Here is a 224,138-nt window from a genome sequence, read left to right as displayed (position 1 = left end):
CACTTCGGCTACTATTTTGCGCTGAACATCGTGTTCCTGTTCCTGACGACGCTGATCAACAGCCGCAACGTGCGGCGGTTCGGCGCGGTCAAGATGTTCAAGCTGGGGCTGCTGGTACAGCTGGCGATGGGGCTGTGGCTGCTGGCGGTGAGCGCTGTCGGTCTGGGTTTCTGGGCGCTGGTGATCGGCGTTGCGGTCTATCTGGGGTGCATCGCGATGATCTCCTCCAACGCCATGGCGGTGATCCTGGATGATTTCCCGCATATGGCGGGCACGGCTTCTTCCCTGGCCGGTACGTTGCGCTTCAGCATCGGTGCGCTGGTGGGAGCGGTGCTGTCGATGGCGCCGGGCAAAAGCGCCTGGCCCATGGTCACCTCGATGGCGCTGTGCAGCATCGTGGCGGTGCTGTTCTATGTTTACGCCAGCCGGCCGCGCGATCGCGCAGCCTGACGTTCTCCCGATTCGGGGCGTTTTGCCCCGCATCGCCTTAGGGTTGCGCCTTGCCATTTCAGGGTGCAACTGGCAATGAAAAATTTGTTGCTAAATATACGCAAGCTAATTAATTGGCCGTTTTCCCCTCTGTGTGTTTTTTGTTAAAAAATTCCGCCATCGTGCCGCCCAATATTCCCCGGGAGGCGCGGCGTTCTGTCGGCTGAACAGCGTGAGCGGTTTGTATTAGGATTGATATAAATCAAGCTATTAGAAGAGACAGTTGCGCTAACGTGGCGGGCTAAATGTTTCTTCATTGTAAAAATATGGCGTCTGAAAAGTAGTCGCATTGCAAGAAAAAAGAGTTGAGATCGCTGCGGGAAAGGGTTACATATAACGCAAAAATGCGAGCTGAGTCGCAAAATGCCGTGAAATAACACCGCACGGCGCGCCAAAAAATGGCACGGCATCGGCAAGCACGGGGTCAGGTTAATGGCTAGCGGCAAAATTTACATTTAAATAACATTTGTGCGCGGCAGAGTCGGGAGTCAGCGGCTATAACTTAGTAACCCTGTCAGGTAAAAGTGTTTCACCTTTTCAATCTAGGGATTTCATGTGGAGAGTATCCAACTTTCGGTAGTGCATCGCTTGCCGCAAAGTTATCGTTGGCTATCCGGTTTCACCGGCGTGAAGGTCGAACCGATTCCGTTTAACGGAATAGACGAAGATAACAACCTGATTGGTCTGAAGTTACTCAGCCATGAAGGGGCCGAGGCCTGGCAGGTCATGCAACAGCTCAATCTGTCGCTGCAGGAGATTCAGGTCGACTGCGCGATTGTTGAATGGGAAGGGGAACCTTGCCTGTTCGTGCAGCGCAGCGACGAGAGCGCCACCATGTGCCGCCTGAAAAACGTCGGCGCCGCGATCGCCGAACCGCTCAGCGCGCAATACCCTTTCTAAATTCGCCGCTAGTCCGCCAACTGCAGCAGTTGACGGGTATAGTCGGCGGCGGGCGCCGCGAAAATCGCCAGGCAGTCTCCCTGTTCAACCACTTCTCCCTGTCGCAACACGATGACCTGGTGGCATAGCGAACGCACCACCTGCAGGTCATGGCTGATGAACAGATAAGCCAGCCGGTGGCGTTGCTGCAGCGATTTCAGCAGCGTCAGGATCTGCGCCTGCACCGATTTATCCAGCGAAGAGGTCGGCTCGTCGAGGATCAGCAACTGTGGCTGCAGGATCAGTGCACGCGCGATGGCGATACGCTGGCGCTGGCCACCGGAAAACTCGGTGGGATAGCGGTGGCGCAACTGCGGGTCCAGCCCGACCTCCTGCAACACCGCGATCACGCGCTGTTCCCGTTGCTCGGCGGTAAGCCGCTGGTGCACTTCCAGCCCTTCGGCGATGATCTGCTGTACGTTCAGGCGCGGGTTCAGGGCGGAATAGGGATCCTGGAAGACGATTTGCATTCGGCTGCGGTAGGGCAGCATCTGCTTCATCGTGAGCGGGTGCAGCGGTTCGCCGTCGAACCAGATGGCGCCCTGAGAGGCCAGCAGGCGCAGCAGCGCCAGCCCGGTGGTGCTTTTGCCCGAGCCGGATTCTCCCACCAGCCCCACGCTTTCCCCGGCGCGCAGCTCGAAACTCAATGATTTCAATGCATAGTGATAATCCACCGTGCGGCGCAGCAGGCCGCGGCGAATGGGGAAGCGCACCTGCAGATTTTCCACCTTGAGCAGCGGCCGCTCGTCGCCGGGGCGCCCGTTGGCTGCGGCAGGCAGCGGCAGCGGTTCACCGACGTCCTCGGCGGCCAGCAGCTGCTGCGTGTAAGGATGTTGCGGCCGGCTGAACAGCTGCGTGCGGGCGTTTTGCTCCACGCAGCGCCCCTGACGCATTACCGCCACGTTATCCGCCAGGCGGCGCACGATATTCAGATTATGGGTGATAAACAGCAACCCCATGCCCATCTCCTGCTTCAGTTCTTGCAGCAGCGTCAGGATCTGCGCCTGGATAGTAACGTCGAGCGCGGTGGTGGGTTCGTCGGCGATCAGCAGTTTTGGGCGGGTCAACACCGCCATGGCGATCATCACCCGCTGGCGTTCGCCGCCGGACAGCTGATGCGGGTAATCCTGCAGCCGGCTCTTGGCCTGACGGATGCCGACGCGTTCCAGGCACTCGACGATCTCTGCGCGCGCGGCTTCGCGCCGCAGGCCGCGGTGCAGCATCAACACTTCCGCCAGCTGTTTTTCGATGGTGTGCAGTGGGTTAAGCGACACCATCGGCTCCTGAAAGATCATCGCGATCTGATTGCCGCGCACCTTGCGCAGCGCCGCTTCCGGCGCATGCAGCAACGAGTCGCCGTTGAACAGGATATCACCGGCAGGGTAAACCACCGGCGGCGCGGGCAGCAGGCGCAGTATCGACAGGGCGGTGACGCTTTTGCCGGAGCCGGATTCCCCTACCAGCGCCAGCGTTTCCGCCGGCGCGATTTGCAGCGAGAGTTCGTTGACCACCGGCGTGACGGTGTCGCCCTGGCGGAAGGCGATGCTGAGATCTTGAATTGCGAGCAAAGGAGTGGCCATATCAATGCGCCTTGCTGGGGTCAAAGGCGTCGCGCACCGCTTCGCCGATAAAGATTAATAACGACAGCAGCACTGCCAATACCAAGAAGGCGGTGATGCCGAGCCACGGCGCCTGCAGATTGTTTTTGCCTTGCAGCAGCAATTCGCCGAGCGACGGCGAGCCTATCGGCAGCCCGAAGCCGAGGAAATCGAGCGACGTCAGGGTGGTGATCGAGCCGCAAAGGATAAACGGCAGGAAGGTCAGCGTCGCCACCGTGGCGTTAGGCAGCATATGGCGGGACATGATCACGCGATCCGGCACGCCCATGGCGCGCGCGGCGCGGATGTAGTCAAAGTTGCGGGTGCGCAAGAATTCGGCGCGCACTACGCCCACCAGGCTCATCCAGCCGAACAGGATGGTGATGCCGAGCAGCCACCAGAAATTGGGCTGGACGATGCTCGACAACAGGATGATCAGAAACAGCGTCGGCATGCCCGACCACACTTCGATAAATCGCTGCCCCCACAGGTCGAAACGCCCGCCGTAATACCCCTGCGTCGCGCCGACGCACACGCCGATCAGGCTGGAAAACAGCGTCAACGCCAGGCCGAACAGCATCGAGATGCGAAAACCGTACAGCACCCGAGCCAGCACATCGCCGCCGTTGCTGTCGGTGCCCAGCAGGTTATGGCGCGAAGGCGGCGAGGGGAAGGGCACCTCGGTGGCGAAGTTGATGGTGTCGTAGCTGAAACGGATCGGCGCCCAGACCGCCCAGCCGTGCCGTTCGATCTGCCGCTGGACGAACGGATCCTGATAGTCGGCTTCGGTATTCAGTTCGCCGCCGAAGGCGGTTTCGCTGTAGCTAATCATAAACGGCAGGTACAAGCGGCCTTCATAACGCACCAACAGCGGTTTGTCGTTGGCGATCAGATCGGCGGCCAGGCTCAGGGTGAACAGCACCAAAAAGATCCACAGCGACCAGTAGCCGCGGCGGTTGCGGCGAAAGCGCGCCCAGCGCGCCTGGTTGATTGGGCTAAGGCGGCTCATTGGCGGGCCTCGAAGTCAATGCGCGGATCGACCAGGGTGTAGGTGACATCGCTGAGGATGTTCAACAGCAGGCCGATCAAGGTGAAGATATACAGCGTGCCGAACATCACCGGGTAGTCGCGCTGCAGCGTGGCGTCGTAGCCCAGCAGCCCTAGGCCGTTGAGCGAGAACATCACCTCAATCAGCAGCGAGCCGGTAAAGAACATGCTGATAAAGGTGGCCGGAAAACCGGCGATCACCAGCAGCATGGCGTTGCGGAACACGTGGCGGTACAGGATCTTTTTTTCGTCCAACCCTTTGGCGCGGGCGGTGGTGACGTACTGTTTGCGGATCTCATCGAGGAACGCGTTTTTGGTCAGCATGGTCAGGGTGGCGAAGCCGCCGATCACCGTCGCCAGCACCGGCAATGTGATGTGCCAGAGGTAGTCGGCGATCTTCGCCGGCCACGAGAGGGTGTCGAAGTTGCTGGACACCAGGCCGCGCAGCGGGAACCAGTCGAGGTAACTGCCGCCGGCGAACAGCACGATCATCAGGATAGCGAACAGGAAAGCCGGAATGGCGTAGCCGATGATGATCAGCGTGCTGCTCCAGGTATCGAATGCGCTGCCGTTGTGGACGGCCTTGCGGATGCCGAGCGGGATCGACACCAGATAAATGATCAGCGTGCTCCAAAGGCCCAGCGTGATGGAGACCGGCAAACTCTGGCTAATCAGTTGCATCACCGAAGCGCCGCGAAACAGGCTGTCGCCGAAGTCGAAGCGCATATAGTTCCACAGCATGGTGAAGTAACGCTCATGCAGCGGTTTGTCGAAGCCGTACCGTTGGGTGATCTCGGCGATCACCTCCGGATCCAGGCCGCGCGAACCGCGATATTGGCCGTCGCCTGCCGCGATGCCCGTCCGGGCATGGCCCAGGCCTTCGCCGACACCGCCGCTGCCAAAACCGCTGCCGTGCCCCAGCTCGATGGCGGCGATGGCCTGATCCACCGGGCCACCGGGCGCGATTTGCACGATAAAAAAGTTGATGGTGATGATCGCCCACAGCGTGGGGATCACCAATAACAGTCTGCGTATCAGATAGGCCGCCATTCCGACTCCTTATTGCCGCTGAGCCGGTAAGCGCGCCGCCTTGTTGACGTCGTACCACCAGTTGTCGAAGCCGATCGCATAGGCCGGGCGGATCGACGGCGTGGAGAATTTGTCCCAATAGGCATAGCGATCGTGGTTGGAGTACCACATCGGCAGCATGTAGTTGTTCCAGGTCAGCACCCGGTCCAGCGCGCGGCCGAGCGGCAACAGGGCTTTTTCATCGCCCTGATGGGCGGCGATTTGCCTGACCAGGCTGTCAACCGCCGGGTCCTTGACGCCGGGGGTGTTATAGCTGGAGTTGATGTACTCCGAATCCCAAATGATGCGTAAATTGGCGGTGGGGAACGGCATCGCCATGTACACCGTCGGCATCATATCGAAGTCGCGTTCGCGCATGCGGCGGGTGTACTGCGAGGCGTCAATCTCGCGGATTGCCATATCGATGCCCAACCGCTGCAGGTTGTGGCGGAACGGCAACACGTACTGGAAGTTGCTGCCGCTCAGCAGCATCAGCTCAAAGGTGAACGGCTGGCCGGTTTTCGCGTTGACTAACTTTTGATTTTTGACCACCCAACCGGCTTCTTTCAGCAGTTGGGTCGCCTTCAGCAGGTTTTGCCGATCGTTGCCGCTGCCGTCGGAGGAGGGCGGTTGGTAGATGCTGGTAAACACCTCTGGCGGTATCTGGCCTTTGAGCGGCGCCAGCAAGGCCAGTTCAGCGGCGTCCGGGTAGCCGCGGGCGGCGTAGGCGGTGTTTTGGAAATAGCTGTCGGCGCGCTGATAGGCGTTGTAATACAGCGCTTTGTTCATCCAGTTGAAGTCGAAAGCCAGGCCGATCGCTTCCCGTACCCGACGATCGGCGAACAGCGGTTTTTGCAGGTTAAACGCCAGCCAGCGGGTATTCTGTGCCGCCTGATTGGTTTCGTCCTGTTTGATGATGTAGTTGCGCGCGAAATTACCGCCCTGATACTGGGTGGCCCAGCTCTTGGGCGACGGCTCGATGCGGAAATCATAAGCGCCGGCCTTGAAGGCTTCCAGCGCCACTTTATCGTCCAGGTAATAATCGTAGCGAATGCTGTCGAAGTTATAGCGGCCGCGATTCACCGGTAGGTTGGCGGCCCAGTAGTCGCGCACCCGCTGATAGGTGATGTACTGGCCGAGGCGGTAATCGCCGATTTTGTACGGGCCGCTGGCGAGCGGCGGGGTGCTGAGCGGTTCGTTGAGCTTATGGTTTTTCCAGAAGCTTTCCGGCAATACGCGCAGGCTGAGCAGGCTGAGGATTTGATCGCGATTTGCCTTAGGCAGCTCGATGCGCACCGTCAGCCGGGAAATGGCCTTGACCGTGACGCCTTTGTAAAAGGAGCGAAACTGCGGTACGCCTTCGGTCATGAATTTATTGAAAGTAAAGGCCACGTCGGCGGCGGTGATCGGGCTGCCGTCCTGGAAGCGGGCGCGGGCGTTGATATCCAATTCCATCCAGCGCATGTCGGCCGGGAAACGGGCCGATTCGGCAATCAACGGGTAATAGCTGCCGGGTTCGTCGTCGGAGTTGGTGAACAGCGTATCGTACAGCTCCATCGTGCGCTCGCCGGGTACGCCGCGGGTAGCGAAACGGTTGAAGTTGTCGTAGGTGCCGATGGCCGCCAGCCGTACGTCGCCGCCTTTGGGCGCAGCCGGGTTGACGTAGTCGAAATGGCTGAAGTCGGTGGCGTATTTCGGTTCACCGAGCAGGGCGAAAGCGTAGCTTTCGTTGAGGGCTTCGGCCTGCAGACCGAAACTCAGTGCCGAGAGCACCAGAGCAGCGAAAATGCGCACGGACATCGGACGGTAAGCTCCTGCTGTGGAATAAGGTACAACCTGCGCCCAGCATAACATTCTTCGGGTGGGCGCAGGGTAAAGTTGCCTAAAGATTAACTATTTTTTTCCTGATAATCAAAGACCTGATTAGCATTGCAGTAAGCGACGAAATCATCGATGCTCAGCGGCTTGCTGAAGTAGTAGCCCTGCATGAAGTTGACGCCGTGTTCTTGCAGGAACTGCATCTGCTCGGCGGTTTCCACGCCCTCGGCCACCGTCAGCATTTTCAGCTTTTTCGCCAGCGAGATCACCGCATCCAGCACCGGCGCGGTGACCGTATCCTGGCCGATGGTGTTGACGAAGCCGCGATCGATCTTCAGGTAATCCATGGTGAAGCGCTCAAGATAGATCAACGCGCTGTGCCCGGTGCCGAAATCGTCCACCGCGATCTCGATACCCTGTTTGTGCAGCCAGTCAAACTCCGCCAGCGCGCTCTCTTCTTCCACCATGCCGCGTTCGGTGATTTCAAACACCAGCGTAAAGTAATCGCCCGGCAGCTGCGTCAGTAGTTCATACACGTCCTGATGGAACGACGGCGCGCTAAGGTGGGCGGGGGAAATATTGAGACCGACTTTGCCTCCCCGTGGCAGCGCTTTGGCGAGCTGCGGCGCATCTTCGGCGATCAGCCTGAACAGATGGCGGGTAAGCGGCACGATCAGCCCGTTGCTTTCGGCGTAGGGGATAAAGACATCGGGCGGGATGCGGCCCTCGAGCGGATGCTGCCAGCGGATCAGCGCTTCCAGCCCACCAATGCTGTTGCTGTCGGTATGGAACACCGGCTGGTATTCGATAAAGAACTCGTTGCGCTTGATGCCGCGCAGCAGCGCGCGCTCCGGGCTTTGCCGCAACAGCAGCATATAGTAGCAGAGCACGCCAATCATCAGCGACAGCACCAGGCTGCCCAGCAGCGTCAGGCGAATGTCATTGGGCGTCAGTTTCTCGTTGTAGAACAGGATGGTCAGCGGCAGATTGGGCATCGTCAGGGTATCCGCCTTGCCTTTCGGCAGTTGATCGACCGGCATCAGGTTTGGGCTGAAGGTGGTCAGGGCGCGGTTGCCCATCACGATGGCGATGCCCGGCGCCTGTTCGTCATGCGAGGTGAACAGTAAGTAGGGCATCAGATCGATGTCCAGCGTAGCGAGGATGCCGGTGGCCTTTTCGCCGGGATGCCGCAGCCAAACCGCAACCGCCGGTTTGTTCGGTACGATCGGCGTGCCCTGCTGCAGCTTCAGATCCAAAGGCAGATCCCAGTCGATTTCCTGGTAGAGATTTTTCATCGGCAACATCATGTCACCGGTGGCGGAAGAGCAATAGGCGTAGCCGCCTTTTACCAACAAGAAGGTGCGCACGCCGCTGGTAAAGGCCGCTTGGTAGGTAATATCCGACTGGCTGGAGAGGCAAGGCTTGTCCAGTAGCGGCATCATTTGCTGCATCACTGCCGTCAGGTGCGAGATATAACCCAGCGTGAATTTTTGCGTACGCGCTTCGACCTTGTGTTGATATTGCGTGCGCTGGTGGTTGATCAAAGAAAGCGTGACCGCAGTGAAGAGCGTAAAAAATACCAGGGCAGCGACACCGCTTTTAGCCAGGCTGCGCTGTCGGTGAGACACGCTGCGGGCAAAAGCTCTTTTCAAGCCCATAACCGAGTCCTCTGCAACCGGGCGTCAGGGGTGTCGCACAGCCAGTTAATGGATTGTGCAAACGGCTTTTTTTTCATTTTTGACTTTTTATCCCGAACCAACCGGCGGCGCCGTTTAAATACGCGACGTCGCCGACAGAAATATAATGCGCCTATTTTAAGCGGAAACGTTTTAAATAACGCCGGGGCGCCGTTGCCGTCATCTGACGATAATAGGCGAGTTTTTCCTCGATGGCGCGATTTCCTGCCAACAGTTTATCAAAATAACGACGTGCGGCAGTGTTAAGTGGGGAACGGTGACGATAAGGCAGGGATCAATCTTGATGATACCCATTCGACAGCCAAAAAAAACGCCGCCCGTAGGCGGCGCTTATCGCTCGTTTGGTATTCAGGATCTTCAGGGCGTTGCGCCGTCAGCCGTTGGTCAACACTCGGCGTGCTTCTCGATAACGTTTATTCCAATAGTTATCGGTCAGCTTGGAAATCATGACGCCACTGCTGGTAGAAGCGTGAACGAACTGATCGTTACCTAAATAGATGCCGACATGGCGCCCGGTAGAACCGGCGCGGAACAGCACTAAATCGCCGGCGCGCAGCTTGGTGCGCTGGATTTTCTTGCCGAGATCTTCCTGTTCATAGGTAGAACGCGGTAAATCCATACCGAACTGTTCGCGGAAGGTGCGCTGTACAAACGCCGAGCAATCGATGCCGCGCTTGGTGTCACCGCCTAAGCGGTAGCGAACGCCTTTCCAGTCCGCGTACTGATCCATAATCTTTGACTTGACGTCAACGTTGCGGACCATCGCTTCGAATTCATCCTGAGAGGCTTGCAGTAAAAGACCGTCTTTGTCATTAACTGCACGCATCTCAGTTTGTGCGTTATTCAAGTTCGAAGTGTGAGTCGAGCTGCACGCTGACAGCATAACCGCAGCGGCAATTGCAGGGACTACCCGCAAAAAATATCTCAGAAACGGTTGAGATTTGACCATTGTTGTTGTTTTCCCTTGAAGTCCTTAACGACGAAAGTCGCTACCTGAAAAATGCCAAACGGAACGAGCCTAGTCCGCACCTGTTGCATCGACAACCAGTTACCGTTGAAAACGTGCGAGAACGCACATTTTTATCGGATTCCATACTGATTCGACTTAAACCAGGCACAAACGCATCTGAGATTACCGGAACAAATAGGGGATTGCGAGCCTTTTTCCCGTCTTTTTTATATGAATTTGTGATGTAACATAATGTAAATCTTCATATAAAAAACGCCAATTGTCCGATGTATGAATCTGGCGTGAAATCAGGTTGCAAAAGCGTTAACGACTGGTGGCGACATTTTGCGCTCGGCGAAGGGGGAAAGGCCGGGAGGCGGGCACCTCCCGGTATGAGTCATAAATGCATATTATGGTTGGCTGGGACGGTGCTTGCCGGGCAACAGGCGGTTCAACCGATCGACGATCCAGTCGCTGCAAGGCGTCATCAGCACCCAGCTGGCACCAACCAGCACCACGGACAGCGAGCCGACGGCGATATCGGTAAACCAGTGGGCGCCAATCATCACGCGTGGCAATGAGAAGACCAGCGTAATCAGCAGGGCGATGGCAAAGGCGCCGCGGCCGAAATAGCGCAGCATAAAGCAGGAAAAAATAATCAGCATCATGCCGTGGTCGCCGGGGAAGCTGTCGCCGGAAGCGTCCTTAGTGGGGATGCCGGTCAGTTCGCTGACGCGATTGATATTGTCAAAGGTCAGGGTGGGGCTCGGATGCTTCACCGGCAGCAGATGGCCAAGCTGGTTCAGCACCACGGCGGTCAGCAGCATCACCACGCCGGTGATCACCAGACGGCGGCGGCCGGCGGCGTCCTGCTTCAGATAAAAGTACAGATACAGCAGCCCCATGGCGAGCAGCGAGATCGCGTCGAACGCGCGGTTGTTGGTGATGGCGACCAGGTGCAAAAACGCCGGGTCGGTGGCCAGATGGCGGTTAAAGAAGAAGAAGATCGCCGAATCCAGGGTAAACCAGCCGCCGTGATTGGCCGGCAGGAACCAGGACAGAAACAGCGCAACGCCCAGTAAATTGAAGAAGAGAATGAAGGGTAAATTGCGGCGTGTCATGACATAAACCTGTTGGAAAAATGAAAACGAAACAAAACCCGGTTGCCCTGCGACAACCGGGGGGCAACGGTACGGGGTTTAACTTAAACGAATCTTAAACAAGGCGGATTGCAGGGCGTTCCAATCGGCATTTTCGCTGTGGATCAGTTCAATTCGGCTGTCGAGCGGTGCGAGCGGGCGGGTTTCGATGTTGAGATCCTGCCCCTGGCGATTGATCAGCAATGTGCCTTCGGGGATGCGCACCACGCCTTTGATTCGTTCGACCGGCGCCAGCCGCACCCACTCCATGAAACCGACGGTATCGAACCGGGTGTCGCCGTCAAAAATCCAGCCGCAGCTGGTGAAGCCTTGCCCTTCGTTCAGCGCTCGCCGCCAACGGGCGTGTTCCGGCAGCCGCAGCGCCGCCAGCCCCTGCTTTTTCGCCTGACCATGATGATGCTGCGCGTCCGGCAATTCTGTACGATTTGTGCGAGGAAGTGACAACAGCGCGACATCTGCTTCGCCTTGCGCGATGGCGTAGCAGGGCCGCTGCAGCGAATCTTGCGCCCTCCAGGCTTCCAGCGCCAGTCTGTCTTGCGGTTGATAGGTGTCGTTTTTGCTGGCCAGAATAACGTCGGCCGCGGCCAGCTGATCGCGGAAATTTTCGTTGTCGCGGTAGCGGGGTTGGCTAAGCTGGCGGGCATCCAGCAGGCACAGCGTGGCCTGCAGATCGATCCAGCCGGCATAGCTCTCCTGGGTCAGCAGTGACAGGATTTGCTTCGGGTGTCCTAGCCCGGTCGGCTCGATCAGCAGCCGGTCCGGTTTGGCCTGTTGCAACAGCATATTCAAGCCCACCTGCATCGGCAGGCCGTTGACGCAGCACATGCAACCGCCGGGGATCTCTTTGAGCACCGCGCCGCTGTCCGCCAGCAGCGCGCCGTCGATGCCGATCTCGCCGAATTCATTGACCAATACCGCCCAGCGTTCATGTTCGGGTTTATGAGCCAGCAAATGGCGGATAGTGGTGGTTTTACCGCTGCCGAGGAAACCGGTAATCAAATTGGTTTTGGTCATTAATCATTCCTGGCGCAAAAATTAACCTGCTTAATAAATGAGTTACGCAGCCGTATCGGTGAAACGACCGCGATTTAATTTGTGCTCTATCTCGCAAATTTTGCACGTCACCCTGCGCTTTTCAACCGATAAAATCCACCTTTCTTTGCAAGAAAATTCTTAGATAAAACCCTGTATTAGATACGGTTAACTTTTGTTAGTAGCTTGTTTTTACATTGTTAATGACGAGATTAACGATCAAATCCTGTCCCTTTCCTTGCGATTATTCCTAACAAGATCCTCTATGGTTAAATTGGCTTAACTAAAAATGAGGTTGCCATGAATACCTTTCGGTTATTTTTGATCGTAGGAATGTTGTTTTCATGGACGGCAGTGAGTCAGGCAGGAGTGGCCGGCGGGGTAATTCGCTTCGTCGGCTCTATCGTTGAAAGTCCTTGCACGGTCAAGATTGCAGATTCTAAGGCGAATACGCAATGTTACCGCAACGGCCAGCATTATCAGGCCCAGCAAGCGTTGTCAGGTTTTGATACTACACGCAAAGAACTTCCGCTGAATCTTGGCACAACCGAAATGAAGTGGGTAGACCAACAGAAGAAACTTGCTGTTATGACGGTCGTTTATCGTTAAGTCGTTCCGCCATGCCGGCGTAACGTTACGTCGGCATGGTTATTCTCAGCCTGCAGGCACTTCACCGCTTCACCCACTCCTTCACCGTTTCACGCGCACCGCGATCGCGCAGTGACAAATAGGCTTGCGTCACTGCGTCGGTAAACCCCCCATGCGTCGCCAGCGCTTCGCCGAACACCGGTTTGAGCGCCAGCAGCGCCGTTACGCGCCGCCGATCGTCCGGCGTGGCGGCGACAGTCTGTTGCAGCACGTCTGCCAGCGGATCGCGAATGTCGATCGGCTGTCCGGCGTCATCGACGCCGCCGATGTAACGCATCCAGCCCGCCACGCCCAGCGCCAGCCCGCTATAGTCGCCGCCGTGCCGCAGATGCCAGCGCACGGCGTCCAGCAGACGCTGCGGTAGCTTCTGCGAACCGTCCATGGCGATCTGCCAGGTGAGGTGTTGCAGCGCCGGATTGCTGAAGCGCGCGATAAGCTGTGCGGCGTAGTCGGCCAGACTGATGCCGGTGACGCTCAGCGTCGGGGCCTGTTCGTCCAGCATCAATCGCAGGGCGGCGCGACGGTAGTGCTCATCCGCCATGCACTCGTTGATATAGCGGTAGCCGCCCAGGTAGCCGAGATAAGCCAGGAACGAGTGGCTGCCGTTCAGCATGCGCAGCTTCATGTGTTCAAACGGCAGCACATCGCTGACCAACTGGGCGCTGCCCAGCTCCCACGCCGGGCGTCCGGCGACGAAGTGGTCTTCCACCACCCATTGAATGAAGGGCTCGCAGGCGATGGCGCATTCGTCGCGCACGCCGCCCAGCGCGGCGGCGATCTCATCCAGCGTAGTCGGCGTGGCGGCCGGCACGATGCGGTCCACCATGGTGCAGGGGAAGGTGGCGGCGGCGGCGATCCAATCGGCGAGCGACGGATCCCGCGCCTGCGCCAGATCGAGCACCGCCCGGCGCAGCACGTGGCCGTTCTCCGGAATATTGTCGCAGGAGAGCAGGGAAAAGGCGGGCAGGCCGCGTTCGCGCCGCAGCCGCAGCGCCTCTACCACAATGCCGGGCACGGTCTGCGGCTGATGCGGCGCCGCCAGATCGGCGACGATCCCCGGATGCTGCCAATCCAGTTGCCCGTTGCCGGGCTCGATGCAGTAGCCTTTTTCGGTGATGGTCATCGAGACGATTGCCACCTGCGGCTCTGCCAGCTTCTCCAGCACCGCGGCGATGCCCTCCAGCTTGCGGTGCAGGCTTTCATGCACCGCGCCGATCACAATGGCCTGATGGCCGTCAGCGCCTTTCTCCAGCACGCTGTACAGATGATCCTGCTGCCGCAGCGCCTCAAACAGCGGCACGCCGCCAGACAGGCTGATTTCGCAAATGCCCCAGTCGCCGCCCTGGGCGTTCAATACCCGATCCGTCAGCAGCGCTTGATGTGCGCGGTGGAAAGCGCCGAAACCCAGGTGCGCGATACGGCTGCGCAGGGCACGGCGATCATAGTTCGGTTGCCGGACGGTGCCCGGTAGCGGGGTGTTGGCGATCGTTTTCATCTCATCTCCAAAGCGTGTAGGACAGCTGGCGGGCCACTTGCATCAAGTTAGCGGACCAGTTTGCCGCCGTATGGGCAGGGTGGCGCCGGCGATAAAAAACTGCGACCAGTGTAGGTCTGTCGACAAGTTAAAGGAATTGGTCAGTCCAAAATAAGCCAAAATCGTGAAGTGGATCAACCAATGCGCGGTTCACTTTTGACAGCGCGTTGCGAAAGAGTACCTTAAAGGTAACTGACATCTACGTTAAACTGGTATAACAGCATCGCGATGCGAGACAGGCATAAGGACAAAACATGGAACAAACATGGCGTTGGTATGGCCCGAACGATCCGGTCTCTTTGGATGATGTGCGTCAGGCCGGGGCGACCGGAGTCGTGACGGCGCTGCATCATATCGCGAACGGCGAAGTCTGGCCGATTGATGAGATCCGCGCGCGCCAGACGTTACTGGCGGAAAAAGGACTGGTGTGGTCGGTGGTGGAGAGCGTGCCGGTGCATGAGGAAATCAAAACTCACAGCGGTGACTGGCAGCGGCATATCGCCCATTACCAGCAGACGCTGCGCAACCTGGCGGTCTGCGGCATCGATACCGTCTGCTATAACTTCATGCCGATCCTCGACTGGACGCGCACCGATCTGGCCTATTCGCTGCCGGACGGCGCCAAAGCGCTGCGTTTCGATCAGATCGCCTTCGCCGCGTTCGAGCTGCATATCCTGCAGCGCGCCGGCGCCGAGGTGGACTATACGCCGCAAGAGCGCAGTCAGGCGGCAGCCTATTTCGCCGCCATGAGCGAGGAGGAGAAAGCCACGCTGACCGGCAATATCATCGCCGGCCTGCCGGGAGCGGAAGAAGGCTATACGCTGGATCAGTTCCGCCGCCGCCTGGCGGAATACGACGGCATCGACAAGGCGCAATTGCGCGAAAACATGGCGGTCTTTCTGCGCGCCATCGTGCCGGTGGCGGAAGAGGCCGGCATCCGGCTGGCGGTGCATCCCGACGATCCGCCTCGGCCGATCCTCGGCCTGCCGCGCATCGTCTCCACGATTGAAGACATGCAGTGGCTGAAGCAGACCGTCGACAGCATTCATAACGGCTTCACCCTGTGCACCGGTTCCTACGGCGTGCGCGCCGACAACGATCTGGTGCGGATGATTGAAACCTTCGGCGATCGCATTCACTTCACCCACCTGCGCGCCACCTGCCGCGAGGAGAACCCGAAAAGCTTCCACGAGGGGGCGCACCTGCAGGGCGATGTGGACATGGTGGCGGTGATCGAAGCGATCCTGACCGAAGAGCTGCGTCGGCAACGGGCCGGCGATCGGCGGCCGATCCCGATGCGCCCCGATCATGGGCATCAGATGCTGGACGATTTGAAAAAGAAAACCAATCCGGGCTATTCGGCCATCGGGCGGTTGAAAGGGCTGGCGGAGCTGCGCGGCGTCGAGCTGGCGCTCAAGCGGCGCTTTTTCCCGGAGTTGCCGTAGCGGAAAATGAAACGGGGCCGAGACTCGGCCCCGCTGGCGCGACTAGTCAGCGCGGCTCATGTAGCGGCGTTCGGCGATATGAATGCGAATTTTGTCGCCGGCGCTGAGGTATTCCGGCACGTGGATCACCAGACCGGTCGCCATGGTGGCTGGTTTGTTGCGGGCGCTGGCGGAGGCGCCTTTGATGCCCGGCGCGGTCTCGACGATTTCCATATCTACGGTCTGGGGCAGCTCCAGCGCCAGCACCTGGCCATCCAGCGTCAGCACCTGCATGCCCGGCAGGCCGCCTTCCGGAATGAACAGCAGCTCGTCTTCGATCTGGTCTTTCTTGAAGATGTACGGCGTGTAATCTTCGTCATCCATAAACACGTATTCTTCGCCGTCGATATAGGAGAAGTTCACCTTGCGGCGCGACAGGGAAATGGTGTCCAAGATATCGTCGCCCTTGAAGCGTTCTTCCACTTTCAGGCCGGTGCGCACGTCGGAGAAGCGCATTTTGTACAGGGTGCTGGCGCCGCGGGCGCTCGGGCTCTGCACGTCGATATCTTTTACCAGCAGCAGCTTGCCGTTGTAGCTGATCGCCATGCCGCGTTTAATTTCGTTAGCTCTTGCCATTTCAATTCATCCGCAATGAAGAGTATTAGAGAAGTTGCGACAAGGTACTCGCGCCACCGATTTCAGGCAATAGCCCGGCGCAAAAACAGTGCGGGAAAGGGAGGGCGGCCGCCCTCCCGTCGGGGATTAGTGGAAGACCGGCAGCAGACCGAACAGCGACAGAATATGCGCGGCGGCGTTGATCAAGCCGAACAGGATGACGAACAGGATCACGCCGTTACCGCCCGGTGCGCGGTAACCCGCCTGCGGATAGCGGCGGCGGCTGGCGCGCGCCATCAGCGCCGGCACGATCACCGCCCAGATGGTGGCCGCCAGCCCGGCAAAGCCGATGGCGTACAGAAAACCGTTCGGGAACAGCAGCGCGGCCAGGGTCGGCGGCACAAAGGTCACCAGCGCGGTCTTGCTGCGCCCGACGGCGTCATCCTTGAACTTGCAGAAGTCCGCCAGGTAGTCGAACAGGCCCAGCGACACGCCGAGGAACGAGCTGGCCAGCGCCATATAGGAGAAGGCGTTCAGCAGTTGGCTGACGGTCTGGCTGCTGGAGACGTTGCCCATTTGCTTGAGCAGGCTGCCGATATTGCCGCCTTCGGCGATCACCTGCTTAAAGGCATCGCGCGCGATATTGCCCTGAATCACATACTGCCACAGGATGTAGATAGCTAATGCCAGCAGGGTGCCGTACACCAGGCTGCGCACCACGGAGCTGCTGTCCTTGTGGTAGTACTTCACCAGCCCGGGAATGTTGCCGTGGTAGCCGAACGAGGTCAGCAGGTAAGGCAACGCCGCCAAGGCGTAAGGCAGATAGCTGGCCTGGCTATCGCCGGTATTGAACAGCACCGCGGGCTGCACGTGGGTGAACATGTCGCCCACCGACATCACGAAGGTGATCACCATGCCGCCGATCAGAATGGTGCTCAGGCGGTCGACCGCGCGGGTGGAGAGCCAGACGATAAACGCCACGACCAGCGCGAACACCAAACCGGCGGTGGTCTGGCCGACGCCGACGATGCCCTCCAGCGTATGCGCGATGATCGAACCGCCCGCGGAGATATAGGCGTAGGTCAGGATGTACAGCACGAACGCCACCGACAGGCCGTTCACGGCGTTCCAGCCTTTGCCCAGCAGATCCTTGACCATGGTGTTGAAGCTGGCGCCGCTCGGGTAGTGCAGCGTGGCTTCGAGGATCATCAGGCCGGAAAGCAACATGCAGGCCCAGGTATACACCAGCAGCGCGACGGAGCCGCTGAACCAGACACCGGAAGTGACGATCGGAATGGAAAACATGCCGGCGCCAACGGCGGTTCCGGCAATGATCATCGCGCCGCCGAGGACGGAAGGGCGGGCCAGCTTCTGGATGGTGTCCGTAGACATGCGTGCTCCTGATGGAAGAAGTTCTTTTGTACTAGCTCAATGGTACATGGGTGCATGGCGCATGTAAAGCGGGGGGATTGCACGTTTCACGCGTTTTTGTCTTTAAATTGCGGCTTTTTGGGCGTTTACTCGCCAGGCGGCGAATCAGCCGGGGTAAGACGGTTGCGGGACGAGTGTAAAGATCGCAGGGGCGCAGGGATTCTGCTGGCGGCCACCGCGCGCGGCTGCTATTGTCGCGCTTCTTTTCCCCAGCCCACCAGGAGTAGCGCTGATGGACTGTCGCAGCGACTGCGGCGCCTGCTGTATCGCGCCGTCAATATCCAGCCCGATCCCCGGCATGCCGAACGGCAAGCCCGCCAATACCCGCTGCATTCATCTGGATGAACAGCTGCGCTGCGGCCTGTTTCATTCGCCGCTGCGGCCGAAAGTGTGCGGCAGCCTGCAGCCGAGCCGCGATATGTGCCACGATCACCGCGATCAGGCGCTGATCTACCTCACCAGGCTGGAAGCGGACACCGCGCCCTAAACTTCCCTCAGCTTCCACAGACACAGCGTCGCACCTGCCGCCATCGCCAGCGCGGCGTAAAATACCGCATGGTCGTTCCAGATTTCCGCCACCGCACCGGCGATGGCGCCGGCAATGACCCAGCCGACCCGAATGGTGTTGGTGAACAGCGTGGTGGCCGTGCCGGCCTGGCCGGGCATCAAATCCTGGAAGTAGAGCATGCCGATCCCCGCCAGCACGCCGATAAACGCCGCATTCAGCAGCTGCAGGGCGATGAGTTGCCAACTGCCGGTGATAAACAGCAGGCTGCAATAGAACAATACGCCGGCGACGGCGGCGCCGCGCATCAAACAACGCTTGCCGCAGCGTTTCGCCACCAGACCGGCGATCAGCATGATCGGGATTTCCAGCCCGGCGGCGGTGCCCATCAGCACGCCGACCAGCCGCTCCGGCAGCCGCAGTTCGTGCACCATATACAGCGGCATGTTGATCAGGTACATGCTGTTGGCGGTCCACATCAAAGTGCTGGCGCAAAACAGCAGTAGCGCATCGCGGCGATGCTGGCGCGGTGCGGCCAGGGGCGCACTCGCCGCGGCAGTTTTCGGCATGGAAGGCAGCCGTTTCCACACCAGCAGGCCGCACAGCACAAAGGCCGCCGCGCCCGCCAGATACATGGCCTTGAAGCCGAAGCCCAGCGCCAACGCGAAGGCGATCGGCGGGCCAATGACCCAGGCGAGCGAGACCTGTGCGCGCATGATGGAGGTGAACATGACCGCCTCGCGGCCGGTGCGATCGGCGTGTTCGCGCGCCAGAGCGAACATTTGCGGGTTAGCGGTGGAACCGAAGCTGGTGAGCAGTACGCCGACGAGCAGCAGCAGGTAATAGTTGCGGCTCCAGGCGAACAGCGTGAATCCCAGCGCCCCCAGCATACAGCAGAGGAAGATCAGTGATTTGCGGTCGCCTTTTTTATCCGAGCGGCCGGCGAGAAACTGGCTGACCAGAATGCCGATCACCGCGCTGCCGGTAAAGAACAGCCCAACCAGCGCCGGCCGCACCTTGACTTCGGTTTCCAAAAACAGGCTCAGCGTCGGGGTTTGCAACGCACCGGCGATGCCGGTCAGGAACGCCACCGCCAAAAAGGCCAGCGAAGTGAGATCGGGCGTGCGTCGCGTTACTGCGGATGAAGTCGGCATGGCGGTTGAGAATTCGTCGAAAAAGGGAGGTCGCGCGCATCATACGCCCGTTGAAATGAAACGCAAACCGCTCCTTTGCGGCGAAGGGTAAACGGATATGTCGCGCGGCGACGAGAAAAAAGGGGGCGCGTTGCGCCCCCTTGCTTGCTGGTAAATCAGGCGCCTTGCGGCACCGCGTGCGCGGTATTTTTCAGCGCCGGCCCCTGATATTTCTCGATCTGCAGCTGCGCCATCTGCCCGCAGTTGCCCTGCGCCAGGCTGGAAGAGCCGATGTCGAAGGTCAGGCAGTTGACGTTACCGTTCTTGCACAGCGAGCCGGGCTGCGCCGGATCGGCCGGATCGAACCAGGCGCCTTCGCTGATGCGCACCACGCCGGGCCGCACGTCTTCGCTGACCACCGCGCCCACCAGGATCTGGCCGCGATCGTTGTACGCCCGTACCAGATCGCCGCCAGTGATGCCGCGCGGCTGCGCGTCCTGCGGGTGGATCAGGATCGCTTCACGATCCGCTACCGCGTATTTCTCGCGCAGCGGCGTGTTGTCGAGCTGAGAGTGCAGCCGGTTGGTCGGGTGCGCGGTATTGAGCGACAGCGGATACTTGGCCGCTTCCGGCCCGCGATACCACTCGTGCGGCGGCATCCAGGTCGGGATGCCGGGGCAATCCGCATAATGCATTTTGGCGATTGCGTCGGAGTAGATCTCGATCTTGCCCGACGGCGTGCCCAGCGGGTTCAGCAGCGGGTTGTCACGATAATCGGCGAAGCGCACCCACTGCTTATTGGCCTCGGGCACCGGGAAACGCACGTAGTTATTGGATTGCCAGAACATGTCGAACGGCGGCAGCGCCACCCGCGCGGCGCGCGCCTGGTTTTTCATGTCGTCATACATGCCTTTCAGCCACTGGGTTTCATCCTTGCCCTCGGTAAAGGCCTCCTGCACGCCCAGCCTGGCCGCCATCGCCGAGAAGATGTCGAAGTCACTGCGCGATTCGTGCTGCGGCGGCACGCATTGATGCATCGGGAACACGTAGAGCTGTGAATAGTCGCCCCCCATCTCCAGATCGTTGCGCTCGTAGCTGGTGGTGGCCGGCAGCACGATATCGGCATGCTTGGCGGTGGCGGTCCAATAAGGTTCGTTGACCACGATGGTGTCCGGCCGCTGCCAGGCTTTGACCAGGTTATTGGTGTCCTGATGCTGGTGGAAGGTGTTACCGCCCGCCACATACACCATTTTCACCTCGGGGTAGGTGACCTTGGCGCCGTTGAAGTCGATGGTTTTGCCCGGGTTGCTCAGGCATTCGGCGATGCGCGCCACCGGGATCGGCGCCGGCGAGTTTTTCGGCGCATTGCCGGCGGAGATGCCGGCGATGATGCCACCCTTGGCGGTTGGGCTGCCGCCGGACGAATAGTGGTAGCTGAAGCCGAAGCCGCCGCCCGGCAGGCCGATTTGGCCGAGCATCGCCGCCACCGTCACCAGCAGCCAGTGCTGCTGTTCGCCGTGGTGCTGGCGCTGAATGCCCCAGCCGCCCATGATCATGGTGCGGCTCTTCGCCATCTCGCGCGCCAGCGCGCGCAGCGTGTCGGCATCGACGCCGCTGATGTCGGCCGCCCATTCGGCGGTTTTCGCCACGCCGTCGCTCTCGCCCAGCAGGTAGGCCTGGAACTTGTCGAAGCCGACGGTATAGGTTTTCAGGAAGTCCGGGTTATGCAGTTTCTCGGTCAGCAGCGTGTGGGCGATGCCGATCAGCATGGCGCCGTCGGTGTAAGGGCGCGGGGCGATCCACTGCGCATTGACGAACTTGGCGCTGTCGTTGTGCACCGGATCGATGCTGATCACCCGGGTGCCTTTTTTCTTCAGCGCCTCGAAGCCGGTCTGGCCGACGTGATCCGGCACGTTCCAGCTGTTTTTCAGCGTGACCATCGGGTTGCAGCCCCACAGGATCACCAGCTCGCTGTTTTCGATCACGTTCGGCCAGGCGGTCTGCTGTTCGTAGACCTCCATCGAGCCGACCACGTGCGACATGATCACCTGCGCCGCGCCGGTGGAGTAGTCGCCGGCGTAGCCGAGGAAGCCGCCGGTCAGGTTCATCAGGCGCTGCAGCAGCGTGCGGCTGTTGTGCAGCATGCCGACGCTTTTCCAGCCGTAGGAACCGGCGTAGATCGACTGCGGGCCGTGATCTTTCTGCAGGCGGGTGATCTCATTGCACACCAGCTCGGTCGCTTTGTCCCAGCTGACGCGCACCCACTCGTCGCGGCCGCGCAGCTCGGTACGGCTGCCGGGGCCGCCTTCCAGCCAGCTTTTACGCACCATCGGGTATTTGATGCGGTTCTCGGCGTGCACCTGATAAGGCGCCATGGTGATCAGCTCATTGGGATACGGATCGTCCTGCACCGGCTGCACGCCGACCATCTTGCCGTCCTGCACGATGGCCTCAAACGCGCCCCAGTGGGCGCCGGTCAGGATGCCTTTTTGCGCCTGACGCAAGACGATGAACTGCGGCAGCGCTTCGCTGATGGCCTGCGCCAGTGCCGCTTTGGGCCATAAGCCCGCCAGCAGCGGGGCGGCGGTCAGCGCGGCGGCGCCGGTCAGAAAGCGGCGGCGGCTCATGGTTAACGGTTGTTGGTTGCTCATTGCGCTTCTCCCTTAAAGCTTGGCCGGTGCGGCAGGTGGCATGTCGCTGGCGTGTTTTTGTACGTATTGTGTCAGCACGCGCAGCTGTTCCTGCGTCAGCGAGGTTCGCGGTGCCATGCCTTTGATGACGCCGATCCATTGGTTGGCGTTGAAGCGATCGAGCGCGGTCAGCCCGTGACAGCCGGTGCAGTTGGCCGACATCATGTCCGCGGCGTAGCGCCAGATTTTTTGCTGATCGTCGATCAGCTGCTTGCGCGGCAGCCACACCTGCAGAGAGACCTGATGCCAGACCAGGCCGGTTTCCGCATCGGTCTGGGTGGACGCGGTCTTCAGCTGTTTGCGCGCGTCTTCACCCAGCAGCACGCTGAGGATGCGCTTGCCCTGCGCGGCGTAGAACACTTCGCTGACCCCGTCTTGCTGCCAGCCGCTCACGGTGGCCAGCACCTTGTCGCCCTCCTGTTTCACCACCTGCACTTCGGTGGACGGCATCAGGTTGCCGGCATTATGGCTGTCGTCTGCGCTGAGGAAGAACGGTTCGGTGGCGATGGTGTAGAGGGTGGTGGCGCCCGGTGCGGTCAGCGCTGCGGCCTTGGCCAGCTCGGCGGCGCCAGCCTGGGTTTCGCCGCTCATGTCCGGCAGGATGTGGGCCACGCCTTTATGGCAGTCGATGCAGGTTTCGCCCTGTTTGATCGCCACCGGGTGCTGCAGGCGCGCCTCAGGGCGCTGGGCGGTGATGTCCATGGCGTCGTAGCTGTGGCAGGAACGGCAGGTGGCCGAATCGTTTTCTTTCAGCGTCTTCCAGACCGACTGCGCCATCGCCAGCTTGTGCGCTTCGTATTTTTCCGGCGTATCGATGGTGCCGACCATCTCGCCGTAGATGTCTTTTACCGCGCGGATCTTGGTCCACAGGTAATCGATCGGCTGATGGGGGACGTGGCAGTCGGCGCACTCGGCGCGGATGCCCTTGGTGTTTTGGAAGTGGACGCTGCCCTGATATTCGGCCAGCGGTTGTTGCATGGTGTGGCAGGAAACGCAGAAGGCGGTATCGCTGGTTTTATGGAATACGGTGGCAGTCCCGGCCAACAGCGCCGCGCCGAGGATAATCCCCAGCAGCAAAAGCCATAACCATCCCCACCGGCGCTTTTTTTCAAAGCCAGTCAGTTTTTTGCTCATGGTAAACCCGCTTATAATTATGAATTTAAAATAAAATCTTGCCAAAAGGCCACCGACCGGAGGTCAGAATGCCACGTCGATTGCAGGGGTAATAATAGAAGAGGGTTAACCCCATGGGGTTATCCGTAGTCAAAAAAATGGTTTATATCGCAAAAAATAGCGTTATATTCTAATTTATATAGCGGTGGGGCGGCGCAGCACGCGCTCGCGATGGGTCAGGCCGTGGGCAGATAGGCCTGGCCGCTCAGCCACAGGCGGATCGCTGTGCGGCTGGCTTCGAAATGGGGTTCCGGCAGAGAGTCTGGCGCGCACCAACGCCATTCGGCGCATTTTTCGGGTTCTTTCAGCTCCGCTTCGCCGCCGGGGTGATCCACCTGCAGGCAGATAGACACGGTGTGTTTGCCTTCGGCGTGCCAGGTTTGCAGATTGTTGCTGACGCCAACGAAGCGCGGCGGATCGATGATCAACCCGGTTTCTTCGGCAATTTCGCGCTGGGCGCACTGCTCGAAGGTTTCACCGGCATCCAGATGCCCGCCGGGGATCGACCAAAAGGGCGCGTGGGAGCCGCAGCGTTTGCCCAGCAAAATCTCGCCTTGCGGGTTGACGATGATCACCCCGACGCCCGTCACTACATTCATGCTTTTCTCCGTCAGCAAAGTTTCAGCACAGTATGTCATTTTGCCCCGGCGCTGACCAATGCGCCGATGAAAGTGTGCGTAAGCTCAAAAATCTGCAATGGCGAAAGGGAGAAAGCTTGCTTTCATCTTGCGCTGCTTACACACTCCTTGAAACGTTTCAGCGTTATCCGACCGCTTGTGGGCAGCGGGTAACGCTCCTTTTTCTCAATAAAGCTGAAACGATTCAATTCAGCAGGAGAGGAGAATCATGTTCCAGTTGTCACCGCAAGACATTCATCTGGGCGCCGCTGCCGCCGATAAGCAGGGGGCCATCCGTCAGGTGGCCGCCGCGCTGACCGAAGCCGGCTGCGTCAGCGCCGGTTACGTGGACGGCATGCTGCAGCGCGAACTGCAGACGTCCACCTATCTGGGCAACGGCATCGCCATTCCGCACGGCACCACCGATACCCGCGATCTGGTGTTGAAAACCGGCGTGCAGGTGTTCCAGTTCCCGCAGGGCATCGCGTGGGGGGAAGGCCAGACCGCCTATGTGGCGATCGGCATCGCCGCCCGTTCCGACGAGCATTTGGCACTGCTGCGTCAGCTCACCCACGTGCTGAGTGATGACAGCGTGGCGGAGCGGCTGGCGAAAACCACCTCCGCGGAAGAGCTGCGCAGCCTGTTGATGGGCGAACAGCAGAGCGCTGAATTCCAGTTCGACGTTTCGCTGATTGCGCTCGACGTCGCGGCCGACAGCCTGATGACGCTGCAGGCGCTGAACGCCGGCCGTCTGCAAAAAATCGGGGCGGTCAACGCGCAGTTCGTCAGCGATGTCATCACCCGCAGGCCGCTGAATCTGGGGCAGGGCATTTGGCTGAGCGACAGCGTTGAAGGCAACCTGGCCAGCGCGGCCACCGTCAGCCGCCCGGCGCAGGCTTTCGTGGAAGACGGCGAGCCGGTGGCGCTGCTGCTGACGGTGTCGGTCGCCGACGCGCAGCCGCTGGCGGTGCTCAACTACCTCAGCGATCTGCTGCTGGCCAACAAAGCTGAACGCTTGCTGAAGGCGGATGCCGCCGGGGTGCTGGCGCTGCTGACCAGCGACGTGGCGGAAGAGAGCAGCGTGCTGAGCGCCGAATTCGTGATCCGCAACGAGCACGGTCTGCACGCGCGGCCGGGCACGGCGCTGGTCAACGTGATCAAAAGTTTCAACAGTGACATCACCGTCACCAACCTGGACGGCAGCGGCAAGCCGGCCAACGGGCGCAGCCTGATGAAGGTGGTGGCGTTGGGCGTGAAGAAAGGGCATCACCTGCGCTTTACCGCCAATGGAGAAGATGCTGAAGCCGCGCTGAAGGCGATTGGCGAAGCGATTAATGAAGGACTGGGCGAGGGCGCAGCATGAGCAGAAGAGTAGCAACAATCACCCTGAACCCGGCGTACGATCTGGTGGGTTTCTGCCCGCAGATCGAGCGCGGGGAAGTCAACCGGGTAAAAACCGCCGGCCTGCACGCCGCCGGTAAGGGCATTAACGTCGCCAAAGTGTTGAAGGATTTAGGCATCGACGTCACCGTCGGCGGCTTTCTGGGCAAAGACAATCAGGACGGTTTCCAACTGCTGTTCAGCGATCTGGGGATCGCCAATCGCTTTCAGGTGGTGCCGGGCCGCACCCGCATCAACGTCAAGCTGACGGAAAAAGACGGCGAGGTGACCGATTTCAACTTCTCCGGCTTTGAAGTGACATCACAGGACTGGGATCGCTTCGTCAGCGACTCGCTGAGCTGGCTGGGCCAGTTCGACATGGTGGCGGTGAGCGGCAGTCTGCCGGCCGGTGTCGATCCCGACGCCTTTACCGACTGGATGACCCAGCTGCGCGCCAAGTGCCCGTGCATCATTTTCGACAGCAGCCGCGAAGCGCTGGTCGCCGGGCTGAAGGCCTCGCCGTGGCTGGTGAAGCCGAACCGCCGCGAGCTGGAAATCTGGGCCGGTCGCCCGCTGCCGACGCTGGCGGACGTGGTCGAGGCCGCGCATGCGCTGCGTGAACAGGGCATCGCCCACGTGGTCATCTCCCTCGGCGCGGAAGGCGCGCTGTGGGTTAACGCCTCCGGCGCCTGGATCGCCAAACCGCCGTCCTGTGAGGTGGTCAGCACCGTGGGCGCCGGCGATTCGATGGTCGGCGGCCTGATTTACGGCCTGCTGATGCGCGAATCCAGCGAACACACTCTGCGTCTGGCCACGGCGGTAGCGGCGCTGGCGGTCAGCCAAAGCAACGTCGGCGTGACCGATCGTCCCCAGTTGGCCGCGATGATGGCGCGCGTCGATCTGAAACCTTTCAATCAATAGCAGGAGGCAGAATGAAAACGCTGCTGATGGTAGACAGTTCGCTGGGGCAGGCCCGTGGCCACCTGGCGAAACGCATGCTGGAGCCCGCCGCGGCCAAAACTGGCCTGACGCTGGTCGAGTCACTGCAGGACGCCGAACTGGTGGTGGTGGCGGGGCAGGCTGCTCCTGCTGACGCCGGGCTGAACGGCAAATTGGTGTATGTGGGCGATGTCGAACAGGCGGTGCGGGAACCGGACGCTTTTCTGGCGCGTGCCAAGGCCGAAGCTGAAACCTATCAGGTGCCGCAGGCGGCGGCACCGGTGAAAGCCAATGGGCAAAAACGCATCGTGGCGATCACCGCTTGCCCAACCGGCGTGGCGCATACCTTTATGGCGGCTGAAGCCATTGAAAGTGAAGCCAAGAAACGCGGCTGGTGGGTGAAGGTGGAAACGCGCGGTTCCGTCGGCGCCGGCAACGCCATCACCCCGGAAGAAGTGGCGGCGGCGGATCTGGTGATCGTCGCGGCGGACATCGAAGTGGATCTGGACAAGTTTGCCGGTAAGCCGATGTATCGTACTTCCACCGGTCTGGCGCTGAAGAAAACCGCGCAGGAACTGGACAAGGCGCAGGCCGAGGCGGAGGTGTTCCAGCCGCAGCAGCGCAGCGGCGCGGCGCCGACGGCGAAAAAGAAAGAGGGCAACGGCCCGTATCGCCACCTGCTGACCGGCGTGTCCTACATGCTGCCGATGGTGGTGGCCGGCGGTCTGTGCATCGCGCTGTCGTTCGTGTTCGGCATCAAGGCGTTTGAAGTCAAAGGCACGTTGGCGGCGGCGCTGATGCAGATCGGCGGCGGCTCCGCCTTTGCGCTGATGGTGCCGGTGTTGGCCGGTTTTATCGCCTTCTCCATCGCGGATCGTCCGGGCCTGACGCCGGGCCTGATCGGCGGCATGCTGGCGGTGAGCACCGGCGCCGGGTTCCTCGGCGGCATCATCGCCGGCTTCCTGGCGGGTTATGTCGCCAAGGCGATCAGCAGCAAGCTGCGCCTGCCGCAAAGTATGGAAGCGCTGAAGCCCATCTTGATCATTCCGCTGGTCGCCAGCCTGATCACCGGCCTCATCATGATTTACGTGGTCGGCACGCCGGTGGCGAAAATCATGGAAGGTCTGACCCATTGGCTGCAATCGCTGGGCACCGCCAACGCCGTACTGCTGGGGGCAATCCTCGGCGGCATGATGTGTACCGACATGGGCGGCCCGGTGAACAAAGCGGCCTACGCGTTCGGCGTGGCGCTGCTCAGCTCTTCGGTGTATGCGCCGATGGCGGCGATCATGGCGGCGGGCATGGTGCCACCGCTGGCGATGGGTCTGGCGACGCTGCTGGCGCGCCGCAAGTTCCCGAAATCCGAACAGGAAGGCGGCAAGGCGGCGTTGGTGCTGGGGCTGTGCTTCATCACCGAAGGGGCGATTCCGTTCGCCGCCCGCGACCCGATGCGCGTGCTGCCGTGCTGCATCGCCGGCGGGGCGCTGACCGGCGCGCTGTCGATGGCCTTCGGCGCCAAACTGATGGCACCGCACGGCGGGCTGTTCGTGCTGCTGATCCCAGGCGCGATTTCGCCGGTGTTGCTGTACCTGGTGGCGATCGCCGCCGGTACGCTGCTGGCGGGCGTAGCTTATGCCCTGCTGAAACGTGCTGAGGTACCGGTTACCGCCGCAGCGTAAGCCTCGCGATACCGCAAAACGCGCAGCCCCGAGCTGCGCGTTTTTGTTTGTGCCTTAGGCAGTTAGCACGATTTACCCCTGGTCAGAAACCACAACGCTTTCTAAGCTGATAGCGCGACTTTGTTCCTGCGAACAAGCAATGACTCAAGGAGATTCATCCGTGGCTAAAAAAGTGGCGATCGTACTCACACCCGGTTTCGCCGATTGGGAATACGCGCTGATTGCCGGCGTTGGCGGCCCGTTTTATGGGCTGGAGGTGGCGTTTTTTGCGCCGCAGGCCGGAACGCTTCGCTCACAGGGCGGGCTGACGGTCGAGGTTGAAAAAAGCGTGGCCGAACTGGCGGATTGGCGCCCCGAGGTGCTGGTGGTGGTCGGCGGCACCCTGTGGGAAACCGAACGGGCGCCGGATATCCGCGCGTTGCTCAACGAGCAGTCTCAACGCGGCGCGACTCTGGCGGGCATTTGCGGCGGGACGTTGGCGTTGGCGCGGGCCGGCCTGTTGAACGGCAGGGCGCATACCTCCAACGATGCCGAGTTCTTGACGCGCAATGTTGAGGGCTACAGCGGGCAGCGCCATTACGTTGCGAGCGCCGCCGCCGTCGTGGATGACCGTGTCATTACGGCACCGGGCTCGGCGCCGGTCAGCTTTACCACCGCGGTGTTTAGGGCGGCGGGCCTGGATGAAGAAACGCTGTGTCAGTTCGGCGCCATGCTGGCGGCAGAGCACACGGTGGGGGAAACCGCTCGCGCATAGGCGAGCGGCCAAGGGAGGGTTACTGCTGTGCTTTCAGCCAGGCGATCTCTTCCGCCCAGATATCCGGGTTTACCGTTTCCAGAATCAGCGGAATATTGTCGAAGCGCGGATCGCGCATGATGTAGCTGAACACCGTTTTGCCGATGTTGCCTTCCCCCAGGCTGTGGTGGCGGTCGACGCGGCTGTTGAACTCGCTCTTGGCGTCATTCAGGTGCATGCCGCGCAGGTAGTTGAAGCCGACGATGTCGCCCAACTGCTTGAAGGTGTGCTCGCAGTCTTCTTCGGTACGCAGATCGTACCCGGCGGCGAAGGCGTGGCAGGTGTCGATGCAAACGCCGACGCGGCTCTTATCTTCCACGCCGTCGATGATCGCCGCCAGATGTTCGAATTTGAAGCCCAGGTTGCTGCCCTGGCCGGCGGTGTTCTCGATCACCGCCGTCACGCCAGCGGTTTTATCCAGCGCGATGTTGATCGATTCGGCGATGCGCGCTAGGCACTTGTCTTCATCGATTTGCAGCAGGTGGCTGCCGGGATGGAAGTTCAGCAGCGTCAGCCCCAGCTGTTCGCAGCGCTGCAGTTCGTCGATAAACGCCTCGCGCGATTTTTCCAACGCCTCGGCCACCGGGTGGCCCAGATTGATCAGGTAGCTGTCGTGCGGCAGGATCTGCCCCGGCCCGAAGCCGTACTGGGCACATGCGCTCTTGAACTTATCGATCACGTCGGCGGCCAGCGGTGCGGCCTTCCATTGACGCTGATTTTTGGTGAACAGGGCGAACGCGGTCGCCTCCAATTCGTGCGCGCGGATAACCGCCTGATCCACGCCGCCTGACGCGCTGACATGTGCACCGACAAACTTCATCTTCATTCTCCTGTGTTATCGGTGACATTATGGCATTGATGGCGGGCGGATTGAATGGCGAAAAGCGGCGGCCCGCTGAAGCGGACCGCCGAGGGGGATTACAGCAGGTGTTGCACCAGTTGGTTTATCGCGCCGCCGCCGACCAGCAGCCAGACGAACAGCAGCGTCGCCAGCAGAATCGGTTTCATCCCGGCCTGGCGCACGGCGCTGATGTGGGTGGTCAACCCCAGCGCCGCCATCGCCATCGCCAGCATCCAGGTGTCGGCGGTGATCAGATGGCGCACCAGCGCGGCCGGCAGCAGGTTGAAGGAGTTCAGCCCGGCGACCGCTATAAACAGCACGGCGAACCACGGAATGGTGATGGCGGATTTTTCCGCCTTGCCTGCACTGCCGCGGCTGATGTAGCCCGACAGCAGCAGCAGGAACGGTGCCAGCATCATCACGCGGATCATCTTGGCGATCACCGCCGCATTTTCGGCGTCCGGCCCGATGGCGTGCCCGGCGGCGACCACCTGAGCCACTTCGTGGATGGTGGAGCCGGCGTAAATGCCGAAGGTTTCCTGGCTGAACGGCAGCCACTGGAAGTGTTCATTCAACTGATACAGCCAGGGATAAACGAAAATAGCCAGGGTGCCGAATACCACCACGGTCGAGACCGCTACCGCCACTTTGCTGGAATCGGCCTTCAGCACCGGCTCGGTGGCCATCACCGCCGCCGCGCCGCAAATGCTGCTACCGGCGCCGATCAGTATCGCGGTCTGGCTGTCGATGCCGAACACTTTCTTGCCGAGCCAGCAGGCCAGCAGGAAAGTGGTGATCAGGGTCAGTGCGTCGATGATGATGCCGCTGGCGCCGACGTCGGCGATCTGCTGAAAGGTCAGCCGGAAGCCGTAAAGGATAATGCCCAGACGCAGCAGCCGCTGTTTGGCCAGCTGTACGCCGCTGTGACAAACGGTTTGCCAGCGGGGATACAGCGTGTTGCCCACCAGAATGCCGAGCAGGATCGCCAGCGTCAGCGCCCCCAGCCCCAGCTCCGCCACCCAGGGAATATCGCCGGCCCAGACGGCCAGCGCGGTGAGCGCGCCGGTCAGCGCCAGCCCCGGCACCAGCCGTGGCAGGCCAAACAGCGGAAAGCGTCGCTCGGGATAGGTGTGAGTGGTATCAGTCGCCATAAAAGTCAGTCCTTCAGTCTGTTTCTTGCTGCTAAGAGTACGTTTGGGCTGAATAAAAGAGAAATTGATTATATATTTATAACCTATCTGAATAAGTGGTATGGGATCAGGCATTGGCATAACGCCGCATTGCGGCTAGGGTGTGGAGGAGCGGCAAGCCGCCGTCAACTTTCCAACTGAACAGGAGCAGGCGATGGATACCGACGATCAACGCAGAGAGCAGATAGATCAAGAAGTGGGGCGTGCGGTGCGGCGTTTGATTGAAGAAAACAAGGCGGTCGATCGCGATCACCTGGTGGCGATGCTGCAATTAATACAGCGGGACGAAGCCGGCACGCCGCGCGAGCCGGTGCTGGCCGCGGCGGCGCAGCTGGTCGCGTTGGGCAAATAGCGCGCCGATCTGGCCGCAAACAGGGTAGCCTGGCCGGGCTGCCCACATCACCATGTTGGGTTCTCTGGCAGAACCTTCTTTCAATACCGGGACGGCTATGCATATCACGTTGCGTCAACTGGAAGTTTTCACCGAAGTGCTGAAAAGCGGTTCGACCACTCAGGCCTCGGTGGTGCTGGCGCTGTCGCAATCGGCGGTCAGCGCGGCGCTGGCGGATCTGGAGGGGCAGCTGGGGGTGCAGCTGTTCGATCGCGTCGGCAAACGGCTGGTGATCAACGAGCACGGCCGGTTGCTGTATCCCAAGGCGCTGGCGCTGCTGGAGCAGGCGGGGGAGATCGAGCAGCTGTTTCGCCATGATGGCGGGGCGCTGCGCATCGCCGCCAGCAGCACCATCGGCAACTACATGCTGCCGGAGATGATCGCCCGTTACCGCCGGGACTTTCCGGCCACGCCGCTGGAGCTGAACGTCGGCAACAGCCAGGACGTGATCGTGGCGGTGGCGGATTTTCGCGTCGATCTGGGGCTGATCGAAGGGCCTTGCCATATGCCGGAGCTGGTGACGCAGCCGTGGCTGGAGGACGAGCTGGTGGTGTTTGCCGCGCCGGACAATCCCTTGACCCACCAACCGCCGACGCTGGAGGCGCTGGCCAATGCGCCTTGGATCCTGCGCGAGCGTGGTTCGGGCACCCGCGAGGTGCTGGATCATCTGCTGTTGGCGCACCTGCCGCACTTCCAGCTGGTGATGGAACTCGGCAACTCGGAGGCGATCAAGCACGCGGTGCGGCACGGTATCGGCATCAGCTGCCTGTCGCGGCGCGTGGTGGCAGAACAGCTGGCCAGCGGCGCACTGGTAGAACTGCCGGTGCCACTGCCGCCGCTGCGGCGCACCCTGTACCTGATCCGCCATCGGCAAAAGCACATTTCCAACGCCTTGCAGCGTTTTCTCAGCTATTGCGCGCTGTAATCGACAGCGCGTCACGTCCTCTGCTGCTGCGCAGGCCGAAGAAAGCATAAAAACCTGCGCGCGCTCACATTAATGAGAGTAAGTAAGGCCATAAGGGCCGCGGCTAATAATTGCCTCTGAATTATGAAGCTATCTTATATCAGTGCAATGTTGCTAGTTCACCGGCGGGTATTTGTTACAATCCGCCCTCATTTTTTCAAAGAGCAGATAGGGTACGAATGGCTCAGCAGGATATAAAAACATCGGGGCAGCAAGCACCCGGATTGCGCCGCGAGCTGAAAGCCCGGCATTTGACCATGATCGCCATCGGCGGCTCCATCGGCACCGGCCTGTTTGTGGCCTCGGGGGCCACGGTTTCTCAGGCAGGCCCCGGCGGGGCGCTGCTGTCTTACGCTCTGATCGGTTTGATGGTGTACTTCCTGATGACCAGCCTGGGCGAACTGGCGGCCTTTATGCCGGTCTCCGGTTCATTCTCCACTTACGGCGCCAAATACGTGGAAGAAGGCTTCGGCTTCGCGCTGGGCTGGAACTACTGGTACAACTGGGCGGTGACCATCGCCGTTGACCTGGTGGCCTCGCAGTTGGTGATGAACTACTGGTTCCCGGACACCCCTGGTTGGATCTGGAGCGCCCTGTTCCTCGGCCTGATGTTCCTGCTGAACTACATTTCGGTGAAAGGGTTCGGCGAGGCGGAATACTGGTTCGCGTTAATCAAGGTCAGCACGGTGATTATCTTCATCGCCGTCGGTGTGCTGATGATCGTCGGCATTCTGAAGGGCGGCGAGCATGCCGGCTGGCAGAACTGGACGGTAGGAGACGCGCCGTTTGCCGGCGGCTTCTCGGCGATGATCGGCGTGGCCATGATCGTCGGCTTCTCGTTCCAGGGCACCGAGCTCATCGGTATCGCGGCCGGCGAATCGGAGAATCCGGGTAAAAACATCCCGCGCGCAGTGCGTCAGGTGTTCTGGCGTATCCTGCTGTTCTATATCTTCGCCATTCTGATCATCAGCCTGATCATTCCGTACACCGATCCGAGCCTGCTGCGCAACGACGTGAAAGACATCAGCGTCAGCCCGTTCACCCTGGTGTTCCAGCATGCCGGCCTGTTGTCGGCGGCGGCGGTGATGAACGCGGTGATCCTGACGGCTGTGCTGTCGGCCGGTAACTCGGGCATGTACGCATCGACCCGCATGCTGTACACCCTGGCATCGGAAGGCAAGGCGCCGCGCATTTTCGCCAAGCTGTCGAAAGGCGGCGTGCCGCGTAACGCGCTGTATGCGACCTGCGTGGTGGCCGGCCTGTGCTTCCTGACGTCAATGTTCGGCAACCAGTCGGTTTACCTGTGGCTGCTCAATACCTCGGGCATGACCGGTTTCATCGCCTGGTTGGGCATCGCTATCAGCCACTACCGTTTCCGTCGCGGTTACATGCTGCAGGGGCGCGATCTGAACGATTTGCCGTACCGTTCCGGGTTCTTCCCACTGGGGCCGATCTTCGCCTTCGTGCTGTGCCTGATCATTACCCTGGGCCAGAACTACCAGGCCTTCCTGCAAGATAAGATCGACTGGTATGGCGTGACCGCGACCTACATCGGCATTCCATTGTTCCTGCTGATCTGGTTCGGTTACAAGCTGTCGCAAGGCACCCGTGTCGTGAAGTACAGCGAAATGGAATTCCCGAAGATGGACGTGAAGTAATTTTCGGTGAGTGATACGCGGCGGGGGTTCCCGCCGCGTTTGGCTTTACTTTTTCCCGCCTTTGGCTTCCGCCAGCGCCTGCTGCGCCGAACTCATCAAATCTTCCACCGTCGCATAATGCTGCGTCAGCGCCACAATGCCAGCGTTGAGCTGCATGTTCACCTCGCCGAACGCGCCAAAATCGTAAGGTGCCTCCAGCGGCGGCACGATGCGCGCCAGGAATTCGCTTTCCGCGCCGTAGGGCAGATCGTGCACCAGAATCAAAAACAGGCCGCCGGTATAGCGGCAGACGTAGTCGCTCGGGCGGATCAGCGTCTTGAGACGCTCGCCGACGGTGCGCAGTACGTCGTCGCCGATCTGGACGCCGTGGCTTTGGTAGAGCGCCGCCAGCGGACCAAACTCAAGAATGAACAGGTGAGAGATCGTCTGTGCCGCTGCGGGGCGGCAGATGCTGCGCATCACCACCTCGCCGCCCGCTCGGTTGAGGAAGCCGGTCAGGCGATCGCGGTGCGACGCCTGCTGCTTCTCCCAGGCCAGCGTGACGTGCTGCACCAGTTGGCGGTGGTAGCGCGCGATCATACCGTGGGCCAGCACCAACCACAGCGGCGCGAGGTCCGCCAGGACAAACAGATTTTGCACGCGCGACAGCGGTGCCGCCAGCAGGTAAGGCAGCGTCAGCGCGATCACCTCAAGCAGCGCGAAGCGTGGCGCGGCGGCGTGGCGCTGCATCAGCCAGCAGGCCAGAGCGGTGATGGTGAGGCCGGCGAAAAGTATTAAAACGAAGCGGCCCGACAGCATCGCCAGCGCGGCGCTGGCGCCGACCAGCAGCGTCCACAGCAACACTGTCACCAGCATGGCGTCCGGCCAGGCGGGTTGACGCCGGCGCGCCAGCCAGGCTCGCCCGGAGGTCAACAGCAGCAACAGCAGCAGCAGGCCGATACCGACCAGCGGTCGGTTCAGCCAGGCGTACCCCACCAACAGCGCGACCGGCCCTGCGGCATTCAGCCAGGGAGTGAGAGGAGAGGGCGTCAGCGTGAGACGCAGCTGGCGTTGAAACGGCTCGTCATCGGCCTGCAGCGGGCTGTATAACAGCCAGTTCAGCAGCGCCGGGCGTTTGGGCGTTGTCGCCGGAGATGGACTTCTCATTACAGCCTCGTCAATAAGGCCGCTCTTGCGGCGGCCTGAAGGTTTTTTGCACGCGCGGTGCTGTGGCTTTGGATTCTATGTGGTTTTGCCGTTATTTGTCAGAGTCTGGTCGGATCAGGGATCACTTTCAGAATAATGAACCTACTGGCCGCTGGCGGGGGTAAGCGTGGTGGTTTGAAAAATGGCGTGTAAAAACAAATTGTTACATTTCGATAACGCTGTTTTCACCGATTGATATGATTGATAAGTATTATCGTTTGCTTTATTGTGGACGGCTGCGCGCAGGCTGCTGCCGCACACTTTCCGGTTCACGGCGGACGCCTTCGCGCCGCTGTCATGATGGTTGTAACAGGTATCTTAACGAATGAGCGTATCCACCGATCCCATGACTGACGCCAAGGGGCAACCCAACGCCGGCGTGATGGGGCGTTATCAGCATATTCTTCGCCATCGCCTGATGATGATGGGCGTGTTGGCACTGGCGATCCTGGGCTCGCTGCTGCTGGATTTCACCATGGGGCCGTCCGGCCTGTCGCTGTCGTCCTTATGGCAGACGCTGCTTGACCCCGCCGCGGCCGATGCCGGCACGAGGGTGATCGTCTGGGACATCCGATTGCCTTACGCGCTGATGGCGGTGGTGGTGGGCTTTGCGCTCGGCCTGGCCGGGGCGGAGATGCAGACCATCCTGAATAACCCGCTGGCCAGCCCCTTTACCCTCGGGGTCTCTTCCGCCGCGGCCTTTGGCGCCGCGTTGGCGATCGTGCTTGGCATCGGCATTCCGGGGATTCCCGACCAGTGGTTCATCTCCGCCAACGCCTTTATCTTCGCGCTGTTCGCTGCGCTGATGCTCGACGGCATCACGCGCTGGACGCGGGTCGCCACCTCCGGCGTGGTGCTGTTCGGCATCGCGCTGGTGTTTACCTTCAACGCGCTGGTCTCGATGATGCAATTCATCGCCAGCGAGGACACGCTGCAGGGGCTGGTGTTCTGGACCATGGGCAGCCTGGCGCGCGCCTCGTGGGACAAACTGGGCATTCTGTTCGGGGTGTTCGCCGTGCTGCTGCCGCTGTCGATGATGAGCTCGTGGAAACTGACCGCGCTGCGTCTGGGTGAAGACCGGGCGGTGAGCTTCGGCATCGACGTGCGTCGGCTGCGTTTGACCACGCTGCTGCGCATCAGCATGCTCTCGGCGCTGGCGGTGGCGTTCGTCGGGCCGATCGGCTTTATCGGTCTGGTGGCGCCGCACATCGCCCGCATGATCTTCGGCGAAGATCACCGTTTCTACCTGCCGGCCAGTGCGCTGATTGGCGCGCTGGTGTTGTCGATGGCCTCGGTGGCGTCGAAAAACCTGGTGCCTGGGGTAATCATCCCGGTGGGGATCGTCACGTCGCTGGTCGGGGTGCCGTTCTTCCTGAGCATTATTCTGCGCCACCGGGGGAACGTATGAGCCAGGGTTTACGGATAGAAAACTTCTCGGCGGGTTACCCGAAACGCCAGGTGATCGACAATCTCTCGGTGCCGATGCTGCCGCGCGGGCAAATCACCGTGCTGCTGGGGCCGAATGGCAGCGGCAAATCGACGCTGCTGCGCTCGCTGGCCGGGCTGAACCCGGCGCAGGGCAAGCTGTGGCTGGACGACGGCGATCTGATGCAGATGCCGTTCGCCCGTCGGGCGGAGAAAGTGGTGTACCTGCCGCAGTCGCTGCCCGCCGGAGTGCATCTGCACGTGCTGGAGTCGATCATCGTGGCGCAGCGCGCCTCGGGCGGCCGCAGCAACGCCGGCAGCGAAGCGGAAGTGATGGCTTTGCTGGAACAGCTGGGCATCGCCCACCTGGCGCTGAGCTATCTCGATCAGCTGTCCGGCGGCCAGAAACAGCTGGTGGGGTTGGCGCAGTCGCTGATCCGTCAGCCGTCGCTGCTGCTGCTGGATGAGCCGCTGAGCGCGCTCGATCTCAACTACCAGTTCCACGTGATGGATTTGGTGCGCCGCGAAACCCGCAAGCGCAATATCGTGACGGTGGTGGTGGTGCATGACATCAACATCGCGCTGCGTCACGGCGACCACGTGCTGATGCTGCAGGATGGCGATCTGATCGCCGATGGCGCGCCGGATCAGGTGATTACGCCGCAGAGCCTGGCGCGGGTCTACGGCGTGCGCGGGCGCATCGAGCGTTGCTCGCAGGGCACGCCGCAGGTGCTGATAGACGGTCTGGTGAACCAGCCGACGATTTAACCCAAGAAAAAGCCCGGCATCGCCGGGCTTTCTTTATCGCGCAGCGTGGTTCAGGGCCTCGCTCACGCGTTCGACGACGTGCTGGGCGGTAACGATGCCGCCGGACAGATACACCTCGGCTGCCGGCAGGTAGACCACCTGGCCTTTTTTCACCGCCGTGGTTTTCTTCAGCGCGGTGCCGGTGAGGATTTTCTGCGGTGCCACCGCGTTCGGCCGCCCGGTCGCGGCGTCTCTGTCGATGACGAACAGCCAGTCCGGATTCAGTTTGGCGACCTGCTCAGGCGTCAGCTTGTTGCCGCGCACGTCTTTTTCGTCGGACTGCAGCGCGGACGAGAAGCCGAGGGCGTCATAGACGAAGCTGAAACGGCTCTTGGGCGCGTAAGCGCTGATCTTGCCGCCGGAGAACAGCACCACCAGCCCTCGCCCGGCCTGGGTGGCCTGTGGTTTGACTGCGGCGATCTGCGCATCCAGCTTATCGATCGCCGCCTGCGCCTGTTGCTGCTTATCGAACAGCTCGCCCAGCTGCAGGGTGCGCTGTTTCAGGCTGCCCAACTGATCCTGCTGATCGACGGACATGTTCAACGTCGGTGCCAGCGCGTTCAGCTCGTCATAGGCTTTGGACGCCCGGCCGGCGATCAGGATCAGGTCCGGCTTGGCGGCGCGCAGCACGGCCATATCCGGTTCGAACAGGGTGCCGGCATTGAGGTATTTGTCATCCTGATAGCGCTTCAGGCTATCCGGCAAGTTCTTGCGGTTGCCGGGCAGCGCCAGCGGTTCGACGCCCAGCAGCTGCAGCGTTTCCAGAGACGCGTAATCCAGCACCACGATGCGCTGCGGGTGCTTCTTCACCTCGGTGCTGCCGTTCAGGTGCTGGACGTTGACGGTGGCCGGAGTAGCGGCTATCGGCGTATCGGTTTTGCTGTGGCAACCCGCCAGCGCCATCGCGGCCAGCAGGGCGATCATCAGGGGGGAGCGGCGTAATCTCATGGAGCTTCCTCACGGTGATGGAATGAAAAGGGCGCGCAGCGCGCGCCCAGGGGCATCAGAAGTTGTAGGTCATGCCGACGGTGTAACGGCGGCCGTCCAGCGTGGTGCGGTAGTGATCGTAATCCACGGTTTTGTCGAGGATGTTGTAAACCCCGCCGGTCAACTGCAGGTTTTTCGCCGCCTGATAGCTCAGGCCCGCATCGACGAAGGTGTAGGACGGCGTGCTGGTCTCCATCGACGTGCGGCTCAGGTAGTCTGAGGTGCGGCTGCGGAAGTTAACGCGCGACCACAGGCTGAGGTCCTGCGTGGCCTGCCAGTCCAGCACGGTGTTGAGCATATGCTTCGGCATCTGGTTGAGCGCCTTGCCCTGGAACTCGCCGCTCTTCTGCTCGGAAGCGGTGTAGGTGTAGTTGGTGTTCCACTTCCAGTCTTTGTTGATCTGCCAGCCGAAGGTGGCTTCTACGCCGCGCATATTGGCTTTGTCGACGTTGACGCGATCGCTGATAAAGTCATAGACCTCGTTGCCGATCTTGCAGTCCGGCGTGTCTTCGCAGCGGCGGACTTCGGTGATCTTGTTCTTGAAATCGGTGTTGAAGACGGTCACGCCGGCGTTGACGCCTTTCAGGCTATCCCACATCAGGCCGATCTCTTCGCTCAGGCTCTTCTCCGGCTGCAGATCCGGGTTGCCGACGATGATGCCGTTACGCACGCCGCCACCGGTGACCTGGCCCCAGCTGGCGGAGGATTGGCGCAGATCCGGCGAACGGTAGCCGGCGGAGACGCCGCCTTTCATCGTCCACTGCTCGGTCAGGTGCCAGACGCCGTACATGCGCGGCGACCAGTGGCTGCCGAAGTTCTGATCGCGGTCCATACGGATGCCGCTGGTCAGGCTGAAGTCGTTGGTCAGCGCCCATTCGTCTTCGGCGAACAGCGCCCAGCTCCAGCGCGTCAGCTGGTTGACGTCTTTCGCCGAGCTCAGCTGGTTGCCGCTGTCGCCCAGTTTCTCATAGCGGTATTGGCCGCCGAGGTTCAGCATGTGGGAACCCAGCTCGAACTGGTTCTGGGTGTTGAAGATGGTGTTGTACATCTTCATCTTACGGCCCGGGTTGTTGGTCTCTTCCCGCTGAACGTAGCTGGTTGAGTTACCGAAGTCGTAATAACCGTTGTGGGTCAGCGAGTAGTTGGTGCGGGTGTAGAGATCTTCGCTGCGAGAGGTAGGTTTGCACTTGCCTTTGCTGCAGCGCTCCGCCACCACCGATTTGCCCGGCGTGCTGTTACGATCCTGCAGCGAGCGGCCGATTTCGAAGTCGAATTCGTTCTTCTCGTCCGGTGTCAGAGTGAACACCGCGGTGCCGCTGCGCATGCGCTGTTCGTTGTAACCGTTGGCGATTTTATCTTCGGCGCGGCGCGACAGCAGGCCGTTGACCCGCACGCCGAGCAGGCCTTCAATCAGCGGGCCGGAGGCGTAGGCGTTGGTCTGGAACAGATCGCCGGAATCGCGGTTTTCCTGAAGGGTGGCGTCGCCGTGTAGCGAGCCTTTCCACTCGGTGCGGGAAGTCTTGCGGGTGATGACGTTGATCACGCCGCCCATGGCGTCGGAACCGTACAGCGAAGACATCGGGCCGCGCACCACTTCGATGCGCTCGATGGCTTCCATCGGCGGCAGCCAGCCCTGTTCGATGCCGGCGTTGTCGCTGTTCGGACGGGTTCCGCGGGTGTCAACGCGCTTGCCGTCCACCAGGATCAGCGTGTACTTGGAGGACATGCCGCGGATGCTGATGTCGCTGCTGCTGGCGCCGCCGGTGACCACCACGCCAGGCACGTCTTTCAGCGCGTCGGTCACGTCGCGATAGGCCTTGTCTTCGATCTGCTGGCGCGGGATCACCGAGATGGACGCGGCGGAGTCCTGAATTTTTTGCTGGAAGCCGGAGGCGGTGACGACCATGGTGTCCTGGGTGTCGTCCTGCGGCGCGGCCAGTGCGGCGGTGGCGCTGAGTGAGGCAATCACCAGAGCGGCGAGCTTGCTGTAACGTGGCGTTTCCATGAGGTGAACCTTTCCTGGATTGAAGTGAAAGTAATTAACCAATTGAATTTCTAATGAAATTATTCATCGTTCGCTGAGAAATACTTCGCTTCGTCAGCGTTGCGTGAGGGTATTGTAAGGATTTTTTACTGAATGTAAACGCTAATGATAATTCATATCATTTGTATGCTTGTTCTACTGACGGGAAAGGGTAACCGGATGAATTAAAGGGAAAAGCGGCGCAGCGGGCGTGCGCCGGGGAGGATCAGCGTTTCTGGATGTAGGTGATGGCCAGCGCCAGCGCCAGCACCAGGCCTTTGATAATATCCATGGCGTAGTAGGGCACCGACAGCATCACCAGGCCGTTTTGCAGCACGCCGAGGATCACTGCGCCGATCAGGGTGCCGAGCGCATTGGGTTTGCCGGAGCCCGCCAGCGAGAAACCGATATAGGCCGCTGCCACCGCGTCCATCAGATAGCCGCCGCCGGCATTGACCTGCGAAGAGCCGATACGTGACGCCAGCAAGATGCCGCCAAGCGCCGCCAGCCAGGAAGAAATGACGTAAGCGGCAACCCTGTAACGTACGGTGCGGATACCCGACAGACGCGCAGCCTCGGGGTTGCCGCCGATGGCGTACATCCGGCGGCCGTGCTTGGTCAACGAGAGGAACAGCTGTACCGCCACGGTGACCGCCAACATGATCAGCACGATCACCGGCACCTGGCCGAGGGCGGAAAACACCTCTGGGATCAGGCCTTCCGCCATGTCGCCATTCGGCAGCACCATGTTTTGGGTGATGGAGCCGCCGTAGCTGTAGGTCATCGCTACGCCCTGGATCACGAACAGGCTGGCCAGCGTCGCCAGCATGTCGGGAATTCTGAACACCACGATCAGCAGGGCGTTGAACAGGCCGACCAGCGTGCACAGCAGCAGCGTCACCACGATGGCGCCGGTGGTGCCGAACCCGTGCCAGACGAACAGTGAAATCACCAGCGCGTTGGCCAGCGAGGCGGTCGAGCCGACCGACAGATCGAAACCGCCGACCGACAGCGAGATAGAGACGCCGATGGCGATCACCGTCACGATGGCGATCGAACGCAGGATATTGATGATGTTATTGGCATCGAGAAAGTTGTCCGACGCCAGGCCAAACAGGGCGATCAGCGCCGCGACGGTCAGCAGCATGCCCCACTTGTAGAGGAAATCAAACAGCTGTTGGCGCCAGGGCAGCGCAGGCCGCAAGGCAAATTCTTTACTCACGCAGGGGTTCCTCCGGTGGAATAGAGCAATAAGGTTTCTTCGTCGATGTCGGCGGCGTTCAACTCCGCCACGATGCGGCCGTCCCACAGCACGCAGATGCGATCGCACAGGCCAATCAGCTCGGCGAACTCGCCGGAGGCGTAAATCACGCCTTTGCCGGCGTGAGCCAGGCCGTCGATCAGGCTGAACAGCTCCTGCTTGGCCTTGATGTCCACGCCCTTGGTCGGCTCATCGAAGATCAGCACCTCGGCGTTGCCGCGCAGCCACTTGCCGATCGCCACTTTTTGCTGATTGCCGCCGGACAGGCGCGCCAGCCGCTGTTGCGGGCCGGAGGCGCGAATGTTCAGACTCTGCATGATCTCGCGCGCCCAGCGCAGCTCTTGCCGCCGGCTGAACAGGCTCCAGCGCGAGAAGCTGTCGTCGGCGCTGACGCTCAGGTTCATCGGGATCGCCTCATCGATAAAAATGCCTTCTTTGCGGCGCTCTTCCGGCACCAGCGCCAATCCTTGTTCGACCGACAGGTGCGGCGCGCGTGGCGCCCAGGGCTGCCCGCGCAGTTCGCCGCGCTCGAGCTGCACGGTGCTGGCGCCGAACAATGCCTTGCACAGTTCGGTTTTGCCCGCTCCGGCCAGCCCGGCGATGCCGAGGATCTCTCCTTCATGCAGCCGCAGCGAAACGTCGCGCAGCTTATGGCGATCGCGCAAGCCCTCCACCTGCAGCAGCTTACGCCCAGCGTGCGGCGGGCGCGGCGGCGGGAAAATGTCGTCCAGCCGGTGGCCGAGCATTTTCTCGACGATCTGTTCGCCGCTCAGCCCGCGCATGGCGTCTTCGCTGACGCGCCGCCCGTCGCGCAGCACCGTCAGCCGATCGCAAATGTCGCTCAGTTCGTGGATGCGGTGAGAAATGAACACGATGCCGATGCCTTCGGATTGCAGGCGGCGCACCACGTTGAACAGGCGCTCGCTCTCGGCGCGATCGAGCGGCGCGGTCGGTTCATCGAGCACCAAAAAACGGCAGCGGTGCGACAGCGCGCGCGCCAGCAGCACCTGCTGTTTTTCCGCCAGCGTGCAGTCCGCCAGGCGTCTGCGCGGGTTGAGCGGCAGCGCCCATTGCTGCAGCAGCTGCGCGGCGCGGCGGTGCAGTTCCGCCCAGTTCAGCCAGTGGCCCGGTTCGTTCAGCCAGTCCAGCATGATGTTTTCCGCCACCGACAGCGTGGGGATCAGCGCGACGTCGACCTCTTGCTGTACCACGTGGATGCCGTGGCGGCGCGCCTGCAGCGGGGAATGAATTTCCACTGCCCGGCCGTCGATCAGGATCTCGCCGCGGTAGTGATCGTGGGCGCCGGAGAGGATCGCCATCAGTGTCGACTTGCCCGCGCCATTGGCGCCGACCAGCGCATGGATTGAACCGCCCTGCAGCGTGAAGTCCACGTCCTGCAGCGCGTTGAAGCCGGCGAAGGCGATCGAGATATTGCGCATCTCGAGGCGTGAAGGCGTTGCGGTTGACATAGGGTAGTAAGGCCGTTTAGATGTTTAGATGGCTGTTTTGCTCTGTTGTAACACAGATTGCGCCGTTGGCAACCAACAAAATGGCATAACGACGATGAAAAACGTCGAGAGGCAGGGGGCGCAACCCTGTCAGGCTGCGCCGGAGCGATAAGCGGTCAGAAGGTGGTGGGGGTATGTGCGCTGACGATGCGGCAGATGCGCGCCGAAGTATTGCTGAAGCTGTGCGGGATGCCGGTGTTGATGGCGTAACTCTGGCCGGCGGTCAGGCAGTAGCTCTGGCCGTTGATGGTCAGCACGATCTCGCCCTCCAGCAGGGTGCCTATCTCTTCGCCCTGGTGCTTGATCTTTTCACCGGTGGTGGTGCCGGGCTGGTAGGTTTCCAGCATCATCGCCAGGTTGCGCGTCGGGCTGCCGTTGTGCACCAGCTTCATCGACACCCCCTGACTGCCGATCTCAATCAGATCTTCGGCGTCGATCACCACGCGCGGTTCGTCGGCGGCTTCCGGTTCGGCAAAGAATTCAGACAGCGACAGGCCATACACCTTCAGCAGCTTTTGCAGCGTGCTGATGGCCGGGCTGACCTTGTCCTGTTCGATGGTGCTGATCGCACTGTGGGTTAACCCGGACAGTTCGGCGACCCGGCGCTGTGACAAACCCAATTGCTGACGGATCTGCGACAGGCGTTTGCCCGGTGCCAAGCTGACTTCGCTCATAGCGGTACTTCCTTCTGGTAAGGGCGACAGGCAGAAATGAAGATCGCTATCGGGTGCCTGTCTGGTCGATAACGATACTGCATGATATCGGTAGTTAGGGTGGGTTTGGAAAATATATTGCCCATGTTCACTCTTGGTGCGTTGGACAAAATAGTTGACGTGAAAATGGCAGTAAGGCCTTTTCGGTCAATATTTTATCAATTTAGCAGCCGCTGGCGAATAATCAAACAGGATTGTAACATTTGCAAACCCATTCTGTTAATACTATGTTTCATATTGTGGATGTTATTTTGAGCGCCCGGCAGCGGCGCGGCCTGACGAGAAATCCAATCATGTGTTGAATCGAACGGTGGACGGGCGCCAACGCGCCTTCAGAGCATAATGGCGGGTGACGTATGCAAACCAATAGCGCAGCAGTTGAACATTTTGCACAGCATCATGAAGAGAGGCGAAGTAGCGCGTTCCAAAATGAGGTTGCTCATTATTTGGAACGCCATCCCGCCACGCAGTATGTCGATATCCTTCTCACCGATCTTAATGGTTCCTTCCGCGGCAAACGCATACCCGTCTCTGGGTTAAAAAAACTGGAAAAAGGCAGCTACTTCCCCGCGTCGGTGTTCGCCATGGACATCCTTGGCAACGTGGTGGAGGAGACCGGCCTTGGGCAGGAGCTCGGCGAACCGGACCGCATTTGCCTGCCGGTGCCCGGTTCGCTGACGCCGTCGGCCGCCGATCCGGAGCACATCGGCCAGGTGCTGCTCACCATGCTGGATGAAGATGGCACTCCCTTTGACGTTGAACCCCGCAATGTGCTGAACCGCGTGTGGCAGGCGCTGCGCCAGCGCGGTTTGTTTCCGGTGGCAGCGGTAGAGCTGGAGTTTTATCTCATCGATAGGCTGCGCGACGCGGAAGGCGATCTGCAGCCGCCGTGTGCGCCCGGCACTCAGGAACGCAACACCCAAAGCCAGGTGTATTCCGTCGATAACCTGAACCATTTCGCCGAGGTGCTGAACGATATCGACGCGCTGGCGAAGCTGCAGGGGCTGCCGGCGGACGGCGCGGTGGCGGAGGCGTCGCCGGGGCAGTTCGAGGTCAACCTGCGTCATACCGACGACATCCTGCTGGCCTGCGACCACGCGCTGGCGCTGAAGCGGCTGGTGCGGCTGGTCGCCGAGAACCACGACATGCACGCCACCTTTATGGCCAAACCCTATGAGGATTACGCCGGCAGCGGCATGCACGTGCATGTCAGCATGCAGGATAGTGCGGGCAACAACCTGTTTGCCGACGCCGAAGGCGAGGATTCGCCGCTCTTGAAACAGGCATTGGCCGGGATGATCACCCTGATGCCGGCGTCGATGGCGCTGCTGGCGCCGAACGTCAACGCCTACCGGCGCTTCCAGCCGGGGATGTATGTGCCGATCCAGGCCGCCTGGGGCCACAACAACCGCACCGTGGCGCTGCGCATTCCCTGCGGCGAACCGGAGAACCACCGGGTGGAGTACCGCGTGGCCGGCGCCGATGCCAATCCTTATCTGGTGATGGCGGCGATCCTGGCCGGCATGCTGTACGGGCTGGACAACCTACTGCCGTTGCCTGAGCCGGTGACCGGCAACGGGCTGGAGCAGGAAGGGCTGCCGCTGCCGATCCGCCAGAGCGACGCGCTGTACGAGTTTGAACATCAGCACGCGCTGACGCACTATCTGGGCGAGCGTTTCACCCAGGTGTATCACGCCTGCAAGACCGACGAACTGCTGCAGTTTGAACGGCGGGTGACGGAAACCGAGATCGACTGGATGTTGAAAAATGCCTGAATGGGCGTATAAAGTAAGAGGTATGTGCGGGTGACTGGCCTGCCGGCAGCGGATTAATTCGCCTGCCGGGCTGGTTTTCCGTGCGATCGACAAAAAGAATTTGTATTTGAGGGTTTCCGGATCTTGTCATTCGGAGGCATTCTGGTGCAAAATATCTCAAATGCAGATAGCCGACGTTTTGAAAGCGTCGGTTATTTTTTTTGCATTATGTTTTACCAACGTAGCGTTTCATACACCAAGCGAGGCCGGACACCGATCCGGATAGATAAATAGTTTCGTGCACGATCAAACAAAACTTTATGGTCGTGACTCATGAGGATTAGAAAGATGGGGCAATTTTTCACTTTAGCGCCGGTGCCCGCCGGTTTCCGCTGTGGCCGCAGCGACTATGGAGCAGCCGAGGTTACCTCGACCCGTTATCCAGCTTACAACCCCCTTCTTTTAGAATTAAGTCGCTCGTTGCGAAGTTTCCCCGCAACCTTAAGTCTTGGCGTGTCCGCCATCCGCAAGGCTCAAGGTAAGGGGGGGCTGAACAATGTCCGATAACACCATCAACGCCGCTCCGGCTCAGCGCACTCAGCTGCGTAAAACCCTGACATTAGTTCCGGTAGTGATGATGGGCTTGGCTTACCTGCAGCCAATGACCATTTTCGATACCTTCGGCATCGTATCCGGCCTGACCGATGGTCACGTCGCGACCGCGTACGCCTTCGCTCTGCTGGCGATCCTGTTTACCGCCCTGAGCTATGGCAAGCTGGTGAAGAAGTTCCCTTCCGCCGGTTCCGCCTACACCTACGCCCAGAAAGCCATCAGCCCGCACGTCGGCTTTATGGTGGGCTGGTCATCGCTGCTGGACTACCTGTTCATGCCGATGATCAACATTTTGCTGGCCAAGATTTACCTGGAAGCGATCTTCCCGGGCGTACCGTCCTGGATCTTCGTGGCGGTGCTGGTCGGCTTGATGACGATTTTCAACCTGCGCGGCATCAAGCTGGTGGCTAACCTGAACTCCATCATCGTGGTGGTGCAGGTGGCGATCATGATCGTGTTCCTCGGCCTGGTGATCAACGGTATTTACCACGGCGAAGGCGCCGGTACGCTGGTCAGCAGCCGCCCGTTCTGGTCCGATAACGCCCACGTGGTGCCGATGATTACCGGCGCGACCATCCTGTGCTTCTCGTTCCTGGGCTTCGACGGCATCAGCTCGCTGTCCGAAGAGACCAAAGACGCGGAAAAAGTGATCCCGAAAGCCATCTTCCTGACGGCGCTGATCGGCGGCATCATCTTTATCGTGGTGTCTTACTTCGTGCAGCTGTACTTCCCGGACATCTCGCGCTTCAAGGATCCGGACGCCTCACAGCCTGAAATCATGCTGTACGTGGCGGGCAAGTTCTTCCAGTCGGTGATCCTGGTGTTCTCCTGCGTGACGGTATTGGCGTCGGGCATGGCGGCGCACGCGGGCGTTTCGCGTCTGATGTACGTGATGGGCCGCGACGGCGTGTTCCCGACTCGCTTCTTCGGCTATGTGCATCCGAAGTGGCGTACCCCGGCGCTGAACGTGCTGCTTGTAGGCGCCATCGCGTTGTCCGCGGTGTCGTTTGACCTGGTGACCGCGACCGCGCTGATCAACTTCGGTGCGCTGGTGGCCTTCACCTTCGTTAACCTGTCGGTGATCTCGCAGTTCTATATTCGCGACAAGATGAACCGCACCGTGAAGGACACATTTAACTACCTGATCCTGCCGGTGATGGGCGCACTGACCGTCGGCGCGCTGTGGATCAACCTGGAAGCCAGCTCGATGACGCTGGGCCTGGTTTGGGCGGCCATCGGTTTGATCTACCTGGCCTTCGTCACCCGCAGCTTCCGTCTGCCGGTGCCGCAAGCGAGCGAAGACGCCGCCTAAGCGCGAGCCGTCTCCTCAGCCACAAAAAAGGCCGCTTTCGCGGCCTTTTCCTTTTCTGCTGCGGCGGGGTTTATCCCACCAACTCTTTGCCGTAATCGAACAGCGCTTTCAACAGGGCGGTTTTCTCTTTGTCGCCTTCGTGCAGGTTATACAGCGATTCGAGCTGCAGCAGGTAACTCTGCACGCGCTCTGCGCTCAGCGCTTCCTGGCGGTGTTGCAGCCAGCGACGCTGCTCGGCGTCGTCCAGCGTATTCGGGTAGTTGCGCGCGCGGAAGCGGAACAGCAGCTCTTTCATGCGGCCGTCGCTGAAGGCCAGATCCAGCGCCGGCAGGTTCTGCGGTTTGGTCTGCTGGATAATCCTCATCGCCGCCTTGTCGGCGTCGCTGAAGAAACCGTCGTACAAGCGGGCGTCGACGTCGTCGGCGCCTTTGAACGGCTCGGCTTCGGCGAACAGCGCGACCACTTTCTCGCGCACTTCCGGATGCTGTTTCAGCAGCTGCAGATTTTGCAGACACGCCTGACGATCGATGCCCAGCCGCTCGGCATTCTCCGGCAGCAGGGTTTTGGCCGGCGCCAGCACCGGGCATTTGTTGATGTGCACCAGCTTGATCGGCACCGGTGCCTGATCCGGCGCCAGATCGTCACGGCGGGTATACAGCCGTTCACGCAGCTGCTCGGCGCTCAGCGTCAACAGCGGCGTCATGTCGCCGGCCAGATCGCACATGATCACCGCGTTCTTGTTGTCCGGGTGCCAGGCCAGCGGCGACACCCAGCTGGTATTGCCGCGCGCCGCGCCGAACATGCCGGAGACGTGCACCAGCGGCGTCATGTCGGCGACGTCGATCAGGGCGTTCAGCTTGTGCTTGTTGCGGTGCTGCAGCAGGAAATCGAACAGCCGCGGCTGTGCCTGTTTGACCAGCTTGGCCATGGCGATAGTGGCGTAAACGTCCGACATCGCGTCGTGAGCCTGCGTGTGCTCGACGCCGTTGGCGCGCGTCAGATGTTCCAGGCGGAAGCTGGGGAAACCGTCTTCGTTTTCCGGCCAAACGATGCCGTCCGGGCGCAGAGCGTAGCAGGCGCGCATCACATCCAGCAGATCCCAGCGCGAGTTGCCGTTTTGCCAGCTGTAGGCGTAGGGATCGTAGAAGTTGCGATAGAAGATATTGCGGCTCACTTCGTCATCGAAGCGGATGTTGTTGTAACCGAGAATGCAGGTGCCGGCCACGCTGAAGGCCTGATGGATTTGGCGGGTGAACTCGGCCTCGTTAACCCCTTTGGCACGCGCCACCTGCGGCGTGATGCCGGTGATCATCACCGCCTCGGGTTCCGGCAGGTAGTCATCGGCCGGGGCGCAGTAGATGACCAGCGGCTCTTCGATAATGTTGAAATCCATATCGGTGCGCACGCCGGCGAACTGCGCCGGGCGGTCCAGCGACGGGCTCTTGCCGAAGGTCTCGTAATCGTGGATATAAAATGTGGCCGGTGCCTTGCTGCTCAAAATCGCGTCTCTTCAGTGGCGGATACAATATGCCTCTATTGTAACGGCGTAGGGAGCGATGCCAAGCGGCGGTTAGCGAAATGCGCGCAATTACGCACGGCGATAGAAATCCAGCCGCTGGTGAAAGTAGGGGAGCAGGTGGTCGGGGATCTGTCGTTCTGTTTCCGCCTGGGTCGAAGCGATGCCGTAGCGCTCGTTGTAGATCACGCTGATGGCCAGCAAATCGGCTTCTATTTTCTCGCGTTGCGCCTGCGGTAAGCTATCCAGCTTTCGAACCATCGTTATCTCCCTGTTAACCTTAGGGTATAATAGGATCGTTAGCGGGTCTTGTCCCTACCCATTCCGAGGGGAGGTGGACGCCTGCGCGCTTTGCTGCGAGCTGGGGGCCAGACTGTGGCGCGCGGCGAACTCGTTCTGCGCCTGGTGCGCATTGAGGCGATCTGCCCGGTTATACAGCGAACAGGCGCCGCTTATCACCGCCCCCCAAAACAGGGCGCACAGCAGTAAAACCCCCAACCAGATTTTTTGGTTATAGGTCATAGGTCCTCCACGGACGAGAAGAGAAATAACATTGACCGTTAAATTAAATCAGGCACTACATCAATGGTATTTAAACGGCAGAGATTAATCATCCAATCTACGCGCTTCTTTTGTTACTAAAGCCACGATGGATGTTTCAAAAGATTCCTTAAGATAATATTAAGAAAAGTGATTCTGGGCGCCGTAATTCTATTTAATATTTGTTTAAATACCCGCAGATACAATCTCCCACATTCAATACCAATGTGGGTGACAATGATGAAAACGCTACTGTTAACCGGCGCTACCGGCTTTCTCGGTGGTGCAGTTCTTGAAAAATTATTGATTGAAAATCAGTCTATTAATTATCTTTTACTGGTGCGCGCCGATGATGCGCAGCAAGGATTGGCTCGTATTCGCACGAATATGGAAAAGTTTAATATCGACGCGAATTTGCTGTCTAAAATTACGATAGAAAATATATTGTTGGGCGACCTTTCCGAGCCGGCCGAATTTTTAACTGACGCACGTATTAACAATGTCACGCACGTTATTAACTGTGCGGCCGTTGCTTCATTTGGTAATAACCCGCTCATTTGGAAGGTAAACGTAGAAGGCACCCTGGCCTTTGCCGAAAGAATGGCGCAGGTGCCGGGATTAAAACGCTTTCTGCATGTCGGTACCGCCATGTCCTGTTCCCCGGAACCGGGTTCGCTGGTGGCGGAGAGCGGCGAATTTGAGGAAGATGCCGAGCATCTGGTGGAATATACGCGTTCCAAATCCACCATCGAACAGCTGATGCGCCAACGCTGCCCGCAAATGCCGCTGACCATCGCTCGTCCGTCGATTGTCGTGGGCCACACCCGCCTGGGCTGCCAGCCTTCCAGCAGCATTTTCTGGGTGTTTGGCATGGCGCTGATGCTGCGCAAGTTTATGTGCTCGCTGCAGGACAATATCGACGTGATCCCGGTGGACTACTGTGCGGATGCGCTGGTGATGCTGATGAACAGCGAAACGCTGGAGAACGACGTTTATCACATCTCCGCCGGTGAAGAGCGCAGCGTCAGCTTTGCCGAAATCGACCGCGCCATGGCGGCAGCGCTGGAAAAAGCGCCGGTGGGCGATGAGTATGCGCAGGTGACGTATGACGCGTTGGTGAAAATGCGCCGTCAGCTGAAAGACATTTTCGGCCCGTGCAACGAGCGGCTGATGCTGAAGGCGATGCGCCTGTACGGCTCGTTCGCCATGCTCAACGTGCGTTTCAGCAACGAGAAGATCCTCAAGCTGGGCATGCCGAAACCGCCGCGCTTCACCGACTACATCGCCGGTTGCGTGCAGTCGACTCGCGGGTTGTCTATCCAGCAGCAGATGGTGGTGGACTTCAAATAACCGCCGGGCGCAGCGGGCGCCCGAGGTTGCTCTGCTACCAGGACGAAGAGGACCAGAAGACGCGGCCGAGCACCACCAGTTGCTCCTTGCGCTGCTGATAGCTGAGATGCTCGTCCTGGTACTCTTCACGGTTGAGGGAGCGGATGATGACGCCGCCGTCCGGTTGCTCGATCAGCACCTTCACCCGCAGCAAATTGCCGTGGCGGATGGCGTAGGTCTTGCCCTCGCGGATGCGCGTGTCGTCGGTGTTGATGCCGACCACGTCGCCATCCTGCAGACGCGGTTCCATGCTGGAGCCGGAGATGCGGATAATGCGCGCGGCGTTGACCGCCACCCCCATCTTGTGCAGATAGTAACGGCGGAAGATCAGCGAAAATTCCTCGCGATCGACGATTTCGTAGCAGCCGTCGCCGGCGGAAAAATCAATATCCAGCAGCGGGATCTCCACAAACTCTTCCTTGTCCTGTTCGGTATCTTCCCATACCACCGGTTTTAAACGGGCGGGCTGGAAGTCCGACTCCGCCGCCACGTTGTCAAACGGGCGCACCAGCTGCTTTTCATGAAACACGTCGAACCAGCCCTTGGGCAAATTCAGCTTGGCCTCGATCCGCCTGGCCAGATTGTCGCCAAGATTGCGGGAGGATTTCTCCCCGATGATTTGGCTCAGCGTCGGCGCGGAAGACTCAACCAGCGTGGCGAATTCATTCTGGTTGACGCCTTGCCGGGCGTAGCGGGCCATCAATTCGCGCAGATTGTTGCGCCTGATTTCTTTAGTTTCCATCGTGCAATGATCGCACTCTTTAGCAAAAAGGTAAATAACGATTTTGCTAAAAAATACTTGCGCATGATTTAGCAATTAGCTAAAACAAAAAGAGTGAGCCAAAGGTTCACCCGTGCGGGGCGGCCTGTCATGATGAGGGGCCGCTCAGTGAAATCAAACGAGAGAGGGACTTTACGATGTACAAGATTGATTACAATAGCTACCGATCGGTCGCCAGCTTCGGCCACCGCGTGCGCTTTCTGGTGCTGCACTACACGGCGCAAAACTTCGCCGACTCGGTGAAGTCGTTGACCGGAAAATCGGTCAGCGCGCACTATCTGGTGCCGGATCCGACCGAGGCCACCTATCAGGCCGCCGGCTTCAGCGGCGTGCGCATTTTCAACCTGGTGGACGAGAACGAGCGCGCCTGGCATGCCGGCACCAGCCAGTGGGGCACCCGCAGCAATATCAACGACACCTCGATCGGCATCGAGATCGTTAACCTGGCGAGCGGCGACGGTGGAAACATCACCTTCCCGCCGTTCAATCCGCAGCAGATCGAGGCGGTCACCCAGCTGGCGCAGAACATCCTGCAGCGTTATCCGGACATCTCGCCGGTGAACGTGGTGGCGCACTCCGATATCGCGCCGGGCCGCAAGAGCGATCCGGGCCCGCAGTTCCCGTGGCAGCAGCTGTATCAGGCCGGCGTCGGCGCCTGGTATGACGAAGCGACCAAGCAGCAGCGCCAGCAGGAATACTGCAGCCAGGGCCTGCCGGCGCAGGCCGATTTGCTGAAACTGTTCGCCCAATATGGCTACGACACCTCGGCGGCGAACACCGCAGAAGGCTATCGCCAGCTGGTGCGCGCGTTCCAGCTGCACTTCCGTCAGCAGAAGTATGACGGCGTGATGGATGTTGAAACCGCCGCCGTTCTGCGCGCGCTGGTCGACAAGTACGCCGCCTGAGCCTGACCGCGAATGGGGGACGCCTCATTCGCCTTTTCCTCGCCGGGCTTCCTCCGCTAAAATAGCGGCCTGGCTGGTCTTTATCGGAGGCATTGTGCGCCTCGATCGAAAAATCTCTTCCCTTGAACTGCTGACCTATCGCCACTACCGCATCGTACACGGCGTGCGCATCGGGCTGGCGTTTATTCTGACCTTTCTGCTGATCCGCCTGCTGGCGGTGCCCGAAGGCACCTGGCCGCTGATCACCCTGGTGGTGGTGATGGGGCCGATCTCGTTTTGGGGCAACGTGCTGCAGCGGGCGCTGCAACGCATTGCCGGCACGGTGTTCGGCGCCGCGTCCGGCCTGATCGCCCTGTATCTGGAACTCTATTCGCTGCCGCTGATGCTGGCTTGGTGCGGCGTGGTGATGTTCGTCTGCGGTTACCTGACGCTCGGCAAACGGCCGTATATGGCGCTGCTGGTGGGGATCACGCTGGCGGTGGTATGCGGCGCGGGCGCCGGTGACATGCACACCGCGCTGTGGCGCAGCGGCGACGTGATCTTCGGTTCGCTGCTGGCGCTGCTGTTCACCAGCATCTACCCACAGCGCGCCTACATTCTGTGGCGCATGCAAATGGCGGACTGCCTGCAAACCGCCGCCCGCCTCTACGGCGCGTATTTTTCGCCGAACGTTATCGAGCGGCCGCGGCTGGAGCCGCAGCTCAAGGATCTGTTGAATCAGGTGGTGAAGCTGCGCAGCCTGATCGTGCCCGCCAGCAAGGAAACCCGCATCCCCAAAGCGGTGTTCGAGGCGGTGCAAACCCTCAGCCGCAATTTGGTGTGTACACTGGAGCTGATGGCCGACGCCTACTGGGCCTCGCGCGAAACGCACTTCATCATGTTGAACGCCCGCACGCTGCGCAGTACCCAACTGCTGACGCTGAGCTCGCTGGAATCGCTGGCGGTGCTGATGCGCGAAGGGCCGCAGGCGCAGCGGCAGGCGGTGGCGGGGCAGCTGGCGGAGATCGCCGGCGAGCTGAAAACGCTGATGCAGGAGGTCAGCCTCGGCCAGCACGGCGAAGCGCCGATTTACGGCTACGTTTGGCTCAGCATGGAGCTGGCGCAGCAGCTGGAAGAGTTGGGGGATCTGCTCCAGGTTTGTACCGCCGCCGAGCGTGAATAGGGGGTCAGATCATGAAGGCGGCGCTTTGGGTTTTGGCCGCCGGGGCAAAGTGGGTAAGATAAGGCAATCACTGTTGTGCCGGACCGCCACAAACCTGTATCTTGGTGCCATGTGGCCGTAAGCAAATGAATCTGTGTATTACTAAAGCAAGGGTATAAAGATGGATAATGCAAATAAGCCGAGTTTCCAGGACGTGCTGGAGTTTGTGCGTATGTTCCGCCGCAAAAACAAACTGCAACGCGAGATCGTCGACAACGAAAAGAAAATTCGTGATAACCAGAAGCGCGTGCTGCTGCTCGACAACCTGAGCGAGTACATCAAGCCCGGCATGAGCATTGAAGACATTCAGGGCATCATCGCCAACATGCGCAGCGACTACGAAGATCGCGTTGATGACTACATCATCAAAAATGCCGATCTGTCCAAAGAGCGCCGCGAGCTGTCCAAAAAGCTGAAAGCGATGGGCGAAGTGAAGTAACCCGCTTTATCGGGCCGGGTGCGATGCCTGGCCCGCATTCCTGCCAATCATCTTCTTCCCGCCGTTTCGATCATCTCCCGATCCTCATCGATCCTTTAAATGGGATCGCGATCCGCATTTGTAGCATTTTTAGCCGCAATGTTAACGAACTGTGATTTTGCTCAAACAATTATTTTTGCAGCTTTGGTTATATGTCGATCAATGTTCACGTTGTCATTTTGAGTTTCTGGGATGTGTGATGATTAATTCATTGAAATTTATCATGTTATTTCGTTACTTGTTTTTTGTTGGATAAAAATGACAACGTCAACATTAAGAAAATTCAAGCGTTTAACGAGTGTATTGGAGGAAGAGATGAGCCAGTTGCCGGAAAAAATGCGCGCGGTCGTTTGCCACGGCCCGCAGGATTATCGTTTCGAACAGGTGCCTACGCCGCTGCCGAAGGCGCGCGAGCTGGTGATCAAGGTGGAAGGCTGCGGCATCTGCGCCGGCGACTGCAAATGCAAGAACGGCGCGCAGATGTTTTGGGGGGAGAACCCGTGGGTCAAACCGCCGGTGGTGCCGGGGCATGAGTTCTACGGCCGCATCGCCGCGCTGGGCGAGGGCGCGGAAGGCAAATACCGGATCGGCGAGCGGGTGATCGCCGAGCAGATCGTGCCGTGCTGGGAGTGCCGCTACTGCAAATCCGGCAGCTACTGGATGTGTGAGACGCATAACATTTACGGCTTCCAGAAAGACGTGGCGGAGGGCGGCATGGCGGAATACATGCGTTTTTCCGAGAACGCCATCGTGCACAAGATCCCGGAAAGCCTGAGCCATGAAGACGCGGTACTGATTGAGCCGATGGCCTGCGCCATCCACACCGTGGCGCGCGGCGACATCCAGCTGGACGACGTAGTGGTGTTGGCCGGCGCCGGGCCGCTCGGGTTGTGCATGGTGCAGGTGGCGCGCCTGAAAACGCCGAAGAAACTGATCGTGATCGATGCCATCGACGAGCGGCTGGCGCTGGCGAAGGAGTTCGGCGCCGACGTGGTGATCAACCCGCTGAAGGAAGATGCCGACCAGATCGTCAAATCGCTGACCGGCGGCTATGGCTGCGACGTGTACATCGAGGCCACCGGCGCGCCGATCGGCGTCACCCAGGGGCTGCAGATGATCCGCAAGCTGGGCCGCTTCGTGGAGTTCAGCGTGTTCGGTAAGGAAACCACCGTCGATTGGTCCATCATCGGCGATCGCAAGGAGCTGGACATTCGCGGCGCGCACCTGGCGCCCTACAGCTATGAAATCGCCATCGATCTGTTCGAGCGCGGGCTGGTGACTTCCAACGGCGTGGTTACCCACAGCTATTCATTGAACGACTGGGATGAAGCCTTCGCCCTGGCGGACTCGACCGACTCTATCAAGGTGATCCTGGTTCCCTGACCCTCCCGCCGTACCGCTGTTGCAGTCACGATCGCCGGCCCATCCGCAATGGGGAGCCGGCCGGTCGGCCAAACGTAAAGACATGCTGTTGCTCTGATAACCACAACAAGAAGCTTCCCTACAGGAGAATTGGCTATGTTTTCATTATTCAAAAAGACCCTGCCTTTTATCGTCGCCGGTGGAATGTTGGCGGCCAGCCATGGGGCGCTGGCCAAGCAAATCACTATCGGTATGTCGTTCCAGGAAATGAACAACGACTACTTCGTCACCATGAAGCAGGCGCTGGATCAGGCGGCGGCGGATATCGGCGCCAAGGTGTACGTGGCCGATGCGCGCCATGACGTCGCCAAACAGATCGGCGACGTGGAAGACATGCTGCAGAAGAAGGTGGATATCCTGCTGATCAACCCGACCGATTCGGTGGGGGTGCAGTCGGCGGTGATCTCCGCCCATAAGGCCGGCGCGGTGGTGGTAGCGATCGACGCCCAGGCGGAAGGGCCGCTGGATTCGTTCGTCGGCTCGGAAAACTACGACGCCGGCTTCCAGGCGGGCGAGTACCTGGCGAAAGCGCTGGGCGGCAAAGGCAAGGTGGCGATCCTCGACGGCATCCCGGTGGTGCCGATCCTGGAGCGCGTGCGCGGCTTTGAAGCGGCGATGAAAAAATACCCCGACATCAAGATTGTCACCAAGCAAAACGGCAAGCAGGAGCGCGACACCGCGCTGACCGTGACCGAAAACATGCTGCAGTCGGCGCCTGATCTGGCGGGCATCTTCAGCGTCAACGACGTCGGCGCGCTCGGCGCCCTGGCGGCGATCGAAAGCAACGGCGCCAAGGTCAAGCTGGTGAGCGTCGACGGCCAGCCGGAAGCCATCAAAGAGATCCTCAAGCCGAATTCGCCGTTCATCGCCACCTCAGCGCAGTTCCCGCGCGACCAGCTGCGCATCGCGCTCGGCATTGCGCTGGCCCGCTACTGGGGCGCCACGGTGCCGAAAACCGTGCCGGTCAAAGTGAAGCTGATCGACCGCAGCAATGCGGCCGGCTTTAGCTGGTAACAGCAGCCGGGTTCGCCCCGCTGCGGCGGGGCGTTCGGTGCGGAGGGCAATGCGGTGACACCTTTACTGGAACTGAAGCGAATAAAAAAGAGCTTTCCCGGCGTGAAGGCGCTGGATGGCATCGATCTGGCCATTCAACGCGGCGAAGTGCACGCCCTGCTGGGCGAAAACGGCGCCGGCAAATCGACGCTGGTGAAAATCATGTGTGGCATCTATCAGCCGGACGAGGGCGATATTTTTATCGACGGCGAGCAGCGCCGCTTTAACAACTATCGCCAGGCGATCGAGGCCGGGGTCGGCATTATTTTTCAGGAATTCTCGTTGATTCCCTACATGAGCGCCATCGACAACATCTTCCTCAACCGGGAGATCAGGAACCGCTGGGGCCTGCTGGATCGGCGGGCGATGCGGCGCAAGGCCGAGGCGATCTTCAAGCGGCTGACGGTGGCTATCGATCTCGATTGCCCGGTGGAGCAGCTGAGCGTGGCGCAGCAGCAGTTCGTTGAGATCGCCAAGGCGCTGTCGCTGGAGGCGCGGGTGCTGGTGCTGGATGAGCCGACCGCCACGCTGACGCCAGGCGAGGCCGAGCACCTGTTCAGCGTGATGAACGATCTGCGGCTGCTGGGCGTCGGCATGGTGTTTATCTCGCACCACCTGGACGAGATTTTCACCATCTGCGATCGCATCACTGTGCTGCGCGACGGCGCCTACATCGAAACGCTGGCCACCGGCGACACCAACGTGGAAGAGCTGGTGCGGCTGATGGTCGGGCGCAAAATCGAGAACGCCTTCCCGGTGAAACAGCACCCGGTCGATACCGCGACGGTGCTGCTGGAGGCGGAGATCCAGCGCGAGAAGCACGGCGCGACCGACCGTTTTCACCTGCACAAGGGCGAGATCCTCGGCTTTGCCGGGCTGGTGGGCTCCGGGCGCACCGAGACCGTCTCTGCGCTGATCGGCGCCAGCCGCTGCCACCGCAAACGCGTCAGCCTCGGCGGCCAACCGGCGGCGCTGCGCTCCCCAGCGCAGGCGCTGGCGCAGGGCATCGGCCTGCTGCCGGAGAGCCGCAAAACCGAGGGCCTGGTGCTGCCGTTCTCGGTGGCGCAGAACGTCACCCTCAACCGGCACCACCGGCGCGGCAAGATCTTCGTCAGCGCCCGCAAGGATCGCGACGTGGTGCAGCGGCTGATCCGCGCCGTGGGGGTGAAAACTCCGGACGCCGAGACCGCCGTCAGCACCCTGAGCGGCGGCAACCAGCAGAAGGTGGTGATCGCCCGCTGGCTCAACAACGACTGCAACATCCTGATCTTCGACGAGCCGACGCGCGGCATCGACGTGGGCGCCAAGGCCGAGATCTACCAGCTGATGCAGCAACTGACCCAGCAGGGCATCTCCATCATCATGATTTCTTCCGAACTGCCGGAGATCATCGGCGTGTGCGACCGCGTGCTGGTGTTTCGCGGCGGCCACATCGTCGCCGAGCTGACCGGCGATGACATCGAATCCAACCACATCATGCTTCACGCGACCGGGAGTGCCTTATGATCGGAATTGAACAACCCGCCGTGGCGCGCCGCGCCGCCGGCCCCAGTCTCGGCAAGCGCTGGGAAAAACTGCTGCATCACCCGGCGGTCTTGCCGTTTATCGGCTTCGCTGTCCTGTTCGTGCTGATGAGCCTGCTGAACGACAGCTTCCTCAGCGTCAACAATCTGACCAACGTGGCGCGCCAGGTGTCGATCAACGCCATCATCGCGGTGGGCATGACCTGCGCCATTCTGACCGGCGGCATCGATCTCTCGGTGGGGCCGGTAATGGCGCTGGCCGGCTCCGTCGCCGCCGGGCTGATGCTGGCGGCGGTGCCGATTCCGCTGGCGATGGTGGCGGCGCTGGCGGTCGGCGCGCTGTTCGGCCTGGCCAACGGCGCCTGCATCGCCTACCTGCGCATGCCGCCGATCATCGTCACCCTGGCGTCGATGGGCATCGCCCGTGGCCTGGCGCTGCTCTATACCGGCGGCTACCCAATCTCCGGCCTGCCCGACGTCTTCTCCTTCTTTGGCCGCGGCACGGTGCTGGGCATTCAGGTGCCGATCCTGATCATGCTCGGTGTGTACGTGCTGGCCTGGCTGATGCTCAACCAGCTGCCGTTCGGCCGCTACGTCTACGCGATGGGTGGCAACGAAGAGGCGGCGCGCCTGAGCGGCATCCGCGTGCCGCGCTACAAGATGCTGGTGTACGTGATCAGCGGACTGACCGCCGCGCTGGCCGGGCTGGTGCTGACCTCGCGCCTGATGAGCGGGCAGCCTAACGCCGGCGAAGGCTTCGAGCTGGACGCTATCGCCGCCGTAGTGCTGGGCGGTGCGGCGATCTCCGGCGGGCGCGGCGCCATCGTCGGCACGCTGGTGGGGGCGATGATGCTCGGGGTGCTCAACAACGGCCTCAATCTGATGAACGTGTCGCCATATATCCAGAACGTGGTGAAGGGCGGCATCATCCTGGCCGCCATCTACCTCAGCTCCGTGCGGCGCAAATAGGAGGCGCGATGTCAGTCTTTCTTGGCATAGACGTCGGCGGCACGGTGATCAAGGCCGGGCTGTACCGGGCAAGCGGTGAAGAGCTGGCGATCGCCGAGCGCGACGGCGCGGCGATTGCCGCACAGCCGGGCTTCAGCGAACGCAATATGGACGCGCTGTGGGATGATGTTTGCGCGGCGATCCGCCAGACGCTGCACGCGGCGGGGCTGGAGGCCGGGCAGGTGCGCGGCGTCAGTTTCTCGGCGCACGGCAAAGGGCTGTACGCCATCGACCGCCACGGCAAACCGGTCGGCAACGGCATCCTCTCTTCGGACAACCGCGCGGCGGCCACGGCGGCTGAGCTGCGCCGCACCGGCGTGGACGCGCAGACCTACCCGCGCAGCCTGCAGCCGCTGTGGCCCAGCCACCCGGCGCTGCTGCTGCGCTGGCTGAAGCAGCAGCAACCGGCGCAGTACGCCGCTGTCGATCGCATCCTGATGGCGCACGACTACCTGCGCTTTCGCCTCACCGGCGAGGCGGCGGCCGAGGTGACCAACATCTCCGGCAGCAACCTGTTTAACCAGCACAGCGGCGCTTACGATCCGGCGCTGATGGCGGCCTTCGGCATCGAAGAGGCGCAGGAGAAGACCGCGCCAACGATCGGCTCGGCGCAGCTGGCCGGGCGGGTGACGGCCTCTGCGGCGGCGCAGTGCGGCCTGCGAACGGGCACTGCGGTGTACGGCGGCCTGTTCGACGTGGTGGGCGCGGCGCTCAGCTCCGGCGTGGCCGACGATCGCACGCTCAGCGCGGTGGCGGGCACCTGGTCGATCGCCACCTGCGTGACCGAGCGCATCATTCCCGCCGATTACCCCTATGCCTGGGGGCGCTACTGCATCGACGGCCGCTATTTCGTGCACGAAGGCAGCCCGACCTCGGCCGGCAACCTGGCCTGGTTCCTGCGCCAGTTCTGCGCCGACGACCGGCAGCGCTACACCCAGTTCAACGCCTGGGTGGCCGAGCGCCGCGAGCAGCCGAGCGGGCTGCTGTTCCTGCCTTATCTGTACGGCTCCAACCTCGGCGGCAACACGCCGGGCGGGCTGATCGGCCTGAGCGCCCACCACGAGATGGCGGACGTGGTGCAGGCGATCTACCAGGGCATCGTGTTCTCGCACCTGATCCATCAGGAGCGCATGGTGCAGCTGAATCCGCGCATCGAGCGGGTGCGCATGACCGGCGGGCCGACGCAGTCCGAGGTCTGGATGCAGATGTACGCCGACGCCGGCAACCTGCCGCTTGAGGTGGTGGAAACCCGCCAAGGAGGCTGCCGCGCCGCCGCCCTGTGCGCCGCCGTCGGCGCCGGGGAGTACGCCGGGTTCACAGAGGCGATCGCTGCCGCGCCGCCCAAACTGCGCTGTTATTATCCCGCGACCGCCGCCCACCGGCGCCTGCGCGCCCAGCAGGCGCGCTATCTGGCGGTCGCTCAGGCTTTGAGTGAGGTGACTGATGCAAACGACTAACGCCGCCTGTCTGGGGCTGTATGAAAAGGCGCTGCCCGCCGATCTGAGCTGGCCGCAGCGGCTGGCCACCGCCGCCGAGCTGGGCTTTGAATTTGTGGAGATGTCGATCGACGAACAGCCGGCGCGCCAGCAACGGCTGGACTGGGATCGCCGCCAGCGGCTGGCGTTTATCCAGGCGCGGCTCGACAGCGGGGTGACGGTGCCGAGCCTGTGCCTGTCGGCGCACCGGCGCGACCCGTTCGGCAGCGCCGACGCCGCCACCCGCGAACGGGCGCGGGTGCTGATGAGCAAGGCGCTGGAACTGGCGACGGATCTCAGCATCCGCAACATCCAGCTGGCGGGCTACGACGTCTATTACGAACCCGCCGATCGCCACAGCCGCGAGCGCTTTATCGAGGGCATGCAGTGGGCGGCGGCGCAGGCCGCCAGGGCGCAGGTGATGCTGTCGGTGGAGGTGATGGACACGCCGTTCATCAACAGCATCAGCAAATGGCGCGACATCGCGCGCCACGTCAACAGCCCGTGGTTCACGGTGTATCCCGATCTCGGCAACCTCAGCGCCTGGGGCAACGACGTCGCCGCCGAGCTGGCGCTGGGCATCGGCAGCATCACCGCCGTGCACCTCAAAGACACCGTCGCGGTGGGGCCGGGCAGCGCCGGGCAGTTCCGCGACGTGCCGTTCGGCGAGGGCTGCGTGGACTTCGCCCACGCCTTTTCCGTGCTCAACGCGCTCGGCTATCGCGGCCCCTACCTGCTGGAGATGTGGGCGCGCGAAGACGGGCAGGACAAGCAACGCATCGCCCAGGCCAAGGCCTGGATCGAACAACAGATGAATGGGGGAGGCATCGCATGCTGAACGAACTCAAACTGCAGGTGCTGGCCGCCAACCTCAGCCTGCCGGCATACGGGCTGGTGACCTTTACCTGGGGCAACGTCTCGGCGATCGATCGCCAAAGCGGGCTGGTGGTGATCAAACCTTCGGGCATCGCCTACGAGGCGATGACGCTGGAGGATCTGGTGGTGGTGGATCTGGAGGGCAAGGTGCGCGAAGGGCACCGCAAACCCTCATCCGACACCGCCACCCACCTGGCGCTGTACCGCGCCTTCGCCGATATCGGCGGCGTGGTGCACACCCACAGCCGCAACGCTACCATCTGGGCGCAGGCCGGGCAGCCGATCCCGGCGCTGGGCACCACCCACGCCGACTACTTTTACGGCGACATTCCCTGTACCCGGCCGATGAGCGAGGCGGAGATCGCCGGCGATTACGAAGGGGAAACCGGCAAGGTGATCATCGAGACCTTCAATCAGGCGGGGCGCGATCCGCAGCAGGTGCCGGGAGTGTTGGTTTACTCCCACGGCCCGTTCGCCTGGGGCAAGGACGCGGCGGATGCGGTGCACAACGCGGTGGTGCTGGAAGAGGTGGCGATCATGGCGATGGCGACGCGCCAGCTGGCGCCGGCCATCGCCCCGATGCAGCCGGAGCTATTGGATAAACATTTCCTGCGCAAGCACGGCAAACACGCCTACTACGGGCAATAGCGCCCGTCAGCGATTCAACAGCGAGCCGGTGAAGAACTCTCTGCGCACCGGCAATTCGCCGCGCGGGCTGTGAATGGCGCTGAACAGCAGCTCCGCGGCGATCTCCCCCAGTTTCTGCGTATCGTGATACACCCCCGGAATGTGCAGGCCGTAAGCGCCGGCGCGCGGCGGCTCGTCGATCGAGAAGAATTTCACTTGCTCATAAAGCCCCATCTCGTGGCAGATGGCGATGGCGCCCAGCGTGATGATGCCATTCAGGCCGATGATGTAATCCGGGCGATTCTCCGGCTGCGCCAGATAGGCGCGCACCTCGCTCTCTTGCGAGGTGAAATCATAATCGCCGTTGATGATATGAATCTCACGCCCGCTGCCCTGCAAGGCCGCGACGATGCCGGCGGTGCGCGTTAGCGTAATTTCCGAATCCGCCGGGCCGCCGATAATCAGCAGCTTCTGCTCCGGCTGCTCCGCCAGATAACGCCCGGCCAGCACGCCGATCTCGCGGTTATCGAGGAACACGCCGCTCAGCTGCTGATCGTAAAGATCGCGGTCGATAAGGATCAGCGGCACGCCGTACACCTCGGCCAGCTCGAGATAGGCGGGGCGGTAGCGCTTGTCGTCGCGCACCGCCGACAGCAGGATGCCGCGCGCCTTGTAGCCGAATAGCGCCTGAATGGCGCGCATTTCCGCCTCTTCGCTGCCGTCGGTGTCGAACAGCATGATCTGGTAGCCCTGCTGACGCGCAATGCGCGACACGGTCTTGATCAGGCCGGAATAGAACGGGTTGTACATGCTGCTAGTGACGATGCCGATAATCTGGCTGCTGCTGCTTTTCAGCCCCTGCGCGAACGCGTTGGGTACATAGTTCAGCTCTTTGGCGATGGCGTGAATGCGCTCGCGGGTTTCCGGCTTGACCAGCTCGGGCTTATTGAAGGCGCGGGAAACGGTGATATTGGTCACCCTGGCGCGGCGGGCGATATCCACGATAGTGGCATTGGGATTGGCTTTCGACACCGTCTTTCCTTGCGTTATGCCTCAACAGATCCCTTATTGTAGGGAAAGGGCGGGGGCGGTGCTAGGGGGGAGTTGGGGGGAGGGGAGTGGCGGGAAGGGAAATAATAGAATGAAATCAGGGGTAATAATGTTGCTGGTTTATTAATTGTGGGCTTAATCATTTCATGTGGCTATATTTTATTGATGGAGAGTTTGGTAAGGTGTGTTTTATGTTCGAGGTTAGGTATCAATGGCTGTTTTGTGCCAGGAACAGACGTTACTTACCTCGCGATATATTAATTTATGGTGAGCTGGTCACATGTTTGGTAAACATGTGTCAAATATTTAGTGGTGTAAGTGAATATCGACATCAGATTGCTGAAATAATGATGCAGAACGCGGCCTAATTAATTAGGGCGCAACTGCGCCCTTTAATAACCCGTCATGTGATAAACCCAATCTTTTGTCTGCCGTCTAATTTCACGACTCAATGTTTGGGGCAGTATTTCATTTGGAGTTCGGTCGCCCTTAATCCAATTAAAAGCATGATTGAACATATAAAGCAATATCGCCTCGTTATTCTCAAAGTAATCGATAGCTTCTTCTATAAGGGGAGCTCTTAGCACCAGCCTTCTATCATGAGATACAGCATCTTTCAGCTTTTCATAATCGATGAAATGATGGTTGAATATGTCAATTTCGCTATTAAAAGTTATATAGTCCTTGTGTTCATCTTGGAGGTAATAGTCTTCCTCTACAAAATTATCTAAGTCATGTTGTTCTAAATCATCTAATAATGATTTGGCGAGCCTTATCAGATCTTTGTCGGATTCTGAAAGCATTGCCATCCTCCAGGAATTTTTGGATTCAACACATAATTTATCTGAATCTGTGAAGGTGACTTTTTTGGACTGGTGTCCTTTTGAGGTTATTTCTTGAACTATTTCATCCAGACATTGTTTTGAAAATGGCTTCCAGAACATCTCAGGATCATTATGGCTATCCGCCATTACGATGGAGACCAAAACAACTTGAGTTTCCAACTGTTGCCAGTACATAAAGTCAGATAGATCGATCTGTATATCAGGGGTGTTTCCAACCGTTGATTTAATTTGAACCGCAAAAAAGTCCCCAGTTGATATTTCATCTTCAAAAATTTCAACTTGAGCATCTATGCCAACATCAATATCAAGCAATCGGCAAGGCCAATTAAAATAGCGAACTATCCAATAAGCAAAATATAGCTCACCTGCTCTTCCTGTTACTCCGGTGCTTTTGTATTTTTTCATAGCTTAGCTCATAGCTCTTCCTTTTCTCTGAGTTAGACAGGTTACACCCTAGCTAATTGTCTGCCAACTGAATGGTTAATATGAATTGCAACTGTTCCTGTAGTCACTTTCGTGAGAGCAGACCACAAAAGTGACTACTTCCGCTCTTCGCTCAAAGCTGTCGCTCTAAATGCCATCAGTCAAAGCACTCAACTAGCGCTAACAGCGATGGAGCAAAGGTGGGGAAGGGGTCACTGGGGGAAAACAACGAGCTCCGCTTAAGAACGAAAAAACAACATAGGTGATGAGCTCTACGCTCGACTACCGTAACAACACCGCTAATTTGCCAGTGATTTTCCACCGCCAATCCAAACACACCGCTAATCTAGCTGCGACTTTTCACCCACCAACCCCCCGCCACAATCCCGGCAACAGCGCCAACGTCTCATCAATCAGCGCCCGTCGGTCACTGCCCGGCTTCCAGATGGTGAGCATGGTTTGGCTGATCCCCTGGCTGCCGACTTCGGTGCGCAGCGTGTTGACGTTTTTCCACCGTTCGGCATGCATGTGCGTCGGCAAGAATCCCCAGCCGCAGCCTTGTTCAAGCAGGGCGCGCAGCATCTCCAGTTCGTTGGTGAAAATGGTATGCCCCGAAATTTGCAGGCGGCGCGCCACCGGCTCGTCAGAGTCCGGGTGCATGATCACCTGCGGCGTGAGCGAGAGCTCCAGCAGCGAAAGCGGCTGTTCCGCGCCGGGGAAAAGCGTTTCGGCGGCGTAGAAATCCATCTCTATAGCCCCTAAGGCGCGCCACTCCATGGTGTCGCCCACGCTGCGGTTGCGCGCCTGGCAGATGCCCAGATCGGCCTGGCCGCTTGCCAGCAGGCTTTCCGCTTCGTCGCGCGAGGCGTTAATCAGGCTCAGCCGCGTGTGGCGCTGGGCCATAGCGGCAATCAACGCCTGCAGTAATGTGCGGGGCGTAAAGGGATCGTAGACCAGCGAGATTTCCTGCGCCGCGCTCTTCGGCACGTCTTTGGCAAATGCCTCAAACGCCTTCACCTGGCGCATCAGCAGGTGCGCCTGGCGCTGCAGCTGTTCGCCTTCCGGTGTCAGGTGCAGGCTGCGCCCCTCGCGCAGGAACAGCGCATAGCCCAAGCCATCCTCGAGAAAATCAATCAAATCGCGCAGCGTCGTGCGGTCTTTGCCCAGTTTGAGCGCGGCCTTAGCCAGGCTGCCGTGCTCGGCCACGGCGGTGAAGGCTTCCAGTTGGGCAAAGGAATAAATCAGGCTCGGCACGCGGTTCCCCCGTCGATTTTGCGGGGGATTTTCCCCCATTAGGCGTTTTTTATTATAGGCCGCGTTTTTTTAAGCTGAACGCCTTCCTGAGCTAAGCGAGAAAAAATATGAAAAGCAAAGTGTTTAACCGCAGCCTGCTGGCGGGCGTTGTCATCAGTCTCTGCAGCGGTCTGTTGGCGCCCGCCGCGCTGGCCGCCTGTGCGGGCACCGAACTCAGCGCCTGTCCGGCGCCTTTCGATGCGCAATTGCCGGACACGCACAAGATGCTCACCTGGAGCCAGAGTGATCGGGTGATCGGTTTTCGTAACGACTACCGCAACTATGCCGGGGATGTGTTTCATCACGGCAATGCCGCACCGCTGCCGGCTGCCGCTAAACCGTTAAAGGACGCCAGTTATCGGGTGAATGGCAAAACCTACAGCCTGCAGGACTATCTGCAGCGCCAGAACGTCAGCGGCATGCTGGTATTGAAAGACGGCAAAATCGCCTGGAAATATCTTGGGGAGGGCAATACCGACGCCACGCTGTGGACGTCGCGCTCGGTGGGCAAATCCGTGGTCGCCACGCTGGTGGGCGTGGCGATTAAACAGGGCAAAATCCGCTCGCTCGACGATCTCATCACGCAATACGAACCCGATCTGAAAGGCACCGCGTGGGACGGCGTGACCCTCAGGCAGCTGATCACCCACACCTCCGGCGTGGCGTGGAATGAGGATTACACCAACCCGAAATCGGACTTCGCGCAGCTGACCGAGTGTGAAGCCAGGCCCGGCACCTACGCCTGCGTGCGCAAGCTGGTGGCCGGCTTGCAGCGTGCGCACCCTGCCGGGCAGAACTGGTCTTACTCCTCCGGCGGCGCGTGGCTGCTGGGCGACGTGCTGGAGCGCGCCACCGGCATGCCGCTGGCGGCCTATCTGCAGCAAAGCATCTGGCAGCCGTACGGCATGGCGAGCGACGGCGTGTGGCATGCCTACGCCAAAGGCCAGCACGACGTGGGCGCGCACGGCTTTAACGCCACGCTGGAAGACTGGGGGCGTTTCGGTGAGTTCATTCTGCATAACGGGACGTTGCCGAACGGCAAACAGATCTTGCCGGCTGATTGGGTAGCCCAGTCGGCCAACTGGACGCGGGCGGCGGGTTCGGTGTCGGCGGCGCACCCCAACGGCATTTACGGCTACCAGTGGTGGAACAACGAAGTGCCGGTGAATGCGACCAACGTGGAGCCTGTTCCACAGGCCTCCCTCAAGCATTCCCTGTGGGCGCTGGGGATCTTCGGCCAGATGATCATGGTCAATCAGGCGGAGAATCTGGTGATCGTCCAGTGGTCCACCTGGCCGCAGGCGGAGCCTTCTTTCAGCGCGCAACCGCTGGAGGCGTCGCTGATGTTTAGCGCGATAGCGAAGGAACTGCGTTAACTCTACGTAGCAAGCAGGGGCGGTTGCCATTTCGCCCCTGTTCGAAGGCGATGGCATAAATGCGCTCGTGCATATAACAGCGCGGAAATGGCGATCTGGGCTATGCTTTTCACCACACTACTTTGCGCCGAAACGGGCGTGACAAAAGTGCGACTTGTCAGGCTAGGTTGAAGTTCTTTATCGAACGGCTCTTCACAGGAGTGGTTAAATTGAAAATCGATTGGCATAGCGCATTGCTAACACGCGCTACGATCGTGGATAAAAGCTACAAAAATACGCAAAACGTCCGTCGTTTCATGGTTGAGGCGTGCGGAGAAGATTTTCGCTTCGATCGTGAGTTTATGGCATGGATACGCAATGACATGCCAAAGACGTTAGGTGATGTGGTCGATGAGTGGCGGCGTAGGCGCTCCCTCAACCTTAGCGGATAGGGTGCAACTTGCGGGCCTCTTGGTACTCTTCTTTTCTCGCAAACCTTGCCAAGATCGCCTTTGCACCAGCGCCAGGATCAGTAGCGGCGGGGTGAGCAGCCATTCAGCACCTGCTCAAAGATGTGGAATACATAGTTAGGTTCTTTGGCGATCGCGGGAAAGTGCTCTTGTTGTGAGCGGGTGCCAATGGAAACGTTACTTGGTGAAACATACATCTGGGCTGAGAAAATTTAGCCAGATGCCATCTGACAGCCCCATATAAATAACAGGCAGCTGTCAGATCTGCGTTGATGAAATTACTGCGCTTCCTTTGCCCCTTTCAAAAGCATGAGCTCGAGTATTTTCTTACACTGTTCATTGTATTCTGAGCCATCTTGGCTGTCTTTTATTTGCCGGTTTACTGCTGTTAACAGCGAAAGATTATTTATATTTACCGGATTAGGATTCGCACCCCGATTGAGCAGTAGGGCCATGTGTTCAAAGGCTGAGCTAAAAAAAGCATCCATTAATAAGGTTTGTTGCAAGGAGTCTCTGATATTAATGTCCGCTCCGTAATCCAGCATCACCTTTAACGTTTCAGTGTTTTTGGCTTTGATTGTTTGGAATACAATGGGCTCATTGAATACCTTATCTTTTGCGTTTGGCGGTAAACCGCCGTCGAGCATGGCTTTGACCCAAATCCCCTTGTCGGCTTTCATGACGAACTCCGCTGGGCTGCTTCCCCCTTCTGGTCTGGGCTGCAGCGGGTCTGCGCCAGCTTTTACCAGGTCGGTTATTATTTTCAGCCTTTCCGGCGTGTTTTTATCGTAGATTGAGTTCAACACCGACCAAAACAGCAGGGTCATGTCCGCCTTAACCTGTCGGTTCAGTTCTTCCTTGCTGACAGAGGGAAGTTTCTCTTTCAGTTTCACTTCATCGCCATCATAAATCAGCTGTGCGATGTCCAGTTGACGGCCTTCAAAAAAATCCTGTGGCTCATATTCCATGTTTTTTTTGCATCCTTGCATCATGAGAACAGTAAACAGTAACGCCATGGCCATTATCAACTTGCTCATATTCTCCCCCTGATAGTGGCGACGTCCTCGTCTTTCTGATCTTCAATCAACGTTATTGTCTGGTCAATACCGTGTTTATCGAGCAGGGTTCCTGTCCCACCGGCAAGCGTGTGCGGTATGCCAACGGCATCAGGCACCACCAGCGATGACCACTCTTTCAAGGTGAAAGGCAATGCTACGCCCCAGGGTTTTTGCAAAGCATCGGGTAGGGCATTTTTTAAAAGCTCATAATCACTTTCGTTATTAACCTCCTGTAACGTGGTTAACAGTTCTCCCTCAACTCGATAGGCCTGTATGTTCTTGGCTGAACCAATCATCTCAGCTCCGTATTTCCCTACAGTTCCATGATGGAGTCCGGCTGCATTAAACGTCCAGGCGGGTTTCCCACTGGTCATTGATGCAGCTGAGGCCATTCCCCCGCCCAATGAATGACCAGAAATATCGACGCCGGAGGAGTTCTTTACTTGTAATCCTATTTTAACCGCCTGTTTATAATAATCAGAGCTCGCCCCCATCCCCTGAGCACCATTATTTATCCAGTCATTCACATTTTTAATTCCTGACAAATCGCCCTAAGGGCCTTTTTGGCGGCGCTGCCGATTCCCTCCGGGAACTCTGGCGCTCTTGATCCTCTGAACACGACCGTTGGGTTCATCTCTTTACCAAAAACGGTGCTATCAGGTTGATATACCCTTGCCAAAAAATCCGGAGATTCATCTCTGTCGAAGAGCATATTTCTATTTAACCCAATTTTACTCAGGGCCGCATTATCGTTACTGATATCTTTCCAGCCTTCAGGAACGCCGGGTGTATCCTTTAGTGGATTCGTGGTCTTGTAGATATTCTCCGCCAGCTTTGCCTTCTCGACGGCGACATTGTTTGCCGCCAGGCGTTCCGAGGCGATTCGGGCGTCCGGATAGATACTCCGTTGCCCGCGGCCAATGAGGTATTTTCGCTCCTGCCAACGCTGCGCCTTGGTCAAGGGCTCAGACACGACCTGCTGTGAAACTCTTCCGCCCTGCACCGGGATATCCGGGCGAAGAGCCGGTTTGGCCCGCGTGACTTGTGCGGGGAAGACGGACGGGCGCGCCCGGCGGCCACCGTAAGACTTCACGGCCTCCTCGTACTGCCTCACTATCCTGTCCACCGGGTAGTTGGGCTCTTGTCTCCCCTGCGGTATCAGGTAGCCGTCGATGTCGGCGTAAAATGGTCCCATCGTCGCCAACACACCGGGCCGGGTTTCGACCGCTACGACAACGCCGCTCATCAGGTCGCTCTGCACTCTTGCGCGCAAGTTAGAGCTTATTCCGTTTTGCGTAACGCCAACTTCACGGCGGATCCGTTCACCACCGCGAAAACCAGAGAAAAGCGACAGAATGTCTTTGTCCGGCATGTATGAAAGGCCGTGACAGGCGCGGGAAGGGCTGACTATACGGGGGAATTCATCAGGTGAAATAATATCATCGGCGATATACAGCAGTTTCAAACGGGAAAACATAGTGTGTCTCTTCCTTTGCTTGCTGCGTCTTGGCCAATTCAGGCGGGCGCTCGCACTCCTTGCACTCGATGGCGCCCTGAGGGGGCATGTTATCGAACGGCAGTCAGCAGTAGCTAACGGCGCATAGGACACCAGATAAGGGATGATAACGGCTCAGGCCAATTTGTAAAGCCGGCCAATTATTAACCGGAAAGTTCTTGTTTTCCGAAGGCTGCCAGAGGGGGGAACTCCGCCGCTCAAATCGATAAACCAACGCCAGGATCAGTGGCCGCAGGGAAATGCGTCTGTCTCTAACGCTATCAATCTTTGCCATACCAAGATTTAAAATACTTCAGGAAACTGTAGGCCACGGCATAAAACCCAGTAACGGCGCCGACTTTGCCTTCTTTCCATGCGCCGCTCAGTACGTACCATTTGAAAAACGCGCCGATCGCGCTAACGACGCCACGAAATATCGAGGGCCTAATGTCTCTGTATTTGACTACCCTTGTCGTATAGCTATTGAGCTTATTGAGTATTTCATGGAGAGAATAAAAAGTATCGTGCTTAACATTGCCGGGAATGACCGACGTGTGAATATAGCCTTCAGCGGCATCATCTACCGGAGCATCATTGAACCTGACCTGTGTTCTATTGAACAGTCGAACGGGGTAGTCCGGTGAGGAGATGGGATAAATCGTTCTGACTGGCTGTCCGAGTACAAACCAATTCCTTTTTATTCTATAGGCTTGCTGTGGTGGCGGGTTTGCCTGCGATTTGAATGTTAAAATGGACGCTATGGTTTCGGCATCAAGGATTTCGTCGCTGTCCAGGCACAGTACCCAATCATGGTGAGATTGAGAAATCGCAAAGTTCATTTGTCGTCCATGCGTTTCGAAACGATGGTAAATAGGGCTTATTCCAAAGCTTTGGCAAATAGACAGCGTTTTATCCGTACTTCCGGAGTCCACCACAATCCACTCATCCGCAATGCCCATGAGTGGAGAAAGCACCTCGTGTAATAAACGAGAGGAGTTAAAAGTCAGTATACAAACAGCTATCTTTGCCATTAACTAACATCCTTAAAAATCGCTGAGCAGGTGAGCGCGTAATGTTTTCTCTGGAATGGAAATTGCGATTCTCTTCTTATCCCTTATCAACCTCAGAAAATGCCTAACCCCGCCGATCAAACCGATAAACCAGCGCCAGCGACAATGCCAGGAGTAAAAGCGGCGGGGCGAGGGCGGTGAAGGGCGCGTTGAGGGCGAACAGCAACCCCAGATTGAGGACGATCTGGTAAGCGATGTAGGTCAGCAGCCCGATGATGACGCCGAGCGCTAATCGGCTGCCCATGCCGGGCGCGCGTGGGGCGGTGAAGGTAAACGGGATGGCCAGCAAAATCATCGCCAGCACCAGCAGGGGCTGGCCGAGTTTTTTCCACAGCGCCAGGCGGTATTCGGTGCTGGGCTGCCCCGAGCCCTGCAGGTAATCGATATAGCGATCCAGCTGTTGGAGCGAGAAGCTGCCGGCCGGCAGGGTCAGCTCTTTCAGGCTCGGCACGGCGAACAGCGAGCGCCAGAGCAGGCTGTCTTGCCGCTGAATCGTCTCCTTTCTGCCTTGCCAGCTTTTTTGCATCACGTTGTGCAGCAGCCAGCTGCCGTCGGCGGCGGTGCTGGCGCTGTCGGCGTAAATGTAAGATTCCAGCGCGTGGTTGGCCTGATAGCGGAAGATCTCAATGCCGTGGGGCTGGTCGTTCTCATCGACGGTTTTGACCGTCACAAACTCGTTGCCGCGCCGCGCCCACAGCGGGTTAACGGTGACGTCGTTATCGTTCGACTGTGCCAGCGCGTTGTTCTTTATCTGCAGCGCGCGTTGCTGCAGCGGCGAAGCGGCCCATTCATCGAGGGCGCCGAGCGAGAGGTTCATCAGCAGCCCGGCGGCGAGCATCACCAGCGCGATGCGGAATATCGACATCCCGGCGGAGCGGATCGCGGTCAGTTCCAGACTCTTGGAAAGCTGCCCCAGCCCGACGATGCCGCCGAGCAGCGCGATAAACGGCCCCAGATCGACCAGGCTGCGCGGCAGGGTCATCACGGTCACCAGCAGCGCCTGCTGCCAGCGGTAGCCGCCCGGAGTGACGTCCTCCAGCTCGTTGATCAGCGTAAAGGTGGTGAACAGCGGGATGAGCAACCCGGCCGCGGCGGCGAAGCCGATGAACACGTTGCGCATTAGGTAGCGGCTAAAAATGGTCATCGGGAGGGTTTCCGCAGCAGTGATAAGTCGCGCGCCAGCAGCAGGGCGATGCCGACAGCCATCGCTATCGGCACCAGCCAAACGCCGGGGATCGGTGGCAGAGAGCCGTTGGCCACCAGCGTGCGGCAAATGTTGCCGCCATAGAAAATCACGGTAAACAGCACCGTCAGGGGCAGCAGCGCGGCGTAGCGCCCCTGCCGCGGCTTGATGCGGCTCAAGGGGATCGCCAGCAGCACCATCAGCACGGTGGTCAGCCCGCGGCTCTCGCGCCATTGCAGTTCGGCGGCGTCGCCCGGATCGGCGGAGCGCGCCAGCTCCGCCGGCGAGGCCGACTTGTGCCGGCTCTCGGCGCTGGGCACGAACGGTTTAAGCGCGATGTCAAAGTTGTCGTAATTCTGCCCGTTGTCGTCGGCGCCCTGGCGATCCAGCACATAGGCAGTGCCGGTTTTCAGCCGCACGGCGGGGCTGGCGGGAGAAGCGTCGAGTACCTCCACCGACTGCGCGCGGTACAGGTTGGTGTGATGGCCGCCGCGCACATAAATCAGGGCGTCTGTCAGGTGGTTGGCCGTTTTGTCGACGTGATTGGCGAGGATCATGCGGCCGTTGCCGCTGACGTTGAATTTGTCGGCCTGCAGGTGGCTCACGTCCAGCACCGATTGCGACTGTTGCTGCAGCTGATAAATATTGGCGTACGCCCAGGGCCTGCCATACAGCGACAGCAGCGTGACCGCTATCGCCAGCGGCACGGCGAGCAGCAGCACCGCCTTGTACAGCCGCAGCGGGCTGGCGCCGGCGGCCAGCATGGCGGTGATCTCCGCATCGCTGTACAGCTGGCTCAGCGCCACCGCCACCGAGACATACAGCGCGACGGGCAATATCATCTCCAGCGCGATCAGCGATTTATAGAAAACCACGTCGGCCACCACCCGCAGCGCCAGCGTGCCGTTGGCGGCGTCGGTCAGGTAGCGCTGGGCGGAGTAGCTGGCGAACATAAAGATCAGAAACCCGGCGATCATCATCACCAGGCGGCGGATCTCAACCGTGATATAGCGTTCAATCAAAGACATGCGTCATCGGCTCCCGGCGGCGTGCGCTTCATGGCGTTTCCTGCGCGATCAGGGTGCGCAGCAGGGCGATCACCTGGTCAACTTCCTGCGGGGTGAGTGCGCCGTCCTTCGCCCACTGCACGCGCCCGGCCTTATCCAGCACCACGATGGTGGAGCTCTCCTCCGGCAGCCGCCAGGCCATGCGCCCCAGCCCGTCGCTGTCGACGATGAACTGCGCCCAGGGGTAATGGCGTTTGTTTTTCTCGATCTTGCCGCGCACGAAGAAGCCAGAGCCCGGTATCGCGTCGTCGGTGTTAACGATGGTGGTCGGCTGGAAGCGATCGCCCGGCAGGTTCGCGTCCTTAACGGCGTTGATCAGCAGCGAGTTCTTCTTTTTGGCTGAGGTGCGCCCGGCGATGTACTGGATCACCCGCACCTTGCCCGCCAGTTTTGCGCTGTTCCACGGCCGGTAGCTGAAATCGCCGTTGCGCAGCAGCAGCTCGCCGCGATCGGCGATGGCGATCGGCGCCACCGGCCGGCCATGCACGAAGTTATGCGCAGATGCCGCCAACGGCGACAGCAGCAGCGCAAGGGTCAGCAAGCGACGTAACGTCATCATGGCTCCGTGCAACCCGCTTATCTGCCCGCCGCGATGGCCGGCTGGGAAAACGACAGCGGAAAGCGCGCCAGCAGCAGCTCCAGGCGCTGGCGGATGTCGATATCCAGGATCGCAGGCCGATCATAGATATCGCCGCCGGCCAGCTTGTCCGCCACCATCACGTCATGCCGGTCACCCATCAGGCCGTTAATCGCCGCCAGGAAGCGCGAGATCTGCCGGGCCTCGCGGTTGTCGGGATCGATCGCTCTCAGCGTGTCGTAAAACGAGACCTGGCGGCTGACGATTTTGCGCACGTCATGGAACTGATGCCCGGTCAGCGCCGGGCCGGCGATCAGCGTTTGCAGCTGGCGCATCTGCTCCTGGCGGTAGGTGATAAAGCCCTGTGCGCTTTCCAGGCGGGTGTGGCGCAGCGCATAACGCACGTATGACCACACCGGCTTGCTGAGCAGCAGCCGCAGCAGGTTGCCGTACAGCGTGAGATTCTTCTGGTTGCCGTTGCGAAACGCGTCCTGAAAATGGCCGAGCACCACGGTGGTGGTGTGGAACAGGCGGTTGGCGCGGTGGGGCGCACCGTACAGCTGCTGGGCGAAGCGCAGGTGCTTGTAGCGGGCGCGGATATATTTGTAGCGCATGCGGGTAGCCGCCGCCAACTGCGGGTCTTGCAGGAAACCGTTCACCAATTGCAGCAGCTCGCGGCGGGAAAAACCGTCTTCCCAAAACTGCAGGCACAGCGCGTAGTTGTCCCGAATGCTCTCGGGGGAGCATTCCAGATCGATCTGCTGCGGCAGGCTGATATTCGCCTCGACCAGGTCATCCTCTTCCACCGCGACAAACAGCGCCTGGGTGGTTTCGGCGGAGAACTTCTTCCAATTCGTGATAGCGGTCATTGATTACTCTCTTTGGGCACATTCAGCCCCAACATAAAGCGATTGCGGTAGGCGCCGATCGTCGGTATCAGGGATAACAGCACGTCTAAACATTGCCCCAGTAAATAAGCGAAGGCGGCGCCCTGCACGCCGAAGGCATACGCCATCGACACCAGCAGCGCAATGTAGGCCGCCGAGGCCGTCGCCTGCGCGATCAGGAAAGCGCGCTGCTTGCCTGCCATAAACAGTAAGGATTCCTGCGGGAAGCCCATCATGGAGACGATGATCGCGCCCAGCATGATTTGAATCAGGTCATAGGCTTCCAGGTATTGCTGCCCGAAGACGGCGGAAATGAGCGGTTTGCCCACCAGCAACATCAACACCGCGACGGCCAGGCCGATGCCGCCGGCCAGCAGCGAGGAGCGCAGGCCCAACAGCCACGGGGTCTTGGTGCGCGGATCCAGGCGCATGATCTCGGGATAGAAGCTTTTTTCCAGCAGCTTGGCCGGGGTGCCCGTCGCATCGAAGAAGGTCATGGCGATCTTGAACAGCCCGGCGGCGGCCGGCCCGAGCACCACGCCCACCAGCACGGTGGTGCAGGAGTTGCGCGCGGCCCAGATGGTATGGGCGATGTTGGTGGTCCAGACGAAGTTCCAGGCGCCCTCGATGCGGCGCGCGACGTTGAACAGGCGTGGCCTCAGCGCGCCGTGGATATCGCGGCGGCGCAGTTCGCGCGCGGTGAACCACCAAAACAGCGTGCCGCCGATCAGGTTAGAGGCGTACCAGGTGACGATAAAGCCGGGGAACCCCAGATCGAAATAATAGGAGATGACGCTGCCCACTGCCTGCAGGAACGGCTTGATCGCCTGCTGGATGGCGATGAGATCGAAGCGGTTGAAGGCGCGCAGCACGCCGGTCGGCGTGGACGAGGTCATCGACGGGATCAGGGTGCAGTACAGCATGGCGAGCCAGAAGCTTTCGCTGTCCAGCCCCAGGGCGTGAGACAAGAACGGCAGCATGATCATGCCGCCCAGCACGGCGATGACGCCGCTGGCGATATCCAGGCCAAAGGAGAAGGCGACGACGTCGCGGAAGCGCCCGGTATTTTGATGCTCCAGCGCCGGGGTGCCGAATTGCACCACAAACTGCCAGGTCTGGAATTTGATGAAATCGCTGACCGCTTTGGTGTAGGCCTGGATCACCACCAGCACGCCGAACATTTCAGGCGACATGCCTTTCCCGGCGCAGGAGAGCGCCAGCAGGCCGAGCAGCGCGCTGGCGACGCTGCCGGAGCCTAAATAGGCGGCATTACGTAAAATGGAGCGAAACGCGCCATCGGAAAACCACCGTTTCATAACCAAAACCAGCCGTTATCGTTGTTTTGCTGCACTTTTTGTTCCGCCGTCATGCGCTTGCCCTGTATGCGTTTAATAAACCTGAGTTTCTTCGCCGGCGTTTTCGCCGGGTTGCCCGATATCGCTCTGTGGGCGCTTCGCGGGATTCACTACGGCGGAAATGGCGTTGAGCGCGTTGCTCAGCACCTCGTCGTAAGGGGCTCTGGCGTCCAGCTCGATGATGCGCGCACCGTTGTACTGCAGGCGCACCATGGCGGCGATCTTGTCTTTCAGCTCTTCATAGCTGTGATCGGGCTTGCGGGAAAATGCCGTATCGACGTCGATATCAAGGCGAATGATCAGCGCCGGCCGATAGACGGCCATGTGTTGATATAAACGGCGTTCGCGCGCCGCCAGGCGGCTCAATAGCCAGCCTTTTGCGCGTTCCACGCCGATGCCGGGCCCATCGTAGTAAAAACCTGAAATTTCCGCCTGCGGGTAGCGATCGCTGACCACCAGCACGCCGCTCTGCGCCAGCCGTCGCACCTTGCGCAGGTTGGCGGCGCGCCACAGCGAAAAGCCGTACATGATCAGCGCCGCCCACAGCGCCGGCGGCCTGTTGCTCATGCGCTGGGTTTTATCGGATTTGGCCGCGAGGCGCCGTTCCAACCACACGCCGATGAACGGCAACTTCTTGATTTTGTCGCCGTCTTCGCCGGAGATCAGCCCCAAATAGCGGCGCTCCGTGGGGCGATGTTGCTGCAGGTTTTTCACCAGATCGGCGGTCAGCGTGGACTTGCCCGTGCCGTCGCTGCCCACCACGGCAATCAGCCCGGTGATGCAGGTGGGAGAGGTATCCTGTTCGGCGGTGAGTTTATTTTTTTTCATCTGTTTCGGTACGAAAAGGTTATTTGGCGGCTAGGCATTGGCGGCCCTCAGCGATATTTTAACGGCGCGCAGTGAGGCATCGAAAATACGGTTAGCCGGCTCGCGGCCGTCTAAATCCAATATGTTAGCGCCATTAAACGTCAGGTGCGGGATGACGGCGATCTTTTCACGCAACGCCGCCAGCGAGTGATCGGGTTTACGTGAATAGGCCGTTTGTTCGTCAATATCCAGCCGAATTAATAATAAGGGCTGATAAGACGCCATCCATTGGTACAGCTTTTGTTCGCGCTTTCTCAGCCAGCGGATCCAGCGATTGCCGCCGGCGGTTTTCGCCAGCTGCGGGCCATCGAAACGAAACCCCGCCACTTCGGCCTGCGGATAACGATCGGTGATCAGCAATGCGCCGCTGCGGCTTTTCTTCAGCATGCGACGGAATTTATAAACGCGCCAATAGGAGAGTAAAAAAATTACCAGCGCCGTGGCATTATCCGGCGGTGTGGAAGGGCGCTCATGCACGCGTTCCGATTTCTTCAGCAAATAACGCCCGAAGGGCGCGCCAATAATCGGCAGCGAACTGATCCATTCGCCGATGCGCCCGGAAGACTGGCCGAGATACAGCAGTTCGGCAGGTTCTTGTGCCGATAACGCGTTGACCAGGCTGGCAGCTAACGTGGATTTTCCCGAGCCGTCACAGCCGGTTATCGCTATTACGCGCACGGGCGAGCGATCAGATGAAGGTCTTATCTGCTGACTCACAATAATTGATCCAATGCGAAAAAAACTATTGTATTCCAATACGCCTTGGGTTCAAGATATTTATTGTGCTTTGCTGCGATAAAATAATGAGATTGGTATTCTTGTTCGCTATTTGAATTGATATTTATGGCGTTCGTTCTTGTTATTTTGTGCTAATTTTTCGTGCGCGCGCCGGTTTCGCTTTTTATGTTAATTCCCGGCAGGGCTCACGATGAAAAAAGAGCAGAGGTTTTCCATTTTCGCTTAATATTTTGTGCTTTTTGGCGCCGCGCTACGGTAAATTTTTTCACGTAGCCGCCACGGCAATGATAAGCGATAGGTCGCTTCAAATATGGCACGCCGTTTCTGGTGTATTGAAAGAGAGTCTTATTATGAGTGCAAAATTTCCGCCGCTGATTGCGGTTATCGGCAGCGACGGATCGGGTAAGTCCACCGTTTGTGAACATCTGATCGCGTATATGAAACATTATGGCCCGGCGGTGCAAGTGCATCTGGGCAAACAGGCGGGCAACGTCGGCCGCGCGGCGGCGAAATTGCCGCTGCTCGGGCGCTCGGTGGGCAAGGCTATCGAGAGTAATACCAAAAAAGTCAAAACGAAAAAATCCCGCATCGGCCTGTTGCCGTCGGCGGTGATCATCGCTTTCGTGGGGCGGCGGCTGCTGCGTTTCCGCCGCATGCTGGCGTACCGTCGGCAAGGGTTCATCGTGTTGACCGACCGTTTTCCGCAGGCGCAAATCCCCGGCGCTTACGACGGTACGGTTTTTCCCGTCGACGTGGAAGGGAGCCGTTTTGTCCGTTGGCTGGCGGCGCGCGAGCGGGCGGCGTTCCAATGGATGGCGGGGCAAAAACCGGATCTGGTACTCAAGCTGAATGTCAGTCTGGACGTGGCCTGCGCGCGTAAACCCGATCACCGCAAAGCGGCGTTGGAGAAGAAGATCGCCGTCACGCCGTTATTGACGTTCGAAGGCGCCGACATCGTGGATCTCGATGCCGATCGGCCGATCGAGGAGGTGCTTTCGGCGGCGGAAAAAGCCATCGGGGAATTTATGGCGGCGCAGGGTTATCGCTATTCGGCTGATGGGGTATCAACGGCTGCGCACTGAGGTGCGCAGCGATTCGGCAGGGCGGCGATACCATTTTGGCACCGCCGCCGCGGCCGAGAGGGAAGGCTTTATTTTTTCAGCGCCGCAAAGGCGCGCACGATGGCGTCTATCTCTTCATCGCTGTGCGCGGCATTGACGCTGCAGCGCAACAGGGTGACGCCCGCCGGCGCGGCCGGTGGCAGCACCAGGTTTACATACACCCCGTGGGCGATCAGCTCGCGCCAGAAACGCAATCCTTCTTCTTTTGAACCGATCATCACCGGCACCACCGGGCTGATGCGCGGCCCCAGGGTATACCCCAGTTCGGCGAGGCCGTGGTACAGACGGTGCGCGTTGCTCCACAGCTTTTCCCGCAGCTCGGGATGGCGCGCGATTTTTTGCAGCGCCGTGCGCACCGATGCGATGCTGGACGGCGACGGCGAAGCGGTAAAGATATACGGCCGGCTGCTGTAGCGCAGCACGTCCATCCCTTTGCCGCCGACGGCGAAACCGCCGATTGAAGCCAGGCTTTTGCTGAAGGTGCCCAGGATAATATCCACGTCTTGCTCGACGCCGAGCGCTTCGGCCAGGCCGCGGCCGTGCTCACCCATCACGCCGAAGGAGTGCGCTTCGTCGACCAGCAGATAGCCGCCGAGCCGCCGCTTGATATCGACGATTTCCACCAGCGGGGCGACGTCACCCAGCATGCTGTAGATGCCTTCCACGATAATGATCGCCTCGCGGGCCCGCTCGCCCAGGCGCACCATGCGGCGCTCCAGATCGGCGGCGTCATTGTGGCGGAAGCGAATAATCTCCGCGCCGCCGAGGGCGCAGGCGTCGTAAATGCTCGCGTGGCTGTCCGCGTCGATCAACACCACGGCGCCCGGCCCCGCCAGGGTGCTGATGACGCCCAGGTTGGCGGTATAGCCGGTGGAGAAAACGATGGCGCTTGGGCGATCGAAGAACTCCGCCAGCTCCCGTTCCAGCGTCAGGTGCGATCCGTAACTGCCGTTCGCCATGCGCGAGCCGGTGGTGCCGGTGCCGAGCGCGGCCAGGGCCGCCTGGCCGGCGGCGATCGCCTGCGCATCGAACGTCAGGCCAAGGTAATTATTGGTGCCTGCTAGGACAATCTTTTGATCGCCGATGCGCCCCTGGGTGGCGGAATAGACTTCGTCGATGCAGGTGCCGAACGGATTCAGACCGGACGTTTGAAATTGCTCACGGTCATTGGCGAGCCGCGCAAACTTATCATACAGTCCCATGGTTTTTCTCCAGATAAGGGCGCAGCGCGTCAAGCAGTTGCTCCGGCGTTCTGACATCAAGCAATATATTGATAGGAATGGAGATATCTAATTCATCTTCCAGCATCATCAGCAGATCCAAGACTCTGATGGATTCCAGGCCAAGATCATTGACGAGATCGCTATCAGGTTTTATTTCCACTCCGCCTTCGACGATACCTTGCAAACACGTCAGGATATAATCCATTACAGCATCGCGATTTAGCATAAGAACGTTGACACACCTCTAATTGGAATAATTAAAACAGCCCTTCGCGCAGTGCGCGCTCCAAACTTACCTGTGGAAACCAATTAATCTGTTGCGACAGCGCGTGATTACTGGCGGACCAGTCGTGATGCGTTAATTCGCGTATTTTGCTGCGCGTCAGCATCGGCTCTTGTTTGACCAGGCGGTTCCACACCACGCTGATATCCGCCAGGGCTTTCAGCAGCGGCAGCGGAATGCTCACCAGACGCACCGGCCCGTGACGCACGGCGGCGCCGATGTCGCGCAGGCGCAGCCAGTTATAGCCTTCGGCCACGCCGTCGCACAGTTCGTAAATATTCGGCTGCGCGGGTTCGGCCTGCACCCATTGGCTGACCGCCTTTGCCAAATCGCTCACGTGCAGAAAAGTGAGCTTGGCCTCAGGCGCGCCCAGCCGGGGCAGTACGCCGCGCAGCAGGCCGTTGAACAGCGGTTTCAGCTCTTTATCGCCCGGCCCGTAAACCGCCGTTGGGCGGAAAATCCCCAGCGCGATATCGCCGGAGGCGGCGATGAGTTGCTGCTCGGCGGCCTGTTTTGAATGGGCGTACCAGGACAGCGCCGGATGGCGGGCCGCCAGCGACGACATGAACAAGAAACGATTGCAGCGGCCGTTTTGCCTGGCCGCCTGCATCAGGTTCAGGCTGCCGGTGACGTTGCAGCGGGTGAACACCGCTTCCGCATGCCCGCGCACCTGGCCCGCACAATGCACGACGTATTCTGCGCCGCGCACCAGCTCGGTGAGCGAGGGCCGATCTTCCAGCGCGCCGGGGATCCACTGCAGGTTGTCCGCGGCGGCTTTTCCGGCTTGCCGCGTCAGGGCGCGCACGTTAAACCCTTGCGCCAGCAGTTCCTGGACGATATGCCGGCCGATAAAGCCGGTCGCGCCCGTCACTGCGACGGTGCCGCTCATTGCGCGAAACCGGCCAGCTGCGGCATTTGCGGATAGAGCGAAGCGCTCAGCCAGCGTTTTTTGGCCTCCGCACGGGCGGGTTTGCCCGATGACGTGCGGGGAATGCTGTGCGGCGGCAGCAGCTCGATGTCCACCGCAATGCCGAACTCGCTTTGAATGCGCGCGCTCAGCGAATGCACGATTTGTTCCCGGCGTTCTTCCGAACTGACTCGGCACTGGATTTGCAAAATGATCCTGGCCGCTTCGTCGTGTTCTTCAGTCACGAAGGCAATCGCATCGCCGGAACGGATTTCCGGTTCGGATTCCGCGACGTACTCGATATCCTGTGGCCAGATATTGCGGCCGCGAATGATGATCAAGTCCTTCTTGCGGCCGGTGACGTACAGATAGCCGTCCAGCAGGTAGCCCAGATCGCCGGTATCCATCCAGCCGGTCACCTGAATTTGCTTCTGAGATTCATCGTCGCAGAAATAGCCGTTCATCAGGCTGGGGCCGGAAATCGTGATATGGCCGACCTGGCGCTCCGGCAGCGCTTGCCCGGTTTCGCTGCGGATCTCGATGCGGTGGCCGGGCAGCGCACGGCCGCAGTTGACGAAGGTCGAGACGGCGCGGGTTTTTTTGCCCGGCGCGACCGCTTTACCCTCGTACTCCAAAATATCGCGGTCGACCGCGTTGGTTTGCGGGCCGGAGCAAGGATCGGAAAAGCTCACCGCCAGGGTGTTCTCGGCCAGGCCGTAACACGGCATGAAGGCTTTGCTGTCGAAGTTGATGCTGCTGAAGTGTTCGCCAAACTGGCCGAGCAGCTCGGCCGGGATCGGCTCGGCGCCTACGCCCGCGACCCGCCAGCTGGAAAGATCCAGATCGGCCAGCTCTTTGGCGTTGCTGCGGCGTAGACACAGATCGTAGCCGAACGGCGGGGCGACGGACACCGTGCCGCGATTCTTGGCGATCAGTTTCAGCCACTGCATCGGGCGCATGGCGAAATCTTGCGTGCGCAGATAATCGACGGACAGCTGGGTCGCTACCGGCGTCAGCAGGAAACCGACCAGGCCCATGTCGTGATAGAAGGGCAGCCATGAAACGCAGCGATCGCCCGCACGCAGCTTGATCCCGTCGCGGCTGATCGCGTTCAGGTTCGCCATGGCCGCCCGCTGGGTAATGATCACGCCGCGCGGAAAGCGGGTGCTGCCCGAGGTGTATTGGAGGTAGGCGATATCGTCGGGCGAAGGCGCGGGCAACGCGATCTCCGGCTCCGGCAAGGCGTTAAAATCCTCGTCGCTGAGGATGTGCATCGCCGACGTGTTTTCCGTGGCTGACGCGATGAGCGGTGTCCACTCTTCGCTGCTGATGATCGCCGCCGGGTTGCAGCTGGCGATCAGCCCTTTCAGTTTGGCGGTGTAGGAGTCGCGCTGGCCCACGCCCATCGGGATCGCCAACGGTACCGCCACCAGGCCGGCATATTGGCACGCAAAAAAGGCTTCGACGAATCCCGCGCTGGTTTCGGCGATAAGCGCCACGCGATCGCCTTTCTTGAGCTTCAGGGACAATAAGCGCCGCGCGCCCGAGATCGCTTTTTGCTGCAGCGTGCGATATTCGAGAACGGTCACGAGTTGATTGCGACGGTCGTAAAAATTCATTCCCGTATTGCCCAGCGCCGCGTAATCCAACGCGTCCACTAAAGTGGGGAAGTCCGCATAGCGCATAGGAAGAGAATGAACGGAACTTGTTTCAGACATAGACAAACTTAGCCATAGATTAAAAATCACCAAAAGAGAAAAATCACTCTTGGCGAGGTAATTGATGTTTTACTATGAATAGGTTTTTGAATAAGTTTGTTATTCAACCATCTTCATTCCGCGAACAGCGTATATTGCCGTGCTTGAGCGGCACGCCGGTTATTAACCGGTCAGAGCGCGAGTAGCCCGTGCTATCAGCCTGAACGGCACCCCGGCGATATACGAGAGGCTATTGTAATATCCGGGTTTCGCCGTTCTTTAGTCTGCATCTGTCGGGCAGGAAATAACTGTCGGCTCATAGGTTATGACCTCATGCATGGCTATCTTGGAACTTAAACACTTCCTAAACAGTATGCCGCAAGAAATCCAAAAGTGAACGATTCATTTAAGGCTAATCTTAAAAAGAGCATTAAGTGGTAAAGATGGCGGCACACCTCCTGATTAAAGTCGGTACACTAAAAACGGCGAGTTTCTTTTGCCATAACAGCACGAAATAATAAAAGAGCACCATTAGCGTAGCCTGGCTGCGCCGCTTTCTGTTTCCTTTTTTTATCAATTATGGACATCACAGGGTGAATGTAGAGCCAATAATGCGCTGATTCACAGGGGGTAATATTCGGTTTTTCTTATCATTGAACCGGAGGCAATACACAATCCAATAAAAGAGAACAGCATAAAAAATGCTAAAGGCGTTGTCGCGCGCTCATTTAATTATTTTATTAAAACGTAAGGCTATTTATGATCCGTATTGAGAAAGTTCTGGATAAACGCGAACTTAAAGAATTTATTGCTTTCCCCTCGCAACTGTTTCGCGATGATCCGAACTGGATTGAGCCGCTGCATATCGAGCGCGAAGAGCACCTGTCAAAGAAGAATCCCGGCACCGACCATATTGAATGGCAGGCATGGGTGGCCAAAAAACAAGGCAAAGTCGTTGGGCGCATCACGGCGCAAATCGATTCTCTGCACCGGGAGCTGCATGGCGAGGATACCGGCCACTTCGGCATGATTGACGCCGTTGACGATCCCGCCGTTTTCAGCACCTTATTCACGGTCGCGGAAGAGTGGCTGAGATCGAAAGGCGCGCGTAAAATCACCGGGCCATTCAGCCTCAATATCAATCAGGAAAGCGGCCTGTTGGTCGAAGGGTTCGATACCCCGCCTTCCGCCCTGATGACGCACGCGAAACCCTACTACGCGGCCCAGATAGCGCAACAGGGCTACAGCGAAGGGATTGATTTGCTTGCCTATTGGATGAAAAGAACCGATCTGCATTTTTCGCCGTCGCTGACCCGGATGATGGATCAGGTGCGCAAAAAGGTGACCGTGCGCCGCCTCAATCGCAAGCGCTTTCGCGAGGAGATGCAGGTGCTGCGCGAGGTGTTCAACTCCGGGTGGCAGCATAACTGGGGGTTTGTCCCGTTCACCGAGCATGAGTTCGCCACCATGGGGGATCAGCTGAAGTTTCTGGTGCCCGACGATATGATCCATATCGCCGAGGTGGATGGTGCCCCCTGCGCCTTTATTGTCGGCCTGCCAAACATCAACGAAGCGATTGCCGATCTGCAGGGGCGGTTATTGCCGTTCGGTTGGGCGAAGCTCTTGTGGCGGCTGAAAGTCAGCGGCGTGCGCACCGCGCGCGTGCCGTTGATGGGCGTGCGTCAGGAATATCAATTCAGCCGCATCGGGCCGATTATTGCGCTGTTGCTTATTGAGGCGCTGCGCGAGCCTTTCGCGAAGCGCAATATCGACGCGCTGGAAATGTCGTGGATCCTGGAAACCAATACCGGCATGCGGACGATTTTAGAACGCATCGGCGCAGTTCCCTATAAGCGCTACCGCTTGTTCGAGAAAACGCTTTAACCGGCTGATAACGCATCGCCTTTTCACGTTCTCAGAATAATAACCGCGGCAGGGTATTTTCGGGCGGTGCCGTTTCAGGGGCAGGGTGACGGCGCGTGAGGGAATGCATCACTTCCTGGAAGAGAACAGTTAAGGTCCTTAATTAATAAACTCGTGATAAATTCACGCCGCGTTATTTATTCGCGAGTGATTGTCGCAGTCTTGACGAGAGCAGATTGTATGCCTGTGGAAAAGAAAAAAGGAATAAGCCGATTAACCTACAGCATAAGGAATTCCTGGGCCGGGTTTATTGACGCCGTGCTTACCGAAGATGCGTTCCGCCAATTATTGGTTATTAACGCCATTTTACTGGTTGTTACATTTGGTTTAGATATTACAAATATAGAACGGCTGTTATTAATCACCTGCAGTTTTCTGCTATTGGTGGTTGAGCTGCTTAATACGGCGATTGAAACCGTGGTCGATCGCATTTCGCTGGAATTGCATCCGTTATCCAAACGCGCCAAAGATTTGGGCGGCGCAGCGCAGCTGGTGGCCGTGGTGATGACTATCATTATTTGGGGAATGGTGCTGCTGGGGCGATAGGGGCTTTGGTGGCTCAACCAGCAAGCCGGTTGCCGTGGCGATATAAGCGGTTATCATCGTTGTTTTGCGTCCTCTGCCATTTCAGCAAGGAGAGTTGGCCGTTATGCCCGTGAATTTTGATCTCAACGATCTTTATGCGTTTCGCGCGCTGGTGGAGTACGGCAATTTTCGGCTGGCCGCAGAGTCCATTTGCCTGTCGCAGTCGGCATTGAGCCGCAGGATTGAGAAGCTGGAAAACGCGCTGGGCATCAAATTGTTCGACCGCACCACCCGGCGCGTGACCTTGACGCTGTACGGGCAGGCCTTCGCCGAACGTTCGGAGCAGTTACTGATGAACGTCGAAGCGGTGATGGCCGATATCGATAAGGTCAGCCAGGAGCGGGTGGGGCTGGTCACCGTCGCCACGGTGCCATCGGCGGCCTACTATTTCATGCCCGACGTGATACGCCGTTTCCGGCTTCGCTATCCGCGCGTGCGCGTTAAGCTGATCGACGGCAGCGCAGGCAATGTCATCGAGGCGGTCACCGGCGGCCAAGCCGATTTCGGCATCTGCTTCGCCGGGCGGCTGCAGCCTAATCTTGAGTTTGTGCCGTTGGTGGGGGACGTCTACGTGGCCGCCTGCCGGCGTGACCATTCGCTCGCCGGTAAAAAGAGCCTCACCTGGCGGGAGTTTTATCAGCAGGATTACGTGTCGCTGGATAAAACCTCCGGCAATCGCAATCTGCTCGATCAGCGCCTGGAACACCTCGTGCCGGAACGCCCCAGCGTGTGTGAAACTCGCCATGTGACGACCATGCTGGGCATGGTTGAGGCGGGCATCGGCATTGCCGCCGTGCCCGCCATGTCGATGCCCGCTTTAGAGCACTCGGTGTTGACGTCGGTGCCGCTGGTCGATCCGGTGGTGAAACGCACCGTAGGCCTCATCAGACGCGGCGGCCGTATGCAGTCTTTCGTCGCCGCTGAGCTGGAAAAGCTGATTACTGAACAGTATCACTCTGCCTGACCGGCTGCGGCGCCGGCACGGTTCGCATGCCGGTTGCGCGAATGGTCGGCTGCGCCTGAGAGGAGGCGAGGAAGTCCAGCAGCGCTTTGCCTTCGCGGCGGTGCTCCGCCTTGGCGGTCACCGCGCCCGCGAAGCGGGTGATGTACTGCACGTTTTCCGGCAGCTCGCCGATAAAGGTCACGCCCGCCACGGGTAGCAATTCGCTGACCTGCTGGAAGCCCAGTGCGTATTTCCCCTTCGCCACTTCAGAGGCCACCGGAATGCGCTCAACCTTATGCGCTTTCCCTTTCACCTGTTCCTCGATACCCAGCTTTTTGAACAGTTGGCCGCTGACATAGCGGCCGCTGGCGCTGTCGGAATAGGCGAAAGAGTCCGCCTGCAGCAGGACATTGCGCAGGTCGGCATCCGTTTTTATCACCGGCTTGGGCGCGCCCTGTTTGACCACCATGCCGATCGGCGAATCGGCCAGCTCCACGCGCGAACCCGGCTGGGTCCAGCGCTCTTTTTCCAGTTGGGTGAGCGCGTCGCCCACCATGATCAGCACATCGGCTTGCTCTCCGCGCGCCAGCCGCGCGGGGATCGCCTGCGGCGTTTTGCCCATCGAGGGGCCGGACACCAGAATGATTTTATCGCCGCTTTGGGCTTCATATTCCGGGGCCAGCTTCTCCAGCGCGGCTTTGAAGCCGCCGGAGATCATCACGGTCACGTCTTTGGCCAGCGCCGCCGTACTGCAGGAGACGCACACCAGCGCGGCGAGGATCGAACGAGTGAGTTTTAGCATGACATCATTCCTTTTGAGATGGCGGCTTAGCGCGCGGTTTGCAGCGGCATGGCGATGCGGCGATACATATACAGCGTTGCCAGCAGGGCGCACAGCGCGGCGAAGCTCATCCAGTAGCCCGGTGAAGCCTTGTCGCCGGTGTATTCGATCAACGCGGTGGAGACTACCGGCGTAAAGCCGCCGAACACCGCCGTCGCCAGGCTGTAGGCCAGCGAGAACCCGGCCACCCGCACTTCCGTTGGCATGATCTCCGTCAAGGCCGGGATCATCGCGCCGTTGTAGAGGCCGTAAATGAAGGACAGCCACAGCAGCACGGCCAGCATCATGCTGAAGCTGGGGGCGGCGGCGAGCAGGCTCAGCGCCGGGTAGGCGGTGGCCAACGTCAGCAACGTCATGGCGACCAGAACCGGTTTGCGGCCGAAGCGATCCGACAGCGCGCCGCCGATGGGCAGCCAGATGAAGTTGGAGATCGCCACCAGCAGGGTGACCAGCAAGCTGTCTGAAGCGCTGAGCAGCAGCACCTTTTTGCCGAAGGTCGGCGCATAGACGGTGATGAGGTAAAACGCGGTGGTGGTCATGGCGACCATCAGCATGCCGGCGATCACCACCGGCCAGTTTTTCAGCAGGGTTTTAAACACGTCGCGCATCGCCAGGTGGTGACGGCGAGCGGTAAATTCCTGCGTCTCTTCCAGCTTGCGGCGCAGGAAGAAGATGAAGGGAACGATCAGGCAGCCAAACAGGAAAGGCAGGCGCCAGCCCCATTCGCGAATGGCGCTTTCTTCCAGCGCCGCATTGAGCGCGAAGCCCATGGCTGCCGCCACCATGATAGCCACCTGCTGGCTGCCGGACTGCCAACTGGTGTAGAAGCCTTTACGGCCCGGCGTGGCGATTTCAGCCAGATAGACGGACACGCCGCCCAGCTCCGCGCCCGCCGAGAAGCCTTGCAACAGACGCCCGCACAGCACCAGCAGCGGCGCCCAAAGCCCGATGCTTTGGTAAGAGGGGATCAGCACGATCAGGAAGGTGCCTGCGGCCATGATCGACAGGGTCACGATCAGCCCTTTGCGGCGGCCGACTTTATCGATGTAAGCGCCCAGCACGATGGCGCCGATCGGGCGCATCAGAAAACCTGCGCCGAATACCGCGAAGGTCATCATCAGCGAGGCGAACTCGCTGCTGGCCGGGAAAAAGGTGTGTGCGATGTAGGTAGCGTAAAAGCCGAACAGGAAAAAATCGAACTGCTCTAAAAAGTTGCCGGAGGTGACGCGCAGTATCGCGCCGGTTCTGGCCCTGATGGTCATGGGTGAGGTAGAGGAATGCATCTTTATCTCCAGTTTGTTATTGGCGCTTGACGCCGCGCCTGTTGCTGAAGACTCGCTCAGGAAAATAAAGTAAATAAGCGCAATAAACGCATGACGCGATGCGTTTGACGCATCAATCGGCGTTAACAATGTTGCCTAACCCGATGTAACGTGGCGTTAACAAGTTTGTCGCTCATTGCCCGCTGCGCAGAACGCCGAAAACGTTATGCGCTTTTTGTGACAGGGTTCATAAAGGGGCGGCGGGGAAGCGCCCCGTGCCTCTGAACGATTGTTCGATACCGTACGTAAAAAGATGAATACCTCGCACTGCGTTTGCAAAATACGTGGATGTACGTTCAGCCTTGCAGTATCCACGTATGCCTTTGCATGTTATCCCTGCGCCTCTCTGCTATAGCTTTACATCTATATAGTTACTGATCTATATTTTAGGGAGGTCCCGTGTGGGAAATTAAAACAACGGATGCATTTGATCATTGGTACAGATCGCTCAGCGATGCCGATCGGGCCGGCGTACTTGCCGCATTGATGGTCCTGCGGGAAAAGGGGCCGGGTCTGCCCAGACCCTATGCCGATACGGTTAAAGGCTCACGTTACAGCAATATGAAAGAGTTGCGCATTCAGTGCCGAGGCGAACCGTTGCGGGCATTCTTCGCTTTCGATCCGTACCGTATTGGCATCGTGCTTTGCGCGGGCAATAAAGCTGGTAATGAAAAGCGTTTTTACGATCGGATGATCCAGGTTGCCGATCGGGAATTCACGAACTGGCTGAACACATTAAACGAGAAGGAGTGACGCGATGGGCAGAACGTTGGAACAGCTTATTGCGGATGAAAAGCCCGAGGTCGTGGCCAAAGCGCAGGCGCTGGCGGCGGACATCATGCTGAACATTCACCTTGCCGAGCTGCGTGAAAAAGTACAGAAAACGCAGGTTGAAATGGCGCAGGCGCTGGGGATCAGGCAGCCGACCGTTGCCGTAATGGAAAAACCGGGCCGCGATCTGAAACTGTCTTCGCTTAAACGCTATGTTGAGGCGGCCGGCGGCAAACTGCGCCTGGACATCGAACTGCCGGACGGCTCTCACTACGAGTTTGTGCTGTAAGCGCTAACGGCAGAAAGGCACTAAGCCCGCTCAGGTTCCCCGGAGCGGGCTTTGTGCACCAGGGCTCCTTTGACACAAGCAGGCGGCCGTGAAAGCAAAGAGGCGCAAGACGGGCAGGCTGTCTGAGCACTTTCGTTTGGGCCGGATAGCGTTAAACAAGCCACGCGCACTCCCTTCGCGATGTCTTGCTTGCCCGTAACTGTCTCCTTGCTCCTTAGCTGAAACGATACAAATTATATTGATAAGTAGCTCGTTTCATGTGCAAAAAGTCAACGTATTTCATTAAAACTGCGATGAAATTCGTATTTTTATCGCGCTATTTCGTCAAATACTCACCCGGTGAAGCTCATCACATTTCTTTAACCTGCTTAACAGTAAATTTTCCTTGTTTATAAAAAATCGATTCAGCTAAAGGGGAAGGGAAATGAAAAAGACATGGGTGATGGCGGTGTTTTCGGCCCTGATTTCAGGGCAGGCGGCGGCGCAGAGTTGGGTGCTGACCAGCGCTGAAGATGGCGTGGAGAAAGGAAACTGGAAGATTTCGAGCGAGGCGCTGAAGATTAAGGATAAAACGTTCAGCATTGAGCAGAAGGTGTTGCACGGCGGTAAGCAAGAAGGCAGCAAAGTCGTGATTATCCGCAGCGAGGATGGCCTGACCATCACGCTGAGTCCCACCCGTGGCATGAACCTCCTGCGGGCAGAAGGCTTTGGCGCGAAAATGGGATGGGATTCCCCGGTCAAAGAGGTGGTCAACCCCGCCTTTATCAACCTGGAAAGCCGCAATGGGCTCGGCTGGCTGGAAGGTTTCAATGAGATGATGGTGCGTTGTGGCTATGAGTGGACCGGGCATCCGGTGACCGACGCAGGGCAAATGTACACGTTGCACGGCAAAGCAGGCAATACGCCGGCCTCGCGGGTTGAGGTTGAGGTCGCGGATACGGCGCCGTATGAAATTCGTGTTCGCGGCCTGATCAAAGAGAGCACATTCAAAAAAACCGATCTGCAAACCCTGACCGAATTGCGCTATGTGCCCGGCAGCAACAGTTTCCGCCTGCATGATGTGTTAACCAACCGGGCGGATTATCCCCATGACTACCAGATTATTTATCACAGCAATTTCGGCGCACCGATTCTGGAAAATGGCGCCCGCTTCCTGGCGCCGATGGCCAGCATCAGCCCGTTTAACGACTATGCCAAAGCCGGGCTGAAGACCTGGGCAACCTATGCCGGTCCAACCAAAGGGTTCGATGAAATGGTCTTTAACATTAAGCCATTATCGGATCCGAATCATCAGACACTGGCGGCGCTGGTCAATAACGCGGGCGACAAAGGGGTGGCGATTCAGTTCGATACCCGCCAGTTGCCCGTCCTGACGCTGTGGAAGAATACCGATACGTTAAAACAGGGGTATGTCACGGGGATTGAGCCGGGCACCAGCTATGCCTACCCGGTCACTATCGAGCGCGAACAAAAACGCGTTAAGCAGCTGCAGCCAGGCGCCAGTGCGCAGTTTGATCTGACCTATACCTTGCTGCACAGCAAAGCGCAGGTGGCGGATCTGGAGCAGAAGATTGCGGATATTCAGGGCAAGGTAAAAATTGATGAGAATGACGCGCCGATAGCCAAAGAGTAACGCTGCCTGTCGATGCATTTAGCGTTAAAGCAAAAAGCCCGCTTAAGTTTCCTTAAGCGGGCTTCTCTAAATATGGCTCCTCTGACTGGACTCGAACCAGTGACATACGGATTAACAGTCCGCCGTTCTACCGACTGAACTACAGAGGAATCGTGTGAACGGGGCGAATAATAGCGGGGCGCCTGGGGTTTGTCAAAGCGCTAAACTGCAAAAAAAGTGCGTTTGCTGAGGGAATGAGCACCTTGCGCTGTTTTTCGGCATTTTCCATCGCTATGCGTTGATTTTTGCATCCCCAATCGTTTTGACGCCGCTTGCACACGCCTTTGCACGGCGATGGTGCAGGGCCGTTCTCCCTCCCATACTTCCTCTCGCGCTAGCCGTATTGCCCAGTCTCCGGCTAACGCCGCCACACGCCGCGCCGCAACTGATATGTAGGATGAATAAGCAAACAATATGTATTCGTCGTCACAATGGCTGGGTTTTTGCTTACCCATTTTTGGGGAATGCGACTGCGCTCTCAAGAAAATTATTTTCCCCGTCTACACATAAAGTGAAAGTTCCGCGCCCCCGGGCGTTCCGCTATACCCGTCATACTTGACGCTGCCTCGGTGTTGGCTGCGAGCATTTACCCCGGTCACTGACCTTGAGTCAGCTCTCGGGGCTCATGCTCTTGCCGCCTGGATGCAACGCCAATTATCTAGGGTATGAAAACAGTGCTGAGGAAGATAACAATGTCATCGAAATTGATAAAAAGTCCGCTCGCTGCTTTGCTCATCGGTTGTTTAGGTACGGCGTTTTCCGCGCAGGCCGATATTGTCATCGGCGTCGCCGGGCCGTTCTCCGGGCCGAACGCCACATACGGCGATCAGTATTGGCGCGGGGCTTCGCAGGCAGCGGCGGATATCAACGCCGCCGGCGGCATCAAAGGGGAAAAAATCAAACTGGTGCAGGGGGATGACGCCTGCGAACCGAAGCAGGCGGTCGCGGTCGCCAACCGACTGGTGGATCAGGACAAGGTCTCGGCGGTGGTCGGCCACTTCTGCTCCTCTTCCACCATGCCCGCCTCCGAGGTGTATGACGAGGCCGGCATCATCGCCATTACCCCCGGCTCCACCAACCCGCAGATCACCGAGCGCGGCATGAAGACGATGTTCCGCATGTGCGGGCGCGACGATCAGCAGGGGGTGATCGCCACCAACTACATGCTGGATACCCTGAAGGCCAAACGCATCGCGGTGATCCACGATAAAGACACCTACGGCCAGGGGCTGGCGGACGCAGCGAAGGCGGCAATGAACAAGCGCGGGGTCAAGGAAGTGCTGTATGAGGGGCTGTCGCGCGGTGAGAAAGATTTCAACGCGCTGGTGACCAAGATCGCCTCGGTCAAGCCGGACGTGGTCTACTTCGGCGGCTGCCATCCGGAAGCCGGGCCGCTGGTGCGCCAGATGCGCGAGCAGGGCGTGACCGCCAAGTTCTTCTCCGGCGACTGCGTGGTGACCGAAGAGCTGGTGACCGCCGCCGGCGGGCCGCAGTACACCAACGGCGTGCTGATGACCTTCGGCAACGATCCGCGTCAGATCGCGGAAGGCAAGGCGGTGATCGCCAAGTTCCGTGCCAGCGGTTTTGAACCGGAAGGGTACACCCTCTACTCCTATGCCTCGATCCAGGCGATCGCCGCCGCCTTCAACGCCACCGGCGGCAAAGACAGCGCCAAGGCCGCCGAATGGCTGAAGTCGCACGATGTCGACACCGTGATGGGCAAAAAAGCCTGGGATCAGAAGGGCGACCTGAAGGTCTCGGACTACGTGGTCTATCAGTGGGATGACAAGGGCAAATATCACCAGCTTTGAACAACCCAATACTGACGTTGTGACTCTATGACAGACGGGCTCGCCGCCCTGGCGAGCCCGTTCCGCGATGACCTTTGGGCCGCGTCGGACTGCGTTGGCGGCCTTACCAGGCGAGACTGCTCATTATGGATGTATTCTTTCTGCAACAGCTGATCAACGGCCTGACCCTCGGTGCGGTGTATGGCCTGATCGCCATCGGCTACACCATGGTTTACGGCATCATCGGCATGATCAACTTCGCTCACGGCGAGGTGTACATGATCTCCGCCTACCTGTGCGCCATCGGTTTGGCGCTGCTGTCGTTCTTCGGGCTGCACTCGTTCCCGTTGCTGATCCTCGGCACGCTGGTGTTCACCATCGTCATCACCGGGGTGTACGGCTGGGTGATCGAGCGCATCGCCTACAAGCCGCTGCGCAACTCCACCCGCCTGGCGCCGCTGATCTCCGCCATCGGCATGTCGTTAATCCTGCAAAACTACGCGCAGATAAGCCAGGGGCCTCGCCAGCAGGGCATCCCGACGCTGCTGAGCGGCGTGTTCCGCCTGGAGTTCGACGGCGGCGTGGTGCAGATCACCTACACCAAGGTGTTCATTCTGGTGGCGTCACTGCTCGGCATGGCGATCCTCACCTACATCATTCAGCGTACCCGGCTAGGGCGCATCTGCCGCGCCACCCAGCAGGATCGCAAAATGGCCTCGATTCTCGGCATCAATACCGATCGGGTGATCTCGCTGGTGTTTGTGATCGGTGCTGCCATGGCCGGGCTGGCCGGGGTGCTGATCACCATGAACTACGGCACCTTCGATTTTTACGTCGGCTTTATCATCGGCATCAAGGCCTTCACCGCCGCGGTGCTGGGCGGCATCGGCTCGCTGCCGGGCGCGATGCTGGGCGGGCTGCTGCTCGGGGTGGCGGAGGCGCAGTTCGCCGGCATGGTGAACTCGGATTACAAGGACGTGTTCTCCTTCGGGTTGCTGGTGGCGATCCTGATCTTCCGTCCGCAGGGGCTGCTCGGCCGGCCGCTGATCGCCAAGGTTTAAGGAGAACGCCATGTCGCAATCCGTGATCAACGGCGGGCTGAACGTCAAACGCAGCCTGCTGGACGCCGTCTTGGCCGGGCTGATCGCCCTGATCGTGTTCGGGCCGATCGTCGGCATCGTGCTGAACGGCTACAGTTTCAACTTCGAACCGCACCGGCTGGTGTGGATTATCGTCGCGGTGATGGCCGGACGGCTGCTGCTGAGCCTGTTCCTGCAAACCGCGCCGGGGCGCAGAGTGCTGGCGCGCTTCGACGGCGGCAGCGACGGCGTCTACGTGCGTCCGCTGGGCGATAAATCCAACCTGCGCTGGTTCCTGCCGCTGATGGCGGCGATCGCGCTGCTGTTCCCGTTCGTCGCCACCAAATACCTGCTGACGGTGGCGATCCTCGGCCTGATCTATGTGCTGCTCGGGCTGGGGCTGAATATCGTGGTCGGGTTGGCGGGGCTGCTCGATCTGGGGTATGTGGCGTTTTACGCCATCGGCGCCTACGGGCTGGCGTTGGGCTACCAGTATCTCGGGCTGGGGTTTTGGGCGATGCTGCCGCTGGGGGCGCTGATGGCGGCGTTGGCGGGCGCGCTGCTGGGTTTCCCGGTGCTGCGCATGCACGGCGACTACCTGGCGATCGTTACGCTCGGGTTCGGCGAGATCATCCGGCTGGTGCTGAACAACTGGATGTCGCTCACCGGCGGGCCGAACGGCATTTCGGTGCCGGCGCCGACGGTGTTCGGCCTGGAATTCGGCCGGCGCGCCAAAGACGGCGGCGTGCCGATCCACGAGTTTCTCGGCATCGATTACAACCCGAATCTCAAGTTCATTTTCATCTACGCGGTGCTGTTTTTGGTGGTGCTGCTGGTGCTGTACATCAAGCACCGGCTGACGCGCATGCCGATCGGCCGCGCCTGGGAGGCGCTGCGCGAAGATGAGATCGCCTGCCGCTCTCTCGGGCTGAACCACGTGCTGGTGAAGCTGTCGGCGTTTATGCTGGGCGCCTCCACCGCCGGGCTGGCGGGGGTGTTTTTCGCCACCTATCAGGGCTTTGTCAACCCGACCTCGTTCACCTTCTTCGAGTCGGCGCTGATCCTGGCGATCGTGGTATTGGGCGGCATGGGGTCTACCCTTGGCGTGGTGCTGGCGGCCTTCGTGCTGACGGTGGCGCCGGAGCTGCTGCGCAGCTTTGCCGAATACCGGGTGCTGTTGTTCGGCGTGCTGATGGTGGCGATGATGATCTGGCGGCCGCGCGGGCTGGTGCGCATCAGCCGCGCCAGCTTTGCGGAACGCAAGGGGGTGGCGCCATGAGCGACGCCATTTTGCGGGTGGAACACCTGATGATGCGCTTTGGCGGCATCAAGGCGCTGAACGACGTCAATCTGGAGGTGGAGCGCGGCTCCATCACCGCCCTGATCGGCCCCAACGGCGCCGGCAAGACCACGGTGTTCAACTGCCTGACCGGTTTTTACCGCGCCACCGGCGGCGCGATCCTGCTCAATACCCACAAGCGGCCAACCGATGTGATCCAGGTGCTGGGGCAGAAGTTTCGCGCCGGTGATTGGATACGCCCGAAGCGGCTCGGTTCGCGCCTCTATTACAAGATGTTCGGCGGCACCCACCTGGTCAACCGCGCCGGGCTGGCGCGCACCTTCCAGAATATCCGCCTGTTCCGCGAAATGTCGGTGGTGGAGAACCTGCTGGTGGCGCAGCACATGCAGAGCAACCGCAACCTGATCGCCGGGGTGCTGAATACGCCGGGCTACCGCCGGGCGGAAAGCGCCGCGCTCGATCACGCCTTCTACTGGCTGGAGGTGGTAGATCTGGTGGACTGCGCCAACCGGCTGGCGGGGGAGATGTCCTACGGCCAGCAGCGGCGGCTGGAGATCGCGCGCGCCATGTGCACCGCGCCGGAGATGATTTGCCTCGACGAGCCTGCCGCCGGGCTGAACCCGGTGGAGACGGCCACGCTGAGCCGCATTATCCGCTTCCTGCGCCAGCATCACGGCATCACGGTGCTGCTGATCGAGCATGATATGGGCATGGTGATGGAGATCTCCGATCGGGTGATCGTGCTCGATCACGGCGACGTGATCGCCCGCGGCACGCCGCAGGAGATCCAGCACAACGAGGCGGTGATCGCCGCCTACCTGGGCGCGGACGAAGAGGAGCTGGCGGGATGAGCGAGGCGATGCTGGAATTTCGCGAAGTGGACGTGTTTTACGGGCCGATCCAGGCGCTGCGCAAGGTGTCGCTGCAGGTTAACGCCGGGGAGACGGTGGCGCTGATCGGCGCCAACGGCGCGGGCAAATCCACGCTGTTGATGTCGATCTTCGGCCAGCCGCGCATCGCCGGCGGGCAGATCCTGTTTGGCGGCGAGGACATCAGCCGCCGCTCCACGCACTTTGTTGCCAGCAGCGGCATCGCGCAGGCGCCGGAAGGGCGGCGCATCTTTCCGGACATGAGCGTAGAGGAGAACCTGCTGATGGGCACCATCACCGTCGGCAATCGCTACCTGGAGGAGGATTTGCCGCGCATGTTCGAGCTGTTTCCGCGCCTGAAAGAGCGGCGCAACCAGCGGGCGATGACCATGTCCGGCGGTGAGCAGCAGATGTTGGCGATCGCCCGCGCGCTGATGAGCCGGCCGAAGCTACTGCTGTTGGACGAGCCGAGCCTGGGGCTGGCGCCGATCGTGGTGCGGCAGATCTTCGGCGTGCTGCGCGAGCTGACCCGCAGCGGCATGACGCTGTTTCTGGTGGAGCAGAACGCCAACCACGCGCTGAAGTTGTCCGATCGCGGTTATGTGATGGTCAACGGCCAGATCCGCCTCACCGGCAGCGGGGAAGAACTGTTGAACGATCCGCAGGTGAGAAAGGCGTATCTGGGCGGCGGCTGATAGCCGCCTGCGGGCAGGGAAGCCCACGTTCATTTTTCGGCGTCGCGCTCTTGGCCATCGTAGTGCGAGCGGGCTGCCCTGAAGGCGTCGGCGGAGGAGATAATCCACGACCAGAGAGGCAGCATGTTGAGCAGCATCTCTTTCCCGGCCTCGGTGATGGTGTAAACCACGCGGGGCAGTTTTTCCTGATAATCGCAGCGCGATATCAACCCATCCCGCTCGAGATGGCGCAGCGTCCGCGTCAGCATTCTCTGCGTCACGCCCGCCAGTTGGCGGCCTAGTTCGCCGTGGCGCAGCGGCCCGTGGGTGCCCAGGAGATGCAATACGCCCAGCGACCAACGGTTGCCCGCATGCGCGAGGATCTCGCGCTTCAACCCTTCATCGTCGTTGCTCAATGCTTCACAGAACGCCTGTGAAAATTGCAGCAGCGCTTCCCGATCGCTCGTCATATTCCTCCCCGGTATCACGCGTGTACCTAATTGAACCCGTTTTTGTCAGCTGTCAGGATGACGCAGTGTCAAGACAGGAGGCAAGCATGAAATCCACAAATCCATCTATCAATACCGTGCTCATCCTCGGCGCCGGTGAACTGGGGCTGCCGGTATTGCGTGCGATGAGCCGGCAGGCTCGGTTACACCATGCTTTAAAAATCAGCGTGCTGCTCCGGCCGGAGGCCGCCCGCGCCGTGAGCGGTCCGCATCGTGCGCGGCGGGATGCGCTGGCGCGGCTCGGTATCGCCGTGGTGGAAGGCGATCTGCAGCAAAACGGCGTGGAGGCGCTGAGTGCGCTATTCCGTTCCTTCGACGCGGTGATCAACTGTAGCGGCTTTGTCGGCGGGGCGGGCACGCAGATAAAGATCACCCAGGCCGTCTTGCAAGCGGGCGTGGCGCGCTACTTCCCGTGGCAGTTCGGCGTGGACTACGATGTCGTCGGTAAAGGCAGCGGGCAGCCGGTGTGGGATGAACAGCTCGAGGTGCGTCACCTGCTGCGCGCGCAGAGCGCAACGGAGTGGGTGATTGTTTCCACGGGCATTTTCACCAGCTACCTGTTTGACTCGGGCTTTGGCGTGGTGGACGCGGCAACCAAAACGGTGCGCGCGCTGGGCGACTGGCGCTACGCGGTGACGCTGACCACTCCCGCGGACATTGGCCGGCTGACGGCCGCGATTTTTTTCCATCGGCCCGCGTTTCGCAACCAGGTAGTCTATATCGCTGGGGACACGCTGACCTACCGCGAGCTTGCCGATGTCATGCAGGCGCACTGGGGCGTTGAGGTCAACAGAGTCTTGTTGGACAAAGAGCGGCTGCAGGAGGAGGTGCGGAACCATCCGCGCGACGTCGGCGCCAAATACCGGCTGGCTTTCGCCCGCCCCGACGGCGTGGCCTGGGATAAGGCGAAAACCTTCAATGCGCGCCAGGGCATAGCCACCACCACCGCCGAGCAGTGGCTGGCGCAGCAATAGCCGATCTCTCAGGACGGTTAGTCGCCTGAGCGCCGGAATCAGAACTGGCGCTGCATCCAGCGCACGTTCAGCCGCACCAGGGCGATGATGGCGCTGGAGAGCAGCCGCAGCCCGCCGGGCATGTCGCGGCGGCGGATGTCCAGCAGCAGCACGGTGCGCACCTGCGGGCTGTCGTTCCACACCTCGTGTTCGAAGGTATCGTCCCACAGCATGAACTCCCCTTCGTGCAGCCGGTATTCGCGGCCGTCCACTTTCAGCACCGCCGCGGGTACGCCGTCGGCGCGTTTGGGCATGTCCAGCACCAGATAGCCGCGCAGAATGCCGCGAAACGGCCCGCGGTGGGGCGGCACCTGCTTGCCGGGCGCGAGGAAGGAGAGCGAGGCGGACAGTACGTCCGGCGACGAAGCGATCAGCGCCGCCAGCGTCGGGCAACGCGCCAGGTTGCGGTCAATCGGCTGGCCGTAGGCCTTCATGATGAACATGCGCCAGTCGCGCGCGTCGTTGGCGGAGATCGATTCCTGCTGGATCATGATCTCGTGAAAACGGGGAATATTGTGCAGATCGTGGGCGACGGTCAGCGCCTCTTCGCGGATCTGCCGCCATTGAGCGGTGAAACGTTCGGCGTCGGGGAACAGCGCGGCGCTGTCGAGCACTGGTTTGCCCTGAATGCGGCGATCGTAAACATTGCGCAATGCGAGCACGGACCAATCATAAATCGCAGACATAATGACCTCGCCTCAGAAAACGCCAAAGGGACACTGCGCGCGGTTCTTCGGCGCGGCGCGTCCTGTGTGGCGGCCGGAGGGGAAGAGCGGCAGGAAAAATTGGTACGCTTCAAGAGATTAGCACAGCATTTGTGCAACCGTGTGTCTGCGAATGTGTCGAAATGCGGCGAAAAAAACCACACAATTAAAGTGTGACGCGTATCGCATTTAGCGGGCCGGTTGGTTAAAATATCGCTACTTGCCCGCACCTGTCCGGATTTTGTTTACCATGGAACACGCTCCCGTTTCGCGCTCAACCGCCTGGTTGCGCGTGGTTATCCTCGCCGTCTCGGCCTTTATCTTCAACACCACCGAATTTATCCCGGTCGGTCTGCTGAGCGATATCGCCGCCAGCTTCTCGATGCAAACCGAACAGGTCGGCCTGATCATTACCATTTATGCCTGGATCGTCGCCGCCGCCTCGTTGGCGTGCATGCTGCTGACCAGCAAAATTGAGCGCCGCAAGCTGCTGATCGGCGTGTTCATGCTGTTTATCGCCAGCCACGTGCTGACCGCCGTGGCCTGGGACTTCACCACGCTGGTTATCTCGCGCGCCGGCGTGGCGCTGGCGCACTCGGTGTTCTGGTCGATCACCGCCTCGCTGGCGATCCGCGTGGCGCCGCCGGGCAAGAAAGCCCAGGCGCTGAGCCTGCTGGCGGGGGGCACCGCGCTGGCGATGGTGCTCGGTCTGCCGCTCGGGCGGGTGGTGGGGCAGTTGCTCGGTTGGCGCATGACCTTTATCGGCATCGCGGTGTGCGCCACCCTGGCGCTGGTGCTGCTGTGGCGCCTGCTGCCGGTACTGAAAAGCGAGCATTCCGGCTCGCTGGCCAGCGTGCCGCTGCTGTTCAAACGCCCGGCGCTGGTGGCGCTGTACATGCTGACTATCATCGTGGTGACGGCGCACTTCACCGCCTACAGCTACATCGAGCCGTTTATCCAGACCGTGGCCGGGCTGTCGGAGAACTTCACCACGCTGATGCTGCTGCTGTTCGGCGCCGCCGGCATCGTCGGCAGCCTGCTGTTCAGCCGCTACAGCGAGCGGTTTCCTTCCGGCTTCTTTATCGGCGCCATCGTGCTGTTGGCCTTGAGCCTGCTGCTGCTGTTGCCGGCCGCCGGCAGCGAAAGCCACCTGACGGTGCTGTGCATCTTCTGGGGGATGGCGATCATGGCGATCGGCCTGTCGATGCAGGCCAAAGTGCTGAGCCTGGCGCCGGACGCTACCGACGTGGCGATGGCGATTTTCTCCGGCCTGTACAACTTCGGCATCGGCAGCGGCGCGCTGCTGGGCAACCAGGTGAGCCTGCATCTGGGCATGGGCAACATCGGCTTCGTCGCCGCGCCGCTGGCACTGATCGCTCTCGGCTGGTGCCTGCTGAGCGTCTATCGCAGCGAACGGCTGCAGCAGCACCACAGTCGTTAATCCACCGATTCGGGATGCCGCTGCGGCATCCCGCGCTGCATTTTCCTGCTATAAAACAGGCTGCTGCAGCGTTTTATGCTTAACTTTTTTTCATAGTCTGCTAATTAAAAATTTAACTCCGACGCCGCTTCGCTAGCATAGAAAGTCATCAAAAATGTTAATGCGAGGTTAACGGTGAGTGAATCTGTAGCGGCGTCGCCGATCCATGCGCGGGATTTGGCGACCAGAATCGACGCCTTGCCCGCGTCGGCCGGCCTGTGGCGCTTTATTATTCTGCTGTCGCTGGGCGGTTTTTTCGAACTCTACGATCTGTTCCAGACCGGCTATATCAGCACCGGCCTTATCGCCGACGGCATTTTCCACACCGGCGCGCAGGGTGTCTTCGGCGTATCGGATCAGGCGGCCTTTGCCTCCGCCACCTTTCTCGGCCTGTTCGTCGGCGCCAGCCTGCTGAGCCCGTACGCCGATCGCTTCGGCCGGCGTGCCACCTTTATGTTCGCCCTGATCTGGTATGGCGCGTTCTCGCTGCTGCTGGCGTTTCAACAGCAGGCGGAATGGGTGATCTTTCTGCGTTTTCTGGTGGGCGTTGGGCTCGGTATCGAGCTGGTGACCATCGACACTTACCTGACGGAATGGGTCCCCGCGCACCTGCGTACCCGGGCTTTCGCCTTCGCGTTCTTCGTGCAGTTTCTGTCGGTGCCGGCGGTGGCGCTGATGTCCTGGTGGCTGGTGCCGCAGACGATTTGGGGCCTGAGCGGCTGGCGCTACGTGGTGATCGCCGGCGCGCTGGCTTCGCTGGTGATCTGGCTGGTGCGCAAGGGGCTGCCGGAGTCGCCGCGTTGGCTGGTGCAGCAGCGGCGCTATGCGCAGGCCCGGCAGGTGATGCGGGACATGGAACGGCGCTGCGGCGTGGCGGCCACGGATTTTCCGTCGCGCCCGGTGGACGATGCCGAGGGGGCGCCGCTGCGCGGCCGCTTTCGCGACATCTGGGCGCCGCAGTATCGCGATCGCACGCTGATGCTGGTGGTGATGAACTTCTTTCAGGCCATCGGTTTCTTCGGCTTCGGCAACTGGCTACCGGCGCTGCTGTCGGGCAAGGGCGCTTCGGTCACCCACAGCCTGCTGTACGCTTTCTTCATCACGCTGGCTTACCCGCTGGGCTCGCTGCTGTGCAGCTTCTACGCCGACAAGATGGAGAACAAGTGGCAGATCGTGTTGTCCTGCCTGGTGACGGTGATCTTCGGCTCGCTGTTCGCACTGCAGAACAACCCGCTGTGGCTGATCCTGTGCGGCTTCTTCATCACCTGGTCCAACGCCTGGCTGACCTACAGCTACCACTCTTACCAGTCCGAGATCTTCCCGACCCATATCCGCGCCCGCGCCGTCGGCTTCTGCTACTCCTTCAGCCGGCTGTCGACGGTGTTCAGCAGCATCATCATCGGCATTATCTTGCAGTACGGCGGTTCGTTGGGGGTGATCGCGTTTATCGTCGCCAGCATGCTGATCGTGATGCTGGTGATCGGGCTGTTCGGCCCGAAAACGCGCGGCATCGATCTGGAAAACATCTGACGTTTTGCGCCGGCGGTGACGCCGGCTTCTTCAGCAAAAAAATTCGCGATCATGCGAAAATTATTCCGTTATCACTGCCTTTGCGCCTGCCGTACTGTTAACCCGTACAAAATCCAATTCGATACCGAGCGGGGAACACGTCATGAGCACCCTTACCGCGCCCGATGGCGCACGCATTTTCTATAAGGATTGGGGCCGCGGCCAGCCGATCCTGTTCTCCCACGGTTGGCCGCTGTCCGCCGACGCCTGGGACAACCAGCTGCTGTTTTTCGGCCAGAGCGGATTCCGCGTGATTGCCCACGATCGCCGCGGCCACGGCCGTTCCGATCAAACCTGGCACGGCAACGACATCAACCAATACGCCGACGATCTGGCTCTGCTGATCGAAACGCTGGATCTGCGCGATCTGATCCTGGTCGGCCATTCCACCGGCGGCGGCGAAGTGGCGCGCTACATCGGCCGTCACGGCAGCGATCGGGTGGCGAAGGTGGTGCTGGTCGGCGCCGTGCCGCCGCTGATGCTGCAAACGCCGGTCAACCCTGAGGGCACGCCGATGGCGGCCTTCGACGGCATTCGCAGCGGCGTGGCGGGCAACCGCTCGCAGTTCTTCAAAGATTTGGCGGTGCCGTTCTATGGCCTCCACTGCGACGAGGTGGAGAGCAATGCGGGGCTGATCGACCACTTCTGGCTGATGAGCATGCAGGGCGGCGTGAAAGGGCAGTACGAGTGTGTGCGCGCGTTCTCCGAAGTGGATTATACCGCCGATCTGCTGGCGATCGACAAGCCGACGCTGCTGGTGCACGGCGATGCCGATCAGATCGTGCCGATCGGTGCCTCGGCGCTGAAAGCCGCTAAGCTTATGCAACAGGCGGAGCTGAATGTTTACGCCGGCGGTTCTCACGGTTTGGCGCAGGTCGATCCCGATCGCTTCAACGCCGATCTGCTGGCCTTCATCCAGAATTCGCCGTTTTAAGGGGGCGCGATGAACCTGACTGCTATCGCCGCCCGCTGCGTACAGCGGCTGAATGCGCCCGCGGTGCGCTGGCTGCTGCTGCTCGCGATTTGTACCGCCTATATTCAGGGCGGATTGGTCAAGGCGTTGAACGTTGAGGGCGCCATCGCCGAAATGACCCACTTCGGCCTGCAGCCGGCGGCGCTGTTCGCCGTGCTGGTGACGCTGCTGGAACTGGCGGCGTCGGCGCTGATCCTGAGCGGCTTTTATCGCTGGCTCGGCGCGTTGGCGCTGGCCGGTTTTACCCTGATGGCGACGCTGATGGCCAATCCGTTCTGGCAGTTCGACGGGGCGGAGCGCGGCCAGATGATGAACGGATTTTTTGAACACCTCGGGCTGGCCGGCGCGCTGTTGCTGGTGGCATTTAACGATTTGAAGGAGCGAACGGATGGCTGAACAGACGGAAAACAAGGCGGCGGCGGGCGGCTTCGCGCCGCTGAAAATCCCATTATTTGCGGTGCTGTGGGGTGCCACGGTGCTCGGCAACGTCGGCAGCTTTATGCGTGACGTCGCCAGCTCGTGGCTGATCACCGACCTGTCGAGCAACCCTTCGGCGGTGGCGCTGATGCAGACCGCCGCCACGCTGCCGGTGTTCCTGCTGGCGATCCCGGCCGGGGTATTGTCGGACATCCTCGATCGGCGACGCTTTCTGATCTTCGTGCAAATTCTGCTGGCCTGCGTCAGCGGCAGCCTGTTGCTGCTGTCGCAGACCGGTGCGCTGACGGTGGAATACCTGCTGGCGCTGACCTTCGTCGGCGGCATCGGCGCGGCGCTGATGGGGCCGACCTGGCAGGCGATCGTGCCGGAGCTGGTACCGCGCACCGAGCTGAAAAACGCCGTGGCGCTGAACTCGCTGGGCATCAACATCGCCCGTTCCATCGGCCCGGCGGCCGGCGGTCTGCTGTTGGCCAGCTTCGGTGCCGGCGCGGCCTACGGCGCGGACGTGATGAGCTATGTGCTGGTGATCGCGGCGCTGCTGTGGTGGAAGCGGCCGAAGGCCGAGGACAGCGGGCTGTCGGAGCATTTCTTCGGTGCCTTCCGCGCCGGCCTGCGTTATGCCCGCTCCAGCCGCGAGCTGCACGTGGTGCTGCTGCGGGCGGCGGTGTTCTTCGCCTTCTCCAGCTCGGTTTGGGCGCTGTTGCCGCTGGTGGCGCGCCGCATGCTGGGCGGCAGCGCCGGTTTCTACGGCGTTCTACTGGGGGCGGTAGGCGCCGGGGCGATCCTTGGGGCTATTGTGCTGCCGCGTCTGCGCCAGCGGCTGAATGCCGACGGGCTGGTGTTGCTGGCGGCGGTGCTCACCGCCGTGGTGATGGCGGCCCTGTCGCTGGCGCCGCCGCAGTGGCTGGCGGTGGTGCTGCTGCTGGTGCTGGGCGCCGGCTGGATTATCGCGCTGACCACGCTTAACGGCGCGGCGCAGGGCGTGCTGCCCAACTGGGTGCGTGGCCGTGGTCTGGCCATTTACCTGATGGTGTTCAACGGCGCGATGGCGGCGGGCAGCCTGCTGTGGGGACTGGTGGCGCAGGAGCTGGGCGTGGCCGCCACGCTGCTGGTCGGCGGCGTCGGCCTGTTGGCGGCGGGGCTGCTGTTCCACCGCCTGCGTCTGCCGACCGGTGAGGCCGATCTGCAGCCGTCGAACCATTGGCCGGAGCCGTTGGTTAACACGCCGGTTGAAAACGATCGCGGCCCGGTGATGATCCAGGTGGAGTACCGCATCCGCGAACAGGACCGGCCGCAGTTCTTGCGCACGCTGCTGATGCTGGAACGGGCGCGCCGCCGCGATGGCGCTTACGCCTGGGGCATCACCGAGCATACCGGCGATCCGGAATGCATCATGGAGTGGTTCCTGGTGGAGTCCTGGGCGGAGCACCTGCGGCAGCACCAGCGGGTGTCGCACGCCGACGCCGACCTGCAGCAGGAGGCGCTGCGCTTCCACATTGGCCCTGAGAAACCGGTGGTGCATCACTTCCTGTCGCTCGACCGGCGTCAGGTGAAGCATTAACTGCACGGCCAGGCGGCGAGAAGGTGCTATGCTTTTGGTCGGTTCGGCGGCGCGGCCGCCGTAAGACGAATGTAGTCAGCACAGGGAGACACATTGATGACGGCACCTTCTGCTTTTGCCCGCGAGCTTGGGCTGCGCTATCCGATCGTTCAGGGGCCGATGAACGGCGCGTCGCCGCCGGCGTTGGCGGTGGCGGTGAGCAACGCCGGGGCGCTGGGATCGTGCGCGGCGGCGCTGTTTTCACCGGCGGTGATCCTCGAACGGGTGCAGCAGATCCGCGCGCAGACCGCCGCGCCGTTCAACATCAACCTGTTTCTGCTCGATGAGCAGCACCCGGATCTCGCCGAGCTCAAGCGCGCCCAGCACCTGCTGCGGCCGTTCCGCGAAGCGCTGGGGCTGAGTGAGCCGCCCATGCCGACCCAATTCGCCGAAAACAACCGCGACCAGATCGCGGCCCTGTTGGAGGCGGCGCCGCCGGTGGTCAGCTTCACCTTCGGTGTGCTGCCGCGCGCCACGGTCACGCAGTTCAAGAAGGCCGGCTCGCGGGTGATCGGCACCGCCACCACGGTGGCGGAAGCCCGCGCCTGGGAAGAGGCGGGCGCCGACTTCGTGTGCGTCTCGGGCGCGGAGGCGGGCGGCCACCGCCCGACCTTCCTCGGCGATATCGAACAGTCCTGCGTCGGCCTGATGGCCCTGCTGCCGCAGGTGGTGGCGGCGGTGAAGATCCCGGCGATCGCCGCAGGCGGCATCATGAACGGGCGCGGTATCGCAGCGGCGCAATTGCTGGGCGCGCAGGCGGCGCAGCTGGGCACCGCGTTCCTGTGCAGCCCGGAGTCGGGCATCGCCGAAGCCTGGCGGGCGGCGCTGCGCAATGCCGGCGATGACAGCACGCGCCTGACGCGCGCCTTCAGCGGCCGCCCGGCGCGCGGCATCGTCAATGATTTCATGCGGCAGATGCGCGCGGAAGAGGCGCAGATCCTGCCTTATCCGGTGCAGAACGCGCTCACCGGCGATATCCGCCAGGCGGCGGCCAAGGCCGGGCGCGGGGAGTTTATGTCGCTGTGGGCCGGGCAGGGCGTGGGCCTGGCGCGGCCGATGCCGGCGGCGGAGCTGGTCGCCACCCTGGCGGCGGAGCTGGAAGCGGTGTGAGCTCGTCTGCGCGATTTATTGCTGTGGCAATGTAAAAAGACGCCGGGGTGAGGCCTGAGAAGAGATGAACAGTCCGGCGTAAAGGCCGGACTGCGGGTTTGCCTTGGCTAGACGAGAATATCGGCGGAAGCGTCGACATGCCCAACGATTTTGACAAGGAAATCAGGTAATTGATTGCCGGAGAGATTGATGGCCAGATCGGTGACATTCTGCTGCGCGTCATAATTCAGCGCCGCTTCATACAACGAGCCGCTTAAACTATCCACGAAGTGCAGCTCGCTCCCGTCGGCCTTAGCCGTCTGGTTGAGCCACGACAGATCGATTTTATCCACCGCCGTCTGGAAATCGCGGATCCAATCCGGCGCGGCGGCTTGGCTGTCGCCGGCTTCGCGGAAGACGAAGGTGTCCGCACCTGCATTGCCCCAGAGCTGATCGGCGCCGCCGGCACCGTAAATGATGTCGTTGCCTGCACCGCCTTTTAGCGTATTGTTCAGCGCGTTGCCCACTAAAATGTCTGCGCCGCTGCCGCCGATGATATTTTCAATCTGCGCGCCGTAGGCGATGGCGATATTTGCCTTCAAGCCGCCCACATCAGAGAATGCGCCTTCGTTAATGTTGATGCGCTGATCCTGGCTGTAGCCTGAAAAATCCAGCGTGTCATTGCCGCCGGCATCCCAGATAGCCGCCACGATTTTGTCCGTGGACGCCTTAACGCTCAGAAAGTCTCTGTCCGTATTCGAGTTGAAACCATAGGTGGTATCGCCGGTGCGCGTGGTGGTATTCGCGCCGTAAAGCTTCTGTATGGCGGTAATATCATCCAGCTGCGGCCCTGATGGCCAAACGCCTTTATAGTCAGCGCTGGTGTATTGTTCGTTAAAATAGCTCATCAAAGAATATTGATGGTCGTCTTCATAATACTTCGCCGAGTTGGCGTAGGTGGGGTAGGTGGCATTTGACGCATCATAATTGCCGGGATGAGAAAGCCCCAACGCATGCCCTATTTCATGAGTCAGCGTATCCCTGGCGTAGTTATTGGTTTGCGGATTGGAGGCGTCGTAGCCGTTATTGCCGCTGATCCAAATGGTGCTTTTGAGATTGCTCTGCGTACTTTCATACGAGGTGTAATTGCCCCCGCTGGCCGCCTTATAAAAACCAAACTTTATATCTGCGTTTTTCGCGTCGTTGCCTTTAACCTCGGTGAACGTGATGTTGGCCACATCCGACCAGGATTGCAATGAAAGCTTGGTTTGGGCTTGCTGCGCGGCGGTAAGCTGCGCGGCGCCCGTCTTGTCGCTGTCGGTATAGACGGGGAAAGAGTAGGTCAAGGTAGCCGCATGGTCGGTTACGCCTTTGCCATTGGCGGAATAATGGCTCCTCAGCAGCAGATCTGAAACCTCTTGCGTGGTATATGACGGTTTACTGCTCCCCGCGTGATCGCCTCTTTCATAACGGGTTAAATAATCGGAAATCTTATCGGTCGCTAATGACATATCAAACTCCTTTGGACGTTGACAATATTGCACCTAACGCTCTATATGCTCGTACACAGGTTTGAAAATCAGGGGTAATTAATGTGATATCATTGGTTTGCCTCCTTGGTCTGGCTTGAATATTGCGTTCAAGCGGAATATATCCTTATCATTAATCACGGTGAGGAATTAATTGTGCACTGTGATTGAGTTAAAGCAGTATAAACACAATTATTTCATTAATGAGTTATTCTTATATGAATCTTTTACATAAGATATGCGTAAAAGGCGTGCTTAAATAACCAGGTGGAATTAAATTTTTATTTAATATTACACTGTAATTGGCTAGCGGAGTTTACGTGATTGATTTATCTTTTTGCTTTTATTTAGCTTTTATCTGTGAATGGCGGCGAGTACCCGCCATTGCCGCAATGCATATGGGCGGCTACTCGCCGGCGCTCGTCATTAATTGAGTACGGGATTATTAAGGGCGTCCGCGTACACCGATTAACTTACCTGATACTTAAAAACTGTAGGTGCCCTGCGCCAGCACGAAGTTCATGTTTTTCAGCCCGGCATGTTGCTGCAGGCTGTTGCTGACGTCGAAGTAGACATAGGCCACCTTGAACTGAAGATCGCTGCGCGGTGTCCAGGTCGTTTCAACCTGATACTGGTTGCCGATAAAGCGCGAGCCCTGCGCGCTGCCCTTCACCGGGCGCATTGGCCCGAGGTAGAAGGCATCCTCGCGGCGTTGCCGCCACAACGCGTCCCAGCTGAAGTCGATGGCCAGGGTTTGCCACGGCATAATCGTGACCGAAGGATGGATGGCGATCAGGTTAGCCGGCGCCACCAGCCCGTTCTCGGTCAGGTAGGGCAGCTTGGGGTACATGGCGTTAAAGGTGTTGAGCTGCCCATCGTGACCGTTTTTATCGCCGCTGGCGATGCCAATCTTGCCGCCGAAGCGCGGTTGCCAGCGCCAGTCGTTGACCGTATAGCCGGCGTGCGCCGACGCCGACCAGGCGCGGATGTCACGCTGTTCTGCGCTGCCGAACTGCCAGGCGGCTTCATTATCCCAGTCGAACCCCTGTGCCGCGCCGAAAATGCGCGCGCCGACGGTATAGCGCCGCTCTTGCCCGCTGAGCTGCGCGTAGTGGACGTCGTTATCCTCAAAGCCGAAGGTGTAGAGATCGAGCGAGGAGGCCAGCGCTGCCAGCGGCGTGGTGCCGTACAGCCCCCAGACCTTTTGGCTGTTGTCAGTATCGTCGTCGAAACTGCCGGTTTTGAGGGTGACGGGATGGCCGATAAAGGCGTCGAGGCGGTTTTTATCCTTGGCCCAGCTGGCGCGGATAGCATCGAAGGAACGGCGCACGTTGGGGCCGTCGCGGGTGCCCAGCAGGTGCAGCGAGCCCAGCGCAATCTCCTGGCGGCCGATCCGCAGGGTGCCGAGGCCGTAGGCGGTGGGCAGTTTTAAGTCCACATAGCCCTGGCCGAGGTAGGCATGATCTTCGTCAGTCGGCTTGCGCCCGCGGTCGCGCGGGGTGGCCAGCGACGATCCCACCTGCACATAGGCGCCGACATAGTCGCCGTAGTCGAGGCGCGCGCCAACCAGCAAGCGCTGCATGAAAGTGTCGTCGCGTCCGCCGTTCAGATCCCGCTGATCCGTCCATTCATAGCGCTCGCGCAGTGAACCGTCGAAAGACAACGTGGCCGCATCGCCCAACGGGATGTTTTTCCAGGGGGAAGCGGCGGGCTCCGCCGCCAGCGCGGGGAGCGTGGAGAACAGCAACAGTGCGGGTAGCGTGCGTTTCATCATGAATATCCGAAGAAAAAAGCGCGCCGCAGCGCGCCTTGGGTTTATTTAGCCGTCTGGTGAATTTCGGCGATATAGCCGCCGGGGAAACGCACCAGCGCCGAGGCGCGGCGTTCCGCCGCCGTCGAATGCCACAGCACCTGCGCGCCGCTGGCCGTCGCTTTGGCCAGCGTGGCCGACAGATCGTCGACGCCATAGCCGGTGCGCTCATGGCCGAACGGATAAGGCAGATGTCCGTCGGTGACGAAAATGCGCGTTTTGCCGAAGCGGGAGTCCAGTTCGATCTGGCGGATCTTGCCGTTGCCGTTACGGCCGATCGCCGTGTCGCTGACCTGTTCGTCGCTCACGACCTTGCCGTGTGAGAACGCCTGGTAGCTTTTCAGGAAATCGTCGACGCGGTAGGCGGAGAGATACAGGCGGTTTTCCGGCACGCTCAGCAGCGGCTTGTAGTCAGGCGCCTTGGTGTGCCAATAGAGCTGCATGTTGACGCCGCCGGGCCATTGGATCACCGCGTCGCGGCCGATCGGATCGTCGAAAGGCGCAACCTGCACATCGGCGCCGGCGGCCCTGGCCTGCCGGATGGCGGCGTCCATATCCCTGACCAGAAAACCGTTGCGCTCGGCGCCGAACGGGTACGGGATCGGCGTTTTGAAATCGAACACCGAGAAGCTGCCGGCCGGCGTCAGTATCAGCTGGGAATAGGTTTCACTCGGCGTGGGCGTGACGTTGACCAGCACGCGTTTGGTACTGGTGCCGCCGAAGGTTTTCAGGATGCTGTCGACAAAGGCGTCCATCTTGCCGCGTTCGACGTAGACATGGGTGGTGTCATATTGCGGCCCCACGGCAAGAGGCGCCGTATCGGCCGCCCATGATACGGCAGGGAGCAGTAGCGCAAGGGCCGATATCCTCAGCCGACGAGAAGAAATGCCGATAATATGTTGCATGATGACCTCTAGGTAGCGGTTATTGTCCTGAGTGAAGCGTAATTCCCTATGAGCTTTCCCGTCGGCTGAAAAATAAAAACGAAAAACGCAATGTGCGTCGTGAAACATTAAATAAGGGCGATGTTCTGGCGCCTAAGCGAATATCGCGCAGGTGCAAAATATCTCTTTTTATGGGCGTGGAACGGTGGGGCGCCTTTGCCGGCTCAGCCCGCTATCGCTAAGGAATGGCGGTGGTCATGAGGCCCGTTTCGCCGCGTGTTGAGGTGAATCGAGGATAATCCATAACGGTGTTCTCCTAGATGGGATATATCGCATGAGCCAGCTGAGTTTACGGTCTTCATTGCCGTCTAAATATAAATACAGCATTAAAAGAATTGCCGCCCATCAAATTTTTATATGACTTGTTGAGTAAATACGAATAAGCGGGGAAAGAGAATATCGCGGCGCCTGACAGGGCTGACGTGGAGCGGAGGTGGTGCTGATCTCAGGGGAAAAAACGGCCTGCCAAAGCAGGCCGTTGGGGGGACGTTACGCCAGATCGAAACGATCGAGGTTCATCACTTTGTTCCAGGCGGCGACGAAGTCGTGGGCGAACTTCTCCTGCGCGTCGGCGCTGCCGTAGACTTCGGCCAGCGCGCGCAGCTGCGCGTGCGAACCGAACACCAGATCGACGCGAGTGCCGGTCCACTTGACCGCGCCGCTGCGGCGATCGCGGCCTTCGAACAGGCCGTCTTCACCGATCGGGTGCCAGGTGGTGCCCATGTCGAGCAGGTTGACGAAGAAGTCGTTGGTCAGCGCCTGCGGCCGCTGGGTGAACACGCCGTGCTGCGTGCCGCCAACGTTGGCGCCGAGCACGCGCAGCCCGCCGACCAGCACCGTCATTTCCGGCGCGGTCAGGGTCAGCAGCTGCGCCTTGTCGACCAGCAGCGTTTCGGCCGGCACGCGGTATTTACCCTTCAGGAAGTTGCGGAATCCGTCGGCGAGCGGCTCCATCGCCTCGAAGGAGTCCACGTCGGTCTGTTCCTGCGAGGCGTCCATGCGGCCCGGGGCGAACGGCACCGTCAGGGCGAAACCGGCGTTCTTCGCCGCCTGTTCCACGCCCGCCGCGCCGGCCAGCACGATCAGATCCGCCAGCGAGACGCGCTTGCCGCCGGTCTGGGCATCGTTGAAGGCGCGTTGGATGCTCTCCAGCTTGGCCAGCGTCGCGGCGAGCTGCGCAGGTTGGTTGACCGCCCAGTCCTTTTGCGGCGCCAGGCGAATGCGCGCGCCGTTGGCGCCGCCGCGTTTGTCGGAACCGCGGAAGCTGGAAGCCGAAGCCCAGGCGGTGGAGACCAGTGCGGACACCGGCAGGCCGGAAGCCAGCACGGCGTTTTTCAGCGCGGCGATGTCCTGCTCGTCGATCAGCGGATGATCGACCGCTGGGATCGGATCCTGCCAAATCAGCTCTTCCTGCGGCACTTCTGGGCCGAGGTAGCGCGCGCGCGGCCCCATATCGCGGTGGGTCAGCTTGAACCAGGCGCGGGCGAAGGCGTCGGCCAACTCTTCCGGATGCTCATAGAAACGGCGCGAAATCTTCTCGTAGGCCGGATCGAAGCGCAGCGACAGGTCGGTGGTCAGCATGGTCGGGCGGCGTTTCTTGTTGGGATCGAAGGCGTCGGGAATGGTTTCACCGATGTCTTTCGCTACCCACTGATGCGCCCCGGCCGGGCTTTGGGTCAGCTCCCATTCGTATTCGAACAGGTGGCGGAAGAAGTCGTGGTTCCACTGGGTCGGGGTGGTGGTCCAGGTGACTTCCAGGCCGCTGGTGATGGCGTCTTTGCCAACGCCGGTGCCGAAGGTGCTGTGCCAGCCGAGGCCCTGCGACTCCAGCCCGGCGGCTTCCGGATCGGCGCCGACGTTAGACGCCGGGCCGGCGCCGTGGGTCTTGCCGAAGGTGTGGCCGCCGGCGATCAGCGCCACGGTTTCTTCGTCGTTCATCGCCATGCGGGCGAAGGTTTCACGGATGTCGCGTGCGGCGGCCACCGGATCGGGATTGCCGTCCGGGCCTTCCGGGTTGACGTAGATCAGACCCATCTGCACTGCCGCCAGCGGGTCCTCAAGATCGCGGTCGCCCGAGTAGCGGCTGTTTGGCCCGCCGCTCAGTTCCAGCCAGATCTTCTCAGAACCCCAGTAGACATCGTCCGGCTCCCAGGTGTCGGCGCGGCCGCCGGCGTAGCCGAAGGTTTTGAAGCCCATCGATTCCAGCGCCACGTTGCCGGTCAAGATAATCAGGTCGGCCCAGGAGAGGTTGCGGCCGTATTTCTGTTTGATTGGCCACAGCAGGCGACGCGCCTTGTCGAGGCTGACGTTGTCCGGCCAGCTGTTGAGCGGGGCGAAGCGCTGCTGGCCTTCGCCCGCGCCGCCGCGGCCGTCGCCGATGCGGTAGGTGCCGGCGCTGTGCCAGGCCATGCGGATGAACAGGCCGCCGTAGTGGCCGAAGTCTGCCGGCCACCATTCCTGCGAGTCGGTCATCAGGGCGTGCAGATCCTGTTTGACCGCCGCCAGATCGAGACTGTTGAAGGCATCGGCGTAGTTGAAGTCTTTATCCATCGGATCGGACAGGGGGGAATGTTGATGCAGCGGTTTCAGGCTGAGCTGATTAGGCCACCAATCCTGATTGGTGGGGCCGTTCTGCGGTGCGGGCTGCTTGCCGCCCGAAAACGGGCATTTGCTTTCAGTTGTCATAATGCGCTCTCTGCTTCCATAAAGGTGCTCCAGCCGCCGGGCGTGGAGCGGTTAACAAGGCATGCGGGTAAGGCTTGCGTCGGGTGTTGCGCTAAATAACTGAACTCAATGGATTCGCATCGCCCCGGCCGCTAACGGGCAAAAGGCGACTCATGGCTAAGCTTAGTCAGCGGTGGCGGAGAGATAAAATAGGAATGAGTGAATATTGTGATAGCTTGCGGCGATTTATGGGTGTGCTATTGATAGTCAACACGCCGTGTTATCGGCGCCGCAGCATAACCTTGAGCACCGCGTCCGCCAGCTTGCCGAACGGCGCGCGCAGGAGGTCGGTAAAACGCCAGCGGCTCTGGATAAAGACGCCTTTGGCGTGGCTCAGCGCCCGAAATCCTTCGATGCCGTGACAGGCCCCCATGCCGCTGGGGCCGATGCCGCCGAACGGCAGATCGTCCTGGGCGAAATGCAGTAGGGTGGCGTTAACGCTGACGTTGCCGGAGGTGGTGCGCGCCAGCAGCCGGTCCCGATCCTCGCCCGGCGGACCGAAGTAGTAGAGCGCAAGCGGGCGCGGCCCGGCGTTGATAACGTCGATCGTTTCATCAAAGGCGGCGTAGGTGCGCACCGGCAGCAGCGGCCCGAAGATCTCTTCTTGCATGATCGCGCTGTCATCAGGGGCGCCGACGATAAGCGTAGGGGCCAGCGTGTTCGGCCGTTCAGACGCCGAGTCCGGGCGGTGGCCGACCGGATGGATTTGCGCGCCCCGCGCCTGGGCATCGGCGAGCAGATCGTGCAAGCGGTGGTAGTGCCTGTCGTTGATGATGGCGCCGTAGTCGTCGCCGGTTGGCCCGTCGGGATAAAAGCTTTTAACCGCCGCGTCATAGAGCGCCATGAAGCTTGCCAGATCGTCCTGATGAACCAGCAGGTAATCGGGCGCGATACAGGTTTGGCCCGCGTTTGACAGCTTGCCGAACGCCACGCTCTTGACGTTTCTGGCGTTAACCGCGCCGCGCGCCATGACGGCGGGGCTTTTGCCGCCCAGTTCAAGCGTTAACGGCACCAGATGTTTGCCGGCCGCCTGCATGACCTGACGGCCGATCGCCGTGCTGCCGGTGAACACCAGATGGTCGAACGCCAGCTCGCTGAATTTGGCCCCGACGTCCGGCCCGCCGGTCACGACGGCGACCTCATCGGCGGGAAAAAGCGCCGCCAGCATCGTTTCGATGAGGCGGCTGGTATGTGGCGTGAGCTCCGAAGGTTTCAGCATCACGCGGTTGCCGGCGGCCAGGGCGGTGGCCAGCGGGATGAAGGTCAACGAGAAGGGATAGTTCCACGGCGCCATGATGCCAATCACCCCCTTGGGCTGATATTGCACATAGGCGCGTGCGGCCTGATACGGCAGGGCGACGTGGCGGCGCTCCGGCTTCATGAAGCGTTTCAGGTTGCGCAGAAGGTAATCGATCGCCTGAACGGTGACCAGAATCTCCAGAATGTCGGTTTCGTAAGGCGAACGGTGGCCGAAGTCCGCGCTGACGGCCGCCGCCAGCGCGGCGCGCTGGGCCAGAATGGCGCTTCGCAAGCGGCGCAGAGCGGCCTTGCGCTGATCCCTCGTCGGCGCGCCGTCGCGCAGGAAGGCGTGGCGCTGGGCGGCAAGCCGTTGCTCCATCGTCGTGGCGGTGTCATCTCCTTGCACTTGAATACTCCTGATGCCGATCGCGTTACTGAGGGAAATACCGCTTGCCGGGCCACTATTGACCTTAAAGTGAACTTTAAACCTATACTCGTTAAACGATCAACGCAAGATCGTCGGCCAACCGGGATGAGGGAGCCAGAGATCCCGGCGCCGCGCGCAGTATAAACCTTCTTTTTTAACCATAGTGTAAATGGGAGAAACGACATGGGTTATGTAACGACCAGCGATGGCGTCGAGATTTTCTACAAGGATTGGGGCCCAAAAAACGGCAAGGTTATCTACTTCCACCACGGTTGGCCGCTGTCCAGCGATGACTGGGATGCCCAGATGCTGTTCTTCGTGAACAAAGGGTTCCGCGTGGTTGCGCACGATCGCCGCGGCCACGGCCGCTCCAGCCAGGTGTGGGAAGGGCACGACATGGATCATTACGCCGATGACGTCGCCGCGGTGGTAAAACACCTGGGCGTGCAGGGCGCCATGCACGTAGGCCACTCGACCGGCGGTGGCGAGGTGGTGCGCTATATCGTGCGCCACGGCGAGGACAAGGTGTCCAAAGCGGTGCTGATCAGCGCGGTGCCGCCGCTGATGGTGAAAACCGACGCCAATCCGCAGGGCACCCCAAAATCGGTATTCGATGATTTCCAGGCGCAGCTGGCCGCCAACCGGGCGCAGTTCTATTACGACGTGCCCGCAGGCCCGTTCTATGGCTATAACCGCCCGGGTGCCAAACCGTCGGAGGCGATTATCTGGAACTGGTGGCGGCAGGGCATGATGGGAGGCGCCAAGGCGCACTATGACGGCATCGTCGCCTTCTCGCAGACCGATTTCACCGAAGATCTCAAGAAGATTGCCATTCCGGTGCTGGTGATCCACGGCGATGACGACCAGGTGGTGCCTTATCAGGATTCCGGCGTGCTCTCGGCCAAGCTGGTGCAAAACGGCACGCTCCATACCTATAAGGGCGCGCCGCACGGCATCCCGACCACCCATGCCGATCAGGTCAACGCCGATCTGCTGGCGTTCGTGAACAGTTAAGCGCGAACAAGCACTTTTGCTCCGCCCTGAGTGGGCGGAGCTTTTTTGATTGCGATGAGGAACGCCAATGCAAACGATCCTGGGCGCCAGTGGCCAGATCGCCCAAGAGCTGGCGCGTGAACTGAAGCGCGCGTACACCGATGATTTAAGATTGGTCAGCCGCAACCCGAAGAAGGTCAACGACAGCGATACGCTGGTCGCGGCCGACCTGCTCGATGCACAGCAGACCCTGGCGGCGGTGAAGGGCAGCGACGTGGTGTATTTCGCCGCCGGCCTGCCGCCGGATTCGGCGCTGTGGGAGCGGCAATTTCCGACCATGCTGCAGAATGCGTTGGACGCCAGCCGTACCGCGGGCGTGCCCTTTGTTTATTTCGACAATACCTATATGTATCCGCAGAACGGCGAACTGCAGACGGAATCGACGCCGTTCGCGCCTCGGGGGCGCAAGGGACGGGTGCGCGCTCTGATGACCGAGAAGGTGCTCGACGAGATGGAGCGCAAGCAGATCCCCGTGCTGATCGGCCGTGCTCCTGAGTTTTATGGGCCGGGAAAAACGCAGAGCTTCACCAATGCGTTGATCGTCGACAGGCTGAAAGCGGGGGAAAAACCGCGCGTGCCGGTTCGCGACGACAGGCTGCGCACGCTGATCTGGACGCCCGACGCCAGCCGTGGGTTAGCCCGGCTCGGCAATACGCCCGACGCGTTCGGCCAGACGTGGCATCTCCCGTGCTGCGACGAACGGCTCACCTATGCGCAGTTCGCCGCCTTGGCCTGCGAGGTGTTTGGGAAGGACATTTCATATTCCGTCATCGGCAAATGGGCGTTGATCGCCGCAGGGCTGGTTTCGTCCGGGGCGCGTGAGATGCGCGAGCTGCTGCCGCGCTACGAGTACGACAACCTGTTCGACTCGACCAAGTTCAAGCAGCGCTTTCCCGACTTCGCCGTCACGACGTATCGCGCCGGGCTGGAAACGATTTGGCGGGAGTGGAAGAACGCGCAAGCGCCGCGTTAAGATGCCCGCCGCGCCAGGGCTAGCCATAGCGCGCTACGCTGGGCTGCCGGCCCACTCGAGCCATTAAGCGAGCCTCGCCCCTCACCGGGCGGGGCTTTTTATTGGCTGCGCGAAAGCGGATCACCAGTGATAGCTGATGCCCATATCGAGCTTGTCCGACGCATCGACGCCGGCCGCGTGCTGCGAAAGGTTATTGAATTCATAGTTAATAAACACCTGCATGTTGCTGTTGAGCAACCAGGTCACCCCCAGCTCCTCGTAGTTCAATAAGTCGGTGTTGCGGCCTGCCCGGGCCTGTATTAAACGGGTATAGCCGATGTTGGGCTGAATATGGTCCGTCAGCCGGTATTTGACGAGCGCTTCATAACTTGACGCCGAGCCGCGGTTAGCGGTTTGTTGTGGGCTGATGGCGTTGTCGCTTTGGGTGAACACGGCCGCAAGATAGATTTTTTTCGACGCATAGAGAACCCCTTCGGCCAGCGTATCGATGCGTCGGCGATAGCCGGCGGCGTGTTGCTGCCGCTGCGTGGTTTGAGACGCCGAGGCGGCGGCGATGAGGCTGAGCGTCGGCGTCAGCGCATAACGGAACGAAGCGCCGAAGCCGTTGCCGTTTTGTTTGCCCGGCGCTTGCCGATCGTCGCCGTCTTTGAACTGATATTGCAACGCGAGGGCGGCGCGCCGCTGAAACAGGCTGAAAGTTTGGCGGTAGGTGAGCAGGTTATGCGCCCGGCCGCGCATAAAGTTATCGATGTAGTTGTACGCCATTTCCCTAAACAGCGGGGAGCGATCGGTCAGGGCGGTCACATCATAAAGCACGCCCCAGTTGCGGCCGATATCGAGGCTGCCCAGGGTGGCGTTTTGCACGCCGATATAGGCGAGCCGGGTGCTGTTGCGAGTCGCGTCGGCGAAGCTGACGGTATATTCCCAGTGGGCGTAGGCCTGCCAGCGCGGCGCGATCTTTTTTTTGCCTATCAGGCCGAAATAGAGGTAGCTGCGGTCGCCGTCGTCGCGTTCGTTTTGGCCGCTGTAGCGTCTGGCGATAATCGTGCCGTAGAAATTCAGGCTGTTTTGCTGCGATCCCGTCAACGACACGGCGAAGGCGCCGCGCGGCAACAGGGCCAGCAGGGGGAACAGCATGCCTGCCGAAAAATAACGAGGATTGCGTTTTATCATGATGGCACCGTCCCTGTGCGCGGCAAGCCCGTGTGCTTGCCGCCCCGGCGAAGCTTAAGCGTGCGTTTCGCGTTTAAAGTAACTGACGATCCCCTGAGCGATCGCCGTGGCAATTTTATTTCGGAAGGCGGGGGTGCCGAGCAGCCTTTCTTCCTCAGGGTTGGTGATGAAAGAGGTTTCCACCAAGACGGAAGGAATATACGGGGACTTTAAGACCACGAAGGCCGCCTGTTCGGTATTTTTGGCATGCAAGTGATGGATGGGCGCAATATGCTGAATCAGGTGCGAGCCCAGCGCCAGGCTCTCTTTGATCGTTTCCGTCTGCTCCAAATCAAACAGTATCTTCTGCAAATAGCGGTCTTTCTTGATGACGTTGGGGCCGGCGAGATCGTCCGCCGCGTTTTCACTGTTCGATAAGTATTTCGCCATCGCGCTGCTGGCGCCTTTATTGGAAAGCGCAAAAACCGACGCGCCGCAGGCACTGGGGCAGGTAAAGCCGTCGGCGTGGATGGACATGAAAAGATCGGCGCCATGCCGGTGCGCGATCTCCACCCGATCGTACAGCGGAATAAAAACGTCGCTGTCGCGCGTCAGGCGGGCATCGATGCCGTGTCGATCAAGCTGTGCACGCACATTTCTGGCGATCTCCAGAACGACATGTTTTTCCAGCGAACCGGTGTGGCCAATGGCGCCGGAGTCGATGCCGCCATGACCGGGATCCAACATGACCAGGAATCGTTTTCGCGCCCCCTGAGGGCCGTTCTGCTTTTTGGGACGTGGCAGGCCGTGGGCGTGAGCCAGCGGGGAAACGGCGCCGTTCAGCGCCAGGGCCGCCAACCCTGCCAACATCATTCTGCGGCGAGATAACCGGGTGTTCAAAAGGTCCGTCTTAGCCATAAGGTTAACCAGCATAAAAGGAAAGGGTGTTTTTGTTATAACATAACAATTTCACACGCCGGCGGGGTTGTCTGTTAGCGGCTGTTACTTTTAATGTCATTCCTTAAATTCACTGGTTTTTTATACTGCATTTATTTTGTTTATTGAATGTTTGTATTGATATTAATTTGTTTTGCATTTGTTAATTCTTATTTTGACACACTATTTAATCTAATATTTCAAATGAGATTTATTCTCCTCTTTAATTGATATGTTATAACGTAAATATTAAAACGGATAAAAAGCGGGGTCTTTGCCGCCGGCATGAAGCTACTCACGTTTTTGGAGCGTTAACATGACTTTTAAACACCAGGAAAAAGAGACACTAAATATATTCGCCGTTCTCGCGGTCTCGTTAAGCACGGTCATCGCCATGCTCGACAGTACCATCGCCAACGTGGCATTGCCGGTGATCGCCAAAGATTTCGGCGTTTCCGAATCGGCCTCCATCATGATTATTAATGCCTACCAGTTTGCCGTTGTCGCCTCTTTGATGCCCTTCGCGGCGCTGGGCCGCGCGGTGGGCAATAAAAAGATCTTTATAGCCGGGGTGGTGCTGTTCGCTTTTTCATCCTTGGGCTGCGCGCTGTCCACGACGCTGTCGATGCTGACGGCATTCAGGGTGATACAGGGCTTCGGTGCGGCGGCGGTGCTCAGCGTCAATGCGGCGCTGATCAAGGAGATATACCCGGAAAGGCTGCTGGGGCGCGGTCTGGGGATCAATGTGATGGTGGTGTCGGTTTCCGCCGCCGCCGGGCCGTCCATCGCCTCGGCGATACTTTCTCAGACGAGCTGGAACTGGCTGTTTACCATCAATGTTCCCATCGCCTGCCTGTCGCTGCTGCTGAGCCTGATCTTCCTGGCCCCCCGCGAGCGGCGCAGCGGTGGATTCGACAGCGGCGGGGCTCTGTTGGTGTTTGTGCTGTTTATCGCTTTCTCGCTCAGCACGATGAGCATGACCACCCACCATCTGCCGGCGGCGGCGCTCAGCTTTGCGGTATTCGCCGGGCTGGCCGGGTGGCTGTACATCAATCAGAAAAGAAAGGCCAACGCCGCGCTGATCCCGATCGCGATGCTGCATAACCCGACGCTGTCATTGTCTTTGCTGATGTCGATGCTGTCTTACAGCACCCAGCTTTTGGCTTTTGTATCGCTGCCTTTCTATTTCCACAATGTCCTGCAAAGAAACGTGGTGGACATCGGTCTGCTGCTGACCGCCTGGCCGCTGGCCACCATGGCGTCTTCGCTAATTTCCGGCGATTTGGCCAAGAAATACGATCCCAATCTCGTCGCCCTGTCAGGCCTCGCCTGCTTGTTGGCCGGCATGCTGCTGATGGCCAATTTGCCGAGCGATCCGTCGAATGGGGCGATCGTATGGCGCGTGGCGCTGTGCGGCATCGGTTTCGGCCTGTTTCAATCACCGAACAACCTGCTGATCATGACCTCGGTCTCGCACGAAAACAGCAGCATCGCCAGCGGCCTGTTGGGCAGCTCCCGGTTGATCGGGCAAATCGTCGGTTCGGCGTTAGTGGCGATTTTCTGCAATATGCGCGGCGCGCAAGCGACGAATATCAGTTTAATGGCGGGGGCGGCATTCTCGTTCCTTTCTCTGGTCGTGAGCTATATGCGCTTCAAGTCCGCCGTTACGTTAAAAACCAGCAAATAGAAGTACGAGGTTTCCCATGCGATTTATCCCATTAGTGCCGTTGGTTATCGGGATGGCGGTGTTTTCCCTTGCCGGCTGTACGACCTACCACGACGTGGCATTGCAACAAAAAGAGGCGGGGCTCAATAGCCCGTATTACCTGCTGCAGCCGCCGGTCTATGTCGGCGACCAGTTGAAATATGGCCTGAAGGACGGCAGCGGCGGCGAGCTGAAAGTGGCGAAGGTGGAACCTAAAGACATCGTCGCCGACAGCGGAAAAATCATTCCCCTGGCAGAGCTTTCTTTCCTGCAACGAAAAGACCTTTCCACGGGAAAAACCGCCGCGTTGGTTGGCGGCGGCGCGGTAGCCACCACGGCAATCGTCTTTGTGGCCGGGATAACCATTATGGCAGCAGGCATCGCCGCGTCGGCCTAATACAGCCCATCGACGCGCGCCGCCGAGCGTGCGCGCAGGAGGCACCATGTGCGTAACAGTGAAATTTATCGCCACCGCGCTGCTGGCCCTATTTGCCTTGCCGACGGTGCCTTGCGCCGGCGCCAGCCTGCCGGCGGCGGCCGAGCCGTTGCAAAGCGCGGCGACGCAAACGCTGCCCGGCAGCTACCCGCGGATCGTCATCACCGGCAACTGCCCCTTCGGCGTGATCCTGGCGAACGAGGCGGCCTATCGGCACGTCGTCGGCGTGGGGCCCTGGGCGTTCATGCATGCCGATAGGCATGTGTTGAAGGACATGAAGCCGGATATCGGCAGGATCACGTCCGATTTCATCAATAAAGACTATCGGGTCAACATGGAGTCGTTAATGAATCTGCGGCCCGACATCATTTATTACTACGGCAAAAGCCAGGACGATCGGCTGGAAAGGGCGGGCGTGATGACGGTCGATCTGGACGCCGGCGGGAAGACCAAATACCAGCCGATGGTTACCCAGGTGTATTGGGAAAATACCTTCGCCGACACCCTCGGCCTGCCGCGTACGCATAAATTCAAAGACGCCTGGGAAAAGACCCTGAAACAGATCCGCCCCTATGCCGCCGCCATCCGCGCGCAGCACGTCAGGGCGTTGTATCTCGAAGAAAGCGACGGCAGGCAGCTGAAGGTGAGCGGCCCGCATACCTACGGCGACACCTACCTGAAAATGGCCGGCATGGACAATGTCGCCGGGGATTTGCCGGTAAAAGGGGATGCCGGCAGGTACATCAACGTTTCGATGGAGCAGATCATGGCCTGGGATCCGGATGTGATTTTCGTGGTGTTCGGCAGCGCCAAAGCACTGCTGCACGGGGGGATCCCCGGCCAGGCGTGGGAGACGCTCAGGGCGGTGAAAAACGGCAAGGTTTTCTCGACGCCGGTGGGCATTCACAACTGGGGGGGCCTGTCGGCGGAAACGTCACTGTTGCCGCTGTTTATGATCAACCGGTATGCCCCTGAAGACATTAGCGACAAAACGCTGCGGGAGGAGACGCGTCGCTATTATCAGACGATGTTCTCTTATGCGATCCCGGACCGGTTGCTGGATGAGGTGCTGGCGCAACGCTAGTGCCACGGTTGAATAGCGTGAGTTCGTTGGAGGAGCTTGGGGATGCCGGGCAGAGGAAAATATGTGGCGATCATGGCGGGATTGTTTATTTCGCTCTGTGTGGTCGCCTTAGCATCGCTGTTTGCCGGCCGCTACGCCTTGTCGGCCCATGATGTGGTGCAGATTTTATGGCAGGGGAACATGCCGGGGGAAAACCAGGCCCGCTACTCGGTGATTTTTAACCTGCGCGCGCCGCGGGTGGTGGCGGTGATGCTGGTGGGCGGTGGGTTGGCGGTCGCCGGTGCGACCTTTCAGGCGGTGCTGAAAAACGCGCTGGCCAGCCCGGACGTGCTGGGCACCTCTTCCGCCTCCGCCTTTGGCGCTGCGCTGGGCATTTTGTTGAGTTTGCCTTTTGCCCTGAGTTCCCTGCTGTCGTTTCTTTTCGGCGTGGTGAGCTTGCTGCTGGTGCTGGGCATCTGCCGCCTCAAACGCCGGCAGGATGCACTCACCACGATTTTGTCCGGCATGATTATCGCGTCGCTGTTTATCGCGTTTGTCTCGGTCATAAAATATGTCGCCGATCCGCAGGATACCTTGCCGGCGATCGTCTTCTGGCTGATGGGCAGCTTCGCTTCGGTAGCGAAAGCGCAGGTTTATTGGCTGATCCCGCTGTTTGCGGCGTGTTACCTGACTATCTACCGGCTCAGGTGGAACATGAACATTCTCTCGCTGGGAGACGACGAGGCGCGCATCGCCGGCCTGAATCCGCCTCGGCTGAAGATCCTGTTGCTGATCGCCGCCTCTTTGCTGGTTTCCGCCTCGGTGAGCTTGGCCGGCGTGGTGGGGTGGGTCGGCTTGGTGATCCCGCATTTGGTGAGAAGCGTGTTGGGGTATAACCACGGCCGCCTGATCCCCGCTTCGGCGCTGAGCGGGGCGCTGTTTTTGCTGGTGATCGACAATATCGCCAGAGGGGCCACCTATGCTGAAATCCCGATCGGCATCCTGACCGCGCTGATCGGCGCGCCGCTTTTCGCTCTCCTTTTTATTACGAGCAGCAAACATGATCACAGTTAACCAGCTGACCCTGGGTTTCAAGGGGCGAGAACCCCTTCTCGACAACGTCAGTTTTAATCTGGCGCGGGGCGAGATCCTCAGCGTGCTCGGGCCGAACGGCGCCGGTAAAACCACGTTGCTGAGACACATCGCGGGCCTGTGCCGGCCCCTGTCTGGCGTGTGCCAGATCGGCCGCATCGACAATCGGCCCGCCCGGTTGGCCTATGTGCCGCAGGCGAAAACGCCGCATTTCGCTTATGGGGTGCTCGATTTTGTCACTTTCGGCTGTGCTCGCCAGGCGGGGTGGTTCGCCAGGCCGCGGCGGCAAGATGTCGCCAAGGCGCAGGCGGTGTTACACGCGCTGGAGATCGCGCCGCTGGCGCAGAAAAATATCAACCAGATCAGCGGTGGAGAACTGCAGATGTGTTATTTCGCCAAGGCGCTGGCGGCGGATCCCGACGTCATGATCCTCGACGAACCGGAATCGAATCTGGATTTTTACAATCAGGCTAAAATGATCGAGATGCTCTGGCGCCTCGCCAAAGAGCGGCAGATGACGATCGTGCTGAATACGCATTTTCTGCATTATGCCGATCGCATCTCCGACAAGTGCCTGCTGATGAATAAGCGACAGTGCATGTTTGGCGATAAAAACGCCTTGCTGCAAGAGGATATCCTGGAGCGTTACTTCCAGGTACCGGTGAGAAAGTGCCGGTACGAATATGCCGGCGTCAGCGAAGAAACGTTCATTGTCGCGCTACCGCACCCCGCTTGAGCGCCGCCAGCGCGAGGGTGATTGAGGGATATCCCTCATTGCGGCCCCGCCGGCGGTTATTTAAGCTGAAAGAGAAATGCAACGGTGAATATGGAGATAATCATGACTGATTCAGTATCCAACGATCGTAATCCCACCCCGGATGTGGCGGAAGACAACGCATTCTTCCCATCCCCTTACTCCCTCAGCCAGTACACCTCGTCCAAAACCGACTTCACGGGTGCCAGCTACCCGAACGCCTATCGCGGCGGCAAGTGGAAGGTGCTGATGATCGCCTCGCAGGAGCGCTACCTGCTGATGCAAAACGGCAAGTTCTTCTCTACCGGCAACCACCCGGTCGAGATGCTGTTGCCGATGTATCACCTGGATCTGGCCGGTTTCGAGATCGACATCGCCACGCCGTCCGGCGATCCGGTGAAGCTGGAGATGTGGGCGTTCCCGCATGAAGATGAAGCAGTCAAGGCCACCTACGAGAAGTACCGCAGCCAGCTCAAGCAGCCGAAAAAGTTGACGGAAGTGGTGAAGGATCTGGATGGCGGCAACTACCTCGGCGTTTTCATTCCCGGCGGCCACGGCGTGCTCAATGATATCCCGTTCAGCGAAGAGGTGAAAAAGACCCTGCACTGGGCGCATGACAACGATCGCTACGTGATTTCGCTGTGCCACGGGCCGGCCGGTTTGCTGGCGGCGGGCATCGGCGAGAACAAAGAGGATTTCCTCTATCGTGGCTATGAGATGTGCGTGTTCCCGGACTCGCTCGATACCGGCGCCAACATCGACATCGGCTATATTCCCGGTCCGATGCCCTGGCTGGTGGGCGAACGCCTGCGCGAGCGGGGCGTGAAGATCGTCAACGCCGACATCACCGGCAAGGTGCATAAAGATCGGCGCCTGCTGACCGGCGACAGCCCGCTGGCTTCCAACAACCTCGGCAAACTGGCGGCAGAGACGCTGCTGGCCGACGTCGCCACGCGATGAGCGACGAGATCGCGCAGCACGCTTTCCAGACGGCGCTGGCGATGGACCACGAGCGAACCCTGTCCGCCATTCAGGGGCGGGTTCGCGCCTTCGCCGCGCCGTTCGGCTTCGATCGCTTTGTGCTGTTTTCCGCTTCCGCCACGGCGGAAGCGGGGATCGAGCATATCTATTGGGTCGAAGGCGACTGGTTCGGCGACGGCGAGGCGGTCGATGCGCTGACCTACGTGCGGCACTGCCCGGTGACCCGGCACATGCTGCGGGCCAGCGAGCCGTTCTTCTGGACCAAGACCCGGGCGCGGCAGGGCGAGCGCTACCGGATTGTGCGCACGCCGCGCGGAGCCGGTCTGCACGGCGTGCAGATCCCGGTGTTCGGCCCCGCCGGCCTGGAGGGCGCCGTCAGCCTGGGGGGCGAGCGCATCGACACCTCGCCGCCGGTGCGGCTGGCGCTGTCGCTCGTGGGTTCGGCGGCCTTTCTGGCGGCGCGGCGGCTGTTCGAACCGGCAGCCGGTGAGGGGGGGAGCCGGCTGTCGGCGCGCGAGCGCGAGGTGCTGAGCTGGACCGCCATCGGCCGGCGGCAGGCGGATATCGCCGCGATGCTCGGCCTGTCTGAACGCACGGTGGAAAACCACCTGCGCCGCATTCGCCAACGCCTTGGCGCCGCCACCACCGCGCAGGCGATCAGCGTGGCGATCCGCCTGGGGGAGATCGCCCCCGAGAGCCGTTAGCCCGCCGCCATTTGCCGCAGCAACCACTCGCGTAGCGCAATGATATCGGGGCGCTGCGCAGTTTCTTCGGTGGCCATCAGATAGTAGTTGGCGCCGGGTAACGCCATCTCGAACGGCGCGGCCAACACGCCGCGCTGCAACAAATCGCGTGCCAGCAGCCGGCTGGCGATCACCACCCCCTGGCCGGCCACCGCCGCCTGCAGCGCATGGGTTTCGTCGCTGAAGGTCAGCCCGGCTTCCACATTCAACCCTTCCGGCCCGTAGCGCCGCCGCCAGTTTTCCCAGGTCGGCGCGTCGGCGGGCACCTGCCGATGTTCCACGTGAAACAGCGTCACCCGCTGCAAATCTTCGATGCGCTCCAGCGCCAGCGCCGGGCTGGCCACCACGATAAAACGATCCTCATGCAGCAAGGTGCAGTGCAGATCGCTTTCCGGTGTTTCGCGGTAGCGGATGGCGACGTCCACGGTGCGCTGGCTGAGATCGACCCGCTCGACGCTGGTGTGCAGGCGCAGATCGATGGCGGGAAACTCCGCCTTGAAATCGGCCAGGCGCGGCACCAGCCAGTGGGTGAGAAAATTGGAGGTGGTGGTGACGGTCAGCGCCGGTGGCTGCTGGGCGCGGGTGATTTGGGCGACGGACTGCTCCAGCGCGGCGAAGGCGCGCTGGGTGCCGGCATACAGGATCTCGCCGGTCTCGGTCAGGCTGACGCCCTGCGCGCTGCGCTCGCACACCCGGCATTCCAGCACCGACTCCAGCAGCTTGATCTGGTGGCTGACTGCCGTCGCGCTGACGCCCAGCGCTTCGGCGGCATGTTTAAAGCTGCGGCAGCCGGCCACGGCGTGGAAGGCGCGCAGCGCGCCCAGCGGCGGCAAACGGGTTTTTCTCATGGCTGAATTATTCTCATCCAAGGCTGAAAACTATGAGTTTGTCTGAGCGATTATACAAGAGATAGGCTACTGACATGTGAACAGGGAAATGAATTTATTTCATCATTTCCATCATGTCGGGAGTGAACGATGAGCCTTTATATCAACAACGGTGCCCTGGGCGCCATGGCACACACGGGAGCGGCGGCGAGCGCCCTGGCGCTCAGCGTGCCGGCCGCGGCAGGCGCCTTGCTGCTGAAGACCGAAAATCTGCTGGGCATCGGCGCGACCCTGATGCTGCTAACGGCATTGGCGCTGGCGTTTCTCGGCGGCGCCGCACTGGCCCGTCTACGGCCGCTGCGGAACCGGCCTGCGCTGGCGATTCTTCGCTACGGCTTTTTACTGGCAGCGGTGGGGTGGCTATTGACGCTGCTGATGCTGTTCGGCGGCCATGATTGGCCGGCCCTGCTGGCGGGCATCGTCCTCGGCGGTCTGGGGCAGGGCGTCGCCTACCGCACGGCAGTGGGGGAGAAAGCGGCGTTCGCCGTGGCGTGCAGGCTGACGATGGTGGTGACTATCGTGGCCGTAGTGATTGCCGCTTCGCTGGTGCAAACCTATGCCGCACCGGGGATAAAGGGAGCCTGTTTCGCGCTGGCGTTGCTGGTCGACCTGGCGTTGCTGGGGGCATTGATGGCGCGGGTTGCGGAGCGGGATGGGGCCTGAGACATTGCGGAGGGATAAAGGCCTGCCTGGGGGCGGGCCTTTTGGTGTTTGTGGGGATTGGTAGGGTTAGCAATCTGACGGCCGGCTTTGTACCAGGAGCAGACATTGATTGTGAATTGAAAGCCGTGGCGATGTGTTTCCATTAACGTAACTTTAGTTAGAATGGCCTCGTTGAAAACGAGAGAACTGGAGTGAAAATGTTTGCTGATTTTGGTGTCGTGAATTTCTGGACGTACCTGCTTGGTGCGACGCTGATAGTCCTTGTGCCAGGCCCTGAAACCCTGTTCGTGATTAAAACGAGCATTACCAGCGGCATCAAGCGAGGCTTTGCTGCAATATTTTCCATCCTCCTGAGCGACGTTATCCTGGTTCTTTTGGCCTGGTGCGGGCTGGCGGCAGTTATCAGCTCAACACCAGCCTTGTTTAACGCCATCAAATACGCAGGTGCTGCTTATCTGTTCTATCTCGGAGTCCAGACGATACGCGCTATCTTTAAGCCAGCGGTCGAAACGAGTGAGGAAAAGAAATCTTCAGCTGATGCTAAGGGGATCATCGGGCGCGGAATGCTGGTTACGCTATTGAATCCAAAGACGCTGCTGTTCTATATCTCTTTCTTCGCCCAGTTCATCAATGTTCAGGCTGAGCACTCCTGGATGGCGTTTATCATTCTTGCTGCAGTGATGTTCGCGATTACTCTCGTTTATTTCGGCTTCCTCGTTTTCTGCGGCTCTTATCTGCTCAGTCGTCTGAAAGGCAACCGTAGGTTATCTGCCACCGGAAACGCGCTGGTAGGTATGTTCTTCATTGGATTTGCAGCACGGCTTGCAAGCGCAACTTCCTAACTGGATAACTAAACCGCCGCGAGGCGGTTTTTTTACGTTCTTTCGCTGGATGGGACGTCCGCTCTTCGTATAGCAGCCCTTAGGATTGAAAGTGCAAAAATACGACCTAACACCATTCTGCACAGTGAAGGCTCGGTCATCGCTAAACGCTCAGATTTTCAATGTTTCAATGACCATTCGCAGAGCGGGGGATACATTGCGATGAGGGTAATAGAGAAACAACCCCTCCATTCGCAGGCTGTAACGCTGTAAAACTCTGATAAGCGCCCCGCGTTCCAGATCATCTGTGACCAGTTCGACAGGAACATAGGCCAGCCCCAAGCCCAGCCGGGCGGCTTCTGCTTCCATATAACTGTCAGATAAGGCCCATTGTCCTTCAGGCCGATGAGTGATTTTTTTATCATCCTGATTGAGTTCCCACTGGTACACGCTGCCGTCGGCAAACTGATAGGCGATACAGGGATGCGTTGTTAAATCCGCCGGGGTTTGCGGAAAACCGTAGCGACGAAAATGCTCAGGGGTACCCACAATGGCCATCTCCATATCGGGCGTAATGCGTACAGCAACCATGCCAGTGCTTACTTCGGGCCCCAGGCGAACGCCCGCATCGAATCTTTCTTCGATAATATCGACGAACCTGCTCTCGTTTATGAGTTCCAGCCTGATATCAGGATAGCGCTGTTTAAATATCGCAAGCTTTGGCAGCAGGCATTTATCAATCGCGTGCTGGCTGGCATTGATACGAACCGTGCCGGAAGGGGTCTCGCGATAATGTGCCAGCGCGGCAAGCCCTAGATCTAGCGTATCAAATCCAGATGCCGTCTTCTGGTAGAGCTGCTCGCCCGCTTGCGTCAGCGACAGTTTACGCGTGGTGCGCACCAGTAGCTGGACACCCAGCCTTTCCTCAAGCTCACGAACGGAACGGCTGACCCCTGATTGAGCAAGCCCCAGCCGTTGAGCCGCCGCGGTAAAACTGCCTTCCCGTACCACCTGCATAAATAGGTACAACTCGTTGTAGTTCTCCCTTTTCGCCATTGAATAATCCCTCCTGAACGACAGCAAACTCAGCATTAATTTATAACAATATGGTATCAATCTTAGCAGTAATACCCCTCTAATCAGCACTAATTCTGCTCACTATAATGACCCCATCAAAACAAAGCACCGCAGCGTTGTCCGTAGGAAACCTGTATCTCTCTTGTTTTTCATGGGGATTTTTATGAAAACCTTCACCCGAACGCTAAAAACCGCGATGCCGGCCATGCTGTTATTCGCATCATTAAGTGGAGTCACGACAATGAGTTATGCTGATTCAACCAATCCGAACGCCCCTGTATCCATGACAGATAAATGGGATAAAACGTTCGCCGAGAGCCAGAAAGTCGATCATCGTAAAGTCTCGTTCCAGAATCGATATGGCATCACCTTAGTGGGCGATCTTTACCTGCCCAAAGATCGCGGCGATCGCAAGCTGGCGGCGATTGCGGTCAGTGGGCCTTTTGGCGCGGTGAAAGAGCAATCCAGCGGACTGTATGCGCAGACGCTGGCGGAACAAGGGTTTATTACCCTGGCGTTTGATCCCTCTTACACGGGGGAAAGCGGCGGCTATCCGCGAAACGTCGCCTCACCGGATATCAATACGGAAGATTTCAGCGCGGCGGTGGATTTCTTAGGGCTGCAAAAAGAGGTGGACCGCAACCGTATCGGGCTGCTCGGCATTTGCGGCTGGGGTGGCATGGCGTTAAACGACGCCGCGATGGATACCCGCGTTAAAGCAGTGGCAACAAGCGTAATGTACGATATGAGTCGGGCGATGGGCCATGGCGTGGGAGATGGCAAAGACCGTTACTCCACCGCTGACCGTCGTGCCGTTCTGCAGTATCTGAATGAACAGCGCTGGAAGGATGCGGAAAGTGGAACGTTCGCTCACGGCGCTCATGATATTAACGTCGACAGAAATGGCAAGGTCAGCGCGGGTCAGCGCATTCTGCCAGAAACCCTGCCGGCCGATCCGCATCCGGTGCTGAAGGAGTTCTTTGATTACTACCGCATGCCGCGCGGTTTCCACGCGCGTTCCGTTAACTCTACGGGAGCGTGGACGGCAACGATGCCGCTGTCGTTTATGAATATGCCGCTGCTGAGCTACGCCAGTGAAATCACCATCCCGACGCTTATCGTGACCGGCGAGAAAGCGCATTCACGCTATTTTGCCGAAGATGCTTATAAGGCGGTCGGCAGTAAAGACAAAGAGCTGGTGATTGTCCCCGGTGCAAATCATGTGGACCTGTACGATAACGTTGCCGGAAAAATACCTTTCGCTAAGTTCGAACAATTTTTCAAAGCCAATCTGAAATAAACCCTCTACTGACAACATTAAAAGCCACCTGTCTACGCGGTGGCTTTATTCTGACTTTTGTGAAATCTGACTATGTCTATACTTAGCCAAACACCATCACCGAATAATCAGCACGCTCACTGGAGCGGCATTTTTGCCATGACCCTGTGCGTCTTTGTGCTGATTGCATCGGAATTTATGCCCGTCAGCCTGCTTACGCCGATTGCCCGTGATTTAGGCGTGACGGAGGGACTGGCAGGACAGGGGATTGCCATCTCCGGCGCGCTGGCCGTCCTGACCAGCCTGACGCTTTCGGCGCTGGCTGGAAACAGGGATCGCAAGTCCCTGTTACTGGGGATGACGTTTCTGATGGCCGTGTCGGGGCTCGTTATCGCACTGGCCTCCAGTTATCTGGTGTATATGGCCGGTCGCGCGATGATAGGTATTGCGATCGGGGGATTCTGGTCGATGTCTGCGGCAACGGCGATTCGTCTGGTGCCACAACATCAAGTCGCGCGTGCCCTGGCTATTTTCAACGCCGGCAATGCGCTGGCGACGGTAGTGGCAGCCCCGCTGGGGAGCTACCTTGGCACCACTGTCGGATGGCGAGGCGCTTTCTTGTGCCTGGTTCCTATCGCGGTGGTGGCCTTTATCTGGCAGTGCGTTAGTTTGCCTGGTATGAACGGCAATAAAGCTCCTGCATCACGTGGAACCGTACTCCGCCTGTTCGCTCGTCCTGTTGTCTCTCTTGGCATGCTGGCCTGTGGCCTGTTCTTTATGGGGCAGTTTGCGCTATTTACCTATGTGCGCCCATTCCTGGAGACGGTGACGCGTGTTGATTCCTCTGGCTTGTCGTTGATTTTACTGATTATCGGCGTGGCCGGTTTTATTGGCACGCTGGTTGTCTCGGCATTCCTCAACAGGAAATTCTACCTAACGTTGATGGTTATCCCTGGGCTGATGGCCGTCATTGCCGTCGCCCTGATTCTTACTGGGCATCACGTTTGGGCTGTCTCGCTGCTGTTAGGTCTCTGGGGCATGCTGGCCACCGCCGCCCCAACGGGATGGTGGACATGGATTGCCCGCACGCTTCCCGACAATGCGGAAGCCGGAGGCGGACTGATGGTTGCGGTGATTCAGCTCTCGATTGCGCTTGGTTCAACGACAGGAGGCATGGTGTTTGACCATCTCGGCTGGCAGAGCGCCTTTGCCATCAGTAGCATGCTGCTGCTTTGCGCCGGAGTGTTGACGTTTTTCACCTCACGCCAGAAGAGCAGTGCGCCTTAATCCGGCGAAGGCCCGCGCGCCAGAAACGTGGAAAGCGAGATGTCGCTGCGCACAGAGCGTACGCCCTCAAAGCCCTGGATCTCCATCAGGAAATTCTCCAGCGATTCGGTATCGGCGGCGCGTACTTTGATAAAGACGCAACCGTCCCCGGCAAAGGGTATGCAATTCTTCCACTTCCTTGCTGCTGGTGAACTGCAAAAGGGCGCGCGTTGCTTGATAGTTTAGCTGCTGGTATCGGTCACCAAAAACGTTAGTACTCTATACCTCAAGGTCGCGTTCGCCATACCAAATAAGCCTCAGTGCGATGAAACAAATACCGAGGCAGGCTGCGCGGGCGGAATGGCGAAGTGACGCTGCATGCGTTTTATCTCCTCTGCCGGTGGCAGGCCAAACAGACGTTTGAATTCGCGATTAAATTGCGATGGGCTTTCATAGCCAACGGCGTAACTCGCGGCGGCGGCGGTGATTTGTTGGCGCACCATCAGCATCCGTGCCTGGTGCAGGCGTACCGATTTCACATACTGCATTGGCGGCATCTGCGTTATCGCTTTGAAATGGCTATGAAAGGTCGGCACGCTCATGCCGGCCATCATTGCCAGCTGCGTCAGCGTTAACGGCTCCGCGTAAGCGGCATGGATGTGCTGCAACGCTTTACCGATTTTGCCAAATTGGCCCTGCAAGGCCAGCGCGGCACGCATTGCGTTGCCCTGTGCGCCTGTCAGCACGCGAAAATAAAGCTCACGCACCCGCGCCGGGCCGAGGATCGCCGCCTCAAGCGGGTTAGCCAGGACTTCAAGTAAGCGAAGTACGGCCATTTTTACCGCGCTGTCCATGGGGCTCGACATCATGCTTTGCGGCGCGACGGGAGGATGCGGGGCGCCATGCTGTTCAATCTGCAACATCAGTTCCGCGGCAAGCTGAAAATCCAGATGTATATAAATCGCCAGCAGCGGATGTGCTGCCGACGCGTCGGTTTCCATCACAAACGGCACCGGCACCGAAACCGCCAGGTAGTGCTGCTCATCATATAAATAGGTCTGTTGACCGAAATAGCCGCGTTTGCTGCCCTGGCAGACGATCACGATCCCCGGATCGTAAAGCACCGGCGTTCTGGCAAGCGGGCGATCGGAACGCAAAATTCGCACATCAGGTAGGGCAGTGAGGTTGTATCCCTCTTGCACCGCAAGTCTATTCATCAGGGCAATCATGTCGGACATCCCACCACCTCATAAAATCAGGCAAGAAAAAGAGAAGATACGGCCTAAAAATGCGGCAGAACAGAGAATACCATGCAACCTTCATGGTTCATGGGAGTTCTTTTTATGGCATCTTCAAAAACGATTTTAATTACCGGCGTCAGCAGTGGCTTTGGTCAGGCGCTGGCGCGGGAAGCCCTCGCCGTAGGGCATCGGGTTGTAGGGACGGTGCGCAACAGCGAAGCACTGCAGGCTTTCGCCGCGCTCGATACGCAGCGGGCTTTTGGCTATCTGCTTGATGTCACGGACGATGAACGTATTGATGAGGTGGTTGGAGAGATAGAGTCCGCCGTCGGTCCGATAGATGTGCTGGTGAACAATGCCGGTTACGGCCATGAAGGCATTCTGGAAGAATCCCCGCTTGCAGAGCTGCGCCGCCAGTTTGACGTCAATGTGTTTGGCGCGGTGGCGATGATCAAAGCCGTGCTACCGGGCATGCGCCAGCGCCGTCGGGGCCACATTATCAATATCACCTCAATGGGCAGTTTCATTACCTTGCCCGGTATCAGCTATTACTGCGGCAGCAAATTTGCACTGGAAGGAATATCAGAAACCTTAAGTAAAGAGCTTGCCCCGTTCAACCTACACGTGACCGCCGTGGCGCCCGGCTCGTTTCGAACGGACTGGGCCGGGCGTTCAATGGTACGTAGCCCTCGCCGTCTCCCTGACTATGACGCGTTATTTGAACCTGTTCGTCAGGCGCGTCAGGAAAAAAGCGGCAAGCAACTCGGCGATCCGGTTAAGGCGGCTCACGCCATGCTGGCATTGATCGAGAGCGGGAACCCACCCACGCATCTGTTGTTAGGCAGTGACGCATTAAGTTTGGTGCGGCAAAAGCTCGAGGCGTTAGGTCAGGAAATTGAACAATGGGAGAAGCTCACCCGTTCAACGGATGGCTGAACGGTTTGGGGTAGCGAGAGTTCAGGGGATCACCGATTATGATCCGCCCAACAGCAAAAAGCCCGCTCAGGTTTCCCTGAGCGGGCTTCTCTAAATATGGCTCCTCTGACTGGACTCGAACCAGTGACATACGGATTAACAGTCCGCCGTTCTACCGACTGAACTACAGAGGAATCGTGTGAACGGGGCGAATAATAGCGAGGCGCCGTCGGCATGTCAAAGGCGGATTACACATTCTGTGACTGTTTGCTTACAGAATGCGCAACCCGTTGAGTTTTTTGGCAGATTTAGCCCTCGGGCGCCCGCTGCAGGCGCAGCTGATAGCGGTAAACGCCGGCGGTGAGCAGGTAATCCCGGTGCACGCTCGGGCTCCAGGAGTCGTCGCCGCCCACCCCCATGTGGAAGCCGTCCAGATGCAGCCAGGTGCCTGCTTCCGGCTGCAGCAGATGCTGGTGGCTGCAGGCCATCAGCTGTTGTAGGCCGTAGCGGCTGAGCGAGAAGTGGAAGCGGCCGTCGATGCGCCAGCCGCCGTAGCGCAGGCTGCGGGTATCGCAGCGCAGGCCGTTCTCGCCGGGGAAAATATACGGCGTGTGCAGATCCGCCAGCGGCAGGCGCCAGCGCCCGTGCTGCGCGGCCAGGCATCGATCCGGGTAGTTCTCGTGCGGGCCCAGGCCCAGCCATTCCGCCTGCGGCTGCACCGTCGCCAGTTGGCAGTGCAGGCCGATGCGCGCCGGCGGCGGCAGGGCGTCGGCCACCTCGACCTCCACGTTCACGCTCACCGCGCCCAGCGCGTCAAACAGCCACTGTTTGCGGCTGATCAGTAAAATCTGCCCGTCCACGCCGAACTGGTGTTCGCTCACCACCTGCACGCCGTTTTGCAGCGCATCGGCCTGCAGCCGCGTGCAGCGTTCCTCCAGCCGGTACAGGCCCGCCAGCTTCCAGCGTTCGACCCAGGCGTTGGGATCGATATGATCCGCTTCGCTGACGCCGATGTCGTTATCGATCGGCGCGCGCGCAAAGCCGTCGCGCAGCGGCGTCAGCAGCTGCGGCTGCTCATTCTGCCACCACTGCGTCAGGTGGCCGCTGCTGCGCTCGAAGCGCCAGCGCTGGTCGCCGTGGGTGAGCGTCAGCCCCTGATCGTCTTCAGCCAGCGTGGGCGGCACGCCCTGCGCCGGCGGCGGTGCGGGATGCAGCGCGCGCGGCACCCGCCACTGATCCCAGGCGCAGCGGTGGTGCGCTTCGGACCAGTCGGTGGCCTGCGGCTGCACCACCTCCACGTTCAGCCACAGCTCGCCGGGCTGATGCAGCATCGGCAGGCGATCGAGCAGGGTGAAGCGAGTGCTGCCCTGCGGCGGCAGCGCCAGATCGAAGCTGCCGCTGGCGCGCTCCACGCCGTCCAGCTCCAGCCGCCAGTTGAGCTGCTCGTTGTCGGTGTGGCGGAACAGGTAATCGCTGGTGACGGTCAGCGTCAGCGAGGCGGCGTCGAAGGTGAAGCGGAACAGCTGCTGCGCCCGCTGCGCTTCGAACAGCGCCGGGTGAGGGGTGCGATCCGCGAACACCAGCCCGTTCAGGCAGAACTGGCGATCGTTGGGGGTGTCGCCGAAGTCGCCGCCGTAGGCCCAGAACTCTTGGCCGTGCTCGTCGCGTTTGATCAGCGCCTGATCGACCCAGTCCCAGACAAAGCCGCCCTGCAGGCGCGGGTAATGGTGGAACGCGCGCCAGTAGCGCTCAAAGCCGCCGAAGCTGTTGCCCATCGCATGGGCGTATTCGCACAGGATCAGCGGCCGCTGTTCCTCCGGCAGGCCGATCCACTTGCCGATCGCCCATTTGGGCACCGCCGGGAACGGCTGATCCTGATCCACTCGCGCATACATCGGGCAGATGATGTCGGTAGCGGCGGTGTCGGCGCCGCCGCCTTCATATTGCACCGGGCGGGTCGGATCCTGGCTTTTCACCCAGCGGTACAGCGCGTCGTGGTTTACGCCGTGGCCGGACTCGTTGCCCAGCGACCAGATAATGATGCAAGGGTGGTTGCGATCGCGTTGCACCATGCGGGTGACGCGCTCGCTCATCGCCGGCAGCCACAGCGGATCGTCAGCCAACCGGTTCATCGGCTGCATGCCGTGGGTCTCGATATTGGCTTCGTCCACCACGTACAGCCCGTAACGGTCGCACAGCCGGTACCACAGCGGGTGATTGGGGTAATGCGAGCAGCGCACCGCGTTGAAGTTGTGCTGCTTCATCAGCAGGATGTCGTGGCGCATCGTCGCCTCGTCCATCACCTGGCCGTGGCGCGGATGATGCTCGTGGCGGTTAACGCCGCGGATCAGCAGCGGCTGTCCGTTGAGCTTCAGCAACCCGCCGCTGATTTCTACCTGACGGAAGCCGACGTCATAGGCCTCCACCTCGATAATCTCCCCCTCGGGCGAGAGCAGGGCGACGGTGGCGCGATACAGCGCGGGCGTTTCGGCGCTCCACAGCGCCGGGCGTTCCACCGGCAGGCGCAGCGTGGTGCGATCGTCATAGACGCCGCGCTCGTCCACGATCTCGCTGCCGAGCGGCTGGGTGCGTTCGGCCACCCGCGTGCCGTCGCGCCACAGCTGAACCTGCACCTGCAGCGGGCCGGGCCGGTTGGCGCGCGCCGTCACCACCAGTTCGCCGCGGGTAAAGCTGTCATGCAGCGGCGTGGTGATGCGCACATCGCTCAGGTGCGCGGCGGGTTTGTGCAGCAGGCTGACGTCGCGGAAGATGCCGCTCATGCGCCACATGTCCTGATCTTCCAGATAGCTGCCGTCGCACCAGCGCAGCACCATCACCGCCAGCCGGTTTTCACCCGGCCGCAGCCACGGGCTGAGATCGAACTCCGCCGGCAGGCGGCTGTCCTGCGAATAGCCGACCCAGTGGCCGTTGCACCATAAATAGAACGCCGAGTTGACGCCGTCGAAGATAACGCGCGTCTGGCCGGCGGCCAGCCAGGCCGGATCGACGCTGAAGGTGCGCGAGTAGCAGCCGGTCGGGTTGTCTTCCGGCACGCGCGGCGGATCGACCGGGAACGGGTAGCGCACGTTGGTGTAGATCGGCGCATCGTAGCCGGCGAGCTGCCAGTTGCCCGGCACTGCCAGCGGGGCGGCGTCCGGCAGATCCTGCTGCAGCCAGCCTTCCGGTGCCGCCTCTGGGCGCGGGAAATAGCTGAAGCGCCACTCGCCGTTCAGCGACCGGCGGCTGGCGCTGGGGGCATCGTCGCGCGCGTCTTCCACCGTGCGCCAGCTGGCGAACGGCGGGTGAGCGTCCAGCCGGCGGTAGTGGGGGCAGGCCGGGTTTTGCCAGTCACGGCGGGCGAGGATTTCGGTCAGGGAAGCAAGGGGCGCAGCGGGCATCGGCGATCGTCCTGTCGGCTAGGTGATGCTCACCAAGATGCTGACCGGCGCATAAAAAGTAAAGCGGTTACACGCAACCTTGCAAGGGCGATCAAATAACCGTTAATGCGGTTCGCCGGCGCGGTAGATCCGCTGTGGGCGGCCGACCTTGCCGTAAATGATCTCGGCGCGCAGCTGCTGTGCGGCGGTACAAAACTCCAGATAACGGCGCGCGGTGGTGCGGCTGAGCCCCATTTTTTGCGCAACGCTTTCAGCGGTGTGGCGCGCGGCGGGTTCGGCGAACAGCGCGCGGATCTTGCCCAGCGTCAGCTCGTCGATGCCGGCGGGCAGCGTCGCCTGCTGTTCGCCGCGGGCGTAGGTGTTGAACATCTCGTCGATGCGGCGCTGGTTGAGGCGCGCTTTGTCCTTCAGCGCTTCGCGGCGTTGGCTGAAGCGCTGCAGGGTCTGGCTCAGCCGGTCATAGGCCAGCGGTTTGATCAGGTAGTCGAACACGCCGTAACGCAACGCCTCGGCCACGGTGGCCATGTCGCTGGCGGCGGTGATGAACACGATGCCGCCGCGATACCCGCTCAGCGTCAGTTCGCGCAGCAGGGTGATGCCCTGGCCGTCCGGCAGAAAGTTGTCCAGCAGAATCAGGTCCGGCTTGAAGCGCTCGGTCATGGCGCGCGCCTGCGCCAGGGTGCCGGCCAGCCAAATCTGGCGGCAGCCGCCGTTCTGGCGGATAAACTCCGCGTGCATTTCCGCCAGCGGCGTTTCGTCTTCAACGATCAGGATGTTCAGCCATTCCATAATGAAACCTACTATTGCAATCAAGATGCTAAATGAATGTAAGTAAACTGCGGCGCCAAATAAAGATTATCTCAATAATAAACACCATAAGATTAATTAAGCAAATAAAGAACATTAAATAACTTATTAACCGGGAACGGTTTGTGAAATAGGTCAATAATCGGCGTTTTTTTTCTGTTTACCATTGCTTTATCGAACGCGAAGCGGCGTTTATCTCCATGGTTTTTAAGGTTTTAATTATCCTTGTTGATGTTAATTAAAATGCCTTTTTGTATTTAACTTGTTGTTTGTCAGTTAACCCAGAGAGCGTGTTATGTTAGGCGATGCCGTATTTAATCGGGTAAAGCGATCGGATCATAAAGCGATTTCGGAAATAAGCGCCTTCTTGCGCAGTAACGATCTGAATATCGACACCACGGTTGAAATATTTATTACCGTTACCCAGCACGACAAATTGGTCGCCTGCGGCGGTATCGCCGACAATATTATCAAATGCGTCGCCATCAGTCCGCTGATGCGTGGCGAAGGGTTGGCGCTGGCGCTGGCGACCGAGCTGGTGAACCTGGCCTACGAGCGCCATCACACTCAGCTGTTTATCTACACCAAGGTGCAGAACGAGCCGCTGTTCCGCCAGTGCGGTTTCTACCCGATCGCCACCGTGCCGGGCATCGTGGTGCTGATGGAAAACAGCCCGTGTCGCCTGAAGCGCTACGCCGCCCAACTGGCGAGCCAGCGCCGGCCGGGCGATACCATCGGCAGCATCGTGATGAACGCCAACCCCTTTACCCGCGGGCACCAGTATCTGGTGCGTCAGGCGGCCAAGCGCTGCGACTGGCTGCACCTGTTTCTGGTAAAGGAAAACACCTCGCGCTTCAGCTATGAAGACCGGCGCCGGCTGGTGCTGGCCGGCACCGCCGATATTCCCAACCTCACGGTACACGAAGGCTCGCAGTACGTGATCTCGCGCGCCACCTTCCCCTGTTACTTCATCAAGGATCAGGGCGTGGCCGACGACTGTTACACCGAAATCGATCTGAAGATCTTCCGCCAGTATCTGGCGCCCGCGCTGGGCATCACCCACCGCTTCGTCGGCAACGAGCCGTTCTGCGCGGTGACCGCGAAATACAACCGCGACATGCGTTACTGGCTGGAAACGCCGGCGCTGCCCAGCCCGCCGATCGCGCTGGTGGAAATCGAGCGTTTGCAATATCAGGGCACGGCGATCTCCGCCTCCTGGGTGCGCAAGCTGCTGGCGGCGGGGGACTTCCACGCCGCCGCGCCGCTGGTGCCGCCGGACACCCTGTACTACCTGCAGGATCTGCAAACGCAGCGCCGGGCCAAGGCGGCCCCGCATCCTTTTGAGTCCGCACAATCAGGTGAATGATGAAAATTATCCGAGAAGCAATGGCCGGCACGCTGGAATCCAGCGATGTCATGGTGCGCATCGCGCCCGCCGAGGGGCCGCAGCACGATCTGTTGATCGCCAGCAGCGTGGAAAAACAGTTCGGCGCGGCGATACGCCACACCCTGCTGGAGGTGCTGCAGCGCTATGAGGTGGAGCCGGTGCAGGTGATCGTCGACGACAAGGGGGCGCTGGACTGCGTGCTGCGCGCCCGGCTGGAAACCGCGCTGATGCGCGCCTGCGAGGGCGGCCAACTGCCGTGGGAGGCGAAAGATGAAAACGCTGAATAAAACCCGGCTGCGCCGCAGCATGCTGTTCGTTCCCGGCGCCAACGCGGCGATGGTCAGCAATGCCTTTATCTACCAGGCCGACGCCCTGATGTTCGATCTGGAAGACTCGGTGATCCTGCGTGAAAAAGACGCGGCGCGCCGGCTGGTGTACCACGCGCTGCAGCACCCGCTGTACCAGGAGGTGGAAACCATCGTGCGCGTCAATGCGCTCGACTCCGCCTACGGCCTGGCGGACTTGCAGGCGGTGGTGCGCGGCGGCGCGGACATCGTGCGCTTGCCGAAGACCGACAGCGCGCAGGACGTTGTCGACATGGAGCGCGAGATTGCCGCCATCGAAGCGGCCTGCGGCCGGCCGGTCGGCAGCACCGGGCTGCTGGCGGCGATCGAATCGGCGCAGGGCATCACCAACGCGGTGGCGATCGCGCACGCTTCGCCGCGGCTTATCGGCATCGCGCTGGGGGCGGAAGACTACGTGCGCAACCTGCGCACCGAGCGCTCGCCGGAGGGCATCGAGCTGCTGTTCGCCCGTTGTTCGCTGCTGCAGGCGGCGCGCGCCGCCGGCATTCAGGCGTTCGACACCGTCTATTCCGACGCCAATAACGAAGCCGGCTTCCTGCAGGAAGCGGCGCTGATCAAACAGCTCGGCTTCGACGGTAAATCGCTGATTAACCCGCGCCAGATTGAGCTGCTGCACAACCTGTACGCGCCGACCGCCAAAGAGGTGGCGCACGCGCAGCGGGTGGTGGACGCCGCCGAAGCGGCGGAGCGGGAAGGGCGCGGCGTGGTGTCGCTCAACGGAAAAATGGTCGACAGCCCGGTGATTGAACGCGCCCGGCTGGTGCTGGAGCGCGCCGCGCTGTCCGGCTTGCGGGAAGAACCGGCGCAGCACGGGGAGGAAGCATGATGAACCGCCAACAACGATTGATGACCTTCGCCAACCCGGCGGATCTGCCGGGCTATCAGGACGTGTCCAAAGCCAACCTGCAGGCGCGCAAACCGCGCGATCTCAAGCTGTGCGACTCCTTGCAGGAAGCGGTGCGCCGCAGCGGACTGCAGGACGGCATGACCATCTCCTTCCACCATGCGTTTCGCGGTGGCGATTTGACCCTCAATCAGGTGATGGAGACGCTGGCGGCGATGGGGTTCCGCAACCTGACGCTGGCCTCCAGCTCGCTGACCGACTGCCATGCGCCGCTGGTTGAGCATATCCGCCACGGCGTGGTGAGCCGCATTTACACCTCCGGGCTGCGCGGCCCGTTGGCGGACGCCGTTTCGCGCGGCCTGTTGGCGGAGCCGGTGCAAATTCACTCGCACGGCGGCCGGGTCAACCTGATCGAGTCCGGCGAGCTGAAGATAGACGTGGCCTTCCTCGGCGTGCCGGCCTGCGATGAGTTCGGCAACGCCAACGGCTACAGCGGTGAAGCCTGCTGCGGCTCGCTCGGCTATGCGCGGGTGGACGCCGAGGCGGCGGGCACCGTGGTGCTGCTGACCGAGCAGCTGGTGCCGTATCCGCATCATCCCGCCAGCCTGGCGCAGGATCGGGTGGATCTGATCGTGCAGCTGGAGCGGGTGGGCGATGCCGACAAAATCGGCGCCGACGCCACGCGCATGACTTCGAACCCGCGCGAGCTGCTGATCGCCCGCCGCGCCGCCGAGGTGATCGCCGGTTCCGGCTACTTCACCGAAGGGTTCTCGCTGCAAACCGGCACCGGCGGCGCCTCGCTGGCGGTGACCCGGTTCCTGGAGGATAAGATGCGCGCCCGCGGCATTCGCGCCGCGTTCGCCCTCGGCGGCATCACCTCGACCATGGTGGATCTGCACGAGAAAGGGTTGATCGGCAAGCTGCTGGACGTGCAGAGCTTCGATCGGGCGGCGGCGACCTCGCTGGCGCGCAACCCGCGCCATATCGAAATCAGCGCCAACCAGTACGCCAACTTCAGCTCCAAGGGCGCGTCGGTCGATCGGCTCGACGTGGTGGTGCTGAGCGCGCTGGAAATCGACACCGGCTTCAACGTTAACGTGCTGACCGGCTCCGACGGGGTGCTGCGCGGCGCGTCCGGCGGCCACTGCGACACCGCCGCCGCCGCGCGGCTGGCGATCATTGTCGCGCCGTTGGTGCGCGGGCGCATCCCGACGCTGGTGGAGCAGGTGACCACCTGCGTCACGCCGGGCTCCAGCATCGACATTCTGGTGACCGACCACGGCATCGCCGTCAACCCGGCGCGGCCGGAGCTGGCGCAGCGCCTGCGGGAGGCTGGGCTCGAGGTGGTGAGCATTGACTGGCTGCGCGCCCGCGCGCTGCAGCTGACCGGCGAACCGCAGCCGATCGCGTTTACCGACAAGGTGGTGGCGGTGGTGCGCTACCGCGACGGCTCGGTGATCGACGTGGTGCATCAGGTGGCGGAGTAACCGATGGCCGCCGTCGATCCCCAACTGGCCGCCGAACGCGCGGTCAGCCTGCCGGCGCTGCTCACCAGCCGCGAATGCCGCCAGGCACGCCAGCAGGCGTGGCTGGCGCAGCACGAGTGCACGCTGCTGGTGCTGACGCTGGTGGTGCCCGGCCCGGTGAAGGACAGCGCGTTGACGCGCGGCATCTTCAACCTGGGGTGGGCGGCGCTGCTGCGGCTGTGCGCCGAACAGGGTTGGCCCAGCCCGCAGGCCGAGGCGCTGGCGCTCGCCACCGGTTGCGAAGGGTTTGTGGCGCTGCGCGCCGATGCCCAGCGGGTGAAAGACTGCGCCATGCAGCTGGAGGTGAGCCGCCCGATCGGCCGACTGTGGGATATCGACGTGCTGGATACGCAGGGGCGCATTTTGTCGCGCCGCGACATCGGCCTGCCGGAACGGCGCTGCCTGTTGTGCGGCCAACCGGCCAAGATCTGCGCCCGCCAGCGGCGGCACAGCAGCGAGCAGCTGCTGCATGAAATGGAAAGGATGTTCAACGATGCGATCTCTGCCGATTAATCCACCCGCCCGTCACACCGAGCCGGCCTGCGGCTTCGCCCGCGCCGCTTTCCGCGCGCTGCTGGTGGAGGTCAACCTCACGCCCAAACCGGGGCTGGTGGATCGCCATAACACCGGCGCTCACCGCGACATGGATCTCGGGCACTTCTACCGCAGCGCCCGCGCCATCGGCGTGTGGCTGCCGCACTTTATCCAACGCGGACGGGAAGACGCGGCTTTGCCGGCAGAGCAGCAGCTGGCGCGGCTGCGGCCGCTTGGCCTGGCCTGCGAAAACCAGATGTTTCGCGCCACCGGCGGCATTAACACCCACAAGGGCAGCGTGTTCTCACTCGGGTTGCTGTGCACCGCCTTCGGCCGCCTGCAGCAGCAGGGCCGCGCCATCGGCGCAGAAGCGCTGTGCGCCGAGGTGGCGGCGATGTGTCGGGGGCTGGTGGAGCGTGAGCTGCGGCGCAACAACGCCGGGCAGACCGCCGGCCAGCGGCTGTTCGCCGCGCACGGGCTGAGCGGCGCACGCGGCGAGGCGGAGTCCGGTTTTCGGTTGGTGCTTGACGGCGCGCTGCCGCTGTATCGGCAACGGCTGGCCGCCGGTGGCGACGAACAGCGGGCGCTGCTGGACAGCCTGCTGTGGCTGATGGCCCACAACGACGACACCAACGTCGCCTCGCGCGGCGGCCTGCACGGGCTGCGCTGGCTGCGGCGCCGGGCGGCCTGGCTGCTGGCGCAGGGCGGCTCGGCCGGGGAGGCGGGCCTGGCGCGCCTGCAACGCTTCGATGCCGACTGCATCGCCCGTAACCTCAGCCCCGGCGGCAGCGCCGACCTGTTGATAGTGACCTGGCTGCTGGCGCAGCTGGGTGCCCAAGAATAATAACCAAGCCTTCAGGAGAGTCCCAATGTCCCAAACCCAGGAAAAGATCTGGAAAGCGATAGCGCCGCTGGCGGTGCTCGCGATCCTGTTATTGATACCGGTACCCGACGGCATGCCGCCGCAGGCCTGGCACTACTTCGCCATCTTCGTGGCGATGATCGTCGGCATGATTCTGGAGCCGATCCCGGCCACCGCCATCAGCTTTATCGCGGTGACCGTCAGCGTGCTCAGCGCCAACTGGGTGCTGTTCGGCGCGCAGGAGCTGGCGGAGCCGGGCTTCAAGGCCGGTAAAGAGGCGCTGAAATGGGGGCTGGCGGGCTTCTCCAGCACCACCGTCTGGCTGGTGTTCGGCGCCTTTATCTTCGCGCTGGGCTACGAGGCCACCGGGCTGGGGCGGCGCATCGCGCTGTTCCTGGTGAAGTTCATGGGCAAGCGCACGCTGACGCTGGGCTATGCGGTGGTGATCATCGATATCCTGCTGGCGCCGTTCACGCCGTCCAACACCGCGCGCACCGGCGGCACGGTGTTCCCGGTGGTGAAAAACCTGCCGCCGCTGTTCGATTCTTTCCCTAACGATCCCTCCTCGCGCCGCATCGGCGGTTACCTGATGTGGATGATGGTGGTCGGCACCAGCATCAGCTCCTCGATGTTCGTCACCGGCGCCGCGCCGAACGTTTTGGGCATCGAGTTCGTCGGCAAGATTGCCGGGGTGCACATCAGCTGGATGCAGTGGTTCCTGGCGTTCCTGCCGGTCGGCCTGCTGCTGCTGATCATCGCGCCGCTGATCTCCTACTACCTGTACAAACCGGGCGTGACCCACAGCAGCGAAGTGGCCGCCTGGGCGGATACCGCGCTGGGGGAAATGGGCAAGCTGACGCGCAAGGAGTACACCCTGATCGGCCTGGTGCTGCTCAGCCTGTGTCTGTGGGTGTTCGGCGGCAAAATGCTGGACGCCACCGCGGTATGCCTGCTGGCGGTGTCGCTGATGCTGGCGCTGCACGTGGTGTCGTGGAAAGAGATCACCAAATACTCCAGCGCCTGGAACACGCTGGTTAACCTGGCGACGCTGGTGGTGATGGCCAACGGCCTAACGCGCTCCGGCTTTATCGACTGGTTCGCCCAGACCATGAGCACCCACCTGGACGGCTTCTCGCCGAACATGACGGTGGTGGCGCTGGTGCTGGTGTTCTACTTCGCCCACTATCTGTTCGCCAGCCTGTCGGCGCATACCGCCACCATGCTGCCGGTGATCCTGGCGGTCGGCAAAGGGCTGCCGGGCGTGCCGATGGAACAGCTGTCGATGCTGCTGGTGCTGTCGATCGGTATCATGGGCGTGCTGACGCCGTACGCCACCGGGCCGGGGGTGATCATCTACGGCTGTGGCTATGTGAAGTCGAAAGACTACTGGCGCCTGGGCGGTATTCTCGGCGTGGTGTACATCGCCGCGCTGCTGCTGATCGGCTGGCCGATCATGAGCCTGTGGTACTGAGTTGAAGCCACGCGGCCACCGCCCGGTGGCCGCGGTTACGATCCTTTCCCGTGAACCCTGTCACACACTTGTCACACTAACCCCGCCATCATACGCAGGCAAACGCTAACACCTTAAAAATAATCATTTTCCGGGAGCCTCTGCGGATGAGAAAAAAAACGTTATTGCTGTGCCTGCCTTTGTTATTCACCGGGAACGCGCTGGCGGACGCCGGCGGTTATCAACTGGAGCAGGTGCTGGTGATGAGCCGCCATAACCTGCGCGCGCCGCTGGCCAACAACGGCAGCGTGTTGGCGCAGTCCACGCCGAAGGCTTGGCCGGCCTGGGAAACGCCGGGCGGCCAGCTGACCACCAAGGGCGGGGTGCTGGAAGTGTATATGGGGCACTACTTCAACGCCTGGCTGAAGCAGACCGGCCTGTTGCCGCAAGAGGGCTGCCCGACCGCCGGCAGCGTGTACGTCTACGCCAACAGCCTGCAGCGCACGGTGGCCACCGCGCAGTTCTTCAGCAACGGTGCGTTCCCTGGCTGCGACGTCAGCGTGCACCATCAGGACAAGATGGGCGAGATGGATCCGACCTTCAACCCGATCATCACTGACACCAGCGAAGCCTTCAACCAGCAGGCGCTGGCGGCGATGAACGCCGCGCTGGGATCGCTGAAGCTGGACGCCTCTTACCAACAGCTGGCGAAGATCATCGACTACAAGGATTCCGCCGCCTGCAAGACCGACAAACACTGTGACCTGACCAAAGAAGCCAGCGTGATGAGCGCGGTGCCGGGCAAAGAGCCGGGCGTCTCCGGCCCGCTGCGGGTGGGCAACTCGCTGGTGGACGCCTTTATGCTGCAGTATTACGAAGGTTTCCCGATGAAAGAGGTGGCCTGGGGCAAAATCGCCACCCCGCATCAGTGGAAGCAGCTGGCGCAGTTGAAAGACGGCTATCAGGATTCGCTGTTCACCTCGCCGGTGGTGGCGCAAAACGTCGCCAAACCGCTGCTGACCTACATCAACAACGCGCTGCTGGGCGAGCGCAAACCGGACGCGCCGAAGTTGACGGTGCTGGTCGGCCACGACTCCAATATCGCCTCGCTGCTGTCGGCCATGCAGTTCCAGCCGTATCAGCTGCCGCAGCAGTACGAGAAAACGCCGATCGGCGGCAAACTGGTGTTCCAGCGCTGGCGCGACGCGCAGAACGACCGTGAATTGCTGAAGATTGAGTACGTCTATCAGTCCACCGAACAGCTGCGCAAGGCGACGCCGCTGACGCTGCAAACCCCGCCGCAGCGCGTGACGCTGGCGCTGAAAGGCTGCCCGATCGACAAAGACGGTTTCTGTGCCTGGAGCGATTTCGAAAAGACCATGAAAGGCATCTTGTAATGCCCGGCCTCTCTTCCGATCGCGGGGGAGAGGCATAGGCGCGGCTGCCGGGGGATTGTGCTTGAATCCCCTCAACCGATCACCTAGCATTTCGTTAGGTGTAACGGGGAGAGAAAACCATGCGACCATCCATTGTTCTTGCAGAACATCGCCAGGCGATCCGAAAAACGGTTGGGCTGTTCCCTGCGGCCAATCCGCGGATTTTCGGCTCGGTGCTGCATGGCACCGATCGGGAGGGCAGTGATTTGGATCTGTTGGTCGATGCGTTGCCGGGTGCCACGTTGTTTGATCTGGGAGGGCTGCAGTCGGAACTGGAAGCGCTGCTGGGCATTCAGGTGGATCTGCTGACGCCGCTCGATTTGCCGCCGGCCTTTCGTCAGCAGGTTTTGGCGGAGGCCCAACCGGTATGAAAGATGCGCGGTTGGTCGATTATCTGAGCCACATGCAACAGGCGGCGCAGGATGCCTGTGATTTCGTTGATGGCTTGGCGGCGGCAGATTTTATCGAAGATAAACGCACTCAGCAGGCGGTCATTATGAGCCTGATTATTATCGGTGAAGCCGTGACGAAAATCATGGATGGCAGCCCTGCGTTTACGCAACGCCATCCTGAAATCCCCTGGCGAAACATGCGCGGCATGCGTAATCGCATTGCGCACGGTTATTTTGATATCAACCTTGAAGTGGTCTGGGCGACGGTGCAAACGGCGTTGCCGGAACTGCTTACACAGCTGTTGGCGGTACGCCAGGATGCTGAGAAGTTAAACGACGGTGATTAAGCTTTCTTTGGACAGTGACTCTGGTTCCTGCCGGAGCCCCACTTTTATCCGCAATATCGAATTTTTCACGCCGGACGGCTATCCGGGCCAGGTCGCGCGCTGCCATTTTGCGCTGGCGGAGTATCGCGACGAGCGTTTTCCCGAGGCGGGCTTTGCGCTGCCGGACCACCTGGCGCGCGCGGTGCCGAAACGCCGTGCGGAGTATCTGGCCGGGCGTGTTCTGGCGCGGCAACTGTTGGCGCCGCTCGGTTTTGCCGATTTCACTCTGGCGCGCGGCGAAGATCGCGCGCCGCAGTGGCCGCCGGGCATCGCCGGGGCGCTGAGCCATAATTCGCATACCGCGCTGTGTGCCGTACACCCTGAGCGCGGGCTGGGCGGCGTTGGGCTGGATGTGGAGACGCTGCTCTCCGACGTGCGGGCGGAGGAGCTGTGGGGGGCGATCGTTTCGGCGGGGGAGCGCGAGGCGTTACTGCGCGAGGCGCTGCCGTTCAACGAACTGCTGACGCTAACGTTTTCCGCCAAAGAGAGCCTGTTCAAGGCGCTTTATCCGCAGGTGCGCTGTTACTTCGATTTTCTCGATGCGCGCATGGTCGCCGTGGATGTGCAGAGACAGACGTTTGTATTAGCGTTGCTTAAGACCTTGACGCCAAATTGCCCCGCCGGCCGCCGGTTTAACGGGCGTTTTTGGCGTGAAGGTGACGATGTCACGACCTTTATTTTTTGCTAAAACACAATAATAACAGTGTGTTATTTCTTGCTTCGCCGTAACGCGGATGTGCCGCGGCGGGCGGAAAGATTCATTCATCGGAGATTGACCCACGGTGGGGATCCGGTGTAATTTATTCTCCTTTTATAGCTAATGATAATTATTCGCATAAACATTATCATTGGTGGGGCGCAACAAAGGAGTGGTCTTGTGGCGACACTGACGACAGAAAACCAAACCTTCTCCGGGTTTGAGTACGCCGAACAATCGACCTTTTTGTACCGGTCCGAATTCCGGTCCCTCTCCGCCGACGGCGTGTTTGAGCGTATCGAGACGCCGGCGTTCGGCGGCGAGCAGGAAGGCAGCGCGCTGGCGCAGCATATTCGCCAGGCGCTGGCGCGCGCCAAAGCCGCCGGCCAAGAGACGCCGGTGGTGGTGGGCGCCATTCCGTTCGATACGCGCCGGCCTTCCTGCCTGTACGTGCCTGAAAACTGCCAGTTTGTCGCCAACGACAGCTTTACCCGCGCCGCGCGCCCGATGCTGCAACAGCCGCATCGCCTGGCCGCCTGCACCAGCATTCCGGACGAACCGCGCTTCAAGCACGCGGTGGCGGAAGCGGTCAGCCGCTTTAAACAAGGCAAGCTGGACAAGGCGGTGCTGTCGCGCATCCTCGACATCGAGCTGGAGCAGCCGGTGGCGGGTCACCAGATCCTCAATAACCTGATGGTGCAGAACCCGACCGGTTATCACTTTTCCCTGCCGTTGGCCGATGGCGGCGTGCTGATCGGCGCCAGCCCGGAGCTGCTGATCCGCAAGCAGGGCGGCGAGATCCACACCAACCCGCTGGCGGGTTCGGCGCGCCGTCAGGACGATCCGCAGCAGGATCGCCTCGGCAGCGAGCGCCTGATGCGCTCGACCAAAGACAAATACGAACACAAGCTGGTGATCGACGACATCCGTCGGCACCTGGCACCGCTGTGCGCCAGCCTGAGCGTGCCCAGCGGCCCGTCGTTGCTCAGTACCGGCACCATGTGGCATTTGTCCACCCGCATTCGCGGCGAGCTGCTGAACCCGAATCTCAACGTGATGCAGTTGGCCTGTCTGCTGCATCCGACGCCGGCGCTGTGCGGCTTCCCGACCGAGAGCGCCCGCCAACTGATCGCCGATCTGGAACCGTACGATCGCGGCCTGTTCAGCGGCATCGTCGGCTGGTGCGACGCCAACGGCGACGGCGAGTGGGCGATCGTCATCCGCAGCGGCCTGCTGCGCGGCAACCGGGTGCGGCTGTTCGCCGGCGCGGGTATCGTCGCCGCCTCGACGCCGCAGTCCGAGTGGCTGGAAACCGCCGCCAAACTGGGCACCATGCTCAACGCTTTCGGCCTGAACAGCGGCGCGCTGTAGGGCCACTTTGCGGCGCAGCGCGCGCCGCATCCTATCCTTTTCGCAGGAGACAACGATGAACAACAATATGACCCGGCTGTGCGCCCGGATGGCGGTGCGCGCATGAGCATTCAGATGGATTTCACCGGCAAACGCGTGTGGGTGACCGGCGCGGCACGCGGCATCGGCGAGCAGATCTCCCGGCATTTTTTGACGCAGGGTGCCGAGGTGGTGGGGTTTGACCGCGAGTTCGCCAACCCGGACTTGCCTTACCCTTGCGTGACGCTGGACATCAGCCGGCCGGAGCAGGTGGAGGCGGTGTGCCGCCAACAGCTGGCTGAGAACCCGCAACTGGACGTGTTGGTCAACGCCGCCGGCATTCTGCGCATGGGCAATACCGAAGATCTGAGCGTGGATGACTGGCACCAGTGCATCAACGTCAACGCCTCGGGGGCGTTTTACCTGTTCCGCGCCGTGCTGCCGCACTTCAAGGCGCAGCGCAGCGGAGCGATCGTCAGCATCGGCTCCAACGCCGCGCACGTACCGCGCGCGCAGATGGCGGCCTACTGCGCCTCCAAGGCGGCGCTGACCAGCCTGAACCACTGCGTGGGGCTGGAAATGGCGCCGTTCGGCGTGCGGTGCAATCTGGTGTCGCCGGGCTCGACCGACACGCCGATGCAGCGCGGCATGTGGCAAACCGACGATGCACAGCAACGCACCATCGCCGGCTTCCCCGAGATGTTCAAGCTGGGGATCCCGCTGGGTAAAATCGCTCGCCCGGACGAGATCGCCAACGCGGTGTTGTTCCTGGCCTCCGACCTGGCCAGCCACATCACCATGCAGGACATCGTGATCGACGGCGGCGCCACGCTGGCCGCCTGAGTCAGACCCGCTGGCGGCGCAGCAGGTGCTGCGCGCCTTCCGCCGCCAGCAGCAGCACCGCCAGCCAGATCGCCAGATAGGTTGGCCATTCGCTTTGGCTGATGCTCTCGCCGAGCAGCAGCGCGACGATCACCAGCAGCACCGGTTCCACATAGCTCAGCAGGCCGAACAGGCTGAACGGCAGCAGGCGGCTGGCGAGGATATAACACACCAATGCCACGGCGCTGATGACGCCGAGTAGCGGAATGCGCCAATACAGCTCGGCATTGATCGGCAACGCCGCCGCGCCGCCGTCGCCGAAGGCGAACCAGGCCGCCGCCGGCAGCATCAGCGCCAGCTCGCACCACAGCCCGCCGAGATTGTCGGTGCCGAAATGCCGCCGCAAAATAAAGTAGAGCGGATAGCCCAGCGCCACCACCAGCGTCGGCCATGATACGCCGCCCGCCTGATACAGCTCATTGCCCACCCCCACCATGGCGCACGCCACCGCCAGCTTTTGCAGCAGCGACAGCCGATCGCGGTAGATCAAACGGCCCGCCAGCACCATGGTCAGCGGCAGCAGAAAATAGCCGAGCGACACGTCGAGCGCCTTGCCGTGCAGCGGCGCCCACAGGAACAGCCACAGCTGCACCCCCAGCAATGCCGAGGTGAGCAACAGGCCCAGCAGGCGCCGCGGCCGTTGGCCGATCCCGACCAGCGTGTCGCCCACTTTGCGCCAATCGCCGGACAGCGCCATGAACAGCGTCAGGAACGGCAGCGTCAGCAGCGTGCGCCAGCCGTAGACCTGCTCGCCGTTCAGCGGGGTGAGGGTAGAGGTGAAGTAATACATCGCGCCGAACAAGATGGAGGCGACGACCGAAAGAGTGATGCCCTTAATCACACGCATTCCTGGTGAGTGATTGATTTTATGGCGGCTACTGTAGAGAAATTTGCCGCCAACGACAATGGCGTTGCCGGGCGCTGGACAATCGGCGGCGGCGGGTTACAATGAATACTGTGTATTCATACAGGTTGTGGCGATGACAATCGATCTTTTTGAAGACGCGCTGCCGCCGCCGTGGCGCGAAGAGATCGCCCCCGGCGCGGTGGTGATGCACGGCTTCGTGCGCGATCACGGGCCGGAGCTGCTGGCGGCGGTGCAGGGCGTGGTGGCCCAGGTGCCGTGGCGGCATTTGACCACGCCCGGCGGGCACGTGATGTCGGTGGCGATGAGCTGGTGCGGCAACGGCTGGACCAGCGACAGCCGCGGCTACCGCTATTCGGAACGCGACGCGCGCAGCGGCAAACGCTGGCCGGCCATTCCGCCCATCCTGATGGCGCTGGCGGACGAAGCCGCGCAGCAGGCGGGATTTGGCCCCTTCGTGCCGGATTCCTGTTTGATGAACCGTTACGATCCGGGCAGCAAGCTGTCGCTGCATCAGGATAAAGACGAACACGACTTCGGCGCGCCGATCGTCTCGGTATCGCTCGGGCTGCCGGCGGTATTTCAGTTCGGCGGGCTGCAACGCAGCGATCGGGCGCGGCGCATTCCGCTGGCGCACGGCGATGTGGTGGTGTGGGGCGGCCCATCGCGGCTCTGTTTTCACGGCATCCTGCCGGTCAAGGAAGGCTACCACTCGCTGGTGGGGCCGCACCGCATCAACATCACGCTACGCAAGGCGCTTTAACGGCGGCTCCTGCGCGAGGCAGGCGACGAGATAGTCGATAAACACCCGCAGTTTGGGCGGCAGATACTGGTTGGGCGCGTAAAGCAACCACAGGCCGCCGTGATAGCTGCTGAGGAAATCCCATTCCGGCAACACCTGCACGATCTCGCCGTCGTCGAGCGCCTGGCGGGCGGTAAAGTACGGCAGGCTGCCGATGCCGATATGCCGTTTCACCGCGTCCAGCCGCACGCCGGTGTGGTTGGCGGCGTAGCGGCCGCGCACGTTGACCGTCACCGTTTTGCCGCTGCGGCGGAACTTCCATTGCGCATCGCTCGGCGTCTCTCCCAGATAGATGCAGCTGTGCGCCGTCAGATCGTGCGGGTGCTGCGGCGTGCCGTGCTGCGCCAGGTAGTGCGGCGTGGCGCACAGCAGATGGTCTATTCTCATCAACTGGCGGCCGATCAACCCGGGCGACGGGCGATCGGTAATGCGCAGCGCCAGATCGACCCGATCGTCGATCAAATCCATGTAGCGATCTTCCAGCCGCAGCCTCACGTCCACCTTTGGGTAGCGGCGCAGGAACTCCGGCATGTGCGGATGCAGCACAAAGCGGCCCACCGCTTTGGGTACGCTGACGCTGACCAGCCCTTCGGGCTCCACGGCGCCGCGCCCGCCGATCGCCATGACCGCGTCGGCCGCCGCCAGCAGGGTGCGGCAGTGCGCAAACGCCTCTTCGCCGTTTTCGCTCAGCCGCAGTTTGCGGGTGGTGCGGTGCAGCAGCTGCAGCGCCAGCGCCTGCTCGAGCTTCGCCACGCTGCGGCTGACGGCGGAAGGCGAAGTGCCCAGCTTGCGGGCGGCGGCGGAAAAACTGCCGCTCTCTACCACCTGAACGAAAATGGCCATTTCGGGCAACAGCGCGTAAGAAAGATTTGTGCTCATGACGCAAAGGTCCATTGTGATGGCGGCGGATTATGCTCCGATTATGACATGAATATAATGGCTCTTCGAACCGAGGAGAAAAATGATGACCGAACGACGTTATTACTACAGCGACGATTTACAGGGCCAGGCACAGGTGTTGAGCTGCGCGCCGGCCGAGGCGGGCGCTTACGCCGTGGAGCTGGACGCCACGCTGTTCCACCCGCAGGGCGGCGGCCAGCCGTCCGATGTGGGAGCGTTAGACGGCGTCGCCGTGCTGCGAGTGCAGCAGCAGGGGGATTCCGTGGTGCACTTTACCGCCGCGCCGCTGCCGATCGGGCCGGTCACGATGCAAATCGATGAAGCGCAGCGTCGGCTGCACGCCCGTTGGCACTCCGGCGGGCATCTGATCGGCTGGCTGGGCGAAACCCGGGGGTGGCGGCCGGTCAAGGCGCATCATTGGCCGGGGGAAGGGCGCATCACTTTCGCGCCAGGACCGGATGCGCAGACGATAGAAGCGGACTTTTTGCAGGCGGAGCTGACGCGCTTGATAGCCGCCGATTTACCGCGCCGCCAGCAGGCGGTGGACGGTTTGCGCCAGATCGGTTTCGGCGAGCTGCCCGCCTACGGCTGTGGCGGCACCCATGTCGCCGCGCTGGGCGAGGTGGGCGCGATCGCGATCACCGGCATAAAGATGAAGAAAGGGCAGTTGAATGTGCAGTATGAGCTGGGTTGAATAAGGGAGAGCGGCTCAACGCCCGGCCTGCCGCAGCTGGGTGCAGAATGCGCATTGACATCCCGCTACCGGCACTGCCGCGCAGCTGCCGATGTTCACCGGCTGGGCGTCCATGGCGTGAAAGCCGTAAAACAGATTTTCGATGTTTTGTTCCGCCGCGCGCGCCTGTTCCGGGCGCGGTTCGGGCACTTTTGACTGAAACGCCGCGGCCTTGCCGGCCAACAGGCTGAGAAACAGCAGCGACAGCTGGATTTTCATCGTCGTCTTCCTTTGGCTGAGATTTTGATACTTTATAACAAAATGCATTCGTCGCCAAGCGACGCGTCTTGTGCGATTTACACCATTGGTTAGCGAAATTAGTTCGTTCAATTCCCCGCCGATTTGGTTTGTTATCTAACCCATAACTTTCAGAAATAATATGGGTGTGGCGCGAATGTTTAAGTTTTCTTTCAAGGTATTAACCGGTGGAATAGCGGTGGCGTTAGGAGGGGCGGCGGCGATGAGCCCGGCGTTGGCGGCGGTGCAGGGCGGCACGCTGATCTACCTCGAACAGCAGGCGCACACCAATCTTTATCCGCCTTCCGGTGGGTTTTACCCCAACGGCGGTATTCTCAATCAGATCACTGATAAGCTGACTTACCAGAACCCCAAGACGCTGGAAATTGAACCCTGGATCGCCGAGTCCTGGAGCAGCAACGCCGACAAAACCGAATATACCTTCAAGCTGCGCCCCGGCGTGACTTTCTCCGACGGCACGCCACTGGACGCCAACGCGGTGGCGAAGAACTTCGACACTTACGGGCTGGGCAACAAGGAGAAACGCCTGCCGGTTTCCGAGGTAATCAATAACTACCAGCGCAGCGAAGTGGTGGATCCGCTGACGGTTAAATTCTACTTCACGCGGTCGTCGCCGGGTTTCCTGCAGGGCACCGCCACTATTGGCTCCGGGCTGGTATCGCTCGGCACGTTGAACCGCAGCTACGACGAACTGGGCGATGCGCGCCATATCATCGGTTCCGGTCCGTTTGTGGTCAGCGGCGAAACGCTGGGGCGTGAGGTCGAGCTCAGCGCCCGCAAGGATTATGACTGGGGGCCGGCCAAATCGCCCCAACAAGGGCGAGCCAATCTGGACGGCATCAAGGTGATCGTCACCGGTGAGGACAGCGTGCGCATCGGTGCGCTGCAGGCCGGGCAGGCGGATTTTATCCGCCAGATCCAGGCCTATGACGAGAAGCAAACGCAGGATCAGGGCTTTATCATTTATGCCGCACCGACGCGCGGCGTCAACGACAGCATCGCTTTCCGGCCGGATAACCCGCTGGTGGCCGATCTGCGCGTGCGTCAGGCGCTGCTGCATGCCACCGACAGCAAACAGATCGTCGATACGCTGTTCTCCGCCAACTACCCGCAGGCCAAATCGGTGATCGCCTCCTCGGCCGCCGGCTTTGTCGATCTGTCCGACAAGCTGAAATTTGACCCGCAGCAGGCTAACCGGCTGTTGGATGAAGCGGGTTGGAAAAAGGGCGGCGACGGGCTGCGGGAAAAGGACGGCAAGAAGCTGGTGCTGACGGTGTATGAATCGTTGCCGCAGCCGCAGAACAAGGCGGTGTTGCAGCTGGTTTCTCAGCAGTGGGGGAAGGTCGGCGCGCGGCTGAACATTCTGGCGGGCGACGCCGGCAGCCGGGTGGCGGATAATCTCGACCCACAGAAAACCCCGGCGACGGTGGTGGAGGTGGGGCGCGCCGATCCGGACGTGATCAAAAGTCAGTTTTATCCAACCAATCGCGATGGGCTGCTGCAGAAGGGCGGTACCAGCAGCAACAGCAATTTTAGCGATGACAAGCTGAACGCCCTGCTGCTCGGCATTGCCTCCGAGGTTGACGTGCAAAAGCGCCTGCAGACAGCCGGCGAGGCGCAAAACTACCTGATTGACCAGGCCTACGTGATCCCGTTTTTTGAGGAGCCGCAGGTGTTCGCCGGCGCGCCTTATTTGAAGGGGGTGAGCTTCGAAGCGGTCGGCCGCCCGAGCTTCTACGGCGCCTGGTTAGAGAAACATTAAGGGGGCGCAATGAAGCGATATCTGGCGGGGCGCATCGGGCAGGCGGCATTGGTGCTGTGGGCGGCCTTTACCCTGTCGTTCCTCCTGCTGCAGGTGCTGCCGGGCGATGCGATCCTGATCAAATTCCAGAACCCGGACATGGGGCTGAGCCCGGCGCAGATCGCCGACATGCGCGCGGCCTATGGCGCGGATGTCCCCTTGTGGCGGCAGTATCTGCATTCCTTGGGCAGCGTGCTGCATGGCGATTTGGGCTTCTCAATGCAGGCCGGGGTGCCGGTTACCGCGCTGCTGGCGGCTAATCTGCCCGCCACGCTGCAGTTGGCGGTACTGGGCTTTGCGGTGGCGTTGCTGCTGGCGCTGATTATCGCTTTTGCTTCCAACCTGACCGGCTTCGGCTGGCTGCGTTCGGCGCTGCAGATGCTGCCGTCGCTGTTCGTTTCAGTGCCCACCTTCTGGCTGGGCATTGTGCTGATTCAGCTCTTTTCGTTCCGCCTGAAGCTGATCCCGATCATTAACCCCGGCGAGTGGCAGGGGTTGATTTTGCCGATCGCGACGCTGGCGCTGCCGATCTCTGCGCCGTTGGCGCAAATTCTGATCCGCAGCATCGATGCGGTGCAAACCCAGCCGTTCGTCGTGGTAGCGCGGGCCAAGGGCGCCAGCCGCAGCGGGGTGCTATGGCGGCATGTGGCGCGCAACGCCATGCTGCCGGCGCTGACCATCGCCGGCATGCTGTTCGGCGAACTGATCGCCGGGGCGCTGATCACCGAAACCGTGTTTGGCCGCAGCGGCCTGGGGCAATTGACCCAGCAAGCGGTGGTCAACCAGGACGTGGCGGTGCTGCAGGCGATAGTGCTGATCTCGGCCACCGCTTTCGTCATCATCAATTTGCTGGTGGATCTGCTGTTCCCACTGCTGGATCCGCGGCTGAAAACCCAGGCAGGAGCATCCCTATGAGCAGTATCTCCTTTGAAAAAGCCACGGTTCCTGAGCGCGATCTGTCCGGCGCTGAAAGTGAAGGCGCGCTGCCCGCCAGTCGCCCCAGCCGCCGCCGTGTCCCCCTGACGCTTTTGCTGGCCTGGGCGGTCATTGCGCTGGTGGTGCTGTGGGCGTTGGCGCCGCAGCTGTTTACCGCCTACAGCGGCACCGAAGGCATTGCCGGCGCGCAGCGGCTGGCGCCCGGCGGTGACCATTGGCTTGGCACCGATCAGCTGGGACGCGACCTGTATGCGCGCATGGTGTACGGCGCGTCGCAAACCCTGGCCGGCGCGGTAGTGGCGGTGGCGCTGGGGTTGGTGTTCGGCACCGCGCTCGGCCTGATCGCCGGTGCGTTGGGCGGCGTGGCGGACGACGCGGTGATGCGCGTCGTCGATGTGCTGTTGTCGATCCCCGGCCTGCTGCTGTCGCTGAGCATTATCATCCTGCTTGGTTTCGGTACGGTCAACGCCGCCATCGCGGTGGGTGTCACTTCAGTTGCCAACTTTGCCCGTCTGGCACGGGCGGAAGTGGTGCGAGTGCGGCACAGCGATTACGTTGAAGCGGCCTACGGCAGCGGCGGTAGCTTTTGGACGGTGCTGTGGCGGCATATCCTGCCGAACTCGCTGACTTCGGTGATCGCCTTCTCGGCGCTGCAGTTCGGCAGCGCGATCCTGGCGATCGCCACCCTGAGTTTCCTCGGTTACGGCACTCCGCCGCCAACCCCGGAATGGGGGCTGCTGATCGCCGAAGGGCGCAACTACATTTCCACCGCCTGGTGGCTGACCACTTTCCCGGGCATTGTGGTGGTGGCGGTAGTGTTGGCGGCTAACCACATCAGCCGTTCGCTGGGAGGAAAAGTGCGATGAGCATGCAAGCGGCATGGCAACGGGCGGCGCGGCCGCCGGTACTGGCGCTGGACAAGGTTTCCATCGCTTATGAGGGCAACGAAGGCAGGCGAAGGGTGGTGCATGAGGTGTCATTCACGATTGAGCCGGGCGAGGTGGTGGCGCTGGTTGGCGAATCCGGTTCCGGCAAAACCACCACGGCGCAGGCGATCATCGGCTTGCTGGCCGACAACGGCCACCTTGAACAGGGCACCATCCGGCTGCACGGTACCGATATCGCCGGCTGGTCATCGCGGCGGCTGGATGCGGTGAGAGGGGCGCAAATCAGCCTGATCCCGCAAGATCCCGCCAGCTCGCTCAACCCGGTAAAAACCATCGGCGAGCAGGTGGCGGAGATCGTCAATATTCACCGCCGGTTGCCGCGCGCGCAGGTACAACAGCGGGTGACGGAACTGTTGACCCGCGTCGGGCTGACGCACCCGGAACTGCGGGCGCGCCAGTTTCCGCATCAACTTTCCGGCGGCATGAAGCAGCGGGTATTAATCGCCATCGCTATTGCGCTGCAGCCGGCGTTGATCATTGCCGACGAACCGAGCAGCGCGCTGGACGTAACGGTGCAAAAACACATTCTCGATCTGATCGACGAGCTGCGGCGCGAATTTGGCACTGCAGTGTTGCTGGTGACGCACGATTTGGGCGTGGCGGCGGAACGCGCCGATCGACTGCTGGTGTTCCGCCACGGCCGGGTACAGGAACAGGGGGCTACCGCCGAGGTGCTGCGCGCGCCTGCCAGCGCATACACCCGCAAACTGTTTGCCGATGTGCCTTCATTGAGCGGCGCCGTTGCGCCGCCGCCGAAACGCAGCGGGCAGCCGCCGGCGATCGTGGTTCAGGCGCTGGTGAAGGATTTTCGGCTGTCCGGCGGCCAGGGGTTCCGCGCGCTGGATAGTGTGTCGTTTAGCGTGCCGCGCGGCACCACCCATGCGTTGGTAGGAGAGTCTGGGTCGGGCAAAAGCACGCTGGCGCGTTGCCTGCTGGGCTTCGAGCGGCCGGATGCCGGGCAGATCCTGATCGACGGCGTCAACGTTATCGGTCTCAGGGGCGAAGCGCTGCGTCAGTTTCGGCAGCGCATTCAGCTGGTTTATCAGAATCCGTTCAGCTCGCTCGATCCCAAACAGACTCTCTATCGGGTGATTGAAGAACCGCTGCTGAATTTCGCGCCGATCGGCAAACCGGAGCGCGATCGGCGGGTGCGTGAGCTGTTCGAACGGGTTGCGCTGCCGCCCGATTTGCTGAACCGCAGGCCGCACGAGTTGTCCGGCGGCCAGCGTCAGCGGGTGGCGATTGCCCGCGCGCTGGTGCTGCAACCGCGAATATTGGTATTGGATGAGGCCACGTCGGCGCTCGACGTCACGGTGCAGGCGCAGATCCTGCATTTGTTGCAAGAGTTGCAGCAGGAGCGGGACCTGACCTACCTGTTTATTTCTCACGATCTGGCGACGGTGCGGCGGATTTCGCACAGCGTTTCGGTATTGCACCGCGGTGAACGGGTGGACGGCGGCGCCACCGCCGAGCTGTTCGCCATGCCGGGGAACGATTACACCCGTCAATTGATCGCCGCCATTCCCGGCCGCGCATCGCATGCCGGACAGCCAAAATTCGAGGAGGCGATATGAGCGGAAAAAGACTCGGTTTCTTCACCCGATTGCTGGATCAGGGCAGCGCGCAGGAGCGCTACCGGCTGGCGATCGAACAGATCGTGCACGCCGAACGAGCCGGGTTCGACACCGCTTGGGTGGCGCAACACCACTTTCATGCTAATGAGGGTGGTCTGCCATCACCGCTGGTGTTTTTGGCGCAGGCGGCGGCACGCACCCGCCGTATCCGGCTGGGCACCGGGGTGATCACGTTGCCGATGGAGTCGGCGCTGCGGGTGGCGGAAGACACTGCGGTGCTGGATCTGTTGTCCGACGGCAGACTGGAGGTGGGCGTGGCCGGCGGCGGCACGCCGTCTTCTTTCGCCGCTTTCGGTCTCGACGCCGGTCAGCGCAACACGGCATTCGCCGAGAATTTGCGCGCGTTGCTGAGTGCCTGGCGCGCAGAGGCGTTGGGCGGCGAAGACAACCGGCTGTACCCGGCGGCGCCGCAGCTGGCGCAACGTGTCTGGCAGGCCACGTTCTCGGTGGAAGGGGGGGAACGGGCAGGCCGCGCCGGTGACGGCCTGATGCTGTCGCGCACGCAACCGCGCCCCGCGGACGCGCCTGACCTGCCGCTGGACGAACTGCAGAATCCGATCATTGACGCTTATCTGGCGGCGCTGCCGCCAGGGGTGGCACCGCGCATCATGGGGTCGCGCACCGCGTTTGTCAGCGAGAACGGCCAGCAGGCGCGCGACTTCGCCACGGCCGGGTTGAGCCGTGGGCTGGAGCGTATGCGCGCCAGCGGCCACCGGTTGGCCGATACGTCGCTCGACGGCCTGATCCGCGCTTTCGACGTGCACTTGGGCACGCCAGATCAGGTGATAGCCTCGCTGCAACGGGACAGCGCGCTGGCGCGCATCACCGATCTGGCGTTTCAAGTGCACTCTATCGATCCACCGCACGCCCATATTCTGCGTTCTATCGATCTTATCGCCCGCCACGTGGCCCCTGAACTGGGCTGGCGGCGCGGCACGCCTGCCGCTGCTTATGAATATCACGTTGAGGAAAAGCTATGACGACATTATCGCACCAGGTCGATCTGCTGGCCGAACTGGCCGAGATTGCGCCGGATTCCACGCTGGCGCAGGCCAGAGCCACCCGTCAGGCGGCGACCGATGCCGTTCAGTCCAGCTATCTGGCGCTGTTTGCGCCTGCGGACGCCGGCGATTTTCCGCTGGCGCAGCGGCGGCGCTTGGCTCAGCGCATCAGTGAATGGCACGGCGAGCCGCGCTTGGCCGCGCACTACGCTGCTCTGCTGGAACGTCAGGGCGACGCGCCGGAAGACGAGCGGCTGCCGCTGGCGTTGGCGCATGCAGAACGGTTGGCGTTTCAACCGGCCAACGCCAACGCCCAGCACTTGCAGGCGCTGCGGCAGGCCGGCTGGTCGCTGGACGCCATCGTCACATTGTCGCAGTTAATCGCCTTTGTCAGTTTCCAAAGCCGCTTGCTGCGGGGCTACCGGCTGTTGGGCGGCAAGACGGACGACGCTGCGGCGCATCAGCCGGTAACGGCCGGCCGCTGGCGTACGGAGCGCACGACGCGAGGCGGCCGTCACGCGCCGCCGGCGTTTACCCGGCAAGAACTGGGGTGGGAGCCGTGGATCGCCGCCAAACCGTTGGCGGAATTCGATGACGCCGGCCGGGCGTTGCTAGAGCGGTTTGGCCACGCCGATTCCGATTACTTCCGCCTGTTGGCGCGCAACCATCCGGTGCTGGAACAACGCACGCTGGCGGATCGGGCGATTTTTTATACCTCCGGCGGGTTGGCGCGGCAGGATCGCGAGCTGGCGGCAACGGTCGCCAGCAAGGTGAACGGCTGCATCTACTGTGCCTCGGTGCATGCGCGCAAGGCGGCGCAGCTGTCGAAGCGCGAAGCCGAGATAGATCGGTTGCTGGCGGTGGCGCCGGGCGGCGCGTTGAGCCAGGGGCAGGATGACGCCTGGCAAGCGCAGATAACCTTTGCCGCCGCACTATCCGCAACGCCGCCGCAGGCCGACGCCGGGCAGCTGGCGGCGTTGCGCGCTCAGGGCCTGGATGAGCTGGCGCTGTTGGATTTGGTGCAGGCGACGGCGTTTTTTGCCTGGGCCAACCGGTTGATGTTGACGCTGGGCGAACCTTATCTCTGATCCCTGCCATCTTTCAGGTGGCGGCATTGTCGGCTGCAACCTGGAATCCACCGGACATCTGGCGTTGGCGCTTTCGGCAGGGAGTCACATCGGCCAAACCGCCTCGCGCACGGCGATCGCTCTGGGCAGCAGCCCGAGGGCGTAGAAGCGGTCGGCGATGCTTTGCTGCTGGCGGATCACCTGTAAATCCATGGCGCGAACCTCGTGGCTGCGGCGCGACAGCGCGAGTTCCAGTGAGGCGCTCGCCAGCCCCAGTTCGTTGGAAAGGTGACGAGCGGCTTCTCTCGGCTGCGCGGCGATGTAGCGGCCGGTGTGCTGCAGCGCCTGCATCAGCGGCCGCAACAGATCGTCCGAACGCTCGGCGAAGCCGCGGCGCGCCAGGTAGAATTGCTGATTGAGCACCCGCTGGGTGCCGTCGGCGAGCACGCGCAGTTCCCCGTTGCGCTGCGCGTCGCTGAGCAGCGGATCCCACATCATCCAGGCGTCTACCGCCTGCAGGTCGGTCGCCGACAGCGGATACTTCGGCGGCGCGTAGACGATACGCACGTCGTTCAACGTCAATCCCTGTTCGTCCAGCATCTGCAACAATAAATAGTGCACGTTGGAGCCTTTGTTGAGCGCGATGCGTTTGCCGCGCAGATCGGCGGCGCTGCGTATTGGGCTGTCTTGCGGCACCACCATCGCCACGCTCTGCGGCGCAGGCGGCTCAAAACCGACGTACACCAGCGCATTGCCCTGTGCCTGGGCGAAGATCGGCGGCACTTCGCCGGTGGTGCCGAAGTCTATCTCATCGCCGTCGAGCGCGTGCAGCAGCTGCGGCCCGGCGGGAAACTCGCTCCACAACACGCTGATGCGCTGTGTGGCGAAGAGCTGTTCCAGGCTTTGCCGCGCCTTGAGCACCCCGAGGTTGCCGAACTTTTGATAGCCGATGCGCAGTTCGCGTTCGGGCAGAGACGCTGCGGCGATGGCCGGTGAATGTGCGGGTGCGCCGGCGCTGCGACGGCGCGGTTTGATCAGACCAAGATGTGCCAAATGGGTGCGCAGGGTATTGCGGCTGACGCCAAGCAACGCCGCCGCTTGCAGCTGGTTGCCGCCGCTGCTTTCGAAGGCGTTGCGCACCAGCGCATCCAGCACCCGTTGGTAAAGCTGTGCGCTGTCGCCTTGCAACTGCCGCTGCACAAAGCGGTCGATGGCGTCGTCACTGCTGCCGTCGTTATCCGTCAGGCGATGGGTGAGCTGCAGTTGCTGCGGTGCGATCGCCCCCTCCTGGCTCAGCAAGACCGCATTATGCAGCGTGTTCTCCAGCTCGCGCACGTTGCCAGGCCAAGGGTAGTCCAGCAGCGCCTGCTGCGCTTCCGCCGTCAACCGCGGCAGTGGCCGTTCCAGACGGCGGGCGTACAGCGCAAGAAAATGTCTGGCCAGCACCGGAATATCCTCCGGCCGCTGGCGCAAGGGCGGTAAAGTCACCGCCGCCACGTTCAGGCGGTAATAGAGATCTTCACGGAACCGCCGTTGGCGAATCGCGCCGGCCAGATCGACGTGGGTGGCGGCGATGACCCGCACATCGATCTTCAGCGGTTTGCGCGAACCGACGCGGGTGATCTCCCTTTCCTGCAGCACGCGCAGCAGCTTGACCTGCAGCGACAGGTTCAACTCGCCGATCTCGTCCAGCAGCAGGGTGCCGCCTTCCGCCGCTTCGAACCAGCCCTGATGAGTGCCGACGGCGCCGGTGAAGGCGCCTTTCTCATGGCCGAACAGTTCGGCTTCCGCCAGGCTTTCCGTCAGCGCGCCGCAGTTGACCGCCAGGAAAGGTTGATGGCGGCGCGCGCTGTGGTGGTGCAGATAGCGCGCCACCACTTCTTTGCCGGTGCCGGTTTCACCGACGATCAGCACGGTGGCGTCGGTGGGAGCCAGCCGATCGAGCACGCTTTGCAGAGCGAGCGACGCCGGATCGATCAGCACCGGCTTGTCGGCGGCGAACGGTTGGGGATCGTACATGGGCGTCTCCTGTCTACGACGATGGGAAAAAAATCTTATCCCAGCCAATGGGCAGCCGCGAGAGGATAAAAGGCGCACGGTGCTGCATTGGCAACAGCTTTCCGCCGCTGCCTGCTGCCAATGCAGCAGTGTTTTGACGTCGATATTTCATCAATATATTGATATTTATTGGTTTTTTAAAATCTGCAATGTGGCATGCATCCTGCTTTTCTTTTTATAACCAAGCAAAGTTTTTCTATCGATAAATACTGAAAATAGTTATATAGGAAAGGCATAAATGACTGAGTCAGTGAAAGAGCGCATCAACGTTTTCTGGTTTCTGCCGACCCACGGCGACGGCCGCTATCTGGGCACGGCGCAGGGCGGGCGCCCGGTGGACCTGCCTTATTTGCAGCAGGTGGCGCTGGCTGCCGACAACCTCGGCTATTACGGCGTGCTGATCCCAACCGGTAAAAGCTGCGAGGATTCCTGGCTGGTGGCGGCGGCGCTGGCGCCGATCACCCGCCGGTTGCGCTACCTGGTGGCGGTGCGCCCCGGCCTGCAGCCGCCGAGCCTGGCGGCGCGCATGGCGGCGACGCTGGATCGGCTGTCGGACGGACGCCTGCTGATCAACGTGGTGACCGGCGGCGATCCGGTGGAAAACAAAGGGGATGGCATCTTCCTCAGCCATGCCGAACGTTACGAAGTGACACAGGAATTTCTCACGGTGTATCAACGGCTGCTGCAAGGGGAGAAGGTGGATTTCAGCGGTAAGCATATTCGCGTCGAAGGCGCCGAATTGCTGTTCCCGCCGGTGCAGGAAAACGGCCCGCCGCTCTATTTCGGCGGCTCATCGCCGGAAGCGATCGACATCGCCGCTGGGCAGATCGACACCTACCTGACCTGGGGCGAACCGCTGGCTCAGGTGGCGGAAAAGCTGGCGGCGGTGCGCCAGCGCGCCGAGCGGCAGGGGCGTAAACTCAGCTATGGCATTCGCCTACACGTTATCGTGCGCGAAACTGAAGACGAAGCCTGGGCGGCGGCCGAGCGACTGATCGCGCATCTGGATGACGACACCATCGCGGCGGCGCAGCAGATCTTTGCGCGCATGGACTCCACCGGCCAGCGCCGCATGAGCGAGCTGCACGGCGGCTCGCGCGAGAGTCTGCGCATCGGCCCCAACCTGTGGGCCGGCGTCGGCCTGGTGCGCGGTGGCGCCGGCACCGCATTGGTGGGCAATCCGCAGCAGGTGGCGGCGCGCATACGCGAGTATCAGGCGCTGGGCATCGACAATTTCATCCTTTCCGGCTATCCGCATCTGGAAGAGGCTCACCGCTTCGCCGAGCTGGTGATGCCGCTGCTGCCGCTGGCGCAGTCGGCTCATCAGACGGCTCGCACGATCAATACCGGCCCGTTTGGCGAAACCATCGGTGGCGATCGTCGTCCCGGCCCGGCGCAGCGGGAGGGCTGATGGCGAAGCGTGCCCATATTATCGTTATCGGCGGCGGTTTCACCGGCGCGGCGCTGGCGATCCAGCTGGCGCACGGAGCGGTGGATGTCACGGTGATCGAACCGCGCGCCGCGCCGGGCTATGGCGTGGCGTATTCGACCACCGAGCCGACCCACCGCATCAACGTCCCGGCCGATAGGATGCAGCTGGCGGATGAGCCCGCGGGGGATTTTGACCGCTGGTTCCGTCAGGGCGGCGGGCTGACGGCCGATCCGCAGGCGTTATGGCGCGACGGTAAGGCCTATCCGCAGCGCGGTGCCTTCGGCCGTTATGTCGAGGAGCGTTTTCATCAGGCGGCGCAGTCCGGCCAGGCCCGCTTGCGGCACCTGCGCGATCGGGCGCAGTACCTGCAGCCGCAGGCGCAGGGCGCGTCCGTCATCACCGCCGGCGGCGAACGGCTGTGGGGCGATTATGTGGTGTTGGCGACCAGCCATCCGCCGCCCGCGCTGCCGCGGCAGATCGCCCCGGAACTGGCGCGCGACGCGCGGTTAATCGCCAATCCCTGGGCGGAGGGGGCGCTGGATGAGATTGAACCCGATGAATCATTGGCGATCGTCGGCAGCGGGCTGACGATGGCCGATGCGGTGGCGGCGTTGCACCGCCGCGGGCATCGTGGGCCGATTACCGCGTTCTCTCGTCATGGTTTGTTGCCGCGTGCCAATGCCGAAGAGGAGTACCCGACGTGGTCGTTTACCCCGCCATCCGGACTGCGTGACGGGGTGCGGCAGGTGCGCCTTGAAGTGGCGCGCGCCGCTGGGCAACGGGTGCCGTGGCAGGCGGTGTTGGACGAGGTGCGCGCCCAGGGCCAGCGTCTGTGGCAAGCATTGACGCCGACCGAACAGCAGCGCTTTCTGCGGCATCTGCGCGCCTATTGGGACGTGCACCGCTATCGCATTGCACCGCAGGTGAGCACGTTGCTGGCGGAGCAACAGGCGGCGGGCACGCTGCAGGTATTGGCCGCTCGTTTGCGGCGGGCAGAACCCACGCCGCAGGGCGTGCGTTTGACGATTCTGCCGCGCCAGGGCGCAGAGCGGGCGCTGCAGGCGCAGCGGCTGCTGATCGCTACGGGTCCGGCCCATGCTGGCCTGATCGCCGCCAGCCCGTTGCTCAGCTCGCTGGCGGAGCAGGGGGCGCTGCGCGCCGATCCGCTGGGATTGGGGCTGTGGGTCAATGCCGACAGCCAGGCGATCGGCGGCGACGGCCTTGCCAACCCGCGCCTGCTGGTGGCCGGCCCGGCGGCGCGTGGCCGCTTCGGCGAACTGATGGGGCTGCCGCAGGTGGCGGAACACGCCCAAAGCGTCGCGCAATATCTGCTGGCGCGATGTCCGGCTGCAAACTGATCGTCCATTCCCGTTTTTAACACCCTAAGACCCCCCATCCGGCCCGGCTCCGCCCGTGGCCGGCAGATAATTGTGGAGCTCGCTATGTCATCGCAACGTGAAATTCGTCTTAACGCTTTTGATATGAACTGCGTCGGCCATCAGTCGCCGGGGCTGTGGGCGCACCCGCGCGACCGTTCCTGGCAGTATAAGGATCTCGAATATTGGACCGATCTGGCGCGCCTGCTGGAACGCGGCAAGTTCGATGGATTGTTTATCGCCGACGTGCTGGGGATTTACGACGTGCTTAACGGCAGCGGCGACGCGGCGATCCGCCAGGCGACGCAGGTGCCGGTTAACGATCCGCTGGCGCTGGTGACGCCGATGGCGCTGGTTACCGAACATCTCGGCTTCGGGTTGACCGCCTCGCTGTCATTCGAGCACCCTTATCCTTTCGCCCGCAGATTGTCGACGCTTGATCACCTGACCAAGGGGCGTATCGGTTGGAATATCGTCACTTCTTACCTGGAGAGCGGCGCGCGCAATATTGGCCACCGGGCGCAGACCGATCACGATGCGCGCTACGACTACGCCGATGAATACCTGCAGGTGGTTTACAAGCTGCTGGAGGGCAGTTGGGAAGACGGCGCGATTTTGCGCGATCGTCAGCGGCGCATCTTCAGCGATCCGGCGAAAATTCATCCGATCAACCACAAAGGCGAGTTCTTCCAGGTGCCGGGCATTCACCTGAGCGAGCCTTCGCCGCAGCGCACGCCAGTGTTGTATCAGGCCGGCGCTTCCAGCCGTGGCAAGCAATTTGCCGCGGAGCACGCCGAATGCGTGTTTGTCGCCTCTCCTTCGAAAACCTTGCTGAAAAAAACCGTGGCCGATATCCGCCGCCGCGCCGCCGAGGCCGGGCGCGACCCGCGCAGCATCCTGATCTTCAACCTGCAGACGGTGATCGTCGGTGAAACTGACCGGCAGGCGCAGGAAAAATGGCGGGAATACAAATCCTATACCAGCTACGAAGGCGCGCTGGCGCTGGTGTCCGGCTGGACCGGCATCGATTTCGGTCAGTATCAGCCGGATCAGGTGCTGAAGCATCTGCACACCAATGCCATTCAGTCGGCGGTGGAAACTTTCTCCAGCGCCGATCCCAGCCGTGAATGGACCGTACAGGGCATCGCCGAATGGGTCGGCATCGGCGGTTTCGGCCCGCTGTTGGTGGGCGGCCCGCAAACCGTGGCCGACGAACTGCAGGCGTGGGTGGAGGAAACGGATGTTGACGGTTTCAATTTGGCCTACGCCGTTACCCATGAAACCTTCACCGACGTGGTGGAACTGCTTATCCCCGAGCTGCAAAAACGCGGAGTGTACAAGCGCGACTACACAGCGGGCACTCTGCGAGAAAAATTGTTCAATCAGGGGCCGCGCCTGGCAGAGCCGCACCCGGCGGTGGGCTACCGCTGGCCGGCCGGCGCGCTCTTGGCCGATGCACTGAGCGTCAAGTGAGGATGCGATGATAGAGATTGAAGGATTGCACAAGGCTTACCGCGCGCCGGACGGGCGACGGATTGAGGTGCTGAAGGGCGTTTCGCTGCAGGTGCCGGCCGGATCGATTACCGCCGTGGTCGGCCCCAGCGGGGCGGGCAAATCGACGCTGGCGAAATGCATCAGCCTGCTGGAGCGGCCGAGCAGCGGCAGTATCCGGGTGAACGGCCAGGACTTGTCGCGGCTTGCGGGCGAGGCGCTGCGCAGGGAGCGGCGGGCGATAGGCACGGTGTTCCAGTCTTCCGCGCTGCTGCAGCGTAAAACCGCCTGGCAGAATGTGGCGCTGCCGTTGACCTATCTGGGCGTGGTGCCGCGCGATATCGACAAGCGGGTAAAGAGCCTGCTGGCAGCGGTAGGGTTGGCGGACAAGGCGGCGTTTTACCCGGCTCAGCTGTCCGGCGGCCAGCGCCAAAGGGTCGGCATCGCCCGCGCGCTGGCGCTGAATCCGTCGGTGCTGCTGGCGGATGAGGCCACCTCCGGGCTGGATCCGGACGCCACCGGGGCCATTCTCAGCCTGCTTAAACAGCTGCGCGATCGGTATGGCCTGTCGATCATCCTGATCACCCACGAGATGGATGCGGTGCGCGACGCCGCCGACGCGGTGGCCGAGATCCGCGACGGCGTGATTGTGCAGCAAGGGCCGGTGCGCGAGCTGTTGGCGGCGCCCGATTCCTCGCTGGGCCGCCAGCTGTTCCCGCTGAAGACGCTGGCGTCCGACGCCGCGTTGCGGTTGCAGGTGACCTATTCCGCCCGTCAGCCGGCGGCCACCGACTGGATCAGCCGCATCAGCCGCCAACTCGACCTGCAGATCGATCTGCTGGGCGGCCACGTTGAAGTGGTGGGCGGCAGCCTGGCCGGGCGGTTAGAGATTGCGGTGCGTTTTGGCGGCGGTTCGCGTTCGGTCGCTGAACTGCAGGGCGAGCTGCGGCGGTTGGGCATTCTCGCCGAGGTGCTGGAACAGCCGGCGGCCTTGCAGGAGGCGGTATGAAAAATCTGTCTGACAGCATGATGAGCCAGGACACACCCTGGCGCGAGATCCATCGGTTGATGCTGCCGGCCTACGGCGAAACCTGGCTGATGGTCGGCATTGTGATGCTGTTTGTGGTGGCGATCGGCGGCGCCGTCGGCGTGGTGTTGTTCAATACCTCATCGCGCGGCTTGTTTCCGCGTCCGGCGCTGAATCGCGCGCTGAGCTGGTTAGTGAACATGGGCCGTTCGCTGCCGTTTCTGGTGCTGATGGCGGCGATTATTCCGTTCACCTTCTGGTTGACCGGCACCACCATCGGCATTCCGGCGGCGGTGATCCCGATGATCGTCGCCGGCATTCCGTTCTTTGGCCGGCTGGTGGAGAACGCGCTGCGCGAACTGCCGCCGGAGGTGACGGCGGTGGGGCTGGTGTCCGGCGGTTCGATCTGGCAGATAGTCACCCGCGCGCAGCTCAGCGAGGCGCTGCCGGCGATCGTCGCCGCCATCACGCTGAACGTCATCTCGATGATCGAGTATTCGGCCATCGCCGGCACCATTGGCGCGGGCGGCATCGGCTATCTGGCGGTGGTGTACGGTTACCAGCGTTTCGACAATCACATCATGATCGCCACCATTGTGGTGCTGATCGCCACGATTCAACTGATTCAGTTTATTGGTGACCGCCTGGTCGCCGCGTTGCGTCATCATCAGGAAACCTTTTAATCATGCCTAATCACGATTTTGAGATAGTGAAGAAGAAACGCTGGCCGTGGCCGGTGGGTATCGCGGCGGTGGCAATTATCGCCGCCGCGGTTTGGCACTTTAGCGCCGGCCAGCAGCAGACGGTGCAGTTCGGCAGCACGCTGAAAGTGCACTTTGAGCCGGCGATGGCCGGAGAGCAGCGGGTGATCGAGTACGTCGGCGACCATATCGCGCCGGATTACGGCCTTAGGCTGGAGGCGGTTGGCCTGCAGGATCCGGTGCAGGCCGATCGTGCGGTGGCGCAGGGGCAGTACGCCGCCACGATCTACCAGCACCAATGGTGGCTAAAGCAGGTGGTAGATGCCAATGGTTTTAAGCTGACCCCGACGCTGCCGGTGTTTCAGTGGGCGTTTGGCATTTATTCCGACCGCTATACGTCGATCGCGGAGTTGCCGGACGGCGCGGAGATCGTGGTGCCCAACGACGGCGCCAATCAGGGGCAGGCGTTGTGGCTGCTGCAGCGCATTGGACTGATCGGGCTGGATCCTGCGATCGAGGCGCGCACCGCCAGGCTGAAAGACATTCGCGAGAACAAACGCCATTTTAACTTCAAGGAGTTGGATTTGCTGACCATGCCGCGCGCGCTGAATTCGGTAGATGCGGCCATTGGCTATGTGTCGCAGTTCGACGCCGGCAAGGTGCCGCGTGAGAAGGGCATCTTGTTCCCACCGGCGCCGAAGACCTTCGCCTCGCAGCTGGTGATTGGCACGCCCTATCTGCAGGACGAAAATATTCGCAAGCTGCAGCGGGCGTTTGCCGATCCCAGGTTGCAGGCGTGGCTGAAAAGCACCGACGACCCGCTGGTGAAAGGCGTGCTGGTGCCGGTATCGGCAGAATAATCCCCGCCCGAAATGACCGTGATAAAGACCGGATTAACGCGCGTTAATCCGGCGTTTTTGTTACGCTGTAACAATGTTTAATTTATTGATATTAATGATATTTATAGAAGAAATTGTTGTTTGTCGGCGTAATTTTTTCACCCTATAAACGAGGTGTCACCTGCCAATTACAACGAGGAAGCTATGAGTACCTTAAATATCGATACCGCGCCGCCGTTATCTGCGCCCATCGGCTCGGCCAGCGATGTGGCACGTTTGATTAACCAGCGCAGCGAGAAAAATACCCATGCGCGCATGATCGTGCTGTTGGCGCTGGGCGGTGTTTTTCTCGATGCCTATGACCTGACCACGCTGTCTTACGGCATCGATGACGTGGTGCGTGAATTCAGCCTCAGCCCGCTGCTGACCGGGGTGGTAACTTCTTCGATCATGGTCGGGACCATTCTCGGCAACCTGGTCGGCGGCTGGTTGACCGATAAGTACGGCCGCTATCAGGTGTTTATGGCCGATATGCTGTTTTTTGTGGTTTCCGCCATCGCCGCCGGGCTGGCGCCCAACGTCTGGGTGCTGATCGGCGCGCGCTTTTTGATGGGGATCGGCGTCGGCATTGATTTGCCGGTGGCGATGGCCTATCTGGCCGAATTCTCCAAATTCACCGGCAAGGCCAACAAGGCGTCGCGCCTGGCGGCCTGGTGCCCGATGTGGTACGCCGCTTCGTCGGTGTGTTTTCTGATCATCTTTGCGCTCTATTTTCTATTGCCGGCCGAATATGCGAACTGGCTGTGGCGCGCCTCGTTGATTTTCGGCGCCGTGCCGGCGTTGCTGATCATCATGGTGCGCAGCAAGTTTATGAACGAGTCGCCGCTGTGGGCCGCTAACCAGGGCGATCTGAAAGAGGCGGCGCGCATCCTGCGCGAGTCATACGGCATTGCCGCCCATGAGGCGGAACCTGACGCCGCCCAACCGGCGGCGCCGCCGAAGGTCAGCTTCCGCGTGCTGTTCCGCAAGCCGTACCGCGAGCGCACGCTGGTCGCCAGCGTGATGAACGTTTGCATTTCCTTTGAATACACCGCCATCGCCTTCTTTCTGCCGTCGATTCTGGCGCAGTTTCTCGGCGCCGGGGTGTTTGAAACTATCTCCGCTTCGCTCGGGCTGAACGTGCTGTTCGCTTTTACCGGTGGCCTGCTCGGCATGCGTCTGGCATGGAAGTATCCGTCGCGCCAGGTGGCGATCGCCGGATTCGCGCTGCAGTTTATCGCGCTGATTGCCCTGGCGTTGATCGGACATCCGCAGGCGGCGTTCGGCGTTGGGCTGGCGATCCTGATGTTGGGCCTATGGCTGTTCGCCGAAGGATTCGGCCCCGGCGCGCAGATGATGATTTATCCGGCGCTCTCTTACCCGACGGCGATCCGCGCCACCGGCGTCGGTTTCGGCCGTTCGCTGTCCGGTATCGGCAGCGCACTGGCGCTGTTTATTCTGCCGATTTTGCAGGCGCGCTTCGGCACCGACATGTTTTGGATTGTTTCACTGGCGGCGGCAATCCCCATCGTCTTCCTGCTGATCATTCGCTTTGAACCGACGGCGCACGATATCGACGATCTGGCCGATCGCGCTTAACCACAGAGGACACTGACATGACGCAACACCTGTTATCCACCGGAGCAGACTACGCACAGCTGGCCGCGCGTTTTCGGCCGATCTTCGCCGAAATCGCCGCCGGGGCGGTGGAGCGAGAGCTGTCGCGCACGCTGCCGCATGAACCGATCCGTTGGCTGAAAGAGGCGGGGTTCGGCAAGGTGCGCCTCCCGCGTGAAAAGGGCGGCGACGGCGCTTCGTTGCCGCAGCTGTTCGAACTGCTGACCGAACTGGCGGAGGCGGACTCTAACCTGCCGCAGGCGCTGCGGGCGCATTTCGCCTTCGTGGAAGATCGGCTGAACGCGCCGGACGGCCCGGAGCGCGATCGCTGGTTCGAACGCTTTCTCGACGGCGAGCTGGTCGGCAGCGGTTGGACCGAGATCGGCGGCGTGAAGCTGGGGCAGGTCAATACCCGGGTAACGCCACAGGCCGACGGCTGGTCGCTCAACGGCGAGAAATTTTACAGCACCGGTAGTCTGTTTGCCGATTGGATCGACGTGTATGCCGAGCGCAGCGGCGGCCCGGTGATCGCTTTGGTGAACGTCGCCCAGCCGGGCGTAGAGCGCGACGACGACTGGGACGGATTTGGCCAACGCACTACCGGCAGCGGCACCACGCGTTTTATTGATGCGCGGGTCGAGCAGGCGCACGTCTATGACTTTGCCGAGCGCTTCCGCTACCAAACTGCGTTCTATCAGCATGTGTTGCTGGCGACGCTGGCGGGGATCGGCCGCGCGGTGCTGCGAGACGTCGGCGAGGGCGTGAGGCAACGTAAAAGGATCTATAGCCACGGCAACGCCGGTTGGGTGAAGGACGACGTGCAGATCCAGCAGGTGGTGGGGCAAATCAGCGCCTGGGCCTATGCGGTTGAGGCGACGGTGCTAAAAGCGACTTCCTCGCTGCAGCAGGCTTATGAGGCGCATCGTTCCGGCGATGAAGCGCTGCTGCAGGCGCTTAACGTGACGGCGGAACTGGACGCCGCCAGGGCGCAGGTCATCGCCGGGGAGTGGGTGCAGCGCGCCGCCGGTGAATTGTTCAATGCGCTCGGCGCTTCAGATACCCGTACCGGCAAGGCGTTGGATCGCCACTGGCGCAATGCGCGCACGCTCTCTTCACATAATCCGGTGATCTACAAGGCGCGCAATATCGGTGACTGGGAAATTAACCGCCATACGCCGACCTTTATCTGGCAAATCGGCAGTGGCGGTTGAGGCCGTGGCTATTCCGTCCAAACCTGCGTGCTACGCGGGCTGTCCATCTGATAATCCGAGTAGGGGCGGGTGAAGAACTCGCGCCCCAACTCGCGGGCGGCCTGCAGCGGGTTGCGCGGATCGCGGGCGATCTCACCGCGCTGGTTGCCGGCGCCGTGCACCAGCCCGACGAAGGCGGAATGGGTGTAGCGGCTGAACTCCTGGATCTGATGCACGATGCCCAGCGCCGAGCCGGGATAAGTTTCTTCCGACGCCACCGCCAGCCCGATGCGTTTGCCGCTCATGCGTTGGTGCACCTGTTCCGCCTGAGGGTAGGCGTTGGAATAGAAGCTGAACGAGCGATCGAAAAAGGCCTTGGTTTGCGCCGACATGCCGTACCAGTAAATCGGCGTGCAAAATACCGCGCCGTCGGCCGGCAGGAAGTGCTCCAGGAACAGCTCGGCGTAGCGATCGGCCGACGGCGGCGTATGGCGTTCATCGCTCAGAAAACCGCTCAGGTAATCATCGAGAAAATGCAGGCTGGCGACGGTGCCGGCTTCGGCGGCGCCCACCAGGATCGCCTGCGCCAGCGTGGCGCTGTTGCCGTCGCGGCGCGGGCTGCCGACCAGCACCACCAGACGTTTGGATTGATGAGTTGTATTCATGTCATGTTCCTTGGTGTGAAGTGGATTCAGTCCTACTCTAGAAACAAGCACCGGCAGGCGACAAATGACGGCTTTTCTGCCAGGATGAACTCAACTCATCTCAAGAGGATTCGCCATGTTCGCCACGCTGCCCGTCAACGCTTTACGCACCTTTGAATCCGCCGCTCGCCTGCGCAGTTTCAAGCTGGCGGCGGCCGAGCTGGCGGTGACGCCAACGGCGATCTCGCACCAGATCAAAGCGCTGGAGCAACAGTTGGGGTTTGCGCTGTTCGAGCGGGTGCCGCGCGGCGTGCGGCTGACACCGAAGGGAGAAACCCTGTTTGCCGGGGTGCACGGCGCGCTGCTGGACGTCGCCGCCACGCTCGAGGGTCTGCGGCCGCAGCCCAGCACCGGATCGCTGTGCGTCTCGGTCACGCACTCTTTCGCGGCGCTGTGGCTGGTGCCGCGCCTGGGGCGTTTCTACCAGGCGTACCCGCACTATCTGGTGCGCCTGGAGGCCTGCGCCGAGGTGATCGATCTGCAGCAGGACGCCAGCGTGGACGTGGCGGTGCGCTACAGCCGCGCGCATTATCCCGCGTTGCATCAGACGGCGCGCCTGGAGGAAAGCTTTGGCGTCTATGCCGCGCCGGGGCTGGCCGCCGCTCCGCCGGAAAATCCGGTGCTGATCACCGTCAAATGGGGAGATTCGGCGCTGTACGACAGCGGCTGGCATGACTGGTGCCGGGCCGCCGGCGTGGACTGGTGGCAGCGCCATGCGGCGATGCGCAGCTATCACGAGGAACATTACGCCCTGCAGGCGGCGGTGGCCGGGCAGGGGTTGGTGCTCGCCAGCTCGGTGATGGTGTCCGAGATGGTGGACAACGGTCTGCTGGTGGCGTACCGGCCGGAGGTGCGCGTTCCGGGTGCCGCGTACAGCGTGTTGTGCGCGCCGGGACGCGAGCGGCACCCGCCGGTCAGGGCGTTTCTCGCCTGGCTGCAGCAGGAACTGCCGCAAGGCAATGGCACGAAATAAAAGTTTTACCGTCCTAAGCTGTGGGAATATCAGCGAACTTTTGTTTTTACTTCACTGCGAGAACCTATCATGAGCCAGCCAAGAACCTCCGATTACCCGATTGACGCGCAATTTATCGAGCGCTGGTCGCCGCGCGCGATGACCAACGACGCCATCGACGATCAAACGCTGCTGAGCTTCTTTGAAGCGGCGCGCTGGTCGCCTTCGGCCTACAACATTCAGCCGTGGCGCTTTGCCTACAGCAAGCACGGCTCCGACAGCTGGGAGAACTACCTGGAGTTCCTGATCGACTTCAACCGCGGCTGGGCGCAGCACGCCTCGGCGCTGGTGGTGATCGTCTCCAAAACCACCAGCTTGAACGGCGAGCGGCTGGTGGACAACCCGACCCACGCGTTCGACACCGGCGCAGCCTGGGCCAACCTGGCGCATCAGGCGCACCTGAAAGGCTGGCTGACCCACTGCATGAGCGGCATTCACCACGACAAGATCAAAGCGGCGTTGCAGCTGCCGGACGACTATGCGGTGCACGCCATGGTGGCGATCGGCAAACCGGGCGACAAAGCCCGCCTGCCGGATTTCCTGCAGGAAAAAGAGGCGCCGTCGGGCCGCCTGCCGCTGGGCAATACCGTCAGCGAAGGGCTGAATTTCACGCTGTGATTGCCCGCGTTCTCGCCGAGGCCCGCTTGGCGGGCCTTTTTTATGCGGCGAGTAAAACTTTGGGAGTATGTTCGCGTTCGCTTATTCGCTGTATATTTTGTTATATAGCGATTGCGTAATGAGGAGGAACCCGTGGGAGATCATTTTGGCAAAGGGTTGTTGGCGGGGTTAAAGGCGGAGAACCTGAAGCCGGAGGCGGAGCTGTCGCGCTTTTGCTCCGACTACAAGCGCGGCTTCGTGCTCGGCTATGCGCACCATTTAGCGCAGCGCTGCGGCGACGAGAACCGGGCGGCGTTCGAAGCCGGTCAGCTGAGCCGTGCCTATGGCCTTGGCAGTGAGCCGATGTGCGAGTTCTTTTCCGGCGGCGACAGCCGGCTGGCGGAGAAGTTTTTCCGCGCCGGCTATAACCGACCGGCGCAGGGGTAGCGCAGACGAGCCGTCAGGCGGCGCTCAGCACCGCCACCATATACACGCACGGTTGGTCGCTCTGGTTTTCAAAGCGGCAGTCCGCCGGTGGGCCGAGCTCCAGACAGTCGCCTTCGGCCATTTCATGGCGCGCCTCACCCTCAAGAAAGACCAGCTCGCCGGATAAAACCCAGATCAGCTGACGTTTGAACGCGTACACCGAAGCCGGCATCGGGATCGCCGCGCCGGCCGGCAGTTCAATGCGCACCAGATCGAGCGGCAGATCGGTACGCGGCGACACGTGGCGCCGCACGTAGCCGCTCTCCGGATCGACCCAGACCGGTTGATCTTCCCGGCGCAGCAGCCGGCCTTCCTGCGTTTCCGCCCGGGCGATCAGCTTGGACATGCTGAGGCCGAACGCCCCCGCCAGCCTGCCCAACAGCATCGCCGTCGGGCTGCTCTCGCCGCGCTCGATCTTATGAACCATCGCCCGTGAGACGCCCGCCCGTTCGGCCAGATCGGACAGCGACCAGTGGCGCGCCTCGCGCTCAATGCGAATGCGTGCGCCGATCAGCTGATTTAGATTGTCTAATTTAATATTCATATCGTAGTATTATAGTGGACAATTGGCCGGGGTAAACCATGATTATACGAAATGCGACGCTCAACGATAGCGCGGCGATTGCCGCTATCTATAACGACGCGGTGTTGAACAGCACCGCCATCTGGAATGAACAAACCGTGGATGCGGCCAACCGCGCGGCGTGGATCGGCGAGCGGCAGGCGGCAGGTTACCCGGTGCTGGTGGCGGTGAACGGCGCGGACGAGGCGATCGGCTACGCGTCGTTCGGCGATTGGCGCGCCTGGGACGGCTATCGCCATACCGTAGAGCACTCGGTGTATGTCCATCAGGCGCATCGCGGCGCCGGGATTGGCAAGGCGCTGTTGATCGCCTTGATTGCACGGGCGCGGGAGATCGGCAAGCATGTGATGGTGGCCGGCATCGAATCCGGCAATCAGGCGTCGATTAAGCTGCATCTGGCGCTGGGGTTCCGCGACGTGGGGCGCATGGAGCAGGTGGGCGCCAAATTCGGCCAATGGCTGGATCTGACGTTCCTGCAGCTGACGCTCGACGAGCGGGTAGCGCCGCCGACGCGCTGACCCCGGGAGGCAGGGCGATGAATATGCTGTTACTGCTGATCGCGGCGGGGATGGGGCTGGTGGTGCAGAATCTGTTGATGGTGCGTATTACCGAAAGCGTTTCGACCATCCTTATCACGCTGGTGATCAACTCCAGCGTCGGTTTGTTGCTGCTGGTGGGGTTGCTGCTGGCCAAAAACGGCCTCGGCGCGGTGGCGGAAGTGACCGGCGCCGCCAGGTGGTGGATGCTGTTACCGGGGCTGCTGGGATCGCTGTTCGTGTTCGCCGGCATCCTGGGCTACCAAAAACTGGGCGCGGCGGCCACCATCTCGATCCTGGTCGCCAGCCAGCTGTGCATGGGGCTGCTGGTGGACGTCTACCGCGCCGGCCCGGCGGCGCTGCGCGAGAATCTGCCGGCGCTGTTCGGCGCCCTGCTGCTGGTGGCGGGCGCTTATCTGGTGGCGAAACGCAGCTTTTGACGGCGGCTGACATGCAAAAAGCCCGCTCAGGTTTCCCTGAGCGGGCTTCTCTAAATATGGCTCCTCTGACTGGACTCGAACCAGTGACATACGGATTAACAGTCCGCCGTTCTACCGACTGAACTACAGAGGAATCGTGTGAACGGGGCGAATAATAGCGGGGCGGTTGCGGCTTGTAAAGCGCGAAAACGTCCGAGGCGCCCGTTTGCTGCAAGATTGCCCAACCTGCTGCTTTTTCTCGCTTTTATCGCTTATCCCGCGCGCAGCACCGCCGGGTTGCCCGTTGTTTGGCGCATTTGCCTGCCGATGGTGCAACGCCTGCCCTACGTTGTGGCGCGCGCCGTCCGGCGAACGGCCGTTTGCCGCCGTGTATCCCGCCTCCGTGGCCGTTTACCGACTCTGGCCCGGATCTTGCTGCGCTTGAATAACCGGATTTCGGCATTCTCAATTTAGCGGCTCGCTGGAGGCACTATGAATTTCAGACGTCTGAAGTACTTCGTGAAAATCGTCGATATTGGCAGCCTGACCCAGGCGGCGGAAGTGTTGCACATCGCCCAGCCGGCGCTCAGCCAGCAGCTGGCGACGCTGGAAGGGGAACTGAAGCAACAGCTGCTGATCCGCACCAAGCGCGGCGTGCAGCCGACCGAGGCCGGCAACATTTTGTATGCCCATGCGCAGACCATTCTGCGCCAGTGCGAGCAGGCGCAGAGCGCGGTTAACAGCGCCGGACAGGCGATGAACGGCCAGGTGTCGCTCGGGCTGGCGTCGGGCAGCACCGCGGCGCAGCTGGCGCTGCCGTTGCTGCAGACTCTGCGCGATCAGCAGCCGGGCATCCTGCTCAGCCTGCATGAAAACGGCGGCACGACGCTCACCGGGCAGGTGGCTAACCAGACGCTGGACATGGCGATGGTCTACGGCGCCAAAATGCCCGCCGGGCTGCACGCCATCGCGTTGATGCGGGAAGATCTCTATCTGGTGGCGACGCGCGCGGTGCCGCATCCCGGCAACAGCGTCGAGCTGCTGGACGTGGCGCGGCTGAACCTGTTCCTGCCGCGCGAGGGCGATGCGGTGCGCAACCAGCTGGAGGAGGCGATGGCGCTGCGCAAGCTGGCTGCCAACGTGGTGGGGGAGATCGAATCCTCGGGTGCGTTGAGCGCCGCGATCGCCAGCGGGCTGGGGGCGACCGTGCTGCCGGAATCGGTGGCGCGCGCGATGATCGGCCCGGCCAAGGCCTGGATGGCGCGCATCAATGCGCCGACGATGTCGGTGCCGCTGGCGCTGTGCATGTCGGGTCAACAGGCGCTGTCCGCCCCGGCGCTGCTGGTCAAAGACCTGCTGCTGTCGATCGCCGGCGGCCGCAGCCAGGAAAAACGCGCACTGGCACTGGTGCGTTGAGGAAAAAACGGCCCGCCGCAGCGGGCCTGAGCACCGTTACCGGAACGGCGGTTCGTTGAAGGTGCGCAGCTTGCGCGAGTGCAGACGATCGCCCTCGGCGCGCAGCAGATCGATGGCGCAGATGCCAATCTGCAGGTGCTCGGAGATCGCCCCTTCGTAGAAGCGGTTGGCCTGGCCCGGCAGTTTGATCTCGCCGTGCAGCGGTTTGTCGGAGACGCACAGCAGCGTGCCGTACGGCACCCGGAAGCGATAACCCTGAGCAGCGATGGTGGCGCTCTCCATGTCGACCGCCACCGCGCGGCTGAGATTGAAGCGGCGCGCCGAAGCGGAGTAGCGCAGCTCCCAGTTGCGGTCGTCGGTGGTGACCACGGTGCCGGTGCGCAAACGCTGTTTAACCTCTTCGCCGGGCATGCCGCTGACCATCTTGGTGGCGTCGTACAGGGCGCGCTGCACCTCGGCGATGCTCGGGATCGGGATATCCGGCGGCAGCACCGCATCCAGCACGTGATCGTCGCGCAGATAGGCATGGGCCAGCACGTAATCGCCGATCTTCTGGCTTTCGCGCAGGCCGCCGCAGTGGCCGATCATCAGCCAGGCGCTCGGGCGCAGCACCGCCAGGTGATCGCAGATGGTTTTGGCGTTGGACGGGCCGACGCCGATGTTGATCAGCGTGATGCCCTGGCCGGTGCGCGAGATCAGGTGATAGGCCGGCATCTGGTGGTTTTTCCACGCCAGATCGGACACCGCTTGCTCGGGCGCGCTGGTTTCCGGCGTGATGTAGGTGCCGCCGGCGCTGGAGAGCGCGATGTACGGGCTGGCCGGATCGGCGATCTGCGCGCAGGCCCAGCGCACGAACTCATCCACATAGCGGGTGTAGTTGGTGAACAGCACGAACGGCTGGAAATGCTCCACCGGCGTGCCGGTGTAGTGTCGCAGACGCGCCAGCGAGAAATCCGCGCGCAGCGCATCGAAATGCGACAGCGGGAAATGGTTGTCGGTGGCGTGGTACAGGCCGTCGGCGGTCTCGTCACCGATCTGCGCCAGCTCGGTGGTGGGGAAATGCTGCGCGATGCCGGCGCTCATTGAACGATCGAGCGCCAGGCTGGAGCCGTCGATGACATAAGGGAACGGGATCTCCTGCTGCGACGGCGCCACTTCGATATGGGCGGCGTAGTCGTGTTCCAGCATCGCCAGCTGTTCGGCCAGATAGTGGCGGAACAGCTGCGGCCGGGTCACGGTGGTGCTGTAGCTGCCGGGATGGGTAAAGCGGCCGAAGGCGCGGGTTTTGCTCGGGCCGGATTGCTGCCCGTCCCAGCTGACGCGCAGTTCGGGATACACGAACAGTCCGGCGGCGCGCGCTTGCGCATCCGGCAGGGTGCCGTGGCTGATAAAGTCACTGACCGCCTGCCGCAGCGCGTCTACCGCGGCGTCATACAGGGCTTCCAGTTGATCGAGTGCCTGATCGGCGCTGAGGCCGCTGCGAGGTGGGGCATAGCTCATACTTTCTCCTTCGATGTCCCGGCTCTGGCGGGATTGGCGGCGTTTCACCGTCACAGGTTAGCCGAAGAAGGGCGTAAAAGCTTGGTTGAAATGACGGGCGCGGCAAAGAAATTACCGCGCCCGTGAAGGCGGAGAGATCAGGAGGCGGGAGCGGCCGCTTCGACCTTCAGCGACACCAGGCCGATGCCCAGCTTCTTCGGCGTGAAGCCGCCGCTGGCGCTCTCTTTCGGCTCGGTGGGGGCCGGCGGGGTAATGCTGATCTTCTGCGCGCCGCGCGGGTTGTCGAAGCGCAGGGTGACGGTGCTGTCCTGTTCGCCGAGCGACACAAAGCGCTCTTCGTCGCCGACGCGCACCGAAATCGGTTCGCCGACGTTGTTGCCGTAGGCGCGGGCGCGCAGCACCAGATCGAAGCTTTTCGGCAGCGGGTCGACGTAATCGATGTCGACCGCCGGCGCCAGATTGGCGTCGGACCAGCGGCCCCATTCCTCGACGGCGGAGACGCCGGTGATGGCCTTCACCTGTTCCGGCATGCCGGGCAGCATGAACTCGATGGCGTCCGCCCGGTATTTCACCGCCGCGTCGTCCACCTGCAGGCGGGCGACGGCGTTTTGGTAATCGGCGACGCTGTCCGCCGCCGGGCCGGTGAAGTTCACCTTGCCGTTGAAGCGTTCGCCGCTGGCCTGCGCGATCTGCGGCGGCGAGGCGAGGGTGCCGGAGGCCACGCAGATGTCGGTGCTCAGCGCCAGCTGCGGCGCCCAGACCCGGCCGATCTCGTAGCATTTATCGACCCAGACGAATTTCTCCCCCGCCCCCAGTCCGGCCAGCTGTTTGCGCAGCGGGGTGGAGAGGTAGACGTTGAACATCGGTTCGAGGCGGTTATCGCCCACCCGCAGGATGAACGGCACCTTGTAGGTGATGCCGGAGAAGCTGAAGCTGCGCTGGCGCGTGTCCACGCTGTAGTCGCTGATGCGGTTCGGTAGGCCCCACTGGTTGATCACCGCCGGTTTCCAGCCATTGATCTTCTCTTCGATATTCAGGAACACCGTAGACAGCGACGGCGCCGACAGGCTGCTGCGGCCAAGGCCGATGTAGTTGTCGCCGCCCATCACGTCCAGCACCGTGGCGCCGTTGTCCAGCGTGCTGCGTTTCTCGTTGCGCTGTTCCGCCAGCGGCCGGGTGCCGTCGATGATGAAGAACAGATTGCGGCGCTTCTGTTTGGTCAGGATGTCGTAGGCGGTGTTGTTCATCGCCAGATGATCGGAGGACACCACGATCACGGTGTTGCTGAAATAGGGCGAGCGTTTGATTTTGTCGATCAGCGCGGCGATGTGTTGCTGGCTGCAGGCCACCGCGCTCAGCGAGCGGTTTTCCTTGTTCTGCCAGGCGTAACTCTTCTTGCTGCAGCCGGCGGAGATAAAGCCGTCCGGGTGATGGGTATCGACGGTCAGGGTAAACAGCGAGAACGGCTGGCGCTGTTTGGACAGCTCGACGAACTTGCCGTACACCACGTCCAGCACGCTATCGTCGTACCAGCCCCAGTCGTTTTTGTAGCTCGGATCGGCGACCTGTTCGCGCAGCTCTTTGAAGCCGTAAACGTGGTCGAAGCCGTGGGATTTCAGGAAGGTGTCTTTACCGGCGAACGCCAGCTCGGCGCCCTGATAGAAATAGTTGCTGTAGCCGGCGGCCTTCAGCACGTCGCCCAGGCAGACGTTCTCCGGGTAGAAGGTGGAGACCGCGCTGGAGGCGTTGCCGTCGAAGGGCGCGAACAGCGGAATGCCGCACTGTGAGGCGACCATGCCGGCGATGGTGTAACCGGTGCCCGGCAGCTGTTGGGTGTTGCTGAAATCGATGCTGTCCGCGCGCAGGGCGTTCAGCTCGTCGGCCAGGCCGGGAAACAGCTCGGTATCGAAGTAGGTGCGCTCCAGGCTCTCGGCATAGATGTACACCAGGTTCGGCCGCTTGCCCTGCACGGTCTTTTTCGGCGCCTTGTAGTAGGTGGTGAAATCGGCGGTATCGCCGACGATCTGGCTCTTGACCAGCAGCGAGATGTCCTGAAATGCCGGGGTGGTGCCGACCGAAAACAGCGCCAGCAGCACGGCGACGAGGCTGTAGGCCACGCTGCTGCCTTTGGCTTTGCGGCGCAGCAGGCTGCGGGCCAGCACCGCGAAGATAAGCCCCAACGCCGCCAGCAGGCCGATGAACGGCAGCACGTATTTGCTGATGCCCGCGCCTTTGAGGCTGCTGGTGACGGTGTAAATCACCGCGTCGGTGATGCCGTCGCCGGTGAAGTAGTTGCTGGCGATCAGGATGACGTTCAGCACCAGATAGCTGCCGAGCAGCGTCAGCAGAATGGCGAACCACCAGCGGTTGGCGGCGGCCCGGGTGCGATAAATCAAAATCGACGCCAAAAAGAGAACAAAAGAAACGACTGCTAAAACCATCCGCCAAACCCTGTCTGATTGAAAAAACGTTGCTGCCCTGGTCTGCGCCGCCGACCGTGCCGCGGCGCGAAAAGTGAAGGGTATAGCCTATTGCCGGCGGCGGAACAACGCGCGATCTCCCGCTACGGCCGACGAACGGCGGCTATTGTACATTTTTATGACAATAGTGTGACGTTAATCACGCCGACGGCGGCCTCGGCGGCGAAAGCTTGCTGGTCGGAGGTTTCGCTCTACGCTTAATGAGCGCCACGACGGTGCGCCCATCAGCCTTTCACAGGAGGAAGTATGCAGACGATTCCCGCCGCGGTACTCGACGATCTGGCCCCGCAAGGCGTGTTGCGCGCGGCGATCAACTACGGCAATCCGGTGCTGGCACAGGCCGGGGCCGGCGGTAAACCGCAAGGCGCTTCGGTGGAGCTGGCCGCCGCGCTGGCCCAGGAGCTGGGCGTGGCGCTCGAGCTGGTCACCTATGACGCGGCGGGCAAGGTGTTTGCCGACCTGGACAGCGGCGCCTGGAACCTGGCGTTTATGGCTATCGAGCCGGTGCGTGCGGCGCAAATCGCCTTCAGCGAACCCTACGTGATCATCGAGGGGACTTACCTGGTGGCGAACGACGCACCTTACTTTGAGGTGGCGCAGCTCGACCGGCCGGAGGTGCGCATCACGGTCGGCCAGGGGGCGGCGTACGATCTGTTTTTATCGCGCACGCTGCAGCAGGCGCAGCTGGTGCGGGCGGCAACCTCCGCCGAGGCGATCGCGCTGTTTTTCGAACGGGGGCTGGAGGCGGCGGCCGGCGTGCGTCAACCGCTGCTGGCCGCCGCGGCCGCCCATCCCGGCTACCGGGTGCTGGACGGGCATTTCACCGCCATCCGCCAGGCGATGGCGGTACCGCGGCAAAAAACGCAGGGCGCCGCCTACGTGAACGCGTTTATCGAACGCTGCAAGGCCAACGGGTTGGTGAAGGCGGCCTTGCAGCGCAGCGGCCAGGGTGAGGTGACGGTGGCGCCGCCGGCCGCCTCGGCGTGATCAGTCGAGCTCCACCGCGTACTGTTCCACCGGGGTGATTTTCTTGATCAGCTTGTTGTCGAACAGGAACTGTTCGTAAGCCTCATAGCGGGCCCGATCCAACTTGGCCGGATCGCGCGCGAACAGCGGCAGGCTGGCTTGCCACGCCTGTTTGTTCAGCTCGGTATTCAGCTCCGGGTGCGCCTTGGCGAACGCCAGCCAGGTCTCCTGCGGGTGGGCGTGCAGGTAGTCACTGCCTTGCTTCAGCGCGGCGAGGAATTTGCGGATTTTCGGCTCGTTCACCGCATCGCGGTTGGCGACGATGATCAGCTCGTCATAGGCCGGCACGCCGTAGTCTTCGACGTTGAACACCACCGGTTCTTTACCCTGTAGCTTCAGCTCCAGCGCTTCGATGTTGCGGTAGCCGCCGATCACCGCATCGACCTGGCCCGCCAGCAGGGCGCTGGTCAGCTGGAAGTTGACGTTGATAAGCTTGATGTCCTGCGGCTTGAGGTGCTCGTGTTCGACCATGGTGGCCAGCGTCGCCTGTTCGATGCCGCTGACCGAGTAACCCACCGTTTTGCCCTTGAGATCCGCCGGCGACGTGATGTTTTTGTCCAGCGCGATCACCGTATTCAGCGGCGTGTTGATCAGGGTGCCGACGCGCATCAGCGGCAGGCCCTGATCGGCGAAGAAGTGCAGCTGCGGCTGATAGGTAATGGCGAGGTCGGCCTGTTTGGCGGCCACCAGCCGCGGCGGCAGCGCCGGATCGGACGGCGGCACGATCTTGACGTCCAGCCCTGCGGCCTTGAAGGCGCCGATCTGCTCGGCCACCATAATCGGCGCGTGATCGGGGTTGATGTACCAGTCGAGCACCAGCGTCAGCTTTTCGGCCGCACCGGCCTGGCCGGTGATGGCGGCGCCCAGCAGCAGCCCGCAAACGGTTTGTTTGATCATGGTCGTTCCTTTATCCCTGGTTATGGTTGCAATCATCAGTCGTTTTCCGGCGCCCAGGCGATCAGACGCCGCAGCAGCGCATCCACCGCGGCCCACAGCAGCACGGTCATCAGCACCAAAATAAACAGCGCGGCGAAGCAGACGTCGGTCTGCATGCGCGCGTTGGCGTTCAGCATCACGTAGCCCAGCCCTTCGGCCGAGCCGACCCATTCGCCGATGATGGCGCCGATCGGCGCGACGGCGGCGGCCATGCGCAGGCCGGAGCCGAAGGCCGGCAGCGCCGCCATCAGCCGCACGTGCCGCAGCTGCGCCCAACGCGAAGCGCGCATCGTGCGCGCCAGATCGAGATAGTCGTTGTTGACCCGGCGCAGCCCGTCGAAAAAGGCCGACACTACCGGGAAGAAAATCACCAGCACCGCCATCGCCACCTTGGCGCTCATGCCGAAGCCGAACCACAGCACCAGCAGTGGCGCCAGGGCGAACACCGGTATCGCCTGGCTGGTGAGCACCAGTGGCATCAGCCAGCGCTGCAGCCGCGGCGAGAAGATCATGCACAGCGCCAGCGCCGCGCCGAGCAGCACGCCCAGCACCAGCCCGCTGACGATCTCCGAAGCCGTGACCAGCGTGTGCCAGGCGAGATAGCCGCGCCCGTCCCACACCGCCTGCGCCACCGCGCCCGGCGTGGGCAGCAGAAAGGCCGGAATGCCGCTTTGCGCCGCCAGCCACCACAGCAGCAGCAGGCCGGCAAACACCGTCAGCCCACGCCGCAGGCGGGTGAGGCCATGCTCTTCGGCAATCTTCATTGCGCGGCCCTCACCAGCTGTTGCAGCAGCTCGGCCTGGCTTTTCAGCAGGTCGGCGTCATCCGGCGCGCGCGGCGGTTGCCCGCTGATACGGTGGGTATCGTCGAGGCCCAGCGGCCAGGGCGACAGTACCAGCAGCCGGTGGCTCAGGCGGCAGGCCTCCATCGGATCGTGGGTGATCAGCAGTACGGTATTTTGCGCCAGCAGCTCGGCGGCCAGGCTTTGGATCTCGGCGCGGGTAATGGCGTCCAATGCGGAGAAGGGTTCGTCCATCAGCACGATCGGCTGGCGTTCGTAGAGCGTGCGGGCGATGGCGGCGCGCTGGCGCATGCCGCCGGACAGCGCGGCGGGCAGGCTGCGGCCATGCGCGGCCAGGCCTACGCGTTCGAGCAGATGCGCCACCCACGCCCGATCCGCCACTTCGCCGCGCAGCCGCGAGCCGAGGGCGACGTTCTCTTCGACGGTCAGCCACGGGTAGAGCAGGTCTTTTTGCCCCATGTAGGCGATGCGCCCGGCGATCGGCAAACCGTCGCTGCCGGTCACCGTACCCGAACTGGCCTGCGCCAGGCCGGCGATGATCTTCAGCAGGCTGGTTTTGCCGGCGCCGCTGGCGCCGAGCAGGGCGACGAAGCTGCCGCCGGCGATGTCGAAGCTCAGCCGGTCGAAGACGATTTGCTGACCGAAACGCAGGCTGAGATCCCGCACCTGGATGCCGGGTGGGAGAAGCGGGGAGGTCATGAGGCGTTCAGCCCCATCTGCCAAAATGCCGATTCCAGCTGGGTGGCGGTGGTGAAAATCTGCGCCAGCTCGGTGAAGCGGTCTTGTGCGCCGCGCTGGTGGCCGACGGTTTCCAGCAGTTCGATGGCGGCACGCACGCCGGCCAGATAGCCCTCGTCGCCGTAGTTGCGGATCCAGGAGGCGTAAGGATTGCCCTCCATCTGAGTGGCGGGATCGTGCAGCAGCCGCAGGCCGATTTCGGCATAGCCGGCCACGCAGGGCAGCAGGCCGGCCAGCAGATCGAGGGCGTCGCCGGCATGGCCGATATCCAGCACGTAGCGGGTGTAGTTCATGGTTTCCGCCGCTTCCGGCTGGGCGGCGATCTGCGCTTCGCTCAGCCCCCATTCGGCGCAGTAGGCCACGTGCAACGGCAGTTCGGCGACGATGCCGTTGAGCGAGGCGGTGGCGGCGCGCATCTCCGGCAGGGTGCGTAGCTTGCTGACCAGCAGCGCGTAGGCGCGGGCGAAGTGCAGCAGAAACAGATAGTCCTGGGTCAGGTAGCGGCGAAAAGCGCGTTCAGGCAAGGTGCCGGCGGCCAGCTGCTGCAGAAATGGATGATCGACATAATCTTGCCAGTGGCTGCCGGCATGGTGGCGCAGCCGGCCGTAAAGACCGCTTTCGAACAGGGTGGTGATGGACATGGGACCTCCTTGAGTCAGTGGAGATCCGGGCACGCTGGGGTATGAACAGGCAACGGGTGAGAGCGTTGTTGCCTAACCGTCCCTTCGCTGGCATGACCCAGATCAGGTTCAAAGGGTTCGGCTTGCGCCATCTCAGCCCGTAACAGGACACCCCTCGGAGCTGCTTGTTATACGACATTTGTTTTTTGATTACAATCGCCGGGCGGTGCGGCGGCAATCGGTTCGTTTAGTGCGATCGAGGGTGATTTTGCTGGCGCAAGGCGCGCGGTTTTTGTCACTGTAGGCCCATGTTTTGCCTCTGAGGATGATGCCCGATGAAAAAGATTGGTTTTCTCTCGTTTGGCCACTGGTCGCCTTCCGCCCAGTCCGGCACCCGTTCCGCGGCGGATGCGCTGCTGCAGTCCATCGATCTGGCGGTCGCCGCCGAAGATCTGGGGGCGGACGGCGCCTATTTTCGCGTGCACCACTTCGCGCGCCAGCTGGGATCGCCGTTCCCGCTGTTGGCCGCCATCGGCGCCAAAACCCAACGCATCGAGATCGGCACCGGCGTGATCGACATGCGCTATGAAAATCCGCTGTACATGGTGGAGGACGCTGGCGCGGCGGATCTGATCGCCGGCGGGCGGCTGCAGCTCGGCATCAGCCGCGGCTCGCCGGAGCAGGTGATCGACGGCTGGCGCTATTTCGGCTATGCCCCGGCCGACGGCGAAACCGATGCGGACATGGCCCGCCGCCATACCGAAGTGTTCCTGGAAGCGCTGCGCGGCGAAGGGTTCGCCGAGCCCAATCCGCAGCCGATGTTCCCGAATCCGCCCGGGCTGCTGCGGCCGGAACCGTTTTCCGCCGGGCTGCGCGACCGCATCTGGTGGGGCGCCGGCTCCAATGCCACCGCCGTCTGGGCGGCGAAGCTCGGCATGCACCTGCAAAGCTCGACGCTCAAGAACGACGAGACCGGCGAACCCTTCCACATCCAGCAAGCCAAGCAGATCCGCGCCTACCGCGCCGCCTGGCAAGAGGCCGGCCACACGCATGAGCCGCGGGTTTCCGTGAGCCGTAGCATCTTCGCGCTGGTGGATCAGCGGGATCGCAACTACTTCGGCGGCAGCGGTAAGGAAGGCGACCAACTGGGTTATATCGATGCGCAAACCCGGGCGATCTTTGGCCGCAGTTACGCCGCAGAACCTGACGCGCTGATCGAACAGCTGGCGCAGGACGAGGCCATCGCCGAAGCGGATACCTTGCTGCTGACCGTGCCTAACCAGCTGGGCGTGGATTACAACGCCCACGTTATCGAATCGATTTTAACCCATGTCGCGCCGGCGCTCGGCTGGCGCTAAACGGAGGAGCTGCATGTCACGCATTTTCATTACCGGCTCGGTGGACGGGCTGGGCCGCGCCGCCGCGCAAACGTTGTTGGACGAAGGACATCAGGTGATTCTGCATGCGCGTGAGCCCGGCCGTCTGGACGCGGTGCGCGATCTGCTGGATCGCGGTGCACAGGCGACGATCGGCGATCTGTCCGATGTGCAGCAGACCCGGCAGCTCGCCGAGCAGGTCAATCGCCTCGGTCGCCCGGACGCGGTGATCCACAATGCCGGTATGTTTACCGGACCGCAGGTGATGCCGGTGAACGTCATAGCGCCCTACCTGCTGACGGCCCTGATCGAACGCCCCAAGCGTATCGTCTATCTGAGCAGCAGTATGCACTTTGACGGCGTGGCGGAACTGAACGGCGTGGATTGGCTTGGCGGCGCCGCAGGCTCTTATTCGGACAGCAAACTGTTCGTCACCGTGCTGGCCGCCGCCGTGGCGCGCCTGTGGCCTGACGTGATCAGCAGCGCGGTCGATCCCGGTTGGGTGCCAACCAAAATGGGCGGCGCGGACGCGCCCGACGATCTGGCGCTGGGGCATGTGACGCAGGCGTGGCTGGTGAGCAGCGATGAACCGCAGGCCCTGGCGTCCGGCGACTATTGGCACCATCAGCAGCGCCTCGAACCCCATGCAGCGGTACACGACGAGGCGTTTCAAACGGCGCTACTGGCGCAATTGGCGCGCGCCGGCGGGGTGAGCTTGCCGCAGGTTTGAATGGCTATTCCTTCCAGGCCCGTCGAGGTTATCGGCGGGCTTTTTTATGCCCGCAGGGTGAACCCGCGGCGCTTTTCTTATACAGTGGTTGTCTGGCCTGTTTTGCTCTTTCTTGTAATTATCGCCATGCATACATTCCTGATTATCGTCCCTGAAGGGGGCATGCTGTTCGAAGCGGCGGGCATCGCCGATATCCTGATGCAGGCTAATCGCCTGAGTTCCGCCGAGACGCCGCTGTATCAGATCGCGGTCGCCACTACGCAATCTCACCGGGTGGTGCACGGTCTGTCCGGGCTGAGCCTGTTGGCTGACCATCGCCTGGCGGATCTCGATCCGGCCCAGCCGCGCGATACCGTCATTGTTGCCGGCAAGGGGGCAACCGAAGAAGAGGGTGCCCTGGTGGCGGATTGGCTGCGCCGCGCGGCGCCGCAGACGCGCCGTATCGCCTCGGTTTGCGGCGGGGCTCTGCTGCTGGCCGAAGCCGGATTGCTGGACGGGCGGCGGGCGACTACCCACTGGCGGCTGGCGGAAACGCTGCAGGCGCGCTTCCCGCGGGTGCAGGTTGAAAACGGCCCGATCTACGTGCAGGACGGGCCGATTTGGACCTCCGGCGGCGTCAGTTCCGGCTTCGATCTGACGCTGGCGCTGGTGGAGGATGATTACGGCTTCGTGCAGGCGCGCGAAGTGGCGCAGGATCTGGTGATGTTTCTACGTCGCCCCGGCGGGCAGGCGCAGTTCAGCCGCTACCCGCTCAACCAGGCCAAATCGCCGGGCCCGATCCGCGACCTGCAGTCCTGGATCCTGGAAAACCTCGCCGACGATCTCAGCGTCGAACGGTTGGCCGAACGCGTGGCGATGAGCCCGCGCAACTTTACCCGCGTATTCACCCGCGAGACGGGCATTTCTCCCGCCAAATTCGTCGAAGAAGGCCGGTTGCATACCGCCAGGCAGCGCCTGGAGCAGAGTGCGCAAGGCATCGAGCAGATCGCCCTGGCCACCGGCTTTGGCAACGGCCTTAACCTACGGCGGGTGTTTGAGCGCAAACTGCAGCTGACCCCGAGCGAATACCGCGAACGCTTCCATGCGCGCAATTTGGCGTAAATTGATCGGTAAACGTCATTTACGCCGCCTCGGGGCAGGGCTAGAGTCGAGGCAAAGCCCAAAACGAGGAGTGCATCATGGTGAGAGTAGGCATTAATGGATTTGGCAGGATCGGACGCAACGTGCTGCGCGCGGCGCTGGGGCGCAGCGATTTTGAAGTGGTGGCGATCAACGATCTGACGGACAGCAAAACGCTGGCGCACCTGCTGAAATACGACACGCTTTCCGGCACGCTGGCGGCCAGGGTGGAAGCCGGCGACAACCAACTGCTGCTGGACGGCCGGCCGATTCAGGTGTTTTCGCAGCGCGACCCCGCCGAGATCCCCTGGAGCAGCGTGGGCGTTGACGTGGTGATCGAAGCGACGGGCTTCTTTACCGACAAGGCCAAGGCGGAAGTGCACATCACGCACGGCGGCGCCAAGCGGGTGATTATCTCGGCGCCGGCCAAGAACGACGACATCACCATCGTCATGGGGGTTAACGACCAGCTTTACGATCCGGCGCTGCATAAAGTGGTCAGCAACGGCAGCTGCACCACTAACGGGCTGGCGCCCGCCGCGCAGGTGCTGCATCAGGCGTTCGGCATCGAATACGGGCTGATGAACACTACTCACGCCTATACCAATAGCCAGGCGCTGCACGATCAGCCGGAAAAAGATCTGCGCGGCGCGCGGGCGGCGGCGGAATCGATCGTGCCTTATTCCAGCGGCGCGGCCAAGGCGCTCGGCAAGGTGATCCCGGATCTCGACGGCAGGTTGACCGGTTACTCGCTGCGGGTGCCGGTGCCGGTCGTCTCGATCGTCGATCTGACGGTGACGCTGAAACGCCCGGCGACGGTGGAAGAGATTAACGCCGCTTTCCGCGCGGCGGCGGCATCCGGCCCGCTGAAAGGGATCCTGGGCTACAGCGATGAACCGCTGGTGTCGAGCGACTACCGGGGTGATGCGCGTTCGTCGATCATCGACGGGCTGTCCACGCTGGTGATCGGCGGCAATCTGGTGAAAGTGCTCGCCTGGTATGACAACGAATGGGGCTTCTCCAATCGGTTGGTCGATCTGGCGCTGCTGATGGAAAAACGCGGGCTGTAAACGCCCCATAGCAAAAAGCCCGCTTAAGTTTCCTTAAGCGGGCTTCTCTAAATATGGCTCCTCTGACTGGACTCGAACCAGTGACATACGGATTAACAGTCCGCCGTTCTACCGACTGAACTACAGAGGAATCGTGTGAACGGGGCGCATGATATCCAGCGGCCCCGGGTGTGTCAACGCTAAATTGCCCCAGGCGGTGCGACTGCTCGGTATCTGAGCAATAAGCCCGTCAATCAGCCCATTGCGCGTCGTTTTCCACCTGGCCGCGCAACAGGCGCGCCAGCGGATCCTGGCGGTAGAAGCGGCAAAAGTGCTGATACAGCGCCGGGAAGCGTTCGGCCAGCAGCTCGGGAGCGCTGAAGAAATACTCCGACAGCACGGCGAAGCACTCGGCCGCATCGGTGGCGGCATAGGCATCCATGCTGGCGGCCTCTTCACCGACCATGTCGATCTCGTCCTGCAGGCTTTCCATCGCGGCGTGCAGATCGTGCTCCCAGGCGGCCACCTCGCGCAGTGGGATCGGCGGTACGCCGGTGGCGACGCCGCCGTTGCGCATATCCAGCTTGTGCACCGCTTCGTGGATCACCAGATTGAAACCAGAGAGATCGAAAGAGTCCTGCACGTCTTGCCAGTTGAGCACGATCGGCCCCTGTTCCCAGCTTTGGCCAGACTGCACCACTGGCCCCGAGTGCACCAGGCCGATCTCGTCCTGCCATTCGTCTTCCACCACGAACGGGGTGGGGTAGAGCAGAATTTCGTTGAAGCCGTCGAGGCACTCCGCGCCGAGTTCCAGCACCGGCAAGGCGAACAGCAGGGCGATGCGCGCCTGCATTTGCGAGGTGAGCTGCAGCCCCTGCAGCGGCACGATGCGCTTTTGCTGCAAGATCTGCCCGGCAACGGCCACCAGCCGCTGCTGCTCCTGCTCATTCAGCGGCGAGAGCAGCGGGATCGCCAGCGCGTCCTGCCACTGGGCCTGAGTGTCTGCCTGGGGTTGAGAGGGTTGAGTCGCTTTCCACGGCCATTTAATCATCAGGTTGCTCGTAAAGTCGTCACTTGAACGTTCAGCGGTGTGCTAATGCTGTAAAAATGCCGTAAAAGCGGGCATGATAGCAAGCGTTGTTAGGAGAGATGCCGGAGCGGCTGAACGGACCAGTCTCGAAAACTGGAGTAGGGGCAACTCTACCGGGGGTTCAAATCCCCCTCTCTCCGCCACTTTACCCCTCGTTGTTCCCTATCGAATCAAAATCCTTTTCTTTCGCTAATGCTTGTAAACCGTTCGATCTGAAACCGGTTTGCGTTGGCCGAGATCCTTTTCCGCATTATAACCCGTGCAATATCAACGAATAGCATTTTGCGATTATGTTCTTCATTTTGTGAGCCATGTTGCGCTTAAACCCGGTGCGGCGCTTGTGGTAAGCCCAGTGCCAGGCGCAGGCCAATCATGCTGAAGGTGTGAAACCGCCACGGTGATAATGCCTGCCGGCAGGGGCGTGCATGGCCTGACTCCGCTATCCCTTGAAGAGTTTGCCAGACTGACAACATGCCCAACATCTCCAGGGTAGCGTGTATTTACACGCGATTTTTCGTGCACTAATATGTGTGCACATGCACATAAAAACGGTCTCCTCTCCGCCGCGATGGGAATAGAAGGGACTGAACGCCCGGAAACTGGAGGATTTGCCATGAGTTTGCTCGATTGCGCACTGGATTTTCGTCACTTCATTGAGGAGTTGCGTCGCCGAAACGATTTGGTCGACGTGCATCAGCAAGTTTCCGCCGACCTGGAGATAGCGGCTGTCTGCCGCCGGGTCTATGAGCAACGGCTTTCGGCTCCGCTATTTCATCATGTGGCGGGCGCGATGCCGGGGGCTCGCATTCTTGGCGCGCCGGCCGGCATGCTCGCTTCTGCGGAACATGCCTATTCTCGCCTCGCCCTCCATTTTGGCCTACCGCCAGAGAGCTCCCCGCGAGATATCGTGGCGGCGATTCGCCGGGCGGTGAAGGCGGAACCGCTTGCCCCCGATTACTGTTCGACCGGCCCGGTGAAAGAGAATATTTGGCGAGGTGACGAGGTTGATCTGGCACGCTTCCCGGTGCCTCTGCTGCATGAACGGGATGGCGGGCGCTATTTCGGCACCTACGGGTTCCATGTCGTGCAATCCCCGGACGGGAAGTGGCACAGCTGGGGCATCGGCAGGCTCATGATGCTCGATCGCAATCGTCTCACCGGCCCGGCAATCCCCACCCAGCACATCGGCATGATCCGTGAAATGTGGCGTCGGGAAGGGAAACCTACGCCGTGGGCGATGGTGCTCGGGGCGCCGCCTGCCGCGGTGGCGGTCGCGGGGATGCCGTTGCCGGCCGGCGTCAGTGAGCCTGACTATGTCGGCGCGTTGCTCGGTAAAAGTGTCACGCTCACCCAAGCGGAAACCAACGATCTCTGGGTGCCGGCCAATGCGGAAATTGTGCTGGAAGGTGAAATCAGCCTGACGGAGACGGCGCTGGAAGGGCCGATGGGGGAGTATCACGGCTATCAACACCAGCAGGGCCATGAACAGCCGGTGTTCCATGTGCACGCGATGACGTTTCGCGATGACCCCATTTTGCCGATTTGCGTCGCCGGCACGCCGCCGGAGGAAAATCATACGATCTGGGGCACCATGATATCGGCCCAACTGCTGGAAACCCTGCAGAGCGCGGCATTGCCCGTCGACTTTGTCTGGTGTTCCTATGAGGCGGCAACCTGTTGGGCGGTGGTGTCCGTCGATATTGAAAAACTGGCCGACATGAGGACCAACGCGGCGGATTTTGCCGGTAAGGTGGCGGAAGTAGTCTTCGGTTCGCATGCGGGCTACCTGATCCCCAAACTGATTCTGGTCGGCAATGACATTGATATTGTCGATATCAATCAGGTGGTTTGGGCGTTGGCTACGCGCTCACATCCGGCGCGCGATCATTTTATTTTCCCGGACGTACGCGAGTTCCCGATGGTGCCGTACCTGTCGGAAGAAGACAAGGCGCGCGGCAGCGGCGGCAAAGCCATCATCAACTGCCTGTTCCCCGAGCAGTTCAGCGGCGTAACACGTGCGGGTACCGCCTCTTTCAGGCACTCGTATCCGGAACAGGTCAGGGTAAAAGTCGAGGCTAATTGGAAACAGTATGGGTTCTGAAAAAAAAGACAGGCATAGCGGCCGACAGGGAATGGGATTGCCCGACGGTGCGCTTTACAGGATGACGGAGGTGGTGCGTCACCGCGAAAAACGGCTGTCTGCGTTACTCGCATTGCAAGGGCTCAGCCTCCATGAGTGGCGCGCGTTGCGTATTCTCTACAGTTTTCCGGGCGACGTGGCCATGAGCGAGGTGATAGCGCATTCGCAGACCGATCGCACCGCGCTAGGCCGTACGATCACCCAACTGGTTAATCGGGGGTGGGTCGCGCGCTTCCCCGATCCGGAAGATAAGCGCGCGGTATATCTGCGCGTCATGCCGGCGTCTCGCCCCATTTTTGACCAGGCGAGGCAATGGGTGGCGGATTATGACGCCCAGCTGATGGCCTGCCTGGATGACGCGGGGCTCAGTGCCCTGGATGACGCTTTGCAACGCATGATGTTGTTTATCGATACCCCTTAGCTATTCCGGTCCCAGTTGCGGAGAAAACGCTCGGTGGCGGGGGCGCCGTTTTATCCCGCTTGACCGCATTCTGCTGCACGATGCGGTGTTGTACTGTTGACCGCAGGTAAGGTAATTTGCTGATGGCAATGATGACTGACGCGGGGGCAACGGACATGAACGAAAGAATCGACTACCACATCGAGAAATACCATTTCGCGCCGCTGGATGAAGCCCCGCGGCTCGCGCACCAGTGGAGCGAGGTGTTGAACGAGTGCCGCGAGACGCAGGCCGGGGCGGAAGAGCGTCTGCGCATTGCGCTGCTCAATGTGGACTACGTGACCAGTTTCGAATTGCCATTTCGCTTATTGCTGGTGCGGGCACCGCAGCTGATTGCCGGCCTGCGTGATGAGTTGTCGATCAGTCAAAAAAATGTGGTGTTCAACGGCAAGCGCTTTGGCTGTGTCTACAGCCTGAAAAGCGATTTGAGCGGCGTGCCGGAGGCTTTCCAATACGGCCTGTCGACCCGTATTCACCGAACATCTGCGTCGGGCGTGGATGCGCTGCCTTACCGGGAAATTGCCAAAGCGCTCAAGGCGCCGCGTGAGCGGCTTAAGCTGGCGCTGGAGCAAGGGTTGCCGGTGACGGCGCTGGATGGCTTGTTCTGGTTCGGCATCCAGCGCATTGCTGCCGAGGTGCGCAGGCTAAGAAAAACTGGCATGGCGATCGTGACGGCGGAAACGGAGATCTTCGACACCCTGACCGGCACGACGCGCAAGGTCCCAGTGTACCGCCTGGCCGAGAGTTAAACGCCGTTTCCGCACCGAGGAGGTTCAAACCAAGAACCTCCTTATGGAATGCGCGGCTTACCGATAGGCTTCATTACGCGCGATCGTGTATTTGCCGCTGCCCAGCAGCAGAATGGCGAGCCCGCCCATAAAGAACACCAGTTCGTTTTCAATGCCCCAGGCGCCGACGTCAGTGACGCTGAACACCTTGCCGGTGCCCACCATCAAAAATGCCACCACCAGCGTAAAGGCGTAAACCAGCGCGGCGGGGCGGGTGAACAGCCCCAAAATGATCAGTATCGGCGCCAGGATCTCCCCTACATACACGCCGTAGGCGATGAAGGCGGGCAGCCCCTGTTCCTGCAACGCACCGGCAATCCAGCCGACGCCGTGCTGAATTTTCGCCACGCCGTGAAACAGCATCAGCCCGCCGAAGGTCAGTCTGAGTGCCAGCTTGCCGGCGTCCGGACGATCAAAAAGGCGCGTGAACAATGCATTCAATGACTTAACCATGGCCCTTCCTCCTGAATAGGAATGATTTTCAATCAATATATCAATAAGGTGAATGCGAAAGATGTTCTGGATCAGTAAAACGGCGGACTTTACGCCGAATCACCGGGTGAGATTTAGCGGGTGCTTCACACGGCAACGCAGGCTGTCCCCGCGACCCAAATCGCGGTAAAATGCAGCAGTTCACCTTATCGCACGTCATCAGGCCGTCGTACTCGCTATGAAAATGCGCAAACCCCGTCGTCCGCCCGGGCGGTGGATTTATTACATCCTGCATGAAGACATGCTGTGGCCCTGCCCGGTCAAATGGGAGTGGGAGAGCGGCTATAACGCCTGGCTGCCGTTTTATTATTCCCCTACGCTGGAATTCGTCGCCGGCAACCCCGCTCGCGCCACCAAGGTCAGCAGCGGCCGGCGCTAAGCGCGCTGCCCGCCTTGCCGCCCGGCATCCGCTCACCTAAGATAATTGCATCACCCACAGGTTTCCGGGAGCGCCCATGTCTACTCTGTTTCGCACGTTTCTTTGCGGCGCGGTGGCGTTGCTGCTGCTTGCGGGTTGTCAGCAGACGGCGCATCGACCGGCGCCGCCGCTGCAGGCGCAATTGGATCACATCGCTCTGATGCTGGCCGGCGGGCATTTCCTGCGCGTGGACTGCGGGCGCAGCGACGTGCCGGACGACGTGAAATTGCAACGCACCGCGATGCGTGCGGCGCAGCATCGCGGCTGGGATACGCATGCGGTAGGGTATCGACAGTTGCCGACGCTCACCCAGGCGCGTTACCTGACTCTGCAGCAGGACAATCAGCTGCTGACGGACAAATGCGCCACGCTCAGCCGCAGTACCGCGCGTTTTATCGCGGCGGCGCAGGCCGATCAGGAAGACTACATGGAGTAGCGTTGGGTAAGCCTGTCGGGCGCTCGTTACGGGCGCCTAAAAATTCTTTGCAGGATAACGATTTATCGATCATCATTTGAAATGATGTTTCACTTTTATCCATCGAGCCCACCTTGAATCTGTATGCCGCACTGCGTCAGCGCGTGGAAAATACGCCCTGGTACGCCAAACGGAAAAGCTACCGCGTGCTGTTCTGGCGCGAGATCACGCCGCTGGCGGTGCCGATCTTTCTGGAGAATGCCTGCGTTTTGCTGATGGGGGTGCTGAGCACCTTTCTGGTGAGCTGGCTCGGCAAAGAGGCGATGGCCGGGGTGGGGCTGGCGGACAGCTTCAACATGGTGATCATTGCCTTTTTTGCCGCGGTGGATCTCGGCACCACCGTGGTGGTGGCCTTCAGCCTCGGCAAGCGCGATCGCCGGCGTGCGCGGGCGGCGGCGCGTCAGTCGCTGGTCTTGATGACCGGCGTGGCGGTGCTGTTGGCGGCGGGCATTCACCTGGCGGGCGAATCGATCATCGATGTGATCGCCGGCGCGGCGTCGCCGGAGGTGAAAGCGCTGGCGCTTTCTTACCTGCAGACCACGGTGTGGAGCTACCCGGCGGCGGCGATTGCGCTGATCGGCAGCGGCGCGTTGCGCGGCGCGGGTAATACCAAGATCCCGCTGCTGATCAATGGTGGCATGAATATCCTCAATATCATCATCAGCAGCATCCTGATTTACGGCATGCTCGGCTGGCACGGGCTGGGCTTTGTCGGCGCCGGGCTGGGGCTGACGATTTCCCGCTATATCGGCGCCATCGCCATCCTCTATGTGCTGGCGATCGGCTTTAATCCGGCGCTGCACATTACGCTGAAAAGTTATTTCACGCCGCTCAAGATGAGCATCCTGTGGGAAGTGTTGGGGATCGGCATTCCCGCCAGCGTCGAATCGGTGCTGTTCAACGGCGGCAAGCTGTTGACGCAGATGTTTGTCGCCGGCATGGGCACCAACGTTATCGCCGGCAACTTCATCGCCTTCTCCATCGCTTCGTTGATTAACTTGCCGGGCAACGCATTGGGATCGGCCTCGACCATCATCGTCGGTCGGCGGCTCGGCAAGGGCGAGATCGGTCAGGCGGAGCGGCAACTGCGCCATATTTTCTGGCTATCGACCCTTGGGCTGACCGCCATCGCCTGGGGCACGGCGCCGCTGGCCGGGGTATTCGCCGCGTTTTATACCTCGCAGGATGATGTGAAAACGGTGGTGAAAACCCTGATTTGGCTCAACGCCGCCTTTATGCCGATCTGGGCCGCTTCATGGGTGTTGCCTGCCGGGCTGAAAGGCGCGCGCGACGCCCGCTTTGCCATGTGGGTGACGATGCTCGGCATGTGGGGCTGCCGCGTGGTGGCTGGCTATGTGCTGGGTATCGAACTGGGCATGGGCGTGGTGGGTGTCTGGTTGGGGATGTTCTTCGATTGGGCGGTGCGCGGCGCCTTGTTCTACTGGCGCATGATCAGCGGGCGCTGGCTGTGGAAATATCCGCGGGCCAAACGCCGGGAGGCCGAGTAACGTCGGCCGCGGGGCACCGGCGAGATGGCCTCAGTATAAAAGCGTCATCGCGCTGAAGAACAACAGCGTCAACGCGATAATGATGACGTTTTGCGTGGCCTTGCGCACCAGTCTGCTGGCGCTCAGTCGGCTGTCGATGACGTAGAGCAGCGGCACCATCAGCAGCACGTAGGCGAACATCAGCATGGCGGTAAAGGGTTGCAGGTTCATTTATGCTTCTCCTGTACGTCATCATGGCCGACCAGGTGCACCAGCACCGCCTCCGTCTGATGGGCCAAGCCAATAAAGGGCGGGGCGACAGGGGGATCCGCTGCGAACGGCAGGCCGGCGCGCCGCGTGTTCACCGCCGCTTGCAGAATTTTCTTTCTATGCTTCCGAGTATGGTCGACCATGCGCCTCCGAATAAGGCCGCCCGCAAGCGGCTGATCGTAGTATTACCATTAAGCTGGAGTAGGATTGCAGGCCGCTGCCGGGGCCATGCATTCATAATATTGCGAATGATAACCATTATCAATAATGAAAGTGAAAAAATTAAGGGTATTGCGAGAGGGGTGTCAGCGGGGAGGGAAAAGAAAAAGCACGCCTTGCGGCGTGCTTTGCGAGGTACTAACGGCGGTGGTTACTTCTGATCGGGCAGGGCGTAAGCGATCACATAGTCGCCCAGCTTGGTGCCGAAGGAACCGTGGCCGCCGGCGTAGATCAGCACGTACTGCTTGCCATTGACCTCATAGGTCATCGGCGTCGCCTGGCCGCCGGCCGGCAAGCGCGCTTCCCACAGTTTTTCACCGTTGGTCACGCTGAAAGCGCGCAGGTAGTTGTCAGCGGTGGCGCCGATGAAGAACACGTTACCGGCGGTGGTTACCGGGCCGCCCAGCATCGGCATGCCCATTTTGAACGGCAGTGGCAGCGGTGAGCTGTCGCGCACGGTGCCGATGCGTTTTTTCCACACGATGTCGTTGGTTTTCAGATCCACGGCGGAAATGTAACCCCAGGCCGGCTGTTTGCACGGCAGGCCGAACGGTGACAAGAATGGGTTCAGGGTAACGCCGAACGGCACGCCATATTGCGGCTGTACGCCGGACTCGGTGCCGCTGCCGCCTTTGTCGCCTTCCGGCGGCTCAATCGGGTTGCCTGGGCCGCGCGGGATCAGTTTGGAGACGAACGGCAGCGCGATCGGGTTGGCGATGGCGATTTCGCGATCGGTATCGACGGCCAGGCCGCCCCATTCGAACATGCCCAGGTTACCCGGGAACACCAGCGTGCCCTGCTCGGAAGGCGGGGTGAAGGTGCCTTCATAACGCAGGCTGTGGAACATCACGCGGCAGACCAGTTGGTCATAGATGGTCGCGCCCCACATGTCCGCACCGGTCAGCTTCTTCTCAGGACGGAAGGTCAGCTCGGAGAACGGCTGGGTCGGTGACAGGCGGTCGCCTTTGGCTGGGCCCTGCGGTACCGGTTTCTCCGGCGCCGGCACCACCAGCTCGCCGTTGGTGCGGTTCAGCACGAAGATGTTGCCGGTTTTGGTCGGCACATAGATGACCGGCACTTTTTTACCGCTCTTGTCGGTAATGTCCGCCAGGGTCGGCTGCGCCGGCACGTCCATATCCCACAGGTCGTGGTGGACCGTCTGATAGAACCAGGCCAGTTTGCCGGTGGAGGCGTTCAGCGCCAGCAGGCCGCTGGCGTAGCGCTCCATTTCCGGGGTGCGGTTGCCGCCCCAGATGTCCGGCGTGGCGACGCCCATCGGCAGATAGACGATATCCAGCTTGGCGTCATAGGCGGCCGGCGCCCAAGAGTTCGGCGAGTTCGGCACGAAGTGGTGCTCGTCCGCCGGGATGGCGTTCGGATCTTTCGCGCCCGGATCGAAGGCCCACAGCAGCTTGCCGCTGTTGATGTCGAAGCCGCGGATCACGCCGGAAGGCTCACGGTTGGAGTAGTTGTCGGTCACGGCACCGGCAACGACGATCACGTTATCGGTGATCACCGGCGGTGAGGTCGGCTCGTAGTGGCCCGGCGTCGCATACGGCATGTTGCTCTGCAGGTTCAGCTCGCCGTTGTTGGCGAAGTCCGGGCACGGTTTGCCGGTTTCGGCGTCCAGCGCGAACAGGCGGCCGTCGTTGACCGGCAGAATGATGCGGCGTGCGCACATCGCCGGTGCGGCATCGCCGGCGGCGCCCGCGGCTGCAGCGGTTTCGTGGTAAGACACGCCGCGGCAGGTGATGTGCTGGAAGGTCGGGTTATACTTCAGCTGCGGATCAAATTTCCACTTTTCTTTACCGGTGGCGGCATCCAGTGCGAACAGCTTCTGGTGCGGCGTACACATGTAAAGGGTATCGCGGATCTTGATCGGCGTGACTTCGTTGGTGATCTCACCCGGATCGTTGGCGGTCTTCAGATCGCCGGTCTGGAAACGCCAGGCTTCTTGCAGCTGGCCAACGTTTTTGTCGTTGATCTGGCTCAGCGGCGAGTAACGGGTGCCTTCCTGGGTGCGGCCATAGGCCGGCCAGTCGGCGCCGGTGGCGTCTTTCGGCTGGACCTGCGCGGCGTCAAGGGTGCCGTTGATCTCTTGCGGATCGTTGAATACGGCATATGCCAGTGCGATGACGGTGATCGCCAGCGCCGCGCTCAGCGCACCGTAGGCGAATTTGCCGTTGGCGACCAGCTTACGGTAGATAAACGGCAGCACCAGCCACAGGCCGAAGAAGAAGGTGACGTCCAGGCGCGGCGTCAGCGCCCAGAAGTCCGGGCCGACTTCCCACAGGGCCCAAATAGTGGTGCCCAGCAGGAACACCGCGTACAGCAGCAGCGCGGTGGCGCGGCGGCGGAACAGCAGCCAGGAGGTCGCCAGCAGCACCAGCCCGGCGATGATGTAATACAGCGAACCGCCCAACTTGGCCAGCCAGATGCCGCCGCCGAGCAGATAAAGCCCGCTCAGCGCGGCAAACAGCGCCGTTATGACGATAAGCGGCGATAGTGACGCTTTATTTTGCATAGCAATACCCTTACCAAAAATGAAAGTCCCCGATTTAGAGATTAAGCCAAATCGGAAAAAACACGCGGTTTCTCCCTATTATTTCAGCGGGAAGCCGCTAGGGTGACGTAAAATCCATCCCGTCTTTTAACCTTAAGGTGCTTTGCCTTATTCAAAGCGGTAAGACAAGGTGGCGCCGCCACCCCAGTTGCGACCCGGCGCCGGCTCGAAATAGCGGCCATTGCCTTCGTTGACGATCACCGAACCGACGTAACGGCGGTCGAAAATATTGTCCACCCGGCTGAACACGTCCAGCGCCCAGCGGTTCCAGGTAAAGCGATAACCGGCGTTTACGCCGGCCACGGTGTAAGAGGGGGCCTGCGCGCTGTTGGCGTCGTTGGCCTGAATGTCGCTCATGTAGCGCAGCTCCGCGCCGGCGTGCCAGCCTTCCGGCGGTGCAAAGGCCAGCGAGGCGTAGCCCATGTTGCGGGCGATGCCTGGCAGGTGATTGCCGGCGGGGGTACAGCCGGATTTACCGCACATATCGCTGCGGTAGGTGGCGTCCAGCAGCGTCCAGGCCATATGCAGGCGCCAGTCCAGTGCGAACTCTTGATCCAGCGCCAGCTCCAGGCCGCGCCGCCGGGTTTTGCCGGCGTTGGCGTAGCTGGTGCGTCCGCCGCTGCTTTCCGCCACCACCAGCTCGTTGTCGGTATCGGTCTGGAACAGCGCAGCGCTCACCAGGCCGTTGCCGAGGCGCAGCTTGCTGCCCAGTTCGACGGTATCGCTGGTGGACGGCTGCAGGCCGATATTGAGGCCCGTCTGGCCGTCGGGGCGGTAGGAGAGTTCGTTGATGGTCGGGGTTTCAAAGCCGCGGCCGGCGGAGAGATAGACGTTCCACGCCGGGTTGATCTTGTAGTTGAGCGAGCCCATCGGCAGCCACTGGTGGTAGCGTTTGCTGCCGCTGTCGTCGCCGTTGCGCGGCGTGATGTAATAGTCGGTCGAGTCGAAGCTGACGGTGCTGTAGCGCAGGCCGGCGTCCAGCGTCCAGCGCGGCGTCAGTTGCCAGGAGGTTTGCAGGTAAGGATCCAGGTTCCAGATACGGTTCTTCTCGTTGCGCCGCTGGTCGCCTTTCTCGCCGTAGTCCACAGTGCCGTCTCGCAGAATAAAGTTTTCGAACCCCTGGCGGCGTTCGGTCATGGTTTCATAATCCAGACCGCCGATCAGTGTTACCGGTAACGATGCGAGAGTATCCTCATGCTTCCAGCGAGTGTCAATGCCCTGATATTTTCTTTCCAGCACGATCACCCCGCCGGCGTGGGTGGGATTGAGCTGCGGCCCCATCGGGATGGACTGGTACTGCGTGGTGTGGCGCTCGCCGTGGTAGGCAGTCAGCGTCAGTTCGTCGCGCTCGCTCATCTGGCGCTGATAGCGCAGGCCGGCCTGGGTCTGATCGAGCGACTTGCGGGTGTTAAATTGATCCGCGCGCGGCGCCTGGCGCGGGTTTTCCTTCCACTCTGCCTCGGTCAGGCCGCCCGGATCGCCGGCATCGATTGAGACGCTGTTGAACATCAGCGTCAGGGTGCTGACGTCGTCCAGCCGCACACCGAGCTTGCCGTTGCCGAGGTTTTTCCGCGCGGCGCTGTGATCGCGGTAGCCCTGAGTGGTGAAGCGGGTGCCCGAGATGGCGTAGTTGACGTCGCCGGCCTGGGTACCGTCGCCGGTGGCGCCGGTCGCTTTCACCCCATAGCGCCAGGTATTGTCGCTGCCGAAATAGCCGCCGGCCTCCAGCGTTGGCGGCTGGGTGCCGGTCTGGGTGTCAACGTAGATCACCCCGCCCGAAGCGTTGCCGTACAGCGCGGAATAGGGGCCGCGCAGCACCTCGATGCGCTCGACGGAGTTGATGTCGATGTTGGAGGTTTGTCCCTGGCCGTCGGGCATGGTGGCGGGAATGCCGTCGACGTACATGCGCACCCCGCGCACGCCGAACATCGATCGGCTACCGAATCCGCGTATCGACAGCTGCAGATCCTGCGCATAGTTTTGCCGGTTTTGGAGCTGCAGGCCCGGCACGCTGCCGAGGTTTTCCGACAGGTTAATCTGCGGTGCGGCGTTGCGCAGGTCCTGGCCGTCGATCACGCTGACGGACACCGGCGATCCCAGCTCGGTCAATCCGGTGGGTTGCGCCATCACCACCAGGGTGTCGCTTTTCTCTTCATTATTTTCTGCCGCCAGCGCCTGGCTGGCAAACATGGGATGTAGCAATAGCATTGCAGCCGGGGTAAGCACGGCGCTTTTCTTATTGGTCATGGAATAAATCTGCCACTGGTATTGAAAGGGAATTGCAAGTCGATTCAGAGTTAGCCATCTGTCGCTCCATCTACATGACGCTAAACGAAAAGGGTAAGGCATCCTGATATCAGTATAGAGTATCTCGGGCAGGAACGTTCCCGCAAAAACTCCGGTCCCAGCGACGGTTAACGGATTCATGAGCCTGGCTCATAAGCTCAAGCGTATTTCGCCCCATAGTCATGGCGGCAGTCGCGTTTTACAGTCACCACACCGGAACGGCTCCGCGTCAGGCGGGGCCGGTATCAATCAGTGGGAGAGTGAAGATGCAAACACGCAAATTGGGGCGCGAAGGGCTGGAAGTCTCGGCGTTGGGGTTGGGCTGTATGGGACTGAGCTTTGGCTACGGCCCGGCCACCGACAAACGGCAGGCGGTCGATCTGATCCGTGCCGCGGTTGACGAGGGCGTGACGTTCTTCGATACCGCCGAGATTTATGGTCCGTTCACCAACGAGGAATTGTTGGGCGAAGCGCTGGCGCCGGTGCGCGACCGGGTCGTCATCGCCACCAAGTTCGGTTTCGATCTGCCGCAGCCGGCGGGGCAGCAGGTGTTGAACAGCCGCCCGGAGCATATTCGCCAGGCGGTGGAAGGTTCGTTGAAGCGCCTGCGGATAGAGACGATCGATTTGCTGTATCAGCACCGTGTCGATCCTGAGGTGCCTATCGAGGAGGTGGCCGGTACGGTGCAGCAACTGATTCGCGAAGGGAAAGTGAAGTATTTCGGCCTGTCGGAAGCCGGTGCGCAAACCATTCGGCGAGCTCACGCGGTGCAGCCGGTCACGGCGCTGCAAAGCGAATATTCGCTGTGGTGGCGCGAGCCGGAGCGTGAAATCTTGCCGACGCTGGCAGAGCTGGGCATCGGTCTGGTGCCGTTCAGCCCGCTCGGCAAGGGCTTTCTCACCGGTGCCATTACCGAGGACACCACCTTTGACAGCGGCGATTTTCGCAACCTGGTGCCGCGCTTCAGCGCCGAAGCGCGCCGGGCCAATCAGGCGCTGGTGAGCGTGCTGGGGCAGATAGCGCAGCGCAAAGGCGTGACGCCGGCGCAGATCGCCCTGGCCTGGCTGCTGGCCCAGCAGCCGTGGATCGTGCCGATCCCGGGAACCACCAAGCGTCACCGGCTGGAAGAAAACTTTGCGGCGGCGTCGGTGGTGTTGGCGGCGGACGAACTGGGCGCGATCGAGCGTGCGCTCTCCGCTATCGACGTGATCGGCGATCGTTACCCGGCGTATCTGCAGAAGAACGTCGGGCGTTAAGCCCCGCGTCGCAGCGCCTCAATCAGCAGCGCAAAGGCGGTAGTGTGTTGCCTGCGGCTTGGATAATAGAGGTAATAACCGGGAAACGGCGGGCACCAGTCGTCCAGCGCCATCAGCAACCGACCGTCGGCCAGCGGCTCGGCGACGGTATCTTCCGGCACAAAGGCGATGCCGAGGCCGAGCTGCGCGGCGTCGATTCGCTGGCGCAGGCTGTTGAAGGTCAGTTGCCCCTCCACCCGCACTTTAATCTCCCGGCCATCGCGGGCAAATTCCCAGGCGTACAGCCCGCCGAGGGTGGGCAGGCGCATGTTGATGCAGCGATGGTTTTGCAGCGCTTGCGGCGTAGCGGGGAGGCCGTAACGGGCGAAATAGTCAGGGGAGGCGACGGGCACCATGCGCATGGCCGGCCCGATGCGCACCGCGACCATGTCCTTCGCCACCTGTTCCCCCAGCCGGATTCCGGCGTCGAATCGCCCGGCGACGATGTCGGTCAGGCTGTTGTCGACGGTGATCTCCACGTTGATATCCGGGTAATCGACGAGAAAAGTGCGCAGCACCGGCCACAGTACCGCATCCACCGCGTGTTCGCCGGCGGTGATGCGGATGTTGCCGGCGGGCCGATCGCGCATTTCACCCAGCGCGTTCAGCTCGCTTTCAATCTCCGCCAAGCGCGGGCCAATGCTGTTGAGCAGCCGCTCACCGGCCTCGGTGGGGGCGACGCTGCGAGTGGTGCGCGTGAGCAAGCGCAGCGCCAGGCGTTCTTCCAGGCCGCGAATAGCGTGGCTGAGTGCCGATTGGGAAACCCCAAGCTGCGCCGCCGCTTTGGTGAAGCTGCGCTCCCTGGCCACCATCAGGAAAGCGATCAGATCGTTAAAGTTTTCTTTCAACATACCGGCACCGGAGAGCAAAGTTGGGGCGCTGCCGCGCGTAGATTTATGAATTGAGCTCATAGCTCCTTGCGCATTTTACCCGCTAGTCACCGGAAAAGCATGGCGCTATCTTGGCATCGCTGACTCATAACTATCAGCGTCGGTTGGAAAGCCGACGTGGAGGACACGACAGATGAAAATACAACGCAGCGGTTCTATCCCATCACAGCGCGGTTCGGCGGATTACTTTACCGGGCAGGTACGCATCGATGCCCCCTTCGCCGGTGACGCGCCGGCCAGGGTGGGCGGCGCGACCGTCACCTTCGAACCCGGCGCCCGCACGGCCTGGCATACGCATCCGCTCGGCCAGACGCTGATCGTCACTCAGGGGCGCGGGTGGATCCAGATGTGGGGCGAGAAGACGCAGGAGATGCATCCCGGCGATATCGTTTGGATACCGGCCGACGTCAAACACTGGCACGGTGCGACACCGGACACCGCCATGACCCATATCGCCATCGCCGAAGCGGTGGACGGCAGCCCGGTGACCTGGCTTGAGCCGGTCAGCGAGGCGGAATATCGGCCATAACGCCGATCAGGCCGAGGGGCTCTGTTCGCAAAACCGCAGCCGGTTGCCGAACGGATCGGTGAGGTTCAGCTCTTTGCCCCAGTCGACAATCTCCAGGCCCGGCCGGGCATAGCGATAGTTTTTGGCCGTGAGCTCCCGGTGCAGCGCGTCGATATCGTGCACCGGGATGAAAATGGCGGCGCCGGGCGTGCTGTCGCCGTAGTGTTCGCTCAGGTGCAGCGTCAGCCCGGTGCGGGTCACCTGCATGTACAGCGGTAGGTCTTCGCTGAAGCGGTGCTCCCACGCCAGCGTGAAACCGAGAAAATCCAGATAAAACTCTTTGGCCTTGTCGACGGAAAAGATACGCAGGATCGGAATGGCGGGGGAGAGCGTCATCATTGTTGACCTCACTGTCGCGTTAGCGGCAGCCGATATGGATATCGACCGCGTCGGGGCCGGTATAGGCTTCGAAGTCGGTCAGGAAGCGACGTTCGATTTCCGGGTGTTGCTCGAAGTAGGCCCAGATGGCTTGCCAGCCTTCGATGACCGCCGCCGGCATGGCGCCTCGGGCCTGGAACACCAGATAGCGGCCAGGTTGGATGTGCAAACCGCTCTGTGCCTCACTGCCGGCGGTGACATCAAACGGCCCGCTGGCGTCGGAGGCGTAGTTGGAGTAGACCCCGTAAACCGGCATGGCGGGCGAGGTGGCGAAAAAGTCTGACCACAGCGCGGGGATTTTAGCCGTCTCGGGCTGGGTTTCGTCCTGATTGGTGGTTCTGATTGTGTGGCCGGCGACGTAAAAATCGGGCAGGTGTACCGAGAGGGGCTGCATAGAGGCAATTCCTTTTAACCGCTGAAAAGATGCCTAAAGGTAGCAAAGGCTCCCCAAAACCGCCAGACAGGGCCCCCGCAGGCGCGGGGGCCCTCACATCAGGCGCCCAAACCGCCGAGGCACAGGTATTTGATCTCGAGATAGTCTTCGATGCCGTATTTTGAGCCTTCACGGCCCAAACCGGAGTGTTTCATGCCGCCGAACGGCGCCACTTCGGTGGAGATCAGCCCTTCGTTGATGCCGACAATGCCGTACTCCAGCGCTTCGGCCACGCGCATCACCCGGCCGATGTCGCGGCTGTAGAAGTAAGCGGCCAGGCCGAACGGCGTGTCGTTGGCCAGTTCGACGGCGTCGGCCTCCTGGCTGAAGCGGATCAAGGGCGCCACCGGGCCGAACGTCTCCTCACGGAAGATTTTCGCCGTGCGCGGCACATCGGTCAGGATAGTCGGGGTGAAGAAATTGCCGCCCAGCGCGTCAGGCTTGCCGCCCAACAGCACCGAGGCGCCGTGCTCGACGGCGTCGGCGATATGCTCGCGCACTTTCTCCACCGCGTCCGAGTTAATCAACGGGCCGATGGTGACGCCATCATCCAGGCCGTTGCCGACTTTCAGCTTGGCGACGGCGGCTTTCAGCTTGGCGGCGAACGCATCATATACGCCGTCCTGCACCAGAAAACGGTTGGTACAGACGCAGGTCTGGCCGGCGTTGCGGTATTTTGAGGCGACCGCGCCGGCCACGGCGGCGTCCAGATCGGCGTCATCAAACACGATAAACGGCGCGTTGCCGCCCAGCTCCATACTGGTTTTCTTGATGGTGGGCGCACACTGGGCCAGCAGCTGCGCGCCGACTTCGGTGCTGCCGGTGAAGGAGAGTTTGCGCACGTCCGGGTTGGCGGTGAGTTCGCCGCCGATGCCTTTGCTGGGGCCTGTTATCACGTTGCATACCCCGGCTGGCAGCCCGGCGCGCTCCGCCAGCACGGCGATCGCCAGCGCCGAGAACGGGGTCTGGCTGGCGGGGCGGATCACCCCGGTGCAGCCGGCGGCCCAGCCGGGGCCGGCTTTGCGGGTGATCATCGCCGCCGGGAAGTTCCACGGGGTGATGGCCGCGAACACGCCGATCGGCTCTTTTTGCACGATGATGCGGCGACCGGCCTGCGGCTGCGGAATGGTGTCGCCATATACCCGTTTGCCTTCTTCGGCGAACCATTCGATAAAGGAGGCGGCATAGGCGATTTCACCGCGGCTTTCGGCCAGCGGTTTGCCCTGTTCCGCCGTCATGATGCGCGCCAGATCTTCCTGATTTTCCATCATCAATTCAAACAGCCGCCGCAGCTTGCCGGCGCGCTCTTTGGCGGTCAGCGCGCGCCAGGCGGGCAGCGCTTTTCTGGCGGCGGCGATGGCGCGAGCGGTTTCTTCGGCGCCGAAGGCCGGTACGTGGCCGACCCGTTCTCCGTTGGCGGGGTTATGAATGGCGATCGAACGGCCTTCCTGGGCCGGCAACCATTGCCCGTCGATGTAGTTGGCCTCGCGGAACAGCGTGGGATCCTTGAGGGTAGCGCAGATGCTGGTGCTCATGAGTCTCTTCCTTCTTTCCTGAGTTCAACAGAGTGGTCTATCCCATACGGCTACCCTTTACCCTAGCAAATTTTGCCGCCGCCGTTTGCCCGCGCGGCAACAAGATGGTCGTTTTCTTTATGCGCACCTTCTGTACAAAAAATATCCTCCGTCGGGCCGATACTGAAAGAGCAGGCATATGACCCTTTTCGATGTAATTAAAAGGAGTGTGCGAATGATGAAATCAGTGGACAGACATCTCGCGGCCTACGGCAGCGAAATGGATTTTTTGGCGTCGAGCATCGCTCTGATGGAATGGCAAGGGCGGCAGATTGACGCCGGGCAGGTGGCCGGCAATATGTCGGAGCAGCAAAGCCGCCTGTTCTTTGCGCGGTTGAATTATTTTCGTCAGCTTTATCAGGCCGCATCGGCGGCCGAACACAGCCTGTAATTTCCGATCCAGCCCCGCCGCAGCGGGGCTTTTCATTTCAGCGGTGCCACACCCCGGTCGCCAGCGTTGCCGGCGAATACTCCAGATTTCGTCCCCGCCACGGCAGCGCTGCCGCAAAACGCCAGGTGCGGCGCACGTCAAACCGCCAATAGCGTTCTGCGCCTTCAACGGCGGGATGCCCCTCCGTTTGCCAGAGGATCTGCGTTTCCCCCTGCAGATGCAGCACGTCGCCGCGTTCAAAATCGATGAACAGCAGCGCCGCCCGCGGTTCGGCCAGCAGATTGCCCAGCGTGTTCATGTAGCGGTTGCCGCGAAAATCCGGCATCCACAGCGTGTCGCCTTCCAGATGGATAAAGCCGGGGCGGCCGCCGCGATGGGAAATATCCACGCCGCCCTGCGCCAGTGCCAGGTGCGCGCCGCTGGCGACGAAGCAGGTGTCCGCGGCGCGGATCAGCGCCTGCGCCGCCGCATCCAGCGAGGCTAAATGCTCAACCGGCTGCGGCCGGCTGTCCACCGGGTAGAGTTCTCGGCGCTGAATGTACTGCGGGCAGTTGCCGAAGCTTTGCTGAACGAGGATTTCCACCCGGTTTTTGTCGGTGCGGCTGACGGCGCCGTTGGCGCGGTTGCGCCGCCGGTTGCTGAAATCCAGCCCCAGCGCGCCGACCGGCTTGCCGGGCAGCAACAGCGCCTGGGCGGGATCGTCGCTGCGGCGCGGCGCGCTGATGCGTAAATGCGTGTCGTCCGGCGTGCGTAAAAATCCGGGCGGGCCGGTAAACAGGGTGGCGATGGGCCAGCCTTGTTCATCCAGCGTGGCGACGAACAGGTAGGGCAGCGCGGCGAAAAACGCGCGGTGCTGATCCGGCATCGCGGGGTAGATGCCGCCGCCTACGCCGCCAAACCCGGCCAGCGTCTGTGCGCGCAGCTCATCCGGATGGAACAGTTGCGGGATCATGGCGTCAGCTCGCCGCCGGTTCCGGCAGGGCCGGCATGGCAAAGAAGCCGGGCAGTGCAACGATGCGCGCCGCCCAGCGCCGTATCGCAGGGTAAGGCGCCAACGAAATGCCGCCTTCGGCCGCGACCGCTACGTAGCTGTGGCAGGCCAGATCGGCGATGGTGGGCTGTTCGGTGGCCAGGTAGTCCCGCTCGCTCAGATGCTGTTCCATCTGCGGCAGAAAACGATCGCTGACCGCCCGCGCCGCCTGATAATCCTCCGGCACCGCGAATTGGGCGATCAGTCGGCAAGAGGCCGGGCCGTAGCGAACTTCACCGGCGGCTTTGGAAAGCCAGGCCTGCACCCGCGCGGCCGCCGCCGGCTGTTCCGGCAGCCAGTGGCTGTCCGGCGCATAGCGCTTCACCAGATAGACCAGAATGGCGTTGCTGTCGGCCAGCGTCAGATCGCCATCCTGTAAGACCGGGATCTGGCCGAACGGATTGAGCTGGCGGAAGGCTGCGCTCTGCCGTACGTCCGCCGAGGCTTCGACCCATGCATAGGGCAGCGCCAGCATACGCAGCAGCAACGCCACGCGATGAACGTGGCCGGAAAGCGGGGTGCCGTAGAGTGTGATGGTGGACATGGCGTTTCTCCTCAGTGCTTTTTGTCAGCATACTCTTGCGTTGAACGAGCGAAATCCGGCAATGTGGAAATTGATAATTTCACTTTTCGGAAGAATCTATGGATCGGTTAGACGAGTTGGCGATCTTCGTGGCGGTGGTGCAGCAAGGCAGCCTGGCGGCGGCCGGGCGCAAACTGCGGCGTTCGGCGCCGGCGATCACCCGGGCGATCGCCGCGCTGGAACAGCGTTTCGGTACCCGATTGGTGGAGCGAACGACCCGGCGGCTGGCGCCCACCGAAGCGGGTATGCGGCTGTTGGAACGCGCGCAACAGCTGCTGCAGGATTATCAGGCGGTGGTGCAGGATACCGCCGAAGCGCAGCTGAGCGGCTTGCTGCGCGTCACTTCGCCGGTGCAGTTCGGCCGCCGCTATGTGGCGCCGGTGGTGATGGCGTTTCTCGATGATTACCCGCAGATGCAGATCGAAATGGTATTGAACGATCGCAATCTCGATCTGATTGACGAAGGATTGGATATCGCGGTGCGCATCGGTCATCTGCAGGACTCTTCGCGCGTGGCGCGGCGGCTGGGGCAGGTCAGCCGGGTGACGGTCGCCAGCCCGGATTACCTGGCGCGCTGCGGTGAACCGAGCTCACCGGCGCAGCTGGCGGAACATGCCACTATCGTCGGCACCCAGCGGCCGTCGCTGCGCGAATGGCGCTTCGGCCCGCAGGAAAACGGCGAGCGGGTGCGATTGGCTCCCCGGCTGTTGCTCAACGACGTGGAAGCGCAACTGCTGGCGGTGCGCGCCGGCAAGGGCGTCGCCCGGTTGCTCTCGTATCAGGTGGCGGACGATTTGGCCGCCGGTACGCTGGTGCGGCTGTTGACGGATCACGAGCCGTTGCCTATGCCGGTACAGCTGGTGGCGCAGCAGGCGCAGCACATGCCGCTGAAGGTGCGCGCCTTTTGGGATTATGCATTTGAACGGCTCAGCGCCTTGCCGCAAATTCATCCGGGTGGGCGGGGGAAATAAGCGCAAAAAGTTTCATGGGTTAAACTTTTTCATTATTCATCAGGTTTTATTTTACCGGGCGCGCATTGCTGATGCGCCCGTCTTGACAATAATGTTGCCGGTGCTAATAGTTAATTCACATCTTAAATAATAAACTAAGTTTAATATATGAAACCACTTGCGGGGAGTTATGACAACGGCGCCACGGTGGATAATGAAGCGGCTATTTTGACTTCATTTCAAACCCGCAGTGCGGCTGTTTATAAACAGACGCGCCATGAAAACAATATTGCTTATGGCAACGGCGAACGCGAAACATTGGATTGGCTCTATTCTGCAAAGCAGCATCAGGGGACGTTAATTTTTATTCACGGCGGCTATTGGCAATTCTGCGATAAGGCAGATTTCGCCTTTATCGCCGCCGGGCCGTTGGCGTTGGGTTTTGACGTGGTGTTGGTGGAATATGCGCTCGCGCCGGCGGTGGATCTCGACGAAATATGCCGACAGATCGGTGTGGCGTTGAATGCCATTCAGCGCCGCCTACCGCCGCACTATGCCTATCCGGTGCATCTGTGTGGCCATTCCGCCGGCGGCCATCTGGCGGCGTTTTGGCAGCAGCATGCGTTGGTGGATGCGGTCTTTCCCATCAGCGGCCTGTTCGAGCTGGCGCCGCTGCAACAAAGCTATGTCAATCGGGCGCTGCAGCTGACTGCGCGGCAAATTGAAACGCTCAGCCCGGCGCGCCACCTGCCGACGCGCGGCAAGCCGCTTACGCTGTATTACGGCGCATTGGAGCTGCCGGAACTGAGAGGCCAGTCGCAACACTATCATGCGGCGCTGCGCCAACGCGGGTTGTCGGCAGAACTGGTCGCGGTGCCCGGCGCCAATCATTTCACCATTCTGGATGCGTTGTTCGCCGCCGACGGCGCGCTGCTTCGCCAACTTAACCACCACGGGAACCACTGACATGCGCGAGATCGTAGATACCGGGCTGCCGGAGATCGGCCAGCCTTTTTCCTGGGCCACCCGGGGCGGCGGCATGCTGTTTACCGCTCACGGCCCGGTGCGGGCGGACGGCAGCATCGACACCGGCGCGCCGGAGCGACAGATTACGCTGACCTTCGATAATCTGGCGCAGACGCTGAAGGCGGCGGGCAGCCACAGCGATAAGGTTCTGCAGGTGATCGTGTATCTCACCGACGTCAACGACGTTAAATGCCTCGATGATATTTACCGGAAATACTTTAATTATCCTTATCCCAATCGCTCCACGGTCATTGTCGAAAAATTGGTGGTGCCGGGGATGAAAATAGAAATTACCGTCAGCGCCATCGCCTGATTTAATTTCTTCTTAAGTTCGCCTTTATATTAATTCAATAACGAGTTAAGGATGTGTCATGTTTAAACAGATTGCACCTTCCGCGGCCGATCCTATTATGTCGCTGATGGAAGCCTATTTGCAGGACCCCAATCCGCAAAAAGTGAATTTAGGCATTGGTCTGTATTACGACCGACAGGGGAATATTCCGCTGATGCGCGCGGTTGAGGCGGCCGAACAGCGATTGTTGGCGCTGCGTCGCCCACATGGCTATCCGCCGATCGAGGGTTCGTCGCAGTTTGCTCGCCAGGTGCAGACGCTGCTGTTCGGTGAGCAACAGGCGGCCGAGATCGCCACGGTGCAGACCGTCGGCGGCTCCGGCGCGTTGAAGCTGGCGGCGGATTTTTTGCGCCACTTTCTGGCGCGCGGTGAAATTTGGGTGTCCGATCCCACCTGGGCCAATCACTGGGCGATTTTCGAAGGCGCCGGGCTGCGGGTGAATACCTATCCCTACTTTGATGAAGCGGCGGGCGGCCTGCGTTTCGCCGCCATGCTCGACGCGTTGGACAGCCTGCCGCCGGGCAGCGTGGTCCTGTTGCATCCTTGTTGCCATAACCCGACCGGCACCGATCTGACGGCGGAGCAGTGGCGCGCCACGCTCGCCGTGCTGCAGCGACGCAGCCTGCTGCCGCTGTTCGATATCGCCTATCAGGGCTTCGGCGACGGGCTGGAGGAGGACTGCTTTGCGTTGCGCGAAGCGCTGAAAACCGATCTGCCGTTTTTGGTCTGCAATTCGTTTTCCAAAAACGTCGCGCTGTACGGCCAGCGTCTGGGCGCGCTGTCGGTGCGCTGCGCCGACGCGGAAAATGCCGCCAACGTCAAAGGGGCGTTAAAAACGCTGATCCGCCGCAGCTACTCCTGCCCGCCGACGCACGGCAGCCAGATCGTGGAAACCCTGCTCGGCGACGCCGAACTTGGCGAGCTTTGGCGCAATGAGCTGGCAGAAATGCGCTCGCGCATCAAGCAAATGCGTGAACAGCTGGCCGCCGGGCTGGCGCAGGGTGGCTCTTCGCTGGATCACCGGCGTATTCGCGATCAGCGCGGCATGTTCAGCTATACCGGCCTGAACGAAGCGCAGCTGCAGACCCTGCGGCAGCGCTATGCCATCTATCTGGTCTCGCCCGGCCGCATGTGCCTGCCGGGGCTCAATCCCGGCAACATTGACTATGTGACCGCCGCCATTCTCGACGTCACCCGTACCGCCTAACTCCGCTCGGGAACCCAGCCATGCCACAGATGAATGATTTTGAGCATATCGCCCGCCGTCAGGGCGGGTTGAACAAGCATCTTACCGCCGGGCAGATGTCGATGCTGGCGATCGGCGGCGCCATCGGCACCGGGCTGTTTCTCGGCAGCGCCTACGCCATTCAGATGGCGGGGCCGTCGGTATTGTTGAGCTACCTGATCGGCGGCGTCATTGCGCTACTGCTGATGGGCAGCCTGGCGGAGATGACCTCCGAACACCCGACGCCCGGCTCGTTCGGCGACTACGCCGAATTCTATCTCGGCCCGCTGTTCGGTTTTCTGGTGCGTTATTCTTACTGGTCCTGTGTGGTGCTGGCGGTGGGTACCGAAGTCACCGCCATCGGCATGTACATGCAGTTCTGGTTCCCGGCGACGCCGACCTGGCCGTGGGTGCTGCTGTTCTCGGCGGCGGTGATCGTCGTCAACGTGATCGGGGTGAAGTCGTTCGGCCAGGTGGAATACGCGCTGTCCACCGTCAAAGTGACGGCGATCGTGGCGTTTATTCTGATCGGCATCGGCATTCTGGCATTCTCGGGCAACCCGGCCTACGGCCTGCGCAACCTGACCGCCGGCGGCTTCATGCCGTTTGGCGTCAAGGGCATGTGGTTCGCGGTGATCGTGTCCATCTTCAGCTACCTGAGCATTGAAATGATTGCGGTGGCCGCCGGCGAGGCGAAAAATCCGGTGATTGCGGTGAAGGCGGCGTTCAAGGGCACCATCGTGCGGCTGTTCATCTTCTACATGCTGTCGATCGCCCTGATGCTGGCCATCGTGCCCTGGCGCCAGTCCGGCACCGGCGAAAGCCCGTTCCTGATGGCGATGAACGTGATCCATCTGCCCGCCGCCGCCGGTATTTTCAACTTTATCGTGCTGGTGGCAGCGCTGTCGGCAATGAACAGCCAGCTGTACATCACCACCCGCATGATGTTCTCGCTGTCGCGTGCCGGGCAGGCGCCGGCGGCATTGGGGCGCGTCAGCCGGCGCGGCATTCCGGTCAATGCGTTGGCGATGTCGTGCATCGGTATCGTGGTGTCCATCGTGCTGAGCCTGGTGGCGCCGGAAACCTCGTTCGCCGCCATGATGTCTATCTCGGTGTATGGCGCCTGCTTTACCTGGCTGATGATTTTCGTCACCCACCTGTTCTTCCGCCGCCGGCATCGGCAGACCCACCTGAAGTTCCGCATGTGGGGCTTTCCCTATACCACCTTGCTCGGCGCCGGGCTGATGGCGGCGCTGATGATCTCGACGGCGTTTACCGAATTCTTCCGCATGACGCTGTGGTTCGGCATTCCGTTCACCTTGCTGCTGGTGGTGGCTTATCACTTCCAGAGCCGCCGCGCGGCTACACCGTCGCCGTTCAAGGCGCCGGAGGTGGAGTAATGAGGTGGAGTAATAAGGGGAGGGGCTGAGGCGCATCTCAGCCCCGGGGATTAAAGCTGGCTTTTCGGGATCAGGTGGTCGCCGAAGCTCAGGCGTTGGCGGCCCGGTTCGATTTCGGTCAGCGGCGCCACTTCGTGCAGCGAGGATTTGCAGCGCTGTACCAGATCCTGATACTCGCGGGTGCCGGCGATCTTCCAGGCCAGCTCCTGTTCGGTCAGATCGCGCAGCACGCGCGCCGGGCTGCCGACCACCAGCTTGTTGGCTTCGATCACCGCCGCGGCTTTGACGAACGCCATCGCGCCGACGATGGTGTTCTCGCCGATCTCCGCACCGTCCATCACCACCGCGTTCATGCCCACCATCGCGTTGCGGCGAATGCGGCAGCCGTGCAGGATGGCGCCGTGGCCGATATGGCCGTCTTCTTCCACCACCGTGTCCTGCTGCGGGAAGCCGTGCATCACGCAGTTGTCCTGAATGTTGGCGCCGTCGCAGATTACCAGGCGGCCAAAATCGCCGCGCAGGCTGGCGTTCGGGCCGATATACACGTGTTTGCCGACGATCACGTCGCCGATCAGCACCGCCGTCGGGTGTACGTAACTGCTGGGGTCGACGACCGGCGTCAGGCCGTCAATCTGATACACAGGCATAGCGTGAGTTCCTTAAAATGTAGGGTCGCGCGGCAGGCCGCCGAAGCGCCGATAGTAGCCGGCGGCCGGTGCGGGCAGGGCGCCGATGGTGGTCTCCGCCAGCGCGCTGACGTACTCCGTCGCGGCGCGATCGACCTGCTGATAAAGATTGATGCACAGGTTGCGGGCGATCTGGCCCTCCCACTGCGCGGGCAGCAGCGCGTCCGGCAGCAGCGGATCTTTCAACACCACGCGACGGAAGAAGTGAATCAATAATAGCTTAATCTGGAAACCGCGCAGCGGCGTCAGCGCCGCCGGGTCAACTTCGCGCAGCAGCGCCATCAGCGGCCGGAAGGAGACGATAAACTCGTGATAGCCGGCCGCCACGTCGCTTAGCGACCAGCAGTCGGCCACCAATTTTTGCAGGGTTTGCTCGGAGCGATTGTAGGGGTAATCGGCGCGAAAGTAGATCACCTGCTCGCTGGCGTTCAGTTCGCCGAGCAGCGCCGTCACGTCGGTCTGCGCATGGGTGGGGGCGGCCATCAGGTTGTTGGCGATCTGCCCGAACCCGAGCCAGCCCAGCTCTTTTTTCAGCCGTGCGCGCGCGTTTTTTTCGGCGCATTCCAGCAGCAACAGCTCCCACTTGCCGTCCCAGGCAGGCTGCTCGCGCAGATAGATTTTCGACTCGGCGTGGCGGAACTGGCGCATTCCCTGCTCGGTCACGCGGTAGAAGCTGCGGCGGCCTATTTTCTCCACCGCCAGCCAACCCTCTTTCTGCAGGCGAAACACCGAGGTGCGCACGAAGCGATCGCCGAAACCGAAGGCCTCCAGCAGCGCGCTCAGGCTGCCGAGCCACACTTCGCCGCCGCGATGGCTGAGCGCGTCGCCGTACAGCGAAATGATCAGCGAGGTACCGCTGATCGGCTGCGCGTCGACGGCATGGCGAATGAACTCATCCAGTTTATGTTCCATATTTTTCCATGGGTTAGCCTTCGATGAGCCATAACATTACCATAATTTAAGGCGGCGTCATCCGTGACGCCGTGCGCTTCAGCGCGGCCGCAAATCGACCACGCGCTGCGCCTTGCCTTCTGAGCGCGGGATATCGCCGCAGTTGGCGATGCTGACGTCGGTGCTGACGCCCACGATCGATTTGATGTGGTGGCGCAGCTGGTGGCAGATATCGCAACGCTGCTGGTGGCTGAGGCTGAGCGCCGATTCTTTCAGCTCGACGCGCACCGCCAGCGTGTCCAGATGCCCGCTGCGGCTGACCTGCAGCTGGTAGTGCGGCGACAGCTGCTCGAACTGCATGATCTGCTCTTCCACCTGCGACGGGAAGACGTTGACACCGCGAATGATCAGCATGTCGTCGGAGCGGCCGGTGATCTTGCCCATGCGGCGCATCTGGCGCGCGTCGCCCGGCAGCAGCCGAGTAAGATCGCGGGTGCGGTAGCGGATAACCGGCAGCGCCTCTTTAGTCAGGGTGGTGAACACCAGTTCGCCGTGCTCGCCGTCCGGCAGGGCAATGCCGGTTTCCGGGCAAATGATCTCCGGCAGGAAGTGGTCTTCCCAAATGGTCGGGCCACCGCCGCTCTCCAGACACTCCATCGCTACGCCCGGCCCCATCACTTCCGACAGGCCGTAAATATCCAGCGCCTTGATGCCCATGCGGGTTTCGATTTCGTGGCGCAGGGCTTCGGTCCAGGGTTCGGCGCCGAACACGCCGAGCCGCAGCGAGCAGCCGCGCGCATCGCCGCCCATTTTGCGCTCCAGTTCGTCGATCAGCGTCAGGCAATAGGACGGCGTCACCATGATGATGTCGGGCTTGAAGTCGAGGATCAGCTGCGCCTGGCGCTCCGTCTGGCCGCCGGACATCGGGATCACCGTCGCGCCGAGCCGCTCTGCGCCGTAGTGCGCGCCGAGGCCGCCGGTGAACAGGCCGTAGCCGTAGGCGACGTGCACCTTGTCTTTGGCGGTGGCGCCGCCGGCGCGCAGGCAGCGGGCGACGATATCGGCCCAATTATCGATGTCGCGCTGGGTGTAACCGACCACCGTCGGGCGGCCGGTGGTGCCCGAGGAGGCGTGGATGCGCACCACCTGTTCCATCGGCACCGCGAAGGTGTCGAACGGGTAGTTGTCGCGCAGATTCTGCTTGGTGGTGTAGGGGAAGCGCGCCAGATCGCTCAGCTGTTTGAGATCGTCGGGGTGTACGCCGGCCTGGTCGAATTTGCGTTTGTACATCGGCACATTGTCGTAGGCGTGGTGCAGCGTCCACTTCAGACGCGCCAACTGCAACGCTTCAATCTCATCGCGCGAGGCGAATTCGATCGTTTCGAGGGGCTGTGGATTTATTGTCATGGTTAGCCTCAGGGGTCAGACACGCTCAATGATCATGGCGATGCCTTGGCCTACGCCGATGCACATGGTGCACAGGGCGTAGCGGCCGGCTCGCCGTTCCAGTTCAAACAGGGCGGCTAGCGCCAGGCGCGCGCCGCTCATGCCCAACGGATGCCCCAGAGCGATCGCGCCGCCGTTGGGGTTAACCTGTGGGGCATCGTCCGGCAGGCCAAGCTGGCGCATCACCGCCAACGCCTGGGCGGCGAACGCTTCGTTCAATTCGATGACGTCCATCTGCGCCAGGCTCAGCCCGGCGATCTCCAGCACCTTGCGGGTGGCCGGCAGCGGGCCGATGCCCATCAGCCGCGGCTCTACGCCGCAGGTGGCGGTGGCGACGATGCGCGCCCGCGGCGTCAGCCCCTGGCGTGCTGCCATCGCTTCAGAGGCGACGATCAGCGCCGCCGCGCCGTCGTTCAGGCCCGAGGCGTTGCCGGCGGTGACGCTGCCGGGCTGACGGAACGGGGTTTTCAGCGCCTGCAACTGCTCGAAGGTGGTGTCGGCGCGCGGGTGTTCATCCTGGCTGAACAGGGTGACCGCGCCTTTTTTGCCGGTGAGGCTGACCGGCGCTATCTCCTGCGCCAGGTGGCCCAGCGCCTGCGCCCGGGCGGCACGCTGCTGGCTGCGCAGCGCAAAGGCGTCCTGATCGGCGCGGCTGATGTTGAACTGCGCCGCGACGTTTTCGGCGGTCTCCGGCATCGAATCGGTGCCGAACTCGGCCTGCATCCGCGGGTTGACGAAGCGCCAGCCGAGGGTGGTGTCGTACAGCTGCGCCTGGCGGCTGAAGGCGCTGTCGGCCTTGCCCATCACCAGCGGCGCACGGGTCATCGATTCCGCGCCGCCCGCCAGCAGCAACCCGGCGTCGCCGGCCTTGATGCTGCGCGCCGCCATCGCCAGCGCATCCAGGCCCGAACCGCACAGGCGGTTCACCGTGGTGCCGGAAACGCCGATCGGCACTCCGGCCAGCAGCAGCGCCATGCGTGCCAGGTTGCGGTTGTCTTCCCCGGCCTGGTTGGCGCAGCCGAGGATCACGTCGTCCAACTGCGCCCAATCCACCTGCGGATGGCGTTCCAGCAGCACGCGCAGCGGCAGGGCGGCGAGATCGTCAGCGCGCACCTGGGCCAGCGCGCCGCCATAGCGACCGATCGGGGTGCGCACGCCGTCGCAGATAAATGCCTGATTCATGCCTGATCTCCTAAAATACTGTGGCCGAGGCGGTGCGCGCGGCCGCGGAACCAGGCGACGGTTTTGCCCAGTTGGTTGACGATCTCGACGTCGTACAGCCCGGTGGCTTTGCCTTGGTGGCGCACCGCCGCGCTGGCGGTGAGGCGATCGCCGGCCAGTGCCGGGCGGACGAAATCGATGCTGCAGCCGGAGGCCACCGCCGCCAATCCCTGGCTGTTGCAGGCGTAGGCGAAGGCGGTATCCGCCAGGCTGAACAGCTGGCCGCCGTGGCAGGTCTGGTGGCCATTGAGCATCTGCGGGCCGACGGTCATGCTGACCTGTGCGTACCCTGCATCGACGGCGTCGATATGCATCCCCATCGTCTGAGCGCAGGTATCTTGCTGGAACATCTGTTCGGCGCAGCGCTGAGCCAGCGCGCGCGGCGTATTGGCGTTCATCGTTCGGCTCCTGAGAAAGAGGCGGGGGAAGCGTAGCGGCGCAGCAGTGGCATCGGGCGATAGCGCGCTTCGCCGTAATAGCGTTGCAGGTTTTCCAGCGTCGTCAGAATGTGGCGCCAGCCGAGTGCGGCGCCCCAGGCCAGCGGGCCGCGCGGATAGTTGACGCCGCGCAGCATCGCCAGATCGGTATCTTCGGCGCCGGCGACGCCTTTATTCACCACGTCGAGCGCTTCGTTGGCCAGCATGGCCAGAGTGCGCATCGTCAGCAGGCCGGGATAATCCGGCAGTTGAATGACCTGCTTGCCGAGGGACTGCAGCAGGCGAATCGCGTTGGCATTGTGTTGCGCGCCGTTTTGCGCAGCGCAGCTGATGGCGATGGCGGAGGCATGCGCATAGTCGGCACAGAGATCGAACAGCACCACGGGCGTTCCACGTTCGTCGGCCAGTTGGCCGGCGGTTTTACCATTGGTTAACATCATTGTAACGTCGTCGATCGTGAGGTACGGGCTGGTCTGGCCAGGTTGTTTGATCGCCCCCGCATTTTCGATCAACAGTTCCGCCAAATCGGCCAGCGAAGACCAGTCGCCGTGCAGCGTGACGCGTTGCGGCGGCGCGGCCTGCGCCGGCGGCGCAAAGGCGATCATCTCTGCGGCGGGCCGTTGCGCGTCGTAGCGGTAGAAGCCGCGGCCGGATTTGCGGCCGAGGCGCCCGGCGGCCACCAGCTCCTGCTGCACCAGTGAGGGGGTGAAGCGCGGATCCTGGTAGAAGGCCTGATACACCGAGTCGGTCACGGCGTAATTGACGTCCTGGCCGAGCAGATCGGTCAACTGCAGCGGGCCCATGGCGAAGCCGCCGGCGTCGCGCATGACTGCATCCAGGGTGGCGGCGTCGGCCACCCGTTCCTCCAGCGCGCGCAGGGTTTCGGCGTAGAATGGCCGCGCCACGCGGTTGACGATGAATCCCGGCGTCGAGCGGCATACAACGCTCTGCTTACCCCAGCGCTGCGCCAGGGCCTGCAGCGCGGCGAGGGTCTCGACCCCGGTCTCCAGACCGCTGACGATCTCCACCAGCTTCATCAGCGGCGCCGGGTTGAAGAAGTGCAGCCCGGCCATGCGCGCCGGGCGCTGCAGTGCCCCGGCGATGGCGGTGATTGACAGCGAGGAGGTATTGCTGGCGAACAGCGCCGTGGGCGAGCAGACCGCTTCCAGATCGCGGAACAGGCTCTGCTTGATCGCCAGATTTTCCGCCACCGCTTCAATCACCAGTGCGCAGTCGGCCAGCTGCTCGAGCGAATCGGCGCGTTCGAGGCGCGCCAGCAGCGCTTCGGTGGTCGCGGCGTCGGCCTTGCCGCCGTCGACCCGCTGGCGCAGGCGGCGAGCGAGATCGTCGATCGCGCGCTGGGCGGCGGCGGGCGCGATATCGAACAGCCGCACCGGATGGCCGGCGGCAGCGGCCACCTGGGCGATGCCGATGCCCATAGTGCCGGCGCCGATCACCGCCACCTGGCCGTTAAGAAGGGGCGCGTTCATGGCTATTTCCCGCTGAAGTTTGGCGTGCGTTTGGCGAAGAACGCGCTGACGCCTTCGCGGTAGTCGTCGCTGCGGCCGCCCAATCGCTGCAGATCGCGCTCCAGATCGAGCTGTTGATCGAGGCTGTTGGTGGCCGAGCTGTAGAGGGCTTTCTTGATTAGCCCCAAACCGTAGGTCGGCTGGGTGGCCAGATGGCGCGCCAGCGTTTGCGTGCGGTCGGCCAATTCATCCGCCGGCACCACCTGCCAGATCATGCCCCACTCCAGCGCCTGTTGGGCGCTGATTTTGTCACCCAGCAAGGCCATGCCCATCGCGCGGGCGTGGCCGGCCAGCCGTGGCAGGAACCAGCTGCCGCCGGAATCCGGCACCAGCCCCAAACGGCAGAACGACTGAATAAAGCCGGCGTTGTCGGCGGCGATGACGATATCGCACGCCAGGGCCAGCGCGGCGCCGGCGCCGGCCGCCACGCCGTTGACTGCGCATACCACCGGTTTCGGCAGGGCGGTCAGGCGGCGGATCAGGGGGTTGTAGAAACGTTCGACCGACAGGCCGAGATCCGGCGCCTGTTGATCGGCGCTGACGTTGCGATCGTTGAGATCCTGCCCGGCGCAGAAACCGCGCCCGGCACCGGCGATCAGCAGGCAGCGCACGCTGTCGTCGCGCTCGGCTTGCGTCAGCGCTTCGCTCAGCTGGCGATGCATCTCGTCGTTAAAGCTGTTGAGCCGATCCGGCCGGTTGAGGGTCAGCGTCAACACGCCGGCGTCGAGATGGCTGAGAATCAATGCGTTATCCATAAATCAGCGCCCCTGATAGTTTGGCGTACGTTTTTCGAAAAAGGCGGCGATGCCTTCGCGGCGATCGTCGGTGGCGGCCAGGGTGACGAACTGCTGACGCTCCATCGCTAGCCCCTGGCTAAGGCCGGTTTCCTCGGCCTGTTTCAGCGCCTGCTTGGCGGCGCGCAGCGCCAGCGGCGCCTGACGGCTGATGCGATCGGCAATCTGCTGCGTGCGCTCCAGCGTCAGGGCATCGACGCACACTTCGCTGATCAGGCCAGCCTGCAGCGCGGTGCGGGCGTCGATGGCTTCGCCGGTCAGCACCATCTGGCTGGCGCGCGCCTTGCCGACGCAGCGGATCAGGCGCTGGGTGCCTCCGGCCCCCGGCATCAGGCCGAGGGTGATCTCCGGCAGGCCGAAGCGGGCGCTTTCGCCGCCGATAACGATGTCGCAGGCCAGCGCCAACTCGCAGCCGGCGCCCAGGGCATAGCCGTTCACCGCCGCCAGCAGCGGCTTGCTGAACTGCGCCAGCCGCTGCCACAGCTGCGGACGGCGATCCGCCAGCGCGGCCGGCAGATCCTGCTGTTGCAGTTCGCGCAGATCGGCGCCGGCGGCGAAAAAGCGCGCCGCGCCGGCGATCACCACGGCGCCCACGCCGCTGTCGGCATCTGCCTGCTCCAGACGGGCAACCAGCTGTTCCAGGCACGGCGTGCTCAGGGCGTTGCGCGCCTCCGGGCGGTGCAGCGTCAGCGTGACCACGCGGTGTTGCTGCTGATGCAAAATAAAGGGGGTATCCATCGCGGCTCCTAGACGTCGAAGTCCAACACCACGCCGTCGCCTTTCGGCCACGACTGGCAGCTCAATACGTAGCCCGCCGCCAGCTGATCCGGCTCCAGGCTGTAGTTGACGCCCATCTCCACCTGGCCGGCCTTCAGACGGCATTTGCAGGTGGCGCACACGCCGCCTTTGCAGGCGTAGGGCAGATCGGCGCCCTGGCGCAGCGCGGCATCGAGAATGCTGTCGTCCTGTTCGCCGATCTCGATATCCAACCGGCGGCCGTCGAGCAGGATCGCCACCCGGGTAGCGTTGCGATCGCCGCTGTGGCGCGGGCGGGTGACCAGGCCGCTGGTGTTGAAGCGTTCGCTGTGGATGTGATTGGCCGGTACGCCGGCCTGCTCCAGCACGGTTTGCGCGTCGTCCATCATCGATTCCGGCCCGCAGATAAAGGCGTGGTCATAGTCGCGGAAATCCAGCAGCGCGCCGCCGATCGCCGCCAGGCGTTCACGGTCGATGCGGCCGCTGAGCAGCGGGCTGTCGAGACTT

At 61.2% G+C, this 224,138-nt stretch carries 211 protein-coding genes, 5 tRNA genes and 1 riboswitch (2 of these 217 cut by a window edge); of the genes, 117 read left to right on the top strand and 99 right to left on the bottom strand.

From position 1 onward, the window contains the following. Positions 1-450 carry the 3' end of a Bcr/CflA family multidrug efflux MFS transporter gene (locus ACJ8J4_RS07920; protein ID WP_025303559.1) on the top strand. Its footprint begins 747 nt before the window's first position, so the window shows 450 of its 1,197 coding nt (coding positions 748-1,197); its start codon lies beyond the left edge, outside the window; it ends in the stop codon at positions 448-450. 594 nt (positions 451-1,044) lie between these two features. Next, entirely contained in the window at positions 1,045-1,389 is a 345-nt protein-coding gene (locus ACJ8J4_RS07915) for a YejG family protein (RefSeq protein WP_004935763.1), read from the top strand. 8 nt (positions 1,390-1,397) lie between these two features. On the opposite strand, the gene yejF is transcribed toward ACJ8J4_RS07915, so the two are convergent. From yejF to ACJ8J4_RS07875, 8 genes are all read right to left on the bottom strand, one after another. After that, on the bottom strand, positions 1,398-3,008 hold the full coding sequence (gene yejF, locus ACJ8J4_RS07910; RefSeq protein WP_264383658.1) for a microcin C ABC transporter ATP-binding protein YejF: 1,611 nt from the start codon (positions 3,006-3,008) through the stop codon (positions 1,398-1,400). 1 nt (position 3,009) lies between these two features. After that, positions 3,010-4,035, bottom strand: coding sequence for an ABC transporter permease (locus tag ACJ8J4_RS07905; protein ID WP_025303557.1), 1,026 nt, complete (start codon positions 4,033-4,035; stop codon positions 3,010-3,012). After that, positions 4,032-5,123 carry a microcin C ABC transporter permease YejB gene (locus tag ACJ8J4_RS07900; RefSeq protein ID WP_025303556.1) on the bottom strand — a complete coding sequence of 364 codons (1,092 nt, stop codon included), beginning with the start codon at positions 5,121-5,123 and terminating at the stop codon, positions 4,032-4,034. The genes ACJ8J4_RS07905 and ACJ8J4_RS07900 overlap by 4 nt, the downstream gene beginning before the upstream one ends. A 9-nt stretch (positions 5,124-5,132) precedes the next feature. After that, positions 5,133-6,941 carry an extracellular solute-binding protein gene (locus ACJ8J4_RS07895; protein ID WP_264383657.1) on the bottom strand — a complete coding sequence of 603 codons (1,809 nt, stop codon included), beginning with the start codon at positions 6,939-6,941 and terminating at the stop codon, positions 5,133-5,135. 89 nt (positions 6,942-7,030) lie between these two features. Next, positions 7,031-8,617, bottom strand: a complete 1,587-nt coding sequence (locus ACJ8J4_RS07890; protein ID WP_025303554.1) for a cyclic di-GMP phosphodiesterase — start codon at positions 8,615-8,617, stop codon at positions 7,031-7,033. Positions 8,618-9,029: 412 nt separating this feature from the next. Then, positions 9,030-9,605, bottom strand: coding sequence for a bifunctional murein DD-endopeptidase/murein LD-carboxypeptidase (gene mepS / locus ACJ8J4_RS07885; RefSeq protein ID WP_025303553.1), 576 nt, complete (start codon positions 9,603-9,605; stop codon positions 9,030-9,032). 410 nt (positions 9,606-10,015) lie between these two features. Continuing rightward, positions 10,016-10,726 (bottom strand): phosphatase PAP2 family protein, encoded by a 711-nt coding sequence (locus ACJ8J4_RS07880; RefSeq protein WP_025303552.1) that lies wholly within the window; start codon positions 10,724-10,726, stop codon positions 10,016-10,018. Positions 10,727-10,804: 78 nt separating this feature from the next. Continuing rightward, positions 10,805-11,779 carry a CobW family GTP-binding protein gene (locus ACJ8J4_RS07875; protein ID WP_025303551.1) on the bottom strand — a complete coding sequence of 325 codons (975 nt, stop codon included), beginning with the start codon at positions 11,777-11,779 and terminating at the stop codon, positions 10,805-10,807. A 318-nt stretch (positions 11,780-12,097) separates the two neighbouring features. Between ACJ8J4_RS07875 and ACJ8J4_RS07870 the strand changes: the two genes are divergently transcribed. Then, positions 12,098-12,406, top strand: a complete 309-nt coding sequence (locus ACJ8J4_RS07870; protein WP_004935734.1) for a type 1 fimbrial protein — start codon at positions 12,098-12,100, stop codon at positions 12,404-12,406. Positions 12,407-12,467: 61 nt separating this feature from the next. On the opposite strand, the gene ACJ8J4_RS07865 is transcribed toward ACJ8J4_RS07870, so the two are convergent. Beyond that, positions 12,468-13,940: a mannitol dehydrogenase family protein gene (locus ACJ8J4_RS07865; RefSeq protein WP_264383656.1), complete on the bottom strand. Its 1,473-nt coding sequence runs from the start codon at positions 13,938-13,940 to the stop codon at positions 12,468-12,470. A 293-nt stretch (positions 13,941-14,233) separates the two neighbouring features. Here ACJ8J4_RS07865 and uxuA point away from each other — a divergent pair, with 293 nt between their 5' ends. Next, a complete protein-coding gene (gene uxuA / locus ACJ8J4_RS07860; RefSeq protein ID WP_025303549.1) occupies positions 14,234-15,424 on the top strand; it encodes a mannonate dehydratase in 1,191 nt (396 codons plus the stop codon). Between the two features lie 42 nt (positions 15,425-15,466). Here the strand turns inward: uxuA and yeiP are convergent, their stop codons facing one another. Both yeiP and mtr read right to left on the bottom strand, forming a co-directional pair. Continuing rightward, on the bottom strand, positions 15,467-16,039 hold the full coding sequence (gene yeiP / locus ACJ8J4_RS07855) for an elongation factor P-like protein YeiP (protein WP_004935725.1): 573 nt from the start codon (positions 16,037-16,039) through the stop codon (positions 15,467-15,469). A 126-nt stretch (positions 16,040-16,165) separates the two neighbouring features. Further along, positions 16,166-17,410: a tryptophan permease gene (gene mtr / locus ACJ8J4_RS07850; RefSeq protein WP_197826440.1), complete on the bottom strand. Its 1,245-nt coding sequence runs from the start codon at positions 17,408-17,410 to the stop codon at positions 16,166-16,168. Positions 17,411-17,681: 271 nt separating this feature from the next. On the opposite strand from mtr, the gene ACJ8J4_RS07845 reads away from it, so the two are divergent. Further along, the gene (locus ACJ8J4_RS07845; protein ID WP_164100093.1) at positions 17,682-17,936 is read left to right on the top strand and encodes a YkgJ family cysteine cluster protein; all 255 of its coding nucleotides are present in this window, start codon (positions 17,682-17,684) and stop codon (positions 17,934-17,936) included. Here the strand turns inward: ACJ8J4_RS07845 and ACJ8J4_RS07840 are convergent. The 4 genes from ACJ8J4_RS07840 to ACJ8J4_RS07825 form a co-directional block, all read right to left on the bottom strand. After that, positions 17,933-19,108 (bottom strand): sugar efflux transporter, encoded by a 1,176-nt coding sequence (locus ACJ8J4_RS07840; RefSeq protein WP_264383655.1) that lies wholly within the window; start codon positions 19,106-19,108, stop codon positions 17,933-17,935. The two genes, ACJ8J4_RS07845 and ACJ8J4_RS07840, sit on opposite strands and share 4 nt — an antisense overlap. A gap of 155 nt (positions 19,109-19,263) precedes the next feature. Further along, positions 19,264-21,738, bottom strand: a complete 2,475-nt coding sequence (torA, locus tag ACJ8J4_RS07835; RefSeq protein ID WP_025303546.1) for a trimethylamine-N-oxide reductase TorA — start codon at positions 21,736-21,738, stop codon at positions 19,264-19,266. 12 nt (positions 21,739-21,750) lie between these two features. Further along, positions 21,751-22,911, bottom strand: coding sequence for a NapC/NirT family cytochrome c (locus ACJ8J4_RS07830; RefSeq protein WP_043136424.1), 1,161 nt, complete (start codon positions 22,909-22,911; stop codon positions 21,751-21,753). A 215-nt stretch (positions 22,912-23,126) separates the two neighbouring features. Beyond that, entirely contained in the window at positions 23,127-23,549 is a 423-nt protein-coding gene (locus tag ACJ8J4_RS07825) for a nucleotide triphosphate diphosphatase NUDT15 (protein WP_043136420.1), read from the bottom strand. Positions 23,550-23,796: 247 nt separating this feature from the next. Here ACJ8J4_RS07825 and fruB point away from each other — a divergent pair, with 247 nt between their 5' ends. The 4 genes from fruB to ACJ8J4_RS07805 all read left to right on the top strand — a co-directional run bounded on the left by fruB (position 23,797) and on the right by ACJ8J4_RS07805 (position 28,319). Further along, on the top strand, positions 23,797-24,930 hold the full coding sequence (gene fruB / locus ACJ8J4_RS07820) for a fused PTS fructose transporter subunit IIA/HPr protein (RefSeq protein WP_025303543.1): 1,134 nt from the start codon (positions 23,797-23,799) through the stop codon (positions 24,928-24,930). Beyond that, complete coding sequence (gene fruK / locus ACJ8J4_RS07815; protein WP_043136417.1) at positions 24,927-25,868, top strand: 1-phosphofructokinase; 942 nt, start codon at positions 24,927-24,929, stop codon at positions 25,866-25,868. Before fruB ends, fruK begins: the two co-directional genes overlap by 4 nt. 11 nt (positions 25,869-25,879) lie before the next feature. Next, positions 25,880-27,565: a PTS fructose transporter subunit IIBC gene (fruA, locus tag ACJ8J4_RS07810; RefSeq protein WP_089196088.1), complete on the top strand. Its 1,686-nt coding sequence runs from the start codon at positions 25,880-25,882 to the stop codon at positions 27,563-27,565. A 160-nt stretch (positions 27,566-27,725) separates the two neighbouring features. Continuing rightward, positions 27,726-28,319 carry a DJ-1/PfpI family protein gene (locus tag ACJ8J4_RS07805; RefSeq protein WP_080350738.1) on the top strand — a complete coding sequence of 198 codons (594 nt, stop codon included), beginning with the start codon at positions 27,726-27,728 and terminating at the stop codon, positions 28,317-28,319. Positions 28,320-28,338: 19 nt separating this feature from the next. On the opposite strand, the gene nfo is transcribed toward ACJ8J4_RS07805, so the two are convergent. Beyond that, the gene (gene nfo / locus ACJ8J4_RS07800; protein ID WP_049205268.1) at positions 28,339-29,178 is read right to left on the bottom strand and encodes a deoxyribonuclease IV; all 840 of its coding nucleotides are present in this window, start codon (positions 29,176-29,178) and stop codon (positions 28,339-28,341) included. A gap of 98 nt (positions 29,179-29,276) precedes the next feature. Next, on the bottom strand, positions 29,277-30,350 hold the full coding sequence (locus ACJ8J4_RS07795; RefSeq protein WP_049294862.1) for a YeiH family protein: 1,074 nt from the start codon (positions 30,348-30,350) through the stop codon (positions 29,277-29,279). Positions 30,351-30,543: 193 nt separating this feature from the next. Between ACJ8J4_RS07795 and ACJ8J4_RS07790 the strand changes: the two genes are divergently transcribed. From ACJ8J4_RS07790 to ACJ8J4_RS07780, 3 genes are all read left to right on the top strand, one after another. Beyond that, positions 30,544-30,741, top strand: coding sequence for a hypothetical protein (locus ACJ8J4_RS07790; protein ID WP_193403053.1), 198 nt, complete (start codon positions 30,544-30,546; stop codon positions 30,739-30,741). A gap of 97 nt (positions 30,742-30,838) precedes the next feature. Continuing rightward, positions 30,839-31,705 carry a DNA-binding transcriptional regulator YeiE gene (gene yieE / locus ACJ8J4_RS07785; RefSeq protein ID WP_025303536.1) on the top strand — a complete coding sequence of 289 codons (867 nt, stop codon included), beginning with the start codon at positions 30,839-30,841 and terminating at the stop codon, positions 31,703-31,705. Between the two features lie 218 nt (positions 31,706-31,923). Further along, positions 31,924-33,402, top strand: a complete 1,479-nt coding sequence (locus ACJ8J4_RS07780) for an amino acid permease (protein ID WP_025303535.1) — start codon at positions 31,924-31,926, stop codon at positions 33,400-33,402. Positions 33,403-33,447: 45 nt separating this feature from the next. Here the strand turns inward: ACJ8J4_RS07780 and ACJ8J4_RS07775 are convergent, their stop codons facing one another. After that, positions 33,448-34,548 carry a GGDEF domain-containing protein gene (locus ACJ8J4_RS07775; protein WP_151428914.1) on the bottom strand — a complete coding sequence of 367 codons (1,101 nt, stop codon included), beginning with the start codon at positions 34,546-34,548 and terminating at the stop codon, positions 33,448-33,450. 364 nt (positions 34,549-34,912) lie between these two features. Here ACJ8J4_RS07775 and ACJ8J4_RS07770 point away from each other — a divergent pair, with 364 nt between their 5' ends. Together ACJ8J4_RS07770 and ACJ8J4_RS07765 are read left to right on the top strand one after the other, a co-directional pair. Continuing rightward, complete coding sequence (locus tag ACJ8J4_RS07770; RefSeq protein ID WP_049205273.1) at positions 34,913-35,995, top strand: FecCD family ABC transporter permease; 1,083 nt, start codon at positions 34,913-34,915, stop codon at positions 35,993-35,995. After that, positions 35,992-36,780: an ABC transporter ATP-binding protein gene (locus tag ACJ8J4_RS07765; RefSeq protein WP_004935663.1), complete on the top strand. Its 789-nt coding sequence runs from the start codon at positions 35,992-35,994 to the stop codon at positions 36,778-36,780. The genes ACJ8J4_RS07770 and ACJ8J4_RS07765 overlap by 4 nt, the downstream gene beginning before the upstream one ends. Positions 36,781-36,813: 33 nt before the next feature. On the opposite strand, the gene ACJ8J4_RS07760 is transcribed toward ACJ8J4_RS07765, so the two are convergent. The 5 genes from ACJ8J4_RS07760 to puuR all read right to left on the bottom strand — a co-directional run bounded on the left by ACJ8J4_RS07760 (position 36,814) and on the right by puuR (position 43,272). Continuing rightward, positions 36,814-37,767, bottom strand: a complete 954-nt coding sequence (locus tag ACJ8J4_RS07760) for a siderophore ABC transporter substrate-binding protein (RefSeq protein WP_049205275.1) — start codon at positions 37,765-37,767, stop codon at positions 36,814-36,816. A gap of 55 nt (positions 37,768-37,822) precedes the next feature. After that, positions 37,823-39,811: a ligand-gated channel protein gene (locus tag ACJ8J4_RS07755; protein WP_049205277.1), complete on the bottom strand. Its 1,989-nt coding sequence runs from the start codon at positions 39,809-39,811 to the stop codon at positions 37,823-37,825. Between the two features lie 244 nt (positions 39,812-40,055). Beyond that, positions 40,056-41,051 carry an ABC transporter permease gene (locus ACJ8J4_RS07750; RefSeq protein WP_016926998.1) on the bottom strand — a complete coding sequence of 332 codons (996 nt, stop codon included), beginning with the start codon at positions 41,049-41,051 and terminating at the stop codon, positions 40,056-40,058. Next, the gene (locus tag ACJ8J4_RS07745; RefSeq protein WP_197832523.1) at positions 41,048-42,559 is read right to left on the bottom strand and encodes a sugar ABC transporter ATP-binding protein; all 1,512 of its coding nucleotides are present in this window, start codon (positions 42,557-42,559) and stop codon (positions 41,048-41,050) included. Before ACJ8J4_RS07745 ends, ACJ8J4_RS07750 begins: the two co-directional genes overlap by 4 nt. Before the next feature lie 155 nt (positions 42,560-42,714). After that, positions 42,715-43,272, bottom strand: coding sequence for an HTH-type transcriptional regulator PuuR (gene puuR, locus ACJ8J4_RS07740; protein WP_025303528.1), 558 nt, complete (start codon positions 43,270-43,272; stop codon positions 42,715-42,717). 395 nt (positions 43,273-43,667) lie between these two features. Between puuR and ACJ8J4_RS07735 the strand changes: the two genes are divergently transcribed. Further along, positions 43,668-45,086, top strand: a complete 1,419-nt coding sequence (locus ACJ8J4_RS07735) for a glutamine synthetase family protein (protein WP_025303527.1) — start codon at positions 43,668-43,670, stop codon at positions 45,084-45,086. Between the two features lie 535 nt (positions 45,087-45,621). Then, positions 45,622-46,989 carry an APC family permease gene (locus ACJ8J4_RS07730; protein WP_025303526.1) on the top strand — a complete coding sequence of 456 codons (1,368 nt, stop codon included), beginning with the start codon at positions 45,622-45,624 and terminating at the stop codon, positions 46,987-46,989. Between the two features lie 70 nt (positions 46,990-47,059). On the opposite strand, the gene sbcB is transcribed toward ACJ8J4_RS07730, so the two are convergent. The 3 genes from sbcB to ACJ8J4_RS07715 form a co-directional block, all read right to left on the bottom strand. After that, positions 47,060-48,487, bottom strand: coding sequence for an exodeoxyribonuclease I (sbcB, locus tag ACJ8J4_RS07725; protein WP_025303525.1), 1,428 nt, complete (start codon positions 48,485-48,487; stop codon positions 47,060-47,062). Between the two features lie 90 nt (positions 48,488-48,577). Continuing rightward, the gene (locus tag ACJ8J4_RS07720; RefSeq protein WP_025303524.1) at positions 48,578-48,766 is read right to left on the bottom strand and encodes a DNA polymerase III subunit theta; all 189 of its coding nucleotides are present in this window, start codon (positions 48,764-48,766) and stop codon (positions 48,578-48,580) included. A 54-nt stretch (positions 48,767-48,820) separates the two neighbouring features. Next, complete coding sequence (locus tag ACJ8J4_RS07715; protein WP_025303523.1) at positions 48,821-49,027, bottom strand: hypothetical protein; 207 nt, start codon at positions 49,025-49,027, stop codon at positions 48,821-48,823. Positions 49,028-49,285: 258 nt separating this feature from the next. On the opposite strand from ACJ8J4_RS07715, the gene ACJ8J4_RS07710 reads away from it, so the two are divergent. Continuing rightward, the gene (locus ACJ8J4_RS07710) at positions 49,286-50,395 is read left to right on the top strand and encodes an SDR family oxidoreductase (RefSeq protein ID WP_025303522.1); all 1,110 of its coding nucleotides are present in this window, start codon (positions 49,286-49,288) and stop codon (positions 50,393-50,395) included. 34 nt (positions 50,396-50,429) lie between these two features. Here the strand turns inward: ACJ8J4_RS07710 and ACJ8J4_RS07705 are convergent, their stop codons facing one another. Further along, positions 50,430-51,176 (bottom strand): S24 family peptidase, encoded by a 747-nt coding sequence (locus tag ACJ8J4_RS07705; RefSeq protein WP_033643785.1) that lies wholly within the window; start codon positions 51,174-51,176, stop codon positions 50,430-50,432. A gap of 176 nt (positions 51,177-51,352) precedes the next feature. Between ACJ8J4_RS07705 and ACJ8J4_RS07700 the strand changes: the two genes are divergently transcribed. The 10 genes from ACJ8J4_RS07700 to araD all read left to right on the top strand — a co-directional run bounded on the left by ACJ8J4_RS07700 (position 51,353) and on the right by araD (position 61,804). After that, positions 51,353-52,120 (top strand): N-acetylmuramoyl-L-alanine amidase, encoded by a 768-nt coding sequence (locus ACJ8J4_RS07700; RefSeq protein WP_025303521.1) that lies wholly within the window; start codon positions 51,353-51,355, stop codon positions 52,118-52,120. Positions 52,121-52,214: 94 nt separating this feature from the next. After that, a complete protein-coding gene (locus ACJ8J4_RS07695; RefSeq protein ID WP_089181126.1) occupies positions 52,215-53,282 on the top strand; it encodes an FUSC family protein in 1,068 nt (355 codons plus the stop codon). A gap of 160 nt (positions 53,283-53,442) precedes the next feature. Beyond that, complete coding sequence (tmaR, locus tag ACJ8J4_RS07690) at positions 53,443-53,760, top strand: PTS system regulator TmaR (RefSeq protein WP_004935612.1); 318 nt, start codon at positions 53,443-53,445, stop codon at positions 53,758-53,760. Positions 53,761-54,114: 354 nt separating this feature from the next. Continuing rightward, positions 54,115-55,182 carry an erythritol/L-threitol dehydrogenase gene (locus tag ACJ8J4_RS07685; RefSeq protein ID WP_016927009.1) on the top strand — a complete coding sequence of 356 codons (1,068 nt, stop codon included), beginning with the start codon at positions 54,115-54,117 and terminating at the stop codon, positions 55,180-55,182. Positions 55,183-55,317: 135 nt separating this feature from the next. Beyond that, complete coding sequence (locus ACJ8J4_RS07680; RefSeq protein ID WP_015378502.1) at positions 55,318-56,235, top strand: ABC transporter substrate-binding protein; 918 nt, start codon at positions 55,318-55,320, stop codon at positions 56,233-56,235. A gap of 54 nt (positions 56,236-56,289) precedes the next feature. Continuing rightward, the gene (locus ACJ8J4_RS07675) at positions 56,290-57,780 is read left to right on the top strand and encodes a sugar ABC transporter ATP-binding protein (protein WP_049209281.1); all 1,491 of its coding nucleotides are present in this window, start codon (positions 56,290-56,292) and stop codon (positions 57,778-57,780) included. Beyond that, a complete protein-coding gene (locus tag ACJ8J4_RS07670; RefSeq protein ID WP_038877882.1) occupies positions 57,777-58,766 on the top strand; it encodes an ABC transporter permease in 990 nt (329 codons plus the stop codon). Before ACJ8J4_RS07675 ends, ACJ8J4_RS07670 begins: the two co-directional genes overlap by 4 nt. Before the next feature lie 8 nt (positions 58,767-58,774). Further along, the gene (locus ACJ8J4_RS07665) at positions 58,775-60,262 is read left to right on the top strand and encodes an FGGY-family carbohydrate kinase (protein ID WP_197832524.1); all 1,488 of its coding nucleotides are present in this window, start codon (positions 58,775-58,777) and stop codon (positions 60,260-60,262) included. Continuing rightward, on the top strand, positions 60,249-61,118 hold the full coding sequence (locus ACJ8J4_RS07660) for an L-ribulose-5-phosphate 3-epimerase (protein WP_060447920.1): 870 nt from the start codon (positions 60,249-60,251) through the stop codon (positions 61,116-61,118). Before ACJ8J4_RS07665 ends, ACJ8J4_RS07660 begins: the two co-directional genes overlap by 14 nt. Continuing rightward, on the top strand, positions 61,112-61,804 hold the full coding sequence (gene araD / locus ACJ8J4_RS07655; RefSeq protein WP_049209277.1) for an L-ribulose-5-phosphate 4-epimerase: 693 nt from the start codon (positions 61,112-61,114) through the stop codon (positions 61,802-61,804). Before ACJ8J4_RS07660 ends, araD begins: the two co-directional genes overlap by 7 nt. 6 nt (positions 61,805-61,810) lie before the next feature. Here the strand turns inward: araD and ACJ8J4_RS07650 are convergent, their stop codons facing one another. The 3 genes from ACJ8J4_RS07650 to ACJ8J4_RS07640 form a co-directional block, all read right to left on the bottom strand. Beyond that, the gene (locus tag ACJ8J4_RS07650) at positions 61,811-62,815 is read right to left on the bottom strand and encodes a LacI family DNA-binding transcriptional regulator (RefSeq protein WP_043136352.1); all 1,005 of its coding nucleotides are present in this window, start codon (positions 62,813-62,815) and stop codon (positions 61,811-61,813) included. A gap of 410 nt (positions 62,816-63,225) precedes the next feature. Continuing rightward, positions 63,226-64,083 carry a DUF4365 domain-containing protein gene (locus ACJ8J4_RS07645; protein ID WP_197832525.1) on the bottom strand — a complete coding sequence of 286 codons (858 nt, stop codon included), beginning with the start codon at positions 64,081-64,083 and terminating at the stop codon, positions 63,226-63,228. 378 nt (positions 64,084-64,461) lie between these two features. After that, positions 64,462-65,355, bottom strand: coding sequence for a LysR family transcriptional regulator (locus ACJ8J4_RS07640; protein ID WP_264383654.1), 894 nt, complete (start codon positions 65,353-65,355; stop codon positions 64,462-64,464). 107 nt (positions 65,356-65,462) lie between these two features. On the opposite strand from ACJ8J4_RS07640, the gene ACJ8J4_RS07635 reads away from it, so the two are divergent. Both ACJ8J4_RS07635 and ACJ8J4_RS07630 read left to right on the top strand, forming a co-directional pair. Then, on the top strand, positions 65,463-66,770 hold the full coding sequence (locus ACJ8J4_RS07635) for a serine hydrolase domain-containing protein (RefSeq protein ID WP_197832527.1): 1,308 nt from the start codon (positions 65,463-65,465) through the stop codon (positions 66,768-66,770). Between the two features lie 209 nt (positions 66,771-66,979). Then, positions 66,980-67,201, top strand: a complete 222-nt coding sequence (locus ACJ8J4_RS07630) for a DUF6434 domain-containing protein (RefSeq protein ID WP_049209284.1) — start codon at positions 66,980-66,982, stop codon at positions 67,199-67,201. Between the two features lie 296 nt (positions 67,202-67,497). Here ACJ8J4_RS07630 and ACJ8J4_RS07625 read toward each other — a convergent pair whose 3' ends face one another. The 11 genes from ACJ8J4_RS07625 to ACJ8J4_RS07575 all read right to left on the bottom strand — a co-directional run bounded on the left by ACJ8J4_RS07625 (position 67,498) and on the right by ACJ8J4_RS07575 (position 77,495). Continuing rightward, positions 67,498-68,256: an ankyrin repeat domain-containing protein gene (locus ACJ8J4_RS07625; protein WP_060447915.1), complete on the bottom strand. Its 759-nt coding sequence runs from the start codon at positions 68,254-68,256 to the stop codon at positions 67,498-67,500. Then, on the bottom strand, positions 68,253-68,804 hold the full coding sequence (locus tag ACJ8J4_RS07620; RefSeq protein ID WP_264383653.1) for a hypothetical protein: 552 nt from the start codon (positions 68,802-68,804) through the stop codon (positions 68,253-68,255). The genes ACJ8J4_RS07625 and ACJ8J4_RS07620 overlap by 4 nt, the downstream gene beginning before the upstream one ends. Then, positions 68,801-69,754 carry a hypothetical protein gene (locus tag ACJ8J4_RS07615; protein ID WP_264383652.1) on the bottom strand — a complete coding sequence of 318 codons (954 nt, stop codon included), beginning with the start codon at positions 69,752-69,754 and terminating at the stop codon, positions 68,801-68,803. The genes ACJ8J4_RS07620 and ACJ8J4_RS07615 overlap by 4 nt, the downstream gene beginning before the upstream one ends. 299 nt (positions 69,755-70,053) lie before the next feature. Next, entirely contained in the window at positions 70,054-70,803 is a 750-nt protein-coding gene (locus tag ACJ8J4_RS07610) for a glycosyltransferase family 2 protein (RefSeq protein ID WP_043143064.1), read from the bottom strand. Between the two features lie 103 nt (positions 70,804-70,906). Next, entirely contained in the window at positions 70,907-71,986 is a 1,080-nt protein-coding gene (gene lptG / locus ACJ8J4_RS07605) for an LPS export ABC transporter permease LptG (protein WP_089196063.1), read from the bottom strand. Then, positions 71,983-73,053: an LPS export ABC transporter permease LptF gene (gene lptF, locus ACJ8J4_RS07600; protein WP_148123587.1), complete on the bottom strand. Its 1,071-nt coding sequence runs from the start codon at positions 73,051-73,053 to the stop codon at positions 71,983-71,985. The genes lptG and lptF overlap by 4 nt, the downstream gene beginning before the upstream one ends. A 28-nt stretch (positions 73,054-73,081) precedes the next feature. Continuing rightward, entirely contained in the window at positions 73,082-73,648 is a 567-nt protein-coding gene (locus ACJ8J4_RS07595; RefSeq protein ID WP_060447913.1) for a YtfJ family protein, read from the bottom strand. A 20-nt stretch (positions 73,649-73,668) separates the two neighbouring features. Next, complete coding sequence (locus tag ACJ8J4_RS07590; protein WP_197835809.1) at positions 73,669-74,538, bottom strand: hypothetical protein; 870 nt, start codon at positions 74,536-74,538, stop codon at positions 73,669-73,671. Continuing rightward, on the bottom strand, positions 74,535-75,872 hold the full coding sequence (locus tag ACJ8J4_RS07585) for a lipopolysaccharide biosynthesis protein (protein WP_004935553.1): 1,338 nt from the start codon (positions 75,870-75,872) through the stop codon (positions 74,535-74,537). The genes ACJ8J4_RS07590 and ACJ8J4_RS07585 overlap by 4 nt, the downstream gene beginning before the upstream one ends. Before the next feature lie 72 nt (positions 75,873-75,944). Continuing rightward, a complete protein-coding gene (locus ACJ8J4_RS07580; RefSeq protein WP_025303504.1) occupies positions 75,945-76,739 on the bottom strand; it encodes a hypothetical protein in 795 nt (264 codons plus the stop codon). A 30-nt stretch (positions 76,740-76,769) separates the two neighbouring features. After that, complete coding sequence (locus ACJ8J4_RS07575; protein ID WP_197835858.1) at positions 76,770-77,495, bottom strand: hypothetical protein; 726 nt, start codon at positions 77,493-77,495, stop codon at positions 76,770-76,772. Between the two features lie 371 nt (positions 77,496-77,866). Here ACJ8J4_RS07575 and ACJ8J4_RS07570 point away from each other — a divergent pair, with 371 nt between their 5' ends. Next, positions 77,867-78,598, top strand: coding sequence for an ATP-binding protein (locus tag ACJ8J4_RS07570; protein WP_025303502.1), 732 nt, complete (start codon positions 77,867-77,869; stop codon positions 78,596-78,598). 68 nt (positions 78,599-78,666) lie between these two features. Here ACJ8J4_RS07570 and spt read toward each other — a convergent pair whose 3' ends face one another. From spt to ACJ8J4_RS07550, 4 genes are read right to left on the bottom strand one after another with little or no spacing between them, the layout of a single operon-like run. Next, positions 78,667-79,839 (bottom strand): serine palmitoyltransferase, encoded by a 1,173-nt coding sequence (gene spt, locus ACJ8J4_RS07565; protein WP_025303501.1) that lies wholly within the window; start codon positions 79,837-79,839, stop codon positions 78,667-78,669. Beyond that, entirely contained in the window at positions 79,826-80,086 is a 261-nt protein-coding gene (locus ACJ8J4_RS07560; protein ID WP_015378483.1) for an acyl carrier protein, read from the bottom strand. Before ACJ8J4_RS07560 ends, spt begins: the two co-directional genes overlap by 14 nt. Positions 80,087-80,117: 31 nt before the next feature. After that, positions 80,118-81,032: an NAD-dependent epimerase/dehydratase family protein gene (locus ACJ8J4_RS07555; protein WP_025303500.1), complete on the bottom strand. Its 915-nt coding sequence runs from the start codon at positions 81,030-81,032 to the stop codon at positions 80,118-80,120. After that, on the bottom strand, positions 81,029-82,768 hold the full coding sequence (locus ACJ8J4_RS07550) for a fatty acyl-AMP ligase (protein WP_099817399.1): 1,740 nt from the start codon (positions 82,766-82,768) through the stop codon (positions 81,029-81,031). The genes ACJ8J4_RS07555 and ACJ8J4_RS07550 overlap by 4 nt, the downstream gene beginning before the upstream one ends. 738 nt (positions 82,769-83,506) lie before the next feature. Between ACJ8J4_RS07550 and ACJ8J4_RS07545 the strand changes: the two genes are divergently transcribed. From ACJ8J4_RS07545 to ACJ8J4_RS07535, 3 genes are all read left to right on the top strand, one after another. Further along, the gene (locus tag ACJ8J4_RS07545) at positions 83,507-84,631 is read left to right on the top strand and encodes an N-acetyltransferase (protein ID WP_089196058.1); all 1,125 of its coding nucleotides are present in this window, start codon (positions 83,507-83,509) and stop codon (positions 84,629-84,631) included. 219 nt (positions 84,632-84,850) lie between these two features. Further along, positions 84,851-85,216 carry a diacylglycerol kinase gene (locus ACJ8J4_RS07540; RefSeq protein WP_004935528.1) on the top strand — a complete coding sequence of 122 codons (366 nt, stop codon included), beginning with the start codon at positions 84,851-84,853 and terminating at the stop codon, positions 85,214-85,216. 103 nt (positions 85,217-85,319) lie between these two features. Next, positions 85,320-86,219: a LysR family transcriptional regulator gene (locus tag ACJ8J4_RS07535; protein WP_197822133.1), complete on the top strand. Its 900-nt coding sequence runs from the start codon at positions 85,320-85,322 to the stop codon at positions 86,217-86,219. On the opposite strand, the gene ACJ8J4_RS07530 is transcribed toward ACJ8J4_RS07535, so the two are convergent. Next, positions 86,194-87,000 carry a substrate-binding domain-containing protein gene (locus tag ACJ8J4_RS07530; RefSeq protein ID WP_213928417.1) on the bottom strand — a complete coding sequence of 269 codons (807 nt, stop codon included), beginning with the start codon at positions 86,998-87,000 and terminating at the stop codon, positions 86,194-86,196. The genes ACJ8J4_RS07535 and ACJ8J4_RS07530 overlap by 26 nt on opposite strands. Before the next feature lie 26 nt (positions 87,001-87,026). Then, positions 87,027-88,322 carry an MFS transporter gene (locus ACJ8J4_RS07525; RefSeq protein WP_025303494.1) on the bottom strand — a complete coding sequence of 432 codons (1,296 nt, stop codon included), beginning with the start codon at positions 88,320-88,322 and terminating at the stop codon, positions 87,027-87,029. A gap of 438 nt (positions 88,323-88,760) precedes the next feature. On the opposite strand from ACJ8J4_RS07525, the gene ACJ8J4_RS07520 reads away from it, so the two are divergent. The 3 genes from ACJ8J4_RS07520 (at position 88,761) to ACJ8J4_RS07510 (ending at position 91,054) form a co-directional block, all read left to right on the top strand. Beyond that, positions 88,761-89,114, top strand: a complete 354-nt coding sequence (locus tag ACJ8J4_RS07520) for a type II toxin-antitoxin system RelE/ParE family toxin (protein ID WP_025303493.1) — start codon at positions 88,761-88,763, stop codon at positions 89,112-89,114. 4 nt (positions 89,115-89,118) lie between these two features. Next, positions 89,119-89,421 carry an XRE family transcriptional regulator gene (locus ACJ8J4_RS07515; protein ID WP_016927038.1) on the top strand — a complete coding sequence of 101 codons (303 nt, stop codon included), beginning with the start codon at positions 89,119-89,121 and terminating at the stop codon, positions 89,419-89,421. A 424-nt stretch (positions 89,422-89,845) separates the two neighbouring features. Then, the gene (locus tag ACJ8J4_RS07510; RefSeq protein ID WP_213928418.1) at positions 89,846-91,054 is read left to right on the top strand and encodes an aldose 1-epimerase family protein; all 1,209 of its coding nucleotides are present in this window, start codon (positions 89,846-89,848) and stop codon (positions 91,052-91,054) included. A gap of 73 nt (positions 91,055-91,127) precedes the next feature. Here ACJ8J4_RS07510 and ACJ8J4_RS07505 read toward each other — a convergent pair. Beyond that, positions 91,128-91,203: transfer RNA gene (locus ACJ8J4_RS07505), tRNA-Asn, on the bottom strand. A 582-nt stretch (positions 91,204-91,785) separates the two neighbouring features. On the opposite strand from ACJ8J4_RS07505, the gene ACJ8J4_RS07500 reads away from it, so the two are divergent. From ACJ8J4_RS07500 to ACJ8J4_RS07480, 5 genes are all read left to right on the top strand, one after another. Further along, a complete protein-coding gene (locus ACJ8J4_RS07500) occupies positions 91,786-92,904 on the top strand; it encodes a branched-chain amino acid ABC transporter substrate-binding protein (protein ID WP_016927040.1) in 1,119 nt (372 codons plus the stop codon). A 125-nt stretch (positions 92,905-93,029) separates the two neighbouring features. Next, positions 93,030-93,944, top strand: coding sequence for an ABC transporter permease subunit (locus ACJ8J4_RS07495; RefSeq protein ID WP_004928592.1), 915 nt, complete (start codon positions 93,030-93,032; stop codon positions 93,942-93,944). A 10-nt stretch (positions 93,945-93,954) separates the two neighbouring features. Continuing rightward, the gene (gene livM, locus ACJ8J4_RS07490; RefSeq protein ID WP_213928419.1) at positions 93,955-95,241 is read left to right on the top strand and encodes a high-affinity branched-chain amino acid ABC transporter permease LivM; all 1,287 of its coding nucleotides are present in this window, start codon (positions 93,955-93,957) and stop codon (positions 95,239-95,241) included. After that, on the top strand, positions 95,238-96,113 hold the full coding sequence (locus ACJ8J4_RS07485) for an ABC transporter ATP-binding protein (RefSeq protein WP_025303490.1): 876 nt from the start codon (positions 95,238-95,240) through the stop codon (positions 96,111-96,113). The genes livM and ACJ8J4_RS07485 overlap by 4 nt, the downstream gene beginning before the upstream one ends. After that, positions 96,110-96,826: an ABC transporter ATP-binding protein gene (locus ACJ8J4_RS07480; RefSeq protein ID WP_164099713.1), complete on the top strand. Its 717-nt coding sequence runs from the start codon at positions 96,110-96,112 to the stop codon at positions 96,824-96,826. Before ACJ8J4_RS07485 ends, ACJ8J4_RS07480 begins: the two co-directional genes overlap by 4 nt. A 29-nt stretch (positions 96,827-96,855) precedes the next feature. Here the strand turns inward: ACJ8J4_RS07480 and ACJ8J4_RS07475 are convergent, their stop codons facing one another. Further along, positions 96,856-97,275, bottom strand: coding sequence for a winged helix-turn-helix transcriptional regulator (locus ACJ8J4_RS07475; RefSeq protein WP_213928420.1), 420 nt, complete (start codon positions 97,273-97,275; stop codon positions 96,856-96,858). Between the two features lie 86 nt (positions 97,276-97,361). Between ACJ8J4_RS07475 and ACJ8J4_RS07470 the strand changes: the two genes are divergently transcribed. After that, on the top strand, positions 97,362-98,288 hold the full coding sequence (locus ACJ8J4_RS07470) for an aromatic alcohol reductase (RefSeq protein ID WP_213928421.1): 927 nt from the start codon (positions 97,362-97,364) through the stop codon (positions 98,286-98,288). Between the two features lie 38 nt (positions 98,289-98,326). Here the strand turns inward: ACJ8J4_RS07470 and ACJ8J4_RS07465 are convergent, their stop codons facing one another. Continuing rightward, positions 98,327-99,013: an aspartyl/asparaginyl beta-hydroxylase domain-containing protein gene (locus ACJ8J4_RS07465; RefSeq protein WP_025303486.1), complete on the bottom strand. Its 687-nt coding sequence runs from the start codon at positions 99,011-99,013 to the stop codon at positions 98,327-98,329. 268 nt (positions 99,014-99,281) lie between these two features. Here ACJ8J4_RS07465 and ACJ8J4_RS07460 point away from each other — a divergent pair, with 268 nt between their 5' ends. The 6 genes from ACJ8J4_RS07460 to ACJ8J4_RS07435 all read left to right on the top strand — a co-directional run bounded on the left by ACJ8J4_RS07460 (position 99,282) and on the right by ACJ8J4_RS07435 (position 106,201). Then, positions 99,282-100,472, top strand: a complete 1,191-nt coding sequence (locus ACJ8J4_RS07460) for a sugar transporter (RefSeq protein WP_025303485.1) — start codon at positions 99,282-99,284, stop codon at positions 100,470-100,472. A gap of 174 nt (positions 100,473-100,646) precedes the next feature. After that, a complete protein-coding gene (locus ACJ8J4_RS07455) occupies positions 100,647-102,041 on the top strand; it encodes an MFS transporter (RefSeq protein ID WP_197813446.1) in 1,395 nt (464 codons plus the stop codon). 142 nt (positions 102,042-102,183) lie between these two features. Further along, positions 102,184-103,014, top strand: coding sequence for an alpha/beta fold hydrolase (locus ACJ8J4_RS07450; RefSeq protein WP_043143107.1), 831 nt, complete (start codon positions 102,184-102,186; stop codon positions 103,012-103,014). A 9-nt stretch (positions 103,015-103,023) separates the two neighbouring features. After that, positions 103,024-103,449: a DoxX family protein gene (locus tag ACJ8J4_RS07445; RefSeq protein WP_049209251.1), complete on the top strand. Its 426-nt coding sequence runs from the start codon at positions 103,024-103,026 to the stop codon at positions 103,447-103,449. Continuing rightward, positions 103,442-105,052: an MFS transporter gene (locus ACJ8J4_RS07440; protein WP_049203315.1), complete on the top strand. Its 1,611-nt coding sequence runs from the start codon at positions 103,442-103,444 to the stop codon at positions 105,050-105,052. The genes ACJ8J4_RS07445 and ACJ8J4_RS07440 overlap by 8 nt, the downstream gene beginning before the upstream one ends. 96 nt (positions 105,053-105,148) lie before the next feature. After that, complete coding sequence (locus ACJ8J4_RS07435) at positions 105,149-106,201, top strand: NAD(P)H-dependent flavin oxidoreductase (protein ID WP_142590222.1); 1,053 nt, start codon at positions 105,149-105,151, stop codon at positions 106,199-106,201. 107 nt (positions 106,202-106,308) lie between these two features. On the opposite strand, the gene ACJ8J4_RS07430 is transcribed toward ACJ8J4_RS07435, so the two are convergent. From ACJ8J4_RS07430 to ACJ8J4_RS07410, 5 genes are all read right to left on the bottom strand, one after another. Beyond that, the gene (locus ACJ8J4_RS07430) at positions 106,309-107,691 is read right to left on the bottom strand and encodes a serralysin family metalloprotease (protein WP_089181109.1); all 1,383 of its coding nucleotides are present in this window, start codon (positions 107,689-107,691) and stop codon (positions 106,309-106,311) included. Positions 107,692-108,193: 502 nt separating this feature from the next. Beyond that, positions 108,194-109,483, bottom strand: a complete 1,290-nt coding sequence (locus ACJ8J4_RS07425) for an alginate export family protein (protein WP_197835813.1) — start codon at positions 109,481-109,483, stop codon at positions 108,194-108,196. Positions 109,484-109,524: 41 nt separating this feature from the next. Next, entirely contained in the window at positions 109,525-110,322 is a 798-nt protein-coding gene (locus ACJ8J4_RS07420; RefSeq protein WP_197835815.1) for a glyoxalase, read from the bottom strand. A 630-nt stretch (positions 110,323-110,952) separates the two neighbouring features. After that, the gene (katG, locus tag ACJ8J4_RS07415) at positions 110,953-113,148 is read right to left on the bottom strand and encodes a catalase/peroxidase HPI (RefSeq protein WP_025303476.1); all 2,196 of its coding nucleotides are present in this window, start codon (positions 113,146-113,148) and stop codon (positions 110,953-110,955) included. A gap of 259 nt (positions 113,149-113,407) precedes the next feature. Further along, entirely contained in the window at positions 113,408-114,832 is a 1,425-nt protein-coding gene (locus tag ACJ8J4_RS07410; RefSeq protein WP_237651400.1) for a coniferyl aldehyde dehydrogenase, read from the bottom strand. A 204-nt stretch (positions 114,833-115,036) separates the two neighbouring features. Here ACJ8J4_RS07410 and ACJ8J4_RS07405 point away from each other — a divergent pair, with 204 nt between their 5' ends. Both ACJ8J4_RS07405 and ACJ8J4_RS07400 read left to right on the top strand, forming a co-directional pair. Then, entirely contained in the window at positions 115,037-115,867 is an 831-nt protein-coding gene (locus ACJ8J4_RS07405; RefSeq protein ID WP_025303474.1) for an alpha/beta fold hydrolase, read from the top strand. Positions 115,868-115,934: 67 nt separating this feature from the next. Further along, complete coding sequence (locus tag ACJ8J4_RS07400; RefSeq protein ID WP_089181103.1) at positions 115,935-116,879, top strand: NAD-dependent epimerase/dehydratase family protein; 945 nt, start codon at positions 115,935-115,937, stop codon at positions 116,877-116,879. A 120-nt stretch (positions 116,880-116,999) separates the two neighbouring features. Here ACJ8J4_RS07400 and ACJ8J4_RS07395 read toward each other — a convergent pair whose 3' ends face one another. Together ACJ8J4_RS07395 and amiA are read right to left on the bottom strand one after the other, a co-directional pair. Next, the gene (locus ACJ8J4_RS07395; protein WP_025303472.1) at positions 117,000-118,052 is read right to left on the bottom strand and encodes a porin; all 1,053 of its coding nucleotides are present in this window, start codon (positions 118,050-118,052) and stop codon (positions 117,000-117,002) included. A gap of 54 nt (positions 118,053-118,106) precedes the next feature. Continuing rightward, the gene (gene amiA, locus ACJ8J4_RS07390) at positions 118,107-118,949 is read right to left on the bottom strand and encodes an N-acetylmuramoyl-L-alanine amidase AmiA (RefSeq protein ID WP_025303471.1); all 843 of its coding nucleotides are present in this window, start codon (positions 118,947-118,949) and stop codon (positions 118,107-118,109) included. A 334-nt stretch (positions 118,950-119,283) separates the two neighbouring features. On the opposite strand from amiA, the gene ACJ8J4_RS07385 reads away from it, so the two are divergent. From ACJ8J4_RS07385 to ACJ8J4_RS07355, 7 genes are all read left to right on the top strand, one after another. After that, entirely contained in the window at positions 119,284-120,654 is a 1,371-nt protein-coding gene (locus ACJ8J4_RS07385) for an MFS transporter (protein WP_197759381.1), read from the top strand. Between the two features lie 16 nt (positions 120,655-120,670). Continuing rightward, a complete protein-coding gene (locus ACJ8J4_RS07380) occupies positions 120,671-121,069 on the top strand; it encodes a hypothetical protein (protein ID WP_239666013.1) in 399 nt (132 codons plus the stop codon). 46 nt (positions 121,070-121,115) lie between these two features. Continuing rightward, complete coding sequence (locus ACJ8J4_RS07375; protein WP_025303468.1) at positions 121,116-122,192, top strand: ABC transporter substrate-binding protein; 1,077 nt, start codon at positions 121,116-121,118, stop codon at positions 122,190-122,192. Between the two features lie 42 nt (positions 122,193-122,234). After that, positions 122,235-123,245: a FecCD family ABC transporter permease gene (locus ACJ8J4_RS07370; RefSeq protein WP_197835817.1), complete on the top strand. Its 1,011-nt coding sequence runs from the start codon at positions 122,235-122,237 to the stop codon at positions 123,243-123,245. Next, complete coding sequence (locus tag ACJ8J4_RS07365) at positions 123,232-123,999, top strand: ABC transporter ATP-binding protein (RefSeq protein ID WP_197835819.1); 768 nt, start codon at positions 123,232-123,234, stop codon at positions 123,997-123,999. Before ACJ8J4_RS07370 ends, ACJ8J4_RS07365 begins: the two co-directional genes overlap by 14 nt. A gap of 102 nt (positions 124,000-124,101) precedes the next feature. Then, positions 124,102-124,977: a glyoxalase III HchA gene (hchA, locus tag ACJ8J4_RS07360; protein ID WP_016927070.1), complete on the top strand. Its 876-nt coding sequence runs from the start codon at positions 124,102-124,104 to the stop codon at positions 124,975-124,977. Further along, positions 124,974-125,702 (top strand): PA1136 family autoinducer-binding transcriptional regulator, encoded by a 729-nt coding sequence (locus ACJ8J4_RS07355; protein ID WP_049295961.1) that lies wholly within the window; start codon positions 124,974-124,976, stop codon positions 125,700-125,702. The genes hchA and ACJ8J4_RS07355 overlap by 4 nt, the downstream gene beginning before the upstream one ends. Here the strand turns inward: ACJ8J4_RS07355 and ACJ8J4_RS07350 are convergent. Then, positions 125,699-126,589, bottom strand: coding sequence for a LysR substrate-binding domain-containing protein (locus tag ACJ8J4_RS07350; protein WP_060433546.1), 891 nt, complete (start codon positions 126,587-126,589; stop codon positions 125,699-125,701). The genes ACJ8J4_RS07355 and ACJ8J4_RS07350 overlap by 4 nt on opposite strands. A gap of 129 nt (positions 126,590-126,718) precedes the next feature. Here ACJ8J4_RS07350 and ACJ8J4_RS07345 point away from each other — a divergent pair, with 129 nt between their 5' ends. Both ACJ8J4_RS07345 and leuE read left to right on the top strand, forming a co-directional pair. Continuing rightward, positions 126,719-127,291 carry a hypothetical protein gene (locus ACJ8J4_RS07345; protein ID WP_089196042.1) on the top strand — a complete coding sequence of 191 codons (573 nt, stop codon included), beginning with the start codon at positions 126,719-126,721 and terminating at the stop codon, positions 127,289-127,291. A gap of 197 nt (positions 127,292-127,488) precedes the next feature. Further along, on the top strand, positions 127,489-128,133 hold the full coding sequence (gene leuE, locus ACJ8J4_RS07340; protein ID WP_016927074.1) for a leucine efflux protein LeuE: 645 nt from the start codon (positions 127,489-127,491) through the stop codon (positions 128,131-128,133). A 150-nt stretch (positions 128,134-128,283) separates the two neighbouring features. On the opposite strand, the gene ACJ8J4_RS07335 is transcribed toward leuE, so the two are convergent. Continuing rightward, positions 128,284-129,168: a LysR family transcriptional regulator gene (locus tag ACJ8J4_RS07335; RefSeq protein ID WP_016927075.1), complete on the bottom strand. Its 885-nt coding sequence runs from the start codon at positions 129,166-129,168 to the stop codon at positions 128,284-128,286. A gap of 262 nt (positions 129,169-129,430) precedes the next feature. Here ACJ8J4_RS07335 and ACJ8J4_RS07330 point away from each other — a divergent pair, with 262 nt between their 5' ends. Both ACJ8J4_RS07330 and ACJ8J4_RS07325 read left to right on the top strand, forming a co-directional pair. After that, positions 129,431-130,489 carry an alpha/beta hydrolase gene (locus tag ACJ8J4_RS07330; RefSeq protein ID WP_123867415.1) on the top strand — a complete coding sequence of 353 codons (1,059 nt, stop codon included), beginning with the start codon at positions 129,431-129,433 and terminating at the stop codon, positions 130,487-130,489. A 138-nt stretch (positions 130,490-130,627) separates the two neighbouring features. Beyond that, the gene (locus ACJ8J4_RS07325) at positions 130,628-131,755 is read left to right on the top strand and encodes an MFS transporter (protein ID WP_025303462.1); all 1,128 of its coding nucleotides are present in this window, start codon (positions 130,628-130,630) and stop codon (positions 131,753-131,755) included. On the opposite strand, the gene ACJ8J4_RS07320 is transcribed toward ACJ8J4_RS07325, so the two are convergent. Then, the gene (locus ACJ8J4_RS07320; protein ID WP_256376332.1) at positions 131,752-131,916 is read right to left on the bottom strand and encodes an Lrp/AsnC ligand binding domain-containing protein; all 165 of its coding nucleotides are present in this window, start codon (positions 131,914-131,916) and stop codon (positions 131,752-131,754) included. The two genes, ACJ8J4_RS07325 and ACJ8J4_RS07320, sit on opposite strands and share 4 nt — an antisense overlap. A 135-nt stretch (positions 131,917-132,051) precedes the next feature. After that, complete coding sequence (locus ACJ8J4_RS07315; protein ID WP_025303461.1) at positions 132,052-132,972, bottom strand: AraC family transcriptional regulator; 921 nt, start codon at positions 132,970-132,972, stop codon at positions 132,052-132,054. A 105-nt stretch (positions 132,973-133,077) separates the two neighbouring features. On the opposite strand from ACJ8J4_RS07315, the gene ACJ8J4_RS07310 reads away from it, so the two are divergent. Then, complete coding sequence (locus ACJ8J4_RS07310) at positions 133,078-133,911, top strand: oxidoreductase (RefSeq protein ID WP_025303460.1); 834 nt, start codon at positions 133,078-133,080, stop codon at positions 133,909-133,911. 97 nt (positions 133,912-134,008) lie between these two features. On the opposite strand, the gene ACJ8J4_RS07305 is transcribed toward ACJ8J4_RS07310, so the two are convergent. The 3 genes from ACJ8J4_RS07305 to dpiA form a co-directional block, all read right to left on the bottom strand. After that, positions 134,009-134,084 (bottom strand) — tRNA-Asn (locus ACJ8J4_RS07305). Between the two features lie 114 nt (positions 134,085-134,198). Then, positions 134,199-137,288 carry a beta-galactosidase gene (locus tag ACJ8J4_RS07300; RefSeq protein ID WP_089196041.1) on the bottom strand — a complete coding sequence of 1,030 codons (3,090 nt, stop codon included), beginning with the start codon at positions 137,286-137,288 and terminating at the stop codon, positions 134,199-134,201. Positions 137,289-137,390: 102 nt separating this feature from the next. Continuing rightward, positions 137,391-138,077 carry a two-component response regulator DpiA gene (gene dpiA, locus ACJ8J4_RS07295; protein ID WP_089196040.1) on the bottom strand — a complete coding sequence of 229 codons (687 nt, stop codon included), beginning with the start codon at positions 138,075-138,077 and terminating at the stop codon, positions 137,391-137,393. Positions 138,078-138,390: 313 nt separating this feature from the next. On the opposite strand from dpiA, the gene citC reads away from it, so the two are divergent. The 13 genes from citC to dhbA all read left to right on the top strand — a co-directional run bounded on the left by citC (position 138,391) and on the right by dhbA (position 150,206). Further along, positions 138,391-139,461 carry a [citrate (pro-3S)-lyase] ligase gene (citC, locus tag ACJ8J4_RS07290; RefSeq protein WP_004940809.1) on the top strand — a complete coding sequence of 357 codons (1,071 nt, stop codon included), beginning with the start codon at positions 138,391-138,393 and terminating at the stop codon, positions 139,459-139,461. After that, a complete protein-coding gene (citD, locus tag ACJ8J4_RS07285; RefSeq protein WP_019452464.1) occupies positions 139,461-139,769 on the top strand; it encodes a citrate lyase acyl carrier protein in 309 nt (102 codons plus the stop codon). Before citC ends, citD begins: the two co-directional genes overlap by 1 nt. Next, complete coding sequence (citE, locus tag ACJ8J4_RS07280) at positions 139,753-140,673, top strand: citrate (pro-3S)-lyase subunit beta (protein WP_016927085.1); 921 nt, start codon at positions 139,753-139,755, stop codon at positions 140,671-140,673. Before citD ends, citE begins: the two co-directional genes overlap by 17 nt. Beyond that, positions 140,673-142,178, top strand: coding sequence for a citrate lyase subunit alpha (citF, locus tag ACJ8J4_RS07275; RefSeq protein WP_004940815.1), 1,506 nt, complete (start codon positions 140,673-140,675; stop codon positions 142,176-142,178). The genes citE and citF overlap by 1 nt, the downstream gene beginning before the upstream one ends. A 3-nt stretch (positions 142,179-142,181) precedes the next feature. Next, positions 142,182-142,730, top strand: coding sequence for a citrate lyase holo-[acyl-carrier protein] synthase (gene citX, locus ACJ8J4_RS07270; RefSeq protein ID WP_049204979.1), 549 nt, complete (start codon positions 142,182-142,184; stop codon positions 142,728-142,730). Further along, on the top strand, positions 142,711-143,595 hold the full coding sequence (citG, locus tag ACJ8J4_RS07265; RefSeq protein ID WP_197835823.1) for a triphosphoribosyl-dephospho-CoA synthase CitG: 885 nt from the start codon (positions 142,711-142,713) through the stop codon (positions 143,593-143,595). Before citX ends, citG begins: the two co-directional genes overlap by 20 nt. 25 nt (positions 143,596-143,620) lie before the next feature. Beyond that, a complete protein-coding gene (locus ACJ8J4_RS07260) occupies positions 143,621-145,084 on the top strand; it encodes an anion permease (RefSeq protein WP_004940821.1) in 1,464 nt (487 codons plus the stop codon). A 146-nt stretch (positions 145,085-145,230) separates the two neighbouring features. Then, positions 145,231-146,460: a bifunctional glucose-1-phosphatase/inositol phosphatase gene (gene agp, locus ACJ8J4_RS07255; protein ID WP_049295954.1), complete on the top strand. Its 1,230-nt coding sequence runs from the start codon at positions 145,231-145,233 to the stop codon at positions 146,458-146,460. Between the two features lie 119 nt (positions 146,461-146,579). After that, positions 146,580-146,870 carry a nucleotidyltransferase family protein gene (locus tag ACJ8J4_RS07250; RefSeq protein WP_015378435.1) on the top strand — a complete coding sequence of 97 codons (291 nt, stop codon included), beginning with the start codon at positions 146,580-146,582 and terminating at the stop codon, positions 146,868-146,870. Beyond that, complete coding sequence (locus ACJ8J4_RS07245) at positions 146,867-147,238, top strand: HepT-like ribonuclease domain-containing protein (protein WP_043143151.1); 372 nt, start codon at positions 146,867-146,869, stop codon at positions 147,236-147,238. Before ACJ8J4_RS07250 ends, ACJ8J4_RS07245 begins: the two co-directional genes overlap by 4 nt. 7 nt (positions 147,239-147,245) lie before the next feature. After that, positions 147,246-147,965 carry a 4'-phosphopantetheinyl transferase family protein gene (locus ACJ8J4_RS07240; protein WP_264383650.1) on the top strand — a complete coding sequence of 240 codons (720 nt, stop codon included), beginning with the start codon at positions 147,246-147,248 and terminating at the stop codon, positions 147,963-147,965. Positions 147,966-148,154: 189 nt separating this feature from the next. Then, on the top strand, positions 148,155-149,345 hold the full coding sequence (locus tag ACJ8J4_RS07235) for an isochorismate synthase (protein ID WP_049295950.1): 1,191 nt from the start codon (positions 148,155-148,157) through the stop codon (positions 149,343-149,345). Between the two features lie 102 nt (positions 149,346-149,447). Then, entirely contained in the window at positions 149,448-150,206 is a 759-nt protein-coding gene (gene dhbA / locus ACJ8J4_RS07230; protein WP_264383649.1) for a 2,3-dihydro-2,3-dihydroxybenzoate dehydrogenase, read from the top strand. A 1-nt stretch (position 150,207) separates the two neighbouring features. On the opposite strand, the gene rarD is transcribed toward dhbA, so the two are convergent. After that, entirely contained in the window at positions 150,208-151,086 is an 879-nt protein-coding gene (gene rarD, locus ACJ8J4_RS07225) for an EamA family transporter RarD (protein ID WP_264383648.1), read from the bottom strand. Positions 151,087-151,225: 139 nt separating this feature from the next. Between rarD and alkB the strand changes: the two genes are divergently transcribed. Continuing rightward, positions 151,226-151,873 (top strand): DNA oxidative demethylase AlkB, encoded by a 648-nt coding sequence (gene alkB, locus ACJ8J4_RS07220; protein WP_033635177.1) that lies wholly within the window; start codon positions 151,226-151,228, stop codon positions 151,871-151,873. On the opposite strand, the gene ACJ8J4_RS07215 is transcribed toward alkB, so the two are convergent. After that, positions 151,856-152,791: a LysR family transcriptional regulator gene (locus tag ACJ8J4_RS07215; protein WP_264383647.1), complete on the bottom strand. Its 936-nt coding sequence runs from the start codon at positions 152,789-152,791 to the stop codon at positions 151,856-151,858. The genes alkB and ACJ8J4_RS07215 overlap by 18 nt on opposite strands. Before the next feature lie 85 nt (positions 152,792-152,876). On the opposite strand from ACJ8J4_RS07215, the gene ACJ8J4_RS07210 reads away from it, so the two are divergent. Beyond that, positions 152,877-153,506: a hypothetical protein gene (locus ACJ8J4_RS07210; RefSeq protein ID WP_089181082.1), complete on the top strand. Its 630-nt coding sequence runs from the start codon at positions 152,877-152,879 to the stop codon at positions 153,504-153,506. A 15-nt stretch (positions 153,507-153,521) separates the two neighbouring features. Here ACJ8J4_RS07210 and ACJ8J4_RS07205 read toward each other — a convergent pair whose 3' ends face one another. After that, a complete protein-coding gene (locus ACJ8J4_RS07205) occupies positions 153,522-153,764 on the bottom strand; it encodes a hypothetical protein (protein WP_025303447.1) in 243 nt (80 codons plus the stop codon). Between the two features lie 241 nt (positions 153,765-154,005). Between ACJ8J4_RS07205 and ACJ8J4_RS07200 the strand changes: the two genes are divergently transcribed. Genes ACJ8J4_RS07200 through ACJ8J4_RS07175 form a run of 6 tightly spaced genes read left to right on the top strand, consistent with a single transcriptional unit; the run spans position 154,006 to position 161,210 of the window. Further along, positions 154,006-155,565, top strand: a complete 1,560-nt coding sequence (locus tag ACJ8J4_RS07200; RefSeq protein ID WP_236689695.1) for a TIGR04028 family ABC transporter substrate-binding protein — start codon at positions 154,006-154,008, stop codon at positions 155,563-155,565. Between the two features lie 9 nt (positions 155,566-155,574). Further along, entirely contained in the window at positions 155,575-156,519 is a 945-nt protein-coding gene (locus tag ACJ8J4_RS07195) for an ABC transporter permease (protein ID WP_049203579.1), read from the top strand. Continuing rightward, the gene (locus tag ACJ8J4_RS07190) at positions 156,516-157,406 is read left to right on the top strand and encodes an ABC transporter permease (RefSeq protein WP_264383646.1); all 891 of its coding nucleotides are present in this window, start codon (positions 156,516-156,518) and stop codon (positions 157,404-157,406) included. The genes ACJ8J4_RS07195 and ACJ8J4_RS07190 overlap by 4 nt, the downstream gene beginning before the upstream one ends. Further along, positions 157,403-159,061 carry a dipeptide ABC transporter ATP-binding protein gene (locus ACJ8J4_RS07185; RefSeq protein WP_264383645.1) on the top strand — a complete coding sequence of 553 codons (1,659 nt, stop codon included), beginning with the start codon at positions 157,403-157,405 and terminating at the stop codon, positions 159,059-159,061. Before ACJ8J4_RS07190 ends, ACJ8J4_RS07185 begins: the two co-directional genes overlap by 4 nt. Next, positions 159,058-160,101: a putative FMN-dependent luciferase-like monooxygenase gene (locus ACJ8J4_RS07180; RefSeq protein ID WP_264383644.1), complete on the top strand. Its 1,044-nt coding sequence runs from the start codon at positions 159,058-159,060 to the stop codon at positions 160,099-160,101. Before ACJ8J4_RS07185 ends, ACJ8J4_RS07180 begins: the two co-directional genes overlap by 4 nt. After that, positions 160,098-161,210 (top strand): alkylhydroperoxidase domain protein, encoded by a 1,113-nt coding sequence (locus tag ACJ8J4_RS07175; RefSeq protein ID WP_264383643.1) that lies wholly within the window; start codon positions 160,098-160,100, stop codon positions 161,208-161,210. The genes ACJ8J4_RS07180 and ACJ8J4_RS07175 overlap by 4 nt, the downstream gene beginning before the upstream one ends. An 84-nt stretch (positions 161,211-161,294) precedes the next feature. Here ACJ8J4_RS07175 and ACJ8J4_RS07170 read toward each other — a convergent pair whose 3' ends face one another. Beyond that, positions 161,295-163,208, bottom strand: a complete 1,914-nt coding sequence (locus tag ACJ8J4_RS07170) for an aliphatic sulfonate ABC transporter substrate-binding protein (protein WP_060433514.1) — start codon at positions 163,206-163,208, stop codon at positions 161,295-161,297. Positions 163,209-163,485: 277 nt separating this feature from the next. Between ACJ8J4_RS07170 and ssuD the strand changes: the two genes are divergently transcribed. The 8 genes from ssuD (at position 163,486) to ACJ8J4_RS07130 (ending at position 172,980) form a co-directional block, all read left to right on the top strand. After that, on the top strand, positions 163,486-164,658 hold the full coding sequence (ssuD, locus tag ACJ8J4_RS07165) for an FMNH2-dependent alkanesulfonate monooxygenase (protein WP_043143175.1): 1,173 nt from the start codon (positions 163,486-163,488) through the stop codon (positions 164,656-164,658). After that, complete coding sequence (locus ACJ8J4_RS07160; RefSeq protein WP_261456484.1) at positions 164,658-166,037, top strand: FAD/NAD(P)-binding protein; 1,380 nt, start codon at positions 164,658-164,660, stop codon at positions 166,035-166,037. Before ssuD ends, ACJ8J4_RS07160 begins: the two co-directional genes overlap by 1 nt. An 84-nt stretch (positions 166,038-166,121) precedes the next feature. After that, positions 166,122-167,528, top strand: a complete 1,407-nt coding sequence (locus ACJ8J4_RS07155; protein WP_025303423.1) for an LLM class flavin-dependent oxidoreductase — start codon at positions 166,122-166,124, stop codon at positions 167,526-167,528. A 7-nt stretch (positions 167,529-167,535) separates the two neighbouring features. Beyond that, entirely contained in the window at positions 167,536-168,555 is a 1,020-nt protein-coding gene (locus tag ACJ8J4_RS07150; RefSeq protein ID WP_043143177.1) for a methionine ABC transporter ATP-binding protein, read from the top strand. Between the two features lie 17 nt (positions 168,556-168,572). After that, on the top strand, positions 168,573-169,256 hold the full coding sequence (locus ACJ8J4_RS07145; protein WP_425531527.1) for a methionine ABC transporter permease: 684 nt from the start codon (positions 168,573-168,575) through the stop codon (positions 169,254-169,256). 2 nt (positions 169,257-169,258) lie between these two features. Beyond that, a complete protein-coding gene (locus ACJ8J4_RS07140) occupies positions 169,259-170,134 on the top strand; it encodes a MetQ/NlpA family ABC transporter substrate-binding protein (RefSeq protein ID WP_025303420.1) in 876 nt (291 codons plus the stop codon). 183 nt (positions 170,135-170,317) lie between these two features. Next, the gene (locus ACJ8J4_RS07135) at positions 170,318-171,751 is read left to right on the top strand and encodes an MFS transporter (RefSeq protein WP_043143179.1); all 1,434 of its coding nucleotides are present in this window, start codon (positions 170,318-170,320) and stop codon (positions 171,749-171,751) included. Positions 171,752-171,768: 17 nt separating this feature from the next. Then, the gene (locus tag ACJ8J4_RS07130) at positions 171,769-172,980 is read left to right on the top strand and encodes an acyl-CoA dehydrogenase family protein (protein ID WP_264383642.1); all 1,212 of its coding nucleotides are present in this window, start codon (positions 171,769-171,771) and stop codon (positions 172,978-172,980) included. Positions 172,981-172,988: 8 nt separating this feature from the next. Here ACJ8J4_RS07130 and ACJ8J4_RS07125 read toward each other — a convergent pair whose 3' ends face one another. Then, entirely contained in the window at positions 172,989-173,624 is a 636-nt protein-coding gene (locus ACJ8J4_RS07125; RefSeq protein ID WP_197771125.1) for a flavodoxin family protein, read from the bottom strand. A 115-nt stretch (positions 173,625-173,739) separates the two neighbouring features. On the opposite strand from ACJ8J4_RS07125, the gene ACJ8J4_RS07120 reads away from it, so the two are divergent. The 3 genes from ACJ8J4_RS07120 to ACJ8J4_RS07110 all read left to right on the top strand — a co-directional run bounded on the left by ACJ8J4_RS07120 (position 173,740) and on the right by ACJ8J4_RS07110 (position 175,719). Next, a complete protein-coding gene (locus ACJ8J4_RS07120) occupies positions 173,740-174,636 on the top strand; it encodes a LysR substrate-binding domain-containing protein (RefSeq protein WP_264383641.1) in 897 nt (298 codons plus the stop codon). A 69-nt stretch (positions 174,637-174,705) separates the two neighbouring features. After that, positions 174,706-175,293 carry a nitroreductase family protein gene (locus ACJ8J4_RS07115; protein WP_049208748.1) on the top strand — a complete coding sequence of 196 codons (588 nt, stop codon included), beginning with the start codon at positions 174,706-174,708 and terminating at the stop codon, positions 175,291-175,293. A 132-nt stretch (positions 175,294-175,425) separates the two neighbouring features. Beyond that, on the top strand, positions 175,426-175,719 hold the full coding sequence (locus ACJ8J4_RS07110) for a DUF2623 family protein (RefSeq protein WP_049207145.1): 294 nt from the start codon (positions 175,426-175,428) through the stop codon (positions 175,717-175,719). 13 nt (positions 175,720-175,732) lie between these two features. On the opposite strand, the gene ACJ8J4_RS07105 is transcribed toward ACJ8J4_RS07110, so the two are convergent. Beyond that, the gene (locus ACJ8J4_RS07105) at positions 175,733-176,302 is read right to left on the bottom strand and encodes a helix-turn-helix domain-containing protein (RefSeq protein ID WP_025303413.1); all 570 of its coding nucleotides are present in this window, start codon (positions 176,300-176,302) and stop codon (positions 175,733-175,735) included. 38 nt (positions 176,303-176,340) lie between these two features. Between ACJ8J4_RS07105 and ACJ8J4_RS07100 the strand changes: the two genes are divergently transcribed. Together ACJ8J4_RS07100 and ACJ8J4_RS07095 are read left to right on the top strand one after the other, a co-directional pair. Then, positions 176,341-176,859, top strand: a complete 519-nt coding sequence (locus ACJ8J4_RS07100) for a GNAT family N-acetyltransferase (RefSeq protein WP_043143185.1) — start codon at positions 176,341-176,343, stop codon at positions 176,857-176,859. 17 nt (positions 176,860-176,876) lie between these two features. Continuing rightward, positions 176,877-177,317: a DMT family transporter gene (locus ACJ8J4_RS07095; protein ID WP_043143187.1), complete on the top strand. Its 441-nt coding sequence runs from the start codon at positions 176,877-176,879 to the stop codon at positions 177,315-177,317. Positions 177,318-177,374: 57 nt separating this feature from the next. On the opposite strand, the gene ACJ8J4_RS07090 is transcribed toward ACJ8J4_RS07095, so the two are convergent. Beyond that, a tRNA-Asn gene (locus tag ACJ8J4_RS07090) sits at positions 177,375-177,450 on the bottom strand. 338 nt (positions 177,451-177,788) lie between these two features. Between ACJ8J4_RS07090 and nac the strand changes: the two genes are divergently transcribed. Beyond that, entirely contained in the window at positions 177,789-178,712 is a 924-nt protein-coding gene (gene nac / locus ACJ8J4_RS07085; protein WP_060447874.1) for a nitrogen assimilation transcriptional regulator NAC, read from the top strand. Positions 178,713-178,748: 36 nt separating this feature from the next. Here the strand turns inward: nac and ACJ8J4_RS07080 are convergent, their stop codons facing one another. Beyond that, entirely contained in the window at positions 178,749-180,212 is a 1,464-nt protein-coding gene (locus ACJ8J4_RS07080; protein WP_015378406.1) for an AMP nucleosidase, read from the bottom strand. Between the two features lie 137 nt (positions 180,213-180,349). Beyond that, a complete protein-coding gene (gene opgB, locus ACJ8J4_RS07075; RefSeq protein ID WP_197812430.1) occupies positions 180,350-182,653 on the bottom strand; it encodes a phosphatidylglycerol--membrane-oligosaccharide glycerophosphotransferase in 2,304 nt (767 codons plus the stop codon). Positions 182,654-182,938: 285 nt separating this feature from the next. Between opgB and ACJ8J4_RS07070 the strand changes: the two genes are divergently transcribed. Further along, the gene (locus tag ACJ8J4_RS07070; RefSeq protein ID WP_197836098.1) at positions 182,939-183,679 is read left to right on the top strand and encodes a transporter substrate-binding domain-containing protein; all 741 of its coding nucleotides are present in this window, start codon (positions 182,939-182,941) and stop codon (positions 183,677-183,679) included. Here the strand turns inward: ACJ8J4_RS07070 and ACJ8J4_RS07065 are convergent, their stop codons facing one another. Genes ACJ8J4_RS07065 through tenA form a run of 4 tightly spaced genes read right to left on the bottom strand, consistent with a single transcriptional unit; the run spans position 183,680 to position 186,835 of the window. Then, positions 183,680-184,615: an ABC transporter substrate-binding protein gene (locus ACJ8J4_RS07065; protein ID WP_197836099.1), complete on the bottom strand. Its 936-nt coding sequence runs from the start codon at positions 184,613-184,615 to the stop codon at positions 183,680-183,682. It lies immediately after the preceding gene. A 35-nt stretch (positions 184,616-184,650) separates the two neighbouring features. Further along, positions 184,651-185,418: an ABC transporter permease gene (locus ACJ8J4_RS07060; protein ID WP_025303402.1), complete on the bottom strand. Its 768-nt coding sequence runs from the start codon at positions 185,416-185,418 to the stop codon at positions 184,651-184,653. Further along, positions 185,415-186,155 carry an ABC transporter ATP-binding protein gene (locus ACJ8J4_RS07055; RefSeq protein WP_025303401.1) on the bottom strand — a complete coding sequence of 247 codons (741 nt, stop codon included), beginning with the start codon at positions 186,153-186,155 and terminating at the stop codon, positions 185,415-185,417. Before ACJ8J4_RS07055 ends, ACJ8J4_RS07060 begins: the two co-directional genes overlap by 4 nt. Continuing rightward, the gene (gene tenA / locus ACJ8J4_RS07050) at positions 186,152-186,835 is read right to left on the bottom strand and encodes a thiaminase II (protein WP_025303400.1); all 684 of its coding nucleotides are present in this window, start codon (positions 186,833-186,835) and stop codon (positions 186,152-186,154) included. The genes ACJ8J4_RS07055 and tenA overlap by 4 nt, the downstream gene beginning before the upstream one ends. A 62-nt stretch (positions 186,836-186,897) precedes the next feature. Continuing rightward, positions 186,898-187,000: riboswitch (TPP riboswitch) on the bottom strand. A 149-nt stretch (positions 187,001-187,149) separates the two neighbouring features. Between tenA and ACJ8J4_RS07045 the strand changes: the two genes are divergently transcribed. The 4 genes from ACJ8J4_RS07045 (at position 187,150) to gap (ending at position 191,109) form a co-directional block, all read left to right on the top strand. Then, positions 187,150-188,172, top strand: a complete 1,023-nt coding sequence (locus ACJ8J4_RS07045) for an LLM class flavin-dependent oxidoreductase (RefSeq protein ID WP_025303399.1) — start codon at positions 187,150-187,152, stop codon at positions 188,170-188,172. Between the two features lie 13 nt (positions 188,173-188,185). Further along, positions 188,186-188,920, top strand: a complete 735-nt coding sequence (locus ACJ8J4_RS07040) for an SDR family NAD(P)-dependent oxidoreductase (protein WP_197771184.1) — start codon at positions 188,186-188,188, stop codon at positions 188,918-188,920. Between the two features lie 126 nt (positions 188,921-189,046). Beyond that, positions 189,047-190,021, top strand: a complete 975-nt coding sequence (locus tag ACJ8J4_RS07035; RefSeq protein ID WP_043140017.1) for a GlxA family transcriptional regulator — start codon at positions 189,047-189,049, stop codon at positions 190,019-190,021. A gap of 77 nt (positions 190,022-190,098) precedes the next feature. Next, on the top strand, positions 190,099-191,109 hold the full coding sequence (gene gap / locus ACJ8J4_RS07030) for a type I glyceraldehyde-3-phosphate dehydrogenase (RefSeq protein ID WP_025303396.1): 1,011 nt from the start codon (positions 190,099-190,101) through the stop codon (positions 191,107-191,109). Between the two features lie 54 nt (positions 191,110-191,163). Here the strand turns inward: gap and ACJ8J4_RS07025 are convergent. Continuing rightward, positions 191,164-191,239, bottom strand: a tRNA-Asn gene (locus ACJ8J4_RS07025). Positions 191,240-191,338: 99 nt separating this feature from the next. Next, entirely contained in the window at positions 191,339-192,139 is an 801-nt protein-coding gene (gene mtfA / locus ACJ8J4_RS07020) for a DgsA anti-repressor MtfA (RefSeq protein WP_025303395.1), read from the bottom strand. A 92-nt stretch (positions 192,140-192,231) separates the two neighbouring features. Here mtfA and ACJ8J4_RS07015 point away from each other — a divergent pair. The 4 genes from ACJ8J4_RS07015 to ACJ8J4_RS07000 all read left to right on the top strand — a co-directional run bounded on the left by ACJ8J4_RS07015 (position 192,232) and on the right by ACJ8J4_RS07000 (position 195,527). Next, positions 192,232-192,321: transfer RNA gene (locus tag ACJ8J4_RS07015), tRNA-Ser, on the top strand. 470 nt (positions 192,322-192,791) lie between these two features. Then, positions 192,792-194,279: a UbiD family decarboxylase gene (locus tag ACJ8J4_RS07010; protein ID WP_049203987.1), complete on the top strand. Its 1,488-nt coding sequence runs from the start codon at positions 192,792-192,794 to the stop codon at positions 194,277-194,279. Next, positions 194,269-194,739: a MarR family winged helix-turn-helix transcriptional regulator gene (locus ACJ8J4_RS07005; protein WP_025303393.1), complete on the top strand. Its 471-nt coding sequence runs from the start codon at positions 194,269-194,271 to the stop codon at positions 194,737-194,739. Before ACJ8J4_RS07010 ends, ACJ8J4_RS07005 begins: the two co-directional genes overlap by 11 nt. A 155-nt stretch (positions 194,740-194,894) precedes the next feature. Next, entirely contained in the window at positions 194,895-195,527 is a 633-nt protein-coding gene (locus tag ACJ8J4_RS07000) for a helix-turn-helix domain-containing protein (protein ID WP_025303392.1), read from the top strand. 57 nt (positions 195,528-195,584) lie between these two features. On the opposite strand, the gene ACJ8J4_RS06995 is transcribed toward ACJ8J4_RS07000, so the two are convergent. Next, positions 195,585-196,019, bottom strand: a complete 435-nt coding sequence (locus ACJ8J4_RS06995) for a DoxX family protein (protein ID WP_049203985.1) — start codon at positions 196,017-196,019, stop codon at positions 195,585-195,587. 217 nt (positions 196,020-196,236) lie between these two features. On the opposite strand from ACJ8J4_RS06995, the gene ACJ8J4_RS06990 reads away from it, so the two are divergent. The 3 genes from ACJ8J4_RS06990 to ACJ8J4_RS06980 all read left to right on the top strand — a co-directional run bounded on the left by ACJ8J4_RS06990 (position 196,237) and on the right by ACJ8J4_RS06980 (position 198,459). Continuing rightward, complete coding sequence (locus ACJ8J4_RS06990) at positions 196,237-196,437, top strand: hypothetical protein (RefSeq protein ID WP_016927170.1); 201 nt, start codon at positions 196,237-196,239, stop codon at positions 196,435-196,437. A 76-nt stretch (positions 196,438-196,513) separates the two neighbouring features. Continuing rightward, the gene (gspS, locus tag ACJ8J4_RS06985; protein WP_025303389.1) at positions 196,514-196,912 is read left to right on the top strand and encodes a type II secretion system pilot lipoprotein GspS; all 399 of its coding nucleotides are present in this window, start codon (positions 196,514-196,516) and stop codon (positions 196,910-196,912) included. Positions 196,913-197,025: 113 nt separating this feature from the next. Next, positions 197,026-198,459 carry an EmmdR/YeeO family multidrug/toxin efflux MATE transporter gene (locus tag ACJ8J4_RS06980; protein WP_025303388.1) on the top strand — a complete coding sequence of 478 codons (1,434 nt, stop codon included), beginning with the start codon at positions 197,026-197,028 and terminating at the stop codon, positions 198,457-198,459. 30 nt (positions 198,460-198,489) lie between these two features. Here the strand turns inward: ACJ8J4_RS06980 and ACJ8J4_RS06975 are convergent, their stop codons facing one another. The 4 genes from ACJ8J4_RS06975 to pqqU all read right to left on the bottom strand — a co-directional run bounded on the left by ACJ8J4_RS06975 (position 198,490) and on the right by pqqU (position 203,737). Further along, complete coding sequence (locus ACJ8J4_RS06975) at positions 198,490-198,669, bottom strand: hypothetical protein (RefSeq protein WP_019453466.1); 180 nt, start codon at positions 198,667-198,669, stop codon at positions 198,490-198,492. Then, positions 198,666-198,851 (bottom strand): hypothetical protein, encoded by a 186-nt coding sequence (locus tag ACJ8J4_RS06970; RefSeq protein ID WP_025303387.1) that lies wholly within the window; start codon positions 198,849-198,851, stop codon positions 198,666-198,668. Before ACJ8J4_RS06970 ends, ACJ8J4_RS06975 begins: the two co-directional genes overlap by 4 nt. A gap of 227 nt (positions 198,852-199,078) precedes the next feature. Further along, a complete protein-coding gene (locus ACJ8J4_RS06965; RefSeq protein WP_025303386.1) occupies positions 199,079-201,451 on the bottom strand; it encodes a glucose/quinate/shikimate family membrane-bound PQQ-dependent dehydrogenase in 2,373 nt (790 codons plus the stop codon). A 147-nt stretch (positions 201,452-201,598) separates the two neighbouring features. Continuing rightward, the gene (gene pqqU, locus ACJ8J4_RS06960) at positions 201,599-203,737 is read right to left on the bottom strand and encodes a TonB-dependent receptor PqqU (RefSeq protein WP_376788147.1); all 2,139 of its coding nucleotides are present in this window, start codon (positions 203,735-203,737) and stop codon (positions 201,599-201,601) included. A 305-nt stretch (positions 203,738-204,042) separates the two neighbouring features. On the opposite strand from pqqU, the gene ACJ8J4_RS06955 reads away from it, so the two are divergent. Continuing rightward, entirely contained in the window at positions 204,043-205,032 is a 990-nt protein-coding gene (locus ACJ8J4_RS06955) for an aldo/keto reductase (RefSeq protein ID WP_043140026.1), read from the top strand. Here the strand turns inward: ACJ8J4_RS06955 and ACJ8J4_RS06950 are convergent. Then, the gene (locus tag ACJ8J4_RS06950) at positions 205,029-205,922 is read right to left on the bottom strand and encodes a LysR family transcriptional regulator (protein ID WP_049209468.1); all 894 of its coding nucleotides are present in this window, start codon (positions 205,920-205,922) and stop codon (positions 205,029-205,031) included. The genes ACJ8J4_RS06955 and ACJ8J4_RS06950 overlap by 4 nt on opposite strands. Positions 205,923-206,094: 172 nt before the next feature. On the opposite strand from ACJ8J4_RS06950, the gene ACJ8J4_RS06945 reads away from it, so the two are divergent. Continuing rightward, positions 206,095-206,490: a (R)-mandelonitrile lyase gene (locus ACJ8J4_RS06945; protein WP_025303382.1), complete on the top strand. Its 396-nt coding sequence runs from the start codon at positions 206,095-206,097 to the stop codon at positions 206,488-206,490. 6 nt (positions 206,491-206,496) lie between these two features. Here ACJ8J4_RS06945 and ACJ8J4_RS06940 read toward each other — a convergent pair whose 3' ends face one another. The 3 genes from ACJ8J4_RS06940 to gabD all read right to left on the bottom strand — a co-directional run bounded on the left by ACJ8J4_RS06940 (position 206,497) and on the right by gabD (position 208,875). Next, positions 206,497-206,865 carry a glyoxalase superfamily protein gene (locus tag ACJ8J4_RS06940; RefSeq protein WP_025303381.1) on the bottom strand — a complete coding sequence of 123 codons (369 nt, stop codon included), beginning with the start codon at positions 206,863-206,865 and terminating at the stop codon, positions 206,497-206,499. 22 nt (positions 206,866-206,887) lie between these two features. After that, positions 206,888-207,301, bottom strand: a complete 414-nt coding sequence (locus ACJ8J4_RS06935; RefSeq protein WP_264383639.1) for a GyrI-like domain-containing protein — start codon at positions 207,299-207,301, stop codon at positions 206,888-206,890. Positions 207,302-207,399: 98 nt separating this feature from the next. Further along, positions 207,400-208,875, bottom strand: a complete 1,476-nt coding sequence (gene gabD / locus ACJ8J4_RS06930; protein ID WP_025303379.1) for an NADP-dependent succinate-semialdehyde dehydrogenase — start codon at positions 208,873-208,875, stop codon at positions 207,400-207,402. A 214-nt stretch (positions 208,876-209,089) separates the two neighbouring features. Between gabD and ACJ8J4_RS06925 the strand changes: the two genes are divergently transcribed. After that, a complete protein-coding gene (locus ACJ8J4_RS06925) occupies positions 209,090-209,305 on the top strand; it encodes a glycogen synthase (RefSeq protein WP_004935234.1) in 216 nt (71 codons plus the stop codon). Between the two features lie 37 nt (positions 209,306-209,342). Here the strand turns inward: ACJ8J4_RS06925 and ACJ8J4_RS06920 are convergent, their stop codons facing one another. Both ACJ8J4_RS06920 and ACJ8J4_RS06915 read right to left on the bottom strand, forming a co-directional pair. Further along, entirely contained in the window at positions 209,343-210,257 is a 915-nt protein-coding gene (locus ACJ8J4_RS06920; RefSeq protein WP_025303378.1) for a pyridoxamine 5'-phosphate oxidase family protein, read from the bottom strand. A gap of 4 nt (positions 210,258-210,261) precedes the next feature. After that, positions 210,262-210,879 carry a glutathione S-transferase family protein gene (locus ACJ8J4_RS06915; RefSeq protein ID WP_025303377.1) on the bottom strand — a complete coding sequence of 206 codons (618 nt, stop codon included), beginning with the start codon at positions 210,877-210,879 and terminating at the stop codon, positions 210,262-210,264. Between the two features lie 98 nt (positions 210,880-210,977). Here ACJ8J4_RS06915 and ACJ8J4_RS06910 point away from each other — a divergent pair, with 98 nt between their 5' ends. The 5 genes from ACJ8J4_RS06910 to ACJ8J4_RS06890 all read left to right on the top strand — a co-directional run bounded on the left by ACJ8J4_RS06910 (position 210,978) and on the right by ACJ8J4_RS06890 (position 215,871). Further along, positions 210,978-211,889: a LysR family transcriptional regulator gene (locus ACJ8J4_RS06910; protein WP_043140035.1), complete on the top strand. Its 912-nt coding sequence runs from the start codon at positions 210,978-210,980 to the stop codon at positions 211,887-211,889. Between the two features lie 147 nt (positions 211,890-212,036). Beyond that, entirely contained in the window at positions 212,037-212,834 is a 798-nt protein-coding gene (locus ACJ8J4_RS06905) for an alpha/beta hydrolase (RefSeq protein WP_043140036.1), read from the top strand. Between the two features lies 1 nt (position 212,835). Next, complete coding sequence (locus ACJ8J4_RS06900) at positions 212,836-213,207, top strand: RidA family protein (RefSeq protein WP_025303374.1); 372 nt, start codon at positions 212,836-212,838, stop codon at positions 213,205-213,207. Between the two features lie 58 nt (positions 213,208-213,265). After that, on the top strand, positions 213,266-214,453 hold the full coding sequence (locus ACJ8J4_RS06895) for an amino acid aminotransferase (RefSeq protein WP_025303373.1): 1,188 nt from the start codon (positions 213,266-213,268) through the stop codon (positions 214,451-214,453). A 20-nt stretch (positions 214,454-214,473) separates the two neighbouring features. After that, the gene (locus tag ACJ8J4_RS06890) at positions 214,474-215,871 is read left to right on the top strand and encodes an amino acid permease (RefSeq protein WP_025303372.1); all 1,398 of its coding nucleotides are present in this window, start codon (positions 214,474-214,476) and stop codon (positions 215,869-215,871) included. Positions 215,872-215,921: 50 nt separating this feature from the next. Here the strand turns inward: ACJ8J4_RS06890 and paaY are convergent, their stop codons facing one another. The 9 genes from paaY to paaE form a co-directional block, all read right to left on the bottom strand. Beyond that, positions 215,922-216,518, bottom strand: a complete 597-nt coding sequence (paaY, locus tag ACJ8J4_RS06885) for a phenylacetic acid degradation protein PaaY (protein WP_021505794.1) — start codon at positions 216,516-216,518, stop codon at positions 215,922-215,924. A gap of 12 nt (positions 216,519-216,530) precedes the next feature. Then, the gene (gene paaX, locus ACJ8J4_RS06880; RefSeq protein WP_043140497.1) at positions 216,531-217,469 is read right to left on the bottom strand and encodes a phenylacetic acid degradation operon negative regulatory protein PaaX; all 939 of its coding nucleotides are present in this window, start codon (positions 217,467-217,469) and stop codon (positions 216,531-216,533) included. Between the two features lie 78 nt (positions 217,470-217,547). Then, on the bottom strand, positions 217,548-218,855 hold the full coding sequence (gene paaK, locus ACJ8J4_RS06875; RefSeq protein ID WP_264383607.1) for a phenylacetate--CoA ligase PaaK: 1,308 nt from the start codon (positions 218,853-218,855) through the stop codon (positions 217,548-217,550). 15 nt (positions 218,856-218,870) lie between these two features. Continuing rightward, positions 218,871-220,076, bottom strand: coding sequence for a 3-oxoadipyl-CoA thiolase (gene pcaF, locus ACJ8J4_RS06870; RefSeq protein WP_025303370.1), 1,206 nt, complete (start codon positions 220,074-220,076; stop codon positions 218,871-218,873). After that, entirely contained in the window at positions 220,073-220,513 is a 441-nt protein-coding gene (paaI, locus tag ACJ8J4_RS06865; RefSeq protein WP_264383606.1) for a hydroxyphenylacetyl-CoA thioesterase PaaI, read from the bottom strand. The genes pcaF and paaI overlap by 4 nt, the downstream gene beginning before the upstream one ends. Continuing rightward, positions 220,510-222,042 (bottom strand): 3-hydroxyacyl-CoA dehydrogenase, encoded by a 1,533-nt coding sequence (locus tag ACJ8J4_RS06860; protein WP_442516052.1) that lies wholly within the window; start codon positions 222,040-222,042, stop codon positions 220,510-220,512. The genes paaI and ACJ8J4_RS06860 overlap by 4 nt, the downstream gene beginning before the upstream one ends. A gap of 2 nt (positions 222,043-222,044) precedes the next feature. Continuing rightward, a complete protein-coding gene (paaG, locus tag ACJ8J4_RS06855; RefSeq protein WP_025303368.1) occupies positions 222,045-222,836 on the bottom strand; it encodes a 2-(1,2-epoxy-1,2-dihydrophenyl)acetyl-CoA isomerase PaaG in 792 nt (263 codons plus the stop codon). 3 nt (positions 222,837-222,839) lie between these two features. Continuing rightward, positions 222,840-223,613, bottom strand: a complete 774-nt coding sequence (paaF, locus tag ACJ8J4_RS06850; protein WP_049203970.1) for a 2,3-dehydroadipyl-CoA hydratase PaaF — start codon at positions 223,611-223,613, stop codon at positions 222,840-222,842. 8 nt (positions 223,614-223,621) lie between these two features. Then, positions 223,622-224,138, bottom strand: the end of a protein-coding gene (gene paaE, locus ACJ8J4_RS06845) for a 1,2-phenylacetyl-CoA epoxidase subunit PaaE (protein ID WP_049295906.1). Its footprint extends 542 nt past the window's final position; 517 of the gene's 1,059 nt are visible here — the last part of the coding sequence; its start codon lies beyond the right edge, outside the window — the gene reads right to left on this strand; it ends in the stop codon at positions 223,622-223,624.

The organism is Serratia sp. CY47280 (assembly GCF_052168655.1).
GTDB classification, from domain to species: domain Bacteria; phylum Pseudomonadota; class Gammaproteobacteria; order Enterobacterales; family Enterobacteriaceae; genus Serratia; species Serratia bockelmannii.
The sequence above is the reverse complement of the archived record's forward strand: the minus strand, read 5'-3'. Positions and strand labels throughout refer to the sequence as shown.

Coding starts and splice junctions, on each gene's coding strand:
- ACJ8J4_RS07175 (WP_264383643.1), top strand. CDS start 160,098: ATGACGACATTATCGCACCAGGTCGATCTGCTGGCCGAACTGGCCGAG.
- ACJ8J4_RS06945 (WP_025303382.1), top strand. CDS start 206,095: ATGAAAATACAACGCAGCGGTTCTATCCCATCACAGCGCGGTTCGGCG.
- citX (WP_049204979.1), top strand. CDS start 142,182: ATGGCCGCCGTCGATCCCCAACTGGCCGCCGAACGCGCGGTCAGCCTG.
- ACJ8J4_RS07350 (WP_060433546.1), bottom strand. CDS start 126,589: ATGAGAAAAACCCGTTTGCCGCCGCTGGGCGCGCTGCGCGCCTTCCAC.
- araD (WP_049209277.1), top strand. CDS start 61,112: ATGCTGAACGAACTCAAACTGCAGGTGCTGGCCGCCAACCTCAGCCTG.
- ACJ8J4_RS07625 (WP_060447915.1), bottom strand. CDS start 68,256: ATGAGCAAGTTGATAATGGCCATGGCGTTACTGTTTACTGTTCTCATG.
- paaY (WP_021505794.1), bottom strand. CDS start 216,518: ATGCCTGTGTATCAGATTGACGGCCTGACGCCGGTCGTCGACCCCAGC.
- ACJ8J4_RS07755 (WP_049205277.1), bottom strand. CDS start 39,811: ATGGAAACGCCACGTTACAGCAAGCTCGCCGCTCTGGTGATTGCCTCA.
- ACJ8J4_RS06935 (WP_264383639.1), bottom strand. CDS start 207,301: ATGCAGCCCCTCTCGGTACACCTGCCCGATTTTTACGTCGCCGGCCAC.
- ACJ8J4_RS07470 (WP_213928421.1), top strand. CDS start 97,362: ATGAAATCCACAAATCCATCTATCAATACCGTGCTCATCCTCGGCGCC.
- ACJ8J4_RS07880 (WP_025303552.1), bottom strand. CDS start 10,726: ATGACACGCCGCAATTTACCCTTCATTCTCTTCTTCAATTTACTGGGC.
- nfo (WP_049205268.1), bottom strand. CDS start 29,178: ATGAAGTTTGTCGGTGCACATGTCAGCGCGTCAGGCGGCGTGGATCAG.
- ACJ8J4_RS07150 (WP_043143177.1), top strand. CDS start 167,536: ATGATAGAGATTGAAGGATTGCACAAGGCTTACCGCGCGCCGGACGGG.
- amiA (WP_025303471.1), bottom strand. CDS start 118,949: ATGGCTAAGACGGACCTTTTGAACACCCGGTTATCTCGCCGCAGAATG.
- yieE (WP_025303536.1), top strand. CDS start 30,839: ATGCATATCACGTTGCGTCAACTGGAAGTTTTCACCGAAGTGCTGAAA.
- ACJ8J4_RS07870 (WP_004935734.1), top strand. CDS start 12,098: ATGAATACCTTTCGGTTATTTTTGATCGTAGGAATGTTGTTTTCATGG.
- ACJ8J4_RS07610 (WP_043143064.1), bottom strand. CDS start 70,803: ATGGCAAAGATAGCTGTTTGTATACTGACTTTTAACTCCTCTCGTTTA.
- katG (WP_025303476.1), bottom strand. CDS start 113,148: ATGACAACTGAAAGCAAATGCCCGTTTTCGGGCGGCAAGCAGCCCGCA.
- lptG (WP_089196063.1), bottom strand. CDS start 71,986: ATGACCATTTTTAGCCGCTACCTAATGCGCAACGTGTTCATCGGCTTC.
- ACJ8J4_RS07510 (WP_213928418.1), top strand. CDS start 89,846: ATGAAAAAGACATGGGTGATGGCGGTGTTTTCGGCCCTGATTTCAGGG.
- ACJ8J4_RS07670 (WP_038877882.1), top strand. CDS start 57,777: ATGATCGGAATTGAACAACCCGCCGTGGCGCGCCGCGCCGCCGGCCCC.
- ACJ8J4_RS06905 (WP_043140036.1), top strand. CDS start 212,037: ATGAAACCACTTGCGGGGAGTTATGACAACGGCGCCACGGTGGATAAT.
- ACJ8J4_RS07385 (WP_197759381.1), top strand. CDS start 119,284: ATGACTTTTAAACACCAGGAAAAAGAGACACTAAATATATTCGCCGTT.
- agp (WP_049295954.1), top strand. CDS start 145,231: ATGAGAAAAAAAACGTTATTGCTGTGCCTGCCTTTGTTATTCACCGGG.
- ACJ8J4_RS07330 (WP_123867415.1), top strand. CDS start 129,431: ATGAGTTATGCTGATTCAACCAATCCGAACGCCCCTGTATCCATGACA.
- ACJ8J4_RS07590 (WP_197835809.1), bottom strand. CDS start 74,538: ATGACCGCTATCACGAATTGGAAGAAGTTCTCCGCCGAAACCACCCAG.
- ACJ8J4_RS07895 (WP_264383657.1), bottom strand. CDS start 6,941: ATGTCCGTGCGCATTTTCGCTGCTCTGGTGCTCTCGGCACTGAGTTTC.
- ACJ8J4_RS06860 (WP_442516052.1), bottom strand. CDS start 222,042: ATGAACGCGCCCCTTCTTAACGGCCAGGTGGCGGTGATCGGCGCCGGC.
- gabD (WP_025303379.1), bottom strand. CDS start 208,875: ATGAGCACCAGCATCTGCGCTACCCTCAAGGATCCCACGCTGTTCCGC.
- pqqU (WP_376788147.1), bottom strand. CDS start 203,737: ATGACCAATAAGAAAAGCGCCGTGCTTACCCCGGCTGCAATGCTATTG.
- ACJ8J4_RS07430 (WP_089181109.1), bottom strand. CDS start 107,691: ATGTCATTAGCGACCGATAAGATTTCCGATTATTTAACCCGTTATGAA.
- ACJ8J4_RS07795 (WP_049294862.1), bottom strand. CDS start 30,350: ATGGCGACTGATACCACTCACACCTATCCCGAGCGACGCTTTCCGCTG.
- gap (WP_025303396.1), top strand. CDS start 190,099: ATGGTGAGAGTAGGCATTAATGGATTTGGCAGGATCGGACGCAACGTG.
- ACJ8J4_RS06955 (WP_043140026.1), top strand. CDS start 204,043: ATGCAAACACGCAAATTGGGGCGCGAAGGGCTGGAAGTCTCGGCGTTG.
- ssuD (WP_043143175.1), top strand. CDS start 163,486: ATGACTGAGTCAGTGAAAGAGCGCATCAACGTTTTCTGGTTTCTGCCG.
- tenA (WP_025303400.1), bottom strand. CDS start 186,835: ATGTCCATCACCACCCTGTTCGAAAGCGGTCTTTACGGCCGGCTGCGC.
- ACJ8J4_RS07665 (WP_197832524.1), top strand. CDS start 58,775: ATGTCAGTCTTTCTTGGCATAGACGTCGGCGGCACGGTGATCAAGGCC.
- ACJ8J4_RS07115 (WP_049208748.1), top strand. CDS start 174,706: ATGAGCCAGCCAAGAACCTCCGATTACCCGATTGACGCGCAATTTATC.
- ACJ8J4_RS07345 (WP_089196042.1), top strand. CDS start 126,719: ATGAGCCTTTATATCAACAACGGTGCCCTGGGCGCCATGGCACACACG.
- ACJ8J4_RS07825 (WP_043136420.1), bottom strand. CDS start 23,549: ATGAATGTAGTGACGGGCGTCGGGGTGATCATCGTCAACCCGCAAGGC.
- ACJ8J4_RS07100 (WP_043143185.1), top strand. CDS start 176,341: ATGATTATACGAAATGCGACGCTCAACGATAGCGCGGCGATTGCCGCT.
- ACJ8J4_RS07120 (WP_264383641.1), top strand. CDS start 173,740: ATGTTCGCCACGCTGCCCGTCAACGCTTTACGCACCTTTGAATCCGCC.
- ACJ8J4_RS07705 (WP_033643785.1), bottom strand. CDS start 51,176: ATGGAAACTAAAGAAATCAGGCGCAACAATCTGCGCGAATTGATGGCC.
- ACJ8J4_RS07180 (WP_264383644.1), top strand. CDS start 159,058: ATGAGCGGAAAAAGACTCGGTTTCTTCACCCGATTGCTGGATCAGGGC.
- mtr (WP_197826440.1), bottom strand. CDS start 17,410: ATGTCTACGGACACCATCCAGAAGCTGGCCCGCCCTTCCGTCCTCGGC.
- ACJ8J4_RS07485 (WP_025303490.1), top strand. CDS start 95,238: ATGAGCGACGCCATTTTGCGGGTGGAACACCTGATGATGCGCTTTGGC.
- ACJ8J4_RS07475 (WP_213928420.1), bottom strand. CDS start 97,275: ATGACGAGCGATCGGGAAGCGCTGCTGCAATTTTCACAGGCGTTCTGT.
- ACJ8J4_RS07555 (WP_025303500.1), bottom strand. CDS start 81,032: ATGAGCGGCACCGTCGCAGTGACGGGCGCGACCGGCTTTATCGGCCGG.
- ACJ8J4_RS07355 (WP_049295961.1), top strand. CDS start 124,974: ATGAGCGACGAGATCGCGCAGCACGCTTTCCAGACGGCGCTGGCGATG.
- torA (WP_025303546.1), bottom strand. CDS start 21,738: ATGAGCAACCAACAACCGTTAACCATGAGCCGCCGCCGCTTTCTGACC.
- ACJ8J4_RS07035 (WP_043140017.1), top strand. CDS start 189,047: ATGCATACATTCCTGATTATCGTCCCTGAAGGGGGCATGCTGTTCGAA.
- ACJ8J4_RS07450 (WP_043143107.1), top strand. CDS start 102,184: ATGAGCACCCTTACCGCGCCCGATGGCGCACGCATTTTCTATAAGGAT.
- alkB (WP_033635177.1), top strand. CDS start 151,226: ATGACAATCGATCTTTTTGAAGACGCGCTGCCGCCGCCGTGGCGCGAA.
- ACJ8J4_RS06895 (WP_025303373.1), top strand. CDS start 213,266: ATGTTTAAACAGATTGCACCTTCCGCGGCCGATCCTATTATGTCGCTG.
- ACJ8J4_RS07375 (WP_025303468.1), top strand. CDS start 121,116: ATGTGCGTAACAGTGAAATTTATCGCCACCGCGCTGCTGGCCCTATTT.
- mtfA (WP_025303395.1), bottom strand. CDS start 192,139: ATGATTAAATGGCCGTGGAAAGCGACTCAACCCTCTCAACCCCAGGCA.
- ACJ8J4_RS07635 (WP_197832527.1), top strand. CDS start 65,463: ATGAAAAGCAAAGTGTTTAACCGCAGCCTGCTGGCGGGCGTTGTCATC.
- ACJ8J4_RS06995 (WP_049203985.1), bottom strand. CDS start 196,019: ATGGTTAAGTCATTGAATGCATTGTTCACGCGCCTTTTTGATCGTCCG.
- ACJ8J4_RS07400 (WP_089181103.1), top strand. CDS start 115,935: ATGCAAACGATCCTGGGCGCCAGTGGCCAGATCGCCCAAGAGCTGGCG.
- ACJ8J4_RS07205 (WP_025303447.1), bottom strand. CDS start 153,764: ATGAAAATCCAGCTGTCGCTGCTGTTTCTCAGCCTGTTGGCCGGCAAG.
- ACJ8J4_RS06910 (WP_043140035.1), top strand. CDS start 210,978: ATGGATCGGTTAGACGAGTTGGCGATCTTCGTGGCGGTGGTGCAGCAA.
- ACJ8J4_RS07535 (WP_197822133.1), top strand. CDS start 85,320: ATGCCCGTGAATTTTGATCTCAACGATCTTTATGCGTTTCGCGCGCTG.
- ACJ8J4_RS07190 (WP_264383646.1), top strand. CDS start 156,516: ATGAGCAGTATCTCCTTTGAAAAAGCCACGGTTCCTGAGCGCGATCTG.
- ACJ8J4_RS07515 (WP_016927038.1), top strand. CDS start 89,119: ATGGGCAGAACGTTGGAACAGCTTATTGCGGATGAAAAGCCCGAGGTC.
- ACJ8J4_RS07905 (WP_025303557.1), bottom strand. CDS start 4,035: ATGAGCCGCCTTAGCCCAATCAACCAGGCGCGCTGGGCGCGCTTTCGC.
- ACJ8J4_RS07745 (WP_197832523.1), bottom strand. CDS start 42,559: ATGTCAACCGCAACGCCTTCACGCCTCGAGATGCGCAATATCTCGATC.
- fruB (WP_025303543.1), top strand. CDS start 23,797: ATGTTCCAGTTGTCACCGCAAGACATTCATCTGGGCGCCGCTGCCGCC.
- ACJ8J4_RS07735 (WP_025303527.1), top strand. CDS start 43,668: ATGCAAACCAATAGCGCAGCAGTTGAACATTTTGCACAGCATCATGAA.
- citC (WP_004940809.1), top strand. CDS start 138,391: ATGTTAGGCGATGCCGTATTTAATCGGGTAAAGCGATCGGATCATAAA.
- citE (WP_016927085.1), top strand. CDS start 139,753: ATGAAAACGCTGAATAAAACCCGGCTGCGCCGCAGCATGCTGTTCGTT.
- ACJ8J4_RS07370 (WP_197835817.1), top strand. CDS start 122,235: ATGCCGGGCAGAGGAAAATATGTGGCGATCATGGCGGGATTGTTTATT.
- ACJ8J4_RS07145 (WP_425531527.1), top strand. CDS start 168,573: ATGATGAGCCAGGACACACCCTGGCGCGAGATCCATCGGTTGATGCTG.
- ACJ8J4_RS07105 (WP_025303413.1), bottom strand. CDS start 176,302: ATGAATATTAAATTAGACAATCTAAATCAGCTGATCGGCGCACGCATT.
- ACJ8J4_RS07055 (WP_025303401.1), bottom strand. CDS start 186,155: ATGACCTCCCCGCTTCTCCCACCCGGCATCCAGGTGCGGGATCTCAGC.
- ACJ8J4_RS07710 (WP_025303522.1), top strand. CDS start 49,286: ATGAAAACGCTACTGTTAACCGGCGCTACCGGCTTTCTCGGTGGTGCA.
- ACJ8J4_RS06965 (WP_025303386.1), bottom strand. CDS start 201,451: ATGCAAAATAAAGCGTCACTATCGCCGCTTATCGTCATAACGGCGCTG.
- spt (WP_025303501.1), bottom strand. CDS start 79,839: ATGGGACTGTATGATAAGTTTGCGCGGCTCGCCAATGACCGTGAGCAA.
- ACJ8J4_RS07585 (WP_004935553.1), bottom strand. CDS start 75,872: ATGAAACGGTGGTTTTCCGATGGCGCGTTTCGCTCCATTTTACGTAAT.
- ACJ8J4_RS07760 (WP_049205275.1), bottom strand. CDS start 37,767: ATGAGATTACGCCGCTCCCCCCTGATGATCGCCCTGCTGGCCGCGATG.
- dhbA (WP_264383649.1), top strand. CDS start 149,448: ATGAGCATTCAGATGGATTTCACCGGCAAACGCGTGTGGGTGACCGGC.
- tmaR (WP_004935612.1), top strand. CDS start 53,443: ATGGATAATGCAAATAAGCCGAGTTTCCAGGACGTGCTGGAGTTTGTG.
- lptF (WP_148123587.1), bottom strand. CDS start 73,053: ATGTCTTTGATTGAACGCTATATCACGGTTGAGATCCGCCGCCTGGTG.
- livM (WP_213928419.1), top strand. CDS start 93,955: ATGTCGCAATCCGTGATCAACGGCGGGCTGAACGTCAAACGCAGCCTG.
- ACJ8J4_RS06915 (WP_025303377.1), bottom strand. CDS start 210,879: ATGTCCACCATCACACTCTACGGCACCCCGCTTTCCGGCCACGTTCAT.
- ACJ8J4_RS07140 (WP_025303420.1), top strand. CDS start 169,259: ATGCCTAATCACGATTTTGAGATAGTGAAGAAGAAACGCTGGCCGTGG.
- ACJ8J4_RS07440 (WP_049203315.1), top strand. CDS start 103,442: ATGGCTGAACAGACGGAAAACAAGGCGGCGGCGGGCGGCTTCGCGCCG.
- ACJ8J4_RS07900 (WP_025303556.1), bottom strand. CDS start 5,123: ATGGCGGCCTATCTGATACGCAGACTGTTATTGGTGATCCCCACGCTG.
- ACJ8J4_RS07000 (WP_025303392.1), top strand. CDS start 194,895: ATGAACGAAAGAATCGACTACCACATCGAGAAATACCATTTCGCGCCG.
- ACJ8J4_RS07405 (WP_025303474.1), top strand. CDS start 115,037: ATGGGTTATGTAACGACCAGCGATGGCGTCGAGATTTTCTACAAGGAT.
- ACJ8J4_RS07155 (WP_025303423.1), top strand. CDS start 166,122: ATGTCATCGCAACGTGAAATTCGTCTTAACGCTTTTGATATGAACTGC.
- ACJ8J4_RS07250 (WP_015378435.1), top strand. CDS start 146,580: ATGCGACCATCCATTGTTCTTGCAGAACATCGCCAGGCGATCCGAAAA.
- ACJ8J4_RS07615 (WP_264383652.1), bottom strand. CDS start 69,754: ATGTTTTCCCGTTTGAAACTGCTGTATATCGCCGATGATATTATTTCA.
- ACJ8J4_RS07435 (WP_142590222.1), top strand. CDS start 105,149: ATGACGGCACCTTCTGCTTTTGCCCGCGAGCTTGGGCTGCGCTATCCG.
- uxuA (WP_025303549.1), top strand. CDS start 14,234: ATGGAACAAACATGGCGTTGGTATGGCCCGAACGATCCGGTCTCTTTG.
- ACJ8J4_RS07135 (WP_043143179.1), top strand. CDS start 170,318: ATGAGTACCTTAAATATCGATACCGCGCCGCCGTTATCTGCGCCCATC.
- ACJ8J4_RS06975 (WP_019453466.1), bottom strand. CDS start 198,669: ATGAACCTGCAACCCTTTACCGCCATGCTGATGTTCGCCTACGTGCTG.
- ACJ8J4_RS07845 (WP_164100093.1), top strand. CDS start 17,682: ATGGACTGTCGCAGCGACTGCGGCGCCTGCTGTATCGCGCCGTCAATA.
- ACJ8J4_RS07500 (WP_016927040.1), top strand. CDS start 91,786: ATGTCATCGAAATTGATAAAAAGTCCGCTCGCTGCTTTGCTCATCGGT.
- ACJ8J4_RS07580 (WP_025303504.1), bottom strand. CDS start 76,739: ATGAAAAAAAATAAACTCACCGCCGAACAGGATACCTCTCCCACCTGC.
- ACJ8J4_RS07200 (WP_236689695.1), top strand. CDS start 154,006: ATGAGCCCGGCGTTGGCGGCGGTGCAGGGCGGCACGCTGATCTACCTC.
- ACJ8J4_RS07890 (WP_025303554.1), bottom strand. CDS start 8,617: ATGGGCTTGAAAAGAGCTTTTGCCCGCAGCGTGTCTCACCGACAGCGC.
- fruA (WP_089196088.1), top strand. CDS start 25,880: ATGAAAACGCTGCTGATGGTAGACAGTTCGCTGGGGCAGGCCCGTGGC.
- ACJ8J4_RS07645 (WP_197832525.1), bottom strand. CDS start 64,083: ATGAAAAAATACAAAAGCACCGGAGTAACAGGAAGAGCAGGTGAGCTA.
- ACJ8J4_RS07125 (WP_197771125.1), bottom strand. CDS start 173,624: ATGAATACAACTCATCAATCCAAACGTCTGGTGGTGCTGGTCGGCAGC.
- opgB (WP_197812430.1), bottom strand. CDS start 182,653: ATGGTTTTAGCAGTCGTTTCTTTTGTTCTCTTTTTGGCGTCGATTTTG.
- ACJ8J4_RS07770 (WP_049205273.1), top strand. CDS start 34,913: ATGAGCGTATCCACCGATCCCATGACTGACGCCAAGGGGCAACCCAAC.
- ACJ8J4_RS06900 (WP_025303374.1), top strand. CDS start 212,836: ATGCGCGAGATCGTAGATACCGGGCTGCCGGAGATCGGCCAGCCTTTT.
- ACJ8J4_RS07425 (WP_197835813.1), bottom strand. CDS start 109,483: ATGATGAAACGCACGCTACCCGCACTGTTGCTGTTCTCCACGCTCCCC.
- ACJ8J4_RS07550 (WP_099817399.1), bottom strand. CDS start 82,768: ATGTCTGAAACAAGTTCCGTTCATTCTCTTCCTATGCGCTATGCGGAC.
- ACJ8J4_RS07715 (WP_025303523.1), bottom strand. CDS start 49,027: ATGACCTATAACCAAAAAATCTGGTTGGGGGTTTTACTGCTGTGCGCC.
- ACJ8J4_RS07045 (WP_025303399.1), top strand. CDS start 187,150: ATGAAAAAGATTGGTTTTCTCTCGTTTGGCCACTGGTCGCCTTCCGCC.
- ACJ8J4_RS06920 (WP_025303378.1), bottom strand. CDS start 210,257: ATGATCCCGCAACTGTTCCATCCGGATGAGCTGCGCGCACAGACGCTG.
- ACJ8J4_RS07595 (WP_060447913.1), bottom strand. CDS start 73,648: ATGACGTTACGTCGCTTGCTGACCCTTGCGCTGCTGCTGTCGCCGTTG.
- ACJ8J4_RS06925 (WP_004935234.1), top strand. CDS start 209,090: ATGATGAAATCAGTGGACAGACATCTCGCGGCCTACGGCAGCGAAATG.
- citD (WP_019452464.1), top strand. CDS start 139,461: ATGAAAATTATCCGAGAAGCAATGGCCGGCACGCTGGAATCCAGCGAT.
- ACJ8J4_RS07260 (WP_004940821.1), top strand. CDS start 143,621: ATGTCCCAAACCCAGGAAAAGATCTGGAAAGCGATAGCGCCGCTGGCG.
- ACJ8J4_RS07530 (WP_213928417.1), bottom strand. CDS start 87,000: ATGCTAAAACTCACTCGTTCGATCCTCGCCGCGCTGGTGTGCGTCTCC.
- ACJ8J4_RS07010 (WP_049203987.1), top strand. CDS start 192,792: ATGAGTTTGCTCGATTGCGCACTGGATTTTCGTCACTTCATTGAGGAG.
- ACJ8J4_RS07540 (WP_004935528.1), top strand. CDS start 84,851: ATGCCTGTGGAAAAGAAAAAAGGAATAAGCCGATTAACCTACAGCATA.
- ACJ8J4_RS07545 (WP_089196058.1), top strand. CDS start 83,507: ATGATCCGTATTGAGAAAGTTCTGGATAAACGCGAACTTAAAGAATTT.
- paaI (WP_264383606.1), bottom strand. CDS start 220,513: ATGAACGCCAATACGCCGCGCGCGCTGGCTCAGCGCTGCGCCGAACAG.
- puuR (WP_025303528.1), bottom strand. CDS start 43,272: ATGAGCGAAGTCAGCTTGGCACCGGGCAAACGCCTGTCGCAGATCCGT.
- ACJ8J4_RS06940 (WP_025303381.1), bottom strand. CDS start 206,865: ATGACGCTCTCCCCCGCCATTCCGATCCTGCGTATCTTTTCCGTCGAC.
- ACJ8J4_RS07395 (WP_025303472.1), bottom strand. CDS start 118,052: ATGATAAAACGCAATCCTCGTTATTTTTCGGCAGGCATGCTGTTCCCC.
- fruK (WP_043136417.1), top strand. CDS start 24,927: ATGAGCAGAAGAGTAGCAACAATCACCCTGAACCCGGCGTACGATCTG.
- ACJ8J4_RS07210 (WP_089181082.1), top strand. CDS start 152,877: ATGACCGAACGACGTTATTACTACAGCGACGATTTACAGGGCCAGGCA.
- ACJ8J4_RS07130 (WP_264383642.1), top strand. CDS start 171,769: ATGACGCAACACCTGTTATCCACCGGAGCAGACTACGCACAGCTGGCC.
- ACJ8J4_RS07325 (WP_025303462.1), top strand. CDS start 130,628: ATGACCCTGTGCGTCTTTGTGCTGATTGCATCGGAATTTATGCCCGTC.
- ACJ8J4_RS07315 (WP_025303461.1), bottom strand. CDS start 132,972: ATGTCCGACATGATTGCCCTGATGAATAGACTTGCGGTGCAAGAGGGA.
- ACJ8J4_RS07095 (WP_043143187.1), top strand. CDS start 176,877: ATGAATATGCTGTTACTGCTGATCGCGGCGGGGATGGGGCTGGTGGTG.
- ACJ8J4_RS07195 (WP_049203579.1), top strand. CDS start 155,575: ATGAAGCGATATCTGGCGGGGCGCATCGGGCAGGCGGCATTGGTGCTG.
- ACJ8J4_RS07780 (WP_025303535.1), top strand. CDS start 31,924: ATGGCTCAGCAGGATATAAAAACATCGGGGCAGCAAGCACCCGGATTG.
- ACJ8J4_RS07495 (WP_004928592.1), top strand. CDS start 93,030: ATGGATGTATTCTTTCTGCAACAGCTGATCAACGGCCTGACCCTCGGT.
- paaF (WP_049203970.1), bottom strand. CDS start 223,613: ATGGATACCCCCTTTATTTTGCATCAGCAGCAACACCGCGTGGTCACG.
- ACJ8J4_RS07245 (WP_043143151.1), top strand. CDS start 146,867: ATGAAAGATGCGCGGTTGGTCGATTATCTGAGCCACATGCAACAGGCG.
- ACJ8J4_RS07830 (WP_043136424.1), bottom strand. CDS start 22,911: ATGAGCAAAAAACTGACTGGCTTTGAAAAAAAGCGCCGGTGGGGATGG.
- ACJ8J4_RS07215 (WP_264383647.1), bottom strand. CDS start 152,791: ATGAGCACAAATCTTTCTTACGCGCTGTTGCCCGAAATGGCCATTTTC.
- hchA (WP_016927070.1), top strand. CDS start 124,102: ATGACTGATTCAGTATCCAACGATCGTAATCCCACCCCGGATGTGGCG.
- ACJ8J4_RS07040 (WP_197771184.1), top strand. CDS start 188,186: ATGTCACGCATTTTCATTACCGGCTCGGTGGACGGGCTGGGCCGCGCC.
- ACJ8J4_RS07465 (WP_025303486.1), bottom strand. CDS start 99,013: ATGTCTGCGATTTATGATTGGTCCGTGCTCGCATTGCGCAATGTTTAC.
- ACJ8J4_RS07875 (WP_025303551.1), bottom strand. CDS start 11,779: ATGACCAAAACCAATTTGATTACCGGTTTCCTCGGCAGCGGTAAAACC.
- ACJ8J4_RS06890 (WP_025303372.1), top strand. CDS start 214,474: ATGCCACAGATGAATGATTTTGAGCATATCGCCCGCCGTCAGGGCGGG.
- ACJ8J4_RS07185 (WP_264383645.1), top strand. CDS start 157,403: ATGAGCATGCAAGCGGCATGGCAACGGGCGGCGCGGCCGCCGGTACTG.
- ACJ8J4_RS07525 (WP_025303494.1), bottom strand. CDS start 88,322: ATGCATTCCTCTACCTCACCCATGACCATCAGGGCCAGAACCGGCGCG.
- ACJ8J4_RS07720 (WP_025303524.1), bottom strand. CDS start 48,766: ATGGTTCGAAAGCTGGATAGCTTACCGCAGGCGCAACGCGAGAAAATA.
- ACJ8J4_RS07335 (WP_016927075.1), bottom strand. CDS start 129,168: ATGGCGAAAAGGGAGAACTACAACGAGTTGTACCTATTTATGCAGGTG.
- paaX (WP_043140497.1), bottom strand. CDS start 217,469: ATGGAACATAAACTGGATGAGTTCATTCGCCATGCCGTCGACGCGCAG.
- paaG (WP_025303368.1), bottom strand. CDS start 222,836: ATGGATAACGCATTGATTCTCAGCCATCTCGACGCCGGCGTGTTGACG.
- ACJ8J4_RS07680 (WP_015378502.1), top strand. CDS start 55,318: ATGTTTTCATTATTCAAAAAGACCCTGCCTTTTATCGTCGCCGGTGGA.
- ACJ8J4_RS07775 (WP_151428914.1), bottom strand. CDS start 34,548: ATGAGAAGTCCATCTCCGGCGACAACGCCCAAACGCCCGGCGCTGCTG.
- ACJ8J4_RS07840 (WP_264383655.1), bottom strand. CDS start 19,108: ATGCCGACTTCATCCGCAGTAACGCGACGCACGCCCGATCTCACTTCG.
- ACJ8J4_RS07365 (WP_197835819.1), top strand. CDS start 123,232: ATGATCACAGTTAACCAGCTGACCCTGGGTTTCAAGGGGCGAGAACCC.
- ACJ8J4_RS07005 (WP_025303393.1), top strand. CDS start 194,269: ATGGGTTCTGAAAAAAAAGACAGGCATAGCGGCCGACAGGGAATGGGA.
- ACJ8J4_RS07310 (WP_025303460.1), top strand. CDS start 133,078: ATGGCATCTTCAAAAACGATTTTAATTACCGGCGTCAGCAGTGGCTTT.
- leuE (WP_016927074.1), top strand. CDS start 127,489: ATGTTTGCTGATTTTGGTGTCGTGAATTTCTGGACGTACCTGCTTGGT.
- yejF (WP_264383658.1), bottom strand. CDS start 3,008: ATGGCCACTCCTTTGCTCGCAATTCAAGATCTCAGCATCGCCTTCCGC.
- ACJ8J4_RS07170 (WP_060433514.1), bottom strand. CDS start 163,208: ATGTACGATCCCCAACCGTTCGCCGCCGACAAGCCGGTGCTGATCGAT.
- ACJ8J4_RS07560 (WP_015378483.1), bottom strand. CDS start 80,086: ATGCTAAATCGCGATGCTGTAATGGATTATATCCTGACGTGTTTGCAA.
- mepS (WP_025303553.1), bottom strand. CDS start 9,605: ATGGTCAAATCTCAACCGTTTCTGAGATATTTTTTGCGGGTAGTCCCT.
- yeiP (WP_004935725.1), bottom strand. CDS start 16,039: ATGGCAAGAGCTAACGAAATTAAACGCGGCATGGCGATCAGCTACAAC.
- ACJ8J4_RS07070 (WP_197836098.1), top strand. CDS start 182,939: ATGCAGACGATTCCCGCCGCGGTACTCGACGATCTGGCCCCGCAAGGC.
- ACJ8J4_RS07480 (WP_164099713.1), top strand. CDS start 96,110: ATGAGCGAGGCGATGCTGGAATTTCGCGAAGTGGACGTGTTTTACGGG.
- ACJ8J4_RS06950 (WP_049209468.1), bottom strand. CDS start 205,922: ATGTTGAAAGAAAACTTTAACGATCTGATCGCTTTCCTGATGGTGGCC.
- nac (WP_060447874.1), top strand. CDS start 177,789: ATGAATTTCAGACGTCTGAAGTACTTCGTGAAAATCGTCGATATTGGC.
- dpiA (WP_089196040.1), bottom strand. CDS start 138,077: ATGGAATGGCTGAACATCCTGATCGTTGAAGACGAAACGCCGCTGGCG.
- ACJ8J4_RS07080 (WP_015378406.1), bottom strand. CDS start 180,212: ATGAGCTATGCCCCACCTCGCAGCGGCCTCAGCGCCGATCAGGCACTC.
- ACJ8J4_RS07865 (WP_264383656.1), bottom strand. CDS start 13,940: ATGAAAACGATCGCCAACACCCCGCTACCGGGCACCGTCCGGCAACCG.
- ACJ8J4_RS07790 (WP_193403053.1), top strand. CDS start 30,544: ATGGATACCGACGATCAACGCAGAGAGCAGATAGATCAAGAAGTGGGG.
- ACJ8J4_RS07445 (WP_049209251.1), top strand. CDS start 103,024: ATGAACCTGACTGCTATCGCCGCCCGCTGCGTACAGCGGCTGAATGCG.
- ACJ8J4_RS07300 (WP_089196041.1), bottom strand. CDS start 137,288: ATGCCCGCTGCGCCCCTTGCTTCCCTGACCGAAATCCTCGCCCGCCGT.
- ACJ8J4_RS07160 (WP_261456484.1), top strand. CDS start 164,658: ATGGCGAAGCGTGCCCATATTATCGTTATCGGCGGCGGTTTCACCGGC.
- ACJ8J4_RS06970 (WP_025303387.1), bottom strand. CDS start 198,851: ATGGTCGACCATACTCGGAAGCATAGAAAGAAAATTCTGCAAGCGGCG.
- ACJ8J4_RS07730 (WP_025303526.1), top strand. CDS start 45,622: ATGTCCGATAACACCATCAACGCCGCTCCGGCTCAGCGCACTCAGCTG.
- citG (WP_197835823.1), top strand. CDS start 142,711: ATGCGATCTCTGCCGATTAATCCACCCGCCCGTCACACCGAGCCGGCC.
- ACJ8J4_RS07685 (WP_016927009.1), top strand. CDS start 54,115: ATGAGCCAGTTGCCGGAAAAAATGCGCGCGGTCGTTTGCCACGGCCCG.
- ACJ8J4_RS07380 (WP_239666013.1), top strand. CDS start 120,671: ATGCGATTTATCCCATTAGTGCCGTTGGTTATCGGGATGGCGGTGTTT.
- gspS (WP_025303389.1), top strand. CDS start 196,514: ATGTCTACTCTGTTTCGCACGTTTCTTTGCGGCGCGGTGGCGTTGCTG.
- paaK (WP_264383607.1), bottom strand. CDS start 218,855: ATGACAATAAATCCACAGCCCCTCGAAACGATCGAATTCGCCTCGCGC.
- ACJ8J4_RS06990 (WP_016927170.1), top strand. CDS start 196,237: ATGAAAATGCGCAAACCCCGTCGTCCGCCCGGGCGGTGGATTTATTAC.
- ACJ8J4_RS07570 (WP_025303502.1), top strand. CDS start 77,867: ATGAGTGCAAAATTTCCGCCGCTGATTGCGGTTATCGGCAGCGACGGA.
- ACJ8J4_RS07060 (WP_025303402.1), bottom strand. CDS start 185,418: ATGAAGATTGCCGAAGAGCATGGCCTCACCCGCCTGCGGCGTGGGCTG.
- ACJ8J4_RS07660 (WP_060447920.1), top strand. CDS start 60,249: ATGCAAACGACTAACGCCGCCTGTCTGGGGCTGTATGAAAAGGCGCTG.
- ACJ8J4_RS07460 (WP_025303485.1), top strand. CDS start 99,282: ATGGAACACGCTCCCGTTTCGCGCTCAACCGCCTGGTTGCGCGTGGTT.
- pcaF (WP_025303370.1), bottom strand. CDS start 220,076: ATGAATCAGGCATTTATCTGCGACGGCGTGCGCACCCCGATCGGTCGC.
- ACJ8J4_RS07065 (WP_197836099.1), bottom strand. CDS start 184,615: ATGATCAAACAAACCGTTTGCGGGCTGCTGCTGGGCGCCGCCATCACC.
- citF (WP_004940815.1), top strand. CDS start 140,673: ATGAACCGCCAACAACGATTGATGACCTTCGCCAACCCGGCGGATCTG.
- ACJ8J4_RS07700 (WP_025303521.1), top strand. CDS start 51,353: ATGTACAAGATTGATTACAATAGCTACCGATCGGTCGCCAGCTTCGGC.
- ACJ8J4_RS07765 (WP_004935663.1), top strand. CDS start 35,992: ATGAGCCAGGGTTTACGGATAGAAAACTTCTCGGCGGGTTACCCGAAA.